The organism is Vibrio sp. Makdt, assembly GCF_027587015.1.
Taxonomy (GTDB): domain Bacteria; phylum Pseudomonadota; class Gammaproteobacteria; order Enterobacterales; family Vibrionaceae; genus Vibrio; species Vibrio chagasii_B.
In genome coordinates, this window is the sequence record NZ_JAPPTH010000008.1 from 1 (window position 1) to 230,686 (window position 230,686).

Sequence of the window (230,686 nt, forward strand, 5' to 3'; positions counted from 1 at the left end):
ATTTGTGGCTTTTTTATTTCTTGATAGTGCACATAAAAAAACTCCCTCGCACAGGGTACAAGAGAGTTTCAGTAATACTTAGGGCGTCATTAGCGAGTAATTTACCTCACTAGAAAACCGCTCTATTTCGCTGTTTCGCTTACGTTTGCTTGACCTTTATCTACTTCTGTAAATAGACCTTTCAGCAGGCTCACACAGCCAATCAGAAGAATGACAGTGAACGGCAACGCTGCGATGATCGTGATAGATTGTAGTGCTTGGATAGATTGAGCACCACCAATCCACAACATCACCATTGCAATCGCACCTGAGATAACCGCCCACACTACTTTCTGTTTCACTGGTACTTCAAGCTTACCACCAGCCGTCATACCATCAATAACAATCGAACCTGAGTCTAGTGTCGTAACGAAGAACACAATGATCAGTGCCACTGCGATAACCGATAGGATGCTACCAAACGAGTACGCATCTAACATATGGAACAAGCTTAGCGATACATCGGTGATGCCTTGATCAAGACCAAGTTGACCGACATGATTAATGACCTGTTCAATCGCCACACCACCAAACACAGACATCCAAGCCGAAGTTACTAGCGTAGGAATAATCAGTACGCAGAACAAGAACTCACGAACCGTACGACCTTTAGAAATACGCGCTACAAACATACCGAAGAATGGCGCATACGCTACCCACCATGCCCAGTAGAACACAGTCCAACCATGCAGCCATGTGGTGTCTTCACGACCTGAACTCTGGCTCAATGCTACGATATTTTTCACATACCCTGTTGCTGCAGTCGCGACAGAATCAAGCACAGTAGTGAAGTTAAGCACAGCGATAAGGCCAAGGAACACAAATGCAATAACCATATTTAGGTTACTTAGGAACTTAACACCACCGTCCATACCACGAAGGACAGAGATGATCGCTAGGCCCATGATCAAAACAATAATAGATTGCTGAAGTAGGATATTGTTTTCCAAGCCAAACACGTGGCTAATACCACTTGCTGCTTGTGTACCACCCAAACCTAACGAAGTCGCCAAACCAAACAGAGTAACCAGTACTGTTAGCACGTCGATCACATCACCTGTTTTGCCCCACACTCGCTCACCCAAGATTGGGTAAAACACTGAGCGCATAGATAGCGGTAGACCTTTGTTATAAACAAAATACGCTAGGCAAAGTGCTGTCATGCCGTAGATAGCCCAAGCATGGAAACCCCAGTGGAATACCGTTGCACCCAGCGCTAACTCACGACCTGCTTCTGTAAAAGGTTCTGCGTTCAACGGAGTACCAAACCAGTTGGTAAAGAACGCGGTTGGCTCAGCAACACCCCAGAAAATAAGTCCAATACCCATACCGGCTGCGAATAACATCGCTATCCAAGAGGCCATTGAATAGTCTGCTGTTGCGTCTTCGCCACCTAAACGAACTTTACCTAAAGGTGAGCATGCCAAAATAACAGCAAAAATTAACATGATGTTAGCTCCCCACATAAATAGGAAGTCAAACTTTGATAGAACTGCACCCTTGATGGAATCAATTGCCGCTTTGGCATCTGCAGGAGGCAGTGCAAGAAGGGTGATGATGAAGAGAAGAGATAAGCCGACTGAGGCTACGAAAACTGTGTTATGGACATCCATGCCCCATTTACTGACGTTGTCTTGACCAACTTGATAGTCAGTAGAATCAATACTGTACTTTTTTGATTTAAAACTCATAAATTATGATGTTCGCATATCCGATTCAACGAATATAAGGACGCTCTCCATATCCAACTACTACTTGATTGGCTCGCCGCACTGCCTAAATAAAAGGCAATAAAAATCACAATATTTAGTGACAAATGGACTTACTTGCTCAATCCCAAGGCGCGCATTATAGCACAGCTCAAAGCATTTTGACTGAGATTTTGCTCAATAGTCACCCAAACCACCGTTGATAATGATAGTTAACCTAATAAAAACAGAATAAAATAAAAGAACAAAATTATTTTAATACAACAACTTAAATCAAAACTACACACTGTAAAGTCACATCCAAACTTTCTGCATATAATTTTGATAATCGCCCAATTTACTTATAGCTCTAATAAAAAAACCCGCTATAGGGGCGGGCAAATTACCAAAGGTAAAAGAGAAACGGATGTTAGCGCTGCATGCTGCAGCGCTCGATATTAGAGTGCGAAACAGAATCCAAGATTGTAGTCATCACCATTTTTCGCGGTGAACTCTTTATCTTCACTTGATGCATTTGGTCTGCCGCTTTCATCGCCCTTCACTAGGCTAACCCAGTGTCTGATTCCAGAAGAAATACTTGCGTCTGTTTGACCAAACGTGGTGCATGTCTCTAGTTGAATGTCTTCGATGTCAACAAGCTCAAGATTACCTGTGCCTTTCCGAGCGCCAATTGTCACTTCAACGTGCGTACCGCTTTCATCGCGAAACAGGATTGATGATGGTTTGGATTTATCACCTGTGTAAGCAACAAAATGCTTCGCACGTTTTAGGCCTGTGTGTTCACCATTTTTGAAGTAAACCTGAACATGTCGGTAGTCAATCTCATAGCTCACAACATCTTCATGAGAGCCCGACTCAAGAGGAAATAGAGTATCTAGCAACTGTTTCGCCATCTTCTGCTTTTCGAGTTGCTTGTCTGCTTTCACCATTTCGACGGCAAAGACAGCTTCAGCAATAAAAGTTGAATGGTTTCTGTGAAGTTCTGTTTTGTCTAGTGTCAGCATATTCATAGTCTATCCCTCGTACGGCTTTAAATTTCACGTAGGTCAAACATCCTAATTGACCCTTTTCAGATTTGTTCTTTACTGCTTGGTTTCCATGTTTTTCATACTACTGTTATTTTTGAAACAATTTCACAACAAAAATTACACACTGTGAATTTTACTAAATTGCTTTTTTACACACTCCTATTTTCAGGGGAAAAATGAGTGTTAAGCCATTAATTTAAATAGACTTACACTCACCACACTCTCACTTTTACGTCTTGTTTGATTTTGTGTAATATCCAACCCCAACTAGCTTGTTATCGATAACTCGATAGTAGGTATGTTTGGTTTCGACCTTACTCGACAATGGATTTAACCAGCGATAGGTATAAACACCACGGCCATTTTCTCGCGCAAGATTCAACATATCAGTGAGGATCGGCTTATCATCTGGGCTCAAGATTTCGTTGTGTGATCGCCCAACCAATTCCGGTGACACGCCATGAGCTAGTAGCTTTCCAGAACTCATGTCCATCACAAACACATACAAATCTCCTTCCACAAAGCTGCCTTCAGCGTCATTGAACTCAGCCAAGCTATCTTGTTCAGACTCCACTATCGCAGTCATCGCTCTCGCCAATAAATTCTTTGCCTCGGCCGCACTCGAACGTTCAGGATAATAACCGACAGCGACAATCACATCGCCTACTCGCTCAAAGAACGTAGTTTTCGGTTCACCCATACGATCAGTCGGGTTCGTCCAGTGATATTCCACCTCGCCAAAACCGTTATGGACCGCTTTTGTGATCATTTCTCGGAAAAATGGATTGCCGTAAACATCTTGTGTGTCCAATACACTGTCGCCCACCAGCACCATGGAAGAACCGCCACTGGCAAGAAATTGACCATCAATTCCGAGTGCAAACACGTATAACTCACCGTCTATGTACTCAGGGTCACTCATGAAATCTTTGACGCTTTCATCCCCATCGGTTTGAACGTGGATTACAGCTTTCGCCAGCAGAGTCTTGGCTCTTCTCTCTGCCTCGCTTACCACGTGGGGCTCAGAAATATCAAGCACATTAACAGGCTTAGCTTGTTTCTCTGTTTCAGAATGTTCGGCACGTAAACTAATGCCACTCACGACAGCGAACACAGCACAGCCAATGAGGATGATTCTGGATAAATTCATGGTTATCTCTCCTAATAGCCCACTAAGGACGGAAGCCAAAGCGTAATTTGTGGGAAGAAAGCGATAACGAAAACGCCCACAACAGAAGCAAGAACAAAAGGATGGATCTTCGCGGTAATTTGCTCAACCGTGGAACCCCCTATTCCCGAGGCAACAAAGATGTTTTCGCCAAGTGGCGGCGTAGCAAAGCCTATCGATAAGGTACATACGACCACAATACCCACGTGGGTAGGATCCGCACCTAACATGTACATGATTGGTAATAGAACCGGCACGATGATCATAATCGCTGCTAAGGTTTCCATGAACATGCCGATGAACAACAGCAAAGTAATCGTAAGCGCCCACACCATGTACATGTTGTCAGTAAAACTGAGCAAAGATTCAGCCACCACCACTGGAATTTTTTGTTCAATCAGTAAACGACCAAACACGGTAGCAGCAAACAGGATCAGCAACACACGTCCGGTGATCCACGTCGTGGTTGATAGAGATTTCATCACGCTTTTGAATGACAACTCGCGGTGAATAAATACACCCACAAACAGCGAATAAAAAATTGCCACAACCGCTGATTCTGTTGGTGTGAACATACCGCTGTAGATACCACCTAGAATCAAGAATGGCGCCAGTATCGACCATAAACCTCGACGCAAGTAATGCCTTACATCACCAAATGACCAATTTTCAGTGAGCCCTTTATAGCCTTCACGCTTGGCTATAAAATAGTTGGTCAGTACCAATGTCGATGCCATGATGAAACCAGGCACAACGCCTGCAACAAACAGTTTTGGAATCGATAAAGAAGCGAATTGACCATGTTGAGCAATAGCTTCTGGTGGCGCCATTAAGCCCATCGCAGAAATACCAAAGATAACCAAAGGAATGGATGGTGGAATAATAATCCCCAAGCCTCCGGATGCAGCCGTAACGGCCGATGCGTAGCTCTTATCGTAGTCACGCTTAACCATCGCAGGCACCATTAGCATACCTACCGCGGCGGTTGTCGCTGGGCCAGAGCCAGAGATAGCACCGAAGAAAAGACAGGCCATTACCGTTGCCGCACCAAGTCCACCTGTTACGGGCCCAGCTAAGCTTTCGGCAATATCAACCAAACGTTTGGAGATCCCAGCCGCCTCCATTAATGCCCCCGCAAGCACAAAAGCAGGCAGAGCCATGAGCGGGAAGTTACCTACCGAAGTAAATGCGATTTGTACCAGTGCGATAGGATTTTTGTCGAGCAACATATAGGCCGCCATCGAAGCGCCGGCCAGTGATACTGTGATTGGTGCACCTAGAATTAACAGGGTTAAGAAGCCACCAAATAAAATTAGAGTTAAATAGGATTCCATTATTACATCTCTCTATTACGACTATTCTCTGTGATGACTATTGCGCGGACTTTTGTGCCGTCATTTTGCGCAGCTCTTTGACTTCTGGATCTTCGTTGGTTGCGCCTTTGAATAAACGCTCATAGTTGTTCCAGATAATTCGAATCATCATCAGTGAAAACGCGATAGGTAAAATCATGTAGAAGTACTTCATCGGGATACCTGTAGTCTGAGACTTCCAAAACAGATTCATTTTGTTGAACACGAAGTCGTAGCTGAGGTAAACGAAGTAACCGTTGAAACAGAGCCATAAGAAGTCAGCGATGGTTTCACTCACGGTTTGCACGATTGGCGGAAAGAATTTGAAGTGAAAACTCACTCGGTTGTGTGCCGACATCTTGGCCGCCACAACAGCCCCTAGATAAGCAAACCAAACGAACATGTAAGTAGCGACCTCATCCCCCCACGGGATAGAGTAGTCGAATAGCTGACGCGTCAGGATTTGTGTAAACAGCAACAGGACAAAGCTTGCAAGCAACAAACAACAGGTATATTCCTCAATGTTGTTCAGGTGTTTTTTTATTGTTTTAGCGACTGACATATAACCTCCAATGTTGATTTTCACATGACAACCAGTCGCTCACGGTCCTAAAAGATCAGGTACAGAACAGCTCAACGAGTACAGCCATGTAAATGCCCTATCTCACTGTTCTATCGCTAGGTGATTAAGTCGCGGAGAACAGCAGATAGGGCGAATCTAATCGTTACTTTCTACCTAGTAACTCAAGAACGTCGTCTAGCTTGTCTTTGCCTCCGATGCTTGAGTAGAACTTAGGCCAAACTGATTTAGTCACCTTGTTGATCCACTCTTGCTCGTTGTCGGCTGGGTCTGTGAATACCATGCCTTTCGCTTGTAGCTCTTCGCGAATTTGGTTTTCCGTATTTTCTAAATAAGCGAAGCTGTGCTCTGTCGCTTCCTGACCTGCTTCAAGAATGATCTTCTGCATTTCAGGTGTTTGCTGTTGGAAGACCGTTTCACTCACGATGAGAGGTTCTAGAGAGAAAATGTAGCGAATGTTGGTCACGTACTTTTGTACTTCGTTGAACTTCATCGCATGCACTGTGATGTAAGGGTTATCTTGACCATCTACCACGCCCTGTTGCAGGCCAGTAAAGGTTTCAGACCAAGCCATTGGCGTTGGGTTTACGCCCCATGCTTGATAAGAAGCGATCATGATTTCGTTACGAGGAACACGAATCACGAGCCCTTTAAGATCTTCTGGGGAAGCGACAGGCTTTTTCGAGTTAGTCAGAACCCTAAAGCCTGAATAAGCCCAACCGACAATACGAACACCAGCGTCACGAATCGTGTTATCGACTAAGTCTTGGCCTACTTGACCTTGAGTCAGTAGCACAGCTTCTTCTGCGCTTTGAATCACGTAAGGCATGGTCAATAGACCAACGGTTGGAGAGAAAGGCGTCACGTTGTTGATCGCCAGTACAGAGAAGTCGAGAAGACCGATTGCCGCATCATTTACGGTGTCTTGCTCATTACCTAACTGACCGTTCGGGAACAGATCGATTTTCACTTTACCGTCTGTTTTTTGCTCCATGAGTTCAGAGAACGATGTCGCTAATTCCCACTGCGTACCACCAGCAGCATCGCCGATGGCCATTTTAAAATTCGCAGCTGCCGCGGTATGAGATAGCACCGCTGTTGCTACAATGGTGACACCAGCAATAATTTTATTTTTAATAAATTTCATAGTCTTAACCTTTCCTTTCATACAGACTTCCTGCCTGTACTTTGCTCACAAGGTGACCTGGTACAACTTTCCTGGTCGTAGTTCTATTTCCCTATTTTGGAAACAATGTTCGGGTAGTTACAGCCTTTCATCCTTTAACGAATACCACTGATAAAGGAACCGCTGCCCCATTCTTCGAAACGGCGCAAACATCTCTGATTCCACCACTTCCCTCACGTTGGGGAACGGAAGTTTTGATTCAAATATTGGTAGGTCGAGCGTATGACCTTCGCCTGCAATCCACTGAGCAAGACGCTTACCCGCTTGAGCGGAATACATCACGCCATTACCGCCATAGCCAAGGGCGTAGAAGATGGATTGTTTTGGATTCGGTTGATAAACCCTCGGCATCATGTCGTGGCTGACGTCCACCCAACCCCACCATGAATAATCGATTTTGATCTGATCGAGAGACGGGAATTTCCGAGTAAGGTCCGCTCTCAACATGTCTTCATATTTCTTTTCAGGTGCGTTCTTGCCACTGATAGCACTGCGTGTACCTATCTGTACTCGGTTATCCGGTAACAAACGGTAATAGTGGCGCAAAATTCGAGTATCAGTAATCACCTGATTAGTTTTGAAGTTACACGCGGCGATTTCGTCTTGAGTTAGCGGACGTGTGACCATTGAATTGGACAGTACTGGCAACAGGCGATTCTTAAGTTCTGAATGCAAGCCTTGGCTGGTATACCCACCCGTACAAACACCGACAGAACGCGCCTTCACAACACCACCTGGCGTCTTCAGGTAATGCACACCGCCACGAGTCTCCCAGCCCATAACGGGACTCGATGGGTGAACTTTAACGCCGAGTGCTCGCGCCTTTCTTAAGTAACCAAACGCCAGCTTCCCAGCATGAATGCCAATCCCTTCTGGCTCATGCATTGCGCCTGCCGCTTCTTGGTCTCCAACGTAATCACGCTTTACGGTTTCTGCATCTAAGATCTGCGCATCGTAGTCAAACGTGTCGCGCAACAACTTGGCTTCTTTCTCGAGTGTTGCCATCACTTTTGGACGGTGAGCAACATATAAATGACCGCCAGGTTGTGGGTCACAATCGATGTCTTTGATCAGTGACTTGAAGGTTTCCATGCCATCTACACATTCGCGGTGCATCTTTAGCGCCGTTTCGAGGCCCCAGCGTTCAATCCATTGTGAACGCTTCAAACGCCCTGAGGCACACTGCGCCTGACCACCATTTCGAGTGCTGCATCCCCAGCTTGAACGGTTCGCTTCAATCACCGTCGCTTTAATGCCATACATCTCAGCAAGGTGTATCGCAGTGCTTAGGCCGGTAAAGCCTGAACCGATAATCGCCACATCGACATCCATGTCCGATGTGATTGGGCCATCGTCTTCAGGTGGGGAACCTGCAGTATCTACCCAATACGTTGGGGCGTATTCTTTACCATGACCTGGCGTTTTATCCTTCAATGGATCGTACTTTGGATCGTATCTATCTTTTGCTTGTGTACTTTCTTGTGCTTGGGTGCTTTTCACCTTTGACTGCACATCGGCAGCCGGTTGTTCCATTACTAAACTCATAATTCGACTCTCCTAGTCATAACACGTGAACGGGTTGCGATTTCGTGTCTAGCTTGTGGGAGTCAAAAGAGGTCTTGTTTTACGGAAAGCATTTTTTACGCTGATTTTTCCACCTTTCAGGGTAAACACGTCGACCATGCGAGCTTCGATAATGCTGCCATCTGGGTTCGTAGCAGAAAACGTTGATTCACTCACAGCGCGATCACCGCACACAAAGTGGACAGGGTCACTCCAAGCGGCGTCTGGAAAATTCTGCCAAACCAATTCAAAGCTATTTCGAACCGCTTCGTACCCTTCGATAGTGTTTCCAACTAAGCCTTCACCAGCCACAGTATGGAACACACAATCTTCAGTCATGAACGACATTAACGCTTCGATATCATGGTTATTCCAAGCATCACTGAATGACTGTAAAAAGGCGGTGTCGACTTGGTTTTCCAGCACGAACGTCGTTGCATTGGTTTGCATATTCATATTCCAGAATCCTTTATGTTTACGTTATTGGTTTAAATTTCAGTAGCTTTGCGCCACTTTTTTATTAGAGTTTTTAAACTAGAAACCTGATTAATTTAACAACTTGATAACAAGTCGCACAACTCTAACTTCGAGTAGTGTTATATACAATCTCTAAGCTCACAGATTTCGTATTTTTACAAATTTAATTAGTGTTCTAAGTTTATTTAAACAAGACTTCACTCTATTTAAATAATTAAAATCAGACTTGAGAGAAGCCTTAATTTTCAATAAAGATATTAGTCGTTAGTCGAAGTCAAAATCTTGATGGTACTTTCGGCCATATTGTTCCAAAGTTCTATTATGAGTATTAACTTGTAATTCTATATTGCTTCCATCTTTACCCATAACCTTATTTCCATCGACGTGTGATTCACTTTTCAAATCAACCAGTGTCTCTTCGTTATACTCTGTAGGTTCATTTAACACATTCATGGATATTAACTCCTTTATCAGATTTACTTTGGCTGACGTAAGAACATGAACGGATACTAGACCGTTTGAATATCCTTTCTCGTCGTACAAAGGTTGAATGGCATCATTGCAACCTTCCTTAAACGGATGAATGGAATACCATTTGTCCTTACGTTGTTCTTGCTGATCACAATCAACAACATGAAATATCTGAGTTTTCTCAACACCACATGGTGTAAAGAAATCACTAACTCTTTCAAAATCAATTGCTTTAGTAATATTAATGCAGTCTTTACTCTGGCTATGACACAAAGCCCACAGCGCATTAACCAGGTTATCGCTCCATTCAAGTAAACGAGTGGGAAATCCCTGCTTCTTTGCTAAACACATCAGCAACCAATCATTTATGTCGTGAGAGTGCAATGAATGCCCACCATAGATACGAACCGTTGAAAGCAAATCTTGTTCGACTCGGCGTAAGTTCTTACGATTAGAACGACCCAAGCTCGGCATCAAGTTATTGTTTTCGTAATCACAAACGTTATAAATCAACCCACAAGGCTCATTGCACTCGCTAATAAAAGAATTGATTATTTGATAAAGTTCTTTGAGTGAGCTTATATAACGTTTATTGTTCATATTTACTTTCTACCACTCACCCATATAAATAATCATTCTTAGCTAAAAAATAAAGGTTAATGACTCTTCGAATACTCATACTAAAGTCGAATAAATCCAGTGATTCATCAATAATTACTATCTTAATATTCGGTTAATAATAATCATTGATAAAACCTCAATTTAGATAAAATATAGTGTGGAGTAATCGCTATTTGGTTAGTGCTCTAATATTAAGAGCAATGAACGTGAAAAATATCACTTAATGCAAAAAGAGTTTTCTTTCACGTTCAATTTTATATCAAAAACCACCACTTAATTTGTTTGCCCGGCCCCGACCTCGATGGCATTCTCCTTAACACTTTAGATAATACGGTGCCGGACAAACTTCCTATTGGTTATACGTAATCTTTGTATTTATCTAGGAAACGAACCGGTTTAGACAATGCGTCTCGACGGAACGGGTCACCCAGTTCTTGAGTACACATGATCTCAATGATGGTTGTTTTGCCTTCATTCATTTGCATGTCGATGGCTTTTTGTAAAGTTGGGCCAACATCTTCTAGCTTATCAACCGTGATACCTTCAGCGCCCATTGCTCGAGCGATCTCTGCAAAGCTTTGGTTATCCAGTTCACCTGCCACAAAGCGTCGGTTGTAAAAGTCGACTTGGTTCTTCTTCTCTGCGCCCCATTGACGGTTGTGGAATACCACCGCAGTCACAGGAATGTTATGACGAACACACGTCATGGTCTCCATCAGGCTCATGCCCCAGGCACCGTCGCCGGCATAAGAGATAGCAGGGCGATGAGGTGCAGCCGCTTTCGCACCAATAATGGTCGGGAACGCGTAGCCACAGTTACCGAAACTCATTGCCGCAAAGAAACTACGCGGTTTTTCAAAACGTAAATAGCTGTTTGCAACCGAGTTGATGTTACCGATATCCGTTGAGACCATTACATCTTCTGGCATCGCCTTTTCGAGTTCACGAAGTACTTGGCGTGGGTGAAGGTATTCACCACCAGAGAAAGGAGTCTCATGCGAGTTTTCTTCAATCATGTCCAAGCTGAACGAGTCACGTTCGTGCGTCCACTCATCAAGCTCTTTTTCCCACAGCGCTTTTTCTGTTGCGACTGTGTCTTGGCGAGCGCCTTTGTTGTCATCACATAAGAGTGCACGACCTTCCAATCTCTCGGTTAGTGCCACTGCTGCCGCTTTCGCATCACCACAAATACCCACAGAGATCTTCTTAACCAAGCCAAGCATCTTGTTGTCTGCATCAATCTGAATGATTTTCGCGTTCTTCGGCCAGTAATCCATACCGTGCTGAGGCAATGTGCCGAATGGACCAAGACGTGTACCAAGAGCAATAACCACATCCGCTTGAGCCATCAATTTCATTGCAGCTTTTGAACCTTGGTAACCTAGTGGACCACACCATAATGGGTGACTTGCTGGGAACGAATCATTGTGTAGGTAGCTGTTTACTACTGGCGCGCCTAGTCTTTCAGCCAGTGCTGCACACTCTTGAACCGCGTCAGCCATTACCACACCGCCACCAGAAATGATGACTGGGAATTTCGCTTCAGCAATCAGGTCTGCGGCTTCATTCAGAGATTTTTCACCACCAGGGCCACGGTCTAAGCGTGCCGGTTGAGGGATCTCGGTTTGAGTTTCACCGTAGAAGTAGTCACGTGGAATGTTAAGTTGAGTAGGCCCCATCTCGCTCATTGCACGGTCAAAGCATCGACCCGTGTACTCCGCCATACGATCAGGGTGGGTTACATGCCCTTGATACTTAGTAAACTCTTGGAACATTGGAAGTTGGTTACATTCTTGGAAACCACCTAAGCCCATTGTTTTAGTGCCTGTCTCTGGCGTCACAATTACAACAGGGCTGTGTGCCCAATACGCTGCTGCAATTGCTGTTACACAGTTACTGATACCCGGACCATTCTGGCCGATAACCACACCGTGGCGACCAGAAACTCGAGAGTAACCATCTGCCATGTGAGCAGCACCTTGCTCGTGTACCACTGGGACCAATCGAATGCCAGCAGGAGCAAAGATATCCATTGCATCCATAAATGCCGAACCCATGATGCCGAACATATCGGTGACATCATTGGCGACCATAGTTTCAACGAACGCTTCTGATGGTGTCATTGTTACTGTGCCGGAAACAACCGTACGTTTTTCTTGCTCACTCATTCTTCCATTCTCCTTGAGTTAACCGAAATTTCATTTTTCGGAATGAATTGTCTCTTTTTCGAATTCAAATTCACCTTAGTAGTAGATTTTTTGCGCGTCAACTTTTTACGTTAAAATGGAACAATTCATTCTAATTAATAAAACTAGATCACATTATTGGTAGTTTTTCGTACAAAAAGTGCCGTTAACTCCAAGAGAGAGGTTAATAATCGATAGCAGTTCAAAAATCACAGCAGTCATGGAAGCGATAATGGGGAATAAAGAATGAACAATGAGGAATTGCGACCAACGCAACAGGTAAGTGTAAGAGAGCATTTCGGCATCGAGAGCGACTTAACGGTATTGGCCTTTGAGAAAGTGGGAGAGTACGTACCCAAGATCGATCCCAACTACTGTTTTGATCCTGAAGTCACGCTCGCAATATTAGCGGGCTTCACATCTAACCGTCGCACGTTGATACAAGGCACACACGGAACCGGCAAGTCTTCTCATATAGAGCAAGTGGCAGCACGATTAAATTGGCCATGTTTGAGGATCAACCTAGATGGGCACCTAAGCCGATTGGATTTCATTGGCAAAGATAGCATCGTCATTAAAGATGGAATGCAGGTAACGGAATTTAAGGAAGGCATTCTTCCACAAAGCATCCAGCAGCCTATCGCATTGGTATTGGACGAATACGACGCGGGCCGACCTGATGTGATGTTTGTGATTCAGCAACTGTTAGAGCAAGACGGCAAATACACTTCTCTCGAGCAAAACCGAGTGATCACTCCCCACCCTTTTTTCCGCCTGTTTGCTACGTGCAATACACTCGGTTTAGGTAACTTTTCCGGTTTGTACTCCGGTACTCAAGTGCTTAACCATAGCCAACTTGACCGATGGAACATCATCGCGACACTTAACTATTTAGACCCACAACATGAAACTAAGATCGTGTTGTCAAAGCGCCCTGAGCTAAACAATGAAAGCGGTCAACAGTTAGTAGAGAAAATGATCGCCACCGCTGGTTTAACGCGAAATGGATTTAGAGCAGGCGACTTATCGACAGTTATGTCGCCAAGAACGGTAATTACATGGGCTGAGAATATTCGAATATTCAACAATGTAGCCACAGCATTTAGGCTGTCGTTCCTCAACCGTTGTGAAGATGAAGAAAAGGAGCTAGTTCGCGAATATTACTTCCGCTGCTTTGGTGAGGCACTAGAGGATCATACTCAGAGCTATTCTCAGTCGGAGTCTTAATCGATGGCTAATATTTCCTCCCAACAGAAAAAGATCCTCGATATTGGCGTGTCGGTTGCCAGAGCGATCAGCGGTGAGTTGAGCCTGAATTACCGAGGAGAGCGCCTCTACAACGGTAGTCGTCCTTGTTATCACTTATCGGCACACACCAACGATCTCACCTTTGTATCACGCCATGAGCTCATCAACAGTAAACTATCGATGAACGGTAAAATTGACTCATCGGCATTGAGACTGCTGCTTTCTGATGCTGAACTTCACTATTTACTGCGCCCAAAAAACGAAGTCGAGCGTTTACTGTTCGATTTTTGCGAACAGGTACGAATCGAGTCACAAGTCCCAGCTTACCTAAAAGGCGTCACTAAAAGCATTCAGTTCAACTTTGCGTATTGGAGCGATCAATATCATCAAAATGGCTTTACCGAATCTCGCATTGGTATTTTGTTATTCACATTAATGCAGGTCATCCACACTCGATTAACAGGTGTCCCAGTCTCAGAGCCCATCGCTGAAACCATTGAATCAACTCGGGCAGGCATAGTGCCTATTTTCGGAAGCAGCCTAAAGCGCTTGAAGGAACATAGATGCGACCAACAACAGTTTGCTAATTGCGCCAACGAACTGGCCTCTTTAGCACAAGAGCTCATCAACCAAGAACAAGAGAGTAATAATTCGCCGACACCAACGGTTGAAGAGGACATCAAAATCCTCGCGCAACTTGCTTTAATCGTTGATGGTGACATAGAAGATGAAGAGATTGATGCAGACATCACTGGCAGTAGTAAGGTCTTCGAATTGTCAGGCGCCAATTATCAAGTATTCAATTCAGAATTTGACCAAGTGATCGCCGCAGATAAGCTTGTTAGACGCGCCCTATTATTCGAATTGAGGCAAAAACTCACTGATGACCTGATGGCGAGACAAGTGAATACCCGACGCTTAGCCGCCATGCTCTCTGGTTTAGTTGCCACACCACAACGAATTCGACGCCAAGAACACCTAGAAGAAGGCATTGTCAACGCCACCGCCATCACTAAGCTCATCACTTCTCCTTTAGACCGTACGGTTTTTTATCAACCTGAAATTGGCCCGTCTCATCAATGTGCCATCACGTTTTTGATGGATTGTTCAGGGTCGATGCAAAAACACAGTCATAAACTCAGCCTACTAATGGATACGATTCTCAAATCCGTTGGACTCGCCAATATCCCCTTTGAAATTATCGGCTTCACCACCAACAACTGGAACGGTGGCAAGGTCTATCGTCAATGGCTGAAACAAAACCAACCGAAACATCCCGGGCGTTTAAACGAGGTTCGACATATCGTGTTTAAGGATTTTGATACGCATTGGAGACGCTCTCGCCTTGGCATTGCTAGCCTTCGAAAAGCGGACATCTTCAAAGAAGGAATTGATGGAGAAGCGGTTCAGTTTGCTAGCCAGCGATTGCTGCAGCACAGTGCACAACGAAAGATCTTGTTTGTGTTTTCGGACGGATGCCCAATGGATACCGCCACCAACACAGCCAATGATCAATTCTATTTAGACAACCACCTCAAACAGGTGATTGATCGCGAGACGACCAAGAATAATATTGAAATCCACGGCGTCGGTATGGGGGTAGATTTAAGCCCCTACTATCGCAGCAACATCACGTTGGATGCGCAAGAGAGCTGCTTGTTTGGACTATGTAGAGGGATCTTTGAGATGCTAAAGCGTGTTTGAACCTATGAAGCTTTGGCTAGCAACTCGCTAGCCTCATTGATAGAGCGTGTATTACGAAGAGCCCAACAATGACCATGCCGACACAGCCATCAAATACCCACCAATCAACATCAACACCATAAATACTAACTTTCTGAGTTGGTCATTCGACAAGGGAGGCGGAAAGCGGCGCGCGAACATGGTGACAAGCGCCACCAAAGGGATAGCAATCGCAGATAGCCACAATATACTTGCTTCCATATCACCTGCAGCGTAAACACTCACGGTACGCGACATCGACGTGCAAGCGAACACCATCAGCAGTGTGCTTCGTACTAGATCGAGCGTAAAAGGCTGCCGATAGAGATGGTAAACAATCGGTGGACCCGCCATCCCAAATAGCCCGCCCGCGAGACCAGAACTAAACCCTGACACAAAGAATGATAGGGTTGCTGAGCGCTCTGTTCTAGTTTTAGGTTTGAACATAAAACTCAAGCCTGCGAATAGCACCATAGCGCCCAACAAAGCTCGTAGGATATGCGTTGCAGATTCGCTCAATTCGCCTAGCAAGAACACCCCAAGTGACACGCCGGGGATAATACCGATCACTAACACTACAAGAATTTTGAGCTCACCAAGCAACGGCTTGCCCATTAAAGCAACCAAGCAATTGAACAAGGTGACAATGCTCACCACCGCGGCAATAACATTTAGGGAAACCAGATTAAGGCTGACCGTCAAACCAATCACAATGATGCCTAATCCAAAGCCCGTGACGGTTTGAAAATAGGTGCCTAGCGCAATGGTGGCCAAAATAGCGAGTAAAACCGGTAACTCCATTAATAATCCTAATTAGGTTATTTGGGGGTAATATGAGTGCATATCAGCGTTAGTTTAAGCAACTAATGTTAATACCTAAATTCAAATGTCGACTCTTGTCTTTCTTCAACATTAGCTTCAGTGTCAACCTTAGCGTCAGACACTTTCCCTTGTTGCGCTTGTACCGCGGTAACGGCAATCACGTTAAAGATATCCTCTGCACAGCACCCTCTTGATAAGTCATTAGCCGGTTGATTCAACCCTTGGAGTAAAGGACCAATGGCGACCGCACCACCTAACCTTTCTGCCAACTTGTAACCTATATTGCCCGCTTCGAGGTTGGGGAAGATCAACACATTCGATTGGCCTTTCACTTCGGAATCAGGCAACTTTTTAGCCGCAATTTCGGTAACAATCGCTGCATCAAGCTGAACATCTTGGTCAACCGCAATACCAGGGCAACGCTGTTTCACGATCTGCGCAGCACTACGCACCTTATCGACTGACTCATGTTTCGCGCTACCGTTGGTAGAGAATGAAAGCATCGCCAACTTAGGCTCTTCCATTAGCAATGCCTGAGCACTTTGAGAAGCGGCGACCGCGATTGATGCCAGCTCCGTTTCATTGGGGTTAATCACCAAGCCACAGTCACTGAAAATCAGACCACCTTTTAGATTATGGAAAGGCTCACACAACATCATAAGGAAGAAACTCGATACCAACTCGCTATCGGGAGCAGGACCGATGATCTGCAGTGCAGCTCGCACCACATCAGAAGTGGTATACACCGCACCATTTACCGTGCCGTCTACTAACCCTTCCCTCACCATCAAGTTGGCAAAAATAAGTGGGTCTTTAACCTTCTCCAAAGCATCTTCATACGTCATGCCTTTGGCTTTTCTTAACTCATATAGGCGCTCAGCTAATACGACTTTCAGAGCCGACGTTTGAGGTGAAACAATGTGAATACCGACTAGATTAATATGATGCAACTGCGCGGCTTCAATGATTGCCTTCTCATCCCCCACTAGCGTGATATGGGCGAGCTGTTTGTCTATCGCTAATCGTGCTGCGGCGAGCACTCGAGGATCTTCCGCTTCGCTCAACACCACTCGCTTACGATCTAAGTGAGCCTTATCAATAATCCGTTCAATTGCCTTCATGATAAAATTCCATTTATTGAGATTAATTGTTCCATAATTTAACTTTATATTATTGAAATAATAAAAAAGGTCAAATATTATTCAGATAATTGAAGGGAATTGATTTGCTATGTACACTCTTACACATAGACATATCGCAAGGATGAATCACTGTATGCAAACAGAAACACCACAAGTTCAAGGAGATACGCCAACTCTTCGACTTTTTGCTCTATTAGAGGTAATCGCACAGAAAGACGAATTCATTTCTCTTCAAGGATTAGTCGAAGAAACCGGGCTACCGAAACCGACGTTACACCGCATGCTGCAACAACTGGAATCAGCAGGCATCATTCAAAGAGATGGTGACGATAAGCACTACAGCTCAGGTATTCGACTCAGAAAACTGGCCGAAAACCTACTCTTCAATAGCACTATGCACAGTGCAAGACGCACGATTCTTGAAAACCTGCGTGCAGAAGTTGGCGAAAGCTGCAACCTGACAGCGCTATCAAGCGGCGAGATCATCTACCTTGACCGTGCAGAAACGGAAGCCCCACTTCGTTTCCACCTCCAACCCGGTTCTCGCGTTCCTGTGCATTGCTCGGCTACCGGCAAACTGTTTTTGGCTCACATGTCGAAATCACAGCGCAGACGACTGATCGAGAATGTGCCTCTGACGCAGTACACAGTGAAAACCATTACCGACTACTCCGTTCTAGAACAAGATATCGAAGAAGCGAAGATCCAAGGCTATGCCATTGACGATGAAGAGTTTCTTCCAGGTTTGGTGTGTATTGCGGTACTCATCCCATCACCAACCGGTCAATCCAACCTTGGTTTAGCAATTCAAGCACCTGTGATTCGAGTGAAGCCAGATGAAGCGATTAAGTTTTTGCCTGCACTGCAAAAAGCAGCGAGAGCACTAGCGAAAATCGAAGCAGACAACTGGGGCCAACAATAAAGCGTTATAGGCTATCTGGCTCCTGGTCAGCGGTAAGTTCACTCACAAGGTCAACACGTGTTAAGTAATCATCAATAAGGAACCACAATGCTCAAAATCAACAACAAGCAATTACTCTCTTTTATGGTGACAGAAGCAGACAGCGCGGTTGCGGTCACCAATCCAGCAACCGGTGAGGTTATTGGCTATGCGCCAATCTCTACCGAAGTGGAATTAGATAACGCCATCAAGCGTGCACATATAGCACAGAAAGAGTGGGCACAAGTGCCAGCTAAAACTCGCGCTGCGCTTTTGAATAATTGGTATAAGTTGATCCTTGAAAACAAAGATGATCTTGCTCGCTTAATGACTATGGAACAAGGTAAACCATTGGCTGAAGCCACTGGCGAAGTGGTTTACGGCGCAAGCTTTATTGAGTGGTTCGCCGAAGAAGCTAAACGCACCTACGGCGACTCGATCCCTAGTACGGCGGCAGATAAACGCCTAGTCACCATCAAACAACCGATTGGGGTAGCCTGTGCCATTACGCCGTGGAACTTTCCAGTGGCGATGATCACCCGCAAAGCTGCGCCTGCATTAGCCGCTGGCTGTAGCTTCATTGTGAAGCCTTCTGACGAAACGCCACTTTCTGCGTTTGCGGTCGTTAAACTGGCTTACCAAGCTGGAATCCCTGAAGACCTTATTCAAGTGGTTTTAGGGAATAGTCCGGAACAAATCGGCGAACTGTTTACCTCTCACCCATTAATCAAAAAGATCTCATTTACCGGCTCTACCCGTGTTGGCAGCATCTTAATGGCGCAAGCCGCCAAAGGCATCAAACGTACCTCAATGGAACTTGGCGGCAACGCACCATTTATTGTGTTTGATGACGCAGACATCGACGCTGCCGTGCAAGGCGCAATGGCTTCGAAATTCCGCAATGCAGGGCAAACCTGTGTTTGTGCTAACCGTTTCTATATCCACAGCAAGGTACACGACGAGTTTGTGGCTAAGTTCGACCAAGCAGTACAACAGCTTAAGGTCGGCAATGGCTTAGATGAAGGCGTCAACATTGGCCCAGTCATCAGTGAAAGAGCAAAGCAAAACATCCAAGGCTTAATTGACCGAGCGATTGAACAAGGTGCACAGCCAGTGACACCAACTCAATTACTCGGTGGCCAATTTATTCAACCCGTCATTCTTAAAGACGTGAAACATGACATGGACATCGTTCAGCAAGAGATCTTTGGCCCTGTCGCTCCAGTTATGAAGTTCGATAGTGATGAAGAACTCATCGAGATGGCGAACGATACGATTTATGGTTTAGCGTCTTACTTCTACAGCCAGAATATTCACCGTGTTTGGAAGGTAGCAGAAGCGCTTGAATACGGTATGGTTGGCATCAATGACGGCTTGATCTCTACTGAAGTAGCACCGTTTGGTGGGGTTAAACAGTCGGGTATTGGTCGTGAAGGGGCAAAAGAAGGCATCGATGAGTACATGGATATTAAGTATCTATGTTTTGGTGGAAATTAAGGTTTTGGTGGAAATTAAGGCTTCGGTGGAAACTAGACTTTTCTCTTCGCTCCTCTAACCCTCTAAAAACGAAAGCTAAAAAAAAGCCGCGCTATTATTGCGCGGCACCTTGGGCTCGGTTAAGGGGGGTTTCTTTTTTTAGTATTTTACATTCTCTGTTTTTATTATTCGTTCACTCCGCTATTTCAGCGGACTTGGCTTTTGGTGCTTTCGCTTATCTGCGATTCAACACTTTCCGACTCAAGCACTCTGCGCTTTCAACTTTAGACGCATCGCGTGTAACACTGGCTCGGTATAACCGCTTGGCTGAGCACAGCCTTCAAACACCAACTGACACGCTGCAGAAAACGCAATGTTGTTTTCAAAATTAGGCGCCATATTCTGGTAGCTTGGATCCCCAGCGTTTTGCTCATCAACCACAGCTGCCATGCGCTTCATTGTTTTCATAACTTGGGCTTCATCGCAAATGCCATGGCGTAACCAGTTTGCAATGTGCTGGCTTGAAATACGCAGCGTGGCACGGTCTTCCATGAGTCCTACGTTATTAATATCAGGAACTTTCGAACAACCTACACCTTGGTCAATCCAACGCACTACGTAACCTAGAATGCCTTGCGTATTGTTATCCAATTCATTTTGAATATCTTGTGCAGTCAGCTTTTGATTACCCAATAGAGGAATAGTAAGGATATCGTCAACGTTCGCTCTCACACGCTCGCGCAGCTCTTTTTGGCGACTTGGAACACTGACCTTGTGGTAGTGTAAGGCATGCAAAGTAGCCGCGGTTGGCGAAGGAACCCAAGCGGTATTAGCACCCGCTTGTGGGTGACCAATTTTGGCATCCATCATCTTCGCCATGTTATCTGGTTCTGGCCACATACCCTTACCAATTTGGGCTTTACCTTGCAGGCCACAAGCTAAGCCCAGATCAACGTTTTGATCTTCGTAAGCGCCAATCCATGTCATGGTTTTCAATTGTGTTTTAGGTGCAAATGGACCCGCTTCCATACTCGTATGAATCTCGTCACCCGTTCGATCCAAGAAACCTGTATTGATAAACACAACACGATCTTTAGCGGCGCGGATACACTCTTTCAAGTTCACAGAGGTACGGCGCTCTTCATCCATAATGCCAACTTTGATAGTAAAGCGCTCAAGACCTAATGCGTCTTCAATGCGACCAAAAAGTTCATTGGTAAATGCTACTTCTTCAGGGCCATGCATCTTAGGTTTTACGATATTGATGCTGTTAGCTGTCGAGTTTTGATAAGCACTGTTGCCTTTCAAATCGTGCATTGCGATCAGTGAAGTGATCATGCCATCCATGATGCCTTCAGGTACTTCATTCCCTTCATCATCAATGATCGCTGGGTTCGTCATTAAATGACCAACATTGCGAACAAACAACATGCTTCGGCCTTTAAGCGAGATCTCACCACCCGTTACGCTGGTGTATTGACGATCTGGATTCAAGCTACGAACAATAGTCTTGCCATTTTTTTCTAATGACTCTTGTAGATCACCTTTCATCAAACCTAACCAGTTACGGTAAGCCAGTGCTTTATCTTCACCATCAACAGCGGCTACTGAGTCTTCACAATCCATAATGGTAGTCAGTGCAGATTCCACCAACACATCTTTAATACCGGCTGCATCAACGCTGCCGATTGGTGCACTAGGATCGATTTGAATTTCAATATGAAGGTTATTGTGTTTAAGCAGGATACAAGAAGGCGCACTAGCGTCACCCTGATAACCAATAAATTGATTGCGGTCGATTAGCGTGACTTCTTCGCCGTTATCTAGAGTTGCGGTAAGCGTGTTGCCGATACTCACGTTACTGATGCTGTATTTAGTCACGTCTTTATGAGAAACGCCATTGAGCGGTGCGGCATCATCAAGGAAACCACGAGCATAACTCACCACTTTGGCACCACGTACCGGGTTAAAGCTGCCGCCTTTCTCGGCGCCATCACTCTCGCTGATCACGTCTGTGCCGTAGAGCGCATCATATAGACTGCCCCAGCGCGCGTTTGCTGCGTTAAGTGCAAAACGCGCGTTCATGATAGGCACTACAAGCTGCGGCCCAGCTTGTGTTGCGATTTCAGGCTCAACATTGGCAGTCGTTACTTGGAAGTCATCGCCTTCAGGTACTAGGTAGCCGATCTGCTGTAGGAACTGTTTATATTCTGCAGCATCCAGTGTTTGACCCGCACGCTCTTGGTGCCACACATCGATTTGATGTTGAAGATCTTCACGCTTGATAAGCAATGCACGATTCTTTGGTGCCAGATCTTTGAGGATGGCTGCAAATGACTGCCAGAAGTCTTCTGCAAGAATACCCGTGCCAGGGATGATCTGTTCATTAACTAGTTGGTAGAGGGTGCTATCTATGTTCAAGCTTCCCTGTTGAATACGACTGCTCATAAAATCTCTCTCAAGATAATCACTGACTACTCACTTAAATTTACGTAACTGACGAAAATTTAGCTAATTTATGCCACTTATAATGGACATTCACAAAAGAAATACCCTAAAAATAGGGTTATTCTGTCACACCACTTTCGATTTCATTGGCGACACTTTTTATCAAGCGACGCATCCACTGGTGGTCTGGATTGGTTTGTAACAACGGGCTCCACGCCATCTTCACTTCAAAAGGTTCGATGGCAAAAGGAGCGGGTTTGATCAATAACTTAGGGTTATTGCGTTGCAGCTGTGCTGCTTTGGTTGGGATGGTAAGGATCAAGTTTTTCTGTTGCGCGAATAAAATCGCTGACAGGTAATGTCGAGTAAACACGGTAATGTTTCGGGTTTTACCAATACGCATTAGCGCTTCATCGATCCAACCTAATTTCTGCGCTTCACTTGGGTTAATCCCAACGCCTGTACCCATACCTGTTTTGCTCACCCAAATGTGTTGCGCTTTTAAATAAGAAAGAATATCGAAATTGTCAGCTATCGGGTTGTCGCAGCTAAATAAGCAAGAGAAGCCGTCGTGCCAAAGGCTCATCTGGTGAAAGGACTGAGGAATATCGTCGAAGCGGTTAATGATGATATCAACGGTACCCTGCTCTACATCCTGATAACTCACGTCACTTGGCGTCATAATATCGAGGCGTATTTTCGGCGCTATCTCACTCAACTTTCTTAATAGCGGCTGAATAATGGTGGATTCAGCATAGTCACTCGCCATAATACGAAATACGCGTTCACTATCTTCTGCGTTAAATTCCGTCGTCGGTTGCAAGGTCTTTTCTACATTAGCCAAGATGTTGCGAATCAAAGGTTGCAACTTTTGCGCGCGCTCGGTTGGTACCATTCCTTCACTTGTTCTGACCAGCAACGGATCCTCAAGTAGATCGCGTAATCGGCGCAGTCCATTACTCATTGCAGGCTGAGTAATCCCCAGCTGATTCGCTGCTCGCGTAACGTTTCTTTCACGTAGCAACATGTCTAAATACACAAGTAAATTAAGGTCTATACGAGCAATATTCATATAAAAAATACCGAATATAATAACTATAAATTAACAAAATTATCACATGCATGGTTATTCTTTGTCCATAGCAAAGTTTTAATCCAAGCCAAGTTGGCAACCATACCCACGTGAAACTAAGGAATAGTTATGTCGCAAATTACACAAGATATCGAAATGATAGAAGTTGCAAAAAGCGCTGCAGGTGCTCCATGGGATGCAATCGATGCTGAATCTGCTGCTCGTATGCGAGCTCAAAACAAATTCAAAACAGGTCTAGATATCGCGCAATACACGGCAGATATTATGCGTGCGGATATGGAGGCTTACGATAAAGACAGCTCTCAATACACTCAGTCTCTAGGTTGCTGGCACGGTTTTATCGGCCAACAAAAGCTGATTTCTATTAAGAAGCACTTTGATGGTAAAACAGATCGCCGCTACCTATACCTTTCTGGTTGGATGGTTGCAGCACTTCGTTCAGAATTCGGCCCACTTCCTGACCAATCAATGCATGAGAAAACGTCGGTTGCAGGCCTAGTTGAAGAGCTATACACCTTCCTACGTCAAGCAGATGCTCGTGAATTAGGTGGTTTATTCCGTGAACTAGATGCAGCTCGTGAAGCTGGCGATGTCGACCTACAAGACCGCATTCAAGACAAAATCGACAACCACGTAACACACGTAGTGCCAATCATCGCCGATATCGATGCAGGCTTTGGTAACGCAGAAGCGACATACCTAATGGCTAAGCAGATGATTGAAGCAGGTGCATGTTGTCTACAAATCGAAAACCAAGTTGCCGATGAGAAGCAATGTGGTCACCAAGATGGCAAAGTAACCGTTCCTCACGCTGATTTCCACGCGAAACTTCGTGCACTTCGTTACGCTTTCCTTGAGCTAGGCATCGACAACGGCATCATCGTTGCTCGTACCGATTCACAAGGTGCAGGCCTAACCAAAGAAATCGCAGTAGTGAAAGAGCCAGGTGACCAAGGTGACATCTACAACTCTTACCTAGATGTTGAAGAGATCGATGTAGCTGACATGAAACAAGGCGACGTTTGCTTCAACCGTGAAGGCAAGCTGGTACGTCCTAAGCGTCTACCATCTGGCTTGTACCAATTCCGTCAAGGTACTGGTGAAGACCGCTGTGTATTTGACTGTATTGAAGCAATTAACGCTGGTGCCGACCTACTTTGGATTGAAACAGAGAAGCCTCACATCGGCCAAATCAAAGAGATGATGGATGGCGTTCGTGAAGTACACCCAAATGCGAAACTGGTATACAACAACTCTCCATCGTTCAACTGGACGCTAAACTTCCGTCAACAAGCATACGATGCGATGGTTGAAGCTGGTGAAGACGTTTCTGCATACGACCGCGCTAGCCTAATGAGTGCTGAATACGACGAAACTGAGCTGTCTAAGCGTGCTGACGACAAGATCCGTACGTTCCAAGCAGATGCTTCTCGTGAAGCGGGTATCTTCCACCACTTGATTACTCTGCCTACTTACCACACTGCAGCGCTGTCTACTGACAACCTTGCAAAAGAGTACTTCGGTGAACAAGGCATGTTGGGCTACGTTGCTAACGTTCAACGTAAAGAAATACGCCAAGGTATCGCATGTGTTAAACACCAAAACATGTCTGGTTCAGATATGGGTGATGACCACAAAGAGTACTTCGCTGGTGAAAACGCACTAAAAGCAGCGGGTGAACTAAATACATCGAACCAATTTGATTAATCGCTAGCACTTTTTTTGATTAGTCACTAACACTTTTGATTAATCGCTAACGCTAAAGCCTCCCCCGCCCTTCTCTCTTACTTAGGTAAGATCCGGGGGAAGGCTTTGAGATAAAGCTTGTATTGCCGGCTTTATCTCAAAGTCTCAGATTTGTGCCCTAACCCACGGTCAGCTAAGCAACATCTGTTTAAGCTAATTGTATTCATGTTTTATGAGATTCCTGTTTGTTGAAATTTCTTTTGATTGAGAGTGCCTATGACTTCAATACCTAAACACCTACAAGATGCAAAAACACTGCTATCAGAAAATGGTTTCGCAACAGGTGATACTTGGTATCACGGAACCTCTTCAGCATTAATCGCTTCCATTAAAGGCCAAGGGCTAAAACGCTCGGGCGATAAAGCACTCAACCAAGCCGCCGTAAAAACCATGGCAACCATCGGCAATAACTACACCGAATCTGTAGAGCCTGTGTTCCTAACTCAGAGTAAAGAGCTTGCGTACTACTGGGCACAACAAACGGTGAGAGAGCGCAGCGTTCGTTTTGAAGGTGAGGAACAACCTGTTGTATTAGAGGTGAATTTATCTGAAAAACAGCGCGCTAGAGTAAGACCAGACGTTGGCGCAATGAGCTTGCTGATGATGAGTGTGGGCGAGCAGTTCATGGCTCATCTCGCTAAGGTTTACCAAGATAACAAGATTGCAGGCCCTGATATCGATCTTCGTACCGCAGACCGCATGGATTACCTAAATAAACTGGGTATGGCATACATCGATGAAGATATCAGCCGAGCTTGCGTCGTTGAGTTATCTGAAAGCGAAGTATCAGAACCTGAATTATCTGAGGCGGAATAAACCGTTACGAGCTTACGATAAAGCGCTAATCAGAATAAAAATGGCTCCCAGTCGGGAGCCATTTTTGTGTGAGACGTTATATTTGATAGCTAGCTTAGACTACTGACACAAACGGCCTTGCTGCGCGGCCTGAACCATTTCGATATCGCCTTGTAGAGAGCGGTATACAATCGTATTCCACACTTCACCATTATCCATTTCAAACTCAATCGCGTAATTCAAACCAGCCACCACTTGAGTTCGAACGCTCAAAATCTGTTTAAGCTTCGCAGACGTGTTCATTTGACTAAGCACGGCGTCTAACGCTTGCTCAGCTTGTGGTGTGACTTCACTTTTCGACCAACCACCTGTTAGGTTTTTAGTACTACAGATCGGATTCGTATTCTCTTGTGGTTGACTCATCACTTCACCATTCTGACTGCATCCAGCCAGAGCAACCACGCCAACTAAAGTCGCTACTCCAAGTAGTGATGTTAATCGTGCTTTCTTCATAGATCCTCACTAAATAAATCATTCAGTTTTAACAAGTGACCACACCGTCATCTCGGTGTTTCATATGCTTACAAGCTTAAACCGTCAATGTCATCACTTCATCAGAGATTATGGTGCAAATACTCTATAAACACAGAAAACTGTCAGAAAACAAAGCCAAGTGTTCATACTCGGCTTGTTATCTATATATTCGAGATTTGCGCCTTAATGAAAATAGACCAACATCTCGACATCATCACCTTGCTGTTCTGCACTTAACAAGAAGTGTAAGTACCCTTCCTCAGTCACAGGTATTTGTAGATACTCATTGCTGCCACGATAATCCGACGCATAGTCATGCTGCCCAACGGTTGGCCAATATGCACCGCTTGCAAACAGATCAACATTACCTTTCTCTGCTGGATCATTATTTTGATCGATTAGCCATACGCGAACTTCTTGTACTCCCTCTGGAACATAAACGGCAGCGTAACGTTGTTGATGAACAGTAAACAGATGAGCTTTACCAGATTCTAATACCACAGGTGTTAGGTCATCTTGCTCTGGAGACGGTGGAGCGGGTTGTTCTGTTTCTAACGATGCAAGCAATGTAACACCACTAAAACCGGTACGCCCAGTCACGCTCATGTAGTAACGGCCTGGCTTAATATATCCCGTTGTCTCTGGCTCAAACGTCACCAACTCATTGCTGCCATTACCATACTGGCTGAACTCAAAGTCATAGTAATGCGCAGCGCGGTTGTAGCTCATGTAGAGATCAGCATCCCCTTGAGGTTTCCCTTCAATTGACACCTCAAAGTGTGTGGTGTTCTCAGGGACGTCAACATAAAATAGCTGCTCACTGTATGCTTCACCGCTCAACACTAGGCTTTGGTTGGCAATAAGAGTCTTGATTTGATCACTTGGTTCTGTCGGATCCATTGGTTCTCCAGGCTCAGGGTTATCTTCACTTGTTACCGTATCTAGCCACAGTTCAAATTCACCGTCGTACTGTTGGCCAAGCGCTTTTACCTGCTTTGTCCATTCAGCAAACTGACCAGAACGAGACAGCGCCAGTAAGCTTTCCACTTCATTAGGGTGCTCTTCTAGCATAAAGCGTGTCGCCAAATATCCCCATCGGTAAATACGGTTTGAATCATGAGAGTAAGTGGTCGCAAGTACATCCGATAGGCGCATCTTTCCACTATCAATTAAGCGAATTGCTGCATCATAGCCTTGCTTGTAATGCATATACTCGGCGAACCCTTCCAACCACCACACGACATAACCATGAGCCAAGTTATCATTAAATGAACCATGTAGATTGAAGCGCGCATCTAGGTAGTGGGTATATTCATGTTCGAAGTTAAGAATAGAGAGCTCATCACCATTGTCGTAACGGTAAGCGACGAAACGCGCTACATTATCCAAGTCGGCCGGATTGCCTTCTAAGTACTGACCACCGTTATCCGTCGTATTACCAAAAAGGAATGAAGAGTAGTCAACGTAACTGCCTTTACTACCAAACACTGCGATCTCAACATTATGATTGTTGTCATCAGCCACCGGTTGCTGCCCTGTATTGGCAATTTGGTGGAAGTCTGCCTCTTTGGCTGCCAATACATCACACGCCTTTGCAGCTTGTAACTCGGTTAAATCTTGAGAGCGAAGAATTGCAGGGCCTGGGCACTCGTAGCGGTTAGGTAAGATACGTTGAGCAACGTCGCGTTTCGCCTGTTCAAGATCGAGTCCGTTCAACCCCTCTGGTGCAAAATATCCCAGCATTTCTACCGCAGCTAACCATAGTCTGTCGTGCTCACTACCCAAAGGATTTTGCACCATCACATCTTGCATCACCTGCAACGCTTTATCTTTAGTCGTTTTATCTGGGCTTGCTAGCAATCTTCCCGTCTCGCGCACCGCGTTATAAACCAAAAAGCTCGCATCTGTGTCCAAAGCCCAGCGATTGTCGCGAGCAAACCTCGCTAGTGTATCTATATGTTGAGTGTTGTTTGCAAGGTAATTGTAGAAGTCATCTCGAGCAGCATGCCCGGCCATCGCTCTGAATAGATTATTGAGCCCATCAACCCAATGTGAGTCTTGCGCAGTTTGACGGTTGAAGTGGCTAAGTGCCGCAAGTTGCGCATTCATAGTGAGTGGAAGTTGCTTCACGTTGTCGACCAAAAGCGTCAGGCTCTTCAGCGCACCAACTTGTTCTCGCCCTTGATTTAGCGAATTAGGATTAGCAAGGAATGCATTGGTTGAATGCGCAAAGCGTTCACTTAAAGCCTCAGAGAATTCTTCTTCTCGCGCGTTATAACGAACGTAATAAGCTGCACGAACAAATTCACCTAAGTTTTCAAGTTTGCGTGCTTGCTCAGCTTCGCCTCGGTAACGGGCTATCTCTAAGTTAAGTAGATTACTGATTTGGTTCAGACTAGCTTCGCTGTAGATATTGGCTAACGAATTCTTCGATGCTGAGAACCAAGATCTATAGCAACTGTTGTCTGCTAGTGAAACGGCATGAGCGAGATCAGATGACAACTGAAGCTCAGGCACCTCACACTGATTTTCAGCAAAAGAGAAAGTAGATGCACTAGAAAGTAAGCAAGCTAGCGCCAAACGGTGACGTGGGAATAAAAGAGTTTGAGACATAATTATATTTATCAATTGTATACTTGGCTCGTCGTTATATTCCCTACAATTATAAAGGTGAATTTGGTTGCGTATGAATTATGAGATTGGTTCAAAAAATAGATATTTGATATTAATTTATAAACTCAAAAGTTTATGCTCAACTGCTACAGGCTAGGCTCAGCTTGTGATCAAGCCTAAGTTATTGAGAGTAATCTAATTTAGTAATTTATAAACTAGAAGAAGTACGGTTGTTAAGCAAATACGCAAGTAGTAGACTTGCGCTCGATTATGCAACTTGTTTTCATTTCATAGACACAAGCAACGTTATTTATACACAACTGAAATAATGTTAGCTCAAGGCTTACATAATATAAGTGTCAGATAATGAGTGCAGATCGAATAAAAATAATTATTTAAACCTAGGCTAGGTTAACACCATGAAACTACTGTCGTCTTTAGACTCGCTGTTGGCTAGCGATGAGTCTATCGAAAAGAAACAACGAGTATTGATCGATCTCGTTATCAATACTTATCAGCCACAACAACGCACTACTCTTTTCCAAACCGTTACTGATTATCGCCGTAACCTCCTAGGTTCCTTGTACCCAGAGCACCAACACAAAAGTCTTTCAGTATTATTTGAGTTGATGGATTATCGGGACCTGGTTCAACGGTATCCGAGTACTTTAGCTCCTGATATGGTTCTGTTAGAAAGAGCGGCCAGCCAATTCTATATGTCTTGGTTGGACTTTTGGTGTGAATGTGAAATTGCCGCAATAAAGACAAAATCGCCGCTCAACGATAGAGCTATCTCACGTATCGAGCTACCGATTAAAGATTGCGCGTACTACGGCGCGATCATTGAACACATCGAATCCGACTCACTCATGGTACAGACACCGTGCCACCCACAAGCGATGCCAATCAGTGATGCTATTGCTTTGAGTAACCTAGAAACCTTCATAAAGGGTGAGAAATGGTTTGAGATGCTGCCTCTGCTGCACCTTTCACAATCTGGGAAGCACTTTATCTTACTTAAGCACCCTGTTGATGAAGCCTTTCCAACGCTGGTCTCCTCAGCGCTGATTCAAGACTGGGCAAAAAATGATACTTGGTTAAGCTATGCCCCCCCCTTCAGCAACGAAAACTGGCAATACTGCTTGCCCGAGCACGGCTACCAGCAACTCTCAGAGTTACAGCTTTTTACACCTTCAATACTTTCAAAGTGTTGCTCTCTGCCAGAGTTCGACAGTACCTTCCACTTACAGCTGTCGGATACTAAAGCCATATGTGAAGTATTACGCCTAACCGTCAGCGGCAATACTCAGCAAAAACTCTACTTCCTCTACCTTGCTCAAAAAGAACTCATGAGTGTACTGCATCAAGTAGGTTACAAGGCCGGCTTTACTATCATCGAGCAACCTTTCATGCTCCAGTTTTATCAAGCTATCGATCCTAAAGCCTATTTCCACTCTGGTTTCTGTGAGCTAAATAGCGACGGTACCACTATTTATCGTGGCTTTTGGAATTTTGAAAAGATGGTTAATGTATTCAATGACACTGATTTTCGTGGCTACAAACACGCCGTGCGTAGCAGTAGAAAACTAAGAGTTAGAACAACGTCAAGCACGGAAAAAAAAGATGAACATGTTTGATTTCGGCTTGGAGGCGATTGTCTACGCTAAGGCGATAACGCTTCTTGCAACCGTTGCCATCGTAGTCATGTGGTTATTCTACTATTGCTATTGTCTTAAGCAAAAAGGGAAAACCATTGCAGGGACTCACCACGTCCCGTACATCGCTTATTCGGTTTGTATTGTTGCTTGGATAAGCAGCAATGCCTACTTCCATACCGATTTATTGCTGGAACTTGGTTCGTCCGTAGCCGTGTTCGCTGCTAAATTTGCCAACCTCGCCTCTTGCTTCGCTTTCGCCTTTGCTTATTACTTCTCGTGCCAACTGGCGGCGGAACAACGCGATGGTAAGGTCCACCTATGGCAGCAAGCTATCTTTGTCACCTTTACTGTCTATTCGTTCTTTATTAACTTACGACCGAACTTAACCGTTGAAGATGTCACTATTTTTGGCCCAAGCCTATTCGTCATTGAATTCGGTCCGCATACGCCTTACTTCTTCACAGGCATGATCAGCTTAGTAGTGTTAACCCTTTGCAACTTGGTTGCGATGCGTGCCAACAGCAGTAAGCTAGTATTAGCCAAAACCAACTACATGATCGCTGGTATCCTGGTGTTCATGTTGTCTACTGCAACCATTCACCTCGGTATGACTTACTTCTTGAGAGACTTCTCACTGACTTGGCTACCACCAGCACTATCAATCAGTGAAATGTTGTTTGTAGGTTATGCACTTTTAACGTCTCGTTTTTACAGTGTGAAGTATATTGCCTACATGAGCCTAAATGCACTATTGGTTTGTGCAATTTTGGTGATACCGTTTGGCGCAATATTCATCCCACTGACTGATGATAATCAATGGCTAATCGCTATCCCAATCTGTGCGATAATCGGCATCACTTGGCACGTACTCTATAAGCGAGTCAGCCGCTATGCCTCTTTCTTCATTTATGGGAACAAGAAAACTCCAGTACAGCAAATCCTAGCGTTAGAAGAAGACTTTAAACTGTCGATTGATGATGCAATGCGCCGCTTAGGTCAGCTGTTGCAAATCCCTGAAGACAAACTTCGTCTTGTTAATAGCAACTACAACGAAACCTTCTACGAAGACTATCTTTCAACAAACAAGTCAGTTCTAGTATTCGACGAGTTATCACAAGAACTTGATTACACAGCGCCTTCCAAACTTTCGCTCAAAGCGCTCTATGACAAAATGAGCTCAAATAACACCGCTTTGGTTATGCCGCTGTTTGGACAGGGAGAATCGGTCACTCATCTGCTGGTGTCGTCGCACAAAAGCAACGATCAAATGTTCTCTAATGAAGAGATCTCAGCGCTGCAAACCCTGCTTACCCGCGTTCAAAGTACTATCGAAGCTGATAGGCGCATTCGTCAAAGTAGAGCGCTCGCCAACTCCATAGCCCATGAAATGCGTAACCCACTTGCTCAAGTACAATTGCATTTCGAGGTCTTGAAACAGCACATCGAAAACCAAGCCTCAGCAAAGCAGATCCAACTTGATATTGAGAACGGACAAGCCGCGATTCAACGTGGGCGACAGCTCATAGATATCATCCTAAGAGAGGTAAGCGACAGTTCTTCTGAGCAAGGTCCTATCCTGATGACTTCTATCCACAAAGCCGTAGATCAAGCCGTCAGCCACTACGGGTTTGAGAATGAAAAGATCATCGAAAGGATTCGTTTACCACAACATGCTGACTTTGTTGCGAAACTAAACGAAACCTTATTCAATTTCGTGATTTTCAATCTGATCCGTAACGCGATTTACTATTTTGATTCGTACCCAGATAGCCAAATCGAAATCAGCACCCAGGTCGGTTCTTACGAAAATATCCTCACTTTCAGAGATACAGGACCAGGTATTGATGAGACGATCACACACAAGATCTTCGACGACTTCTTCTCTTACCAGAAAAGCGGTGGTAGCGGCTTAGGGTTAGGCTACTGTCAACGTGTTATGCGCTCGTTTGGCGGCAGAGTCGAGTGTAAGTCGAAGCTTGGTGAATTTACTGAATTCCACCTGTATTTCCCGGTTGTGCCCAATGCACCAAAAGCTGATGCGTTACGTACGCCTTATTTCAACGACTGGAAGCAAGGCCAAGTAAATATCGAAGAGACTAGCGAAGAGAACAGCGAAGCCAGCCCGCAAGTTCAGAGCACTCAAACGGAACAACACAGCGCGGACTCACTGGCAACACCAGTGACAACCAACGGGATAGCGCCAACCGTGCTCATCGTTGATGATAAAGAGGTACAACGCACCCTTGTTCAGATGTACTTGAGCAGGCTCGGTGTAAATAGCTTACAAGCTAAGAATGGTGAGAATGCAGTTGAACTGTTTAGAACTCATCAAGTCGATTTGATTCTCATGGATGTACAAATGCCAGTCATGAACGGCTTTGACGCAAGCCAGATCATCAAGGCACGCTCACCTAATACGCCAATCATCGCGCTTTCTGGTGAGTCAGGGCAACGTGAGTTAGACATGATCAATCAGTTAATGGATGGTCGATTAGAGAAACCAACATCACTAGATGCACTGCAAGTTGTACTTGATAAATGGCTGTACAAAGGTACGGCAACAGAGGCTTCCAAAGAGGCTGAAAGTGAATAGTTGGTAACTGACAAGCTCATTAATAGTTAATCAAAAATCCCCTCAAAAGTTTATTTTGAGGGGATTTTTTATGGGCAAAGTTAGATGGTTACATATTCAATGATTTATCTAACTCAAACTTGGTTAAGCGACTGGCACTTCATCCGGTTTTCGCTGACACATGTACATAATAATAATGGCGGCACAGCTAATCAGAGACAATAACCAACAGCTCAAAACCATCACCTCGTGAGTTGCTGGAACGAGGGACAAACAAAACGTAAAACCAAAGGCTCCAACCATCTGCAGTGCACCGTAAATAGCACCAACCTGCCCCTTATGACTAGGGAACAAATACAATGCCGAAACGCCAGCTATCGCAAGCAAAAATGCAGAGCCAAAAGCCATCACCGCAAACCCGAATAACATTGTTGAGTAGCTATGTAGTGAAAGGCTTAATGTTATGACAACGCAACCCATAACCTGAATCAAACCGCCATAAACTAGAGTCATATTTTCGCTGATGCGATGCTTAAGAAACTGGTTCCAAATTAATCTTGATGCGACGCTACTCGCTATCAAAAGCATTGACCCAACGCCATAATCTGCGGCCGTTAAATCAAACTGATTCTGAGCAACAAAAGAGCCTGTAACTTGGAAAAGCAGTAGGCAACTTGTCCCGCTAAACATCATTGCCAAGTAACACAGGAACGGTACGTTCGATGTGATGAAAGCATAGTCTTTTAGTATCTGTTTAGGCTTAATGGCATCAGGGTTCTTGTGGCTGATCGTTTCACGCTTCATGAACTTAATAATCAATAATGTTGCAATCGATAAACACGCCATGAAGATAAAATTACCTTGCCAACCAAAGTGTTGAGTCAGGTATCCCCCCAAAATGAGCGTTAAACCTGGTAGGCTCATAAAAAGAATCCCATACCAAGCAAGTATCCCCATGAGTTCCGTTTTTTCGAAGGCATCTTGGAGTATTGTTCGGCAGAGCAGATAAAGGCCACCAACCCCCAAGCCTTGGACAATCCTACCCAGTAATAGAATATCTATGTTATCAGCTATGAGACAAGTCATTGAACCAATGACAAAAATCACAGATGAAAGAATAGAGATGGGCTTTCGTCCATACCGCTCGGACAACGGCCCACATATAAGTTGGCTGCATGCTAAAGCGATAAAAAACAGGCTCAAAGTCTGCTGTACTAGCGCCTCAGAAGTACCGAGTTCACTTTGTATATCTGGAAAGCTTGGCGTATACATGCTCGACGCAAAAAAATAGCTCGATGCCATTAAGATACTGATAAATATATTGGTTATTTTAGACACTCGTTTTCCCGTAAACGTTAAGAACAGAGCATCATGTTAAATTGGTCTTCGAACTTAGTTTTTGGGTGAAACGCCACGATGTTTACAAATGGCGCCAAGTTTAATTCTGCGGTGATTTTTTCTGATGCTCTTTAAATGCAGTAGAGAAAGCGGATAGGCTTGAGTACTCAAGTTCGAATGCAATGTCAGTAGCACTAATTCCTTTTGCCATCATTTTCTCAGCACGGTCCATCACTACTTTTTGGCGAATTCCCCTGAAAGATGTTTTGAAACTAGCCAGAAAAAGTCGGTTTAAGGTACGAACGGAAGCCCCAGTTTGATTAGATAAATCTGAGATAGACATTTTGATGTTAGGTTTGTTTGATAGCGCTTCAATTACCATTAGCAGCCTTCTGTCCATCCCTCCCTTTGCAATTAGGGGGTTATTGGTTGGCTTACAAAGGTTGCATTGGTCGACTAGAACGTGCACATAGTGAGTCGTGAGCTTTGGGGCTGGGCCTCCATTTTCCCACACACTGAATAACTGAGCGACAATAGGTGATACGTCCAACATGCATATTTCAGTGATATTAGGAGTTGAAGCTTGGGGTAGGCGAAGTAAGGAAACATGTGATTGTTTTAAATAATCAGCACGATGTGGTACGCCAGCTGGAATGTAAATTAAAGAGCCAGGCATTGAGAGCAAACTATCCTTGTCAGTAGAGATTATTTGGCAGCCTTGATGTATAAAAACTAAGTGAGGATAGTCATGAGTATGTACCTCGCCTGAGTAGTGCGATTCATGATGCTTAACCATGACTTGATAGTCGTCCAAATTAATTATTCCATCCATTATCTTATTGATAAGCTTCAAGTATAGCCTCTATCCTATGTAGATATTCCATCTATCTCTTTAAGTTATCTAATTCCTGTTACCTCATTCTATCTCTTAGCAAACAGAACCATTTGGGTTTACGCGTCAATAGCTGTCGATTACGCGACAATGATTAAGAGCCAAGGACTCAATAGTTTCTCGCTAAACCAGAAACCTTGCTGCCTAACTTCAAGCGAGGACTGATCATCTAAAGCTCATCATATAGACCTGTACACACCAAAAATAACTAATCAGGCTCACAGAGCAAAACAAAAGAGGAGCCTCAGGGCTCCTCTTTCTCTTTTCTATCTTCATCTAGCAGCCAAATAAGCTCTTGATAAAATTAGTCTAAAAGTGAACGAACGTAGTCTGCAATGTCTGGGTTTTGGCAATGATCAAAGAAGCATTGTTGGAAACGCTCACTGCCAACCGCTGTTTTCACGAGATCTTGATCGATTGATCTTAGCGAATCAATAAAGTTATCTTTTACCACCGCCGCCTTCACTTCATTTAAAATGGCTGCATTACGCTGTTGTGGCTCTGCACGTTCTAGTGGATAACCTTGGCCACGCTCACCAGTGAAAGCCTTTTCGAATATGTAACGGATATTCAGCTCACCAGCCCAACCAAAGCCTTTAGCAAAAGCAAGAGCGATAGCATTGCCGTTGTTGATTTGATTAAACAAGAAAGCATCTGATGGTTCTAGGCAGTAACCACAAACCACACCCGGATGCAGGTTCAATGACATCAAAGCCCCTTGGCCTGTACCGCAACCAGTCACAACAAAGTCCACAGCCTTTGAGTTGATCAGAATACTCGCCATGATACCGAGATGGATATACGTTAAGTGGTGATCGTTCTCGTCTGTCATACCTAAGTTGAAAACATCGTGACCAATGCCACCCGCCACTGACTCTAGTTCAGCTGCAACCATGGCATTTTTACCAGCCTGACTGTTTTCCATCATTAAAGCGATTTTCATTTATCTTCTCCTGCAAAATTGCTGAAAATTCAATATTTAGAATAAAAAACCAATTAGCGTGCTAACCAACCACCGTCAACAGCGATGGTGTAGCCGTTAATGTAGTCCGATGCTGATGATGCTAAGAACACACAAGGGCCTGCGATGTCTTGCGGTTTGCCCCAACGTTCAGCCGGAATGCGTTCAAGGATCGCTTGATTGCGTACGGCATCTTCACGCAGAGCTTGAGTATTGTTCGTTTCCATATAACCGGGGGCTATAGCATTCACATTGATGTTGTCGCGCGCCCATTCGTTCGCCATCGCACGTGTCACTCCCATCACTGCACTTTTTGAAGCCGTATAAGAAGGAACTCGAATGCCACCCTGGAATGACAGCATCGATGCAATGTTAATGATCTTTCCACCAGTACGTTGAGCCTTAAACTGCTTTGCAACCGCCTGAGACATAAAGAACACAGTCTTGGTGTTCACATTCATTACGTCATCCCAATCTTGTTCTGAGAACTCAATAGCATCTTGGCGACGAATAATTCCGGCATTGTTCACGAGGATGTCGACTTGACCAAACTCAGCCAAAGTGCGCTCTATAACCCCGGGAATGCACGCTTGATCGAGAAGGTCAGCACGAACGTTTAGGAACGTATGGCCTGCTGCATTCATTTTCTCAATAGTCTCTTCAGGCTCTGTACGGTTAACACCGACAACTCTGCAACCTGCTTCTGCTAGGCCTAATGCAATACCTTGCCCAAGCCCGGTGTTACAGCCCGTCACTATCGCTACTTTCCCTTCCAGATTGAATGACTCTAAGATCATGCTCGCTTCCTCAATTACATTGGATTCATTGCGTATCATTATTACCAACAATTAAATCATACAATAAGATGTAAATGCGAGAGCGACGTTCTAGAAGTTCGATCTTGAACCAAAATCCGTCTTACACGTTGAAACGAGCACAACAAAATGAATGGATGGGATAATGATTTGAGGAGGAGTAAATCTGTAACCGATGAGGAATAGAGAGCCTGAAGATTCTTTAAATCAGATAATTTTGGATTATGACAACAATTCCATGATTTATAAGGCAAAAAGGTTTATACATAATAATGTGTTATCTAATCGACTAATTCATCATGACGCTCAAAGAAATCCTAAAAATTCCCAATGTCCGCTACTTCTTGATGTTCAGAAGCAGCTACTTTGCGCGTTTTTACTACCCTATATTCACCTTACTTTATTTAGATTACGGCTTGACCCTGTCTCAATTCGCCATGCTCAACGTAGTTTGGGCGGCGACAATCGTGCTTGCAGAAGTGCCATCAGGGGCGTTCGCCGATACCTTAGGTCGCAAAAAACTTGTAGTGCTGTCTTCGATTGTGATGTTCATTGAGATCGCCATGATCGCACTTGTGCCAACCGGAGACGCTAACTTGGTGTTCATGGTATTTTTGATTAACCGGATACTCAGCGGGCTAGCAATGGCATTAGCAAGTGGTGCTGATGAAGCATTGGCTTACGACACCTTAAAAGAACAAGGCAATGAAGAGTTGTGGCCGAGAGTGTTACAAATCCAGCTCCGTATCGCCTCTAGTGTCGGTATCTTTGTCACCTTGATCGGTGCAGCGATGTACGATGTGAATTTCATGGCGAACATCTTTCATGCTCTTGGATTAGCAGAGCCAGAAAGCACCAAAGACCTGATGCGTATTCCTGTATTTGCCACGCTATTGGTCGCGCTACTCGCGATTTATGCTACGGTAAACATGCGTGAAGAGAAGAAAGTGATACCAAATGGTCAAACGAAGTTAGCAACGACCATCGCCAGCCTCAAGTTAACCGCTGATACAGGTAAGTGGGTACTCGCTACGCCCTACGTGCTTTTCATACTGCTCTACTACAGCCTGTTCGAACACACATCGCGCATGTTCCTCACTATGAACAGCCAATACTATCTTGCCATCGATATTCCAATTATTTACTTCGGTTTTATTGGCGCGGGAATCAGCCTATTAAAAATCATTTTAGCGGGCCAAAGCCGTAGACTGGCAGAAAGTATCGAGCCGAAAACCTTTATTATCGTCATGGGCTTAGCAAGTATCGCTACCTACTATTGGATCAGTTTGGGTTGGTCAATCTATGGGGTAATTCCTGCACTGGTGCTGATTTTTATCATCATGACGATGAACATTTTTATCAGTTACCACCTGAACAAAAAGACCGAGTCGCATAACCGTGCCACCGTTCTTAGCTTCAAAGGTTTGATGTTTAACCTCGGTTATGGGCTGATCGGTATTTTGTATGCTTACTACTACAAATTGGTTTCTAACAATTACTCCGAGCAAGAGATAGAGCAAAACCTTGCGTTCTTGGCGTCGCTATCTTCGTTCTGCTATTACTTCGCCTTTCTGTTCGTAATAATCAGCGGGTGGTTCTACTTTAAAAACAAGAAGACACCGATCTTTTAAATTTCAGTGCCATGCCAAATCGGGGCAAAGGTGAAGCTCTGCTCATAAAAAGACCGCTTTCACTTTTTAGCAGGTAATTTTTTGTTAACATAATCATTAAATTACCTCACACACGGAAGCGCCATGTCTTTTAGTTGGATCGCCTTTACCCTGCTTGCTGCCTTTAGCCAATCTTGGCGTAATGCCTTTCAAAGCAAATTAAGTGGCACCATGAGCGTGGCTGGTGTGACGCTAGCAAGATTTATATGGGCAGGTCCGATCGCCCTGCTCTACCTCTACGCTTTGTATCAATGGCAGCCAGTCTCCGCACCGAACTTTTCCGGTGAGTTTATTTTCTATATCGTTGCCGCAGCAATCATGCAGATCCTCGCGACCGGCTTGATGGTGATGCTATTTAAGCTCGAAAACTACGCCATAGGTGCAGGGCTTGCCAAATGTGAAGCTCCTGTTTCTGCTGTACTTTCCGTGTTGTTCTTTGGTACAGCGTTGAGTGTTACAGGTTGGATAGGCGTATTGATCGGCACATTGGGCGTGCTCATCATGAGTAGCGCTTCTGGTTGGCGAAGCCTCTCTCCTAAAGTCTTTTGCTTGGGTATGGCATGTAGCACCGCCTTTGCCTTGACCTCGCTTTGGGTACGTGAAGCGAGCCTAAGTATTGGACTCCCTTTCCCTCATAGCGCTGCTTGGGTGCTGTTTTTGGTCATTAGCCTGCAGACATTAATTATCTGCACGTTTCTCCTGATTAAAGAGCCAGATACATTGCACCTGATATTCAAAAAATCAAAACTGGTTGTGATGACAAGTTTAACGAGTGTGATTGGTTCTCTTGGTTGGTTTAGCGCGATGTCTCTTCAAGCCGTGCCATACGTGAAAACATTAGGCCAAATCGAAGTAGTCTTTATGGTATTAATCTCCTACTTCTGGTTAGGGCAGAGCATTGCCCGCAAAGACATCCTTGCGCTGATATTGCTTTCCGTCGCTGCAATCCTTGTGATGTGGCAATAGAGGCTATTGTTGCAATAGAAAGCTTCGTGGTAATCAAGAGTTATGTGCTAATAAATAGCTGCGTGGCAATAAACAGTAAGGTTTATGCCCACTTTTCAGTTACTCTCTCCAAACCTTTACGCCGTCTAAAAATCATACGATGGCGTAAAATGATAAGAACCACCTTCCCATAATTTTTATAGTGCGCCTATCAGCTATCCACATATAACTTTAGCCAATAGGAAAACAATCTATGAAAACATTTGTTCAAATCACTCTAGCCACGATCCTTGCGACAACGTCAATGATGACATTGGCAGAAACAACAAACGGCGCTCACTCTCAAGCCGAAGCTACAACCGTAAAACATGAATCGATGACAGTAACGCTTAACGATAAACACTTTGCGCCTACGGCAGCTACAGTCAATGCAATAAGTACTACACAGACAGCCACACAAGCGTCAAACAACAAAACAAAGTCAGCACAAGAATCCGACATATAGTCTCAAAATCAGTGACACGAAAATGAGTTACTTGGTTGAACAGCACCAGTCTGGCATTATGAAACAGCATTGATGGGAATAACTTACCAGTTCCCACCAATGCATATCCTATTGCCAACACCAGACTGCTTGTGAACGCGCTATCAAGAAAGCGAATACGTTCACTTAACCCAACTTAAGTAATCGACTCATGACAGATACCAAAAGAAACACCCGAATTAGCCAGTTCCGATTCGGGCAGCCGAAAGAATCTCTCAAGATCGAGCATGTCACTTTAGGGGCACTCGATATAGATAAGGTTCGAGTACAAATTGAAGCGACCAACATCAACCCTAGTGACCTATTGTCGATTTACGGTGTTGGGCAATACAAACACAGCCACCAGCCGCCCAGAGTGCCAGGGTTTGAAGCAGTAGGTACGGTTGTAGAATCTAGCCACTCTGAGTTTACTGTGGGCCAGCGAGTGCTGGTGGCAACAAGTGGAACATGGCAGAAATACGTCGATGTTTCACCTGACAACCTTTTCCACCTGCCTCAACATCTAGATAACGGATACGCGTGTCAGTTGTACATTAATGCACTCACCGCATGGATACTGGCCACTGAAGTAGCAAAGTTGACCCAAGAAGATGTGTTAATCATCAACGCTGGCAACTCAGCCATTGGTAAGATTTTCTCCCAATTATCACAATCGCTTGGCTTTCAAATCATCGTTGTGACGTCACAACCCAAACGCGCTCTTACGACTTCAAAACATGTGTTGGATGCCAAAAATGACTTAGTTGCACAGATCCAGCAACTAGGACTACCGCAACCAACCGTTGCATTTGATGCGATTGGCGGGTCACCCGGAACAGATCTCATTCATACTCTGGGCAGACAAGGGCGCTTTATCAACTATGGCACGCTGTCTCTGGATTTTTATGAGCCACGCTTTTTCGAATACGCAAAAGATCACGCTATCGATTTCAGCACCTTCTTCTTGAGGTATTGGGAAGAAGCTGAAGGTAAAAAAGTACGCCGTGACCAATTCGAGTCCATGCTCGATCACTTCATCGAGAACGAGATTCAACTCGAAGTCGACCGTTATTTTCCTCTCGAACAAATTCAGACAGCGATTGATCTTATCGAATCTAAAACCACACGATTGGATGGCAAGATCATCTTGCTGCCTGCTTAAGTTGAAGAGATTTAGGAATGCACTTTCAACCACCAGAGTGATGGTCGAAAGTGCCAGTGTGAAAATAGTGGTTAGAATTCCATAGGCTCTATGGTTAGTGAATTTTCCAGATTAAACCAACAAGCTACTTGCGCCAGACAAGATACAAAACAAACAACCCACCCAGCGCCGCAGTTACAATCCCGACAGGAAGTTCTTGTGGTGCCAATATCGTCCTACTTACCACATCCCCAAAAAGCAAAAGCACCGCCCCCCAAAGTGCGATCAAAGGAATGGCTCGTTTATGGGTTACCCCAGAAAACGGTCGAACAAGATGAGGGACCATCAAACCAATGAAGCCAACCACGCCTGTCATTGCCACGATCGATGCGGTGCAAAACGCGCAGCAGAGAAAAATCTCACTTTGTAGGCGATGAACGTTGATGCCCAATGAGCTAGTCGTTTGCTCACTCACTAATAAAGTGTCGAGTTCGCGATAACGCTTAACCACTAAGGCAACCAGACACAGCACACCCACCAGAGCAAAAATCAAATTATCCCAACGAGCAAGCCCTAGACCTCCCATCGTCCAGAACAAAATTGAGCTCGCCGCTCTTTGATCGCCGGAATAGATTAAAAAGCTGGTGATTGCTCCAAATAGGAATGAAATCGCCAAACCACACAAGATCAGGTTGTCGTTACCCTTTTTCTTCTGCATAGAGAACAGAATCAAAACTGCTGTGGCTGAAACAATACCTCCTGAGAACGCCGCCACCGGCAATGACCAAATGCCCAAGGCATCACCCAATTGAGTGATCACCAATACTGCACCAGCAGACGCACCTGATGACAAGCCAAACAGAAATGGATCCGCTAAGTCATTGCGTGTCGACGTCTGGAGTAAGGCTCCTACCATCGCCAGCCCCGCACCAGCAATAACAGCCAATAACGCCCTAGGTAACCTAAGGTCGAACAGTATTCTGCTTGTCATATCAGGGCTTGGATCATTAAAAGAGATCAATCCAACCATCACCTCTTTAAAAGAAAGAGGGACAGAGCCAAATTGTAAGCTCATCATAAAGGCGAGCAACATTGCGCCGATACCCATCAACCAAGCTACTCGATATTTATCAAATAAAATCAAAAGACTACTACTCTTTTCGATAATAACCTTGCCTGCTATTCAGAAACAAACGCGGCTGCAAGTTTCTCAATAGCATCAATATTGGCTGGCCCAGGGGTTAGCTGCTCATAACGCAATTTGACATAGCGACCAGCAGTCACCGCATTGGTGTATTTCATTAACGGATGAGCTTCTAGAAAACGTTGCAACGAATCGGCGCCACTTGCAGTTTGGTAGTCGAGAAGAATGATGACATCCGGGTTGGCGCTAGCCACATTTTCCCAAGAAGTTCGTGCCCAGCTGGCTTCCATATCACCTGTAATATTTTGTCCACCGGCTGCTTCAATCATTGCATTAGGCATTCCGTACTTACCTGAAGTAAAAGGCTTGTCTTCACCGGAATCAAACAGAAAGACTTTTGGACTAGGTTTTCCTGACGCTTTTTGTTGTTCAGCGACTTTTGCAATTCTCTCTTTCCAACTATTCACTAAAGCCTCGGCCTCTGACTGTTTATCGAAAATAACGCCTAGCTTTTCCATATCATCATAAAGTAAGTCCATGGTAGCGCCTTGCTTTTGGCTCTGAGTATGAATACAGCTTTCCGACAACACTAAAGTATCAATTCCATAGGGTTTCAGCGTTTGAGGCGTCACTTCTCCCCCTACTTTCATCCCGTAATTCCAGCCAGCAAAAAAGAAATCGGCATCCGAGGCAATCAATGTTTCTAATGACGGGTACTTAGGGGCAAGCTCTGGAATATCGCCTAAGCGTTGTTTGAATGAACCAGACATCTTGTACCAACCAGTAATGCCCGTCACACCCACCATGTCCTCCTGAAGGCCAAGAGCAAATGCCATATCAGCCATGTTTATGTCATGCACGACCGCACGCGAAGGGTGCTTCTCAATCGTTAGTGGGCTCCCGCAATTATCTACCGTAACGGGGTATTGAGTGCTTGTTGCATGGGCAATAGATAAAGGTAAAAGACACAAAAGGCTAGAAATTACAGGCCACTTCATTGGGCTGCTCCTATTAGAGATAAATTAGAGTGATTGGATGCAGCTTCAAAGTGATGGATGGTGCTGCACATATTGGGGTGATTGAACGACAAAACGCGCAATCCAAAAACGGGCACCATATAGCGGTCTTGAATGACCGTATCTGGCGATGCAAATGTGACCATTTTTTGGTCAGACATAAGAAGAACTTTATCGGCAAATGGGGCGACTAAGGGCAAATCATGCAGAACGACAACTGATGCAATGCCGCGTTGTTTAATAAGGCTCAGAAGTTCAAGGCGAGCCAGAGGATCAAGGTGATTCGTCGGCTCGTCTAGCAATAAAAGCCTAGGCTCTTGTGCAAATGCTCGCGCAATACTTGCACGTTGTTGTTCACCACCCGATAACTCACCAAAGCTATGTTGGCTTTTATGTAATAGCCCAACATCTTCCATTGCCTGTTTGACTGCTCGCTTGTGCTCTTTCGCACTGCAGCAAAAAGTATGCGGCGTACGGCCCAAGCCAACATATTCAGAGACACTCAAACGGGGATCCACATGCTCATGTTGCGTAACCACCGCGACCTTTTTTGCTACCTGCTGCCTTGCTAGACTTTCAAGTTCGATACCAGACAACAACATCTCACCGGCAACGGCTTTGTACTCGCCTGTAATTCCTTTTAGTAAGCTAGACTTTCCACTTCCATTCGGCCCAATGATGGCAATACACTCCCCATCATTCACGTCAAATGTCACATCCGAGACCGCCCTCCAGTTTGCTAAACCATTGGCGCAGAGCCCCTTCACTGACAATACAGGTTTATTCAATTTCCCCACCGAGTATCAAAAAACAACTTTTGGTTATGTTATAACATAACAATAAATTAAAAATATAGTTATTAATAAATAATCTTAGAAGGTGCCAATCAACGCGAGAAACCCCAAGTACCCTAACCGAGCCTGGAGAATAACAACCTATTTAGGGGGTACTTATCCAGCTACCAACTGATCCATTCCTTCAACAATCAAGTACAAGTTACTAATAATTCGATATAAATCGCTCTAATTACTGAAATTGTCGTCTACAGTTTGATAGAGCCTATCGTGATAATAATCGCCAACACGTAACACCTTTAATGATCATTTTTTGATTACAAGGAGAGGAAATGGAAAGCCCAGTTGTCACACTGCAGCAGGCCAGTAAGAGCTTTATTGATGGCAAAGAGAGCCATCAAGTACTGGACAATCTCGACTTCAATCTAGGGACTGGTGTCAGCGTTGCTTTGACTGGAGCAAGTGGCAGTGGGAAGAGTACTCTACTCAATTTAATTGCGGGCTTTGAACCACTTTCAAAAGGCGAGTTGTGGCTCGATGGTGAAAATACATCAGCGTGGAAAGACCAACATTGGAGCCGTTTCCGCCACCAAAAGCTCGGCGTTATCTTTCAGCAGTTCAACCTGCTCACCCCACTCAACGTAAAACAAAACATCGCCTTTCCATTGCATTTAAACCAACAGAAATGGGGAGCTTGGTGTGATTACTTAGTCGAAGCATTAGGTATCAGTGAACTACTTAATAGACACGTATCAGCCCTATCTGGTGGACAACAACAGCGTGTCGCTATCGCTCGAGCGTTGGCTCATAAACCTAAACTTTTGCTTGCAGATGAGCCCACAGGAAATCTAGATCATAAAGCGGGGTTGGAGGTGATGAGATTACTAAGTGAAATCACTACACAAGGCAACACCGCTGTATTATTGGTAACGCACAGCCCTGAATGCGCTGATTTCATGCAGAGACAGCTGGTCTTAGACAATGGAAAACTCAAGCATATGAGCCAAAATCAAGCCAGTGAGATGACTCATGCTAAAGGCTAATTCTACTAGCTTACTAGCTCGCTTAGCGATCACACATACCAAACTGACGCTAAACCTATTCGCCGCGCACTATCGTCAGTCACCATTGCAAGCTGCGGCAATCTTGATTGGTATTGTGTTGGCAGTCACCTTATTTGTCGCGGTACAAGCCATCAACTTGAATGCCAAACGTAGCTATGCAGAATCCACCGAACAACTGAGCGCTCAGGCTCAAAATCTAATCATTCCACCAGCAGGACAAAACTACCTACCTGAATCGCTCTACTTTAAGCTAAGACAAAACGGACTCAGCGCGATACTACCTGTGATTGAGGGGCGTGTGAGAGACGATCAGGGACGTCGTTGGTCAATCCAAGGCAGTGAGCTCATCGCCGCTCTTACCTCAAGAGCTCGCTACTCCAAAGATAACGAACAAAGCATATCTCTTTTTGATAATGCACTTCCCCTACCTCAGTTCTTGGCAGGCAAGCCCATAGTAATGATGAGCCAGTCGCAACATCAAAGCTTAGACGAAGTGGAAACACTGACTCTCGATGACATCGTTACCCAAGTGGTTGTGCTGCCTGATGAGTGGCAACTGGGGAGTCGAATGCTGATGGACATTGGATTCGCTCAACAACTGCTCAACAAACAAGGTCAACTGAGCTATATCGCCGTTTTTAATGTCGAGAACCAACCACAAGATAACTGGCAGAGTCTCATCTCAGAACAAGGGCAATGGATCACTAACAACCAAAGTACCGATCTCGGCTCAATTACCGACAGCTTTCACCTCAACTTGACGGCCATGAGCTTGCTCGCGTTCTTGGTTGGTTTGTTCATCGCTTATAACGGCGTGAAATACAGTTTACTGAAACGTAATCGACTACTGGTTCAAATTCAGCAAGCCGGTGTAGCACCAAGCATGGTCTTTTCTGCTTTGCTCATTGAACTGACCGTTCTGGTCACCCTAGGAGCTTCACTCGGTTTCATTTTGGGTATTCAATTAAGCCACTGGCTCCACCCCACCGTGGCAATAACGCTGGAACAACTATACGGAGCAACACTTCTGCCCGGCACATGGCAGTGGTCATGGTTAGTTCAGGCCTTATTGCTCACCTTAGCCGCCACACTTGTTGCCTGCTGGCAGCACTTTAAACAACGCATTCAACAACCGCTATCTTCTCATGGTGGCTTTTATCAAGCGCCAGAGACTTCAAACGAAAACCAACTGTTTATCATCGGAATAACACTCACGGGTATCGCATTAGCTGGCTTGTGGCTTAGCGAACACCACCGTTTCACTATGGCGTGGCTTGGCGTGTTAGTAGTATCTATTCCTTTGTATCTGCCTAAAACGCTCAGCGTACTAGCAAATTGGAGTGAACAGCGCACTCAGTCTGGGTTGATGCTGTACCTATTTGCTGAATTGCGAGAGCTCATCTCTCCTCTCTCACTTGCCATGATGGCGCTGCTTCTTGCTGTAACGGCTAATATGGGAATGAATACCTTAGTAGGCAGCTTTGAATCCACTCTAAAGCAATGGTTAGAACAACGGCTGCATGCCGACATTTACGTTAGCCCTGCTCAAGGTGAAATCGCCAATGTAGAGCGTGCGTTAGAACAGTTTGAGAACGTTGAAACCGTTTATAAGCAATACTATGTCGACGATAGCTTACAAGGTTTGCCCACGTTACTCGGCACCAAAGACAAAGATACATTAGCGCAAACCATGGTGTTCCAATCACAGCTTGATAACTTTTGGCAACGCTTCTATCAGGGTGAACTGGTAGCGATCAGCGAACCCACGGCGGTGAAGCTTGGTTTGTCTTTGAATAGCGAACTTAAGCTCGACTCTATTCCAAACAAGTCACTAGTCGTCGGGGCGATTTTCCACGACTACGGCTCACCCAATGGCGAGGTATTGCTTGCTCCGAGTTTATGGCGTGAAAGCGGCTTTACTAACTTGCCGACTAGCCTAGGGGTTAAAGTCTCTGGGGACCAAAAACGAGTCTATGAACAATTACGTCAGCAATTGAACTTGCACCCAAGTCAGCTCTACGATCAAGCGCAGATCAAATCTCTCGCTTTAGACATCTTTTCACAAACCTTCGCCATAACACGCGCACTAAATGGCGTCACCTTGATGGTTGCTGTCATTGGCTTATTCTGTGCGTGTTTCATGCTGCTCGATGCTCGTAAGGCCGCTATCGCAAGGTTGTATGCGCTTGGCGTAAGCCGTAAAAAGTTGATGGCGATGGTAATCGGGCAAATCGTTGTGCTTGTGACCTTTACTTTGGTTATCGCCATCCCACTAGGAGCTATGGTTGGCTACGTACTAACAGACATCGTCACCCTTCGCGCCTTCGGTTGGAGCTTAAATTATCAGTGGAATTGGAGTGATGCGCTCAGTATTTCCTTCATCACAATTATTGTGGCTGTAATTGCAACACTCATTCCTCTATGGCGATTGGTCAGTAAGCCTGTGGTATCCAGTTTGCAAAGTGAGGTGTTGTAATGAACATTGGCTTGAAGAGTAAGTTAATCAGACTATCTGCTATCTCACTGGGTCTGCTATCTCTATGGGGTTGTGACAAAGTCGATCCGAATTCCTCTCAAAACATGGGATCAATACTCGGCGGGAACAGCGAACAGCAGAGTGATCAATTCAGTCCCGTCATTAAAGGCGTTGAACTCACCTTCCCCGAAGACCATCAAGCGCACCCGAGTTTCCGTCATGAGTGGTGGTACCTAACAGCCAACCTTATCGATGAGGACGGCAACACACTAGGCGTACAATGGACACAGTTCCGCTTTGCCGCAGCTCCAGAAAACAGCGCCGAACAAAACAAGTCAACCGCATGGCAAAGCCAACAGATCTACATGGCGCACAGTGCCGTCACCACCGAAGACAAACACTACGCCGATGAAAAATGGTCACGCGATCACGCAGAATTGGCAGGGGTCAACACATCACCATTTCGCGTCTATCTTGATGATTGGCAGTGGACATCTTCTACTGATGACTTATTCCCAGCCACATTAAATGCTAACTCAGAACAGTTTGGCTACTCGTTAACACTGACTAGCAACGCTCCCTATCAAAAACAAGGAGAGCAAGGCTACAGCACCAAAAGCAGTGACGGAAAAGTCGCCTCCTACTACTACAGCCAACCATTCATCGATGTATCAGGCGACGTGACGATTGATGGTGTGACACATCCGGTTTCAGGCAAAGGTTGGATAGACAGAGAATGGAGCTCGCAGTTCTTACTCGACTCTCAACAAGGCTGGGATTGGTTTGCACTTAGGCTCAGTGATGAAACCAGCCTAGTCGTGTTCCAACTGCGAAACTCAGCAACAGGCGAAGCCAGTTATGCTCACGCAAGATTGATGCAGCAAAATGGTTCTGGTACTGCCATTTCGCAGCAAGACATTACTCTCACTGCAACCAAACAAACAGTAATTGATGGGCGCGATTATCCAACAGAGTGGCTGGTTTCAATTCCAAGCCAGCAAATAGAACTGACAGTCTCGGCACTCAACCCAAACGCAAAAATGCCACTATCGGTTCCCTATTGGGAGGGTCCAATCTCAATTAAAGGAACACACTCAGGTACAGGGTATATGGAGTTGACTGGGTATTAGGTATGTCTGAGCAATGACAATAAAAAGACATGAATTAACCAGCCACCTATTCAAATCGAACGCTCTTGTCACAGCGTAAAGTCATATTCGCTACAACATCAAATAATTAAGTACAACCAAGTCAATAAGTTAAATGCACACCTAACAACGCAACCACTCAATAGTGAGATTCCGTTTTGTGAAGCGATCATGCATCGACGTCTGTTTAATAAATACTAACAAGTATAAGTTTTATATATATTACCAAGAGTAAAAACAACAAAAGCTAATAGCTTAATATTTGGCTACGCGGTTCATTCTTTACAGGCAACACCATCACGATTTTCAGGGTCATCATCCAAATTAATTGACCCTGTATGTTAGAGAGTATCCGTCCAAGGAGGTCACAGCGCGCTAAAACATAGCTAGGTGGACCTGACATCATCAAGCAACTCAAATATCCAATTCATATAAAGGGAAAAAGTGAAAAACAATAGTGACAGTGTAATTACAGCTCATAAGCTAGCAAGCCCAGGGCGTCGTTATGTAGGGGAGCTCATCGATACTTTCATTAGTGCTATCATATTCATGCTCTTTCTTTCGTTAGGTAATTCAATCGGCTTATCTCAAGATATAACAGGTTGGTCAGCGAGCTTGATAGCAGCTTCGTACTTCCTACTTTCTGATGGTTTGCCGAGAGGTCAAAGTCTTGGCAAGAAACTACTGGGAATTTCGGTTATAGATTCGGTTACAGGAGAAAGTTGTAGTTTAACACAATCACTCTTTCGTAATTTGCTATCACCATTGCTTGGCATTATCGACGCATTTTTTATTCTTGGTAAAAAGAGGCAGAGAATAGGTGACAAGTTGGCGAAAACGGCCGTCATCATTAACTAGCTACAAACAGTGGCAGCTTGAGAGGATACTATGGAACAAGAAGAACAGGAGTTATATCACGCTGCCGTTGACCTGATTAAAAAACGGTATCCGCGAGGCCGGGGCGGGGCTGCGGCTGTAAGAACGGAAACAGGCAAAGTTTTAACTAGTATTGCTCCCGATACGAAAAATGATGCACTTTCTCTTTGTATGGAGGTCGGCGCCTTTCTGGAAGCGCATAAATTGAACGAAAAAGTCACGCACTCTCTGTGTATCTGTCGAGAAGACGAGAGTACTGAGTTTTTGGTGCTATCTCCTTGTGGAGTCTGCCAAGAAAGACTGGTTCATTGGGGAGGCGACGTTAAAGCAGCTATCTCAACAAAAGAGAATAAGCTGGTGTTCAAAACTATCCGTGAATTAATGCCACACCACTGGTCGTTAGTAAATGGAACCACTCTATAACAAAACGCTTATTACCAAGCCTCGAAGCCCCTAAGCACTCTATACAATGCTTCTAGGGATGGTACGTAACATGATAACTGGTAATTTGAAATCTACGCTAGGGAGCTCTATTGGACATTTTAATTCAGCAAGAAATCGATCTTCATCAATATGAAGTTCGACAAAACAACAATGATATTAAGCGTTTAATACATCCCGATTTTTCTGAAGTCGGTCGCAGTGGCGATAGCTATGACTTTATGTCTATCGTCAAAATGATGAGAGCAGAGGAACCTTCCACCTCAAAAATTCACTCACAAAACTACGAATGCCTTTTACTAAGCCCTTCGGTACACTTACTAAAATATCAGACTGCTTTGGTAAGTGAACTTGGTGATATGAGTAACTATGCCAAACGTTGCTCTATATGGGTTTTGACTGAGGCTGGTTGGCAGCTTAAATATCACCAAGGCATACCATGTTTACCTTTCGAGCTAACCTACAGTTAAGACATCGCATCTGCCCCTTGAATCTCGATTTTATTTAAGTACATAGTAAGGAGATACATGATTAAACTTAGAGAAATGCGCCATGAAGAGTACCCCGCTTACTGCGACTATTTTATTGACGATTACAGCAGTGAAATAGCGAAAAACTATGGCCACTCTATGGAGCGATCCGTTGAGCTAGCTAAAAAAGATCTACATCGTTGCTTCCCGAATGGCCTTGAAGGAAACGAGCATTCGCTTCTTTGTATTGAAGCTCAGTTAAATGGACAAGCATGTCTCGTCGGCTACCTTTGGCACTCCATTAATACAGAAGATAAATCTACCTTCATCTACGACTTCTACGTATCTAATTTGTACCGAGGTGCTGGCTATGGAAAGCAAGCTCTGAGCCTATTAGAGCAGCAGCTTAAGGAGCATGGTATTGAACAAATAAAGTTGAGAGTTGCATACCATAATGAAAGAGCACTGAAGCTCTACCAAGCAGTGGGCTTCTCTATTACTGGTTTTAATATGTCTAAGAAAATAGGAGCTGTTGAAGCCTAAACCCACACAACCGAGTAATAGAACAGCTAAACATAATATTTGAGTGAGGATGAATTTAATCCACTCATCTCTATGGACTAAGTTCTGTACTTACCTGTTGTCTCAATAAGTATCGAAGGAAACCTGTGAGCGAAGATATTTACAGCAAGATGTGGCAACGCTTTAAAGTTGCATCTGAAACCGACCAATATGAACTAGATTCACATCTATTAGATCTCCCCAACGACACTCGAAGAGGGATCACTGCTCTAGCCTATCTAAAACAAGGCAACAATGCTCTTCTCGATGAAATAATGAGATTTCAAGAAGCTGTACACATACTCGAACCCGACCAATATTATCATCCTAGGGAAGAGTTGCATTTAACCATTCTTTCCATCATTTCATGCGTTGCTAACTTTGAAATTACCCAGGTTAATGCTCAATCCTACATTGAGGTTTTTAATAAAGTTGTAGGTTCAATTGCACCCATTGAGATTGAATATAAAGGTATAAGTGCTTCTGAAAACTGTATCATCCTCCAAGGCTTTACTGTAGGTAATGGACTTGAACAGTTCCGAAACAAGTTACGTGAAGCGTTAGTAGAAGAAGGGCTACGAGTCACTTTCGATAGTCGATACAAACAGGTCACTGCTCACAGCTCTTTGATTCGCTTTAAATCACCAATCAATAATGCTCAGCGACTTTTTAACCTCTGTGAGCAATATCGAAATCATACGTTTGGTCGGATTACTCTTAATGACTTCGAACTGGTTTTCAATAACTGGTACCAACACTTGGATATCACTCAATCGTTATCTAGAACCTGCATATCACTCAACACAAACACAAAGAGCTTAGCTGAAGCTTAACGACGTTGCTTATCGATACACTAAGTGTTCTCTACTGCAAATAGCACTCACTAATAAAGTGTTCGCAAGATAAAAAGCCATCACTAGGATGGCTTCACTGCATTGACTTCAGTTTATGTATCAACCATTACAGCGGCTGTCATATATGTCATTTACCCAGCTTGGGTTATCAATGAACGGGTTACGGTTGCCTTGCCATTTAACAGCTTTTTCATGGCGATTACGTTCCCAATCATCGACAGGGTCGGCGTTATGCCATTGCAGTAATGTACACAGCTTTCCAACCTTAGGTTGCCCTGAAGAACTCGACGTGTCATCAACTAAGTACAAGTCCGGCATTTTCGCGTTATTTCCTTCATAGCGCACCGCCATGTAAAAAAGCGAACGAGCGGTATCCCCTTTCACCGCATCGCGAGGTTCAAAGCTGTCGTAATCCGTCTTGTTAAGCGGTGATTTTTTCAATGGCGCTCCACCAAAATCGAAGTCTTTGTTCGAGCGAATTGAGTTAATCTCTGCGTCGGTTGGTTGTAGGTGATGAATGTCAGTGTAACCCCACTGATCTTTGCGCTTGAAACCAAAAGATTTTGGCCAAAGGTGTTCACGGTTCCAAGCATTCTTGTCGTTGTTGCCTGATGACGTAAAGTCTTTGGATTGTGAACGACCGCTATAATACAAAATCACATTGTTCGGGTTATTCGGATCTTCGTTGGTGTCTTTCAATGCAGACCACACCTGAGTGTAAGTGAGTTGCTTTTGCCCGCGAGCAGCAATCACACCGAGCATATCTTTTAAGGCATCCCCACTTAGTCCCTCTGCTTCAAGGTAGTAACCATCAGGGTAGCTAGTATTAGCAAGCGCAACTGGACTAAGAGCCGTCGAAATCAGCAAGAGGCTTAGATTTAAACGCATTTTCATTGTTTTTATTATCCTTGTTATTGTTGTTATTCACCCACCATTGATGAGTGCCCCCATACTCTACAAAACACAATTTATATGCAATCTGTTTGTTTATAAATCTTACTTGAGCTACAGCCATAATATTTAAGCCGTAAGGTATAGCTGTATACAAACTTGCAATGATCCATGCTGGGTAGGAGGTATATAGGGTTGGTATGCTTACTCCCGAACGCGAATAAGCCGCTTTATATTAGTGATACAGGGCGAAAGTAAATCACTTGCGCCCTGCTATCTTCGGTTAAGTTAAGTTCGAGACAGATCTAGCCACATCTTCCGCGCCTTTTTGTATCTCTTCGATCACAACAGATACGCTTTCTAGCCTATCGTTTGTTTCGATAGACGATTGACTGATAACTTCCATAGATTGAGTAATATCGTTGGTTAGAGATAAGTTCTCTGCAACTACTCGACTGATTTCCTCTGTTGAGTCTGATGTTCTCGAAGCTAAAACCCTGACCTCATCAGCAACCACGGCAAAACCACGGCCGTAATCTCCAGCCCTAGCCGCCTCAATCGCTGCATTAAGCGCCAATAAATTCGTTTGATCAGCAATATTGCCAATGACCTGCACAATGTTTTCGATGCTGCCCGATAATTCAGTCAGTCGACGAATCAACTTTTCAGACTTCTCGATATCTTCAACCACATTTTTAGACAGCTCACGGGTCAGTGCGAGAGAAGATTGCCCATCGCTTGCCACTTGTGCTGTCTCTACCGCGGTGCTGTAAGCAATAGACGTCGCATCCGAGGCCGCCTCTTCTTGCAGCACTTCATTGGTAATATCGGAAGCAAACTTAACGACTTTATAGACGTCTCCTCGCTCGTTCTTTATTGGACTGTAAGAGGCTTGAATCCAAACTTTCCCACCATGTCGATCTTTTCTTAAGAAGCGCCCAGTAAATGCTCGACCCGATTGCAGCTCTTTCCAAAAGTTAGGGTTCTCTTTGTAAAATTCGTCAAAACAGAACATCCGATGATTCTGCGAAATAACCTGTTCTTTTGAGTAACCCAAGGTTTTCAGGAAGTTGTCATTTGCATCTAAAATATTGCCATCAGGCGTAAACGAAATAGTCGCAAAGGTTTGGTTGAGTGCGTCTAATAGCTCGCTGTCTAGAGTCTGCTTTACATGAGACTCGGTAACATCAGCGGCAACTTTAACGACCTTTTGCACTTCCCCATTTGAAATGATTGGGCAATAAGTCGCATCGATATGAACTTGTCGCTTTCCCTTCGCGTAACGAGGAAAAACAGCGCTTTTCTTTGAACCTGCAGCAAGGTCTCGCCAAAACTGCGTATAGTGAGAAGTATTCACTATCTCGTCAGAGCAAAATAGTGAGTGATGTTTACCTTTTATTTCATCCAGTGAATAGCCCATCAGTGATAAGAATGGCTCACTCGCGTCTAACACATGCCCGCGAGTATCAAACGACACCATTGCTAAAGAACGATTCAATGAATCAACAATATCCATATTGTGATCAGGTTGATCTATGCTTTTTTCCTTCTTTTTAAAAAAAATGATACTGTCCACCTTCAAAAATAATAACTGGTTTTATGTTTTATACCCTTAATAAATAAGGACTAAATTCCTATCCTGCCAATTTAGTTAACGACAGAAAGCTCTACGATTGGCAATTTGCTAGTAGGATGCGTATTGAGTTCGACTTTATGAAAGCCAAACAGTTGGACAATATGAATAAAGTTGTCCACGTTAATATTGGATAAACTGATCGTTAATGGCTTAATTTGCTGCTGCTCATCTGAGAAGCATTGCTCTAGATGTGCCTGAGAGACATATAAAGAACTAGGAAGATATTCAGACACACCTTCATTAAGGTCTGCCGTTATCCCATGATCTTCTCGCAAGTATTCAAGTAGATAGTGAAGCTTATGCATGTCATTCAACCTATCCCTGTAGCTTTGGGATAGCTCTCTAAGCTCACATAAACGCTCTTCAAGTAAGGCTGTACCATACTTTCCAGCCTGTATGATCGACTTTATCTCTTTCTTAATTGTTTTATATTGGATCTTATCTATTTTTGGCTTAAACCATCGCACCAATATCTGGTTTCGGACATCTCTAGAAACATGATTTCTTGAGTTGGCAACCGAAATCCAAAGGTGCAATAAAGCGTTGTCTATCGTGGTTGAGAGTAAACGCTCGTATTTGTAACTCGACATTGTCACTCTTTATTTTCGAACTGCTACGTTTTGTAAAATCAACGAGGTTAATTACCTTGCCTATCTGTATAAAACCGCCCAGACAGTGAATAACAATCCGGCTGATAATTAATATATAGATACGGCATTAAGCCTCTACTGCATGGGTTTACTTATTAACGAATACTTCGTTTTCATAAGAATATTGTCGTGCACATATCTTTGATGTGACAGCACATTTATTAAACAAATCTAAGTTTATGATCAAAGATTCGTCGGTAGCGCCACATAAATAGCAGAGCGTAGTGAGAAGGGCATATGATGTACTTTATGAACAAGCACTATTGCAGCAGCTAACGCAAACAACACATTTGCGCTAGCTGACAAGCTTAGTGATGGCTCATTGCATAAGGTTAATTGAAAGCTACTGCGTCAAGTCAGCTTTAATCTGGTCAACTTGATTCGCCAGAGAAGTATCTTGGAAATATTCACTATGTGTTTTTCCTAAGTACAGCTTCTTGTTTTTAACGCGTTGCTCCAACTTATCTTTGATAACGGTGCCTTGTACCAACTTGTTGTTTAACTCGTTGGCGATAGCTGAGCTGCCTAATACTTTGTTTCCTTTCGTATCATAATAACGAACTTTGCCAATATTCTTATCAAATGGGTCGCAATACGCAGCACCTAAGTCACCGTCATCTATAATGCGATTATATTGAGCTTCGCTGATTGGCTTCTCTTGATTTGAGACGAGTTGACTTCCTCGAACACACCAGTTAATTCGGGTGCCTACATCCGGGAAATATGCAGAAATTAAGTTAACGGCATAATATGTATCAGGGTCTGACGATTTTGACTTAAAATACCTATCAATCACTTTGCCACCCACAACTTGGTACTCAACCTCGCCATTGTCATAAGACTCTAAAAAGTAGCTATTTCTAAACATCTTGCTGAAGCTGACGTTATCAACAGAACGCCCGCTATCAGATTTAAAACTTTTCAGTTGTTGTTTATGCTGAATACTGCCCTTTGTAATGTTGGTCACTAGGCCAATCACTGTGTTTTTCGCAGAGTCACTTTGCCAAGCCGTGTAGTTACTTATGTTTTGTTGGGGTGTGTTTGTAGCAGCGTCGGCGTCAACACTGTACTTATAACGAAGCTCAGTAATGTCGTCGCCAACTTTGCTTTCTTTAGCATATGATTTGTAACGGCGAGCTTCGCAATCTTGGAAGTTTGCGTCATAGTAAAAATAGCTGATCCAATCTTTTGCTTCGATCGCTTGCTTGGTGTTAACGAAATTTTCGACTCTACCGTCTGCACCATAAACACCATAGAAGTCTTTTAGATCTTTTTGTTCCTTAGCTGTTAGCCCCTTGTTGAACTCATCTTTCCAACCAATACTGTAAATGTTAAACAGGTTCAGAGTCTTTTCGCACTCTTTGATATCAGTGCTACCGATAGTGTTAGCCGAGTACATGGCAGGGCTGCAAGAAAATTTCTTTGCTACATCATCTTTTGGATCAGCCACGCTACCTTTTGCCGGAGTGACCGACATTTGAGGCACTACAGTTTGTTTCTTTTGAGCCGGGGGGGTCGAACCGCCACCACCGCCTCCGCATGCAGTCAGTGTGGCAACTAGCGCTGATATGATTGAGATTTGGAACTTCAAGATTTTCCTCTGTAATTAGGGCAAGTGGTAATAAAAATCATCACTTAATTACGTTAAAAAAACTAAATGCTTATATAACCAAATCCAAACCTTTGAATAATTCGACGTGTACGCATTCTATCAAGGCGCATTTTTTACTATTAATAACAAAACGTTAAATCTAAAAAGTAACTGAGAGTGATTAGAAGGAATCAAGTCCAAAGAAACCAATCACAACAATCGATTCTTATACTGCTCTGGTGTTTGTCCTGAGTACTTCTTGAACATACTGATGAAAGGACTGGCTTGGTTGTAGCCTAATGTAAGCGCAACTTCTTTAACCGACTGCCCATTTCTTAGCAGATCCATTGAGTATAAATAACGAACGCGCAGTCGCCATTCAGTAAAACTCATGCCCAGTTCGCTTTGGCAGTGACGCGACAAAGTGCGCTCGGTAGCATGTACTTTCTCCGCCCAATCTTTCAACGAAATCTCATCCGTTGGATTCTCTTCTATCGCCGCCAAAATAGGCGCAAGGTACTTGTTGTCAGTAGACGGTAGGAAGTGGTGTTCAACTTGGCGCTCTGCGAGTTGATCCAATAAGACCTGGACTAACCTCTTGTCTGGTTCGGCTTGTGCGACGTTGATATCACGTTGACGAAAGTCATCAATGATCGAAGAGACTATCGGCGTGATCTTAATGAGGCTGGTCTTTTCTGGTAGGTGCTGAGTTAACTCTGGTGCGATATTCAGTGAACAGTAGTCCAAAGGTTTACGGTTATAGCTGCAATGCCTGACCCCTGCAGGTACCCAAATCGCAAGGTGTGGTGGTGCTAGGAAGCGCGTATCCTCTGCTTCCATTTCAAGAATCCCACCACTGATCAGTTGAACTTGCCCCCAGGGGTGACTGTGGACACGAGTTTCGGTATTCGATAAGAACGCTTCGAAATTCATAAATACGTTGGATGGTGCCTTATCAATTGATAAGGATGGGTGCAGGTTTCTTGAGTGTTTTTTCAATCTTGTCTTCCTATCGCGCCTGATGTCTTTTTAAAGATATCTGTAAGTATAACGACCTGTCAAACTAGCCGCATCAACTCATTTTGCGATGGAATTCACATGCATTATCTTTTACCTTTTTTCACAGTCTGTATCTGGGGTGCCAATGCGATAGTCAACAAGCTCGCTGCAAGCACCATCGAACCAAGCGCGATGAGTTTTTACCGTTGGTTTATTGCGATGTTAATTCTGACTCCTTTCTGCATTCGCTCGGTTATCAAACAGTGGCCAATCATCAAACCAAACTTATCCAAGCTGGCTTTCCTTGGCTTTCTAGGCATGGTGTTGAACCAATCTTTAGGTTACTACGCAGGCTTAACCACTTCCGCTTCGAACATGGCTTTGATTACATCATTAGTGCCATTGATCAGCGTATTCCTTAGCGTTCCACTGCTTAACAAGTCGATTTCAAGTTTGAGTATTGTAGGCGGTGTGTTGTCTCTATCAGGCTTAGCATTAATGCTTGGTAAAGGCGATCCCCTATTCTTCATCCATCAGGAGTTAACGCAAGGCGATGGCTACATGTTAATCGCAGCTTGTGTGTACGCTTCTTACTGCGTGTTGCTAAAACGTTGGAAAATGCCGATCAGCAACTGGGTAGTCATCTACATGCAAGGGATATTCGCGGTCGCGATGTTGGCACCACTTTGGTTAACGAGCGAACAACTCGTCCCTTCACAACAAGCCATTCCTTTGATTGCTTACGCAGCTGTAGCGGCTTCCATTTTGGCACCTTGGATGTGGGTTAAAGCAATTGACACGATTGGCGCTGATTCAAGTGCGATGTTCATGAACCTAATGCCTGTCGTCGCGATTGTATTAGCATCGACATGGTTAGGCGAAGAGATTAACCAGTTCCATATCATTGGCGGTATCATGGTCGTTTCTGGTGTTATCCTTGCTCAAGTAAAAAGAAAACCAAGACTGGAAGCGCCACTACCTCAACAAAGTTAGGCAAAATTCCCATGCTTTAAGCTTCCTACACACAAACAAGTTTCACTTAAGAATGCCTGCGTTACTCCGCAGGCATTTTCGTTTTTTCACACCGCTTTCAAATTCCATTAATGCACACTTACTGTATTGCAACCTTTGCCCGAGTCATGTTTAATGCATTGAGTACTGTTTAAGTTGTAAAAGGAATTACAATGACTCAACCAAAGCTACCTCTGCTTATCTCATCGCTTATCGCACTCTCTTCCACTTCAGCTATTGCTGCTTCTGTGCCCTCTGGTACTTTACTCGCCAAAGAACAGCATTTTGTTCGTGGTAATGGTGCAGAGCCAAATACGCTAGACCCTAGCTTCGTCAACTCTGGCATGCCAGGAGACATTATCGTCAACGATATGTTCGAAGGCTTTGTTATCGAGAACAGCGATGGACAAATAATTCCAGGACAAGCTGAAAGTTGGACATTCAGCAACGGGGGCAAAACGGTCACATTCGTTTTAAAAGACGACCTTAAATGGTCAAATGGTGATCCTGTGACCGCAGCAGACTTTGTGTTTGGTTGGCAACGTGCCGTGTCTCCTAAAACGGGCAATAACACCGGTTTTGTTTTCTCGACGGCAAATATCGTCAACGCCAGTGAAATTCTAGCTGGAGACAAAGATCCCTCAGAGCTAGGGATTAAAGCACTCGACGATCGTACGGTAGAAATATCCTTATCGAAACCTACTCCCTACTTCATGAGTTTAATGAGTATTAAAACCTTCTTCCCTCTGCCAACTAAATTAGTAGAAGAGAAAGGAGAGCAATGGACTCGTGCAGAAAACATTGCGACCAATGGTGCTTACACTCTCAGTAAATGGGTTCCCAATGAATACGTCGAAGTGACGAGAAATCCAAACTATTGGGATAACGATTCAACGGTTATTAATAAGGTAACCTACCTAGGTTTATCATCTCAAAACGCCGAGCTTATTCGTTATCAGTCCGGTGAGATTGATATGACCAATCGCGTGCAGCTTGAGTACTACCAAAAACTTGTCAAAGAGAGCCCAGAGCAAATTAAAGCGCAAGCTTTGCTAGGTTCTTACGTCTACTCGTTCAATACGCGTCAGGCACCATTTGATGATGCCAGAGTACGTCAAGCACTAAGCATGGCCGTCGACCGTGAGATACTAGTAGATAAGGTAACAGGGCAAGGTGAACCCGAAGCCTACAGCGTGACACCGAATAATATTCCTAACTACACGGCGCCGAAATCAGTATTTGAAGCATTAAATAGTGTCGAACGCAAAGCCAAAGCGAAACAGCTACTTGAAGACGCTGGATACAACGAAGCAAACCCTCTGAAATTCACACTCACCTATAACACCAGCGAGAACCACAAAAAAATTGCCATCGCAATTGCCTCGATGTGGAAGCCTCTCGGGGTGAACGTTGAATTACAAAACATGGAATGGAAAGCATACGTCGCAGCAAAAGGAACCGGAGACTATCAACTTGCTCGTTCATGGGCATTTGGCGATTACCCAGAACCTTCTGCTCTTCTAGAAGCATTCACTTGCGATCACACTGCAAACGAAAGCGGTTTCTGTAATCCAGAATACGATGAGCTTTTACAGCAAGCAAGCAAGACCGAAGATCAGGCTAATCGCTTTGCTTTATACCAGCATGCTGAGTCGATATTAAACGAATCTGCAGCAGTTATGCCTCTATATCACTACAATCACACTCGATTAGTGCGAAATACCCTCAAAGGCTTCCCAAACAACAATCCGAAAGGAAATATCTACGCGAAGGATCTATACTTCATACAACAGTAAAAGTGAGCTCAACAATAAAGACTTTTAACTACCACTTTGGTGGTAATGAAGATAGAATCACTTTAACGAACCAGATAAAACAACGGTTAGTTGGCTAACATTATAAAGGTACCGCGATGAGTACCTAACAGCTTAGAAACACCTAGCACTGCGCTAGGTGTTTTTTTTCAGTATCGAACTCCATGAGCCTAGTCCGCCGCCTCATAAGCCCAACAAACAACAACCTTCACCTGCTTGTCATCCGTTTGAAAAAATACTCGTAACCTTGAGATTATCCGCTTTAAATTATTTCGTCTTAAGTATATTGTTATTAGCAAGTAACACGCATGTTATGCAATAAAATAATAATGAAGGAAGACACATGAGCAGTAACAATAGCCGACAAGATGGTAAACGAGACGTTACTCTGCGTTTTTTAGCTGAACCCGGGGATGTGAACTTTGGTGGTAAGGTTCATGGTGGCGCAGCAATGAAATGGATCGATTTAGCGGCCTATGCTTGCTCTGCGGGATGGAGTGGCAAATATTGCATTACAGCCTACGCTGGTGGTATTCGATTTGTTGCCCCAATCCATGTAGGTAACTTGGTAGAAGTAAGTGCAAAAGTCATCTATACCGGTTCCTCTTCTATGCATATTGCTATCGATGTACAAGCCAGCGATCCTAAAGAATTGAATAACCGACTAACCACTCACTGTATCGTTATTATGGTTGCGGTGGATGAAAATGGTAACCCGACTAAAGTCCCAGAATGGGTTCCAGAAACACCAGAAGACATCGAACTAAGAGATTCAGCGATTCGCCTCATGAACATGCGAAAGCAGATCGGTGAAGAGATGGAAGCGCACGTGAAGTACCTGAAATAAGGTTAATCATTAGCCCCACAGTATCATTTAACAGCTATTTTTCAGCCCAAATAGTTTCAATGCCAGGCACTCGCTTGGCATTCGTTTATCTACCCCTACCTTCCTATCAATAAGCCCCAAAAGCACTCTGTTACGCTCATAGAGCGTGATTCTCTGCCAACACTTAGAATGAATTGCCCTAAGCTCAATGATTTATTTTGACTGTAATAAAGTCGTCATTTTGCTCTGGTTAAATACCGCCAATCATAATGGATGTATTAAATTTCCCGGAGCCACACTTGAGCGTCACACGCCCCACTCTTAGCGAAGCTACACTGAATAATTTGAAGGCTGTTGAGTACCAATGGGTAAGAACTTTGTACGTCGAAGGCTACGACAGTAATGAGATCAACCACTACATCCAAACCTGTTTCGGCGGTGACTCGACGTTTGCGGACCTGTTTCGTCGCGTGGCCTTAGATCAAGAAAGTATCTATGTATTACTGCAACACCTTGGTTGTGCACCTTCGAGTAAAGAGTTCTAGTTTAATTATTGCTTCCTCCACTTCCGATAACACACCCTAAAATCTATACATAAAAGCACACCTATAAACCGAACAAATGGCCAGTAGAGAGTTTGCACCGGCGCCTCGTTTCCATATACATTTTCCGTGCAATTGCAGAGGTTGTTGCATACAAATCATTGAAGTATCACGCAATGGAATATTAGCAATATATCAATAGGCTAATAGCCCCTTATACTGAATGTCTGATTTGTGAGACTAGTTCATTTCTATAAGCAAACGAGATGAAGTAGTTGGTATTTAGGAGAGAAGTGACTCGAAACTTTGAATACTTAAGCCGTTGTAAACATAACAACCGCGCTGGATAGACAGTGAACGAGTAAAGCTGACACAAAGACAAGATTAAAGTAGCAGACATAAAAAAACCCAAGTAAGTACCTGGGTTAGAGTTACAAAAACCACTAATCATTAATAGCGTAAGGAACCTGATTAGTAGCCAGCTATGCGTAACCTGAGGGTTATTTTTATTACTGATCGGCGGCCAAACCAAATGATGTAATAAAAATGCCAATATAGAGCGACCACGAAGGTCGCTCTTTTTCTTTCTTATAGGATACAGCTTATCCTTTTACACCACCTGCCGTCAAACCGCCAACTAACCAACGTTGAGCAAGTAAGAACACGATAGTGATAGGAAGCGCTGAAAGTACAGCTGCTGCCGCAAAGTCACCCCATAAATAGTTCTGAGGGTATAGGTATTGCTGCATACCTACTGCTAGCGTGTAAGAGTTCACATCAGTTAACAGAATAGAAGCTACTGGAACCTCACCCACTGTTGCAATGAACGACAGGATAAACACAACCGCTAGAATTGGCACAGACAACGGCAGTAGAACCAGTCTGAATGCTTGCCATGGCGTTGCACCGTCCAATGCTGCAGCTTCTTCTAGAGAGTTATCAATCGTCTCAAAGTAGCCTTTAATCGTCCATACGTGCAATGCGATACCGCCTAAGTAAGAGAAGATCAAACCGCCGTGCGTATTCAAGCCTAAGAATGGTACGTATTGTCCAAGTTTGTCGAACAATGCGTAAATTGCCACAAGAGCCAATACCGCAGGGAACATTTGGAAAATCATCATCGCTTTCAGGATTGTGTTCTTACCTTTAAAGCGCATACGAGCAAACGCGTAAGCTGATGTCGTAGACAGTGCCACAATCAGAATCGATGTAATACCCGCAACTTTCACAGAGTTCCACAACCAAGTCAGTACTGGGAATGGTGGTGCAGTTACCGAACCATCAGCGTTTGTTACTGAGATACCTAGTGCAAGTTTCCAGTGCTCCAGAGATGGGTTATCTGGAATCAAGCTACCTGTTGCGAAGTTACCTTCACGGAACGAAATTGCGATGATCATCAGTAGTGGGAAGATAATCATTGCCAGGAAACACCACAACAGTGCATGTGTTGCCCACACTCGGTATTTAAGGCCTTTACCTTGTACCATAGCCATTGTCGTGCTCCTTAATCTTGAGACAGTTTAGTGAAACGAAGGTTTAGTAACGCTAGTGCACCAACCAATAGGAAGATAAGCGTCGCGATAGCACTTGCTAGACCAAAGTCTTGACCGCCGCCGCCTTCGAATGCAATTCGGTAGGTGTAGCTTACAAGCAAGTCTGTGTAACCCGCTGGCTCAGAAGTACCAATCATGTTCGGGCCACCGTTTGTCAATAATTGAATCATTACGAAGTTGTTGAAGTTAAAGGCAAACGCTGCAATCAGTAGCGGTGTTAGCGGCTTAATCATCAATGGGAACGTGATACGCTTGAAGTTATCCAAGAAGTTCGCACCATCGATTGCTGACGCTTCGTATAGGTCATCAGGAATCGCTTTAAGCAGACCCATACACAGAATCATCATGTAAGGGAAACCTAGCCATGTGTTTACAATCAACACCATGGTTTTCGCAAGAATCGGGTCAGAGAACCAGTTCGGGCTTAGACCGAAGATATTCTCAAGTACCATGTTGATCTCACCAAAGCTCTGGTTGAATAGACCTTTAAAGATAAGAATCGAGATAAACGCTGGTACTGCGTAAGGCAGAATCAGTAGAACTCGGTAAACGGAACGGCCTTTCAGCTCTTCCCACTGTACGATGTTTGCAAGCACAAGGCCGATAACCAGTGTGAACGCAACTGTACATACAGAGAAAATAACCGTCCAAATGAAGATACTAATGAAAGGTTCTTTAATACCGTCATCTTTCCACACACGCTCAAAGTTATGTGTGCCGATGCCAACTACAAAGCCAGGAGAGATTGTGTTGCCCGTAAATTCGCCATTTGCGTCAACAGGTTGATAGAACCCCACATCCATATTTGGCTTTAGAACATCACCGGTTTCATTATTAACCAGTGTTTCACCATCTTCTTGAAGTGTATAAAGCGGAGCAACTGAAGCAAACTTACGTAAGCCACTCATGCGGATGTCATCACCGTTTGGCAGGTGGAAATCAACACCGCTGATCGCTGCTCTATTTTGGATGATCGCTTTGATCTTCTCTTTTTCACCTTGAGTCGATTCGATAACTGATAGGTCCATGTCTGTCGCTGTCATACCTTCTAAAGAAAATACGTCAGTCGCTAACAGTTGATCGCCATCTTTAACCACGATCTGGTGGCCGTTATCTGTTTTGTACAAAGTGAATGGGTAGCTTTCGCCGCTTTGGAAAGAGCGGTCTAGAAGAACGGTTTGTGTACGCTCTAGAGAGAGTTGGTTTTTTGCGCTGTAGTTAGTAAACGCGAGCCCTACTGTGTATGCCAATGGGAAAAGAATGAACAGGATCATTCCGGCAATACCTGGGTAGATATAACGGTGGGCGTAAGTTTTCTTACTACCAAAAATGTAAAGTGCCAAAGCCGTTAAGATCACAGTAAGCAATGCAAAAGCAAGCTCACCGCGAGAATACATTAGAATTGTAGCGTAGCCGTTAATTAAGCCAACGCTACCAAGCAACCCCCATTTGATGAAGACGCTTTTACTGCCTGGAAGGCTTGATGGTGCTGGGATAGCATCTGTACCTTGAACTGACTGCATAGAGGAACCTGCTAGCGATATAGATAAAAATTGAAAAGTAAGGAGAGGTTGCCCCCTCCTTAAAAGGTAGTGCTTAGTTATTACTTAGTCATGCGAGATTCAGCACCTTTCAGTGCTTGGTCTACTGTTTGACGACCATCAACTACGTTGCCGATCGCTTCTTCCATGCTGTACCAGAACGTTGTGAACTGAGGGATGTTAGGCATGATTTCGCCGTTCATCGCGTTGTCCATTGTTGCTGCGATACGAGTGTCGCTGTCTAGTTGACGTTGGAAAGAGTTTAGAGCAACAGCGCCTAGTGGCTTGTCGTCGTTTAGGCTCTTCATACCTTCATCAGTCAGAAGGTAGTTTTCCATGAACTCAACCGCTAGGTCACGGTTTGGAGAAGCTGTGCTGATACCACCAGCCCATACGCCAACGAAAGGCTTAGACGCTTTACCGTTGAATTTAGGCAATGTTGCTACGCCGTAGTCTACGCCAGCTTTCTCGATGTTTGCCCAGCCCCAAGGACCGTTGATAGTCATTGCAACGTTACCCGCAACGAATTCAGACTCAGCTACTGAGTAGTCCATGTCCGCTGAGATAACTTTGTCTTGTACCATCTTCTCGATGAAACCTAGAGACTTCTGAACACCATCAGTCGCTACGCCCGCATCTTTAATGTCGTAACCTTCTGCAGTCTGTTTGAATGCGTAACCGCCGTCAGCTGCTAGTAGAGGCCATGTGAAGTATGCGCCACCACGTAGAGGCCACATGATCGCTTTCTTGCCTTCTTTTTGAAGTTCAGCGTTAAGTGCTGGGATCTCTTCCCAAGACTTAGGTGGGTTAGGAACAAGTGCTTTGTTGTAGATTAGAGAAACTGACTCAACAGCAACAGGGTATGCGATTGTCTTACCTTCGTAAGAAACTGCGTCCCATGCGAAGTCTACGATACCTTCTTTTGTCTCTTTAGAAGGTTTGATATCAACAAGAAGACCTGCTTCCGCGAAACCACCGAAACGGTCGTGTGCGTAGAAAATCATATCTGGGCCGTCACCAGCAGCTGCAACTTGAGAGAACTTCTCTTCTAGTTTGTCAGGGAAAGCTACTGTTACTTTAACACCAGTATCTTCTTCAAAGCGTTTGCCTACTTCAGCCATGCCTTCGTAAGCTTTGTCACCACCTACCCAGATTGTTAGTTGTCCTTCTTCGATAGCAGCGTTTGCACCAAAAGAACCCAGAGCAACTAATGTACCTAGAGCTACAGCGCTTAGAGCGTTTTTCATGTGAATATCCTTTTTATATTTATACGTAGGGCACATCTAACAAGACGAGCCAGTTTTCGACGGTTATGATCTGAGAAAACAGCCCCTAGCTCATCATCCTAGCCACTACGCCCTAGCTATTATGGCTTAAATTCGTGATCACCATCCGGTCAGATTAGAGACTAGAATCACAAAACACATACTCATCGTGATCAGCATCACCGTTATGCGGTGGATTTATTTGAACTGGATCGCCAATTATTATTAAACCCCTATATCTACTCCTCCCCTCCTACTCCCCCTAGTTAATTTTCCATTAGGAGGATGTACGCTTACGCTAATTCACCGAAACTGCATCCATCCAAGAGTGGATAGTAAGAACCCTTTACCAGCGAGTGTTGTGTTTCATACATAATGCATTAAGTTGGCTTCACTGCCCGCTGTTGTCTTTATTAAGCATCGAGCTAAATCTGTGATGGAATCACGGGGGAGGTTTAGCTGGATGTGGGGGAAATAGGCACCAGTTTGGCTATGACGGGTGGGCTTGGTTACAGAATCCAAGTCTCACCCACTTTTTTTCTTACTCACTCAATACTTACCAATTCCTACAGTTACTGCTGACCCAAAAATTTCTTATAATGATAAGCAGTAAAACTTAAAATTTGATCGATCGAGGACAAGCTAGATGGCGAGTGTCACGTTAAAAAACGTTTATAAATCATATGGTGATGTACAGATTTCTAAGGACGTAACCTTAGACATCAACGAAGGTGAATTCGTAGTATTCGTTGGACCATCAGGTTGTGGTAAATCGACGCTATTACGTTGTATCGCAGGTCTAGAAGACATTACGTCTGGTGATTTGTACATTGGCGATCAACGCATGAACGACGTTGAGCCATCTAAGCGTGGCGTAGGTATGGTGTTTCAATCATACGCGCTATACCCTCACCTAAACCTTTACGACAACATGTCTTTCGGTCTTAAGCTAGCGAAAGCAGACAAAGCAGAAATTGATAAGCGTGTTGAGCATGCGGCTGAAATCCTACAGCTTGGTCACTTACTAGAGCGCCAACCAAAAGCACTTTCTGGTGGTCAACGTCAACGTGTTGCAATTGGGCGTACTCTGGTTTCTCAACCAAACGTATTCCTACTGGATGAACCGCTATCTAACCTAGATGCTGCTCTGCGTGTTCAAATGCGTTCACAAATAACTAAACTACAACGCCAGCTTGGTTGCACCATGATCTACGTTACCCACGATCAAGTGGAAGCGATGACAATGGCTGACAAAATCGTTGTACTTGATGGTGGTTACGTATCTCAAGTTGGCAAGCCACTTGACCTATACCACTACCCTCAAAACCGTTTCGTTGCTGGCTTTATTGGCTCGCCGAAGATGAACTTTATGTCTGTACACATTGAACAAGCGGAAGCAGAGCGCGTACTGGTACAGCTTTCAAACGGCATGACTTTCTGGATCCCTGTTGATGGTACAACCGTTAACGTTGGTGACCGCATGTCACTAGGTGTTCGTCCAGAGCACTTAATGTCTGCAGAAGCGGGCGACGCAACGATTGAAGGCGAAGTGATGATTGTTGAGAAGCTAGGTAACGAAACTCAAGTTTACCTAAACCTTGAAAGTGCAGATGCTGATGTTATCTACCGTCAACCAGACACACTAACGGTTGAACCGGGCGACAAGCTTGCTATCGGTATCCCAGCGCACCGTTGTCACCTGTTCCACAGCGATGGCAAAGCATGTCGTCGCCTGTACAAAGAGTACGGCACTGAATAAGCGCTAAGCCTTTAAGATATAACTTGCCCAATTCAAATCCCTCTTACGCTGTAAGGGGGATTTTTTCTTTAGATTCGACCTGTATCAGTAAGCAATAAAAAAGGCCTAGCGTGTGCTAGACCTTTATCTGTTTAGTTTGAGCCTCAGCTCAACCAATCATTTAACGCTGTAACCCAACAACTAGGTTTGTTTTTAACTTAGTGAATTGGCGTATCATTCTTTTTGTTGAACTGACCAAAGTGCGCTTCTAATACTTCAGGTGTCAGTTTGCCTTCCGCTTCTAGTCGCTTGAACTCAGCAACAATCGCTTTCTGCTCTTCAAGTGATGGCAGTTTTACTTCTGGCTCATCGCCCATCTCTTGAGTCATCTGCTCTAGTTCTTTTTCAAAATCGCTCATGATACATACTTACCTAAATATTAAACCTAATCAGATTTTACTCATTTCCGCTCTATGATGCTAGGTTGATTGAAAGCAAAGCCCGAAACCAGATCAAGCTAAAGGCAGTTAGAAGCAAATGAGTCCACCAATAAAAAGAGCCGGATTCACGATGAAATGAATCCAGCTCTTCGTCTAAATCACTTTCTAAGCCATGTTACAGCTTGAAAGGATTAAAGCTTGAATGAACCAACCATCTTATCTAGGCGAGAAGACAAGTCACGAAGCTCTTGGCTCGCCTCAGCAAGTTGCTCCGCTGTGCCCGTTGTGACTTCGTTGATCGCGTTGATCTCTTCGATATTCTGATTAATGGTGTGAACCACCGTTGATTGCTCTTCAGTTGCTGTTGCGACTTGCGTGTTACGGTCTGAGATATCAACGATACGGTCAGAAATACCACCCAATACATCAACCGCTTCATCCGATGCTGATACACCTTCAAGCGTAATCACTTTACCCGCACTCATTGCGGTTACCGCATCTTTTGCATCACTTTGCAGTTGGTTGATCATCTTCTGAATCTCTTCCGTTGAATCTGCAGTACGACTTGCTAAATTACGAACTTCATCCGCTACTACCGCAAAACCACGACCTTGCTCACCGGCACGCGCAGCTTCAATCGCAGCATTCAATGCAAGTAAGTTGGTTTGCTCTGAGATATCACGGATAACACCCAGAATAGAGCCAATGTCTTGCGTTGTTGAAGCAAGCTGCTCAACCACTTGACCAGTGCTTTCGATGTCTTGTGCCAAACGGCTTATCGCATCTTTTGCTTTGTTAACCACAGAGCGACCAACTTCAGTATTACCCGAAGCTTGTGTTGCCGTTTCAGCTGCGGTTGCGGCGTTCGATGCGATCTCGCTGATGGTCATACCCATTTGGTTGATCGCTGCCACCACTTGAAGAGTTTGGTCACGTTGCTCTTGGCTGTTGTCATGGGTGATGTGTGCTTTGTTAGAAACGCTCTCCGCCGCTACTTGAAGCGCTTGGCTTGTCGAGCATACCTCTTTCATCGACTCATGGATCTTTTCAATGAACCCATTGAAGCCTTTTGAAAGCTGAGCGATTTCATCATTGCCTTTCACTTCAATACGCTGCGCAAGATCACCGTCACCTTCACCAAGGTCACTGAAACGCTTAGCCAATAGCTTGATTGGCTGCGTGATGCTGTTCGCTAGTACTACGCCCATCAAGATAAATGCTAATGCCACTACCGCAGTCATGATCAACATCTTTTGGGCTGTCTCATCTAACTCAGCAAACACTTCCCCTGTTGGAACAACGCCAATGACGAACCAATCCATTGACGACACGTACAAACTTGCGACAAACAGTTCTTGGCCTTGGCTCTCTGTCGTGATCAGGTTGAAACCTGACTTATTCAGAAGTTGGCTTGCTTGAGGGCCGTAAAGTTGTTGAAGAGAAGAATCACTGCGAGAACGCTCACGGTGAATCTGCACGTCACCTTGGCTGTCGGTTAAGAATACAAAACCAGTATTCTCAATTTTGAAGCCGTTAAGAAGGCTCACCATGTCGTCCATCGATTTTGATAGACCAGACATCGCCAAACCAGAAGGCTGTTGGTAGTTAGCGAACATCTTCACTTCACCGTTGGCTTCTTGGAACATGCTCACCATGGTTGGCTGCCCAGATTGAGTAAAGCCAAAGAACCAACCATCTTGTTGTTGATTAAGCTGGCGTAGGAAGCCATTTTGGTTCCAGTAATACGCCGTTTGACGGTTTGCTACTGAAGCATCATTTAAGTTGTATTGGTTACGCACATTATTCAGTTGTTTAACCAACTTACTCTCTAACGCTGGATCGCGATCTGTCGACTCGATTGCATCAGAAATAAATTCATTTGAAGCGATTTGCTCAGCAGCCAGTAATAACTGGGAAACTTCACGGTCAATCTCACCATTGATTCGCTCTAGCATTCCAGGAAGTTCAATATCGACCAATCGATGACTCAATACGTCTCGTGCTTGTTGCTGTGCCATCGCGCCAACAATAACCGTAGAGGCAAGAACCGCAAAAGTAATACCTAGTACTACCTTTTGCTTAATACTCAGAGAGTTAGTTTTAAACATATTTGGACCTTTTAAAAAGAATCGCTCTTCATTTGTATCCCAAAAACAGGGCTTTTTAGTGCACTCTTAAGCTAAAATGCACAGTCTGAGTTATGTATCGACCAATACCCATAAATCTAAAGAGTCATATCGCAAAAATTTGCAAAACAATGTAATAAGCAAAATCATCAAAAATCGTACAGCATCGGCACACCAAATATGCCGTCATCGACCCTCTACGCAATTAAAACTTCCACACACATACACAACTACCTCAGTAAGCACTTTGGTGTATAAACATCGATTGATATGGTAAAAACCACCTATCAAACGCGTTTCTCGCTAAGCGCTTGTAAATCATTCCAAATTTGAAAAAATAAATTACGTAGATGTACCGGAACTTTTTGCTTTCGAAAAGTGACCAATACTTACAATAAAAATCAAATGGATACCCAGAGAGTCCAAAATGCACAAAACGAATTTCGAAGTCCTTCAAAACTATTTAGAGTCTCAAATCATTGGTCAGCAAGAGCTCGTCAAACAACTGATGATCGCACTACTTGCTGATGGTCATATTCTGGTTGAAGGTCCTCCGGGGTTAGCGAAAACCCGTGCAGTCAAATCACTCGCTGATTGTGTTGAAGGGGATTTCCACCGCATTCAATTTACCCCTGACTTACTGCCTGCGGACTTAACGGGTACCGATATCTTCCGACCAGAGACAGGGGAATTTACGTTCCAATCTGGACCAATCTTTAACTCGCTTATCCTGGCGGATGAGATCAACCGTGCTCCTGCAAAAGTGCAAGCGGCGATGTTAGAAGCGATGGCGGAAAAGCAAGTCACTGCAGGCCGAAAAACCTACGCCCTGCCAGACTTGTTTTTAGTGATGGCGACACAAAACCCGATTGAGCAAGAAGGCACATACCCACTGCCTGAAGCTCAATTAGACCGCTTCCTGCTGCACCTCGAGGTTGAATACCCAGACATGGAAAGTGAGCTTGAAATCCTGCGACTCAACCGCGGTGAAGCTCAAGGTAACGAATCGGTACAACCACAAGAAATCTCTCAGCAGACTATCTTTGAAGCGCGCCAAGAAGTACTCAATATCCACATGGCAGATACCATTGAGCAGTACATCATCAGACTAGTAATGGCGACTCGCCAACCTAAGCAGTACAGCGGCCAACTGGATCAGTGGCTAGATATGGGCGTGAGTCCGCGTGCGACCATTGCGCTCGACCGCTGCGCTCGTGCACATGCTTGGCTTGCGGGTCGCGACTATGTCACACCTCAAGATGTTCAAACGATGGCATTTCCTGTCTTGCGTCACCGCTTGCTTCGTAGCTACCACGCACAAGCTGAAGGTGTCACAGCAAACCAAGTGATTGCACACCTTATTTCGTTGGTTGGTAGCGCATAGGGACACGCGCATGAATAATTTATTACCGAACCACAGTGACGGCGTGATGCTGAACCTGGACGAACTGCTGCAGTACAAAGCGCAGTCTGTTCGATGGTTGCCTCCAGCGAAAAGCCTCTGGTCACAGCTCAATGGTCAACACGAAAGCAACCGCAAAGGTCGCGGGATGAATTTCTCAGAAGTTCGCCAGTATCAAGCGGGCGATGACATACGCAGCATTGACTGGCGAGTAACGGCAAGAACAGGCAAAGCGCATACTAAGTTGTTCTCTGAAGAGAGAGAACAACCTGTCATCTTGTACTTAGATTTATCAAGTAGCATGATTTTCGGTTCAACCCTGTTGCTGAAATCAGTTCAACTTGCGCACTTTGCTAGTCAATTGTGCTGGTTAACCGTCGCTCAAAAAGACCGAATTGGCGCAGTCATCGATACCGGCAAAGAAATCATAGAAATCAAACCGAGTGGCAGTAACCATGCTCCTTTGCGTATTTTGCAAAAAGTCATAGAAATCAATAATGCAGCGCTAACCAACGACGATAATCGTTGCGATACCACCTTAGAGCATGGATTGAAGTCTCTTCATCAACTTTGTCCAAAAGGAAGCGATATTATCCTCCTCAGTGACTTTGTACGTTACCAAGAAAGTGATTACTCACTTATCAGCCAAATTCGCCGACACAACAGAGTTCGTCTGGTACATTTTTATGATCCGCTAGAGCAAGGTCAAACGGCCTATAAAGGCTCAAAACAAGTCACCGATGGCAGTAAAACACAGTGGTTTAACTTCTCCTCTACGAAAGAGAAGCAAAAACTCAATCACGCGTTCTCACTAAAAAAGCAGCAGCTACAACAACTGAGCTTATCTCTCGCGATACCCTATAGCTCGTTGTCGAGTGCACTGCCATTGATGAGCCAGATATCAGGAGCTCAGTCATGAAGCAGCCCTTAGATTTAAGCCCTGTGATTACACCAGATGCGCCAACATGGTGGCCTCTAGCGTGGGGTTGGTGGGCAGTGATTGTCACATCCATCATCTTGATTGCCCTTGTATTTTTCATTGTAAGACGCAGAAAAAACAATCAACAGGCGAAGCAAGAAGCGCTGTCTTACTTCACTAATAGTCAGTCTTCAGATCGTTTGTCTCCGAGTGAAGCACAACGCATCCTTCGTCAGGCTGCATTGAGCTACTTCCCACGAGAAAAAGTAGCAGGCCTAGCTGGTGATGATTGGTTGAAGTTCTTAGACGCGCAATTGAAAAAACCGTTGTTTGTAGAGAAACAAGCTCATTGGCAACAGTCACTCTATCAAGATCCAACTTCAATGAACGAAGAACAACATAAAGTCCAACAACAATTGGTGACTGACTGCGAAACTTGGATTCGCAAAGCCCTTCCTCCAAAGCGAGGTCGTTATGAGTAATCTCCTAAGCACTAACTTACTAAACATTGAATTCGTTTGGTGGTGGATGTTTTTCCTCGCGCCATTGCCGTTTCTCGTTTACTTGTTCTCACCTAAAACAGAATCAAGCGGTGCTCTTAAGCTTCCATTTTTGCCAGAAGACAGTAATACCAAAACGCCAAGCACCCGCTTGCCAAAGGCGCTGTCCGTCATTATTTGGCTTCTGCTGGTAACGGCGAGCGCTCGTCCAGTTTGGTATGGCGAACCTGTTGAGTTTCAACCAAAGCACCGTGATTTGATGTTGGTTGTCGACCTCTCCTACTCCATGAGCCAAGAGGACATGCAATTCAATGGCGAGTACATCGACCGCTTATCGGCAGTGAAACATGTGTTGAGTGACTTCATTGAACGCCGCAAAGGCGACCGAGTTGGTTTGGTGCTCTTTGCCGATCATGCCTACCTACAAACACCTTTGACTTTGGATAGAGACACGCTGTCACAGCAACTCAATCAAGCAGTCCTGAGACTGATCGGTAATCAAACCGCGATTGGTGACGGCATTGGCCTGGCAACCAAGACCTTTGTAGATAGTGATGCGCCTCAACGTGTGATGGTTCTACTCAGCGACGGCAGTAATACCTCCGGAGTGTTAGACCCATTAGAGGCTGCAGATATTGCCAAGAAGTACAACGCAACCATCTACACCGTCGGTGTTGGCGCAGGCGAAATGATGGTTAAAGAGCTCTTCATGACTCGTAAAGTAAACACCGCTCAAGATTTAGATGAACGCACGCTAATGGAAATTGCCAAACGCACTGGCGGTCAATACTTCCGGGCGCGTGACAGCAAAGAGCTGGCAACGATTTACGACACTATCAACCAACTAGAACCCGTGACAAATGCGACCAAAATATGGCGACCACAACAAGAGTGGTTTGTATGGCCTTTGTCGGCTGCCATGTTCTTCGCATTTATGCTGTTAGCCATTAGGAGAAACAATGTCTAACTTTACTTTTATCTACCCATATTGGTTGTTAGCACTTGCTGCCCTGCCCGCTATTTGGTGGCTCAGCAAGAGACAATCGAAACAAGGGTTATTGGCGTCTCATATCGCGCGATATTTAGCCCCAGAATCAAGCAAACCGTCTAAAAACCGCAGTACTTACTTTGGTATCTGGTGGTTGGTTGGTGTTATTGCGCTAGCCGGACCAAGCTTTCAAAACAATGAGCAGCCTAGCTTTGAAAAAACACAGGCACGAGTTGTGATGATGGATATGTCGATGTCGCTCTACGCTACCGACATAAAACCAAACCGTTTAACGCAAGTGAGATATAAAGCGCTCGATCTACTCTCATTGTGGAATGAGGGCTTAACCGGAATGGTCGCTTACGCTGGCGATGCTTATACCATTAGCCCACTAACGTCAGACATCAACACCATTAAGAGCCAAGTACCGAACTTGTCTCCGGATATCATGCCTTACCAAGGCAGTAATGCCCCCGCAGCGGTTAAGCTTGCCATTGAGATGATGACTCGTGCAAAGATCTACCAAGGTGATTTGGTGCTCATTGCCGATGACATCGATGACCAAGAAAAGAAAGAGATCGACTCGCTACTATCTGGTGGCAATTGGACGCTATCTATCTTAGCTGTGGGCAGTGAAAGTGGCGCACCAATCTCATTACCAAGTGGCTCGATGATGCAAACCGACTCAGGACAGACGGTAGTTGCAAGAACCAACTTAAAGAACATGCGCGATCTGACACGCAGCTATGGTGGCGCCTTTACTGAGGTTCAATTTGATAATTCGGATGTTGAACACATTGCGAGATATCTCGACCGCATAGCAACAACGACGGAAGTAACCAAAACCAATAACTCACTCAACACCAGAGTCAACAATGGCTTTTGGCTACTGCCATTCCTCTTGCTACCTGCACTTGGGCTTTTCAGAAAAGGCGTTATTTGGTGCGGCTTGGCTGTGGTTTTGTCTTTTAGCCAACCGAACACGGCGTTTGCAAGCCCATGGAAAACCGACGACCAAGTAGGTTATCAGTTTTATCAAGATGAAGATTTCCAGCAGGCTGCGGAACAATTCAAACAGCAAGAGTGGAAAGGCATCTCACAGTACAAAGCGGGAGACTTCGAAGCGGCTGAGCAGACACTACAAGGTTTGACTGACGAAAGTGCTCGTTACAACCTTGCGAATGCTCAAGCACAGCAAGGCAAGTACGATCAAGCGATCGAAGAGTATCAAAACATTATCGAAAACAACCCTGCTCATGAGTATGCGAAGAAGAATCTAGAAATCGTGAAACAAGCCCAGAAGCAGCAACAGCAACAGCAACAGCAACAGCAACAGCAACAGCAACAGCAACAGCAACAGCAAGATGATTCTGAGTCCAAAGACCAAAAAGACCAAGACCAACCGAATCAGCAAGGTCAGCAAGGTCAGCAAGGTCAGCAAGGTCAGCAAAATGATTCTTCGCAAGGCTCAAAGAATCAACAGCAAAACTCTGCAGACAATGAAAACTCGCAGAGCAAAGCTGATAGCCAACCTCAAAGCACAAGCCAAGAGCAAGCAGAAGACCAATCGAGTGCAAATGCAGGCGAACAAGAGGGCGAGCAATCTAAGCTGCCAAGTACAGCAAACCAGTCTGAGGAAAAAGGGCAGGATAAGTCGCAGCCTCAAAGTGCAAGCGCACAGCAAGCTTCAGATAAGAAAGGTGATAAAAATGCTCAACAAGCTGTAGCACAGGCCTCAGGGCAACCGCTATCGAGTGACCCGGATATGCGAAAGCTTGAGCAAGTAGAGAGTGCGCGTGACCCAAGCCAACTGCTTAAAGCGCAAATGATTTTACAAGCACAACAAAAAAGTGCTCCTAACAACCAGAACAAAAAGTGGTAACCATGCGATTTCTAAACAAGCCATTTTTATCGATAGCCCTAACGCTGCTGTTGGGCGCTTTCTCGTCATTTTCAGCACTGGCGGCTAATGCCGTAGCAAGTGTTTCACAGAACAGTGTCACCAAAGATGAAGTCTTCCTACTTAGAGTTACCACCGACGAGAAGGTCTCTTCTGATGCTCTGGATCTCGCCGCGCTTCAGCAAGACTTCTATGTTGGCACACCAAGCTTTGGGTCATCGATGCGCATCATTAATGGTAGCCGTTCGGTGTCAAGCGAGTGGAACATCACCCTTGCTCCACTACGCTTAGGCCAGGTACAGATCCCTAGCTTTGACATTGAAGGGGCTAAAACCAAGCCTATCACCATCAGTGTCGCCGTTAATAAAGCGGCGCCAACTCAACATGACATGGCTGAGTTTCAACTTAATCTAAGTAAGAGCTCACTATACCCACAAGAGACCGCAGAGCTTGATGTAAAGCTGATCATTAAAGCGGATCCAAGAAGGCTTCAAGATCCGATAATCGCGCCACCGAGCTCTTCAGGCTTAGATGTGGAACCTATTGGGGAATCGAAGCAATTTCAAGACGTTCTCAATGGAAAGGAGGTGACGGTAGTTCAACAGTCATTCCGTATCTCGTCACAAAAAGCAGGTCAATTTAAGCTGAACGGGCCGAAGCTAACAGGAGCTGTTGTCTACTCAACCAACAACTCTAGTACAACGCGTTTGTTCCAACTCGACACACCCGTTGAAACCTTAGATGTCACCGTAAAGGAAGTGCCAAAAGGCTACAAGGGTGAGTGGTTACCAACATCGAACTTCAAATTGATACAGCAATGGTCTGATAGCCAAGGTAACGAATTAACCGGTAACAAAGGATTAGAAGGCGATAAGCAAGCCATCGAAATGGAAGCGGGTGATTCGTTAACCCGTACTATTACCATGACGGCGAGTAACTTAACGCAGCACCAACTGCCGAAGCTGAATATCACCTACCCTAAATCGGTTCGGGTTTATGAAGAAAAACCGCAATTTGGAACAACACAGTCAGGCGATACGGTGGTGGTGTACAAACAGGTTCTAATCCCAAAAGAGGCAGGAAACATCTCACTTCCGGATGTTTCCCAAGCTTGGTTCAATACTGATGCTCAATCAGAACAAACCAGTAAAGCTCTGGGCCTAGAGCTAGCAGTAACAGCAAGTGATCGTGTTGTATCAAGCGCACCTCCTGTTGCTAGCGCGCCGCTCCAACAAACAGCGCCAACGGTGATTAACGTCGATAACCCAGGGTTCTGGCCTTATCTCACCGCCCTATTTGCTGCTTTATGGTTGATTAGCTCTGTGATGGCCTTCTACTTCTGGTCACGCCGCGGTGTAACGACAAAACCAACATACACTGTTGAACGTCAATCAGATACCGCAGAAACGCTTATTGAAGCTCTAAGAACGAAAGATGGCGTGATGACCAGAACCTTATATGAGCAATGGAAATCTGAACATACAGATCTAAGTGATGAGACGTTACAAGCCGTTGAAGCCGAACTCGCCAAGCTAAACCAAAGCCTTTATGGTGAAGCCGGTTCACCAGCCCAAATCTGGAGCCCTGAGCTGGCAATCAAAGCTGTGAAAAAGCCCAAAAGAGTCGCGAGTAAAAAGCATAATAGCTCGCTAGAAAAGCTTTAGTCGACACTGCTCATCAAGAACAGTAAAGCACAAAGGCCGTTGATCATATGGAGATTAACGGCCTTTATTTTAAGAAAGAGAGGCTGTGACTTTTTTACGTTTTAATGCAGAAACAATTCGATTTCGCCCCGAATCTTTGGCTTGATACAAGGCTTTATCTGCCTTGCCATACAACAAATCAAAATCGAACTGATGCTGGTCAGACGTTATCGAGGCATAGCCAACGGATGCGGTTAAATAGGGGCTGGTACTACTTTCACAATGCAGGATTTTTGCCTCTTCAATGCATTTTCTAATCGACTCTGCACGTTGCTTTGTCTCTGAGTGATTCGTGCCAATCATCAACAACATAAACTCCTCTCCGCCAATCCGACAGAAGGTTTCTTTATCATTGTGAACATGGGCATTCAGTATCTCACCTACTGTCCTCAGAGCCGCATCCCCTTCAGTATGACCATAGACACTGTTGTACAAACCAAAGTGGTCGAGGTCGACAAGAATCAAGCCAAATGTAATTTCGTTCTGTAAGGCAAACGCCCCTTGATCGTCACCGTTCAAGTCTTCTAACACCTGCGACAACATACGGCGGTTTCCAAGGCGCGTCAGAGGGTCGAGTTTAGAAATGATATCTAACTGCTCATTCGCCAACTCTAGTTCTTGGGTACGCTTACTGACTTCTTGCTCCAATGTTTCATTGAGCTTTTTCAGTTCTTCTTGAGCCATGGTTCTTTGCAGCACCTCAGCAAGGCTCGAAGCAAAGATACGTATGACCTCACGAAGCTGTGAGGTAAGCGGGCTACGAGTTAGCAAGTTATCGGCAGCGATAAACGCAATAGGCTCACCCGTGTTTGTGGTGAGCATAGTCATGGCCGTCCAACCAACGCCGACAATATTGAAATCATGGTAAATAGGGACCGATTCTTCGAAGGCGACTTGATTCGGGCAAGCACGAGCTGCGGCTACAATGTCACGTTCCACCAGCTCAGAGCGATAATAGGACTCATCGACAATATCGCCTTTGATGTCGGTACCCCAAGTACCCTGCATGTAACTGCACTTTTTGTCTGTTAGGAAAACCGCCAGTCGATCGATACCTAGATGTTGAATCGCAAAACTAACGGCAGACTTACAGACTTCACTGACGCTATCGCATCGAGACAGCTCAACCATACTCGAGTGCAACATACGTATGTTCTGCTCTTGGCGCTTGCGAATATAGATCTGAGAAAGCAGAGAGCCAAAAGACTCAAGCATCTGCTTTTGATAGTTAGTAATCGGTGAACGATGAATGTAATTATCCATGGCAATCCAACCAACAGGTTTATCGCCTTCACGCAAGATGAGCATGCCATTCCAGCCCTGCCCGACCACCTTACCTTCTGTATACAGAGGCGCATTATCGATGATGACTAGATTAGTATGGTTATCAGACAGCGCTTCAATGTATTCCGCTTCAAGTTGATGCAAATCGTATTGAGTATGGTGTTCACTGTTGGTTTTACCCGCTTCGTCAGTGCCATAAGTGCCACTGAAGCAACGCTTTTTCATATCAAGCAACATGAAGATCGCACGATCAAACCCTAACCTATCTCGCACAGCCTCAACCGATGCTTTATACAAAGCGTCTAGTGATTCGGGATTAGAAAGCTCAAGCGCGACCTGATGGACCAACTTCATGTTCTCAACAAACAGTTCACGTAGCTTTATCTCATCTAAATATTGAGCTTCACGGGTGTCTCTATTTTTTATTTCAAGCGCCGCATTCTTTTCGGCACGAATACATTGCCAACGGGCAGCCGCGAGCTGTAACACATCAAGATCTTGGTCAAAGGTTTGGTTAACCTTCTCAGCATTGCAATTTTGAACAATTAAATAAGTTCTGGAGGCAGGTGCGTTGTCGAGCATCATGATAAACGACTCCCCACCAAGCACTTTCATGTGTTCCCAATTACAGGTGTTGATTGCCATCGGTAACACACCGTCTGCGGTATCAAACTGTGAGACCCACGGCCAAAATGTAGAGGGGTAGCTCGCCAATGAGGTTAGGTTGCCATAAGAGAAAAGCGGTAATGCGTCGCTCTCCGGCGTCGGTTCAGCAAATATTCCTATCCCTTTTGGAGTAAGTACCTTAACCAGATAGTCAAAAAGAGACTCAGCCAACAGACGGTGGTCGCGTGTCGCAGATATTTGTTTTGCAAAGGCTTTAACAGGCACAGCTTCCTTCCATTGGCGATTAAGAATAAAGCAAAAATACAGAAGGCTTGATATGCAATCAATGTAAGTAAAAATGAGATGTTAAGCGGGTCGCAGTTTCACCTTTTACATTATCACAAGCATGAGAAGGACGACAAAAATGGGATTCTCTGCCCAAATTTTCATCGACATTGGGACTTTTTTAGAGGCATAAAAAAGCCCCACCTAAAGTGGGGCAAAACTTCCATCGCTTATAGTTATAGTGATAATTCTATTGATCGATTCGATTATCTAACCTGCGTTTCAGTTAGTGTGCAAAGGTATCTAATCGCTTAAACACCGCACGTAAATCATCGATTAACCAAAGTCACCGTTTACGTAACCTTTAGTACGATCATCTTTTGGTTCACTGAAGATAACACTGGTTTCGTTGTGCTCTACAAGCTCTCCCATTAGGAAGAAAGCAGTACGGTCTGAAATACGACGCGCTTGCTGCATTGAGTGCGTTACGATAACGATAGTGAAGTCTTTCTTCAGGTCTTCCATCAATTCTTCAATCTTATGCGTCGCGATTGGGTCAAGAGCCGATGTCGGTTCATCCATCAGGATTACATCTGGTTCCATTGCAATGGTACGTGCGATACATAGACGCTGTTGTTGACCACCAGACAGACCAAATGCATGCGCTTTAAGACGGTCTTTTACTTCATCCCACAGTGCAGCACTGCGTAGCGAGCGCTCAACCACTTCATCGATGTGTTTTTTGTCTTTGATACCTTGAGCACGTAGGCCGTATGCCACGTTCTCGTAGATGCTCATTGGGAACGGGTTTGGCTTTTGGAATACCATGCCTACGCGGATACGTAGGTCAGCGACATCGATATTACCGTAGATGTCAGTGCCATCCATATCCAGCTTACCCTTAATCGTAACGCCTTCAATTAGGTCATTCATGCGGTTCAAACAACGCAATAGTGTTGATTTACCACAGCCAGACGGGCCAATCAGAGCAGTAACCTGGCGAGTTGGAATTGGCAGGTTGATAGATTTAAGCGCTTGGTTGTCGCCGTAAAACAGGTCTAGGTTCTCAATATCAAATTTGTTCATGTTCGTAATCTCTAAATTCTTAAATTCGTGTCTAACTTGATGCTTTCTTTATCACGGGGGCTCTCTTTATTGTTGAGCCAGTAGCTAGTGAGCTTAGTAAGTTGCCGTGTTGAAGCGTCTCGCAATCAGTTTTGTAACCATGTTGATCAAGAGAACCAATACGATTAGGACTGTCGCCGTGCCGTAGGCTTGGTTCCACTCATCGATAGTAAATAGCTCTGTTGTCAGCTTATATAAGTGAACCGTTAGTGTACGTCCAGAATCAAATACAGATTCAGGAACACGTGCCACCATACCTGCTGTTAAGAACACAGGCGCTGATTCACCAATTACACGACCAATACTAAGAATGACCGAAGTTAAGATACCTGGCATTGCGCTTGGTAAGATCAAACGCCAGATAGTGTAGATTTTTGAAGCGCCAAGGCCATATGAGCCTTCACGGTAAGTTTGTGGTACTGCCATCAATGCTTCTTCTGTAGTACGAATGATTACAGGAAGAATCAGAATACTTAGCGTTAGTGCACCCGATAGAATCGAGAAGCCAAGGCCAAGAATCGATACAAAGAAGGTCATACCGAACAGACCGAAGATAATCGACGGAATACCCGCTAGAGACTCAGTACAGAATCGAATCGCTTTAACCAGTCGGCTACCAACTTTCGCATATTCAGTTAGGTAGATTGCCGTCATGATACCCAGCGGTGCTGCAACGGCAATCGATGCAATTACCATGTAGATCGTGGCGATGATCATTGGGAAAATACCACGCTCTTCACCAGTACGAGTGTAATCGTCAGTGATGAAGTTCCAATCTACGTATTGCAGACCGTTCGATAGGATGTACCAAATAATCCAGAATAAGAAACCAACAGTGACTGCTGCTGCCGCCCAGATAAAACCCTTTAGGATGTTATCTTTAGTTTGACGGGCTTGTTTTAGTTTTACGAGATCCATATTACTCATCCCCGCTTACTTCGATTTTTCACGGTTAAGATAAAGTAGAGCACCATTTAACATCATGATGAACACTAGAAGTACAACACCGGTTGCGTAGAGTGCATTTGCGTGAACGCCACTTGCGTAAGACATCTCAATCGCAATGTTTGCTGTTAGTGTACGAGCCGAGTCCAAAATACCTTCTGGCATTGCTGGAGCGTTACCCATCACCATGATGATTGCCATGGTTTCACCAAGTGCACGACCGATACCTAGAATCACACCAGTCATAATGCCTGAACGAGCAGCAGGAACGAGCAGCTTAAAAATCGTATAGATTTTAGAAGCACCCAGTGCAAGTGAACCTTCTTTGTACGTACGAGGTACCGCACGAATCGAAGTTTCAGAAACCGTAATAACGGTAGGAAGAATCATGATACCTAGAACGATGATACCTGCCAGAATAGTGTTACCCGCCGGTACAGAGAAGATGTTCTGAATCATTGGAACGATGATTACTAGACCAAAGAAGCCGTAAACTACCGACGGGATACCCGCTAGAAGTTCAACTGCTGGTCGAATAATATCTGCAAGACGCTTAGGAGCGATCTCAGCAATAAAAATAGCGGTTAGTACACCTACTGGAACACCAACAACTACAGCGCCTAGTGTCGACACAATCGATGCAACAATCATAGTTGCAACACCGAATAGAGCTGGAGGTAACCAGTCAACACCCAAAACGATGCCAGAAACACCGGCTTCTTGGAATGCAGGGATACTCTCTGCAACGATAAAGTAAGCGATAACGGCTAGTGATACGATGCCGATTACAGCACTCGATAAGAACAAGCCGTGGAAGATTCTTTCTCTCCAGTCAACGCGCTTCTTGGTGCGCAGACTCGGCTTATTGATTTGAGTCGCTTCAGTATTCATAAGCTTTTCACTATTTGCGATGGTCATATATAAAATCTCAAACTTTGTGGCTCAAAAAGAGCTCGAAATAACCAAAGTTGAAAGAAAAGGCTCAGCCTAAAGTCAGGCTGAGCAATAATTTAAAGTGAGTCAGTTAAGATTAGTTAACTGTGATGTAGCCTTTCTTACCAGCGATAGCTTGAGCTTCGTCTGCAACCATCCAGTCTAGGAACTGTTGAGTTTCAGCTGTTGGAGCGCCAGACTTGTAAAGTACTAGGAAAGGACGAGCAACTTTGTAAGAACCGTTCTTAACGTTATCTACAGTCGCTTCTGCGCCGTCGATAGTTAGAGCTTGAACAGATTCGTCAACTGTACCTAGAGAGATAAAGCCGATTGCGTATGGGTTGCTTGCTACAGAAACTTTAAGTGCGCCGTTACCGTTAGCAACTTGTGCACGTTGAGAGATAGCCGATACTTTCTTATCGCCGATCTTCTTCTTAAGCTTCATGATGTCTTCGAATGCACCACGTGTACCAGATGCAGTATCACGAGTGATTGCTACGATTGGCTTGTCTGCACCACCAACATCTTTCCAGTTAGTGATGTCGCCTTTGTAGATTGAAGTGATTTGCTCAGCAGTAAGAGCAGATACTTCGTTATTTGGGTTTACAACAACTGCGATACCGTCACGAGCGATAACTAGCTCTTTCAGGTCAGCAGATTTCTCTTCTTCTTTAAGGTCACGAGAAGAGATACCTAGGTCAGCACTTCCATTTTTTGCTGCTTTGATGCCTGCAGAAGAACCTGGAGCTTGAATTTCGATGAACACTGGTTCGCCTTTATTCATGTAGGTTTCTGCAAAAACTTCAACCAGTGGAGAAGCACTGTTAGAGCCAACTACAGAGATAGTTTCTTTAGCTGAAGCTGTATTCACTGTTAGAGCGCCTAGAAGTGCGATTGCACCGATAACTGTCTTTTTCATCACAAATTTCCTTTAGTGGCGTTATTGCCGTAATGTTGTGTTTGCTTGAACGGTGCCTACTTTAGAATCCGAATGTGACAGTTGTGTTTCACTAAATTGAAGCCTATATGACAACTGCAATTTATTTTCTTGTTTTCTCCTTATTAGATGCCTTCGAGGTAATACATTGCCTTGTTCTATAAGCACTAAGTATTTATTCCAACCAAATTAAAACAACCCGCTCAAATAACCATCAATGCTGATTTTTACGTAGAACATGGCCAACCCTCCCCTTATTAGCCTTACCTTTACAAAGGTTAAAAGGCTTAATTGAACGATAAATAATCAATATTTATCAAATACCTATCGCATATATCTAAATCGAATCTATTACTGATTGAATTGTCATTCTCAGAAGTTAGAATCACCTGCTAATAACAATAATAACAATTGCTTCTGCTCATTTATTTATTCAAAGAGGGACATTACATGCGCCAACTTCTCAGTGGCTTATCTATAAAAATACAAATACTAATACCTGTACTCTTTTCCGTCGTATTGCTTTTGACGGGGGTTATTATCGGTGGTGACAAACTAGAAAATGCCTTTAAAGAGGTATCTATCGCAACAGACCAACTGATCCTACATAAAGAAGAACTCAGCGAAATCGTCGACAACAGCTACGGTATGCGCATCAAAGCGATCTACAGCTTGTTCAATGCAGATGATGTGAAAACGTTAGTTCAAACTCTTAATGAAAAGCGCGACCTAAACACTCGTCTATTAAACTCCTTAAATACTGTGCCGGGGATGCAAGACGAAGTGGCAGCGATGAGTAAAGCGATGAATCACTATGTCGACTTTTCTCGTACAACAATGCTTCCTTTATTAAAGACAAAACATGGTAATTCAGCTCCGTCTTCTGACTTCGATGCACGTTACCAAGTGGCTATTGACCAATACCGTCATGCAGGTAACGAGATGGTACAAGCCATCAATACCCTATCTAAAAAGCTCAACTTACTTGCAACGCAAGAAGTAGACATCAATGGTCAGCAACACACCGATACACTTAATACGGCAACGGTAGCTCTATTAGTTATCCTTTCAATCGCATTGGTCATCAGTTGGGTACTCGCAAGCATCATTGTTAAGCCGATCAGCAATATTCAAGCAACTATGCGCGAAGTCGCAAATGGTAACTTGCTAGTAAAAGCAGAAGAGTACGGCGACAACGAAATCTCTCGCTTAGCAAAAGACGTAAACCAATCGGTAGACCAACTGCGTGACACCGTAAGTTCACTTTCTCGAATCAGTATTGAAGTCGCTTCTGCATCCACAGAGCTGGCTGCAGTAATGACGCAATCAAGCGTGAACTCAGATCAAGAGAAGCAAGAAGTTGAGCAAGTTGCTTCTGCAGTGAATCAATTGGAGAGCACAGCTTCTCACGTTAACGAAAATGCAGTTCAAGCAGATTCGGCATCTAAGCAAGCCGACGAAATGGCAACGCACAGCATGAGTTTGTTTAACGAAAGCAACAAAGCCAATGAGCAAATGGCTATTCAGCTTAGTGAAGCAGCGAATGTTGTGGGAACACTGAAAGAGCACTCAGAACAGATAGGCAAAGTGATTGAGGTGATTCAAAGCATCTCTGAACAGACCAACCTACTTGCGCTGAATGCGGCTATTGAAGCGGCGCGTGCTGGAGAAAGTGGTCGTGGTTTCGCTGTGGTTGCCGATGAGGTTCGAATGCTAGCGGCACGCACTCAAGACTCAACCAAAGAGATACAAACCATTATCGAAGGTTTGCAGGTTCAATCTGGCAATGCGAACGAGAGCATGAGCAGCTCACTGGCGATGCTAGAGCACAACCAAACACTTGCAGCTGAAGTAAGCGAGGCTCTTTCTGGTATTGCCAACTCGGTAACGGACATGACGGAAATTAACACTCAGGTAGCCTCGGCAGCGGAAGAACAAAGCCAAGTGACGTCAGACATCAACCGCAATATCTCCAACATCTACAGCTTAGTAAGCCAGAACGTAACCGGGATTACTCAAGCTGCTGCTGCAAGCCATGAGCTATCGAACCTTGCAGAGCAACAGAAGCAACAGTTGGGTTACTTCAAGGTTTAAGGTTCGATCTTATACTCTAGGCGACCCACCTAATAACAAAAAGCCAGTCATTCGTGACTGGTTTTTCATTATTAAACTCTTTCATTGAACAAGCCTCGCTACTCAAGCTCTGCATCCCAAATTCGTTCTATCGCTTCGACTCTTCGGATCTGCTTTGAAGGAAAGTGGGCCACTCTGAGTTCCGCGATTGTCTCTTGTCGTTCGACTTGTGATAGCCCTGCGTCGTCTAAAATATCTTTTCGTTCCGCTAAATAAATCTCTAAAGTCCCCTCAAAATCAGCTCTTTGTTTGTCGAGCTCTTCAAGCCTTTGCGCGGCATCTTCACCCACCAGTTCATTTCGCCTCAAGTATTTCTCTTGCTGTTCAAGCCCTTCAGACTTGGATAATTGTTGAAGCAACACCTGATTCTTGTGGCTCGTTTGGACGTAGTCTGCTTGCTCAGAGATTAAAGAATCTAACCGTTGTTGGTATTCCAGCTCACTCAGCCCTTCTTGCTTCAATCGAAGCTTCTCTAAAGCAACCTCCCTCATTTGGTTATCGTGAGTAAATAAGATACTTATCTCGCTCGGGCTAAAAAACTGAGCCTGAAGATCAAGTAAGGCTTGGTTTAAGCGTTGCAGATCATCGACAGAGAGCGAAGTGGGGTCGAACTGAACGTCCAATGACGTCAATGCCGACTTGTAATCAAGATATTTGGCAAACAAGGCTTCATCGACAATTGCACCTTGTGATTGAGCATGGTGCTGAGCAACGTTGTTACGAATATCTTCAAGGGTTAGCTCTGTTTGTCCAGAGACGAAGTAATCCATAGTGTCTTTGGCCGATGCACTATCAATATCAGTATCTTGTTGAGAACTCACTTTCAACGAAGAGATGCTTTGTTGTTCGTCACCGCTTGGGTTTAAGCCCTCTTCCATTGGATATAAAATAAAGACCGCCGCTGCACTCATCAGGGCTATCGTGGTTATCGAAAAAATGGCGGCCTTATTCATTATATTTTCCTTATTGTGTTAACGAGTCATCAGGACAAGCTACAAGCCAGCCAGCTTCAATCGGTTCGCGTGCTGGCGATACAATGTTACCGGGTCAGTCTCAAACAAATGATGGATGCCCAGCAAACCGTTGATCTCATCCAGATGATTCATTTTGTAATCATCCCCAATCACTTTACCTAGGTGAGCACTACAAGCTCCAACAAGCCCATCATTTGGTTCGTTAAACGCTAAACCTAGCACTGTCATCGCCGCATCGGTCGGGTCCAAAAGATTGGTAAAAGTGGAAGACCCTGTCCATGAGTAGTAATAAACGCCGTTACTGGCTTGCCACTCACCATCACCACATGCAGAGGTTGGAACCCCTTCAGGATAAAATTGATTGAAAGCAAGAGAACCTTCTGTCGTCAACGCTTCTAGTGATGCCAAGCCATCTTGTTCGAGGTCTGAGCCACCAGACAATAGATTTATGAGTGTCGTCAAACCACCCGCCAACTTAACCGCAATTCCCTCAGTGACAGACCCTTCAGGTACGGTTCCACGAACTAAATCCGCTACCTTTGAACCTTTATGAACGCCGCCAATACTCGTTACCGATGCGACAAGGTCTGGTCTCACAGAGGCCACATACCGCGCCGTGGGGCCACCATGACTGTGCCCGACAAGGTTAACCTTATTTGCTCCTGTTGCCGCTAAAAGTGTCTCGACCTGAGCCAATAATTGCTCTCCCCTAACCTCTGAACTATTCGTCGCTGATACTTGTGCAACGTATACGCTCGCGCCATCTTTGGTTAAAGATTCAGGCACCCCATAAAAGTAATCCACACCCGCTAACGTATCGAACCCAAATAAGCCATGTACCAACACAATGGGATATTTGGTTTCCGTGTATCCACTTACCTCTAATGCCGAAGCGCTTGTTCCTGCATAGGCACCCAAACTGGATAGGCAGGCGATTGTCCAAATTAATATCTTCTTCAATGCTCTTTCCTTAAACAAGTTAGACCTCTGATGAGTAAGAGAAACGTAGGTGATAATTTTATAAAACTAAAAAGAGTGACTCGAGATTTGTGATGTTGAACTGGAAATAAACAATAGGGATTAACATTAGGCAGGCGAAGAGCAATCAACAAAAATAACAATAAGATATTGATTAAATTAACATTTAATGGAAATTACGTGTTAATTACTTACTCTTGAGGTTTGAGAGCAATAACCAAAAAATCGTTGGAAGTTTGACATTTATGCCAGTTATTAAACACCAAGAAGCTGAATGTGTTGACGGTAATTATCAATTATCGATATAGGTCGTACCGGCCATTTACTTACTCAGTTATCAACAATAAACAACGTTTATTCGGCTTACCTACACATAAAAAGAGAATACAGTAATGAAAAACACGGCTTTAATACTCGCGTTAACAGTGCCGTTTGGTGCTTATGCTGCTGAAAATTCAACACCAACACCGGAATCTATTTCCTCTGCTCAAGTACTCAGCACACAAGATTCAGAAACCTACTCTTACGTCCGATGTTGGTATCGCACAGATGCCTCTCATGACTCAGCCGCTACCGATTGGAAATGGGCGAAAAAAGAAAACGGGGACTATTATACGATCAACGGATATTGGTGGTCGTCCGTCTCGTTCAAAAATATGTTTTACAGTGATGCTCCGCAATCTGAAATCAAACAGCGTTGTGAACAAACACTCGATATCCAGCATGATGCCGCAGACATTACCTACTTTGCCGCAGATAATCGCTTCTCTTATAACCACTCAATTTGGACCAATGACAACGCTACTCAAGGAAATACGATAAATCGCATTGTTACTTTTGGTGATAGCCTTTCTGATACTGGAAATCTATTTAACGGATCTCAATGGGTTTTCCCAAATGCGGACTCGTGGTTTCTAGGGCATTTTTCTAATGGCTTAGTCTGGACAGAATACCTAGCAAAAGCCAAAGACGTCCCTTTATATAATTGGGCTGTAGGTGGCGCAGCAGGTACCAATCAGTATGTCGCATTAACCGGGGTATATGACCAAGTCACGTCCTACTTAACCTATATGAAAGTCGCCAAAAACTATCACCCAGAAAACTCGCTGTTTACACTGGAATTTGGGCTCAATGACTTTATGAATTACGACCGCGAAGTCGCTGATGTCAAAGCCGATTTCAGCAGCGCTCTCATTCGATTGACTGAATCTGGAGCCAACAATATCTTGTTATTCACATTGCCTGATGCGACAAAGGCGCCTCAATTCAAGTACTCGACAGAACAAGAGATCATCAAGGTTCGTGGCAAGATCATTGAGTTTAATCAATTCATTAAAGCACAGGCCGAGTATTACCAAAACATGGGGAAAAATGTGGTGCTGTTCGATGCAAGTGCACTGTTTGCAAGCATTACTGATAATCCTGAACAGCATGGCTTTAGAAATGCGAGTGACGCTTGTCTTGATCTCAACAGAAGCTCAGCCGCGGACTACTTACGAAGCCATAGCTTAACCAATGACTGTGCCACCTATGGTTCAGACAGCTATGTATTCTGGGGCGTGACACACCCAACGACTGCTACTCATAAATACATTGCCGACCACATCTTGGCATATTCCTTCTCAACGTTCGATTTCTAGCTAATGACCTGAGGCTAATGGCTTAGACAGAATAGAGATACAAAAAAACCGCCTAATATTGGCGGTTTTTATTTATCTAAGTTATATCAATAAAGCCTTTAAGCTGGCTAGTGATTACTCGTCGTCCACTTTTGGCGCGACTTTCTTCTTAGGGATAAATACGCTATCACCCACAGCCACATTTTGATGGAAACTCTTATCGCGTTTAACTGGCTTCTTCGCTGTCTTCTTCGCTTGAGGTTTGCCCGCTTTCTTAGCTGGACCGCCCTTCTTGAAGGCTGGCTTACGAGGCTTGATGCCTTTGAACTTGCCTTTTAGCCCTTCAAGAACAGAGAAGTTAAGGTCTTGCTGCAGGTAAAGCTCAACACGCTTGAAGCTGTCCCAGTCTTTTGGACCCACCAAAGAAATTGCATCACCTTTATTACCAGCACGACCGGTACGACCAACACGGTGAACGTACTCTTCAGTGTGCTTAGGCATATCAAAGTTGATAACGTGGCTTACGTTTGGAATATCAATTCCACGTGAAGCAACGTCTGTTGTTACCAAGATCTTGTAAACCGCACGCTCAAACTGGCTCATGATGGCATTACGTTGCGTTTGGTTTAGATTACCACTCAGTGCAACCGCTTTTAGTTTCTTCTCGTTAAGCTTGTCGGTTAGACGATCAGTGTCAGCACGAGTTGCCGTGAAGATCATAACCTGACGGTACTCAGCCTCTTCCAGAACGCGGTCTAAAATCGCCTCTTTATGATCCAAGTGGTCACAAAGGTAGAACTTCTGAGTGATATCAAGGTGCTGCTCATTCGAAACACCAACAGAAATACGCTTAGGAGCGTCTAACATCTCATTCGCGATGTCGTTCACTTCAGCGTGATCAAGTGTTGCAGAGAACATCAACGTTTGACGACGACGGTGCTTCGCAGCGTTTGCAATGCGACGAAGTTCAGGAGCAAAGCCTAGATCAAGCATACGGTCTGCTTCATCAAGGATAAGCGTTTCAACACCATCTAGGAACAACGAGCGGTGCTCTAGGTGGTCAGCAAGACGACCTGGAGTCGCAACGATAAAACGAGGATACTTACGCAGTGCTTTCACTTGGTCGTTAAAGTTCTCGCCACCTAGGATAAGCGCCGCTTCGTAAGACAAACCACCCAGCATGCTACGTAATTCACCGTAAACTTGCTTAGCCAGCTCACGAGTAGGAGCCAAAATTACACCACGAGGATCACGAGCAGAAAACGCTTTGGTTTTTAATGCCTTGTGAATCATTGGCAGAACAAACGCCAATGTCTTGCCTGAACCCGTTTTTGATGAAGCCAATAGATCCTTACCGGCAATAGCAACAGGGATCGCTTTCGATTGGATCTCTGTCGCTTTCTTAAAGTCGTAATGTTTTAAGTTCTTCAGTAAGCGGTTATCTAAGCCTAAATCTTTAAAGTGCAAAGGACTCTCCAGTCATGATGGTATTGAATAAAATTATTTTAACGCGACATGATACCGCGAAAATGCTTTATAAGGATAGAGATCACAGAAAATTTATCCCTACTAACAAAGTTGTTTAGAACATTGTATGCGTTGCTAGCAAAGGGTTAGCCCCATTCAATCGACGAAAAAGTCCTTCAAAATCGGCCATCTCATAAGTGAGACAGAACGTGATGCTTAGCTAATTCCCTCAAAAATTTAGCAATTTCTTTAGTTATTGTTTTTGCAGTTAAAAAATTAGTCGCTACAATCATTAATGAAGCGACTATATGATAAAGAATGTATAGCGCATTTTTTGATGGTAAATAAGCAAGGAGTTCTTATGAATAAGACGTTAATCGCAGCTGCAGCCTCAGTTTTCATTCTAGCTGGTTGTTCTTCAGAGCCAGAAGAAGCTGCAGTATCAGAAATGGATCAACTAACTAACCAAGTCGCTCAACTAACAAGCGAAGTTGAAGCTCTTAAGAGTGACAAAGCAGCAGCAGAAATGAAAGCTCAAGAAGCTTCTGCAGCCGCTATGGCAGCAAAAGAAGAAGCGGATCGTGCTAACGACCGTATCGACAACATCGCTGAGTCTTACACTAAGTAGTTTGATATCTAAGCGCGATTAAGCTGTAGATTAAATAAGTCGCAAAAAGCAGTATATAGAAAGCACCACCTCTTAACGGATGTGGTGCTTTTATTTGGGGAAAACTAAATAGGTTAAAAGAAGAAAGTAAACCGACTCTCAACAAAAGCCTACGAGTTAAAATTCAATCACAGGAGGTGCGATTTCAACAGGCACACCATTTTGAGCAAAGATAACCGCTTTGGCTTTTGAGTTTGGTAGATCGGCATCTTCAAGCCACCATTTCAACTCTACCGGGATTTGTAGTGATTTTTTCGAACCATCACTTCGAGTCAATGGCTCATGCGCTTCAACAAACACACTTCTATCTGGCTCTAATGAAACCTTGATCGGCTCATTAATAATGGTCACTTGCTCACCACGGTTTACCTGTTCAAAAAGCCACTCTATATCTTTAGGCTCCATTCGGATACAACCTGAGCTAACACGCAGACCGATACCAAAGTCTTTGTTAGTACCGTGTATAAGATAATCCCCCGCACCATAAGCAAGTCGCAATGCATATTCTCCCAATGGGTTTTCTGGCCCAGCTGGAACCACCCTAGGTAATTCGATCCCTTTCTCTAGATACTCTTCACGGATTGACTTCGGTGGTGTCCAGGTCGGGTTGGGTCTTTTTTGGCTTATCTTGGTGATCATTTCTGGCGTATCACGTCCTACTCGACCAATGCCGACAGGGAATACGTGCACCTGGTTCTTCTCGGGCTCAAAGTAATACAGCCTTAACTCGGCAAGGTTAATCACAATTCCTTTTCTTGGGGTGTCCGGCAGAATCAAACGACTAGGGATACTCAGTACATAGCCTTCAGCAGGAAGGAAAGGATCAACGCCTTTATTTGCCGCCATTAACGAGAGAAAACCAATATCGTATTGCTTTGCAATGTTCGCTAGCGTTTCACCTGCTGCGACTTCGTGCTGTTGTATTCGACCTACAATGCGACTTTCTTCAGGAGGCAGTTCAAAGGTTGCCGCAGACACCCACGACGACACCATTCCAGCAGCAATCAAAGTACCTTTCACTGCAAACGTAGTTGCTCTCAATACAAACGAAACGGTCTTGCGTATTTGTGTTGTCATGGAGTACAAAAGCGTCGAGTTAGCGCAATACAACATACAATTCCTTGGTTTACTGTCCTTATCAAAGTTTAGATTATCGTTGATTAAACGTCTCTACAACGAATTGTTACTTCAAGCCCCATATGCAATCGATCTTTAATTTGAGTTTTTTCTTTAAATCACCCTCAATTATTCCACACAAAATCGATTGCCTTTAAGATTTCAACATATTTAGTTATCAATATTAATAAAACGATAATAGTAGAGCCATTTTGTGACTAGGGTCTCATGGAGCCTCGTTTTAACTCGCTAATATTGCCTCAACAAAACGAATTCAATTCAACAGAATCGGTAATTGATTAAATCCTGTTCCTATAATTACCGTTTAAACTTTGGAGAACGACCATGGCTACACCTCATATTAACGCTCAAGCTGGTGATTTTGCAGAAACAGTACTGATGCCGGGTGACCCGCTTCGCGCAAAATACATTGCTGAAACATTCCTTGATGACGTGAAGCAAGTTTGTGACGTTCGCAACATGTTCGGTTACACAGGCACTTACAAAGGTAAGAAAGTTTCTGTAATGGGCCACGGTATGGGTATCCCATCATGCTGCATTTACGTGCACGAGCTAATTGCTGAGTACGGTGTAAAGAACGTAATTCGCGTAGGTAGCTGTGGCGCAGTACGTGACGACGTTAAATTGATGGACGTTGTTATCGGTATGGGTGCTTCAACAGACTCAAAAGTAAACCGTATTCGTTTCAACAACCACGACTTCGCGGCAATCGCTGATTTCGGTCTTCTAGAAGAAGCAGTAAACCAAGCACGTGCACAAGAAGTTCCAGTTAAAGTTGGTAACGTATTCTCTGCAGACCTTTTCTACACTCCAGAAGCTGACCTTTTCGAAAAAATGGAAAAGCTAGGCATCCTAGGTGTTGATATGGAAGCGGCTGGTATCTACGGCGTTGCTGCAGACCTTGGTGCTAAAGCACTGACTATCCTAACAGTATCTGACCACATCATCCGTGGCGAGAAACTAAGCTCTGAAGAGCGTCAAAAATCTTTCAACGACATGATGAAAGTTGCTCTAGAGACTGCAATCAACATCTAACGATTTGATAAGAGATACATTGAAAGGCGTTACCCCGCAGCCAAGCTCACTTGGCTGCTCAAATAATCCCGAGGGGGAGATCGTGTCTAACGACAAGCTGCCAAAAGATGCGGATGGTTTGCAACTCAACTTTTGTAAAACATTGGCGTGTGACAACTTTGGCTTGAGCGATGCAAAACGTTATGTTTTGCAACACGCGAACCCTAAGCGTCCAGCGATGGTTTGTCGTGAATGTGGAGCTTTCCCCCCCTTACTTAACAATCGTGAAGTGTTAAGCGAACTTCATCGCCTAAGGCAACTTCATAGCGATGGGCTCCCTGCTTGTCGTAATGACGATTGCGATAACTTCGGCTTATCGGTTCATACCCATAAACATCTTTATCATGCCTTCGGCTACAGCGGCGACAGGCAGCGTTATCGATGCAAAGACTGCCAATCAACGTTTGTTGACAAGTGGTCTGGTTCCAATAAAAAACTCCAGTTTCAAGAGAACCTCATGGGCTTACTGTTCATGGGCTATTCCGTACGTGAAATCTGCCGAAAACTAGAGATTAACCCAAAGACTTTCTATGACCATGTTGACCATATCGCGAGCCGATGCCGTCGCAAATTAGCGATGATCGATGCACGATGGGTTAATCATGCCAAAGACTATCAGTTCGCTTCCCATTATCAGCGCTTACAACCACAAAGTAGCAACGGAGTGGTTTGGATAGCGACAGGTGAAGCGCACTCTGGATACATCCTTTGCCAACATGTGAATTACTCACAAAATGAAGAGCCATCAGGTAACGTTGACCACAATCCGTATGATGATGTGGCACGCTTTGTATCTAAAGAGCACTCTTCAGAGGCTAACCTTGAGCTACCGCAACGTTCTGACAAGCTAAAAGAGCGTATTGAGCAACAATACCAAGTTATTTTGGCGCGAGGCAACGTTGAGGACCCAATGGGGAATCTCACTGCATTTAGCTATCCGTCAAAAGGGGCGCTCATTCGACCGCCTTATACGTCTTATGCTCACTTCCTGCATGTATTAGACATGTGCGATGAAAATAAGCACGTAGCGATCTATATGCCACAAGATCCATTACTAAGATCTGCCGCCCTTAGCGTTTGTTTGCCGCGTATCCAGAGTCAAAATATTGACCTTATGTACGTAGAAGAAGATTCCGGCTGGCAAGACGATCACAGTTTTGAAAAGATCGACATCGTTCATATGAGTTGGTGGCGCGATCGTTGGGCTATTGCTAATCAAGGTGATAAGCAGAAAGGTATCTGCTACCTAACAGGCAGTAATCCGGAGCCAAAACAGTGGTTTAATACCGCATCAATTCAACAAACTAAGTTTTATCAAGAGCGCTTTCAGGTGCTATTTGATAGCTTTATTAATGAGCCTAGACGTAAGCTTCGTCCTGGTGGCATTCTTCCATTACTCGACATATTTAGAGCTTGGCACAATCTGTGCTACCAAGATAAGCAAGGACTCACTGCAGCGCAGCGCTTAGGCGTAGCGGAGCACCCATTGACGTTAAAGCAACTACTTTCATAAAAAAAGCGCTCTAGATAATTATTCGGGAACTCATTGATTTTTAGGTAACAACATGAGGTAACACCCATAATTGGAAAAGATACGTGTTCCTTTAGCGCTCTAAGAAAGATAATTGGTGCTTATCCTAAATCACACTCTTATAATGATTGTGTTATCAATATGTTCGATAATTACGGATCTAAGCCTTGGACAAAAATCAGTACCTTCTTGAAACAGAACTAGAACAACTCAAAACTCGTGTCGACTCTGAACCGCTGGTGATCCTTGAGATAGCTCAGCAATGCCTCGTCAGATCTGAGCAAGTTCTGTTTGAAGAAGGAGCGATTCAGTCGCTAATGTTGATGGCGAGATGTTGCTGGAACCTAATGGATTACCAAAAAGGGTTAAAGTACATCAGGGAAGCCTATAAGCGACAAAGCCGCTTAGATACCGATCTTTTTCTGCCCGAAATCCTCCATTTACACGCGCTCCAGTTCTGGGGACAAGCCAAGTACTATTCTGCACAACAGTTCTGGATCAATGCGTTAGAACAATCAGCGCTGGTCGATGAGGTCGAGATTCAAATCGAATGCCTCATTGGCCTTGGCAACATCTGGCGAATGACTCACGAATATAAGCTGGCTCGTTCTACACACCAGCTTGCCGTTAAAGTAGCCAACAACAGCCGTATTGGTTGGTTAGAAGGCAAGGCAAGAATCCTTCTCGCATGGGATTACTACCTACTCAACAACTATGTTGAAATGCTGTCAGTATTAGATGGTGCAGAGGAAGCGTTAAAAGAACATAAAGACAACACTTGGCACGCAGAAGTATGGGACTTCAGAGGCTTAGCTCTACTTGGCCTTGAGCGCTTAGACGACGCTGAACGTGCAACAGCCAAAGCGCACAACTTGGCAGTTGAACACAACCTAGTTTGGATGAAAGCGCACTCGTATATCAGTCGTGCTCGTCTAGAGTTGCTACGAAAAAGACCAGAGCAAGCCGCGGAACTGCTTAGGCTTGCGGAAGAGTCAGCAAACGAATTTGATAATGGTGAGCTACTCAGCCAAATCTGTTATCAGCAATCTTTGGTCGCAGAAGAAAACCAGGATTTTAAAGCCGCTTTGATCGCCTTTAAAAAGTACCGTCAATATTCTATCGGTATGCTTCGAGAACAGACTACTCGAGTTGGTCTAGATAAAGCGCGCAGCTCCAAACGCCAACTCGAACAGAGAGCGAGAAAGCTCATCAACCGTATTCGTGGCCAACACGAGTATGACCCCGAAAAGCATTTCTCTTATGTCGTGTCTGAAACCTTTTGGTGGGAACAGCTGGTTCTGTTCAAAACAGAGCTTAAGCGTTCAAACCACAGCATTATCATGTTCCAACACGTCGATCCCGACTATTTAGATGTCTGCACCGAAATCGCTCACACCTTATGTAATCAAAATGACTTCATTTCAAGGCTCAGTTCTGAGCGTGTTGCTCTCATGCTCTCTGAAAAAGGCGAAGCCGCAGAGCAAACCTTCCAAACTCTAAGTACCATGCTTGATATTTATCCATGGCACCGAAAAGGATTAAAAGGTTCAAAACCAACCGTCAGCCTCAATGACATTTTGACGTTCCCATTCACTCTTGAACAACTAGAAGAAGACGATGCCGAGGTAAGAGTTTGATGGAAACGCTACTAAGTAAAATCACCGATGCAGGTCTAGACCCTTCTTCCGTTTCAGGTGAAGAAGCGATCATATTCTGGAACCATATTCGCCAGCATGTTTCGACAACCAAAACCGAGCAAGCGCACTGCTATATCATTAGTTCGGAATATCGCGCTGAACTGCAGCAAACCCAAACCAGTATCGAAGAACTTAGACTGGCACTCAATCTATTAAATTTGCCAACAGATATAGAAGATATTCTGACCGTCAAAACCAGCCTAAGTGATCGCTTGGTAGAAGTTGGGGATTACACTTCGGCGCTTAATGAGTTCGTTAGCTCATCATCCATCGCGGTTGAACATGGCTATATTGATGAATACGTAATGGCAATTCTAGGCATGGGTAACCTGTGTGACGCTTATGGCGACCACAGTAGAGCCCTTCGTTATTACCAAAAAATCAATAGCATAGACCATGCGATAAGTAGTCGCTCGCTTCGTCTCAAGTTCAAGCTTCATATGGTCGCGAGCCTACTGCTACTCAACCGCATTACTGCCGCTAGCGACTTACTCAATGAGTGTGAAGAACTCAGTATTCTGGTCAGTAACAAACTGCTTACCGCTCAGATCTTGCTTTACCAAGCAAAAGTGTTGCGTGCAAAGAAGAAATATCACGAGGCGCTGCGTTGCCTGTCTAAGATTCAATACTCTGCTAACAACACTCAAGCAAGTTGGTTAGCAACCATGACACGTCTCGAGCTCGCTCATTGTTTAAGTGCCATCGGCAAACAAGAATACGCCAGTATGATCTTGTCGAGTACAGACAAGCGCATGAAGGTTTACTCATCCCCAGTACTCGCTAAACGGTTCTATGATTCGCTAAGTGATGTGTGTATGAATCAAGAGCGCTTTCAAGAAGCGCTAAGCTATGAGAAAAAAGGCTACCGAATTGAAACCGATCTGATGAAGCAGATCCCGATCAGTGAACTCGGTGCAAGTCAGCTACGCCGCCTGTCCCGTTTTGAGTTACAACTCAAACTCATTCTCTCTGAACAAGAGAACAAAGAGCTGAAAGAGACGACTGAACAACACAAGAATGCGGTGGCTCAGCTTCAACAAGACGTGTTCACTGATCCATTGACAGGGTTACACAACCGTCGCTGGTTAGATGTAAAACTGAAGGACATGCTGCTGCACGATACCTCTTTCGCACTGATGGTTATCGATATTGACCACTTCAAGTCTATCAATGATGAACTGAGTCACTTAGTGGGCGATAAAGCGATTGTTAGTGTGTCTCTAGAGCTGCGTTCATACTTTAAGTTTAGAGGTGCGTCGTGTGTCAGATTTGGTGGAGAAGAGTTCCTCGTCATTCTAGAGAACACTGATCTTCCTAAAGCAGAAATGCACTCTGAAAATTATCGAGAGCGCATCTTCCAATTCGGTTGGCATGAGATACTTGGGGAGCGCGGTTTGACAGTCAGTATTGGTATCACGATGCATCGTGAGGGCGAGAATACACAGCGTACCTTCTATCGAGCAGACAAAGCCTTATATCGTGCAAAAGCAAACGGTCGAAACCAAGTCTGCACCGAGTAATGAAATAGTTAAAGTAGTGCCGAACCACTTCAGCTCGGCACTATCCAATAGCAAAACAATACCTTGCTTCGAGCTTTATCTATTCATGAAAAGACGTCATTGATAGAAGAACAAAGATATTCCTCCTACTGCGGCAAGCGTGCCTATGAGACTTTGCTTTGAGACCTTTTCCCCCTTCAACGCATAGATCACCAGAATAAAGACCGGACTGGTCGCTATCAATGTTTGAGCGATCGCGGGATTGGCATTTTTTAAAGCAATTTGTTGCAACCAAAGCGCGAGAAACGTCCCAACAAAAATGGCGCTGAGTAACCATAGCTTGTCGAGTTTAGTCATATCCCATAAATCCCTTTTGATTGATGAGTAAGGTTTATTCTCAACAAAAGGAATAATAATCATCACCGCAAACACGCCGATTGCCAGGCGAATCAACGCCCCCAACAATGGTGGGATATCACCAGCGACCAAAGCATAGTGAGAAATGACCACACCTGAAGCTTGGCACACACTTGCTACTAACCCGTACCCAATGCCGCTCCATTGCGCTTGGTTAGTATAATCACCGCTCATCGATTTAGATGGTTGAAATACAACGAAGGTCACCGCTAGCGTGGTGATGACAACACCGAGCCAACTTTGAAGTGTCAACGCAGCACCTAGAAACATCAACGCCAAAACGCCAGAAAGAGGTGGAGCTAAAGACTCAAGCAACAGTGTCTTGTTGGCACCGATTCTTTTCAAAGCCGCAAAGTAGGCGCTGTCACCAATTGCGATTCCGATAATCCCTGAAATCGCCAATATCCAAAAGTGATTAGCACTCAGCTCAAACTCTGGCATTGGGATAAGTGGCATCACAAGCAGCATCATGACTGAAGCAACCAAACCCTTGATGATATTGAGCTGCATTGCTGAGAAACGATGCCCAAATTGCCCATAAATCCAAGTCGCACACGCCCACACGATAGCGGCACCGATCGCCGCTATTTCACCTATATACATTTGTATCCATCCTTGTGGTTATGTGCATCCCGCGTATTTCAACGATCACTATTGAGTCAGTATGACAAACAAGATAACAGAAATAACTCAATAAATTAGAGAGTGATTTTATAAGTTCCAATAATGACATCGCTCACATTAGAAGCAAAAACACATTATTTATAACTCGGTAAATCATTTTGATAACAATTACTTGGATGATAGCGTAGTATATTTATAACTAATATCTAACATCACAAGGATCTGTTATGTTTTTAGACTACTTTGCGCTCGGTCTACTGATTTTCGTAGCATTAGTCATCTTCTACGGCATCATCGTCATTCACGATATTCCCTATGAAATTGCGAAAGAACGCAATCATCCTCATCAAGATGCTATTCATGTCTCTGGCTGGGTTAGCCTTTTCACTCTACATACTATCTGGCCGTTTCTTTGGATCTGGGCGACATTATGGCGCAAAGATCGTGGGTGGGGCTTTGCCAAACTCGAAGAAGAACAGCACGACATTCACCATCGTGTTGATATCTTAATCGACCAAGTGAACACTCTTCAGGAAGAAATCTCACAACTCAAGAAAGCAAAGCCAGAGCAAAGTAAGCAAGATAACGATCAAAATAAAGCTCAAGATCAGGAGGTTAAGTAATGGATTTACTGCTGATAATGACCTACGCGGCACTGTGTATCACCATTTTTAAGGTGTTCAACATTCCGCTAAATAAATGGACTGTCCCTACTGCTGTTCTTGGCGGTGTGATCATCATCGGTACTTTGATCTTACTGATGAACTACAACCACCCTTTCACTCAGATTGGTAACCAAGTTTACTCAACAACGCCTATCGTTTCAGGGGTTAGAGGTAAAGTAATTGAAGTGCCAGTAGAGGCAAATAAGCCTCTGAAAAAGGGCGATATCCTCTTTAAAATCGATCCTATTCCGTTCGAGGCTGAAGTCGCAAGATTAGAAGCGAAAGTAAAGGAAGCAAGCCAAGGTGCGCTAGGAATGGAATCTGACGTTGCTGAAGCTGAAGCTGCAAGAATCAAAGCCATTGCTGAGAGAGACAAAGCTCAACGTGAGTTCTCTCGTTACAAACGCGGTTACGACAGTGGTGCCTTTACTGAGCAACAACTGGATACTCGCAGACAAGCGTATAAAGCATCAGAAGCTGCCGTTAAAGTGGCAGACGCGACTTTAGAAAGAGCAAAAATTGCTTTGGATTCTGAGATCGGTGGCGAGAATACAGCAGTATTAAGCCTATTAGCTGAATTGCGTAAAGCTCAGTTTGACTTAGAGCAGACTGTCGTCAGAGCGCCTACCGATGGTTACGTGACACAATTAGCACTGCGCCCAGGTGTTATGGCAGTGCCACTGCCACTTGCTCCGGTGATGACTTTTGTTCACACAGAAGACCAGTTCTACACCGCAGCCTTTAGACAAAACTCTTTGCAGCGCTTACAACCAGGCTACGAAGCAGAGTTCCTGTTTAGAGCATTACCAGGCAAAGTCTTCAAAGGACGGATCGAAGAAGTGATTCCAGCCATCGGTGAGAGCCAATTCCAAGCAAGAGGTGCGCTACTGGGTACAGAGGCATTGCGTACTAGTGGCCGTGTGTTTGTTAAATTGACCATTACTGATGACCTGTCTGATTTCCACTTACCTATGGGTACAGCAGTCGAAGTTGCAGTTTATTCAGATAGCTTCACTCACGTATCTATCATGCGTAAAGTACTTATCCGCATGAAGAGTTGGCAAAACTACCTATACCTAGACCACTAAACCAGATATAGCTTGGTCGAACTGACTTAACACACTGTTAATGTGATTGAAAAAAGCCAGACCTGCTCTGGCTTTTTTGTTGCTTGATTAACCACAAACCACGGCTTTTTACATCAAATAAACGTATCTGGATGGAATTTTAGACATCTAGACACTTACCTTCCCTTATGGAAGGGTTCTACTGTATAATGCGCGCCTTATTTTTTATATTTGCCTAAAAAACGATCTCGATGAGATACCTACTAAAAATGGCGAATATACGTTCTTTGTTATTTTTATCTTTCAGTATTTGAGGTTACCTATGAACTTTTCAGCTAAAACAGTGGTTGTCATTGCCATTGGTGCAGCACTGTATGGCATTGGTGGTTTACCTATGTTTGGTGTCCCAGTGTTCGCTAATACGACATTAAAACCAGCAATGGCGGTGTTAGCACTGTTTTCTGTTTTGTTCGGCCCAATTGTAGGTTTCTTAGTCGGCTTCATTGGCCACTGGGTAACAGACCTATTCGCAGGCTGGGGTGTCTGGTTAACTTGGGTATTAGGCTCAGGTATTGTGGGTATGATCATCGGTTTATTCCCGATGTTGACCAAAAACCGCCTTCAGCAAGGTGACTTGCCTATGAAAGACTTCGCGCTGTTTGTAGTACTTGCCCTTGCCGGTAATGTGATCGGTTACGGCTGCTCTGCATTCCTAGATACGATCCTTTATGCAGAACCGTTTACTAAAGTCTTCACTCAACTGTCTATCATTGCAGCGGGTAACACCGTTCTGATCGCTGTTGTTGGCTTGCTGATCCTAAAATCAGTCGCTAAACGCAACAAACAAAGCCGTAACCTGACTGAGGCATAAGCGATAATGACTATAGCATTTTCGAACTTCTCTTTTAGATATGAGTCGCTGGATAAACCGACACTAAAAAATATCAATCTAAGGATAGAGAAAGGAGAGAAAATCGTCATTATTGGACCAAGCGGCAGTGGTAAATCTACCCTAGGTCAGTGTCTTAACGGTCTAATCCCTCACGCGATTAAAGGTGAGGTTACCGGTTCTTTAGAGATCAACGGCAAGAACATTTCTGATTTTTCTATGCACGACTATACCGAGCAGGTTGGCACAGTATTACAAGATACTGATAGCCAATTTGTCGGCTTGAGTATTGGCGAAGACATCGCATTCGCTCTGGAAAACCAGTTAGTATCGAACATTGATATGTACCCTCTGGTTAAGTCGACAGCAAAAATGGTCGACTTAGCAGATATGCTTGATCGTTCGCCACATGATCTATCCGGCGGTCAGAAACAACGCGTGTCATTAGCGGGTATCTTAGTTGATGACGTTGACATCCTGTTGTTTGATGAACCTTTGGCTAGCCTTGACCCGAAAACGGGTAAAGCGACTATCGAAATCATCGACCAGCTTCATAAAGAAACCAACAAGACTATCGTAATCATCGAGCATCGCCTTGAGGATGTTCTACACCGCGATATTGACCGAGTGATCTTGATGGAGCGCGGTGAAATTGTTGCGGACATGACACCCGATGAAATCTTAGCTTCTGAACTTCTTGAAACACACGGTATTCGTGAACCACTTTATTTATCTGCTCTTAAGGCAGCGAAAGCACCTTTGACCAGTGACGATAAACTATCAAACCTCAAAGCTCTCGATTACAAAAGGTTCCGTCCTGCAGTTCAGACTTGGTTTGCAGAGCGCCCTACTCCAGTTGCCGAGAAACAGTACCAACCTTTGCTTGAGGTACACGGTCTGACTTATTCATACGATGGTGAAAAGAACGCTCTCGAAGATGTTAGCTTTAAGATTGGTAAGGGTGAGTTCGTATCAATCCTAGGCAAAAACGGTTCAGGCAAGTCGACCATCACCAAGATTATCATGGGTGTGATCGATGCAGATTCAGGATCTTCATACCTTAACGGTGAAGACCTGTCAGAACTTTCTATCTTCGAAAGAAGCCAGAAAGTCGGTGTAGTGATGCAGAACCCAAATCATATGATCTCGCATCATATGATCTTTGATGAAGTTGCATTCGGTCTGCGTAATCGTGGGGTTACAGAGCAGGAAATCAAAGAGAAGGTGGAAAACGTTCTTGAGCTGTGTGGCTTGAGCAAGTTCCGCCACTGGCCAATCGAAGCGCTAAGCTACGGTCAGAAAAAACGTGTAACGATTGCTTCTATCTTAGTCTTGGAACCTGAGCTTCTGATCTTGGATGAACCAACAGCGGGTCAAGATTACCGCAACTACACCTCAATGCTGGCGTTTATCCAAAAGCTTAACCGCGAGTTAGGTATCACCGTCGTGATCATTTCACACGACATGCACCTTGTTCTAGAGTACACCACACGCTCAATTGTCATTGCTGACAGCAAGCTGATTGCCAATGCCGCGATGACGGAAGTATTCAGTCAACCATCGCTGTTAGAACGCGCAAATCTTTGTACCACCAGCATTTATGAACTCGCGACCATGATGAAAATCGACGACACCAATGCATTTATGCAGTACTTCATCGACTACGAGAGAAGCTCGCTATGAATGCATCAAAAGTAAAATTCGGCATCAACTACATTGATACCAAATCACCGCTGCATGCGTTAAACGGCATCACTAAATTTGCTCTTTTCTTAGCTTGGGTGACTGTTGTATTAACGACATTCGACCTACGGTTAATCACGTTACTTATCCTAACGGGGCTTTACCTACTCAAGCTAACCAGAGTGCCTGTTAGGGTTTATAAGCCTCTGTTGTTAGGTACGGCTAGTGTGCTGAGCCTAAATGCTTTATTCATGTATCTACTTGCGCCTCAACAAGGTACTGAGCTTATCGGTAGCGAAACACTATTACTTGCTTTGCCTGGTAACTACTCGTTGAGCCAAGAGACATTGTTTTACTTGGTGACCGTAACACTTAAGTACATGAGCATGTTTCCGATAGCGCTGATCTTTGTATTCACAACGCACCCGACTGAGTTTGCGGCTAGCCTCAACCGCATTGGTGTTCCTTACAAGATTGCCTACGCAGTGAGCTTAACGCTACGTTATTTGCCAGAAGTTAAGAAGGATTTCGTCAACATCATGCATGCCCAACAAGCTCGTGGTGTTGAACTATCTAAGAAAGCGCCACTTCTTACACGCATTAAAAATGTTGCTAAAGTGTTAGGGCCATTGATTTTCTCAAGCCTAGATAGAGCAGATGAAATATCGAATGCTATGACGCTGCGTGGCTTTGGCAGACACAAGTCTCGCACTTGGTATAGCTACGCACCATTAAAACGTATAGATTTTATTTGTCTATTTATCATTGGTTTAATCGTGATGTTGGCTATCGCGAAACGCATTCTTGAACCAACGTTGTTTTGGTATCCATTTTAGTATCAATTTAAACAAACAGTTAAAATGACACACCGCTCAATAGGGCGGTGTTTTATTTTCCCCATTCACTTTTGAACAAAACTTAACCGAACAAACCGTAATCATCGGATTTTGACGATAAACTGACCGTTTCCTCACATCTTCGGTTTGAATTCTAATTTAGAAACTCTTAATATTATGTTTACAGAATGTTGCTCGAAATAGAGATTTTTAATGGCTCGAATTACCCAAGTACAGAAACTAGAAAACCAAAAGCACTACGATGAGATCGTACTAAGCCTTTTTCTAGCTGAAGGACATGAAGCACTAACTTATGCAAGGATTGCTCAAGAAATTGGCATTAGTTTAACGACGCTTCAGGGTTACTACCCATCGACTCGTGCTATCCGCTCTGTGTTACACCAACACATGCTATCGATTGTAATCGAGAGCCTAGACTTCTCATCAGAGGAAGTATTTATCCAATCATGGCAAGATGCTCTCGATGATGAACAGTTCCAATACGTGATTAAATTGATGTTCTTTCATGCTTCGCAAGTGAAAAGCCCTGAAGAGTTCAATATCAGCTCTGATGGTGAGTTTCGAGAGAAAATGTTTGAGAGCTTTGGCAACGATTCAGTTCGACTCCTTGAAACTGTGGTAGGACGTTCAATGTTTTATCTAACGAACTTCAAACAACACTGAGCAAATACGTCACCCATTGAAAAAGGAGCTTTAAAGCTCCTTTTTTGTGCCTAAAACAAAACAACTGCAGAATACCACTCCATAGGCACACCCATGTTATAGATAATTATAATGCCTTGTAATTAAAACTAATTTAGCGCTATAACGTATAAATTCATTGTTATTTATTTGTTCTCGGTACCTTACATACCTAAACTTTCTCAATATGAAATAGACGACTATAATTTTAAAATGTCTCGAATTACTAAAATACAGAAACTAGAAAACCAAAAGCACTACGATGAAATTGTACTCAACCTTTTTCTTGCTGAAGGTCATGAAGCACTAACTTATGCAAGGATTGCTCAAGAAATTGGTATCAGTTTAACGACGCTTCAGGGCTATTATCCAACGACTCGTGCTATCCGCTCCATATTGCACCAACCCATGCTCTCGATCTTCATGGAGTGTCTCGATTTTTCATCAGAAGAGGCGTTTATACAGTCATGGGAGAACGCCCTCGATACAGAGCGTTTCCAGTATGTGATTAAATTAATGTTCTTCCACGCATCACAAGTTAGTCACCCCGAGGCCTTTGATACGACCTCGAAAGGTCAGTTTCGCGAGAAAATGCTGGAGAGTTTTGGCACCGATTCTATTCAGCTTCTTGAGACCATGCTAGGACGCTCCATGCTCTATCTCACCAACTTCAAGTAGCTCAGATCAATTTGCTGAAATAATAAAGGGAACCTCTAAGGTTCCCTTTTTGTTCTGTCTAATAAGTGACGTATCTTCGTTAACTAGTTCAGCTTGTAGAAAACCGTTGATAATGGCGGCAAACGCAGCTCAATCGATGTCGCTAAGCCTTCGCTTTCCACTTGTTCAATTTCAGCAACCTGCTTCACTTCAAAACCACTACCTGCGTAATCTACAGAGTCGGTATTCAATAGCAACTTATACTGACCTTGTGCCGGCACGCCTAAACGGAAGTGCTCGTGAGGTACTGGCGTAAAGTTCGATACCACCAGCACACGCTCACCAGATTCACTGATACGCTCGTGAGCTAGAATGCTTGCTTCTGCTGAATCCTGTAGACGCCATTCAAAGCCTTTCGGGTCAAAATCAAGATCGTGCATCGCAGCTTCATTGCGGTAAAGATGGTTGAGATCTTTGGTTAGCTTTTGGACACCTTGATGACGTTCGTAGTCTAATAAGAACCACTGCAGTTGGTCATCATGGTTCCACTCTGCAGTCTGACCAAACTCGGCCCCCATGAAGTTAAGCTTCTTACCCGGTTGTGCATACATGTAACCCATGTATGCGCGTAGGTTAGCCGTTTGCTGCCACTCATCACCAGGCATCTTGTTATGGATAGAACCTTTACCATAAACCACCTCATCGTGAGACAGTGACAATACATAGTTCTCACTGTGTGCGTAAATCAGCGGGAAAGTAATCGTATCGTGGTGGTATTTACGGTTAATTGGGTCTTCCTGAATGTAAGACAAGCTGTCATGCATCCAACCCATATTCCACTTAAAGCCGAAGCCTAAGCCGCCCATAAAGGTTGGTGCAGAAACGCCAGGGAAAGCCGTCGATTCTTCCGCAATAGTCATCGCATTCGGGAAATGTTTGTATACCTCTTCGTTCATCCATTTCAATGTCGCGATGGCGTCATAGTTTTCGTTGCCACCATCAACATTTGGAATCCACTGATCGTGGCTACGCGAGTAATCGAGGTACAACATCGAAGCTACGGCATCCACACGGATACCATCAATATGGAATTGCTCAAACCAGTACAGCGCGTTTGCGACTAAGAAACGACGCACATGTTCGCGACCTAAGTCATAAATGTACGAGTTCCAATCCTGATGCCAACCACGACGTGGGTCCGGATCGTGGAACAATGGTGTACCATCGAAGTTAGCTAAACCGTGGTCATCGCTTGGGAAATGTGCTGGAACCCAGTCAAGTACCACGCCAAGACCGGCTTGGTGACATTGGTCTACGAAGTATTTGAAGTCATCCGGTGAACCAAAGCGGCTAGTTGGTGCGAAAAGACCAACAGGCTGATAACCCCATGAACCATAGAACGGGTGTTCTGAAACTGGCATCAATTCGACGTGAGTGTAGCCAAGATCGGTTAGGTACGGGATCAGCTCTGCCGCTAACTCACGGTAGTTTAGAAAATCACCTTCAGCATTGCGCTTCCAAGAACCAGCATGTAATTCATAGAACGACAGCGCTTCTTTACGCTTCTCTGTCACTGGGCGATTTTGCCATTTCGTATCTTGCCACTCATAACGAGCGTGATCGTAAGTCACAGAAGAAAACGAAGGGTACTGCTCAGAGTAGAAACCCCATGGGTCAGCCTTGTGCGGTAAGCCTTCACCATTTGGACCTTTTAATTCGAACTTATATTGAGCGCCCTCTTCCAAGTCTGGAATGAATAAGCCCCAAATACCGTAGTCCAAACGTTGCATTGGGTGGCGACGACCATCCCACGAGTTGAAGTTACCCACTAAGCTTGCCGCTGTTGCATGCGGTGCATAAACCAAGAAGCGAGTACCAGAAATTGTCTGACCATCACGCTCTAGCGTAACAAACTGAGACCCCATGTGATGGTACATATCTTTAGGTGTGTGAAGATCTTCGTAGCTCGCGTACAGCTCATGGTACTGGTACGGATCATCGATGATCTGCTCTACTCCCGCCCAATCAACCGCGAGCTTATAGTGAGTAAAACGCAAATCTCTTTGTTGCTTAAGAATGAAGCCACTTTCATCCTCTCGCTCTAACTCAATACGAGGTTCCTTTCCAACAATCAACTCGACTTTATCTGCCCCAGGGATCCATACGCGTAATGCACCTTGAGCTGAAGGTAAGTACGGCCCTAAAAACGCAAACGGGTCAGTGAAACAAGCCTGTGATAGTTGGGTATATATTTGTTTTTGCTTTGAAATCGAACTTAGTTCCAAAACGTTTCTCCCTAACCAAACATCCAAAAAATATAATACAAAAATGCCCGCTATTAGTGCGGGCAATATAACGACGATTTATTCTACCAGATGAGCATTCATTATTGAGTGACCAAGGTTGTAGTTTCGTACGCCGTAAGCAAAAAACCACTGATTTTCAGGTCACTCAAACTCATCATTTACCTGCTTTTTCTCGAACATCTGTCAGCTTGGAAGCGATTCGATTCACGCCTTCATGTGCAAATATTTCGTCCAGGTTCATTGATAGTTTACGACGCCAGTTCGGGTATTCATCTACCGTGCCAGGAATGTTTACTGGCTGGTCCATTTCCAACCAGTCTTCCAACTGAACACTTAGCAATGTTGAGCCACCAGCAGCAACGTGTAATTGCAGTGCTTCAGCAAGGTATGAGTCCATTGGTACTTGGCTAGCATCGCGACCAACACCTTCAGGCAAGAAACCGTGCCACGCGACTGAATCTAGGATTCCCTGTTTGCACTCTAGACGATCATCAAACAAGCCCGCTAATTGCTCTGCGTCCGGGTACAAGCCAATCTCCTGACCCATTTTCAGGTCATCACAGTGCCAGAAGCCACGTAGTGTTGGCATATCGTGAGTACATAGCGCCGCCATCGACTGTCCAGCATAATGAGCAGGTGAGATGAAACCACCATCTTCTTCTGATGTTTCGAAGAAGAACACCTTGTACGAGTGAACACCCGCATCAGCCAAGATATCGACAATCTCATCCGGCACAGTACCTAAATCTTCACCGATAACGCTACATTGGTAACGATGAGATTCAAGAGCAAGAATCGACAGCATGTCTTGAACTGGGTAGTAGATGTATGCGCCTTTCGTTGCGTCTTCACCTTTTGGAATCCACCATAGACGAAGCAGGCCTAATACGTGGTCAATACGCAACGCACCACAGTGCTTCATGTTTGCTCGAAGCAACTTGATGTAAGCATCATAACCCGTCGCCTGAAGTACTTCTGGGTTTAGCGGTGGAAGACCCCAGTTTTGACCCAATGGACCAAGAATATCTGGCGGAGCACCGATGCTTGCATCCATCACAAGATTACCTTCATCAGCCCAAGTTTCACTGCCTGAATCCGCAACGCCTACCGCTAGATCTCGATACAAGCCAACCGCCATGCCCTTTTCTTCTGCCAATGACTGAGCATCGTTGATTTGGCAGTCAGCTAGCCATTGTAGGTACATGTAAAGATGTACTTTATCTAGGTTGTCTTTGATGTACTTTTGAGTAGCTGGGCTGTCGAATGTACGGTATTTCTCAGGGAATACCGGCCATCCCCACATACCAGAATCTTCAGCATGCAATTCACCGTGCAGAGCGTCAAATGCCGCTTGGTGCATCAGGCTATCACCGCCCTCTTCAACAAACGCTAAGAATGCTTGTGCGCGATCGCTGTTTTTGTCTAAGTGACGAGTTTTAAACTCTGTAAATAGCAGAGGCAAGATGCTCATTTTCAGCTCAGACACTTCGGTGTAGTTCACCCAATGTGCATCACGTGCTTTCTGAAGGCGCTGTTGGAACTCTGCGCTGCCTACTGTTTGTTGCGCTTCAGCGCTTAATGCAAATTCAGGAACTGAGCTCACATCAATGTATAGGATGTTCAACCAACGACGTGAAGACGGGCTGTATGGGCTCGCACCTTCTGGGTTCGCTGGGAATAGAGAGTGAATTGGGTTAAGACCTACAAAATCACCACCACGTGATGAGATGTCAGCAACCAGCTGTTTCAGATCACCGAAGTCACCGATACCCCAGTTATGCTGAGTGCGCAGTGTGTAAAGCTGGACACTTGGGCCCCAAAGCTTTTTGCCTTCTTCAATTGGCGACTGCTTAAAGCACGCTTTAGGTGTAATAATTAGCGTCATTTCGTAAGGCTTTTTACGGCGCTTACGGCTCACAATTAACTTGTGGTAACCCCATGCCAGATCACTTGGCAATGCAAACACTAAAGGGCCACCCTCTGCACGCTCATCACGAACGACTTGAGATTGAAGATAGCCTTCAAGTACCTCTCCTTGCTCGGTCTCTAAACGCCAGCTGAACTCACTTTCACGAGCGCTTACACCTAGATTCAACGCCACTTCTACTGGCTCACCATCACGCAAGACAAGAACTGGGTCTAGTACATCTTTTTTGTGTTTTCTTTCTGCTGACTTAAGCAGTGCATCATCGCTGCTTGTATCGTAGCCCAATGAAGCCAGTAGAGATGTAATTGTCTCATCTGATACCTGTGCTTCATCGCCCCACGCACTAACGTAACTGTCGGCAAGGTTTGCCATTTCTGCGACTTGTTTTAATACGGTCTGTTCTTTCATCGCTCTCTCCGAAAACGTTCTAACGCTTTCAATTTTGTAGGGTTGTTATTTAATCTGTTACTAATCAATTAGCTTGTGACAATCAGTTTGTGAGCATTTCTATCGGAATTAAACCATCTGTTTGCTCACAAGCTAATTGAGCCAAGGCAGAGGCTGCCTTGGCTACGTTGGAAGTATTAACGGTTAACCGCTTCTAGTTTCCAGATATTGTTCACGTAGTCGCGGATAGAGCGGTCTGATGTGAACTTGCCAACCAATGCGGTGTTAAGAATCGCTTTCTTAGCCCAACCCGCTTGGTCTTTGTATTGCGTGCCCATGTCTTCATGCGCTTTCACGTAAGAAGCAAAGTCAGCAAGACATAGATATGGGTCACCACCATCTAGCAGGCTGTCAAACGTTGCACGTAGAAGGCCTGGTTGACCTGGTGTGAACTCTTCACCTGTTAGTAGATCAAGTGACGCCTTCAGTAGTGGGTCTGCATTGTAGTAATCGTATGGGTTGTAACCCTGAGCTTTCAGTGCTTGTACACCATCAACGTCTAGACCGAAGATGTAGATGTTCTCATCACCCACTTCTTCACGGATCTCAACGTTCGCACCATCCATCGTACCGATAGTTAGAGCGCCGTTTAGAGCCATCTTCATGTTACCCGTACCCGATGCTTCTTTACCCGCTAGCGAGATTTGCTGAGAAACGTCAGCCGCTGGGATGATGATTTCCGCCATGCTTACACGGTAGTCAGGGATGAATACCACCTTAAGCTTGTTACCGATGCGAGGATCGTTGTTGATCTTCTCGGCAACCTTGTTCACTGCGAACATGATCTCTTTCGCTAGGTGGTAACCCGGTGCTGCTTTCGCTGCGAAGAAACAAACGCGTGGCTCACACTCAAAACCAGGTTCGTTAAGGATACGGTGGTACAGAGATAGAATGTGTAGCAAATCTAGGTGCTGACGCTTGTATTCGTGCAGACGCTTGATCTGTACGTCGAAGATAGCGTTAGTGTCTAGCTCGATACCCATGTTCTCTTGAACCCAATCAGCAAGACGCTGTTTGTTTTCTTTCTTAACAGCCATGAATTCTTTTTGGAATTTCGCGTCTGTCGCGTACTTAGCAATGCCTTCTAGCTGCTCAAGTTTCGCAGGCCACTCTGAACCGATCTTATCTGTGATTAGCGCAGATAGACCTGGGTTACAGAACTTCAACCAACGACGTGGTGTAATACCGTTTGTGACGTTAGTCAGTTTACCTGGGAAGATTTCGTTGAACTCAGGGAATAAGTCTTTCTTAACTAGCTGAGAGTGAAGCGCTGCTACACCGTTTACCTTGTAAGAGCCAATGACACATAGGTTTGCCATGCGAACCATGCGGTGGAAACCTTCTTGGATGATAGAAAGCTTCGCTTGCTTCTCACCGTCACCAGGCCACATCTTACGAACTTCTTGCAGGAAGCGGTGGTTGATTTCAAAAATGATTTCCATGTGACGTGGAAGTAGACGCTGGATTAGCGACTCAGACCAAGTCTCTAGAGCTTCTGGAAGTAGAGTGTGGTTCGTGTATGCAAATGTGTGTGCACTGATTTCCCACGCTTCATCCCAAGATAGGCCGCGCTCATCGATAAGAATACGCATTAGCTCTGGGATCGCGATTGTTGGGTGCGTATCGTTTAACTGGATAGTCTCTTGCTTAGGAAGATCCGCTAGAGAGAAGCCTGCTGCTTCGTGACGACGTAGGATGTCACGTACAGACGCTGCAGAGTGGAAGTACTGCTGCATTAGACGAAGCGTTTTACCCTTCTCGTGGTTATCATTCGGGTATAGAACCTTAGTGATGTTACCAGCATCGATCAGTGCGTGTTGCGCTTCGAAGTAATCACCATTGTTGAAGCTTGCTAATGAGAATGGTGCAATTGCCTGGCATTCCCAAAGACGCAGTGGGTAAACCGTGCTTGACTCGTAACCAACGATTGGTAGATCCCAAGGCATTGCTTTTACTTCCATACCTGGAACCCAAGTACGCACTTCTTTACCGTCAATGTATTCAACTTCAACATGACCGTAAAAACCAATGTGTTGCGCAAGTTCTGGACGAGCGATTTCCCATGGGTAGCCTTCAACGCCACGCCATGCATCCGGTGCTTCTTTTTGACGCCCGTCTTCGAAAGACTGCTTAAATAGACCGTACTCATAGTGCAGGCCGTAACCTACTGTTGGGAATTCTTGTGCTGCACAAGAGTCCATGAAACATGCTGCTAGACGACCAAGACCACCATTACCTAGTGATGGGTCACGTTCTTCTTCTAGAAGGTCCGTTAAGTTCTGGCCTAACTCTTCCATCGCATGCGTGATCTGCTCATACAGACCCATGCTAATTAGGTTGTTACCCGTTAGACGACCAATCAAGAACTCTAGCGAAAGGTAGTTTACGCTCTTCGCATTTTTGATTTTCTCGTCATTTTCAGTTTCTAACAGGTCAAATGTTGTAAGTTCGGCTAGCGCGCGACCCATTGCTAGGTACCATGCGCGGCTATCTGCGTTTTCTATTGTAGTTGCGTAGGTTGCAGATAGATGTTTCTTAACGCTTTCTTGGAACGACACTTTATCGAAAGTTTTTTGCTGAGTTGGTTTCATTTCAGAAATCTCGCTTTTAATAGTTCTAATTCATCTGTGACATATCGTGCATGGTCACCAGAAACTAAACATCCTCCCGCTAACGCGCCAAACAAGGAGTAGATGGGAGGGCGTAGGGGGCGTACCGACATAGGGTTAGTGATCTGACTCTCATGTTCTGACTTCGAACAAAAACTTGGAGTGACTAAGATCACAAGCTCCCGTTCGATAACTTAACTTCGATTGATGTGATTTTTATTTGACCTAATTACAGTCATTGTCAAATCTGAGTTTCAGATCACGAAAATAATTTGCGGGTATCATCTTTTGCATTAAATACAGTGCAAACAGAAACAAAGTCACATTATCGAACCACCACAGTTTGTGAGAAAAGTCACAAATAAAGGGCGTAGAGACTCAAAAACATGCAGGAGTGCAAGGTTTCTGCGGAGGATCATAGTCGGTGTCGTTTTGCTTCACGTAATATGAGTAAAGACTTAAGTAATTAGGCTAGTGTCATTGGACAGCACTCAATGCGTGCTTGATAGATTCCAGACCATAGCCACGGAATAGGTGTAAAACTTCGACATGTGGATCCCTTCGAAACTGACTCGTCCCGGCCGCTTACACAATGCAATTCTGCGTCCTAGGGTTCTCGATCTGCTTCAGAATGCAGATTGCTATAAACTCGTACTGTTCCGCTCCCCAGCTGGATACGGCAAGACCACCATGGCTGCCCAGTGGTTGGTAGAAAAACCTAACGTAGGTTGGTATAGCATCGATGATAGTGACAACGATGCCTTCCGTTTTATCAACTACCTACTTCAATCACTCAATAAAGCGACGCAAAACGCCTGCCCTAATGCGCAAAAGCTGGCAGAAAAAAGACAATTTTCATCGCTGCATTCTCTATTAAGCGAAGTCTTCGCCGAGATGTCTGAGTTCCATCAGGAATGTTTCCTCGTGTTGGACGACTATCACTTAGTGAATAATGACGACATCCATGAAGCCATGCGCTTTTTCCTAAAGCACATGCCCGACAACCTAACGCTTGTTGTGACCAGCCGCGGCACACCGCCACTGGGTACAGCAAACCTTCGCGTTCGTGACTTAATGATCGAACTGGGCAATGACTCTTTGGCATTCGATACCGAAGAGACGACACGCTTCTTTAATCAACGCGTTGCCGATGGCATTGATGACACAACCGCCGATAGTATTTGTAGTTATGTCGAAGGTTGGCCTTCTGCACTGCAACTTATCGCGCTTCAAGCACAGCACCAAAAACGTACACTGGCGCAGTCTGCAGAGTCGTTTTCTCACTTCAATCATGCTCATTTGTGGGATTACTTGGTTGAAGAAGTCTTCGACCTGCTAGACAAAGAAACCCGCCAGTTTCTGATGCAATGTTCTGTATTAGACCATTTCAACGATGAACTGGTTTGCGCGCTTACTCAGCGTGAAGATGCACTTGGTATGATTGAATCACTCAATCGATTTGGTCTGTTCATCTACCCTCTTGAGGGAGAGAAGAACTGGTATCGCTTCCATAACCTGTTTGGCGAATTCCTTGCTCATGAACGCCAAGCTCGCATTCCGCAACAAGAAGCTGAATTACACCGCAGTGCAGCAAAGGCCTGGATAAAACAGAAGACACCGCATCAAGCCCTACGTCACGCACAGCGCGCCGATGATCCTGATTTGATTGTTCAAATCCTCAGTGAGCACGGTTGGCAGATGTTCAACCAAGGTGAGTTGTCATCACTAGAGATGGCAATCAAGCAACTCACGACCGATCAGCTCTACAGCGAACCAAAGCTTTCGATGTTACGCGCATGGTTGGCGCAAAGTCAGCATCGTTATGATCAGGTGGGCACCCTGTTAGAAGAGGCAGAGACTCAGTATCAAGCACGAAACATCGAGCTAGATACTCAGCAACAAGGCCAGTACAACGCCTTACGTGCACAGGTAGCCATTAACAGCAACGAACCAGAGAAAGCACTCGAACTCGCAGAGCTTTCTCTAAGCCAGCTTAATACCACGGTTTATCGCAGCCGCATTGTGGCAACCTCAGTTGTTGGCGAAGTGAATCACGTAATGGGTAACCTAAGCCGTGCTCTACCAATGATGCAGCAAACTGAGAAGTTGGCTCGCCAGTATCAGGTTTACCATCAAGCACTGTGGGCGATTCTGCAACAAAGCGAAATCTTGATTGCTCAAGGCTACGTTCAAGCGGCATTTGAATTGCAAGACAGCGCGTTCAAGTTGATTGAAGAGCATCAACTTCAATACGTACCTCTACATGAATTCTTGCTACGCGTACGAGCTCAGATCTTCTGGTGTTGGAACCGTTTAGATGAAGCGGAAGAGTGTTGCTACAAAGGCTTAGATATCCTTGGTCACCACTCTCCAAGTAAACACCTTCATAGTTACTCAATGCTAGCTCGTATTTCATTGAGCCGTGGTGAGATCGACAAAGCGTCGAAGTTTATCGACCAGATCCAACACTTGTTACGCCAATCAACCTACCACGTTGACTGGACGGCGAATGCTTCACTGTCTCTGATCTTGTTCTGGCAAGTGAAAGGCGATAAAGATGCAATCCGTGACTGGCTAAGCGTTGCTGTAAGACCGGAGTCTGCTAGCAACCACTTCTGTCAGCTTCAGTGGCGAAACATCGTGCGTGCTCACATTATTCTTGAGCAATATGAAGAGGCTGAAGAGGCATTAGCATTCTTAAAAAGCGAAGCACAGCGCTCACACTTGATTACCGATACGAATAGAAACTTGATCGTCGAGGCTGTTTTACGCACACAAATCAACGATGAAGACAGCGCACGTGTATTGCTTGAAGAAGCCCTACACATGACCAATCAAACAGGCATGGTCGGTAACTTCTTGGTCGATGGTGGCACTATCGGACATATCCTAGATAAGTTGAGCAACAAGCCAGGCTTAGGTGATTTAGAACGTCACCGAGCACAACAAATCATGAAGGATATCTCGACTACTCAGCGCAGCCGCTCAGTTCACTTTGATGAAGACTTTGTTGAAAACTTGGTTAATCACCCGAACATTCCTGAACTTGTACGTACCAGTCCACTCACTCAACGTGAATGGCAGGTACTGGGCTTGATCTACTCTGGCTTCAGCAACGAGCAAATCGCTCAAGAACTGGATGTAGCAGGCACCACGATCAAAACTCACATTCGAAATCTTTATCAAAAGCTCAACATTGCTAACCGTAAAGAAGCGATAAGCACAGCAGAGAATTTGTTGCAGTTAATGGGTTACTAAACGGATTCGAAATTCGAGAAAACATAAGCTGGTCACCGACGGTGGCTAGCTTTTTTTTCGCCTGAAATTCAGAGCCTGAAAGTATAGAGGCGGGAATAGAAAAAGGAGAACACCAAATGACAGGCAAAAAAATAGCCAACCGCAATAATCGCGATTGGCTCTATATATTTGTGAACAAATCATAGGTTCACTAACAACGTCAGTTGGCTAGGTGACCCTCGGCTTAAGAAGGGTCACTTCATACTATGCAGTTAGCGTGCCAACTTTAATTAGGCATTTTATAAGCCCTGCATCGCATAAAAACGGCTAATTTCACATGCGAATTGCAAAGTGCATTTGCATAATGCAATCAAGATGCAATATTGATAAGAGACCAGTTTCATCCCTAGCATTAATGATAAATTACTAAGTGATTGTATTTTAAATGTTAGGCTGATATTCACATCAACGTATTGCCTTACAATTAAGAGAGTAAGAAAAGCACCCTCTCAGTAGCATATTCATACTTTTTTGACAGCAAAGTTTGTATACTGCACGAAATCACCCTCAACTCTATGAAGCAATGAACTACTTAAGTACTTTTTTCAAAGGCATGGCCATGGGCGCAGCTGACGTTGTCCCAGGCGTTTCAGGCGGCACCATCGCATTCATCACAGGTATCTACGATACGCTATTAGAAAGCATTCGTAGAATTAACCCTAGCGTACTTGGTTTATGGAAACGCGAAGGCTTCAAAGCCGCGTTTAACCACATCAACGGCTTTTTCTTAATCTCTTTGTTCGCAGGCGTATTCACTAGCATTGCGACATTCGCAAAACTGATATCTTGGTTATTGGTCACTCACCCAGTACCTCTATGGTCGTTCTTCTTCGGCCTGATTTTGGTGTCGGTGTTCCATATTCTTAAACAAGTAGAAAAGCGCGATATCATTCGATTCGTGTTTTTACTGCTTGGTGTTGCCTTTGCTTATAGCATTACAGTGCTTAAACCACTGCAAATGGAGCCAACCAGCATCAACGTCTTAATTGCGGGTGCGATTGCTATCTGCGCGATGATTTTACCCGGTATTTCAGGCAGCTTTATTCTGCTCCTGATTGGCATGTATGGCCCAGTGCTTGGTGCCGTTAAATCATTTCAAGTCGATGTACTTGCGCTATTCCTTGCGGGCTGTGTGATTGGACTGCTGACTTTCTCACATGTACTGTCTTGGCTATTGCGTTCATTCCGCGACTTCACGCTTGTGTTCTTAACTGGTTTGATGATCGGTACGCTGCCTAAGATCTGGCCTTGGAAAGAGACCATCAGCTGGCGCATCAACTCTAAAGGTGAGCAAGTGCCTCTCATTCAAGAGAACTTGTCTCCATTTAACTTCGAAGCCGTCACCTCTCAGCCTTCTCAACTGACCTTGGCTGTGATCATGATGTTGGTCGCTATCGCATTAGTTCTTGGCTTAGAAAAGTTTGCTGAGCGCAATGCTGACTAACCTCTAACAATCGAGCGGCATTTCGCATGTAGGGTGCTTTCCTTAAACAGCGACGTATCAGAAAATTGAATCAAAGCGAAGCTACTGGCTTCGCTTTTTTATATCTACCATACGCACAAAATTGCTTTTTGATACAAGCACGTATTGAGTGGTGTGATACCATCGCCGTTCTTATAAAATCAAATGAGAACACGACATGCACCCAGCATTAAAGGTTGCTGCGCTCGGTATTGCGCTGGTCGCTGGCTTTTATGGACCACAGGCAGTCGAGCAATTTAAATCGGTAGTAGAGAGCCACTCTCCTGACGTCAACTTAGATGACTACTGCATGCTTTCAACAGTATCGTGTGAGCAAGACAGCGTTGCTATGACCCTTGAGCATGAGACAGCTCAACCTCTAGTCCCAACAAAAATCAAAGTAGTGTGGGAAGGCGCGGCCTCTGAAACCTTGATGCTATCGCTGACCGGTTTAGAGATGGAAATGGGCTCAGCACGTTTCCAATTAAAAAATACTGGTAACAACATCTATGAAGGTGATGTCATTTTACCCGTGTGTACCATGGATCACATGACTTGGCTTGGCGAGCTTACCGATGGAGTTGAAACCGTAAAACCTGCAATAAGGATGACAAGATGAGTAAGAATTGGTCGCTAGCGCTGGTTGTAGCGTTTGTACTTGGCTTTGGAGTAAAAAGCTATCTCGATGGTCAAACAGAGGCTCAAGAGCAACACGCTGAAAAACAACAATTCTCCGAAACAACGCTTTTTGGAAAAGACAACCAACCAATAAAACTCTTTGACGAAACCGATGACAGAATTCGTATCGTTTACTTTGGCTTTACGCGTTGTCCTGACGTTTGTCCAACGTCATTAGCAATGCTAGCTGGAGCACTTAACCAAATCTCTGATGAATCGAAAGCCAAAATTCGCCCGATGTTTGTTTCTCTTGATCCAGAGCGCGATGCCGCGGAAGCGTCATATGAATACGCGCAGTACTTCAACCCAATGATTGAAGGTATGAGTGGTCCATTGGATGTAACCACGAATCTGGCGCATAAATACGGTGTTATTTTCAGAAAGACACAGCTCGAAGATTCAGAGCTAGGATACACACTTGACCACAGTTCCTATTTCTACTTTTTAAAGCCCAACGGTACCTTGATTACTAAAGTACCGCACACGTTGACGCCTGCGCCAATTGTTGAAGCGATCAACACATTGACGCGTTAGAGTGCTAAGAAACTCTAGAAGCAGCGTGTACAAAAATAAAGAACTCAACTAATCGATTTCGAAACGTAAAGTCAGGTCCCAGACCAAAACAATAAAACAATAAGGACAACAACATGAAGTTAAAAGCACTTGCTCTAGCAGGCTTATTGCTCACTCCTCTTGCTCACGCAAAAAGCGACATCATGGTTCATGACGCGTACGCTCGTGCGACACCGCCAACAGCGGTAAACAGCGCAGTATTTACGACCCTGATGAACCATAATGACAAAGATCGCGCTATCGTTTCTGCAACGACACCAGCAGCAGGTAAGGTAGAGCTTCATGATGTTATCGTTGAAGGCGATGTAATGAAAATGCGTCAGGTTCAACAAATCACAATCCCAGCAAATGGTGAAGTGGTACTGAAGCCAGGCAGCCTGCACATCATGTTGTTTGATCTAGCAAGCAGCCTGAAAGAAGGTGAGCAGATCGAAATGACACTGACTTTCGCGAATGGCGAAACACAAACTTTCGAAGCTCCAGTTAAGAAAGTGATGAGCGGCATGAAAAAGATGAATCACGATCATCACTAATTCAAGAAACTGATGCTCAATGAGGCTTATCAAGAGCCAAAACACATCAGTGAAAAATTAGACAAAATAAGCCACGATGACTTCTCGCCATCGTGGCTTTTTGTTAAACTGCACTCGCTTTTTATGCAAAGCCTAACCATATTAATAACCAAGGAGAAGAGAAGATGATTGTAATGAAAACACTAAAACTGGCAGTAAAAGTAACGCGTTAATTTTGTTTGGTTAAACCAACTTTAATCTCGAACTACCAACATTAAGCCACCAGCTGGCTACCGCACACTTTTACCCGGTTTACATTTGATCGCACATGGTCAAAACATGCTCATTATGCATGAATCAATCCGGGGTCCTATCTATTGAATTCGACCCAAACTCTAAAGCAATTTTGACGTCTCGACGCTTTTTGCGCTTTTAACGCTTCTGATCTCACCAACAATAAGAGATCTCACAAGAAGTTAATGCTCTCATAAGAAAAGAAAGCTCGCACGTCTGGGTAAATAGACATGAATTCACAAACTGCATTTTCTCATCCAATGTCACTTCAACAACTTGGATGGCAACCTGTATTTCAACAACAACTGACACTTGAAGATTACGACCATTCAGTGATTGCTCGTATCACCGCGCACCATCGCAGTGGCTACACATTGGCGTCTGAACAAGGCGAAATCACTCTACCTATTCATCACAACCAACCTGCAATGACGGTTGGCGATTGGGTAATATTGAACTCTGAACTGCAATTCGATCGCTTACTAGAACGCCAATCGCTCTTTAGCCGAAAAGCTGCAGGCAGTCGTGTGGCTGAACAATATATTTCAGCCAATATCGACACAGTGTTTATCGTGGTTTCATTGAACAACGACTTTAATCTTAGTCGCATTGAACGCTACCTGGCACTCGCAAATGAAGCACAAGTTGAAGCGGTTATCGTCCTGACGAAGAAAGACTTGTGTGACGACTACGAAGACAAAGTACAACAGGTACAAAGCTTAGACCCGATGCTCATGATCGAAGCGGTCAACAGCCTAGATCAAGGCTCAACCCAAGTACTTTCACCTTGGTGTAAAATCGGCAAGACCGTCGCGCTAATGGGCTCTTCTGGTGTGGGTAAGTCGACTTTGGTTAACTCATTGCTAGGTGAAGCATCGCAGGCAACTGGTGGTATTCGTGAAGACGACAGTAAAGGTCGTCATACAACCACATCACGATCACTCCACTTGCTCGCATCAGGTGGCTTGCTTCTCGACACTCCAGGAATGCGAGAGCTCCAGCTTGCAGGCTGCGCTGAAGGCGTGAGTGAAACTTTTTCAGACGTAGAAGAGCTAGCAATGCACTGCCGCTTCTCTGATTGTCATCATGAATCAGAACCGGGATGCAAGGTAAGGGCTGCCATTGAGAATGGTGAACTGTCTGAGAGACGATTTACTAACTATCAAAAGCTACTGAGAGAACAAGCAAGAAACGGCGCTTCTCTTGCAGAGCAACGCGCTAACAATAAGCAGCTTTCCAAGATGTACCGAAACGTACAGTCAGAAAGCCGCAACATTAAGAAAGGTTCTGCTTAAACAGTTGGCAGATGACCGCGAGCTAAGTTCATAGTTCATAGCTCATCGTTTAACCGAGAACTTCAAGCCCCATAGTGTTGATCGCGTGGGGCTTTTTCTTTTTGTGTGATTGGGAAGCGACTATTTACGCACACAATGTTCTTACCAATCGCCATTTACACCCTCTAATTTACAGTATATTAGCTCTATAAAATATGAATTTGCAGATTTATAGCTCAATCAAAATACATTTATTTAACATTTAGCTCTAAAAACACCACGTAGTGCAAACAATCACACTAAAAGTAAACTATTCCTAGACACCCGCTACGATCCCGCTAATATGACCGCCCATTCCACTAGTGTATAGTTGGATTCGGTACAACTTTATAAAAGATACATCACTATAATAAATTAACAATTGCAGGTATTTTATGCAAAATCACAACATGCTCGCCCGCATCGCTCGTGGGAATCTTGTCCTACAGATCCTTGCTGGTATTGTTTTCGGTGTCGTTCTCGCCATGGTTTCTCCTTCAGCAGCTCAAGACGCAGGCCTATTAGGTAGTCTGTTTGTTGGCGCTCTGAAAGCTGTTGCCCCAATTTTAGTATTCATTCTTGTTGCAGCTTCTATCGCAAACCAAAAGAAAGGTCAGCATACTCATATGCGTCCAATCATCGTGCTTTACCTGATTGGTACCTTCTCAGCTGCACTTACGGCCGTAGTATTAAGCTTCATGTTCCCAACCACTTTGACACTGGTTGCTGGCGCGGAAGGTGCTACTCCTCCTCAAGGTATTGGTGAAGTACTTCACACACTTCTATTTAAACTTGTAGACAACCCAGTAAGCGCGCTAATGAACGCAAACTACATCGGTATTCTTGCTTGGGCTATCGGTCTTGGTCTTGCTCTGCACCACGCATCTGCAACAACCAAAGCGGTTTTCGAAGATCTAAGCCACAGTGTTTCACACATTGTTCGCTTCATCATTCGCCTAGCGCCATTTGGTATCTTCGGTCTAGTTTCAGCGACTTTCGCAACCACTGGTTTTGAGGCGCTAGCAAGCTATGGTCAACTTCTAGCGGTACTACTAGGTTCAATGCTCATCATTGCTCTAGTGGTTAACCCACTGCTTGTTTTCGTTAAAACAAAGCAGAACCCATACCCTCTAGTATTCCAATGTATTCGTGAATCAGGCGTAACTGCATTCTTCACTCGTTCAAGTGCTGCGAACATCCCAGTAAACATGAACCTTTGTAAGAAACTAAACCTAGACGAAGACACTTACTCTGTATCTATTCCACTAGGTGCAACCATCAACATGGCTGGCGCTGCAATCACTATCACTGTGTTAACGCTGGCTGCTGTACACACGATGGGTATTGAGATTGATATCTTCACTGCAATCCTACTAAGCCTAGTTGCTGCGGTATCGGCATGTGGTGCATCTGGTGTTGCGGGTGGCTCACTGCTACTTATCCCTCTTGCATGTGGTCTATTCGGTATCTCAAACGATGTTGCGATGCAGGTAGTAGCGGTAGGTTTCATCATCGGTGTGATTCAAGATTCTGCTGAAACAGCGCTTAACAGCTCGACAGACGTAGTGTTCACCGCTGCAGTATGTAAAGCTGAGCAGAACAAAGCTTAATAAGCCTTTATTGGCTCTCAAGCCAAAAACTATATAAAGAAAAAGGGAAGCATCTGCTTCCCTTTTTTGTTGTCTAGATTTTCTAGATAAGAGTTAGAACTTAAATCAACTCATCGCTGATAGGTAGCAGGCTCAATAAATAAGCCGATGACCACCATCGACTAGTTTCTGTTCCAGTTAGACTGACTAAAATCTAGAGGGTCAATACTGTGATTGGCTTGTGTCTCTGAGGATGTCTGTTCGGTACTGGGTTGCTGGCTGTAATCGACATTCGCTTCCTGTGCAGTCGATACCGGTATTTCTAGATGGCTGGTCTCTACACTTAATGGCTCAGCCTCTTCATCAGACGCTTCTTTCACTTTCTTTGGAATCGGTATATTGCGCTTGTAAAGCTTGTTGAGCGCCTTGATAATAGAGTGCTTAGTGATTGCTTGCTGAGTAAGTTTGGTCATGATCGGTTTAGTCAGTGCTTGTAAGCCCACAACCGCATCGACACCTAGCTCACCGCCCACTTTATCTCTCTGCTGCTTAGCTTCTGAGTAGCCAAAATGAGCAGATAGGAATAGCCAGATATAAGCAATCGCATTACCGTGTTCACCATGGTCTATCCATGCCTCACCGGCTCTAAACATCGCCTCTGCACTGTTCTTTTCTGCTGCTGTCTCAAACCAGTACACAGCCTCACCATGGTTAGGCTCTACGCCAACACCATTTAAGTAACTCATACCCAGTTTGATCTTGCCGTCTAGGTTGTTTTTCTCTGCCGCTTTGCGATACCAATCAACAGAGCTTTCTGCAGAGTAGTCTGGATTTTCTTTGTCTAGGCACCAGTCACCCATGAATAGCATCGCTTCGGTATTACCACCAGCGGCAGACTCTTCAATATAGGTGTAGCCTTTGGGGATGTTCTTCACGGTCCCACGTCCATGAACCAGCGCTTTACCCATCTCAAATTTCGCCGACATATCGTTATCTAAGGCAGAGATCGCAAGCTGCCAAAAGTTGGCTTGTTCTCTCAAGATCAGATCTTCTTTGCGCTTCATACTTAAGCGAACAATGCCGTACATGCCGTTGACGTTATCCAAATGCGCCGCTTTATCGTACCAATATAACGCTTCCTTGATATTGTTACGTTCAGCCTCTTTCGCTAAATATAGAATCGACGGGACATGCCCTGTTTCTGCTTTAAAGTGGCGCTCTTTTTGCTCTTGGATACGTGCTTTTTCAATCGCCTTTCGGTAAGCGACAGCTCGCGCTTTACGTTCTTGTTCCAAGCGCTGCTTTCTTAGTGATAAAGAAATCAGCCACACAGCAACAAGTATTAACGAAAGAGCGGTCGCACCAATTGCGATTCCCATTGTACTCATAAAATGTTTAACCTAATTCGGTTCCGTTCTACCCTATATCGGCCACAAGCAACCTATATTGAGTAGTTAATTTCTGGGGCTATTAGCCCTGATGGTGACAAGAGACGCAGTCTCTATACGCTCCGCCTTAAACTCGGTTCAGTATCTCAGGAATACATAACGATAAGAAGCCTGCAAAGACTAATCCGTACGCACTCCATAAATCGTGTGATCTTGCTTCAATAAGGAGGGTTTCTCGAGCTTGCCTTTCATCAAGTTAGAGTCAACCATTCACCAGAAACTGATGATTAGAAGCCTGTGCCTAAAGGCTGCGATGACTAGGTCAATTGACCATAAATGTATGCTAACTCAGCGACCGTTTTCGCAGAAAACTTCTTCATCAAACTCGCTCGGTGTACTTCCACGGTTCTCATTGCGATGCACAATTCATCGGCTATTTTCTGGTTACGCTTACCGTCGATAATTTGTTTGAGGATGTCTATCTCACGCTCGGTTAATGATGCGTACGCTTGGCGATACACGTTCATGTGTAAGTGCTTTTCAGAAGCGTCCAAACCTTGTTTGATTGCCTCAGCTAACTCATTACCTTTAACTGGCTTTTGAAAGAAGTTCACCGCACCCGCTTGTAAGGCTTCAACCGCCATTGGCACATCACCGTGCCCCGTCAGGTAAATCACCGACAGTGGGCTCTGCGCTTTCACCATCAATTCATGAACTTGCTGCCCTCTCATCTCTGGCATTCGGCTGTCTAAAACCACACAACCCGGCGCACTCAAATCCACTGAGTCCAAAAAACTCGGGCCATCTTTAAAAGCTGACACAGTGAAATCATGCTCTTCTAATAAGAACACCAACGAGTCGCGCATCGACTCATCGTCATCAACCACATAAACAGGTAGCCTTTGATGAAGTTCAGACATAACAAGATTCCTTATGAATCATTTGAAAGAGAGAAAGGCAGTGTCACCGCAACATGACATCCATGTGGGGTGAGTGACGTGATCGTCATTTGACCACTGTGATCTTCAATAACATCTTGGCAAATCGCAAGCCCAAGCCCCAAGCCATTTTCTTTGCTGCTCACAAAGGCTTGAGTCACTTCTTGTTCAGTGAAATCTAAGCCCGTTCCGTTATCGATAATCGACAACATTATTTTATCCGGTTGATACTCGGTAATCACTTTAATTGTCGCTGGCTCACTGTTTTTGTTATCAATATCAGACGCAGCGCTTTGTTCGCGATGCTGTTGTGCATTACACGCATCCGTTGCATTGTTGATCAGGTTTACAATCACCTGTTGCAAACCCACAGGGTCAACATTTAGCTTGATAGGTTTGCCCACAGCATAACGTTCAATGGTTATCTTGTGCTTCTGTAATCGAAATTGCAGTAACTCAATGGTGTCTGTAAGCAGCTGCTCGATATCGGTCTGAGACTTCTCTGATGAGCGTTTTTTGATCATGTTTCTCAATCGCTGGATGATTGCATCTGCACGGTCCACTTGTGACTGAATCTTCTCAAATACAGGCTCTATATCAGTCAGCGGTTTGTTCTTCGAAATCCGCAGTAAACCACCTTCGCTATAGTTACGAATCGCGGCCAAAGGCTGATTGATCTCGTGTGCTAAGCTGCTTCCAAGTTCACCAACCACAGCTATGCGCTGTGAATGTTCTAACTGTTCGCTCTTACTTTTCAGCTTGTGTAGCGTGGCTTCTAACTGCTTTTTGCTTCGGCTGAATTTGTATTCCAACCAAAAGTGGTAAGCATTCAGTAACACCACCAGAATAAAGAACGCCCATGCCCACTGTTGATTGTACTTGAGCCAGATTAACGCTTCTTTCCACCAAGGTTGTTGCAGTGGGTGCATGTCGAGTTGTTGATAAAGCTTGTCTATCGAGAGCAAACTTGTCGGTGACGTCCAACCCGATGCATTCGCTGCAATGGCCGGTGTACTGCTCTTAGGCATCGCAAATAACACCTGACTCATCTGTTTGGCCAGTGCCGAAGAAGCCCGCTCTGTTTTAGCGAACGACCAATTGGGGTACAACGGCGTAGACACTTGGCATCGGAATCCTTCTGGCGCTTGATTCTCGATAATTCGATATTGCCCCGCCACCAGCAAACCTTCACTGATCATGTTCTCAACTAAACAGCTTGGTACGACAGCCGCTTCAATATGTCCTTCACGCAGTTGATACAAACTGGCGTCGATCGGGAAACCTAAAAATTGGGTGTTAGAGAAAAAGTGGTTGGGATTAAGCCCTTGTTGCATTACTTGATAACGCATTGTTAGATAGCCGCCAAATGCATTTTCAGATACTGCCGCAATCGGCTTACCGCTTAATTGTTCGAGCGAGATATAAGGTGACATTCTTCTCACCACCAAGGCAGAACCAATACTTCGAGTATTGCTGATGCTTCGATCTTCGAAGTTATGGCTGGTCATAGTCGCCATCCAAGAGAGGTCATATTGACGCCCTAATCGAACCGCCTGACCCGGGTTGGTGATGACAAAGTCGACCTCAACACCTTTTACCGCATCAGCCATCTCTTCCAAGTTGAAAGGCTTGAGAACAAAGTGTTTGCTGGGAATGCGCTCCGACAACCAATCCATCGTCGGCTGCCAACGCTGCTGCGCGAAAAGCTTGCCTCGAATAGCCAGCACACCGACCTCAATCACCTGTTCCGACTCAACAGTGCCTGTCGTTGTAATCTCTTGCTCCGTTTGCGCGGCTAAACACAATCCTGCAGTTAGGCTCAACCAACAAAAGCTAACGATTGATATTAGGTTTCGGACTGTCACTAAAATCTCTTTCTCCACACTGACGGCATGTCCACACTCAAATAACGCATTGACGACACATTAAATAGAGCCTTTATACAAAGCATAACAGCTAGATTGGTAAAACCACATTTGTTCTAGATCAACTTTGATCTGGGTATGTGGAAATCCACAATACCCCGCGTACGCCCAAAATCTGACAATGAGCCCAACAGATAGAATAGCCATTTATAGGTACCAACATGGACTCATTGAAAAGACGGTTTCTCAGCCAATTCGGCAAGGTTTCCGCTGGTGCTGCGCTCATTCCCATCACCGGAATCAACACCGCAGTCGCAAGCACAACCATTCGCAATAACAACCAACCTGACCGCAAAGGCGAAGTAGGTAAACGCTACGCCATGGCAGTTGATTTACGCAAATGCGTTGGCTGTCAGGCGTGCACTGTCGGCTGTAGCGTTGAAAACCAAGCGCCAATTGGCCAGTTCAGAACCACCGTAAAACAGTATGAAGTCTCCCTTGATGATGGTTCGACTACTCAACAAAACGTGAAGTCATTCATGTTGCCTCGTCTGTGTAACCATTGCGACGATGCTCCGTGCATCAAGGTTTGTCCTGTTCAAGCGACCTTCCAACGCGAAGACGGCATTGTAATGGTCGACAACGAGCGTTGTGTAGCTTGTGCTTACTGTGTTCAAGCTTGCCCTTACGACGCTCGCTTCATCAATAACGACACCCTTACCGCAGACAAATGTACCTTCTGTGCACACCGCCTTGAAGATGGCTTACTGCCCGCTTGTGTCGAAACCTGTGTTGGTGGTGCGCGCGTTATTGGTGACCTCAAAGACCCAAACAGCGAGATCAACCGCCTGCTTAATGAAAACCAAGACGACATTAAGGTGCTTAAGCCAGAGCAAAATACCAACCCACATGTTTTCTATATCGGCATGAACGAGCGTTTCGTTAGCCATATCGAAGGTCAGCCTGCGATTTATGATCCAGCCGCCATTGATAACTCATCCTCTAACAAACAAGAATTGGCAATCGCGACACAAGGCAAACAAGGAGAGACAGCATGAATATCACTGAGGTGTTAGTTCCCGCTCAAGAGATCGCTTGGCTACCGTGGGCAGTTCAATATTTCTTCTACATAGGTTCGGCTTACGCGGCTGCGATTCTGTTTTTGATTGCCCTGATATTTAAAAATTCAACCAGTCATCAATTTCGTGCAGCCCTTGTACTTGTAATGGCCATTGGCGCTATTGTTGGACCATTAGCCCTCACTGGTGACTTACACCAACCGGGACGTGCGTGGCACTTCTACGCTCACATCACACCTTGGTCATGGATGTCATTGGGCTCTCTGTTTCTTCCTCTGTTTTCTGGTCTGGCTGTCGCGACTGCTTGGATTTACCTGCGTGACGACATCGCACAGCTTAAAGAGAGTGAAAACCCACTTCTAAAACGCTTGTCTTGGTTAACACTGGGGCAATGGCAGGTATCGACAAAAGTGATGATTACATTAGCCGCTGCAACTGCGTTATCAGGCCTAAGCATCGCGCTTTATACCGGTGCAGAGATTGCGATTTTGGCGAGCCGACCGCTTTGGCATCAACCGGCTTCTCCGTTGCTTTGGTTCACAACGGCATTCTTTGCTGCAACGGGATTAACGTTGTTGATTTGGGCTCTACTGCCTTCAAGTAAGCCAAGCTTAAAACCAACAGACCTAGCGCTAGTACAAAGAACCATTACCTTAACGGGTGGCCTTGCCATCATTCTTACGTCGATTTGGGCATCTAACCATGGTCACTTCAATCTGTATGAGAACGACGCTTGGGGTATCAACCTAGGCATCATGACCACCAGTATTTTGCTGTGCATGATCTTAGTGCTGCCACTGCAACGCCTATCGCAAAGTAAGCTAGGAATTATCTGTGTTGTGCTTGCGACCATCGTTTCAGCATGGGCGGTACGTTGGGTCACGATGATGGAAGTTCAAACCATTCCCCGTTTTGATGTGGGTGCATTCCCTTATGAACTGCCGATGGGTAGCGCAGGATTACTCGGCATTGTTGGTATGTGTGGCCTGTGGCTAGCACTTGCGTTGTTCGCCTCTGAGATCGTGTCAACTCGATCTACACCTAAGACAATATTGAAGCCAAACCAAAAAACATCATCACCACTTAACCGCTCACATAGCTTGTAGTCTGAGGAATCATCATGGATAACAAACGTCGTCAATTTTTGAAAACAGGCCTTGCTGCCGGTGGTGTTGGAGCTTTTGCTGCAGGTTATGCGACAACCACAAAGCACATGGTTCACGGTGCTATCGACGGCACCGCAGGTAAGAAAACCAATCACATCCATCACGGTAATTCGTTAGAGACGGAATACAGTGTCGATGAGCAGGGTAAGATCTCGCCGAATCCAAACCAACGTGTTGCACCCTCTATGTGTTTTGGTTGCTGGACACTGTGTGGCTTGCGTGTACGTATCGATAATCGTAATGACGAGATCTTGCGTATCTCGGGCAACCCGTTTCACCCGCTATCAAGTGACCAACAGATCCCGTTCAAAACACCGGTAAAAGATGCCTACATTGGCTTGTCTGGTGAATCTGGTATCAATAACCGCTCGACTGCCTGCGCTCGCGGTAATGGTATGCTAGAGATTCAAAACAGCCCATACCGAATCACTCACCCCCTCAAACGTGTCGGTAAACGTGGTGAGGGAAAATGGGAACCGATCAGCTACGAGCAACTTATCTCTGAGATCACCGAAGGTGGTGACTTGTTCGGTGAAGGCGAAGTTGAAGGCTTGCGATCGATTCGCGACATCGAAACACCACTTGATCCGAACAACCCTGAATACGGACCAAAAGCCAACCAACTGCTTGTGACCAATGCCGGTAATGAAGGCCGTGACGACATCTTGAAGCGCTTTGCATTTAACAGCTACGGTACTCGCAACTTTGGTCACCACGGTTCTTACTGTGGCTACGCGTTCCGCGCAGGTTCAGGTGCGATCATGAATGATCTAGACAAGTTCTCGCACTTAAAGCCTGACTTCAACAACGCAGAATTCATTCTTTTCATCGGTATGTCTCCGGCTCAAGCAGGTAACCCGTTTAAGCGTCAAGCAAGACAGCTGGCTGAGGCTCGTACCTACGGAAAACTCAGCTACACCATAGTAACTCCAAGCCTTCCAGCAGGATCTTCAAGCCTTGCAGCGGGCGATCGCAATAACTGGCTGCCGATCAAGCCGGGCACCGATTCAGCATTAGTTCTGGGTATGATCCAGTGGATCATCGAAAACCAGCGCTACAATCACGATTTCTTGTCTCGCCCAAGTGCGCAAGCGATGAAGAAAGCAGGCACCACACATTGGTGTAACGCATCTCACCTCGTGATCAGTGACGAATCGCACACACAAAATGGGCGTATGCTTCGTGCATCGGATATAGGGTTGCTAGAAACAGGCGAACCGATGTCTGACGATGACGGATTCATCGCACTAAATGTGACAACGTCACTATTATCATCACATATTCAGGTGAATGAAGCGGCTCTGTTCGTCGATCAAGATGTAGAAATCGATGGTCAGACTGTTCGTGTTAAATCTTCTCTGCAAAGATTGAAAGAAGAAGCCTTCAAATACGACCTTGCTTACTACAGTGAGCAGTGTGAGATCCCACAAAACCAGATTATTGCACTAGCGAAACGCTTCACCAGCTACGGAACGAAAGCAGTTGTGGATACTCACGGTGGAAACATGCACACTAATGGCTTCTACAACTCGTTCTCTATTCTGATGTTGAACGCGCTGATCGGTAACATCAACGCGAAAGGCGGGGCGATGGCGAAAGCAGGTGGCTACCCAACTTCTGTTGCTGGCCCACGTTACGACTTTACTAAGTTCAAAGGTAAAACTAAGCCTCAAGGTGTGTTCTTGTCCCGCAGCAAGTTCCCGTATCAAAAAACCAGCGAATACAAACGTCGCGTTGCCGCAGGTGAATCACCTTACCCGACACGCGCGCCGTGGTACCCAATCTCAGCGCCGCTTTTAACTGAGCACTTATCAGCTGCGATTGATGGCTACCCTTACCGAGCAAAGGCATGGATCAACCACATGGCGAACCCACTTTATGGTGTTCCGGGTTTAGACAACTTGCTGGGTGAAAAGCTTAAAGATCCAAAACAGCTTGGTTTGATCGTGTCTATCGATGCCTTCATCAATGAGACCACAGCATTATCGGATTATCTCGTGCCAGACACAGTGACCTACGAAAGCTGGGGCATGGCAACACCTTGGCATGGCGTCGCGACTAAAGCGATCACCGCTCGTTGGCCGATTGTCGAGCCTAAAACCTCACGCACTCAAGACGGACGTGCCATCAACCTAGAGAACTTCTTTATTGATCTAGCGAAAACGCTTGGCCTAGGTGGCTTCGGCGACAACGTAATCAAAGACAATCAAGGTAACTGGCACGGTATTCATAGCGCTGAGGATTTCTACTTGCGCTCTGCAGCTAACTTGGCATTCGCAAAAGGTGGTGTGCCTAATGTAGACGCTGAAGATATCGTTTGGTCTGGTCTTGAACGCCTAGTCCCTGTGATGAACAAAACGCTCAAGCCAGAAGAGATGCTAAAAGTGGCGTACATCTTTGCGCGTGGCGGTCGTTTTGAAGACGCAACCAATGCCTACACCAATGAAACCATGAAGTATAAATGGACCAAACCACTGGCTATTTGGAATGAAAAGCTTGGTACTTCTCGCAACACCATCAGTGGCGAGCAGTACATGGGTTGTCCTACATGGTATCCACAAAAGTTGGCAGATGGCACACCTTTGGCAGAGCAGTTCCCAGCAAAAGAGTGGCCGTTCACCCTAACCAACTTTAAGTCCAACATTCACAGTGCGGTCTCTAACTTGTCACCACGCTTGGAATCGATTAAAGGAGTAAATCCGGTTTACATCCACCCGCAAGACGCTTCTTCTGTGGGTATCAAAACCGGTGACGTGTTTGCTATTGAAACACCGAGCTCAACCACACATGCGTTGGCGATGGTGATTGATGGCATCAAACCGGGAACATTAGGCTTTGAACACGGCTTTGGTCATAAAGAACTCGGTGAGCGTGCCCACTGGATTGGTGATACGCAACAACCAGTAAAAATGAAGTCGAACGATGGCGTTAACATCAATGATATTGGTTTAATTGACCCAACGAGAGAAGGCAAAGGCGTCATGTTGGATTGGGTGGTAGGCGCAGCAGCAAGACAAGCGCTTCCGGCTAAGATCTACAAAGTCTAATCAGTGATCCAATACCTATTCATTCCTGAATAGGAACGCAGCAGAGCAACTTCGTCATTCGAAGTTGTTCTGCTTTTTAACAACCAATACATCGGCAGCATTCAATCCGTAATATTCAATCCAACCCGCAAACTCTCTTTGCTTCTCTTCACCGTAACTTTTTTAGCCAGCCTCCATAAAGCGGCTATGCTTATACAATCGGTGCCATAAAAGAGCCTTAACAAGCAGTTACACCGAGGCGAACATGGCAGTTCCCTTGCACTTAGTTAACGGCAGTTGGATTCGCCTATCGAAATTCACACCAATACCATTATGGTGATTGAGGTTATTAATGTGAGACTTACCTCAAGTTCCAAGTGAATTAATGTGGAAATCCACAATAGCGCGAACATCCAATTATGTCGAAAATGCGTGCATTACAACCAATAGCGACGCCTCATGATTAAGCTGAACATAAAAACTCAAACCCTAACGCTTTGCATCGCTGCTCTGGGAAGCCTTTCTTTATCCGGTTTTGCACAAGCAGCGCCTAATCCAATGCCAGAAGCCGCAGAAACCTGTAGCGGTTGCCACCAAGCCGACGGGAAAGGCATGCCCAACATCGCCCCTATGCTTGCAGGGCTCAATGCTGACTACCTAGAACATCAACTGGTCTTATTCTCAAGTGGTGAGCGTCAAAGCGCGATCATGAAGGGCATGGCGGATGGTGTCTCTGATCCTGCAATTCGTCGTGAGGTTGCAGAATACTTCGCTTCACTGCCTTCATACGAATTCAGCGATTTAGAACAGCGCGGCTCACAAGCTGATATTGATAACCCTTATCGTAAGCTGGTATTCCAAGGCGATTGGGACCGCAACATTCCAGCTTGTGCAACCTGTCATGGGCCAAGTGGTATGGGCGTAGACAAGTTCCCACGCCTAGCGAGCCAGCACGCCGACTACATTCAAACTCAGCTCAACGCTTGGAAAAACGGCACTCGTAAGGGTGATGATTTGAACATGATGGGCAATATCGCCGGTAAGTTGACCGACGATGAAATCAAAAACCTGTCTTACTACTTCGCATCTTTCCGATACTAAAGGGCTCGCATGAAAACATTACTTCTAATTACCGCAACCCTTGCCTCTGGAATCGCTTATGCCGAAGCTGAGTTGCCCGATCGCCAAACCGAACTGCCCGCCGTTGAAAAACCACAAGATAATAAATATCTGGTGCCACGCGGCTTGGTAGATATTCCTGATGGGGAGTTTGGCGACAAAGTAAAACTGGGCTATTCGCTGTTTGTCGATTCACAACAGATGCGTGGTATGTTCGTCGGCAACGAACAAAACTGTGTAAACTGCCACATGCAAGCAGGCATGAAGCCCAATGCAGCGCCACTTTGGGGTGCGTACATGGCCTATCCGGCTTACCGTAAGAAAAACGACAAGGTCAACAGCTACGCTGAGCGTATTCAAGGCTGTTTCACCTATTCAATGAACGGAATCGCACCAGCCTTAGATTCAAAAGAACTGGTCGCACTCAGCGCTTATTCATACTGGTTGGCGATGGGCGGCATCTTAGATAAGAACGGTATGCAAGATACGCCAGTTCCTGAGATCAGTGATGCAGATTTACAAATCGGTGGTAAAGCGGAAAGCTTCCCTCTTCCGGAAGAGCTGTTAAGCAAATACCCGATCGATGATCGCAGCAAGTTGGCAGGCCGTGGCTACCCTAAGATTGCTAACCCTGAACAAGAACCGTCGATAGCGCGTGGTGAGAAGGTTTACCAAACCAGCTGCCAAACCTGTCATGGTCAAAATGGTGAAGGCATTAAAGGATCAGACGGCCGATCATACTTCCCACCACTGTGGGGCGAAAACGCGTATAACTGGGGCGCGGGTATGCACCGCGTGAACACAGCTGCCTACTTTATCTATGAAAACATGCCGCTTGGAAAGAGCCAGCAACTTTCGATTCAAAATGCATGGGATGTGGCTGCATTTGTGAATAGTCATGAACGCCCACAAGATCCTCGATACAAGGGTGATGTTGCTGGCAATGCTAAGCGTTACCACAACCACCAAGGTTACTATGGCAAAGAAGTTGATGGTCATGTATTGGGTACAAAAGCCTATCCAAGTGGTAAAGAAGTGATTCACAATCACTAACTTCAACCAAGGGGCACTCTTTGTGAGAAAGAGCCGCTCACGCTAGCTATAGCTGAACTTTACATTGTAAATTAGTGAACGCTAGAAAAGTAAAAAGCAGCCAGTTCGTGTAACGTTCTGGCTTCTTTTTTGATTTGATATAGCAGAGAAATCGTTAATCTTGCTGCATCTTCTCCCAAATCGTTGGCGACCCAATATAATCTTGCACTGAGGTGATGAACTCTTTCACTAGCTTGGTCTGCTTACGGTGCGGGTAGACGGCGTATATAGCAGTATCCGCTGTTGAAATGGCGTAATCAGGAAGCAGTGTCACTAAGCCCAACTCTTTCATGGAGGCGTACAGATTTGATTGATCAAGAAAGCCATAACCTAAGCCATCTTTCACACAAGAGACCATGGTACGAACATCACTCACCTTGTAATTGCCACGAATCGTCAGGCTCTGGAAAGTATTGCCATGCGGCTCTTCACTGATGCGTAGATGATCGACCGTCATATCGCCATTGGTATAAATCACCGCAGGCAGAGACAACAAATCTTGTGGCGTTTTCGGCTTACCATGCTGCTCAACAAAGTCATTTGAGGCGACCAGCATGAAGTTGCTGTCTGCTATCTTCTTCGCAATTAGATTTGATTCCACCAACTTGCTGAAACGAAACGCGATATCAAACTGCCCGGCAATGATGTTGGCGATCTTATCGTCCAATGAAAGTACGATCTGAACATCTGGGTACTTTCTTATGAACTGCGTGATGATAGGTTGCAAATATTGCTGCCCAAAATAGATCGGTGAGGTAATTCGAAGCACACCTTTAGGCTCTGACTGGTACGAATCGGCGATACCTTGAATCTGATTGATGGTGTCTTTCAGCACATAGGTTTGCGCAAGAATATCTTCCCCAGCTGACGTCAAAGAAAACGATCGAGTAGAGCGGTTGAGCAGCTGAACACCTAAGTCTTGCTCAAGCTTTTTGATCTGTTTAGAGAGTGAGGAATTGTCCATGTCGTGCAAGGTTGCCGCTTTGGTAAACGACCCTTGTTGAACTACATCTAAGAACAATAACAACTGATTGGTATTGGGCACTGTGCCGCTCCTGATATTAAACTCGATTAACGTTCATCTTTAGGGGTATCCATCACCACCATGGTTGTGATGGATTGAACCTGAGCACATTCCCCTAGCACATCGGCATGAAACTTCTTATAGCTCGGTAAGTCTTTAGTCTCAACTCTCAACAAGTACTCATTGGCACCGGTGATGTTGTGACACTCGACCACCTCTTTCTCCATAGCAACGTGCTCTTCAAACTCCAATTGAGCAGATTTTTTGTGGCTTGATAAACCGATCGAAACGTAGGCGATAAAACCCACGCCCATCAAACTGTTATCGAGAACCGCACGATAACCTTGAATGATGCCTCTCCGCTCAAGATCTTGTACACGCCTTAACGTCGCTGAAGCCGACAAACCAATCCGCTCTGAGAGCTCAATATTGGAGATTCTGCCGTCCAACTTAAGCTCTTGCAATATCCTTTCGTCAAATCTATCCATAAGTACTTATTATTGTGCATTTAGTGATAACAGAGGAAATAAAAGCACATAATTGCCTCACTTTCCACCTACTATGTTTCTCAACACGTGAAAGTCATGACCGGTCAGTCACTTCGTTCATTTTATTGCTGGAGAACCATTATGCCTTTAGAACAACTTAGCGCACTTGCCTTGTTTGCGTTTGTCTCGACCTTCACACCGGGTCCAAATAACATCATGCTCATGACATCAGGTGCCAATGTTGGCTTTGCCCGTACCATTCCGCACATGCTTGGCATTGCTTTAGGTTTTGCGGCTATGTTGCTGTTGGTTGGCTTTGGTTTAATGGGAGTTTTCAACGCCTATCCGGTAACTCACCAAGTATTGAAATACCTGAGCCTTGCGTACTTGGTGTACCTCGCAATTAAAATAGCCAAGAGTGGAAAAGCGAAAAGCACTGAAGCTTATAAACCGATGACCTTCATTGGCGCGGCAAGTTTTCAATGGGTTAACCCGAAAGGTTGGTCAATGGCACTGACAGCTATTTCTGTTTACAGCAGTGGCAGCTCATGGTGGGAGCTTGCAATCATCGCAGCCATTTTCACGCTAGCCAACTTACCATCTGTGACCTTCTGGACGGCAGCAGGCAAGCAACTACAACACTGGTTAACAACACCAGTCCGCATTAAAAGCTTCAACTACGGTATGGCTGGCTTGCTGTTAGCGTCGACCATTCCGATGTTGTAACCAGATAGCTTCTCTAAGATGGTTAGTAAGTGATTACTAGCCATCAATTTCATTACAAGTATCTAATAGCCTCACTAAGCCAACGACCAAACATCGTCTGCCCGCTCGGCGTTAACGTCCATACAAACGCCACTACATTGATTACTACGGTTAGCCAATAGATCGCTCTGAAAGGCTGTTTTTGTGTTTTATGACGCAGCTTATCTTGTGCGATCAAAGCGCCTAACCAACCACCAACAACAGAAAAGATGTGCAAGGTTTTCTCTGGCACGCGCCAATTACCATTAATCGCAGCTCGCTTGTCTTTCGCGTACACAAAAAACGTCACGACACCGATAACTAAATACCACGCCAACAGCACTTTAGAACTTTCCGCAAACAACATAGATGCCGCCACCAGAACCAAATAAGTGGTAGCGATTTGAATAGATGAAGACAACATCAACTCCTTTTGGGTAACAGCTCACATACTGTGGCAATTACGCCCTGTAGATTTTGATAAGGATGAGTAAGGCGTATTGTAATTCAGTTAGCCTGCACAAAATAAACAAGCCCTTTCATCACTACATAACATGATGGAAGTTAAAGGAATTATAAATATGTACAACCAAAAGTACGCCATCTACCAAGTTTTTACGCGTTTATTTGGCAATAAAAACACCCAACATGTCCCATGGGGCACCATTGAACAGAATGGCGTTGGCAAATTCAGTGATTTTACTGACAAAGCGCTGTCTGAAATTCGCAAGCTTGGTATGACTCACATTTGGTATACCGGAGTTCCTCACCACGCGTTAATCAATGACTACAAACATATTGGTATTTCAGACGATCACCCGAGCGTGGTAAAAGGCCGTGCAGGCTCCCCTTATGCCGTAAAAGATTACTACTCTGTTAACCCTGATCTCGCGGATAATCCCGCGCACCGATTAGAGGAATTTGAGGCGCTAATTAAAAGAAGCCACGACAACGGCTTAAAGGTGATCATCGATATCGTCCCTAATCATGTTGCACGTCATTACAAAGGGTTAAACAATCCCGAAGGCGTCAGTCACTTTGGTGCTCACGATGACACAACACTCGAATACCACCGAGACAATAACTTCTACTACATCCCCAACAGCGCCTTTGAACTGCCAAATATCGAGCCCGACTTTACTCCGCTTGGTGGTGAACAACACCCAAACCTAAGTTCTCCGTTTATCGAAAGGCCCGGCAAATGGACAGGCAACGGCTCACGCCTAGCGAAACCCAATTTCGACGATTGGTATGAAACCGTAAAGATCAATTACGGTGTGCGCCCTGATGGTTCAAAGGACTTCCCAGACTTACCGAGTGACTATGCTCAACGTGATTACCGCGAGCACTTCGATCTCTGGAAATCTATCGATGTGCCTAACTCTTGGGTTAAGTTCAGAGACATCGCCTTGTTCTGGTTAGATAAAGGCATCGATGGATTTCGTTATGATATGGCTGAAATGGTGCCTGTTGAGTTTTGGAGCTATCTCAACTCGTCAATAAAGATGCAAAAACCCAATGCCTTTCTAATGGCAGAGGTGTATCAGCCAGACTTATACCGCGACTACATCCACTTAGGAAAAATGGACTATCTATACGACAAAGTGGACCTATACGATGGGCTCAAAGCCGTTATGCAAGGCAAAGCTTCAACAGCCATCATTCCCGAGATTCAGCATCAAATGATGGACATAGAGCACCACATGCTGCACTTCTTGGATAACCATGATGAACAGCGTATCGCGTCTCCTGAATTTGTAGGCGACCCGAATATCGCCAAACCTGCAATGCTCGTCAGCGCCTTATTGAGCAGCTCACCGACCATGGTCTATTTTGGACAAGAAGTCGGCGAACCGGGCGCGGAGAACGCAGGCTTTGGACAACCCTCTCGAACATCCATCTTTGACTACATCGGTGTCCCACAGCATCAAAAATGGATGAACCACGGCGCCTTCGATGGTGGGCTATTAAACGATAACGAAAAGCAACTGCGTCACTTTTATCAAAAGGTGATGAACTTTTCGCTCGATCACTCTTCAATGACCGGACATTACCGAGATTTACACCAAAGCAATAATTTGAGTGATTCGGTTTACGCATTTCTGCGCTATAACGACCAAGAGCTGACAATAGTTGCTGCGAATTTCAGCCAACACACTACAAAGCGTGTTTGCTTGAGCATTCCACGTGATGTAATCCAAGCAATCAAAATTGCGGATGGCAGTTACTTGCTTAATGAACATATCGAATCTATTCAGTCACAAGAATTACGCGTAGAGGAAGGAATTGGCTGTTTCAATATTGAATTAAAACCGCTGGCATCGTTGGTTTGGGTATTACCTTTAAATACTTAAAACCCTTGTCGATATTATATAGAAAGAAAATAAAGGCTAATTGATAATTAACTTAATTACCAAACTAAATTAACAGTCGACCATTTCGATATCTTCCTCACATTTATAAGGATGAGCTCTCATCCTTATTCTCTACGCCTAGCCACTACGCCCTATCTTATTGATATTAAAGATATGAGCTATTGATCCAAGTAATTCTCTGCAAACTAAGTACAAATCGTGACATTGACACTAGGTTTCTTATTTTTACTTATTAAAAATAACTTTACATATAGACATCACAAATAGTTGACCACCGTTAAGACTAGGATATTCATCTTCATAAAAAGTGAAATATGGATATCGAAACGTGAACAATATAAATATTAATCAATGTTTAACTCTACGAAATACCTTTAACAATACAAAGAAAAGAAGCTTCAATAAATCGACCTTAGCCAAAGCGATTTTACCCCTTTTCACCGCCACTTTAATTGCAGGTTGTGGCAGTGATAATAACAGCGACACAGATACTGGTAATAGTGGTTTGTATCCAGCTGCAGAAAACGAAGTGGTTATTTACTACAAACGTGATATTGCAGCTTCAAGCACATCAGGCTCGACTTATGACGGTTGGGGGCTGCATTTATGGAATGGTGAAGGCTGCACTAGCACAGACCTAGAAGCGATGGGATTAAGTGCAACAGGTACAGATTGGAACAGCCCATACGAATACGATGGTATTAGCGATACTTACGGCGCTTACTATGTATTGAAAGTCGATCCAGACGCTTCTGACCCACACCGATGCATGAACTTTATCTTGCACAACGGAGATGAGAAAGCCTTTGGTAGCGCAAACTCAAAAGTAGAGCTGGATAAACTTGGTGAATCTCAGGGAGTATTTGGTTTCCATGGCAGTAGTGAGTTGTACTACGAACCTATCTCAGAACGACCTGTAAATATTGATGGTCAAAAAGCACATTGGCTTGATGCAACGACCATAGGTTGGGAGGCGGCTGGCAATGCAGACTCCGTAAAGCTCTTCTATGCATTGGATAACAGCATCTCAATGAATGATGACAAAGAGATTGTCGGTGGCACTGCAATTGAACTGAGCAAAGATGGCGAGCTATCCTCTGAATTAAAAGAACGTTTCCGCCACCTAGCAAGTTTACCAGCAGTCGCGATTGACGTTGATGACACAACACTGCGCACCATTTTGAAATCTCAAATCATTGTTGTAGCCTACAATGCCAATGGCGATGTTATCTCTTCGACCGAGATTCAGAAACCAGGCGTGCTTGACTCGGTATTTGCTAGTGAGGATGCCGGTAATGCAATGGGTGAAGAACTCGGTGCTATTATCGACGGCAGCGCAGCTACCTTTAAACTATGGGCTCCTACAGCCCAAGATGTTGAGCTAGTCTTATACAGTGAAGATCTAAAAAGTTCACAAGTCATCCCAATGACGGAAAGTACTGAGACAGGCATCTGGGCAACAGAATCGGTGTCTAACGCCGTGAACATGTACTACCGCTACCAAGTGAAAGTTTACCATCCAACCACTGGCAATATCGAAACTCGCCTTGTAACGGACCCTTACTCACTGAGTTTGTCGAAGAACTCAGCATACTCTCAAGTCATCGACCTGAATGATTCTTCCTTGATGCCAGAAGGCTGGACTGGCTACGTTCGTCCTACCGTCGAGAAAGACGAAGACCACGTGCTTTACGAGTCACATCTGCGTGACTTTAGCTTCAGTGACAAACTCGGCACAGCAAGCCTAAACGGCAAGTACCTCGCTCTCACAGAAACCGATCGTGAGTCGGTCAAACATCTGCAAGCGCTGAAAGATGCAGGTTTGACGACTTTGCATATCTTGCCAGCATTTGATATCGCCACCGTTGATGAAGATGAAGCAAGCCGCGTCGATATTACCGATACCGTTGGGAAACTGTGTGATGTAAAACCCGCCGCTGCCTTATGTGGTAATGAAGATGAAAACAGAGTTATCGAAGACGTACTCGACGGATATGACCCTTCAACGGGCGATGCACAAGCGTTAATGAACGACTTACGCATGCTCGACAGCTTCAACTGGGGTTACGACCCATTCCATTACACAGTTCCTGAAGGAAGCTACGCAACGGATCCAAACGGATCAAAGCGTATTCTAGAATTCCGTCAAATGGTTAAGGCCACGCACGACATGGAACTCAAGCTGATTATGGACGTGGTGTACAACCACACCAACGCATCTGGTGTGAATGATAAGTCGGTACTAGATAAGATTGTCCCTGGGTACTACCACCGTCTTAACGTCAACACAGGTGGCGTAGAAAACTCGACTTGTTGTGACAATACCGCGACTGAAAACCTAATGATGGGTAAATTGATGGTCGACTCACTCAAGGTGTGGGCTGACGACTACAAAGTGGATGGTTTCCGTTTTGACTTAATGGGCCACCAGCCAAAAGACGTGATGGTCGAAGCGCTGGAAGAAGTGCGCAAAATCGACCCGAATACCCTGTTCTACGGTGAGGGTTGGGATTTTGGCGAAGTAGCCGATAATGCACGCTTCGATCAAGCGAACCAAATCAACATGGCGGGCACTGAGATCGGCACATTCTCGGATCGACTGCGTGACGCTGTACGTGGCGGTAGCCCGTTTGATGGCGGTGTCGACTCAGAAGGTAACCACCCACTCCGCTTCAACCAAGGTTTCGGTAACGCTGCGGTTGCCAATGAAGAAACCAAGACAGATCAAGACTCCATCAACGGTCGCTTACACAACCAAGATCTTGTTCGCTTAGGTATGGCAGGTAACCTCGCTGAATACGTGCTAATTGATTACAAAGGCGATACCAAACTGGGTAAAAACGTCGACTACAATGGCGCGCCTGCGGGTTACACCAAGATGCCTTCAGAGAACATCTCTTACGTATCAAAACACGACAACCAAACACTTTGGGACAACAACGCATACAAAATCGCCACTGGTACTAGCTCTGCAGATCGTGCTCGAATGCAGTCTGTATCACTCTCTACCGTGATGTTGGGTCAAGGTATACCTTTCATCCACATGGGTTCTGAACTGCTTCGTTCTAAGTCGATGCAGCGCGATTCTTATGACTCTGGTGATTGGTACAACCGTATGTTCTTCGATGGGTCTGACAGCAACTGGAACATCGGCTTACCTCGTGAAGACAAAGATGGTGCGAACTGGGATCTGATTAAAACCATCATTGCAGACCCAACGGCGAAACCAGACGCAGACGACATTGCACTCACTAAACAACAGTTCTTAGAGTTATTAAAAATCCGCAGCTCAAGTGAACTGTTCCGCTTAGACACCGCAGACGAAGTCATGAAGCGAGTCGATTTCCGTAACGTTGGCGAAGACCAAGTCGAAGGCCTAATCGTGATGTCTATCGATGATGGTGTATCCGCAGGTACAGACCTCGATCCAGCGAACGATGCGATTGTCGCGATTGTAAACTCAACCAATGAATCTCAATCGTTCAAAATCTCAGGAGCAACAGGCTTCGCGCTTCACGATGTTCAACAAAACTCAGCGGATGACATAGTGAAAGGCGCAAGCTTTGCTAATGAATCATTCACTGTTCCAGCACTAACCACCGCGGTGTTTGTACAAGCACAAAACGGTGCACAAGGCGCTGGTTTGCCGGTTGATAACTCAGACAAGGATGTATCTAGCATTCCTCCGTACGGTCAAACTACCGTGTACGTGCGTGGTGATATGAATGGTTGGAACCCTGTTGATGATTGGGCGATGAGCTTTGTTGCTAATGGGGTTTATTCTGTAACAGGCAACTTAGACGCGGGTAGCTATGGCTTCAAGTTTGCGGATGCTGATTGGAAAACACCTAACTTTGGTTGCGATTCTGTAGAGCTTGCAAGCGGGTCAATCGATATTGGCACAGGTGGCAATTGCCAATTGAGCGTAACGGAAGCGGGCAGCTACACCTTCACTTTGAATGCAATTCACGAGCTTGACGACAATGTAGACAAAGCTGTGGTATCTGTCACTAAGAATTAAGCTCCAAGCTTAGGTTCAAGTAACAGATAATAAAACAAGCGAAAGCTAGCCTTTGGGAGACGTCAGTCTCCCTTTTTTGTACCCAATAAACGCCAACCTAAGAAAGCCTTCTCCTAACACACATAAGTAACATTCAACCTTTAGTGATTGAGGAACCTTGTTGGCACTCGGTGAATAAGAAGGCTTCTTTTTATTCACTTTCGGTTGCAGTTCCTGTACCCAGGATAAGCTTTCTTGAATCAAGTACATGAAATAGAGAAATGAGAGACGCTGTCTAGGCCAACGCCTACTTAATAGTAATCACGGATCCAAATGACATTGACCTACGTTAATCAGCTAGAGCGTTAGTGAATATCTATAAGCTCGCGTCTTCGAATCTCAAATATTTAACTAATTAAAGTATTTCATTTATCGCGGATAATAAAAAAGGACCCTATTAGGGTCCCTTCTCTTAAATCAGACTTTGTAATTGTATCAGCTACTTTTTATTAACTGCTTTTACAAAGACTTCTTTTGCGCCTTCAATGCCTAGTGCTTTCGCTTCGTCTAATAGACCCAAAGCTTTTGGAATATTGTCTGCTTCGACAGCGGCTTTGATTGCATTGTGGTAGTAAGTTTGTGTCTCTGGCTGAATCGCCTCAACCTTCGCTGCTGCTGGCTTAGCATTTGATTCACTGCTTGAACCGAACGAGAAGAAACCAACTCGATCAATAGCGACTTCTATTTTGCCAACGTTCGAGTTTGGAACTGGAATATCTTCAACTTCTGGTAGGTAGTTACCACGGCCTTCCGCGTCCAAACGAGCTGGGTGAATGACATCAGTAAAACCATCAAGGTCTGCTTGATCTGTATAGATAACTAAGTAAACCGACTGAGATGTGGTCGGTGGGTAGAAATCGTTTTCAGCAACAAGTCGATTACCCAAATGTAATCTTGGTTTTGCGTATTCGAAGCTATCTTTACCATAGCGCTCTAACTCACGACCGTTCTTATCATAGATAACCGCATTAGGGACAAATGCAGTGTCGCCGATCATGCTTGTAATCTTAATAGAGTATTCACCGCGATCCGCCGGTAGCTCGATCGCGACTACAGGGCTATTTATACCCTGATAGTTCAAAATTTGGCTGTCTGGTGTTACATCGAAAATTGCCGAGCTTGGCAGCTTCATCGGGGCAAATTGAAGACCAGCAAGAGAGTTAACTTGTTCAGCTTGTGCCACTTGCACCTGCTCTACAACTTGTGCAGATTGACAACCGGCCAACGCAACACAGCCACTCAACATTAGAGCTTTAAAATACATAACTCTTCCTTCTTGTTATTTTTTTAAGAAATTTACTAACTTTAATTACCACAAAGAAAACTATTCACCTAGGGAACGATCCACTTAATCGTACATTCCTTAAAAAAATAGCCGACGCGAGCCGGCTATGAATTAGGACAGTTTAGGATTGGTTACGCTAAGTGTTTACCACCAAGCTTCAGCTTGGATACCGAATACATATTCTGTATCGTCGCCGTTGAATGCATCTTTGTTTTCAGTATCTAGGATATAAGAGCCGTAAACGCGGATTTCAGGACGAGCCCAGAAGCTGTCACCCATAGCCCAAGCTTGAGCTACTGTGAATTTAGCGTTACCGAAGTCTTCTTTCGCTAGACCACCGTCAGCAATGCGCTCACCAGCGTTGTAGCCAGCTTCAAATACTGTGCGCATTGTGTCGTTCCACTTGTACATTGGACGAACTACAGCAGAGTACTGGTCGATGTCAAAAGTTTTGCCTGTCGCCTTATTAGAGTCGTCACCGTCGCCACCAATTTGACCACCGATATCGCTACCTGCTAGGTAAGCTAGTTGGTGACCCATTTCCCAAGATTCGCCAAGGTTCATTACACCCCAGTTGATTAGACGGAAACCAGATGCTTCGTTGAATGCTTCAGTACCACGTGCGTAGTAAGAACCAGAACCCCAGAAGTTTGCAGCTTGTACGCCGTAACCGTTAGTACCGTACTGAAGTACTGTTTGGTGGAAACCGTTGCTTGTTCCTTGATGTACAATTGCAGAAGCTAGTAGGCCGTCGTCAGCAGACTCGCTTGCGTTATCTGAATCAGTTGCGAAGTTGTACGCTAGTGCTAATTCTAGAGATGCATCTTGCCATAGGCCGATGTTCGCTAGACGAGCATCAAAGATGTAGCCAGTTGAATCATCAGTCGCGCCATCTTGGATTAGTGCAACAGATAGTTTTTGGTCACCGATTGAGATGTTTTCAACACCACCACCAGTACCAGATGTGTTTAGGAAGTAGAAGTCAGTGATATGGATATCTTTACGTTGGTAGTATGTTTTACCAGCCCAAAGAGTCGCTTCTTGGTCGAAAGATAGAACGCCTTTCGCTTTAACTGCGAACTGAGCAACGTTAAAATCAGAATCTTCCCAACCATTTGCGCCTGGTGCACCAGAAGCAATCATTGACTCAACGCGCCACGTTTGCTCACCAGTTTTTAGTTCTTCAGCTAGGCCAAACTCAGAGTAGTTGTCATTTTCGTTACCTAGACGACCAATACCGTTTTTGTTAACTGATACATCACCATTACCGTTGCCGCTGATACCAGTACCAGCACGCATGTAACCATTAAAGTCAACAGCGAACGCAGAGCCAGCAGCTAGCGTAGTCGCCACTGCAGCAGCAATCAAACTTACTTTTTTCATTCTTAACTCCATTAAGGACGATTTATTTTAGGTTTTTATATTTTTGCTCTCTTGCGGCAACCAAAGGCAGTTATGGTAGTCGTAAGATAGAGAGGTTTAGGGTTTCCCCTGATTCGTTTCAACGGGGTCAATATTAAGAGGGGATGACAAGTTTGACTTCCTCCACCCCCAACTAAATTAAGGGGGACTAGAGGGGAGTAGAAAATATACAGAATGGTGTTTTAAAGAGGTAGATCACTTAATCTAGGAGGAGTAGACAGCACGAAGATCTAATTATTCAGCATAAGTGAGATCTACTTCAAATATATAATTTGAACTTCATCGATCAATTATTTTTTTAACCGTAATTAATCTGTGAAGATGCTTGACCTTACTGTGACAAAGCCTTTTACTAATAGTTCACTGATGTTGATAAACGAACAAGAAATCAAGCAATGACTAGAACGCTCGCTCGCCCTTATCCGCTAGGCGCAACGCTAGGTAACACTGGCTGCAACTTCTCTATTTATTCTCCTGACTGTAAATCTCTCTCACTCGCTCTTTTTGATGAGAACGATGAATTCACAACTTATAAGTTGGACAATGAATACGCTGATATTCGATATGTATTTATCGAAGGTATTAAGGCGGGGCAAAAATACGGTTTTATCGCAGAAACAGATAATGGTCCAATATTACTTTCTGATCCTTATGCTAAAGCGATAAGCGAGCCGCTCCACTACACCACGCCTTATAGCAATGAGAAAAGCTTTGCGATGGCAAAGTGTGTAGTTGTTGATGATACCTTCGATTGGCAAGACGTCGAAAAACCACGAATTAGCCGTGAAGAGACGGTTCTCTTTGAAACGCATGTTAAAGGCCTATCTCAACTTCACCCTGAAGTAGCTAGTAATACCAAAGGCCGTTATCTGGGGTTAGTGAGCCCAGAGATGCTTGCATTCTACAAGCAACAAAACATCAACTCTCTACAACTTTTACCCATAGCTGCCTGCATGCACGAACCCCACCTGCTTGATATGGATAAAGTGAACTATTGGGGCTACAACCCTTATTTGTTCATGGTGCCAGACCCTCGCTATGCAGAAAAAGACGCCGTCACAGAGCTCAAAACAGCCATTCGTGAGCTACACCGCAATGGTATCGAGGTGATCTTAGATGTGGTGTACAACCACACAGCAGAAGGCGGCGAAGGTGGTACAACCTTTAACTTAAAAGCACTAGATAGCCGAACTTACATCAAGCACGGCTGCCATTATGCAAACTTCACAGGCTGTGGAAACACCGTCGACCTTACCCACCAGCCAGCACTCAACCTAGTCATGGACACGCTTCGTTACTGGGTAAGCGAATTCCAAGTCGACGGCTTCCGTTTTGACTTGGCAGCCACACTGGGGCGCGAAGGTGACAACTACAACCCTGAGGCTGCTTTCTTTAAAGCCGTAGCTCAAGACCCTGTACTAAAAGAAACTAAGTTAATTGCAGAGCCGTGGGATATTGGTCCTAATGGTTATCAGGTGGGTAATTTCCCACTTGGTTGGAATGAATGTAATGACAAGCTGAGAGACATCACACGTAGCTTCTGGCGCGGTGATCAGGGTTACCTAAAAGAGTTTGCTACACGCCTAATGGGATCTCGTGATATCTACAGTGCAGCGCACTGGCCTTACAAACTAACCGTCAACTACATCACTTACCATGATGGCTTCACCATGCAAGACCTTGTCTCGTACAAGCACAAGCACAATGAAGAAAATGGTGAGAATAACCGCGATGGGCATGGTGATAACCGTTCTGAAAACTACGGTGTTGAGGGTGAAACCGAAAACCTCTTGGTTATCGCGACTCGTGAAAAGCAGAAACGTAACTTCATGGCGAGCCTGCTGTTTGCTTTCGGTATTCCACACATTCTGACAGCAGACGTGTTATCTCATACTCAAAAGGGTAACAATAACGCTTACTGCCAAGATAGTGAGACGAGTTGGCTGAACTGGGAAGATTCAGAACGCAAGACCTACTTCAAAACATGGCTGTCAGAGATGATCGCCGCACGTCAGCAATACATGGTGCCTTTTATCAAGGCGTTCAGTGGCGAGAAACGTAACTCTAACCGCATCTTCTGGAGCCGTGTCGATGGCACGCTGATGGAGCATGATGATTGGAACCGCTTAAGTTCAGTGGCACTGCACCTTGGCATAGGTAAAGATGGCGACGAACTGATTTACCTCATCAACCAAACCAACGCCCCAGCGCGCTTCAGCTTACCCAATGATCGTGAACAAAACTGGGTGACGATATGTGATACCAACCTGAGAAATGTAAAACCAGGTCACGCTGAAGGGGAACTGTTGTTATCTCCAACATCGATGGCGATTTTGCACTACTCACCAAACAAAACAGGGTTAAGTGAAGGTTAAGCTCACTCAATAAAAAAGCAAAATCCATAAAAGCCAGCTATGTTTTCAGCTGGCTTTTTTGTTAGCTGAATATCACAAAACTCATTCTTTTATATGGAATCATTTGCATTGATGTGATTAATAAAACTGTTTAGTATGGCCGTACTATAAAAATGAATCTATCACGTCTTTGGATATCATGGCTTTACCTAAAACACTTATTCGGCTTTTTAAACCATACATAATCTTATTAACCGGAGGAATGCTTTACCTCGCAGCAGCTCAATTAGAAAAAGTAGAGACCGCAGCAACCAACCAATCAGCATCAAACATTCGCATCGCAAGCGCGACTATTCGTTCCAACATAGAGGCCGTATTCGGTAAACTCTATTTCTTAGAAACCAGTCTGGGCATACCTAACGCCACCGACTTTAGCGACCAAAAATTTCGCGAACTTAGCGATAATATTCTAAAAAGAACACCGAACTTCTCCGATATCATTCGATACCAACCTAACTCCCAACATTATGTCTCCACTCGTGGTCTTCCTCTCTCCAATGAACAAATCGCCACAATACAATGGCATTCAATAGACGGTGTTGTAGAAGATTTCTACATCTCTTCCGTTTACCAAAAAGCCGATGGACGATGGGTTTTCGCCGTTAAACACACTGCAGAAAAGCTCAACGAAGAAATCTGGATTGAGTTTGATTTAATGCATACCACGCAAGGTTTAAGAGATTTAAAAACGCTGAATAATGGCTATGTATTTGTTGTAGACAGGGCAACAGAGCGACTGGTATTCCACCCGGATCCACAGCGTATCGGTTCTAAGTCCATCAGCTTCCATGCAGGGATCAGCCACCAACTATCTCAAGGTGAATTGGCGGGCAAACATGAATACTACTATCAAGATAACTTCAAAATATCGGTATTTGACGCAGACAACAGCTTAAATTGGGTGTTCATTGCGGGCACTGATCGCCATGACATCTTAACCAGCTCACATCAATTTACGTTGACGGGCTTAGTACTGGGCTCACTCCTGCTATTGTGGATTGGTGCCAACTATCTGGCTTATCGTTTAAACGTCTCTTTGTCTCAACTCAACAAAGTGGAAGACCTTGCGAGTTTTAAGCGCAAACTGAAATCAATTTTAGATAACTTTACCTACCACAAAGGTATTCAATTCTGTCTCTACCAACCAGAGAACCACTCATTCAGTACACTTGATTATCATGGAAACAAATCGACAGTGCATTGTGATAAATCGCTCTCTGAACGTTTTGTCGCAAACGCCATGGTTTATCGAAATGGTAAGGACGCCGATCCTCTCGCACGCAAACTAAAAATAGACCAACGTCACTACTGCATTCCTTTGTACTCACGTCAGCAATTGATTGCTGTGTTGTATGTGAATGCGCGCTTGCCGATCAGCCAGAGTATTCTGCGTATGATCAGAGATTACACCGAAGTCTCACTGTCTAACTTACTGCTTCAGCACCAGTTGAGTAGCAAGGACTTGATGACGCAATTAGACAACAAAAGTAGCTTTAATATTGCACTGGAAAACTACGCCAACCAGCCTGAAACCTATATCGCTCTACTCGATATCGATAATTTTGACCACGTGAACCGTGCTTATGGTGAAGCTGTGGGTGACAAGATGATCAAGCTGACAGCAGAAGCACTACGCTCGTACTTTCCGAAGCCTAAAGGACTATGCCTTGCTCGTGTTGGAGGCAAAGAGTTCGCAGTATTATTTAAAGCAAACGGCGCCAACGACGCCAAGCTCCAACTAGACCAGTGCCGAATTGGCGTAGCAGAGAAAACTATTGTGACGCCAGACATCAGCCTCTCTTTAGGCGTGAGTGTCGGCTTTTCACAAATAGAGGGAGAGCCAGATACAGCTCTAGCACTGGCGGAGCAAGCAAAGCTGATTGCTCAACAGCTTGGAAAGAATCGAGTTGAAGGCCACATCAGGGCAGTTGCTAAAGCATCATAGGCAACAGCTAACGCACTCATATCGCACCGTTTGGTATGATACCGATAACAACAAAGCACCTAGGATTCATACCCTAGGTGCTTTTGTTTTTATGGAAAGTCATTACAATGCGCGTTCAACAAGACAATACCTCATTTCTAACGACACGAGCCTTATGAAGCTAAGTAACCGACTGCAAACTCTCCATTCCCTTGTCAGCAATGACTACCAACATATTTGGGACTGTTGTTGTGATCACGGTTTCTTGGGTGTCCAACTGTTGGCGGATAACAAAGCGCCTCACATTCACTTTGTCGATATTGTCCCGTCTCTGATGAATGAACTGGAAGGCAAGCTAACACGTTACTTTCCCCAAGATAATTCAGAGCAACAAACGGTTACCAGCCAATGGCAAGTCTACTGCATGGATGTCGCCGCTATCCCGCTTGAGAAACATACTGGCAAACACCTGGTGATTATTGCGGGCGTCGGTGGCGATCTTACTCAAAAGCTCGTAGATGTTATTCATCGCCAACACCCAGACAAAGCGATCGATTTCTTGCTGTGCCCTGTGCATCAGCAATTCGAGTTGAGAAGCCATTTAAAGGCGCTCAATTTTGGACTCATTGATGAAGTGTTGATTGAAGAGAACCGTCGTTACTACGAGGTTTTATTGGTGAGTAATAACCAAGGCGAGGCAGAAAAGAGCCAAACCGTTAGCGAGATATCAAACGTGGGTGACAAGATCTGGGCACCAAGTTGTGATGAACAAGTGAAGGTATCACAGCAATACAAAGCCAAAACACTGCAGCACTACTTGCGTATCCAACAAGGCCAGGAGAAACAAGGTAAACCTAGCCAAGTAAAGCATATTATTGATGCTTACCAGGCGGTTAAGCCATAGTAAGCACTAACTTAATGGTTTGAATATTAAGAAAGTCAAATTAATAAAAAAGCCGATAGTTCAATGAGCTATCGGCTTTCTTAATAATATCGATTCAGTTTCAGCTTACTGTTCTTGTTTCTTATAAAGCTTATCAGCCTCATCAACTGTCTCTACCTCAGAAGGCTTCTCAACCCCATAGACCGTATCAAGGTAGGCGTCTTTCTCTTTCCACGTGTTGTTCAACCAATTGTGGAAGCGACGTTTAAATGCCTTGTCTTCAAAGTAATTACCATTCACGTTCTCATCCATTGGATGCAATTTAATACGCACAACGACCTTCGTCATTTTGCCCTTCAGCATATCTTCAAACGGAGAGGTTTGGTTTTCAGGGTAAGCTAGCGTCACATCCACGATGCCATCTAAGATTGGGCCCATTGCAGATAAAGCAAACGCCACGCCCCCGGTTTTCGGCTTCAATAAGTGGCGATAAGGGGTCTTTGCTGACGCAAGTTTCTCGTGGTTTGCACGAGTCCCTTCAACAAAGTTAACCAATGTTGTCGGCGCTAGCTTGAACTTAGCACACGCTTTGTTGATTGCATTGAAGTCATCATTACGGCGTTCTGGGTTACGTAATAGAAACTCACGAGAGTGGCGTCTCATGAATGGCATATCTAAGCCCCAGCATGCCAAGCCAACAAATGGTACGTACAACAGTTCATGTTTCAAGAAGTACTTCGTCATCGGCATTTTGTCTTTCAAGATAGAAGACAAAATCACAATATCTGCCCAGCTCAAGTGGTTCGACATCATCAAATACCACTGCTTGGTCGAAATATCTTCCCCCCCTTCCACTTGCCATTCGATATCGTTATTGGCGTTCAACATCCATAAATTAAGAGAAGCCCAGCACCAGAATGTGAAGTTAGCTAAGCGAGTGCATGATTTTTGAACGACAGAGATTGGCAAAATCAGTTTGATTAGGGCAAACAGACTCACAGCCAATGCGGTGAATGCAGTATTAATGGTCACGAACAATACGTTCAAGGCCATACGAAGATTATCAAGCATAAAACACAGTTATATTGAGAACGAAAGCCGCCATTATACGCATCTATAAATTATTCTCTTCAGTAATTGATTGAATATCCTAGGGGTCAAACCACTCAACCTATGCTAACGATGTTCAACCAGCTAAAGCCTATTAAAACGAAACCAAAAACACACAGATAAGTCATTTAGACACCATTGGTATATTGTCTTTTTGACAACATTCGATCCAACAACCACCCTCCAAACCAGTATTGATAAGCATTCTCATTATTGGCATGGTACGTGCAACTCTAAAGTGTAAATAGTTGAGTATCCTTAATGAGATAACTTCTCTTCTTAAAGGTGGATGATATGACAGATATTCCTCATGGTTTAGTTACAGGCAAAGTCCTAAACAAGACAGAATGGACAGATCAATTATTCTCGCTCCAAGTCAGTGCTCCTGTCTCACCCTATCAGGCAGGTCAGTTTACTAAGCTTGGCTTGCTCAATAACGAAGGTGAGTTCGTGAGACGCGCTTATTCCATGGTGAATGCACCAGAGCATGAGCAAGGCCATCAACATCTAGAGTTTTTGATTATTAAGGATCAGAACGGTCAGCTCTCGCCTCAGCTTCACGAATTGCAAGCTGGCGATGACATCTTTGTCGGCAAAGACCCAAGTGGTTTCATGACATTAGATGAGATCCCAGAGATCACAGACGATCTATGGATGCTTTCAACCGGAACCGCGGTAGGCCCGTTTATCTCAATGCTTGAGAGCATGCAGATACAACAGAATGAGTTGGCTTCAGACAAAGCCTCTTCATTCAAAAATCTGGTTCTGGTGCATGCCGTAAGAACAGAGCAAGACCTCACTTATCGAGATCGTATCACTCAACTCGTTGATCACTTTCAAGGGAGACTTAAATATGTGCCAATTATTTCTAGAGAATCAGTTACCGGAACTTTGCGCGGACGAATCCCAAGTTTGTTACTTGGAGGCGACCTCGAGCAAGCCACGTCTGTCACTTTCAATCAAACCCGCAGTTTCTTCTACCTTTGCGGCAATCCGCAAATGGTTCATGACACAAGTGACGCACTAACAAGTTTAGGTTTCGAAAAGCATCTACGTCGAAAGCCTGGTCAATTCAGCAGTGAAAATTACTGGTAAAGATAGGCCACCTAAAACACCAAAGTACCTATTTCAAAGAACAGTTAAAGTTAAATAAGAGGTTTTATATGAGTCATTTACGTATTCCTTCTCACTGGAAAATCCAACGTTCAACACCGTTTTTCACTAAGGACAACATCCCAGCAGCACTGCTCAATCATCACAATACAGCTGAAGGCGTGTTTGGTCAGATCTGCGTAATGGAAGGCACGGTGACCTTCTATGGTTTTGCTGATGCTGAAGCAACAGAACCAGAAACCGTTATCACTATCGAAGCAGGGCAATTTGCCACCAGTCCACCTCAATATTGGCACCGAGTAGAGCTGAGTGACGACGCACAATTCAACATTAACTTCTGGTCAGAAAAAGAGACCAAGAAGATGTTCAACACTCGAAAGTAATATCTATTCGATATTGATGAACTTATAAGCAAACTACATCGTAATGTGATTTTTGATGTTCAGTAAATAACAGCAAGAGACCAAATAACCATAGTAATTACAATGACTAATGGTGATAGACAAGAGAAAAAAACTCTAGCACACTGAACGAAGTTGTTAGGGCGTGTTGACCTTTCGAGCTGATTTTTGCGGCGAGTGGCTGGGTATTTATACAAGGCAGAGGCGTCGATGTGTAGCTAGCCTACATGAGAAGCCGATAACGCAGTAGAAATGACCAGCAAACGCTGCCCGAAGGGTTCGGCTAAAAGCGTTTTACTCTTTGTTGAGGGGGATTTACTTAGAGTGACTAGGCTACTTCCCCCTCGCCGCGATTAAAACGCTTTTATCTCGAACAAAATTTAACCACGAAAGGTCAACACGCCCTAGCTTTTACCCCTTATCAAATAAACATAATTGGGGTATTCATTTTTTAGGTAAGAGAGGAAGCCATGCTCAACATTGCTTTTTTTAGCTCAAAATCATATGACGAAAAATCATTCAACCTTGCGAAAGGCGAACTCAACGCTGAGTTTCATTTCCATGATTTTCGCCTCACCACAACCACAGCGAAAATGGCGCACGACAACGAAGTGGTTTGTGCATTTGTAAACGACGACCTATCGCGCGAAGTACTAGAGATTCTTGCACAAGGCGGCACCAAGCTGATTGCAATGCGCTGTGCTGGCTTTGATAAAGTCGACCTAGACGCAGCCAAAGAGCTTGGCTTGCAAGTGGTTCGCGTTCCTGCTTATTCACCAGAGTCGGTAGCAGAACACACTGTCGGCATGATGATGTGTTTGAACCGTAAACTTCACAAGGCATACCAACGCACTCGTGATGCAAACTTCTCTCTAGAAGGCTTGGTTGGATTCAACTTTTACGGCAAAACTGTGGGTGTGATTGGCTCAGGTAAGATTGGTCTAGCAACGATGCGTATTCTGAAAGGCTTGGGCATGAACATCCTATGTTACGACCCATACCCAAACCCACTAGCCGTTGAGCTAGGCGCTAAATATGTAGAGCTAGACGAGCTTTATAAAGAGTCTGATGTGATTTCTCTGCACTGCCCGATGAGTAAAGAGAACTACCACCTATTAGACGCGACAGCGTTTGAGAAAATGAAAGATGGCGTGATGATCGTCAACACCAGCCGTGGTGAACTACTGGATTCAACGGCTGCTATCGAAGCGCTTAAACAAAGTAAGATTGGCGCACTTGGTCTTGATGTGTATGACAATGAGAAAGAGCTGTTCTTCCAAGACAAATCTAACGATGTCATTGTCGATGACGTATTCCGTCGCTTATCTGCTTGTCATAACGTGCTGTTCACTGGCCACCAAGCTTTCTTGACCAAAGATGCTCTGTTCAACATTGCTAATACAACACTAACCAGTGTTGACGCTTTTTTTGCAGGCAACACAAGCGGCAATGAGCTTGTTCAATAACGGACGGAGTTAAAAACAAACTCGCTCTACAAATATAAAGCCACGCTACCCCTAGTGAGCAGCGTGGCTTTTTGGTTTATGCCTGTATCGTAAACAGAACTAGATGCAGAAGTGGCAGTCCTCGATATCTAAGCCATAGGTCCCTTTGCGAATCGCTAAGTGTTCTTCCCCTGCTTTCAAGCCCATCTGATAGCCTGCATCCAATACCGCTTTATCCATGGTGAGTCGCTTAACTGCGAACGCCTCAGGTGGCGCTATCACCTTAATAGTCGCATCTTTTGGAGGATTACGGATGAACTCCAAAGATTGGTTATAGTTTTCGGCACGCACCGCCATCGACTCTGCAATGTTAGGGAATTTCTTTAACAGCTTTTTCAGCATCCATTGATACTTCTGCGGCTTCATTCGGTAGCTCAATGGATGAGAAAGAATCACAGTAATCTCGCGCGCACCACGGCGATAAGCTTCACGAACTGGGATTGAATCTGCAACACCACCATCGGTATAGCAACCACCAGAGAAACACGGTGTCTCACGATAAGCGATAGGTAAAGCTGTTGTTGCTTCAACTACATTAGAAAGGTTTTCTGGCTTAATGTGATAGTAGTCTGCACTGCCTGTGTCGACGTTAGTCACCGCAGCAATCAGTGGAATGCTTGAAAATAGCTCTCCACAATCCAGTGGGTAGCGTTGGTTTGATTCATTCCATAACCACTTCACGTCAACCAAGTTGCCACCTTTAGCAAAGCGGGCTGGGTTAAAGAAAGTTTTATCAGTCGCCATCGTGGTAATCACACTGTAGCTACGTTTTGGCGCCTGAGATAAGTAACCAACCAGATTAGACACACCCGCAGATACACCAATCGCAAAATCATAAGGACGAAAATCGTCTTGCATAAAGGCGTCTAATACTCCGGCTGCAAAGATGCCTCTCATTGCCCCACCTTCAACGATTAATGCACTTTTACTCATCTCAAACTCTACTACTTTATAAACTGATAGCCGTAGGATAATCCCACCCAAATCATAAAGATAATGGGCATAATTTATTACTTCGATAGGGAAAAACTATCGTTAGGTAATTGTCTAAGATTCAATAGTTTACTTATACCAATGATATAAAAAAGGCCATTGAGTATTTAACTCAACGGCCTTCCATTTAACTAAATCAAGCTTATTGATTACGAATTAAATTCGCTTACATCGATTTCAAGCAATTTACCAATGCCTTCACCGTATGCTGGATCAGCTTTGTAACAGTGTCTTAGGTGACGCAGTTGAATCTCTTTAGGCACGCCGCCTAGGTTACGAGCTGTGTTATCAAACAGAATCGCTTGTTGTTCTGCAGTCATTAAGCGGAACAGATCACCCGGTTGTGAGAAGTAATCTTCATCTTCACGGTGGTCCCAGTGTGCTGCCGCACCATCCAAGTTCAATGCTGGTTCTGCAAAGTCTGGTTGCTCAGCCCATTGGCCTTCATTGTTTGGCTCATAGCCTAATGTGCCACCAAAGTTACCATCTACTCGCATCGCACCGTCACGGTGGTAGCTGTGGACAGGGCAACGAGGGGCGTTCACCGGAATATGCTGATGGTTCACACCTAAACGGTAGCGCTGCGCATCACCGTAAGCAAACAAGCGACCTTGTAGCATTCTATCTGGAGAGAAACTGATACCCGGAACCACGTTTGCAGGGTTGAATGCAGACTGCTCAACTTCAGCGAAGAAGTTTTGCGGGTTACGGTTCAATTCAAACTCACCCACTTCAATCAATGGGTAATCTGCGTGTGGCCAGATCTTAGTTAGATCGAATGGGTTGTAAGGTACTTTCGCTGCATCCGCTTCTGGCATCACTTGAACTTTAAGTGTCCATTTCGGGAAGTCTTGGTTATCGATGCTTTCTAGCAGATCACGTTGGTGACTTTCACGATCTTCGCCGATCAGCTTCGCTGCTTCAGCATCCGACAAGTTCTTAATACCTTGCTGAGATTTGAAGTGGAATTTAACCCAGAAACGCTCATTATCACTGTTGATAAAGCTAAATGTGTGACTACCAAAACCGTGCATGTGGCGGTAAGTCGCAGGGATACCACGATCACTCATTACGATAGTGATTTGGTGAAGAGCTTCAGGTAGAGAAGTCCAGAAATCCCAGTTGTTCTTCGCGCTACGCATGTTAGTACGTGGGTCGCGTTTCACTGCATGATTTAGATCTGGGAATTTAAGAGGATCGCGTAAGAAGAACACAGGCGTGTTGTTACCCACCATGTCCCAGTTACCTTCTTCAGTATAGAATTTCAATGCAAAACCACGGATATCACGCTCTGCGTCAGCCGCGCCACGCTCGCCCGCTACTGTCGTAAAACGTGCAAACAAGTCGGTTTTCTTACCAACTTCAGAGAACAGTTTTGCCTTCGTGTATTTGGTAATATCGTGGGTCACGGTAAATGTACCGTAAGCACCTGAGCCTTTTGCGTGCATGCGACGCTCTGGAATCACTTCACGATCAAAGTGAGCCAATTTCTCTAAAAACCAAACATCTTGTAGAAGCTGTGGGCCACGTTTGCCCGCCGTTTGAACATTCTGGTTATGAGCAACAGGACAACCCGCAGCTGTAGTTAGTTTTTTACTCATGGTCTATTCCTTAAGGTAAAAGATATCGCATCGTTGCCATATCTTAGATTTAAGTGGATTCAATACTTTAAAAACCACTAAAATAATATGGATAAATAATAGACCTGAGTGAGCAGAAAATATAATCGTTTATATTTATCGTTGCTATCTATAAAACCTATCGAACAGGTGAGTTAACTAAGCCTTTGTATCACCGAAATTTATTTAAGAATTGCATGACCTAACTTCAGCGTCGAAGCTATATTTCTTGCCGTTCTAGTTAAGTTCAATTCAGCTTCTTGCAGCACTTGTTCAAGAGGCTGGGGAGAGCGCACAGTCCCAAACAAACAGCTCATTTCACCATAAAGCGCTTCGACTTCAGTGCCCAGTGATCCGGCAATACCTATGGTTGGAATACCTTGTAAACTTGCACGCTTGGCAATGCCATAAGGTGTTTTGCCTTGCAGGGTTTGGTTGTCCATCTGCCCTTCCCCCGTAATCACGAGGTCGGCACCTTTCAATATCTCATCAGCTTGTAATACATCAAGTACCATCTCAATGCCGGGCTTAATCTGCATGTTGAATAGCAAACTCATCCCCATCGGTGTGCCACCAGCAGCGCCATAACCAGCACGGCTGTGAACGGGTTCATCGCCACTAACACAACCCTGCGTTTCAGCGATTTGAGCAAAATTCGCAAGCGCCTTATCCAGCATCACAACTTGTTCTGGGCTTGCGCCTTTTTGTGGGCCGAATATATGGCTGGCACCGTTATTACCACACAACGGATTATCAACATCGCACGCCACAATCAACTCGATATCAGCACAACGTGAATCTAGACCTGTTAGGTCAATAGATGCTAACTCCGCTAACGCAGCACCACCTCGGCCAAGCTCTTGTCCTTTGCCATCTTGCCCTTTACCATCTAACAAACGTCCACCTAACGCTTGTACAATACCCGCTCCACCATCATTGGTCGCACTACCACCTAATCCAAGAATAATGGTTTGAGCGCCCTGCTCTATCGCTTCTAATATCAGTTGCCCAGTACCGAAAGAAGAGGCAACCAAAGGATCTCGTTGGGCTGGAGTTAGTAGATCCAACCCAGATGCGGCAGCAATCTCAATCAGTGCGGTTTTGTTTGGATTACGCTCTGAAGGTTCAAGTATCGCCCATTCCGCATTTACAGGCATACCCAATGGCCCTTCAACCTGAGTTACTCGCTTTTTCCCTGCTAAACCTTGTAGCAAAACATCAACCGTACCCTCACCACCATCGGCCAAAGGCAAGGTCACGAAATCCGCGTCGGGGAAGACTTCACGAAAACCTTGTTCAATACACGCCGCCACCGATACAGCCGATAAAGATTCTTTAAACGAGTCTGGTGCGATAACTATTTTCATTGGTAAGCACTATATTAAGTCAATATTCAACCACGTTACTACATAGAAAAGAGAATATCGAACACCCAATAAAGTAGTCCTACTCAAGTCTCCTTTACGGAATAAGCGATAATTTTCCCTCTTGAAATCCTATTTTGATCGGATCGATATCCGTTTTTGAGGAATGCGTATAGAGTTGAATAAAATGAAAGTGATATAGTCCACCAAAATTCAATTTTGGAAAAATACCATGCATTCAACCGACGCAATTGAACTCGTCAAACTAGGCGTAAACATCGAAATCGCAAAAGACTCTTCTCTACACCCGACAGACGCACTAGAAATCGTAAAGATTGCCAGCGAAATTGGTACTCATGTTACCGTGAAGAAGAAGTACCACACTGAAGTTCTGATGGAAATGGCAAAGGTAGGACGCGACCACATCACTGTTGCTATCTAACCAACGGCGATCGAGTCCTTCACCGCAGAAAAAGCAGAACGTGCAACATATTGGGGGCAATATGCTGCACGTTTTTATTGCCAGAAAGGAGCATGAATTTTCTGACATTAGCGATGTTCGATTCGCTAATCGGTTAAGCCAACTGAGCTGATATTCTGTTGTTTTTACGCTACCTCAATCTGCGCAATTAGCTCTCAAGCACTTCATTTCCAAACAGGGGCATCACTCCCGTTTGACGACAAACTTCGTTTAAGCGAACCTGAGCTTTCAAGATGTTCTCTTTCCAGTGTTCATCTTGCGCCCACATTTCGATCACCAGTGGCACTACACACTTCGTTTCTTTCAATGTTTTGAAGATCGCATTGAAATCGACTTCTCCCTCACCAATCACTAAATCACGGAACTGCCCTTTATATTCAGGAGTGACGCGATATGTGTCTTTAAGGTGGATCTGCGTAATGCGCGGCTTACTCAGCTTAAGCTCTGTCACGATGTCATAGTTCCAACCCGAGATATTGCCTACGTCTGGATACGCGGTGAAATAAGGCGAGTCAATCTCACGGCTCAACACTTCAAACTTGCTCAGTGAGTTCAGGTAATCCGTGTCCATGATTTCAACCGCTAGCATCACCCCAGCACGCTCCGCCAGTTGTGCCGATAGCTTCATACCTTCGATAAAACGCAGGTGTGTCGCTTCATCTGCAGGTTCGTAATAGACGTCATATCCTGCGAGCTGAATGGTGCGAATACCCAACTTGTACGCCAACGTAATGGCCTTCTCCATATGGATAACGGCTTGCTCTCGCACTTTCGGATCGGCTGAGCCAAATGGGAACTTGCGGTGTGCACTCAAACACATCGACTGTAGCGGCACTTGATGCTCTTCACACAAACGGCGTAGGCCATAGACCTCTTCATCGCACCAGTCTAAACGGCTGCGTCTTTCATCAGATTCATCGACCGAAATTTCAAGGAAATCAAAGCCTAACTCTTTCGTCGTTTTTAGCTTCTCTTCCCAACTTAAGTCATTCGGAAGGGCTTTTTCATAAAGCCCGACACGATGGCGCGTTAAGTTTTGGTACATAACGCCTCCTAGTTCCAGTAGCGGTTAATTTGTTCTTTCAGTGCTTCAGCGGTTTCTTGGCCTTTTTCACCCGCCAACGCGCGGCCAGCAATGAAGGTTTTCGCTTTAATGCCTTCAAATAGGTACAAATCTTCTGGGACGATGCCACCTGTGATAGAAAGATCGATGCCCAGCTCAGACAAAGCACGCATCTTCACTAAGTCTGCTTCTGTCCAGCCCACGCCCGCCAACTCAGCATCACGAGAACGGTGGTAGATCGCTTGTGTAATACCTAGGTCAACCCAAGCTTGAGCATCTTCCATAGTCCAGTTACCGTAGATCTCGATTTGAATTTCACCATTGAACTCATCAGCGACTTTCTTACATGCATCAATGGTTGCAATGTGCGCTGCTGCTGAAACCGTGATCCAGTCAGCACCTGCTTCAAATGCCATACGAGCCAGAATCGCCCCGCCATCTGTGGTTTTCATGTCACACACTAAGATATGGTCAGGGTGGTTTTTACGCAGTGTCGAAACCGCCTTCATGCCTTCAGCGAACGCAAGGATAGTCCCCACTTCTATCACGTCTACGTAGCTCTCTACGTTGTTCGCGACTTCAATAGCAGCAGGTAGGTTCGTTTGGTCTAGGGCAATTTGAATCATTGGTTTAGTCATGGTTTTATCCTTTAATTTGTTCACGTATTAGATGAGCAAGGCCATCTTGATTGTTGTCTGTTTTGCACACGGCTTGAGCGTTCGATTTGACGGTGTCGTCAGCATTAAACATCGCTACGCCTAAGCCTGCGTATTGAAGCATTGATATGTCGTTGTGATTGTCACCAATGGCAATCACTTGGGAGGGCTTAAAACCCAGTTCATTCACGTATTCAGCAAGGCGTAGGCCTTTACTATTTCCCTTGGCGGCAAAGTCGATTCGGTTCGACCACGAACGTTCGCCGTTAAAGTGGTCTTTGACCCAAGGCGCTTGCATCAAGCGGTCAACCGACTCTTGCTCCCCTTCCACCACAAACTTCCACACAAACTCGGTGTTCTTCGCCGTTTCAGAGAATGAATCCACGCGATAGATGTTTGGTTTATGGTGCTCTGGCGCTTGCTCAGCCCACTCTTCCAACGCCAACATGTAGGCGAATGGGTTGTAGTTGGAGTACGTCATCGCATCGGTGATGTACATCACCATCTTCAGTTTGTGTTCCTGTGCTAAGTCGATGAACGTCAGAGCATGTTCATGCTCAATTGCGTTCTGAGTTAAAACGGTCTCGGTTCGGTAGTCATACACATAGGTCCCGTTGCAGCAGATAATTGGAGTGTCTAGCCCTAACTCATAGTAATAAGGCCTTGCTGCGGTGTGATGCCTACCAGTCACGATCATCACGTGGCAATGTTGCTTGGCCTCTTGGATCGCTTTTTTCACTTCAGGATGGATGGTGTGATCATCGGTCAACACGGTTCCATCAAGGTCTAACGCCAATACTTGATACATCGCCTCTCCTCACATCACACTTATTGCTGCCCGTAGTAAGCATTTTCACCGTGCTTACGTAGATAATGTTTGTCTGATAGCTCCGGCTGAATCTTGATGCCACTGTTCAGCGAGCGTGTAGCCAATGCCATGGCCGACACTTCCTCTAGCACCACCGCGTTATGTACGGCGTCTTTGGCATCTTTGCCCCAAGAGAAAGGTGCGTGTCCTGCCACAATCACACTCGGTACTGCCATCGGGTCGATACGGCGCTGGATAAACTCTTCGATGATCACCAAGCCAGTGTTTTTCTCATACTGATCCGCAATTTCGCTATTTGAGAGCTTGCGAGTGCACGGAATATCTCCGTAGAAGTAGTCAGCATGTGTCGTACCTAGAGCTGGAATATCAATACCCGCCTGCGCCCAAATCGTTGCACTGCGAGAGTGGGTATGCACAATGCCGCCGATTTCTGGGAACGCTTTGTAGAGCTCCAGGTGAGTAGCAGTATCACTTGAAGGATTCAGCTTGCCTTCAATGATGTTGCCCTCTAAATCCACTACCACCATGTCTTCAGCCGTCATGTCACTGTATTCAACACCTGAAGGTTTAATCGCTATCACGCCATTTTCACGGTCAAACTCAGAAACATTACCCCAGGTAAATGTCACTAAGCCGTACTTAGGAAGCTGCAAGTTTGCTTCTAAAACACGTTGTTTCAATTGGCTATATTTGGACATATCGACTCCTTAAGCCGCTTCAGCTTGTGCGAGCGCCATATCAATCAGGTTCGCCACATCTTGCGATGTTTTACATGCACGTAGTTTTGAGAAATCTTCATCAAACTCGATTAGGTTCGCGACCTGCATCGTGCCTTCAATGTGCTCTTCTGAATCTTTACCTGCCAAAGTGATCAGCACATCGACTGGCTCATCTACATCATCAAAAAGAACTGGGGTTTCTAGGACCGTTAACGCAAAACCTGTTTTGATCACGCCATCTTCTGGGCGGCAATGCGGTAGAGCAAATGCGTCGTGAATACAGATGTATGGGCCTTCAGCCGAAATCGCTTTGATGATCGCGTCGTGATAACGCTCTTCAGCCACACCTGCTTTAACCAGAGCATCAGTACCGATTTTGATAGCCGACTGCCAGTCGGTTGCTTTTGCATTAAGTTGGATTGAGTTGTTGGTAATCAGAGATTCTTTCAAGTTCATTGTTTTGCTCACTTAGTAATTTGTTATTAGTATTTTTATTAGCCCAGCCGCTTTGCCGCTGGGCTAGCTCAATTATTTGTGGAAGTTGTTTTCGATAAGTGAAATCAGCTCATCACCAAAGGTTTTCACCATGATCATGTTCTTCACTGCTAGCTGCTGTTTACCTTCCGGTAGGTTGGTAATCTTTTCAGCCAGCGCAACCGAAGTAACGATGATGTCGAATGAACCTAAGTGTGATTTGTAGTCTGTGATTGCACTGTTGAATGTGGTTGCTGGAATCCCTTTCTTATCTAAGAACTCTTTGATCTTCTTAGAGCACATCATTGATGAGCCTTGACCAGAGCCACAGCACACGAGAACTCGTACTGGTTTCTGTTCAGTAGCGCTGCTCGCTTGTGGAGCCTCAGCCACCGCTTGAGATTTTACTGGCGCTTGAGAACTAGGCGCTTCAACCTCAACCTCTACACCTTCTGGTGTTACTGCTGTCATGGTTTGTGCTTGTTGCGCTTCGCCGTCTTCTTCAGCACGTAGTGCTTTCGATGCGAAGTACATGTACACACCAGAAAGTGCGACAACAACAAAGAAGAACATGCTAGAGCTAGAGATACCTTGCATGATTGGTGGGAATACGAGAGCCCAGTCAGCCATACCCATCCAGCCGTTAAACTCAGTACCTGATTGCGCGAAGATGTGAATAGCCCAAGCTGAGCCAACTACTTCGATAATGCCCATCACGAAACAGATCTTCATCACCGCTTTCCAGCCACCGAAGTGGTTAGCGAACACACCAATCGTTGCGTTAGAGAAGAACATTGGAATAAAACCAGGGATAATCATAATTGGCGCATCGAAAGCCAACATCGCCAATACTGCTGTGAATTGACCCACTGCACCCCAAAGGAAACCGAACACCATTGCGTTTGGTGAGTATGCGTAGATAGCCGCACAGTCAATCGCAAGAACCGCATTCGGGATGAGACGTTGAGAAATACCGTTGAACGCTTCAGAAAGCTCGGCAACGAACATACGTACACCGGTTACGATTACTTGAATCGCTACTGCGAATTTCAGACCCGTTTCGAAGATGTAGATAAGCCAGTGCGTGCTACCTGCCATCTCTTGAAGGTTATCAAGACCGAAAGAGAGAAGGATGATGCCGAAGAATGCCGTCATGACTAACGTAGTCGCAGCAATACTGTCGTGGAAAATGTGTAGCCATTTCGGTAGGTTAATGTGATCAACGCTGTCGTTTTTATCACCCAACTTCGGAGCAACTTTAGTTGCAACCCAAGATGCAAATTGCTGTTGGTGACCAATCGAAAAGCCCGCTCCACCTGTCACTTCTTGTGTTGGCTTGAACATGATGTTGGAAGAGATGCCCCAGTATAGAGCCATCAGAATTGCAGAGTAGATGATGGTTTCCCACATACCCGCGCCTAGCACGAAATAGAAAACAGCAATCAAGCCAGCTTGTTGGAACATGATGTGTCCCGTAAGCATGATGGTACGGATACCCGTGATTCTGCGGAAGGCAACCAATAGAATGTTGATGCCTAGCGCCATAAGTACTGCGTACCCAACCCAAGAGTAATTGTCACCCATGGTTTCCATTGTGGCCATCATGGAGGTGTAAGGGTCGATTACCGAGCCTGTCAGTCCATGAATTTCACTCATCTTTTCAATAACAGGTTTAAAACCTGCTACCAGCGTTCCCGCACCCACTTGAACAATCATAAAGCCAACAATGGTTTTGATTGAACCGGAGATAACGGTTGTTGCGTCACGTTTGAGAAGGATGTAACCGAGACAAGTTACGATACCAAGCAGCAAAGGTGCTTTGGTCATAACCTGACTATAAAAAATATAGAAGATATCGTATAAGAACTCCATATCTTTACCCCTGATATAATTTGTATTTTTAATGATTTGTAGGATTCAGTGATGTCTTGTTTTGCTCACGAGATAGACTTTAACAATCAAAAGTAATCATTCAATGCTCACTTGTGATTACTTTGATTTATATCAATTATCCACCATTAGAATGTGGTTAATTGGGCATTGGATCACACCCAAAAACATAAAACCAATAAAAACAACAACTTATAAAAACTTGTGATTAAAGTCTTGTTTTACAACAGCAAGGATTTGACAATCACAAATGTGATTATTAGAATCAAAACAAATCAAAAGTAATCATCAAGTTGTCACAACGACAAATAGAGTGATAAATATGAACGAAGTGCAAAGACACAACGGCATCCTGTCGTTACTAGAAGAAATGCAGACGATTAATGTCTCTCATATTATTGATAATTTTAGTGTTTCACCGGCGACAGCTAGACGTGATATCGCAAAATTAGATGAGCTAGGTAGACTTCGAAAAGTACGAAATGGCGCCGAAAGAATAGAAAACCAAAAGAGAAAGTGGTCACCGCTCAATATCAACAGTACTGAGTTTTATGAAGAGAAAGCTCAAATAGCGCATGCCGCGGCCGAGCTTTGTCAGGCGGGTGACACTGTAGTCATAAACTGTGGTTCCACCGCTTTCCTACTGGGTCAGCAGCTATGTGGAGAAGACGTTCAGATCGTGACGAACTATTTCCCACTCGCTAGCTACCTGATCAACGAAGATCATGACGACGTGATCATCATTGGTGGCCAATACAACAAGGCACAAAACATCTTTTTAAACCCAGCACCAAACTCTTTGGGTGGCTATGCCGGGAACTGGATGTTTACGTCTGGTAAAGGGCTAACTGATGCGGGTCTCTATAAAGCCGACATGCTAACCGCCGTTGCCGAGCAACAGATGTTGGAACAAGTCGACAAGTTAGTTGTTGTGGTAGACAGCTCTAAAGTTGGACAAAGGACCGGAATGCTGTTTTGCGATGCTAAGCAAATAGACATCGTAATCACCGGTAAAGATGCCAACCCAGACGTGGTTAAAAAGATTGAAGCTCAAGGGACGCAAGTCATCTTAGTGTAAATCTAATGGGCTAACCCGCCCTCAAATAATAATAAATTTCAGCTCAGTGCCTTAGTCCAAATTAAGGCGCTCGGCTCCCTACATCCAAAATTAATCAAATTATTGAAATAAAAGGTATTATCATGAGCAATGTAAACGAAATCACTCGCGAGTCTTGGATCCTAAATACATTCCCTGAGTGGGGCACATGGTTAAATGAAGAGATTGAACAAACTGTAGTTGAACCAGGCACATTCTCTATGTGGTGGCTTGGCTGTACAGGTATCTGGTTAAAATCTGAAGAAGGTGCAAACCTATCAATGGACTTCTGGTGTGGTACTGGTAAGAAGACACAAGCGGTTCAAAAAATGAAAAACCAACACCAAATGATGCGTATGGGTGGTGTTGAAGCGCTTCAACCAAACCTACGTACTGCTATCTTCCCGCTAGACCCATTTGCGATTAAAGAAATTGATGCGGTAATGGCATCACATGACCATGGCGACCACATCGATATCAACGTTGCAGCAGCAGTTCTACAAAACTGTGGCGACCACGTGAAATTCATTGGTCCTAAAGCGTGTGTTGATTTATGGATGAAATGGGGTGTGCCAGAAGATCGTTGTGTTATCGCTAAAGTTGGTGACGAGATTCGCATCAAAGACGTAAACATCAAGGTTCTAGACGCATTCGACCGTACAGCGCTTGTCACTCTTCCAGAAGGTACGTCTTCTATCGATAAAGACATTCTGGATGGCATGGATGATCGCGCAGTGAACTACTTGGTAGAAACAACTGGCGGCTCTGTTTACCACTCTGGTGATTCTCACTACTCGAACTACTACGCGAAGCACGGTAACGACCACAAAATCGATGTAGCATTGCTTTCTTATGGTGAAAACCCACGTGGCGTGACTGATAAAATGACGTCTTCAGATATTCTTCGTGCTGCTGAATCTCTAAACTGTGAAGTGGTGGTTCCATTCCACCATGACATCTGGGCTAACTTCCAAAACGACCCACGTGAAATCGAAATGCTATGGAACATGAAGAAAGAGCGTCTTCAATACGGCTTCGCTCCTTTCTTCTGGCAAGTGGGTGGTAAGTACACTTACCCAACAGACAAAGGTCGTATGCACTACCAGCACTTCCGTGGCTTTGCTGACATCTTCAAGAATGATCCAGAACTGCCTTACCGCGCATTCCTATAACCATTAACCTTACTCAATAAGGGAGCACTTTGCTCCCTTTTTTAATATTCAAATAAGGAAGTTGGTATGTTGTTACGTGAATTCAAAGAGCACTTTGGCCGCGGAGACTTGAAAGCTGCGATCGGAGTGGTTTCCCCAGGAACCAATGGCTATTATCTACTCGTAAAAAGCCATAAATGGGGAGTAAACAGTTTTCTTGAGTCTGATAGAAAGATGCAACCAAGAGTGTTTAAAAGTCAGCAAGCCTTACTAAATGCAGCCAAGGCCATTGGCTTCACTTATCAAGAGATTGATATTCAACATTTATAATCAACGCGCTAATCTCTCATGCAAGCCAATAAATGATACTTACCCGCTAAACAGCCAAGATATTCAGGAAATGAATAACTAAAAGAGCTTAGTATTTATTAATCCACTCGATAAAAATAATTCTTACAATTAAGTCCCTTTATTCGTTAATAATATTGTTACTCAACGGCATAATAGTCACGAATCCATTCAATGAGTTAGGTTATGTTCTGCAAGCGCCTTTTGGCATTGGTTTTACCCATTTCTGTTATCTTTTCTACGCACGCTGAAACCTTTGGTGAGCGAATAGAGCGCATCGAACAAGAGAACGCACTCGCGAAAACCATGAGCGAAACACAAGCTGAGTTAATACAGAAAGTCGTTCAAACTAATCATTGCGCTAAAGTAGCATTGGTTCATCACCAAAGGATTCTAGGTCAATACAAGAACCCAACCTCTTCTTCAGAGCTATTCGTTAAATGGCGAGAGCAAGGCAAGCGACTAGACAGTGAATATGAGGCCGAATATCCCGGTTACCCTAAGCACGTATTTCAAGAATACCCAGCCGCTTCAAGCAAGGTTGATGGTTACCTATTTGCCCTAATTGACAATGGCTTGAATGAAAAGTCATGGGTCGCCAAGGAGTTCAAACAGTGCAAAAACAACAAGCTGATTTCAAGGGCCTAATTCAATCTTGGCAAAGAGTGGGCTTCCAAAATAGAAGCCCGACAAACAACTGAAAGCACCTCGAGTTTCACGCTAATAAAGTAAAAACAACCCTTCATACCCGCCAATTTCTATCTGATTAACATATTCACCAATATTGCCATCTGCATCGACTGGCTTCATCGGAACATCCAATGTAATCGTCAGTTTCTCTATCTCATAAAAGCTTGCGCTCTTACCGTGGAAGTCAGTGCGATACAGCACTCGCCCATGATCAAACTCTCTCGCTAACACCATATTTTCAGGTCCACCAGCGACCACTTGCTCTTCAGATTGGTAGATAAAATAGGTAAATGTCGGCAATACGTGTGTCATTCCATCGGGTAAGTCTTGGTGTACCATTTCGTTCATCGATGTATCACCGACTATGGTGTAATCAGCCGGCACAGGCGTACTTGTCGAGAGCATTAGAGGGATCGCGTCAAAGCTTTGTGGAATGTGGTTCGCTGGCTCACCTAACTCAATAGCTAACAGCGAGCTTGGCTGATACGCCAAATTCTTAGGTATACCACTCCGCCAAAAGTTATCTGATGTGGTATTGCCACTGCCATATACATAGCCGTTATTCCATTGGTTAAAATAGCTATAGTGAGGGTGGCGACTCAAATGGTAAATCGCTAAAGCAGAGTACTGATCTTGCTTCCAGTTTTGTTCACTATTCCCGTAATGATGAACTCGTCCATAGCGCGTAGTTGCCTGAAAAATAACGCCCTGCTCAGCATAAGCGAGTGCAGAGTTATCCCAATGTTTTGATATTCCTGAGTAGCCACTAAAACCGGTAGAAGGGAAAATATAATGCTCTCTGAGGTATAGAGACCCGGCTTCTCGTAAGTGAGATTGACCATTTCTTCCTAGCAAATTTGCCGTTCCTATATTCAATCCAATCAACGCAGCACTATCCAACAATGATAGTTTTTTCAAGAACTCTGAAAATTGCAATTTATAGATTGTATCCGCTTCACTTGAGCCAGCGACCGCACCAAGCTCCTGGACATGCCCACCAGAGTAAACAAAGAATTGATTAGAGCCGATCAGCTTATTGGTATCATCGTTGTAAGCACCATTGAGACCTTGTTCGCCCCAACTTTGTTGGTAATAGCCCTGTATTGCCGATAGGTAGTCCAAACTATCCATATTCGTTAACGCCCAAGAGGAATTTGCACTCCACATTCGACCAAATGGAATGACTCTCGATTCCCAGCGAAAGCGAGCGGTAGCATTTTTGTTTGTGCGCTTGCGGTACTCACTTTGTGACAAGTAGTTATCACCATTGAGGTCTGCAGCGACATCAAAACCACGGATCTTTCGCCATTGGCTGATAGCATTGCCGTCCGGCGTTGTAGTCGGAGCGTCGGTCAGTTTCACCGTCGGAAAACTGTTTTTCAGCTTCACGTCTTTTAAACGCGGGCGGTCTTGTGGGTTATCCCCCTGCCAACGAACCCTAACAACATAAAAACGCCCACCATCTCTTACAAAGGTTGAACCAAAATACTGCCCACCACCATAGCTTGCACCACTGCCATCGTGTGTCGATGCTCTCACCCAATCACTTGGTGGGTTCCAAATCACAAACTGGTTTTTGGTCATATTGAGGGTTCTATCTTTCTTGATCTCTAGTGTTTGCCACTGCGATACCAACCCATGAGAATCAACGGCTGCTGGGTATTCAATCCAAAACTCGCCACCTGCAGCAAACTGAGAAAACTTGAAGGTTAAACGATCAAACGGCTCAGCATGGTAGATATAAAGCGCTCCACCGCTTTGGAAACTCTCAAATACATCCGCATCCCACGGTGGTTGTTGGTAAAGCCAAAAACCCGCATGGTCTTCACTGGCTGTGTACCCGACAATTACGGGTTTTCGGTTTAAAAGCGTGTTTTCACCGTGCGTCTTATCAACTTCAGCAATGACCGTATCTTCGGAGAAATGAAGGAAATAGTCTTCGAAATTAATGCCATCCAACTCGGCTTGATTACGCAGATCGTTCTCCAGCCAACCAGAATTCACCGCCATCGCTTGGTTATACATATAACCAATTGTTGTAGCGTGCTGGTTGTCAGTGATGTCTGAATAAGCGCCGAATACAATGTCGCTGTTAGCGATCTCCCAATCGATAACATCATCCGCAGACAAAGGAGAGCCGTCGAGAGCAGTGCCGGGCTCATGTTGCCCAGGTAATACTACCGCTGTACCAACGGCAAATGAGTGACTAGCAACCAAGTATGATGGTATGAGCGCTAGTACCCAGAGAATGTAGGTTTTCATTATCAAAACTTCCTAATCGATACTGTCGTAACTCATATAACGAGACGAAAAGTCAGCCAACTTACGTGTCAATTTAGGAATCAAAATAAGAAAAAGTATTGGTTAGATATAAGTATTGATCAAGGATGCTCCGCCTGAAAGACAGTTACCATCACCCACTCCATATAAATAAAGACGTAAACTCAGCACGTTATAGAGAAAGCTAAAAACTTATAATCTTAATTTTTCTCTTAAGGTAAGTTGCACAGGCAGTGAAAATTGAGGGGGCATTTATTCTCAAAATGAGAATTTTGGGTAGAAAGAGATTGTGGTGATTCCAAAGCAACACCACAAAACTGCGTCACCGTTGATCGAGTATCAAGGTATTCTGATGGGAGAACTACAGCCTTAAATTCCACTTACCTTGGTGGTCACGGTCGCAATTTTCTTGTGTATCGTAGCTGATATGTTTATCGATATTCTTCAGTGTAATTCCTACCAGACTGAACGCCTTTTGGATGGTCATTGAGACTTCTTGTTGACCTTCACCTTCTAGGAAATTCGTTCTATCTTGATTGGTGTCGAATACACAAACAATTTTTAAACTCTGCGGAAAAGAAGAAAAATTGACCGTATGAGTCACCCAAAGAAAACCATCGTAACCTTTCAACGTATCTTCACAAACGTCAGTTAGCACATCTCTTATTTGATTTTCGATCTTCTTATCTGATTTACGCATGAAGCAAACCCCCTATTTAACACCTTAAAATATAAGGTTTTTTGGTCAATGTAGTCTCAACCGATATTGGACACTGTGAGTCTCTCAAATGCAAAGTATTTATGCATCTACCTGAAAATTCCACAATGTGGGACTATTGTTTCACAGAGTGGAATGTTGATAGTTATCACATTATCAATAACAAACAGCGGCTATATTTCCCCCCATACAAAGAGAGGCGGTTTTATGAGCAAGTTACAAGGTAATCAAGCACTGGTTAAAGCGATCGCAGTAATCGACTCGATTGCTGAAGGTAATCGACAACTAAAAGATGTGTGCGAACATTTAGAGTTGCCAAAATCAACCGTGCACAGAATTATCCAAGGCTTGATAGAAGCTCGTTATATCCGTGAAGTAAAAGGGATTGGTCTCGTATTGGGGACTAAGATGATTCAGCTTGGTATCCGTGCTCAGCAGGACATGCCTCTCAAGGAGATTGCTAAGCCATTCCTACGTGAGCTAGCAGCAAGAACAAAGGACACTGTTCATCTAGGTATTAAAGATGAAGACCAAATTTTCTACCTAGATAAGATCCCCGGGGAACGTGCGATTCAACTACGTTCACAAGTGGGAGACCGACTCCCGATGTCCGCAACTGGGATTGGCAAAGCGTTAATGATTGATATGCCAAAGATGGAATGGATTCGATTGATTTCATCGCAAACGGATCACGACGTTGAGTCAATGCTGAAAAGAATGACTGAGTATTCTAAGCATGACTATAGCTATGACTTAGAAGATAACGAAGATCTTGTGCGCTGCGTTGCCGTACCTATTAGAAATAAATATAACAATATTATTGCGGCTATATCAGTGACCAGTATTAAAGAATATATGTCTGACGAGAGAATGACAGAGTTAATCCCTGTTATTACTGAATATTGTCAGAAAATATCCAAGCAACTTAATTAACCCTACAAGTGTATGTAACTTACACTTTATTATAAATATTAAATTAATCAGGTACGACTATGTCTAGAACCGGAAAAATTCTAGCCATTGGTGGGGTGTTTGTCGCCTCAATCATTGGTACAGCAATTGCTACAAACTCTCAAGGTAATAGCCAATCGAGTATTGCAGCTGGTGAATCTCAAGTTCAAACACTGCGTTTCAGCATGAGCTCTAATAACAAACACCCTATTTATGATGGTGCTGCTAAGTTCAAAGAAATCGTTGAAAAATTTACCGAACTAAAGGTGGATATATACCCTTCAGCACAATTAGGTGACGACCGAGCAGCAATTGAAATGTTGCAATTAGGAACGCTTGACGTCTCCATCCCATCGACAGGTCCACTGGCAAATTTCTACCCAGAATATAACGTGTTCGACCTGCCTTTTATGATCACTAGCGAAGATGTAGCTGACAAAGTTCTCCGAAGCGAGTTTGCTGACGATATGTTGAAAAGACTAGAGTCAAAAGGCCTTGTTGGCTTGGACTTCTGGGAAAATGGCTTTCGCCACTTAACGAATTCGCGCCGCGCCGTAACATCAATTGACGATGTAAAAGGGCTGAAGATCCGCACCATGGAGAGCCCACTTCACTTAGATGCATGGAAAGCAATGGGCGCAACCCCAACGCCAATGGCCTTCAACGAACTGTTCACAGCGCTACAGCAAGGTACGGTTGACGGACAAGAGAACCCATACCCGAATATCGCGCTAAACAACCTATTCGAAGTACAAAAAACCTTATCGAATACAGGACATGTATACACACCATTAGCCTTGATTGTTAGCCAAGCTACATGGAACAAACTGAGCCGTCACGACCAAAGAGTCTTACGCCAAGCCGCAATTGATGCTGGCGACTACGAGCGTCAGGTTAACCGCCGAGTAAACCAAGAAAGTTTAGATGTAATTAAGAAAAACATGGAAGTCGTGACCCTGACACCTGAAGCGCTAGTTGGTTTCCAGGAAGCAACTAAACCGGTTATTGATAAATACACACCAATCATTGGTAAAGATGTTGTATCCGCTTTCCAAGAGCAAATTAAAAAAGCAGAAAGTGAATTAGCAACTCAGTAACTCAAGCCATCACTTTATATTTAGAATCTTACTTTTTTAATACTTAGTTTCTCATGGTTATAAAAATAAACCATAAGAAGTAATCGTTCTAAGTAACAAGTGGATAAGGAATCTTATTATGTTGAATTGGTTAGACAAGTATTTTGAAAATACGATAGCCGTAATACTGCTCGTTATTATGACGGCAGCAATATTCTTACAAGTAGTATCCAGAACATTCGATTATTCAATTGCTTGGACTGAAGAATTAGCTCGCTACTGTTTCATTTGGCTAGTTTATATCGGCATCAGTTTTGCCGTTGCAAAAAAGAGCCATATTAAAATTGAAGCGATATCCATGTTAATTGACGACAAAGAAAAGAAGTACCTAAGCCTATTCTCAGATTGTGTCTTTTTGATTTTCTCCGTCGTGATCTTATTTAAATCCACACAAATGGTAGAACACCTCTATCAGTTGGGACAAACATCGCCAGCACTTGGGTTACCGATGTGGATAGTTTACTTAGCTGGTCCAGTGGGATTTGCACTTACGACTCTCAGATTGATTCAACAGATGGTCTCGACCACTGACGAAATCAAAGCAGCGAAATAAGAGGTAATCATGTCAGTATTTATTTTGTTTGCGACATTCGCACTACTCGTTATTGCCTCTGTGCCTATTGCTATCTCACTAGGTATGGCAACGCTGCTCACTATTATTTCGACGGGTACGTTAAGCGTTGATTTCCTTGTAAGTACCTTAATCACGTCTGTTGATTCGTTTCCAATCATGGCAGTGCCATTTTTCATTCTGGCAGGTGACATCATGGGCAGCGGTGGTATCTCGCAGCGTTTGGTGAACTTTGCTAACTCACTGGTAAAAAACATCACAGGTGGCTTCGCGATTGCTTCGATCATTACATGTATGTTCTTCGCTGCTATCTCTGGCTCAGGCCCAGCAACGGTTGCTGCCGTCGGTGGCATCATGATCCCTGCGATGATCAAATACGGTTATGACAAAGGCTTTGCAACTGCGGTTGTTACTGCAGCAGGCGCGATTGGTGTAATGATTCCGCCAAGCATCCCTATGGTGATGTACGGTGTGTCTGCTGGCGTATCCATTGGTGATTTGTTCATTGCCGGCATCATCCCTGGCATCTTGGTCTCACTGTGCTTGATGGCGTGGGCATACATCTACTCAAAAAAGAAAGGCTACAAAGGGTCAGACGAACCGTTTAGCTGGAAAGAAGTATGGGCTCAATTTAAGCATGCTCAGTTGGCACTACTCATTCCCGTGATCATTCTGGGCGGTATCTACGGCGGTATATTCACTCCAACAGAGGCGAGTGTTGTAGCTGTCGTCTATGGCCTGGTAGTAAGTCTATTTGCCTACAAAGAAATAACCTTCAAAGACTTGCCGCAAATCTTCACTAAATCCGTGATTACTTCTGTGATTGTATTGTTGATTGTGGGTACAGCGACCGCTTTTGGTAAGTACTTAGCGCTTGAGCAAATTCCAACGCAGATTGCTAACGCGATGCTTGAGTTCTCGGATAGCAAGGTGATCTTCATTATTTTGATGGTAGCACTGCTACTTGTAGTTGGCTGTTTTATGGAGACAGTAGCTGCAATCATTATCCTGACGCCTATTCTGGTTCCTGTGGCCATGCTATTCGGATTCAACCCAGTTCATATCGGCATCATCATGGTAGTTACTCTGGCTATCGGATTTATCACGCCTCCTCTGGGTCTAAACTTATTTGTAGGCTCAAGTGTTTCTGGGGTCTCTGTTGAGAAGCTCTCAAAAGCAATTATTCCGTTCTTCCTAGCCATGATGTTTGCATTAACGCTGATTGTATTTATTCCCCAGATCTCTCTGGTTCTGATTTAAATAAGGTATTTATTGTGAAAATTATTGATGTCATTCCACACGCAATCTCTGTTCCACTTGAGACACCGTTTTACTTTGCTCAGGGCTGGGTCCATAACCGTAGCTCAATGATCATTGAAATTGTTACCGATGAAGGAGTTATCGGTTTTGGTGAAGCCTTGTGTCATGGACTGCAAAGCCCACACATCGCTGCTGCATTTGTCGAGCATACCTTTAAGCCATTGCTACTTGGACGTAGTCCGTTCGACGTAGAGGTACTTTGGGAAGAGATGTACAACGTGACTCGTCCATATGGTCAAGGTGGTTCAGCGGTAAACGCGATCAGCGGTGTTGATATTGCCCTGTGGGATGTCATTGGTAAGGCTCTAAATAAACCGATCCACTCCCTCATCGGTGGTGCATTCCGCAAGGAAGTCACCCCTTATGCTACAGGCTTCTATCGTATTGCAGACGCAAAATACCCAGAAGCCGCGATCGAAGAAGCACACCGTTATGTCGATGGTGGCTTTGAAGCCTTCAAGCTTAAGATTGGATTCGGTGTAGAGGAAGATATCGCCTTCATTCGTTCAATTCGCGAAGCCGTCGGTAATGACGTGAAAATCATGGCAGATGCTAATGGTGCTTACAACGCGGCTGCAGCACGTCGCATCATCAAGGAAACAGAAGAATTCAATCTGTATTTCTTGGAGGAACTATTGGCACCTGAAGACATCACTGGCTACCAAGAAATCAAGAACCTTTCTAAAACTTATATCGCCGCAGGTGAGCAACTGTTTGGAAAAATGGGCTACCGCCCTTGGCTTGAACAGAGAGCACTAGATGTGATTCAACCTGATCTATGTTCTTCAGGTGGTATCACGGAATGTAAAAAGATTGCAGCAATGGCACAAGCAAACCACACCATGATGATTCCACACGTGTGGGGTTCTGGCATTGGTATTGCGGCTTCTTTGCAGTTTATTGCTTCACTACCAAGCTCACCACTATCACTCAACCCTATCGAGCCAATGCTTGAGTTTGACCAGTCTTCACACCCATTCCGCAAAGATCTCATTTGCGATGGCATCAAGATGCAAAACGGCAAGGTACAAATTTCTACCAAACCGGGCATAGGCGTTGATGTGAATACCGACATCATCAAGCAATACAAAGTTAACTAACTAAGCGGAGTTAACTAAATAGGCAAAGTTAACTAAACGAAAGAGTTACCTAGATACACAAAGTAAAGACATCAACTAAACCTAAAACTGCGCGTCTTAGGGCGCGTCTGTGAGCTGTAATTATGAATCAAAAAAACACAATCAGTTGGCTAATTCTAGACTGGGGAACGACAAACTTTCGTGCCTTTGCCATGGATGAAAAAGGAAAGGTCGTTGATAAAACAGAACGAAAGATGGGACTACTTCAGGTTGAAGATGGTGCCTTTGCAAGCGAACTTGAATCATTACTAAGTAAGTGGATTGGCGATTACCAACACTTACCAGTTTATATGGCTGGCATGGTTGGCTCTGCACAAGGTTGGGTTAACGTCCCGTATGTTTCCACTCCAACTAATGTGGAGTCCTTGGCTCAAAACACCCACCAATTCGAGCTTCCTTGGGGGGCACCCGCAACCATCATTCCGGGTGTCAGCCATTGTGATAAACATGGCAACTACGACGTAATGCGGGGCGAAGAGGTCCAGTTATTTGGACTTCTAGAGTTAGCAGGTAAACCGACGCTTGAAGCAGCCTTTCCGGGCACTCACAGCAAACACGCAAATATTGAAGCGGGTAAGTTAGTCTCATTTTCAACCTACATGACCGGAGAGCTTTTTTCCGCACTGTCAACACACACCATCCTAGGACGTGGCTTACCTGAACAAGTCAGCTCTAACGCTGCTTTTGTAAAAGGGGTAAAAGAAAGCTCGAACCCGTCAATTACCAATCAACTCTTCAAAACCAGAACACACCGTCTGTTCGGCAATCTAGAAGAGAATGAAGTGTTTGATTACTTATCAGGGCTGTTAATAGGAAACGAAGTGCGAGAACTGCATCAAGAGAGCATCTACTTAGTAGGCGGAAAAGCCCTATCAGAACGCTATGACCAAGCATGTCGTCAACTGGATAAAACAACCGAATACGTGAATGGCGATGACACTTTCATCGCTGGAATATTAAAAATTAAAGAGGCAATGAACCATGACAAATAAAGACTTTAATCTAAATGATCACCTACCACTCGTTGCCATTATCCGTGGTGTGGAACCAGCAGACTGTATTCGAGTAACACAGATTTTGATTGAAGAAGGCTTCTCAATGATCGAGGTGCCATTGAACTCACCAGACGCACTGACCAGCATTAAGATGTTGGTCGAGCACTTTGGGGACCAATATCTTATTGGTGCCGGCACTGTCACTACACCTGAAAAAGCGCAAGCAGTGATAGATACAGGTGCAAACCTAGTTGTCACACCAAACTTCAACGAACAGGTCGTGAAAATGTCAGCGGCAGCAGGTTGCGTAAGCTTCCCTGGCGTGGTCACTCCGACAGAAGCATTCGCTGCACTTGCGGCTGGTGCGACAGGGTTAAAACTATTCCCAGTATCTATGCTTGGTCTTGATGGTTTTAAAGCACTGAAATCCGTACTGCCTCCAGAAGCAATCTGCTTACCTGTAGGAGGAATCAACCCTACCATCGAGAGCATGAAACCTTACTTGGACATCGGTGCGAAAGGTTTTGGTTTAGGAGCCTCTCTCTACAAGCCTGGCTTATCTGACGACGAGATTCGAGCCAACGCCAAAGCATTCAACATCGCCTTTAAAGCGTCTATCGCTGAGTAAGTGAGCCATACAAAGTAAGCTGTAAACAACGATACGGCTCATATTTTTCTACGTGATGACTCTAACTGGTCATAGAGAATAGTATGAGCCGTATTTCGTTTATATTTATCTTAGCTCGCCGCCTGTTCCCAATCAGTCAGTAACTTCATGATTACGCGAGAGTCTTGATGAGTCGTCATAGGTGCAGCAAGCTGTGTGTCACCTTGCTCAACCGCTTTTCGGATATTGTGCACTTGATAATGGAAGCCGTCACCTTGCGCTTCGACTTTCACTTCACGTTTCGATGTTTCATAGATCTCAACCGTGAATGTATTCTCTTCAGTCGGTAACCATGGGTTGGTGTCGAGAGTGATGCAACCTTTGCTGCCTAAAATCGTAAAGCCATGCTTTAAGCCGTGGTCTTCTGCAGTATGGATTTGCGCAGTGAACTGATCATTGAATCGCATCATTGCTGACGACTCGCAGATATTTCCATCTTGACTACGTCGGCCAATGGCTGAGATCTGCAGATCATCAAACACACTCTCACCAAACTGGTGTTGCGCGACAGAGTGAATCAGCGACATTGGGTAACAACCCAAGTTGTATAGCGCACCTTTACTCGCAGGGTTCACAAACTGGTCAATCGCCGCAACGTATGAGCCTTGAATCGAGCGTACTTCACCAATCTCACCAGTCGCCAGTTCTTGATGAAGCTTGGCAATCAATGGATGGTTTAAGTACATCAATCCTTCTGCGAAAAATACGCCCGCTTCTTCTACGGCTTGTAAAGCTTGTTCGGTTTTTTCCATATCAACCGATAACGATTTTTCACACAGAATCGCTTTGCCTTTTTGAGCGGCTTTAATCACGTATTCGTGGTGGACGTGGTTAGGTAGCGCGATGTAGATAATGTCGACCGACTCATCTTCAATCAAGGCTTCATAGCTGTTGAAGGTTCGTGTTGGTTGGTACTGCGCGGCAAGCTCATTGAGTGTTTTCTCTGTGCGTCCTGCAACGGCATACAGTTCACTTTGAGTATCGCCTTTAATCGCATCCGCCATAATGCCTGAGATAAAGCTGGTTCCTAGGATTCCCCATTTCATGCTTAGATATCCTTCTTGTGAGTTTCAAAGGCTTGTACTAATTCAGTTATATCACGCTCGATAAATGCTTGCGTATGACGCATTCCAAAGTGCTGATTGATCGCTTCGCGGTTAACGTATTGTTCCAGCAAGATCACACGATCGCTTTGGTTTTCGTCATAGGTTGCTATTGCTTGTAGGCAGCCCGATTCGCTCTGCATATCTAGGCAAAACTGTTCGATGGCTTCAACCGCAGCCTCACGTTCAATATTGGTTTTAATCTTAAGTTCGGCAGTAACAAAGATGGTTTCGTTTGTTTGAGGCATTTCACGCTCTTATTTTAGTTAATTATCGGTTTGTCATTAATATAATTAACCCCTAATAATTGATAAACTCACCTTTTGTTTATTATTTATCAACCAAGAGTGTTTAATGGATAAGTTAACCAGCATGAAAGTCTTCGTTTACGTAGTGGAACAGGGCAGCTTTCGCAGCGCCGCCAACCACTTCAACCTGTCGGCGACCATGATCAGTAAACATGTCCATCATCTTGAATCGAGCCTCAACTCTCAACTGATTCATCGCACCACACGCAAGCAGTCTTTAACCGATTCAGGGCAGCTCTACTATCGAGAATGTAAACGAATTCTGGAAGACATCAGCAATGCTGAAAATCTAATTCAAACCTTAGAAAACCAGCCTCAAGGCACGGTCAAAATAAACTGCCCAGTGACCTATGGGAACAAGGTGCTTGCCCCGATAGTGGCGAAGTTCCTTGCCAATAATCCGACGATTAATGTCGAGCTCGTACTGAACAACGATCTTGTCGATCCTTATTCATCTGATATTGATTTGATTGTGCGGATTGGTGACCTGTCAGACTCCAGTTTAGTCGCCAGATATTTAGGGGATTACGAGATGTGTTACTGCGCAGCTCCTGCATACCTAAACCAACATGCAGAGATTCGTGTATTAGAAGATCTCGCGCGACACCCATCACTTGGATTCAGTTATAGCAGTCGTCGTGATGTGAGTGGTCGAGATGCACAAACGCGGAGTACGCAAAACAATGAAGCGCAACTCCTAGCCTCTCAGAACCACCAAGCAACGCATAGCGCGGTGAATAAAGGGCAAGTGCGTTTGATGTCGAATAATGGGGATGTGTTGCGATATGCCGCCCTGCAAGGCGTAGGTGTGTTATTGCAGCCAACTATTTTAGTGTCAGAAGAGATTGAACGTGGTGCTCTGTTGGAAATTTTAGCTGGTATGGCACCTTTGCCTAAGCCGATTCACTTACTCTACAAAACCAAGCAACTGTCGTTGAAGAACAGAACCTTTGTCGAGTTCTTGTTAGCCGAGCTTGCTGAATAACGAGATGGTTTATGTAACTAGGACTTTTAAGCAGCGATAAACGTTAAACCATTTGCCAATGACTCATCAAGCGCTTGCCAAGGTCAGAAGGCGTGGTGTTATGGACGACCATCTCATCGCATTGGTTAAACATCATGAAGTGTTTTAGCTCATCACATAAGGCATAAACAAATGATTCATGTTTCTTGATTCGCTCTTCCATAACCAAGTTACGAATATTGAGTAAGCGACTCTTCCTATCAACCTTACAATCCATTCGTGCCACCAGCTCACCTTGCCACAGAATCGGCAAACTAAAGTAACCAAACTGGCGCTTGGCTTCAGGAACATAACACTCAAGAAGGTAATCAAAGTTAAACAGTGATTGCATTCGCTTACGTTGAATCAACAGGTTATCAAACGGAGACAATATCTTTAACTTGATTCGAGAAAGAGGTTGATTCAGAAGCTCAAACGCATTAGGCAACACATAATAATCAGAGCCTTGAACATCCACCTTCACGACTTGTTTGTCTTCAAGCATCTGCTGGAGTGTTTTCTGAATAAGTGGTTTGGTGTTCTTAAGGAGATAGCTCATTTCCGATGCGATTCCCACACCGTTCGCTTCTAAATAACGCGTGATCAGATGCTCGATATACTCTTGTTCAGTGGGTTCAGAGGTATCAATGCCACTAGGCAACACTCGCTCAGTTAGGTCATACACCTTATGAAAGTTCACTCGGCTTGGCACCATTAAGTCACCTTGCATAAACAAAGTCTCTAGTGCCTGTTTAGCGGGTTTCCCCCCCCATCCGCCGGGGTTTGGTCTATCCCCTTCAAAGTCTTTCGCCATCAATGGCCCTTCGTTCTCAATGCGTTTGAGGACATGTGCCATGAGTGCGTCGTCTTTTTTATACCAATGCTTAAGCTTACCGCTCGCAAACCCATTCTTTCGATGCAGGCTGAAGCGGTAGTCTCGCATAGGTAAATACGCGGCGGCGTGCGACCAATATTCAAACACTTCTCGACGCTCTAACAGCTTATCCAGATGATTCAGTTGGTAGCCTTGATTGCGATTCCAAAGCGTGTGGTGGTGAGCTCGCTGAATCACAGAGATCGTATCAATTTGCACATAGCCAAGGTTTTCAATCGCTGACAGCGTGTTCGCCAAAGCACCGCCATTACGTTGCTTTTTGGGCGGTAGCTTCTTAGGTGGCAATTTTTGCGAAAGCAATACCATTTTTTGTGCTTGTGCGAGTGAAAGTGATTCCATGAAATTCAGACTCTAATTGATAGCAATGATCGGCTTATGATTCCGCAATAAGCTCTTGAAGGATTTGCTTGTACGTTTCTACCGTCTGCGCGCCTGTCACTGCACTCTTGCGGTTGAATACCACAGTAGGAACAGCTGAGATGCCCATGCGTTGCCATTCAAACTCTTGCGCTTCTATTTGCTTTAAGTTGTCGATGTTCTTTAGGCGTTTCAGTGCCTTCGTTGAATCCAAACCAACCGCTTCAAGTTCTTGTGCAATCACTTCAAGATCAGACAGATCTTTTTTCTCTGAAAAGTGCGCAGTAAAGAAGCGTAGCTTTAACTCAGTCTGTTTACCGTGCGCGAGAGCAAAATCAAGCAGCACATGTAGGTGACGTGAATTCACCATTCTCATGCTGTCATAGAAATTGAAATCAAACCCAACCGCTTTGCCACGAGCTGCCAGTTGCTCACGTGAACGTTGGCTCTCTTCCGCACTAGAGCCGTATTTTCTCATGATATGCTCACGCAGGTTTTCACCCTCTTGTGGCATATCTGGATTCAGCTCAAACGGCTGCCATTCAAGTTCAATTTGTTGTTCTAAGCCAAGTTCTGATAAGGCTTGCTCTAGGTTTTTGTAGCCGACAACGCACCAAGGGCACATTACGTCAGAAATAATATCGAGTTGAAGTTTCTTGCTCATCGTCATTCCAAATATCGTTGCTAAGGCGTATCCAATTCGAAATGGATACCCATATTTCTGATCAGACTACAATAAACTGAACACTCGTTCAAATTTAACTCAATGCACCAGTAGCGAACAAAAAAGCCGACTCATGTTAGTGAGTCGGCTTTGATAAAAATCTAAAAAGGATTTCGAACGTTATGCGAGAAGTTTCTCTAACACTTGGAATACACCAGCATCAACGTTACTTGGCGCGCCAAAGCGTGCGATCTCTTTCAGCTTAGGATGTGCGTTCTCCATTGCGTAGGAGTGGTAGCTCTCTTTAAGCATTTCGTAGTCATTCAGGTAATCACCAAAACTCATCGTCTGTTCGTAAGTGAAACCTAATGTGTTCTGAAGATGCTTAATTGCCGCCCCTTTTGAAGCCTCAGCATTCATCACATCCAACCAAATTTTTGCACTCACAACCACTTGGTAGTTCTCACCAAACTTAGCATTGATGCTTGGGTTCACTTTCTCTTGTGAACCGTCGAAGTGGCAGATAGCTACTTTGATGAACTCGTCTTCTACTGCGAGTAAATCTTCTACTTGCTCGCGGCGATGGTAGTACTTAGAGATCTCCGCTAGAGCACGTTCGTCTTTGGTTTCGATGTATGCTGACTTCTTACCACACAGCACCACATGGGCACCTTCGATAGCACGAGCTTCTTTGATGATGTCTTTGATGGCATCAGTATCAAGCAAGCAGCTGTATAGCTCTTGGCCTTTGTGCATCACCAATGTGCCGTTTTCAGCAACAAACATCATACGCTCTTTAATAGGAGCAAAGGTTTCCATCAAGCTGTAATACTGGCGACCCGATGCCGCAGCAAAAATAATGTCTTGAGCTTCTAGTCGCTCATAGAGGTTAAAGAATTCAGGGTCTAACTTTCCGTGTTCATTAAGTAGAGTGCCGTCCATATCAGCAGCGATAAATTTGATGTTCTGTTGTGGCATTTCAGAGCTTACCTATAAGTAATACCAATCGTAGTAAATAACTGTTCATCGTAGCTGGTTAAAATACTCGATAACTGCGTTAGAATTTTTGATTGTAGAATAACTACTTACCAAAACATTCCGCCTTTTTCTCAAGTCTTTTTCCTGCGCTATTTCTGATCATTTACTTACTGTGATTGGTATGAAAATTAAATAGTAAATTATGATTTTTCGTTATCTTGGGTAACGGTTCTGCGTTCGATTATATCGCTATAGTAGCCAGTGAGTGCAATGCTTTTCGGTAAGCTTCTTTGTTTGAATCTAAGCTTAAATCTAATACACCAAACTCACTCCTGACGATTAAACCTTCAATGAAAGTGATGACCGATTCACTGCGCAGATCAGATGTTGCAGTACCTACCTCTCCACCACCGCTAACGGCCTTTAGAATAATGCTCTTGAGCCATGATTTGTGCTGTTGTGCAAGCATCGCAATGTCATCTTCCGATTCTTTAAATTCGGCGAGTGCGTGCATGAACATGCAACCTTTAAAATCAGGCTGTTCAAACCAAGCAAAGTGCCAATCTAACATTGCATTCAGTTGGTTTTGCAATCCGGAGGTGGATGACAATGCCGCTTCTAAACTCGACTCGAATCGCTGGTGACGCCTAGCCAGAACGGCTTCAATCAATTTAGCTTTTGAACCAAAGTGACGGTACATAGACGTCTTAGAAACTGCTGCCTCATCTCGGATCATATCCACCCCCACGGCAGTATAGCCAAGACGATTAAACAAAGACTCAGCCACATCCAAGATTAGTTCTTTCTTACTCATCCTATCCACTCGTTCAATTGGGGTCTCAAAATTTTACGTTGTAAAGAGTGTACAGATCTGTATCATTCAAATCAAACAGCACAGATCTGTACACTTTTATTTTCTAGTTATAGGTGGGAGTTCGTGATGATAAAAAAACTGATCGGTGGAGGAGAACTACCTCCAAAGGCAACGCTGAGCCAACTACTTAAGGGCTTTGTCGGTGGTACGGTAGGCATATTGATCTTATGTTTGCTTGCTGAACAGTCGCAAGTGCCTTGGTTAATGGCACCGTTTGGCGCGACTTGTGTGTTGTTGTTTGCGGTGCCAACCTCGCCGCTTGCTCAGCCACGCAACATCATTGCGGGTCATTTCATTTCAGCGGCAGTCGGGCTCGTAGCGCTGTATGGTTTCGGTGATTCTTATTTAGTGATGTCGCTAGCAGTTGGTAGCGCGATATTTTTGATGCAGTACTTTCGAGCGGTTCATCCACCTGCTGGCGCTAACCCGATTGTTATCGCGTTAGCAGGCACATCACTCGTCGATTGGACCTTCTTGTTTACGCCTGTTTTAGTCGGCAGTGTCGCGCTTGTTTTGGTTGGCGCCATGCTCAATAACACCTCGACACAACAAGGATGGCCGCTGTATTGGGTAGGAAAATAGAGCTAATCACTTATTTCTAACTCACGCGGTAATCGCTAAGTTGGCCTTAATCAATGATGTGATATGGCATGTTTGCTCTTTAAGTTTTGCGACTTTTAAAATTCGCATTGACCGACAAAAGAAATAGGCTTACTATTAATCGTCTTTTAACGATTGGAATTAAGTGAGCTACCTAAGTATGACTGCAACATGCCAAGCAACAGAAAGCTGTTCTCTACCTCTTCCGCCGAGTAATGCTGAAGCAGAAAAAGAAATGGCAGCGTTAGCAAAAGCACTCGCGCATCCAGCGAGAATTCGCATACTTAGTATCTTGTCTGCATTGGAAAAGTCGGGCGGCTGCTTAAACAGTGATCTGGTAAGTGAATTGGGTTTAGCTCAATCAACGGTATCAGAACACTTAAGAATATTGAAAAGCTCTGGTTTTATCACTGCTGAGTCTATCCCGCCGAAGATGTGTTACCGCATCGACCGCGACAATATTCAACGCTTCGAATCGGTATTTAACAGCATTCTAAAATAGAAGTTCACGCTTGAGGGATCGGCTTTGGTAGCCTTTACTTTTAAGCGTGTTTTTTTGTCACAATCAATCGTTTTTCGACGATTTACGATATTAAAAAGAGAGATTACCATGAAACCAAAGTTAGGTTTTCTAGATCGCTACTTAACACTCTGGATCTTCATCGCCATGGGCCTTGGTGTACTGCTAGGTACCCTATTCCCACAGATCGAACAGTGGAACGATTCAATGTCTGTTGGCACCACCAACATTCCACTCGCGATTGGCCTTATCTTAATGATGTACCCACCTTTGGCTAAGGTTAACTACAGCCTATTGGGCACTGTGGTAAAAGATAAGAAAGCCATCAAGCTCTCTTTGATTATGAACTGGTTGGTTGGCCCTATCCTAATGTTCGTATTAGCGCTTACATTCTTGGGTGACCACCCTGGTTACATGGTCGGCGTGATTCTAATTGGTCTTGCACGTTGTGTGGCAATGGTTCTAGTTTGGAACGACATCGGTGGCGGTAACAAAGAATACGGTGCCGCATTGGTTGCTCTGAATAGTGCGTTCCAAGTGGTTAGCTACAGCTTTATGGCGTGGTTGTTCATCAGCGTTCTTCCTCCAGTATTCGGTTACGAAGGCATGCTGGTTGATATCTCAATGATCGATATTGCACACAGCGTACTTATCTACCTAGGTATCCCATTCTTAGCAGGTTTCTTAAGCCGTAAGATCCTTGTGTCGATGAAAGGTGAGCAATGGTACACCGACGTGTTCATTCCGCGCATTTCTCCAATGACACTTATTGCACTGCTAGCAACGATCGTTCTGATGTTCAGCCTAAAAGGCGAGATGATTGTTGAGTTGCCAATGGACGTATTGTTGATCGCTGTTCCACTGACTATCTACTTCACAGCGATGTTCTTCATCAGCTTCTTCATTGGTAAGAAGATGGGCATTGAGTACGACAAGAACGCATCAATTGCATTTACAGCAACAGGTAACAACTTCGAGCTAGCTATTGCCGTGGCTATCTCAGTATTCGGTATCAACTCAGATCAAGCATTTGCAGGCGTTATTGGACCACTGATTGAAGTACCTGTGCTGATTTACCTAGTGAACGTTGCACTTAAGATGAAAGACAAGTACTACAACGGTCTCACAGTGAAATCTGCGAACTAAAAAATTACATATCGCTTTAAATAGAAAGGCTCACAAAGTAATTTGTGAGCCTTTTCTCTATCCAGATTAATCCAATTTAAGTCTCATCCAGCTTATGTTTCGTCTAATAGGCCTTTCAATGCTTGTTCAAGCCAAAGCAAAGCAGGTCCTTTCGAGCGTGTTTTCGATAAAACCAAATCAACCGGAGGCGACCACGTTTTGTGGTCAAATGAGACGTTCACCTCAACTAAGCGCTGTTTACTCAACTCTTCTTCCACAAGGTGTTTGGGTAAGTACGCCCAGCCGACATCACTACCAAGGATCATTTCCTTGATGACGATAAAGCTATTCGACCACCATACCTTGCCCGCTATAAGTGGAAACTGATCCATCATCTTACCTTTATCCCCCCTCAACATGAGCTGACGATGAGGCAGTAAATCCGACAATTTCGCTACACCCGTTTTGGCTAGCTTGTGGCTTGGGTGACAAACAGCAACAAACGGCAGATGCCCAATAAAGCAAGGTTCAGAACCGACATCAAAAGCCAAGTTGGTGAACATTAAACCAAGATCCGCCTTCTCTTCAACCACGAAGGGATTGACCTCTGTTGTGGTACAAGCGATCAACTCAACTTCAGTTGCAGGGAAAAGTTGGCTGAATTCACTTAGGATTCTGGGTAGGTTGGGGACCAATAAAGAGTCATCCAATGCGATTTTTATAAGCCCTTCTTCGCCCGTTCCTATCGCACTAACGGAAGCATTGAGATCTTCAACCTGAAGTACGATTGCTTTCACTTGTTTAAACAGTTGCTCCCCTTCTTTCGTTAGCGAAGGTTTGCGAGTCGAACGATCAAATAACTCTACATTGAAATCTATTTCAAGATTGCTGATGCCTTGGCTTACCGCCGATTGCACCTTACCCAAATGACGAGCACTTGCTGAGAAAGAACCCAGCTCTACTGCGTAAACGAACATTTTAAGTTGTTCAATGTTATACATACCACCAACCTATTATCACCATTGGTGATAGTTACTATCTTTCTATAATCATAATTAAAGATAATATACCTTTCAAACAGCAAATATAGATTCAAAAGAAAGAGAAAGTACATGTCACACAAAGAACGAATTCTACATATGGTGCTATTTGAAGTGTTCGCACTGATCATGATGGCGGGGCTAGCAACCTACATTACTGGCAATGGAGCTGGGGAAATGGCGGGGTTAGCGCTTGCGATGTCGCTGATAGCAATGGCTTGGAACTACGTCTACAACTACGGCTACGACAAAATCTTCGGGGCAAACAGAACAAAACGAACGAAGAAAACACGAGTTTTACACGGATTGGGATTTGAGCTTGGCTTAATGACAGTAACGCTGCCAGTTTTGATGTGGGTGTTAAAGCTCGATTTTCTAACCGTATTGATTATGGACATCGGCCTAGTCATTTTCTTTGTACTCTACGCTATCGGATTTAACTGGGCGTACGATTCAGTAAGAGACTACTTTGTTACACAAGGCAAAGTTAACGCTCTAAATTAATTCACCGATTCGCTCAAATATCATCACTGAGCGATAAACAAAACGAATTGCCAGATTCAGTATGGATCTGGCATTTTTTGTCATAGTGTAAGTACATCCTTGTTTGTTAACGCTTTTCCAACATTTGAAAACCCAGATAAGTCCACAAGATCCAAGTTTAATAAACCACCACTCGCGAATCAGCATCACAAATCCAGCCACCAACTCCTCGTACCAGTTGTGCGTCTGCTTACATACAGGTACTTTTAGCGACCTCATGGGACATACATTCGCGCAATAGCGTCCATACAAGCTTCTTTTTCGAGCAAAAGTGTTCGGTTTAACATTTCAAGCCAGTTTAATTAACAATTTTATGCTCAAACGCTCATTTTTAATGTTCGTTTATTTTCGCGTTCGCAAATTTATGCACAATACGCGTGCTAGATAAGCAAAAATAACAAGGACTCGAACATGACAACAAACAAACAACCTTCTTTATTTGGGCAATGCCTCGCCGAATTTATCGGTACTGGCCTGCTCATCTTCTTTGGCGTTGGCTGTGTGGCTGCACTGGTATTAACAGGTGCAACATTCGGACAATGGGAAGTTAGTATCATCTGGGGCTTCGGCGTATCTATCGCGATTTACTGCACAGCTGGCGTTTCTGGCGCACACATAAACCCTGCAGTAACCATTGCATTAGCCATGTTCCATGGATTTGATAAGGCGAAAGTAGTGCCTTACATCATCTCTCAATTACTTGGTGCCTTCTGCTCTGCAGCTTTGGTTTACAGCCTATACAGCAACTTGTTTACAGATTACGAAATTGCTCATAACTTTGTTCGTAGCAGCCAAGACGCACTATCAACTGCTGGTATCTTCTCGACTTACCCACATGCTTCACTCTCTTTCTTCGGCGCTTTTGCTGTGGAATTCGTGATTACTGCAGTATTGATGTTTGCCATTCTGGCACTGGGCGACGAGAACAATGGCGCATCACGTGGCGCAATGAACCCTCTACTGATCGGTATTCTTATCGCGGTAATCGGTGGCTCATTAGGTCCACTAACTGGCTTTGCTATGAACCCTGCACGTGACTTCGGACCAAAACTTTTCGCTTACTTTGCAGGTTGGGATTTTGCATTGACTGGTGCTCGTGATATTCCTTACTTCATCGTTCCAATTCTTGCTCCTATCGCTGGTGCGTGTTTTGGTGGCTGGTTGTACCCACGTGTTATTGGTGCTCACCTACCAGTGGAAGGCCATGGCTGCACAATTCCAAACCAATGTGAAACAGAAGAAGAAGCTGAACAAGCTCAAGCTTAACCCCAAGCGACCTTACATTTACTAAAATATAAATAACGGAACAAAAAGGATTCTTACCATGACCGAGCAAAAATACATTGTTGCCCTAGACCAAGGCACTACAAGCTCTCGCGCTGTAATCCTCGATCACGATGCAAACATCGTAAGCTCTTCTCAACGAGAATTTACTCAAATTTATCCAAAGGCTGGCTGGGTTGAGCATGATCCAATGGAAATCTGGGCGACTCAAAGCTCTACATTGGTTGAAGCTCTAGCTAAAGCAGGTATTCGCAGCGACGAGCTAGCGGGTATCGGTATCACTAACCAACGTGAAACCACCATCGTTTGGAACAAAGAGACAGGCAAGCCGGTATACAACGCTATCGTATGGCAATGTCGTCGTACGGCAGAAATTTGTGAAGAACTTAAAGAGCGTGGCCTAGAAGACTACGTGCGTGACAATACAGGTTTAGTCCTTGACCCGTATTTCTCAGGTACAAAAGTAAAATGGATTCTAGACAACGTTGAAGGCGCTCGCGAAGACGCTGAAGCAGGTAAGCTACTGTTCGGTACGGTTGATACTTGGTTGGTTTGGAAGATGACTCAAGGCCGTGTACACGTTACGGATTACACTAACGCATCACGTACTATGTTGTTTAACATCAACGACCTATGCTGGGACAGCAAGCTACTAGACGAGATGGGTATTCCAGCATCAATGATGCCTGAAGTGAAACGCTCTTCTGAAGTTTACGGCCAAACGAACCTTGGTGGTAAAGGCGGTACTCGTATTCCAATCGCTGGTATTGCGGGTGACCAACAAGCAGCGCTTTACGGTCAAATGTGTGTTGAAGCTGGCCAAGCGAAAAACACATACGGCACGGGCTGTTTCCTACTGATGAACACAGGTCAAGAGAAAGTAACGTCGAAGAACGGCCTATTGACGACATTAGCATGTGGTCCTACAGGCGAACCAGCTTATGCACTTGAAGGTGCGGTATTCATGGGTGGCGCATCTATCCAATGGCTACGTGATGAAATGAAGCTACTGGCTGGCGCAGAAGACTCTGAGTACTTCGCAACTAAAGTAGATACGTCAAACGGTGTTTACGTTGTTCCTGCATTTACTGGTCTAGGCGCACCATACTGGGATGCTTACGCTCGCGGTACGATTGTAGGCCTAACTCGTGGCGTTAACTCTAACCACATCATCCGTGCAACACTGGAAGGCATTGCTTACCAAACTCGTGACGTACTGGATGCGATGCAAGCGGACTCTGGCATCAAGCTAGCAAACCTACGTGTTGATGGCGGCGCAGTAGCGAACAACTTCCTAATGCAATTCCAATCAGACGTGCTAGATACAGAAGTTCACCGTCCTGAAGTAACTGAAGTAACGGCTCTGGGTGCAGCATACCTTGCTGGTCTAGCAGTTGGTTTCTGGGACAGCATCGATGAGCTTCAAGACAAAGCAGTACTAGACCGTACGTTCTTGCCACACCACGATGAAGAAAAGCGTAACCGCCGTTACAAAGGTTGGAAGCGTGCTATCAAGTGTGCACAAGTTTGGTCTGAACTGCACGATGACGACGAAGAGTAAAATCGAGCGTTCGAATAATCACTCTCTTATCGATTGAATTGTTCGTTCCTCAGTAAACGAAACTAAAAAGAGCACTATTTTGTGCTCTTTTTTGCGTTTGGAGCCAATTTTTCATTGTTTTGATCAACGTTTTTGCGGTTTGGACATAATTCCTTACCATCATTACTTCTCTCTCCTCATCAATTCGAGCACAATAGCGCGAGTTAATATTTTCGATTGTAACGCGCTAGAACCCATAGCGTGCAGGGAGTGGTAAGTTAAGTGAAGCAGATACCAAGACACCAGCAGATTGTAGACCTGGTAAAAACACAAGGATATGTGAGCACAGAAGAGCTCGTTGAAAAATTCGATGTTAGCCCACAAACCATCAGACGAGACCTCAATGAGCTGGCTGATAGCAACAAAATCCGTCGTTATCACGGTGGTGCAACCATTCCTCTTAGCTCAGAAAACACCTCTTACAACACGCGTAAAGCGCTTAACTTCAATGAAAAAGATGTGATTGCCGACGAGCTGGTTAAACACATTCCAGATGGTGCAACCTTGTTCGTTGATATCGGCACTACGCCAGAATCGGTGGCGCGCGCGCTGAACAAAAACCACAAACAACTCAGAGTCGTGACTAACAACATCAACGTTGCCAGTATCCTGCTACCAAACCCAGAGATAAAGGTTATCTTGGCGGGTGGCGAGGTAAGAAACCGTGATGGCGGTATCGTGGGTGAAGCAACACTCGATTTCGTGAAGCAGTTCCGCCTCGATTTCGGCATTCTAGGGATCAGCGGTATCGACTTTGACGGCTCACTACTCGATTTTGACTACCATGAAGTTCGAGTGAAACAAGCTATCATCGAAAACAGCCGCAGCATCTTCCTGGCAGTCGACCACAGTAAGTTTGGTCGCAACGCAATGGTTAAGCTGGGTAATATCTCTCAGGCACACATGGTGTTTACTAATAAACAACCACCAGAAGAGATCATGAACATCCTTAAAGATTCAGACATTCCATTAGAAGTTATCGAGACCGCTTCTCAACCACTAGCGTCGGACGAATAAAAAAACGCTCAGAAATCATGTTCATTAAAAGAGCCCATTATTGATAGATCACTTTATCGATAATGGGCTTTTTTGTTACTTGGAAAGTCGCACTTGAACATGATTAATATCACTTCTATGCTCGAATGAGAGTTATTTGGAACCTTCGCTGTCATAAGCGAAGGTTTTTTTATGCGCAAATCACATAAAACGCGCATAAACGAAAATAATAAATGACCGCAAACGAAAGTTAATATAGGATTCAATTATGTTCTAAAATGCTCGTTCGCTCAGAAAGAGGTCAAAACCATGAGTGCTCAACAAACTAATTCAAACAATAGTACATCTTCAACTCTAGACTTAATCGTTATTGGCGGCGGCATCAATGGTGCGGGTATCGCGGCAGATGCTGCTGGTCGTGGTCTAAACGTTGGTTTATACGAAGCAAATGATTTCGCCTCTGCGACGTCTTCTGCAAGTTCAAAGCTAATCCACGGTGGCTTACGTTACCTTGAACATTATGAGTTTCGTTTAGTTTCAGAAGCACTTGCAGAGCGTGAAGTGTTGCTGAGAAAAGCACCTCATGTTGCACAACCAATGCGTTTCCGTTTACCGCACCGACCATTTTTACGTCCGGCTTGGATGATCCGCTGTGGCCTATTCCTTTACGATAACTTAGGTAAACGTACGACGCTTCCTGGAAGTAAAACGGTGAACTTGGCTCAATCAGGTTTACTGAAGCCAGAAATGAAAACAGGTTTCGAATACTCAGACTGCTGGGTAGATGATGCGCGTATGGTATTGCTGAACGTATTAGCGGCGAAAGAAAACAACGCAGAAGTACGCAACTACTGCCGAGTTGAAAAAGCGCACCGCGAAGGCGACATTTGGCACGTAACGATTCTTGATGTGATGACAAACCAACGTTTCGAGCGCAAAGCGAAAGCATTGGTCAACGCAGCTGGCCCTTGGGTGAAACAGTTCTTTGATGATGGTTTAGAACAAACCTCACCACGTAATATTCGCCTAATCAAAGGATCACACATTGTGGTACCGCGTGTTCATGACGAACCACAAGCGTACATTCTACAAAACAAAGATAATCGCATCGTGTTCATGATCCCTTACCTAGATAAGTTCTCGATCATCGGCACCACCGACCTTGAATACAAAGGCGATCCTCGCGAAGTGGCTATCGACGATGTAGAAGTTGATTACTTAATTGATATCGTTAACCAGCATTTTGTTAAGCAACTAGAACGTGACGATGTGGTCTGGACATACAGTGGCGTACGACCGCTTTGTGATGATGAATCTGACTCGCCACAAGCGATCACTCGTGACTACACACTGGAGCTGGATGCAGAAATGGATCAAGCACCACTGCTATCAATCTTTGGCGGCAAGTTAACGACTTATCGTAAACTCGGTGAAGCGGCACTGAACAAGCTAGAACCTTACCTTAAACACATGGGCGCACCTTGGACAGCTAACGACACGCTACCGGGTGGCAACTTCAGCTGTAGCCGCGAACAGCTTGCAGCAATGATGCACACGAAATACCCTTGGGCATCTGAAGCACTGCTACTTCGTTACGTGACCCAATTTGGTACTTACACATGGGACCTGCTTGAAGGCGCTACATGTGCGGCAGACCTTGGCATCCAGTTCTCAAGCGAAGCACACGGTGTTTACCAAGCTGAGATTGATTACTTGATCAACCAAGAGATGGCAATGACAGACGAAGACATCTTATGGCGCAGAACCAAGCTTGGCTTGTACATGAGCGAATCTGAGCAACAAGCATTGTCTGATTACTTAAAAGAGAAGCTACAACGTAAAGTGGTAAGCTTTTCTCAAGTAAGCTAATCCACCAGCCAACAAGCACAGTTCAACAACCTGATGAATAAACAAGCTTAGCGTCCCCCGCGCTAAGCTTTTTTATTATTTGCCTACACTATTTGCGTTCAATTCCTTGCACTTCAGTAGTTGTCACTCGACCAAATCGCCCTGTTACCCTCTTCTATTTTCAACAAAAGCTAAATAGTGTTTTATCAAATGGGTTAATTATCAATTTTATGAAAGGTTGCTATTCTTAATCTCAACAAAACAACACATTTAAAAACGCTCACGATGTCAGCGCTTTAATAAGGAACCTATTCCATGCAAAAAGTCATTCTGATCACAGGCTCTACCGACGGTATCGGCTTCGAAACAGCAAAAGTACTCGTTCAGCAAGGTCACCACGTTTTATTGCATGGACGTAACCCAAGCAAGCTTAAAGACGTTGAGCAGCAACTTATCGCTCTCTCTACGCAAGCGAAGATCCAAAGCTACGTGGCAGACTTGTCTATTCTGGCAGATGTTGATGCGCTGGCTGACGAAGTGATTGCCGAGCACGAGAAAGTTGATGTGCTGATTAACAACGCGGGTGTGTTCAATACTCCCAACCCAATCACCAAAGACGGTTTAGATGTTCGTTTTGCTGTGAACACAGTATCGCCGTATCATCTGACCAAACGCCTGTTGCCAATATTCGATTCGTCGAGCCGTGTGGTGAACTTATCGTCGGCAGCGCAAGCGGCAGTGAGCATAGAAGCACTAGAAGGGAAAAAGCCACTTTCTGATGGCGATGCTTACGCGCAAAGTAAACTGGCGATCACTATGTGGACACGTGAGATGGCAAAAGAACTAGGTTCTAATGGGCCAATGGTAGTTGCTGTTAACCCAGCTTCTTTATTGGGCAGTAAGATGGTGAAAGACGCCTACGGCATTGCGGGCGGCGACCTGAGCATTGGTTCTGAAATCCTCGTTCGCGCGTCACTCTCTGACGAATTCGCAAAAGCGGGCGGTCAATATTTTGATAACGACAACAACACGTTTGCGAACCCACACCCAGATGCGCTATACGGTGACAAAGCACAACAAGTTGTCGCTAAAATTGAAGATATCATCAAAGCGACGCTTTCTTAATTGCGACGACTCATGCTGAGTTGATTTGCAAATCTCAATAAAAAAGCCCTGTGTTTCTAATAAGTTAACTTAGAGACGCAGGGCTTTTTCGTACAACGTTTGTCTCTACGTTTGTTCCCAATACGGTGGGTTACCGTAGTAGTCCGAGAAGTAATCAATAAACGCTCTTACTTTGGGAGCAAGCAGCCTAGTACTTGGATACACCGCCCAGATCGCAGGTTCTGAGGTGAGTGGGTAATCTTCCAACACTTGAATGAGCTGACCACTTTTCAGTTGCTCATATGCACACCAATTCGACGTCACTGTAATACCAAGCCCACCGACTGCAGCATCACGTAGTGCCTCTCCGTTATCTGCTCTAAAAGATCCGGTCGCCTTAATCGTTTTCGGTCCGTTTTCAGTATGAAAGGTCCAATTTTCTAGGCCAATCAAGCTAATGCATTGATGGTCATTAAGGTCTTGAGGCGTTGCAGGTTTGCCATGTTTGATGAGGTAATCTGGCGATGCACATACCACTCGTTTATCTGTGGCAAGCTTACGCGCAATCAGAGTCGAATCCTTCAATTCAGAGATTCTAATCGCGATATCGAAGCCGCCTTCCACAAGATCGACCACGGAATCTGACAATCTGAAATCGACTTTTAACCCCGGGTATCGGTCAAGGAACCCCGGTAATGCCGGCACTAGGTGCAAACGCCCAAACGAAGCAGAAGCGGTCACACGCAACGTTCCGGTTGGTGAATCACTACCCACCCCAATCGCCGATCTTGCGGCATCCACACTCGACAGGACCTCTTCAACATGAGGTAGAAATGCTTCTCCCTCTTCAGTGAGTGACACTTTACGAGTGGTGCGATGTACCAGGCGAACACCTAAATTGTCTTCCAATTTACTGATGTGGGAGCTAGCAACTGCGGGAGATAAACCCAACTCTTGGCCAGCCATACTGATGTTATGTGTAGACGCTAAGCGAACAAACAATTTGAGGTGTTCAATGTTCATGTGATTACCAATAGAATCTTAAAAATTATATTGCAATAACCCACATTATGCGTCATCCCACTAACAATACAACATATGCCGCTACTTTGATGAGATTCAGATAATCGGAGCCAAAAAGAAAAAACTCCCGAAGGAGTTTTTATTATCTATATCTAGAAACTGTCGTCCATTAGCTGTTCAAGCGAGCATATAGCGCATCTTTCAACACAGAACGGTCGTGCTTCAGTTGGTGCATTGAGCCATCATCAATGGGTGAATCTTTCAGCTCAAGCTTACGAATCTCTTTATCAAGGTTGTCGTATGTCTTCATGTCAGTTGCAAAGCCATCATCAGTTTTAGCAAGCTCAGCAATTTTGTCTTTCATTTCAGGAAATTCGTGAACAAGAGAGTGATTTTCACCTAGCATAGAAACCTCTTAAGTTGATTAAAGTGATTGGTATTACACATTCATTATTAACCTTAGCAAGGGACTCAAATAACAAATGAGATCCAGTACACAGCATAGAATATAGACAATTTAGATTCACAAATTTACAACATCCCCCAACAAAATCGAGGGTGTTAAATTGAATTGTCTCAGTAACGATATAGGCTCACGAGAATCATGAATTCTCGTAAGCACTACTTTTATCTTGTTGGATTTGAATCCAGCGAACAGGTCTCAGTTTTTGAGTGAGACCTTTCAGCTATCAGTTACCTACCAGGAAAAAGTTTGAATCACGCTATCCTTCGCCATTGGATTAGATGTGATCGCATGATTCACCTTGGCTAAGAACTGCTCTCTAGAATCAAGTAGGAAGCCTTTCTGAGTCACGATGTTGTTACCGTGGTCACCCCAATAGAAAGTATCGATATTGAGGTTCTCGAGTAAGTATTTTTCCTCTTCTAAGATCTGAAGTTGAGTCGGCATGATGAACGTACCGTCATTAACTTGCTGCTCCAAAGCCGTTCCTGGTTGTATTGCTAACGCCATTGGCGCTATCTGCTCAGGTTTCATGATATTCAGCAACCTTGTTGTCTCGACAATGTGCTCGCGGGAACGCTCACGACCGCCGAGTCCAAAAATAAACGACAGTAGAGTTTCGATACCTGCCTCTTTTGCCAGTGCCATACCCTCAATAGCTTGCTCTGGTGTCATACGCTTTTTGATATTATCAAGCACAACAGGATCACCAGACTCAAGACCCGCATACGCCATGCTTAACCCTGCACTTTTCAGCTCTTTAAGCTCACTCAAGCTCTTCCGACGGAAATCATTCAAACCGCTATAGAGTGATATTTTTCTACTTTCAGGAAAGGTGTGACGAATCTTATCCAAGACCTTAAGCAGATAATCCGTACGAGCCGCCATCACGTTGCCATCAATAAGGAAAATCGATTCAACGTAAGGGTATATTAGGCGCGCTTCTTCAATATCTTTATACACGTCTTCGATGTCGCGAACCTTAAATCGCTTATCGCTGAACATATTACAGAACGTGCATGTGTTGATGCTGCAACCTAATGTGGTTTGAATAAGAATGCTCTTCGCCTCTATCCATGGACGATATACTTTTCCCTCATATTTCATATTGGTATCTCCGGTCTACAAGCACAGAGCGTGCTTGAATACACCAAAGCGTATCAACGTCAGCATTCGTTGATAATCCACAATATAGTCGAATCAGTTTTTAGGTTTTAAATAAAATACCCTCTCCAGATGGAGAGGGTATTAATGTACTTATTGATAGAGGAGGAGCTTTAATCTCAATGTGAGATGATTAATAACCTACTGCTTAGGTTCATATAATTTTGTTGGAACTTCGGTTTCACAACGCTCAAGGTCATAATCTTGGGTCGTGCCACTATTACCTTGAAATCTCATTCTAACGATCATGCCTCTATCAACAAACCAACGAAGGTCTTGGCAAGAGAAACGATAGCTCGATTCCAAAATATGTGCAGTTGACCATCGAGAATTTCCCGGCAGTGACTCAACGTAATAGATCACGCCATTCTCTGTAATCGTCATTCCTTTTATGTCGCTTAGATGTTCAATAGCGGTATCAATTGTTTCTTGATCTGCTGTTGGTTGTAACTCTTCAATTGGGACACTCAAACAGCCAGAAAGAGCCGTTGCTGACAGACAAGCCAAAAAAATAGATTTCAATTTCATTTTTATTCTCATTCAATTACATAGCCAAAATAACGCTAGAACGAGATTCTATTCACGAGGTAAATAAATGTGTATTAGTATATCCACTAATTTATAAAAAGTGTGATACAGAGTGCTTATTCACTTAATTTGGGGCTTTCTAAAAGAAGAAAATGACTCATAACGCACTCTCATAGAAAAGTCCGCAACCTATTGAAAATCAGAGATTTTAATTACGCATCAACCAACTGATGGTGTACGCGCCAGAAAGACAAGCTTAATGACTGAAAGCTAACTGTAAGTTAATCGCTCGTCGCCAAACGCACCGCGGCTTCTGCATGAATGGCTGTAGTATCAAACAGGGGCACATGGGTATGTTGTTGCTGAATCAGTAAGGCGATTTCAGTACAGCCTAGAATGACGGCCTCTGCTCCTTGCTGGCTTAGCCTCTCAATGATCTGATTATAGATAGCGCGAGACTGTTCTTTTACTTCGCCTCGGCACAGCTCTTGGTAAATGATGTTGTGGACTTTCTCTCTGTCATCCTTGGCAGGAATCACAACATCGATACCGAATTTATCGATTAAACGCCCTTTGTAAAAATCTTGTTCCATCGTGAAAGCGGTGCCGAGTAACCCGACTTTCTTTACGCCCTGTTCTAGCAGCTTTTGCGCGGTAGTATCAGCGATATGTAAGATAGGAACCGTGATCTTCTGTTCGATTTCAGGCACGACTTTATGCATGGTATTGGTACAAATTAAGATGAAGTCTGCGCCACCTTTCTCAACAGATAATGCCGCGTCAGCTAAAATATCGGCAGTCTCAGCCCAACGGCCTTGGTGTTGTAACTTTTCAATCTCATCGAAGTTCACGCTATACATACAAATCTTTGCAGAGTTCAACCCTCCCAGCGTCGCTTTAACACCTTCGTTAATGGATTTGTAATAGCTCATGGTCGATTCCCAACTCATACCACCAAGCAAACCGATCGTTTTCATTTTTTATTCCTTTAATTTCTGACTATCTCGATCAAAGCGTCATGCGTAAAAAATTTATAGTACGATCTTGCTGAAAATGAGACGAAGTCTTCGCTATTTACCAAAAGGCTCGAATGAACCATCCGAGCCTTTGCTGTTTTGTCCGAATGTTTGTGTGGGTTAATACACCTCACACCAATCGGATTTCATGTCGATTAACGTCCAATCATCTCTGGAGTTCGCTTCGTCGAGTGCTTTATCAAGCCTACCCACATGGGACTCACGATCATACTTCCACTCGCGCTCGGCATCGGTGTGATGAACAATCATCGCCATTGAGTTTGGTTGACTGGTTGCCCACTGCATCATCGCTTGATCGCCGTCTGAGTTACCTACTGCTAGAATCGGCTTCTTACCGATAATATGCTGAATATTGCTGACCTTTCCGGCTTTGTCATCAATGGTCAAAATGGACGAACCTTTGGTAACGGTCGGATTACCGTCGTTGTAGCTGTAGTTGTATTTAAGTGCGCTACCGATGATCTGTTCTGACGGGATATTGTAAGCATCAGGAGCCCACACTCTCATGAAATCAACACCACCACCCGACACGATGTAAGTCTTGAAGTCATGCTCTTGAAGGTAAATCAGCATCTCTTTCATTGGCTGGTAAGTCAGATCGGTATAGGCTTTGTTGAAGCGTTCATCTTTCGCTGCAGCTAACCATTGCTCAACATCTTTTTGGTATTGTTCAACTGTCATACCAGAATGTGTCGCCATGATGATTTTCAATAACCCTTCTTCACCGCTCCCTAGAACACTCTTGATGTCACCTTCAAGCACGAACTTAAACGGTGCTTCCGTTTTCCATTCAGGGTGTTCAGGCGCCATCTCTTTGATTCGATCTAACGCGAAAGCCAATTGGAAATAGTATGGCTTTTCAGACCAAAGCGTGCCGTCGTTATCAAATACAGCAATACGATCTTGGACCGCAACGAAGGTATCAGATTCAGCTTGGGTGGCTTGCCCAACAAAGTCGACGATAGCGGATTTGCTCTCGCTGTCCTTCCAAGAAGGCAGCAAATTGGGATCACAATCTTTTGCAAAAGAAGAGAAAGAGAGGCTAGATAAAATTGCAACGGACAAAAGGGTTATTTTCTTCATAGCACTACCATGTTGTTGAATTATTTGTAGGGTTTAATTCAATTCATCCTAGTTGGTCTACTCTGATTTTCCACTTATGGACACTATAACCAATACTCATGTTGGTATTAGATTGGTACCACAACAAGGACTGACCGAGAGTGCTATACGACGTATTTCTCGAGAATTGAGATTTTAAAAGAGACAAACAAAAAAAGCAGCACTTCAATTCCTCAAAGTTCTGCTTTAACGATCCATGACTGCTTACGCTCTGCGCTTTTTGAACGCGTGCCAGCCGGCGCTGAAAACTGTTTTTAACACCACACCGAGTGCGCTTAGTTTAGGGTCGGCATTCTTGCCAGAAGCGATGCGCCACATCTGATGTTCATACCAAACTAGCCCGACCATCGCCATCTTGTCTAAAGCGGGTTTTCCTGTGGTTGGCACCGTTAGCGGCATGGCAGCTGGCATTAATTGATAATAAACAAAACCTTAAACAGGTGACTTAAATCATCACTTTATCGTGTTTTTTTTGACCTTAGTAAATGCTGTCGATTTCCATTTATCTGTTCTGACTTCTTCACCGGGCGTGTACATACGAAGCACGGCATACCAAGGGTGATTTGGGATGGGCAGGAAGTTCGGATTGTCTTCATTCCCTTCCACATCACTACTCATAATGATGGTGTAGCTGCCATCCTTGTTCGGTGTTAATGTGCGGTCACCACGAGAGTGACGGTTCAGGGCGTTCTTCTCCATCAAACGAGTCTTGCCGCTGTAAGCCGTGTATGACCAAAAGCCGCCCTCTTCAAGCGGTGGCGCATCGAAAGTCACAGTGTAATCATATTTACTGCCGTCTAACACTGCGCCTTCAGTATCAAAAAAGTCACCACTGTACATGGTGTGTTTGGCAGGCAATCCCCATTGTCCCATCAGGGTGCCGTAGGCATGTTGATAGCTTGCAACTTTTGTCATCTCTTCGCGAGTGCCAAGCACATCACGCGAATCATCGAATCCTGCATTCTTGATTCTTTCTGCGCCTTTTTGCTCGCCTAGCTCAATCAATTTCAACTGCTCATCACTCAAGATGTAGTCTTCATTGCCCAAACCGAGTAAGTCGAACTGTTGCAGCAGTCTTTGATCGTGATGCTTCATGGTGCCTTCTGACAAAATGAAGTTGGTACGTTCTACCCAGTTCGAGTTCTCTGGATCGGGATACTCGCGCTCAACGGGTTTTGGTCCTTTCTGGCCTAGATATTCCGAGAGTGTTCGAATGTTCCATTGGTCCATCAGCTTTTGAGCCGTTGCTGAGTCATCACCACCGAGATCCATAATGCGTCCCATCATTTTCACCAAAGGGTGTTCAACATAAATGACTTGATCGACACTCGCAGGAACCTCCCCTTGCCAGCCTTCCACCGCATACATAAAGCTGCCACCTTTTGTACCGCGCTGCGGAGAACCAAATGCCGAGTCAGTGAAGTGCTGCATATTCATGGTGTGGAAAAGCCAGTATCGGTCTTCATCGTGATCTGGAATGGTGATTATCACGGGCTCAGCGCCAAGGTCCATCCAGCCCATCAGATGCAGGGTATCGTTATTGATCGTTGGGTGGGCAGTGTAGGTGTCATCCGCTAGAACTCGAATGTTCTGAAAGCGGTTCAGCGAATACTCTTCTTTAATGACAGTCTGATAAAAGTATTTGTACGCCTCATCAATCGAGTACGCGTATTCATAGGCCAGTTGCGCAAGCTGCTCTTTATCTTGTTCTAGCCAAGCTAGGCTCGCCATCTCAACCGGTAAAGTGTCACGCGTTATTTCAAAGGTGCTCTCAGCAGGTAACTCTGTTTGATTCGCTAGCGCATAAGCTGGCAGTGAAACGAGAAAAGCACAGGCTAACGCATTAATAATTCTGTTTTTATTCATCATTGTTGATCCTAGTTAGAAGCGAGTACGGAAGGTGAGCCAAGTGTTGTTGTCAGTATCACCACTGAAAATGATGATATTGTCTCTATCAACCTTGTAGCCCAGCTGCATTTCAGTAGAGAAATCTCGTGTGTTCTCACCATCTAACCCGTAGGTGTATTGAGGAGCGAGTAGAAGATAAAATTGGTCAGCAAAATCGTACTTTAAGTAGTTAATACTACTGATGATTTGCGTGTCCTCAAACTGATTACTCTCCTCCCACATTTGCCCGTACGTTAGGGCGCTGTACAGGTTAACCTTGTCGCTCAGCTTGAACGACTGCATGATGCCCGCCGACGCGTAGTTTGAGGTCATGCCGTCGTTGGAGAAGTCGTGTCCAGCATCAACAAACAAGCCAGTGCCCGTTTTCTTGTTGGGCGTGAAGAATCGTGCTCGATAGTTTTCAAAGTTGTTTTTGCCTTCTAGCTTACCCAATACTCCCCAATCGCCACGATTCACGCCAAATTGGAAGGTAGCGCCAAGCCCTTTATTGCCCGCAATTAGCTCACCTCCCGTATAAACGGCCATGGGGTCAGCCATGTCACTGGCAGGTTCTTCTTGAGCGGAAACGGAAAATGCAAAGGAGATAAGAGCGAAGATAGAGAGTGTAAAAGTGGAAAAAGTGCCCGTGAGCAGACGTAATGGTTTTTTCATATTGTAGTCCAGTAGTCAGGTGTGCTTGTTACAGCACACCTTGCATTAGTCGTATTTGGTGTTAGTCAGCAACCACTGATTTATCTGCCATACCGATACCACCCGCTTTCTGTCTTGGTGGGAACGCTTTTAGGGATTTTTGATATTCAGCCGCCGCTTTTTGTAGCTTTGGTAATACCCAAGATTTCTCTTTCATCCATAAAAACCAACCGCGAGTATCTGGGCTACGCTCATACGGGTCAGCTTTGATATTCACCAGCATCCCAAGTGGCCACGCCTCTGGTGGTGCAATCCACTCAGTCTTGGTTTTTAGGTGTACTTTCCAGTCATCAACACGGAATGCATTGAGGTCTTGTTCGTTATAGAAGAAGAATTCATGACGCTGGCTCGGCTCGCCTTTGGTCAACATATCCAGTTGGTTGTAGCCATCAAGGTGGACTTGGTATTGCTGACCATTCAGCTCTTTACCCTTCAACAGATCTTGTTTGATCTCGGTGTCACCCACAGCAGCCATGATGGTTGGCACCCAGTCTTCAGATGTCATGAAGCCATCTGTGTATTCACCTTGAGGGATTTTATCCGGCCAGCTGACCAACATCGGCACACGGAAGCCGCCATCCCAAGTCGTTCCCTTTTGTCCTCTAAACGATGCAGAGCCAGAGTCCGGCCAGTGGTCAAGGTTCACACCATTATCCGAGGTGAATAGAATGATGGTGTTATCGATCTCGCCCAGGTCTTCGAGCTTATCGAGCAGCACACCGATTTGGTCATCAAGTTCGATTAAACCATCGTAATAGGTATTGATTTGACTCGCGCCTTGGTACTCCGGACGCACGTGTGTTTTTTGGTGCATGCGCGTTGGGTTGTACCACATGAAGTAAGGCTGATCGTCATTCTCTGTTTCATGCTTATCAAGCCAGTTCATGGCGAAGTCTAAGAACTCGCCATCGACCGTCTGCATGCGCTTGGCACCCAGCGGACCTTTGTCTTCAATAGTCTGTTTACCGACAACACCGAACCTTGGATCTTCTTTCATATCCACCGTATCGGTCGCTACAGTGTGAAGCACATTACGAGGACGACTTCTAAAATTCGGGTCTTTAGGGAACTCCGGCTGTTCAGGCATCTCCATAACGTTGAGGTGGTAAAGGAAACCGAAGAATTCATCAAAGCCGTGCACCGTTGGGAGGTGGCTATTGTTATCGCCTAAGTGACTTTTACCGACATGCACGGTCGCATAGCCTTTGTCTTTCAGCATTTCGGCTAGGGTTGGATCTTCTTTTTGAAGGCCAAGCGAAGAGCCCGGCTGACCGACAGAAGTTAAGCCTGTTCGGAAAGGATATTGACCTGTGATAAAGGCAGAGCGCCCCGCGGTAGAGCTGCCTTGTGCATAGTAATCACTGACCATCATGCCGCGTTCAGCGATGCGGTCGATGTTAGGAGTATCAACCGCGCCGAGGCCACGGTGGTAAGCTGAGAGATCGGTTGGGCTAACATCATCAAGCATGATAGCCACCACATTCGGTTGGCTAGCCGCCTGAACGTTAACACTTGCCAACACCGAGAGCGCCAGAGCGGATTTAACAAAAGACTTATACATTTATAACCCTCATTCACTATGAGTAAATCGCTAGAGCCACACCGACAATGATGTATGCCTCAAGCGAACCGTTGTTTAGATAAATGGTATAAGAAAGAGGCTAAAAATGGCTTGATAGCCACTATTACGATTTTTAATAGCGGCAGTTTAGGCAGGGTATTCTTACTCTCGGATCAAGAGTAAAACTAAGGCTGAATCAGAGTGGTGATTTCGCTCTGCAACCAATCAGTAAACGGGTTATTGCGATTGGCTTGGTGAGTAAACAGGGCTAACTCTCGGCGATAGGTGTCTTTTAGCAACTCAGATGGCAGCTCGGCACAGCGATACTCTTCACCCACGTGCGAGCGACACTTATTGGAGGTGATGTAGATAAAATCGCTGTCTTTGACGATCTCTAACATCAGGTTCATGTTGTTGCTTCTAAGAGCGATGTGTTTATCCAAGTCGTACTTTTTAATCAGCATTTCCGATTTAGAAGGCTGAATATACCCAGGTATCATATTGATACATAATGGGTATTTCATAACATCCTCCAGTGCATTACCTTGCAAAGGATGGTCTTTGCGTAGCACTAGCATGAACTTATCAAACCCCACAGGCCGCTCGGCAAGGGTTTTATTGACCTCCATCGGCAAATAACTCACGCCCCAACTGGTGCGATTGGTTTCCAAGGTTTGCACACCATTATCCAGCCACGGAGAGCACTGAAAAGTGACATGTGGCGCAGCTTTAGTCAGTGTCTTCATCAGCGGAACCCCAATTGGCACAAGTAGTGGCGTGGGCAGCATGATTTGCACTTCGCCTTTGAGGTCGCTGAGGCTCCACTCTTTATCGGGAACATACAGATCATCGATTTGCTCCAATAAGGCAGGCAGGCTCTCAATCAGCTTCAAACATTTAGGGGTAGGTTCAAGGCGAGCTTTATCTCTGACAAACAGTTCATCATCAAACTGCTCCCTTAACTTACGCAGCATCACACTAACGGTTGGCTGACTCACGTTCAGTGCTTTCGCCGCCGTCACCGTTTGGCGCGTCTCGTTGAGCACCAGTATCAGTCGCAGCAAGTTAAGGTCTTTGGGCATCTTTAGTCGCACCTCATAAAGAAAGCGAGTCAGTTAAACAGAGGGAAATAGGCGGGTGAGTAGCCCTTTATCATCGCCTCTACCATAGGTAATAGCTTAGGCAGTGCATGGCGAAAAAACATCTTATAGCCTTGGCATAGATGATTCATCGCACCGCCGTCTTGAGTTGTGGCAATGCGATTTTTTGGACAACCACCCTGACACATCTCAACAAAATCACAGCTTCGGCAAGTACTGTTTAAGTCGTGATACTTGTTGGTACCAAACGCGACTTGCTGCGGTGACATCGCCATTTGTGCTAGCTTATCACTGGTCATAGAACCAAGTTTATGATCTTGATAGCCAAAATGGTCACAACTGTAGACCTGCCCATCATGTTCCACCATCAACTGCTGACCACAGGTTGCACTGTGATGGCACATCTGGCTAGGGTAACCCATCAAGATCATTAAGCAGTTCTCAAAAAACTGAATATAGGCCTTGCCCACATCCGCAGCGCTCCAAGCATCAAAGAGGTCACACAGGAACTGTCCCCATTGCTCGCCCGTTAACGACCAATCGTGCCCCGTTCGTCTATCCAGTTCGTGATCCATACACGGCTGAAACTGCATATAACCACTGCCATTTTCGACCAAAAATTGATAGATGGTTTTCGCATGTTGGTAGGTTTTATTATTGACCACGGTGAGCGTATTGAACTCAACATTATGTTTCTTCAGATAGGAGATGCCACGCATGGTGCGTTCGAAAGAAGAGTGTCCGTTTTTATCGATACGAGCAATGTCATTAAGCAGGTTGGGACCGTCGATACTGATCCCCAACATGAAGTCGTGTTGAGCAAAAAAAGAGGCCCAGCGCTCGTTGATTAAGGTGCCATTGGTTTGCATGGTATTGACGATTTGCTTGTTCACTTTTTTGGACTGCTGAGCAGCAACCGCAGACTGATAAAACGCTAGCCCTCGCAGCATGGGTTCACCGCCATGCCAAATGAAATCAACCTGTGTAGCCTGAGCGGGTTGCGCCTCAATGTGCGAGTGGACGATCTGCTCCATCATGCTCTGTGGCATCGATGATCGCTTGTCGACATCTTGTCTGTTTAAGTAGTAGCAATAGCTGCAATCAAGATTACATTGCGCCCCTTCTGCTTTGATGAATAGACTGAAAGGATGAGTTGATGCGTTCATATTGCCCCCTTAATTTTGGGTCAACATATCAACCGCCAATCAAGCAAACAATAGCCCCTCGCGCCTCCTCTCCTCCGCACGGGTTTACTGCCTGTTAGTCGCCATTAAATTTAAAATAAAAACAACAACTTAAATAATAAAAAGGACGTATTAACAATCTTAATATCGGCTATTACACTCCTTAATCACACTTCCTCTTATGCTCTGCACCATAGACTTCCAACAATATAGGTGTTCCATGAGAAAGCTGTTTTGTAAGAAAAAGGTACTGGCCACTTTGGTGTGCTCTTTGTCCAGTGTGGTGGCGATGCCGTCTTTTGCTGAGCAACCAGTCACGCCAGAAGAGGAGCTTGCTTACAACTTAGGTGTGCAAGCATTCGTTTATGGTACTGGACCTCTCACGGTTGCTGCTGTCAGACAAACCACCACTTCGGTCGATGCCGCCATGGACAATGGTATGGCGCCTCTGAATGAGATGGGTAAAACACGCGCTTTGTCTGGGCCGCAAGAGCAAATCGTGCCAACCGTCAATAACGACACGCTTTACTCACAGGCACACTACGATTTAGACCTATCCGGACCAATGGTGCTGGACATCCCGAAAACCGATAACCGTTACTATATCGTGCAGTTATTGGATGCTTATTCTGAGTCGATTGATGATCTGCACATCAAAAATGCCGGAGACCAAGGTTCAAAAGTGCTACTGGTCAACAAAGGCTGGAAAGGTGAGGTGCCAGACGGTATTGATCGCGTCGTTGAATCGCGCACCCCTATGGTTTGGTTGATTCACCGTACTGGCGTTTTTGGCGAACAAGACCTTAAAGATGCGCTCGTGGTGCACGATCAGTTCCTAAGTTACCCACTCAACGAACTCGATAAAAAGCATACACCGGCGAAACTCAAGCATGCGAGTGGCGGAATTCCACCGATGGCAAGGCCAGAAGGGTTAGAATGGTACGCCTTAATCGACCGCGAACTCAGAAAGAACCCGATTCCAGAAGATGCGCCGATTGTTGAGCAGTTTGAGCAAATTGGGATTGGCGGTGATACGCCGTTCAACCCAGAAGCGCTTTCCCCTGAACAGCAAAAAGGTTTGCTGCGAGCAATTGAGTCGTCTCAGAAGATCATTCAATACGCAGGGCGCAGCATCGGCGATATTAACAATGGGTGGTCGATGATGTACGAAGGGGGTCGCTATGGAAACGACTACTTGAGCCGCGCCAGCATCAACCTTCGAGCTGCAGGGTTAAACGTACCTGAGCGAGCACTCTACCCAAATCGATACACAGACTCGAAGGGCGAACAGCTATCTGGCCAGCATCAATACCGCATGACCATGCCTGCCGATGCGCCTGCGGAGGCCTTCTGGTCATTAACGATGTACGATGCTAAGCACCTGTTTATGGTTGAGAACTTCATTCAGCGCTACTCAATCTCGACCAACCGTAAACAAGAACTTATTTACGCTGAAGATGGCACTCTGCCGATCTGTATTCAGTACAACAAGCCAACCGATCCAACATGTAACTGGCTACCAGCACCGAAAGATGACTTTTATCTGCACATGCGTCTTTACGAGCCAACACAAGCGGTACTCGATAACCAATATCCAGCTACCGCAGGTAACCAAGCTCTAATACTAGAGAGCGAAGCCAGAAACACCCTACCCCCATTACCGCAGCGACGCTACCCGCCGTCGCTGCGGTCAATCTCTCGCTAAACAACATGAGACTCTTGTTTTGAAAACTCCGTTAATCGCACTTCCTATCATTATGGTTGGTGTGTTCACCTCAGTCGCGCATGCAGGTGGCTTAAACCTTTCACAAATCGCGACGACCAAAAGTGTTGGCACCGCAGGCACCGGAAATGTCACTGTAAATGATGCCTCTGCAGTGATCACTAACGCAGCCGCACTCTCTTCCATCGAGGATGACGCTTGGATACTTGGCGTACAATATCTGGATGTAAAGTCGACCTTTGTACGCAGCGATAGCCAAGCAGAAACCACCGGCAGTAGTGGCTCCGTGTTGCCTCACCTCTCTTACGCGGCGCGGTTAAACGAACGCTGGGTTACGGGTGCAGCTTTACATGCAGCCGGAGGGATAGGGGTTGAATATTCTCAAGGCGTTGGTGCGAACCCAGCCCTGCTAATCAAAGAAAACAACATCGCAACGGTTAACCTCACCTCGTCATTGTCTTATGAATTAACTGATACACTCTCGCTCGGTGGCTCACTCATCTTGCAGCATGCCTCACTCAAAACAGAAGCGATACAAGACCGTACGCTCGAAGGTGACAGCCTAGAACTCGGATTTGGCTTGAGTGTAAACCACCACATTACCGATACCACGCAACTGGGGATCAGTTACCAAAGCCAGTTTGACCACGACCTCGAACTCGATAAAGCCAATGCCTTTGGAGTCAGCTCTGAGTTGACTTGGGTACGAAGCTTGAACCTTGGAGTACGACACGCTTTGAATGACGACCTTGCCCTGCTTTTAAGCACCAACCTAGAGACATGGCAGGACTACGATGAGAAATACTCAACCACTTATTCGCTGGGTGTAGGCGTTGAATACACGTATGAAGATTGGTTGCTCTACAGTGGCATCAGCGGGGATACCAGTCCATTAGACAACGACAACCGAGACATATTATTGCCACTCGATCAGCAATGGCGCATTGGCGTAGGTGCCGAGCGTAAAATTTCTAGCGACCTGCATTTTGGCTTAAGTTACCAATACCAAGACCTTGGCACAGCAGAAATTGATGCGAATTCTGGTCTGTTCCAGCCGACGGGCAGTTACTCAACCAACCGAGTGCACTTTATTACGTTGTCGCTTCGTCATTAAAGCGAACTCTTAAGCATTATTCGCTTCTAGCAAGAAACGTTACGAAAAAAGGATTGGCTGTGAGAGCAATCCTTTTGATTTCATGAATCTTATACCGCTAACCAGAAAGAACCTATCCCCCTTTACGCTCATGGTAATTGTCGTTATTGTGATTCTCTACGTCATCATCACAAGGACAGTCTGAGAGTTATGAACAGCACGATTGAAACTATTCTGGGGCACCGCTCCATTCGTCAATATACAAATCAACCGATTGAAAAAGCGCAACTAGATGTGATTATTCAGGCTGGTCTCGCGGCTTCGTCATCGAGCTTACTGCAGGCTGTTTCTATCGTGAGAGTGACAAACAAAGAGAAGCGCAAACTGCTAGCAGAATACGCTGGCAATCAGCCTTATGTTGAAAGTGCCGCTGAGTTTTTGGTGTTCTGTATCGACTATCAGCGTCACGCTCAGATTAACCCTGACGTAAAAACCGACTTTACTGAACTGACCCTGATTGGCGCGGTAGATTCTGGCATCATGGCGCAAAACTGCATGCTGGCTGCTGAGTCTCTTGGTTTAGGTGGCGTGTACATTGGTGGCCTGCGTAACAGCGCACAACAGGTTGATGAGCTATTAGAACTTCCACAGCACACAGCCGTGCTATTTGGTATGTGTTTAGGTCATCCTGCACAGCAACCAGAGATAAAACCCCGCCTTCCAGCTCATGTGGTGATGCACGAAAACCAATACCAGCCATTGAGCCTAGATGAGATCGCAAGCTACGACGATTCAATGCAGAGCTACTACGCCAACCGCTCAAGTAACCAAAAGCAAAGCAGTTGGTCACAGCAGATCACACAGAAACTCTCTGGTGAATCTCGTCCTCATATTCTGCCGTACTTGAACAGTAAGCAACTGACTAAGAGATAGCATTCAAGATCTAGCTCAGATAAAAAGCTCAGTTTCAATCACCACAAACAAAAATGTCAGCGTATTATGCGCTGACATTTTTATTCTCTATGGTTCTGATTTTCTTATAGATATTTCTCTATCGGGAGAAGCTGTAGGAAGCCTGATTGCATGCGCTCCCACTTGCCGGTTTCTGGTTCGCTGTCCCAACTTTGCTCACCTGAGTACCAGTACACATCACCATCTTCTAGCTCCAAACGCCAACTGTTATCTTCGCTCATCGCCTGTTCGATAGTTTCAGCTAGCGTTTCAGCAATCGCTTTGTTTTCGATGATTAACACCGACTCCGTATTTAGGTAAGTCGAGCGCAGGTTGAAGTTGAATGAACCAATACTCGCAATACTGCGGTCAAATACCACTGATTTAGCATGCAGACCATAAGCCGTCTCTGGCGCACACTTAGACACGTCTTGGGTAGATGCTTCACACAACTTGGTATCTGGTTTTAACTCAAACAGGTCGATGCCATGCTCTAACATATCGTAGCGTCTGCCCGCGTAAGCAGAGTGGTTAGTAACCAAGTCATTTGACGCCATTGAGTTAGTCAGTGCCTTTATCTCAACGCCTTCGTCATTCAACGTTTGCCACTCATCTAATTGGCCATCATCGAATACCAAGTAGGCCGATTCAAGTAAGATCTCTTGTTTAGATTCACTGGCTAGCTGACCTAGCAAAACCGCCGTTGCTTTAGGTTCATCAGTATTGTCTGAATCAACAGGCACAGGGCGATCGTAAGCGAAACGAGCATTCACCCAAGTCATCTCATCAAGAACCTCTTTCAGCAAGCTATCTGCTGCTTCATGATTTAATGGTAACTCTGGGGAGTTTTTGTATTGTGGAACCGTTATATCGTCAATCTTTGAAAGATCCGGTTGCTCTTCGTCACCCAACATAGCGACAGGGTAAGACCAACGACTATCCCAATACTCAATAAAGCTGGTTTGGATAGTGGTAACGACGGTACCCATCACCAATACATCACGATCTCGGAAGTTGATCTCGTCAGAAAGATCGAAGTATTCATCACCAATATTACGTCCACCCACCACAGACAAAGTGCCATCTACAGTGAACGATTTATTGTGCATACGACGGTTTAAACGTGAGAAATCACCAAGGAAGCTCAACCACTTACTGAAACCACGGCGCGTTGGTGTTGGGTTGAAGATTCGAATCTCAACATTCGGGTGAGCGTCGAGTGCTGACAGTAGCCCTTCACGCTCATTGAGGTTGATGTCATCCAGCATCACGCGAACCTTAACGCCACGATCAGCAGCAGCTAGCAGGCGACTAGCGAGATACTTGCCCGATTCGTCCGAGTTCCAGATGTAGTATTGAATATCGATGGTGTGCTCTGCGCTTTCAACTAGTGCCAAGCGCTGAGCCAATGCATCCCAACCGGATTCTTGTAAACGAACGGCAGTCGTCGCCTGCTCTGATTCGGGTTGATATTCATCCGCCAAAACCGATAAAGCGCTTGGTCCATAAGAGGTGTACGGTTCTGCCGGGTGATCGATGCCTTCGGGTAATGAAGAGCAGCCACCGAGTGCGGCGACGAGTAATAAGGTTAAGCTGATGCGTTGGAGCACAGGCATGTGTTTGACTTCCTTTTCACGGTGAGGTCTTTGAATTGGCCTCGACAACTTTTCAACGACCAAGTTGTTCGAGGTTATTCATTGATTATTACTGCTAAATCCAGAAATTTATAGGTAATTATCCAGTATAAATAAAACTTAGCGACTTCATCGTGAGGAACACAGTACCGAATTCACCTATTCAGGCGTCGATAGTGACTACTAGGTCACGATGCTTTCAGTTGTTCGATACCTAAACAATAAAGACCTAAAGGCTTTCTCACCATCTCAACCGTAATCTCAGTTCTATCCGGGTTACAGTTCAATGCAAGCGCATAGCCATGCAAATAGTCTACTAGCAAATGAAGAGCGTCTTCGGTTTGCTCTGCTGTGAGATTCAACGGGCTCACTACCGCTTCAAAGCGCTCACTAAATACCTCAACGGGCCCAAGCGATTTCATCGTCAGCAAAGTTTCGAATAGCCCACGGTAGTCGTTCAACACCGACAGGTAGCTCACGCTAAGCTGATACAGATTCTCTTGCCACTCTTGGTTTTGCTCAGGCTGTGCCACTTCACCGACCAATGAGACAGTGATCGACTCCAATAGATCATTTTTGTTTTTGAAGTAATGATATATCGCCATCGCATCGACACCGAGTTCTGTGGCTAGCCCTCTAATACTCGGAACTTTACCGCCTTCACGCATCATGCCCTTTGCCGTATCTAAGATCTTCTCGGCACTCAGTTGGCGTGATCCACTCTTTGGTCGACCTCGTTTTTGATCCTTGACAGTCATAACACCACCTCTTAAACTTAATTTCTACACTGTAGAATATTTTAATTTAATACAGCGTAAATGCCAAGTTCCTGTTCAATTTCGGAGTTAACAATGTCAAATATTGTCTTTATCGGTACGAGTCTTGATGGTTACATTGCAGACAAAAACGGTGGTCTAGATTGGTTACAAGCCATCCCAAATCCAGAGGGTGATGACATGGGGTACAACGCCCATATCGATCGTATCGATGCTTTGGTAATGGGCCGAAACACCATGGATATGGTGCTGAGCTTCGGTATTGATTGGCCTTACACAAAACCGGTTTATGTATTGAGCAGCACGTTGACGGAAGTGCCTGAAGAGCTTGAAGGCAAAGTGTTCCTGATGAAGGGCGAGTTAACTCAGATCATCGAAGACCTCAACAGCAAAGGCCTTAACAATCTATATATTGATGGCGGTGTGACCATTCAAAACTTCCTGAAAGAAGACCTGGTTGATGAACTGATTATCTCGACAATCCCTGTCGTTCTTGGTGGTGGTGCTCCGCTATTTGGTGACCTAGTCGCTCCTCTCGACTTTACGCTAAAAAGTGTCACGACTTACCTTGATCAAATCGTAACTACTCACTATTTACGTAAGCGTTAAGCCACTTAAATGATCGATGTTGATGAGCCAAAATCGAGTTGGCTCATCACGCCTCCTTTACTTAAGAAACCTAAAGTCTGCAACCCAGCTCTATCCTCGAAGCCGTTCCTCATTCTGCTCACAAGCTAATTATTGACAAGCTAAGCCGACATTGACACTCTGTAATGCTGCGTTGATTTTGCCGCACTAGCTGCACTGCAGTTCTAACTTGTTAAGATAGGTAAAATATGAACTACCCAAGCACTCTTCCAGCACCTCACAAAGCACTTCTCATCAAAGTGGTTGATGTCTTGTCTCAAGATCCTCGTATATGTGGCATTGCCGCAAGTGGCTCCTTTGGCGCTGATTCGATGGACAAATACAGCGACTTAGATTTTGTTATCGCGGTCAACCCAGCCGACTATGAAAGCGTAATGCAAGAACGGTTCAACATTCTTGATAGCATTGGCGGTAAAGTCGCCGCCTTCACGGGTGAGCATGTTGGTGAACCACGTTTAATTGTGTCGATATTTGGCCCAGAACCTGTGCACGTTGATTTCAAATTTGTCTCTCTGCCAGATGCAGCAATTCGAGTTGATAACAACCAGGTGTTATGGGAACGAGATAGCTTATTAACCGATGTATTCAGCAGCGCGGAACCACGCTACCCACAACCAGACCCGCAATGGATTGAAGATCGTTTTTGGATTTGGACGCACTATGCCGCAACCAAGATAGCTCGTGGCGAATACTTCGAAACAGTTGAGTTTCTCTCTTTCATTCGTCAAAACGTTCTATCTCCGCTGGCGCTAAAGCAAGCTGGGCTCACGCCGTCTGGTGTGAGGAAAATTGAAGAACGGCTGCCTGAGTTTGCGCAAGCACTCGTAAAAACCGTCGCGATGCCAGAACGTGACGCATTGATCCCTGCACTCAAACAAGCTGTCACACTGTACCTTGAGTTGAGAGGTAACGAGCAAGTCAACATTGATGATCATGCTCAGTCATTTTGTCTTCAATACGTTGAGGAAGAGTTAAGCTAATTCCGTATTAATCTAATTCCGTATCAAGTAAACCACAGGTTTTAACGGTCAATTCATAAATGCGCCGAGGGCTAATTGCTCTCGGCGTATTCGTTCTCAGTACAATCATGATAAGTACGGCAATCTTGACACGACACTTGCAATAACGGGTTGATCGCTCCTACACAATCCTACCCAAAAGTAGTACCATTTATCGTATCTCATTCTTAATGGTATTTATGTCTTATGAAGCTTTTAGTCGATCGCACTGGTGAACAGTTTTTAGAAATTCTGGAAGAATCAGGAGACAAACTGACGGTTCAATTCATTAGCAATGAAGGTAATCGAAAAGGTAAGCCGTTCCAAGATAGTTTGAGTGGCTTGTTCCTCACAGGCTGGAAGCCTCGCACGACCTCAACCGCTATTGGCCTAGAGCGCTTTAAAGAAGGCAAATTACAAGATCCAAAAGTGAGCTTTGCGCTTCACCAGCTCTACCCACTTGGCCGAGATGTAAAACTACCTTCTGGTGATATCGCCACAATCGCAAGCTACGCCAATACCCACAGCGACGGCTACTATATGTTTGTTCGTCTCAATGATGAATTGAAGCGCCTTAAGATGACGCCAGAATGGGAGCTATTACCTTCTGTTGTGAGGCTAGCCTTGCCTTATTACCCTGCTCCAAGAAGCCAACAAGAACTCGACAATATTGATGATTTTGATGCTTGGGCTGGCGGGTTTTAATACTCTTTAGCCCATACCCGAAAGACTGTAAACCTAAGTTTATTATCAAATAATTTTTGATAATTATTCTAACTGCGCGCGGTTTATCGTTTTGAATATCCCTACTATTATTTATCCATCGACACAGACGAGCTAGATAAACAAAGCGCTCTGTGACAAAGAACAACACCACTTCGGTGAATCAAATAATATAGGTAACGAACATGACACAACTGACTATCATTGCAAACATCGTCGCTAACGAAGACAAAGTTGAACTGGTTAAAGCAGAACTGCTAAAGCTGATTGATATCACTCGCGCTGAAGAAGGTTGTATCAATTACGACCTACACCAAGACAATGAAAATCCAGCGCATTTCACTTTCTACGAAAACTGGACATCACGTGAACTTTGGCAAACACATATGGGAAATACTCACCTTGCTGAGTACATGGCAGCAACCGAAGGCAGTGTGGCGTCATTCACTCTCAATGAGATGACTAAGATCGGTTAGCCACTGACCGCACGTATCAACAGACAACAGAAAGCCCGTTCAGATCACCTGAACGGGCTTTTTCGTTGAACTTGATATTCTCTAAGCTACAGACTCGCTTAGTGTTGGCTCAAGCACTGTTGCTTGTTGTTTCTGCCATTTATCCACGACCAATGCAGCAATCATGTCACCTTCTACATTAACCGCAGTCCGGAATGTATCTAACGGGCGTTCAATAATCAGCAGAATCGCAATCGCTTCCAGTGGTATGCCAGCGGCCAATAACACCAGCTGCATGCCAGACATAGATCCAGATGGCATACCCGGAGCCCCCACAGAAGAGACCATCGCCATAATGAAGATCATCACCAAACCAGAAGTCGTGAGGTCCACACCAAACAGTTGAGCCAAGAAGATTGCCGCAACACCTTCGAAAAGTGCCGTACCATCCATGTTCATCACTGCGCCAAGCGGCAACACCATGCTACTGGTACTTTGCGATACACCGAGCTTTTCTTCCGCGCTCTGCATTGCCAGTGGCAAGGTAGCAGAACTTGATGACGTTGCGAACGCCATCGCCATTGGTGCTGAGATTCCTTTGAATAGTGTGCTAAAACGAATCCCAGTCATCACCTTGGCAATAGTCGGTAAGACAATCGCTCCGTGGATCAGGGTCAGCACAAATACAAGCAGAGCAAACAGTGCCAATTGCTCAAATAATGACTCACCACCACGAACGGTAAAATCGAGAACAATGGCGAAAACCGCGAGCGGAGCTAAACGAATGATCCAACCAACAATGGTATTGATGCTCTTGTTCAAGCCATTAAGCACCTCAAAAATCGGGTGTTTTTCTGGCAATGAAGAAAGTAAAGCAATACCCAGCATGAATGAGAACACAACAATCGCGAGCAAGTTACCATTGGTTAACGCCGCGACCGGGTTCACTAATGCCATGCTAAAAAGCTTGCTAGCAATCGCAGCTCCACCTGCCGCATCTTCGCTTATAAGCTGAACATCATCTCCAATCGTAGCAACGCTGGTTAAAGGCTCCCAAGCAGGCAACAGCAGTGAAGCACCCAAGCCCAAAGAGATGGCTATCAACGTCGTGAAGCTATAGAAAAGCACCGTATTGCGGCCAATTTTCTTCAATCGAGTGATCGAACCAATGCTTGTTATACCTTGCAGTAACGAGAATAAAACCACTAACCCAACGACCATTTTTAGCAAGCCGATATAGGTAGTTTTGCCAAGCATTAAAAACTGATACCAACCCGATTGGGTTACATCAGATGTTGGAGAAATAAGTTGTGCGAGAAACCAAGCAAGCAATGCAGCGAGCATTAGTTGAAGAGGTAGAGAGTGGCGAAGTTTGGTCAACATAAGGATGATTCCAGTAACCCTGTAGGACAATTCAGATACCTTTATTAAAGGGAAGAACCTTTAATAAAAATATTAAAAAATAAAGCCCGTTAGATTTGATCTAACGGACTTTATGAAAACCAGATGAGGTTTAAGATTTAAGGCTATTTATCCATGTGTAGAACAGTACGGATAGACTCGCCTTTGTGCATTAGTTCGAATGCTTCGTTTACGTCTTCAAGACCCATAGTGTGAGTAATGAACTCTTGCAGTCCGAACTCACCCGCCATGTAACGGTTTACGATTTCTGGAAGCTCAGAGCGGCCTTTAACACCACCGAAAGCTGAACCACGCCATACACGACCTGTTACCAGTTGGAACGGACGAGTTGAGATCTCTTGGCCAGCGCCTGCAACACCAATTACAACTGATTCACCCCAACCTTTGTGACAACACTCAAGAGCTTGACGCATCACGTTAACGTTACCGATACATTCGAATGAGTAATCAACACCGCCGTCTGTCATCTCAACGATAACGTCTTGGATTGGCTTGTCGTAGTTCATTGGGTTGATGCAGTCAGTCGCGCCAAGTTGTTTCGCTAGCTCGAATTTGCTCTCGTTAATATCAACACCGATGATTTTGCTTGCACCAGCCATACGAGCACCGATGATTGCAGAAAGACCGATACCGCCTAGGCCGAATACAGCAACTGTGTCACCTTTTTCAACTTTAGCTGTGTTCAGTACCGCACCCATACCAGTGGTTACGCCACAACCTAGAAGACAAACTTCCTCAAGAGGTGCTTCTTTGTTTACTTTCGCTAGTGAGATTTCTGGAAGTACCGTGTACTCAGAGAAAGTAGAACAACCCATGTAATGGAAGATTGGCTCACCGTTAATAGAGAAACGGCTTGTGCCATCTGGCATTAGGCCTTTACCTTGAGTTTCACGAACCGCTTGGCAAAGGTTAGTTTTACCAGACTTACAGAATTTACATTCGCCGCACTCAGCTGTGTAAAGTGGGATAACGTGGTCGCCAACTTCAACGCTTGTTACGCCTTCGCCGATCATTTCAACGATACCGCCACCTTCGTGACCAAGGATAGAAGGGAAGATACCTTCTGGATCGTCACCTGAAAGAGTAAATGCGTCAGTGTGACAAACACCAGTAGCAACGATACGAACAAGTACTTCGCCAGCCTTTGGCAGTTCAACGTCAACCGTTTCACGCTTTAGCGGCTCACCCGCTTTCCAAGCAACCATAGCTTTAGATTGGATATGAGTTTGACCAGGTTTGATTTCGATAGTCATGTGATATTTCCTATATTAGTCAGTCAACGTTGAGCTTGTTTGTTATCGCTCTCTCGTTTTGATGGGGCTAGTATAGGTGTGACCATCCAATTTGATAATCCCATATTTTTAAGAATGATTATTACATATAAGTAATAATAAATAGTGAGATTAACTTCGTCTAACGGTGAATCAAAGGCTTAGCCTAGGCTGAATAAAATCGATAAACGCGGAGATACGCTTAGATACCGAAGATGATTTATAGAACACCGCATTGACTCGCTCTCGATCTGTATTCGCAAGTTTGTCTTGTTCCAGAATAGGGATTAGACGCCCTGCAGCCATATCTTCCTGCACCATAAACCCCGATAAACAAGCTATCCCATTTCCAGCCAATACAAGTTGACGTACGGTTTCGCCATTACTGGCTGTCACGGTAGGCGCGACATAACTTTGGTTTGGTAAAGGCCAATGGTTAAGCACTTTGTTCCCTGCAAAACCCACAATTTGATGCGAACTCAAATCTTCAGGTTTGGTGGGTAGCCCACGCTTAGCGAGATAATCAGGTGATGCCACAATATGGAGTAAACTTTTTCCTAACGGGCGCGCGTGCAATGTTGAGTCGGACAACTTACCGATTCGAATCGCAACATCAGTTCTCTTTTCCAGAAGATCAACGAAGCCTTCGTTGGAAGTGAGTTCCAACTCAATGTCTGGATAAGCCTCTTTGAATGACTGCACCAAAGGCACTAGCTGATGGAATACGAATGGACTTGCGGCATCGACTCTTAAACGACCTTTTGGCAACTCACCGCGCGACACGATTTCTTCTTCCGCGCTCTGGATCATCTGTAACCCCAACCTGACTGAATCGACAAACTGCCGTCCTTCTTCCGTCAATTCCACGCGTCTCGTTGTTCGGTTGAATATTGAGACGCCGAGTTGCGACTCAACCTTACTCACCGAACGAGATACCTTGGCGACTTGCACATCCAGCGCCTCTGCCGCCGCAGAAAAACCACCAGCATCTACAACGGTGAGTACCATTTCTAAATCATCTGAACGGGTTAGCATGAGGCTCCTTCGCTATCTTCATTTTGTTTAATGTCATCTCGCTTGTGCTCATCACAGCTCAAATCATCTATGTCTTTTCGATCTCATCAGCTTAATCCAATGATCGGCTAAACCTCCAATTATTGCAAATAACACAAAGGTTATTTGTTAATGATGGCATTTTTCACAAATATATTTTGCTAGATAATCCTCGCCATCAAACGAAGCGCTCCTATTGCAGTCGCAAGCTGCCCCATTTTATCGCGCTCGGTATTTAACAAAGAACAGTAAGAGAGATGATTATGCCATTAGCTTTACTTGCATTGACGCTCAGCGCCTTTGCCATAGGAACCACAGAGTTTGTTATCGTTGGCTTAATACCAACTATGGCAACCGATCTCAACGTATCTCTACCTTCTGCAGGCCTATTAGTTAGCCTTTACGCACTGGGCGTTGCCGTTGGTGCGCCAGTACTGACTGCACTTACCGGTAAGTGGAATCGAAAACTGGTACTGCTCACCATCATGTCGCTGTTTGTGGTGGGTAACTTACTGGCATGGCAAGCTCCTGGCTATAACACCTTGATCGCCGCACGTATTCTCACCGGCCTTGCACACGGTGTATTCTTCTCGATCGGCTCAACCATCGCGACTGGATTGGTTTCAAAAGACAAAGCCGCGAGCGCAATAGCAATCATGTTTACTGGATTAACAGTTGCTCTGGTAACAGGCGTGCCACTAGGTACTTATATTGGTCAGACTTTTGGCTGGCAAGCGACCTTCTTGATCGTTGCTCTACTAGGCTTAATTGCTTTGATTGGCAGTGCACTGTTAGTACCTAACAACCTAAAACAACCACCAGCGGCTAAGTTATCAGCTCAACTAAAAGTTCTGACTCAACCAAGACTGTTATTGGTTTATGCAATCACAGCACTGGGATATGGCGGCACATTTACCGCGTTTACGTTCCTTGCTCCGATCCTAGAAAACGTGTCTGGTTTCGACTCAAGTGCCATCAGCCTAATCATGTTGGTCTACGGTGTTTCAGTCGCGGTAGGTAACATCTGGGGTGGTAAGATGGCCGATAAAATGGGGCCAATCAAAGCGCTGACGGTTATCTTTTCTGGTCTAGCCGCGGTACTGGTTGTGTTTAACTTCACGGCAGTTAACCCTTACGCATCAGTCGCAACGATTTTGGTATGGGGTGCTTTTGCCTTCGGTAACGTTCCAGGTTTGCAAGTCTACGTAGTTAAGCTGGCAGAGAAATACACGCCAGATGCAGTCGACGTAGCATCAGGCTTAAACATCGCGGCCTTCAACGTTGGTATCGCACTTGGTTCTTGGGGCGGCGGTATCATTGTTGCGGAGTCTGGCTTAATGAACACGCCTTGGATTGGCGCAGTGATTGTCTTAGTGGCATTGGCCCTAACTCGATTCAGTGGTCTGCTAGACAAAAGAACGTCAAAAAACGAACTTGGCTTTCAAAATACATAATTAGGTCAGGTTAGATAAAGTGGGAAGTAAATGTCTCACTTTATCTAAGCTTTCGGCTTATTTTATAAATCACACCCACCTGATAATAATATTGAATTAAACAATCAAGAATACACAACATTTCTTTGACTTAAATCAACCCAAATAACTTTTATAACATTTAACTATATAACCAATTTAGTTAATTTCACCCAATAGGGTGATGATAAAAACATCACTTAGCGGGTAATATATTTTTCAGAAAAATTAAAAATATATTTAAAGTAAAGTCATTTTCGGTTTAAAAAAGGAAGATAGATGAAGGAATCAAGACCAGATATTTCACTTAATGGTGGGGTCATAAAATCCTTACCAGAATTAGAAAATGATTTAAGACGCGAACTGCTTAATATTGGAGTTGAGCATGCAACGTTAGTGATTCAATCACACCGAAATACTCCAGTATTTCAGTATATAGATGGACTTAGCTCTCGAATATCGATCTCAAAAAGAGTCATTGAAAAATTACACTCTTACATCGAGTCTCCATCCCTTGGAAAAAGTGGCCGACTGGATCACAGCCCAGACATGTTGATCGATAATCATATCTTTGATCATGAACGCCTTTCAATCATTGAAGACAACCTACATCAGTACGGCACCACAGATTCTCTAATGTATAACCATAATGTCATCCTGATCTACCACAGTGTTAGCCCGGTAAAACCTGAAGATCTTCGTCAACTACAAACCATCTGCGACATAACCCTCGCATGGGCAAATACTTGGGTTGCCCACAACACAATGTGGTCACATTGGTCTCGCTATTCGGAAACAAATACTCAAAGCACTTCTCCTTCTTTAACTAAATCAGAGTCTGATGTTCTCGATTTGCTTATTAAAGGATTAACAGGCTCAGAAGTCGCAGACATACGTAACGTATCTAAAGAAACAGTAAGAACTCAAATTAAGAGTATTTTGCACAAAACTCAATGCCGAAACCAAAATCAATTAATTTCACGTTTTGGGCAAGGTCAATGGTTGATGAACTCTCCGACCAAATCAGTTTACACCTAGTCTAGGTTACTAAATTAATAAGGGTAGGTATTTATGTCACAACCCCTTTCTGCTCCATATGTATGTGTAATCACACGAGATCCAGTGTTAGCTAGGCTCATTCGGGATATTGTTAAATACTCATTTCCATTGCATCAATTTCAAGCTCTAGACTCATTCTCTGAGCTCGAGATTAATTACAAAGGCATTGTTATTTATGACAAAAAAACCATACCTATGCCAGATCGATGTGGTGTGTCAGTCGTCAAAAGAGCAGATAGATGGATAGCGATCAACACAATATGCTCTTCTTGCTACGATTATTTGCAGCTAGGGTTTTGCGGCCAAGTAGAAATAAGTCACTTTGAATTTTTACCTCGCGCAATCAAAGCAGTACAAGATGGAGACTTATGGTTCCCGCGTCATGTAATGGAAAGCTTCATTATAGATAGATGTGTGAGCAACAGTATTATAACGCCTATTTCTATTACCGAAAAAGTAACATCAAAGTTCAGCCTTACAAAAAAAGAAAAGCGAGTTTTTGAATTAATGCTCCAAGGTTTTTCCAACATTCAAATAGCAAAAGATACAAATGTAAGTATAAATACTGTGAAAACACATGCTTACAACGTCATGTCTAAACTAGATGTTCATTCTCGGCATGAACTATTTATCAAGGCTCATGAATTAACAATTTAAAATTAGCACTCTTTTCATACTTTTTAATTAAGCATATCACCCACCGTTGCGAGGCATATATCTTAACAACAAATTATTATCTAGTTGTTGTCGGTAATAACACAGGTAATGAGGGAATAATTATGAAAAAGTTAATGATAGCAGTAGCGGTAGCAGGAGTGATGTTTAGCGTAAATAGTGTTGCTGCACCAAATGGCGCATCTCCAGTAAGCTTTCAGGAGGTTGGGTTTCAATACAGCAATGATGCTCTGTTTGCTAATGCAAGTAACAGCGATGGTGCATATATTCGTATGGAAGGCACTATCCCACAACGTTGTGTGCTCAACTTACAGGCAGAAGGGCAAGCAGACTCAGTAAATGGCGATATCCGTTTAACAGGCATGCTCGATGATAGTAAAAACACAATACTAGGTCTAACGAGTAAACCTGTAGCTAAGCTTCGCGCGTGGTGTAACTACGGAAAATCAATGGATGTCGATATGACCGCAACACCATTCAAAATGACTCGTTTTGGCATGGCTATTGGTAAAGAGCGCATCGATTACACATTACAAGCAAATCAAACTGATGTTTTCGATACGAGTAATGCAAGTGATGGCCGATTCGGCCATACAACAGGCAACTTCAAAGTCAAATGGAGCGGTAAGCATCAAGAAAACAAAATTGCTGAAATTCCTCTTTCTATCACAACAGAAGGTGCTGCTTTAGCAAGAGCAGGTAACTATCGCTCAACTGTGTATGTGAAACTCCAAGCAAAAACTTGTCACGCATTTTGCGGATTTTAGTTCATAAATTCGAGCCCACTCAAGTGGGCTCTTGTCACCAAGGAAGGGCTTTATGAAAAACTTCATTTTATTTATCCACCTATTACTCTTCCAAACCGTTGCTTTCAGCTACGAAATTACGCCCATGTATCAAGAAATGAATGAATTCGGCAGAAAAGCACTGACAAGCTACACCATCAATAATACTCAAGACCGTTCACTTCCAGTCGAAGTGGTCGTATACGATGTGACCTATGACGAAACAGGAGAAGTGCTCACGCTCAATGAAGACAGCTTTTTAATTCTACCTCCTCAAATTATGGTTAACCCCTTAAGTTCACAAAAAATTCGAGTTCGTTATATCCCAAGTGACGCACTCACCACGACAAAATTGTATCGAATTGAATTCAACGAATTAGAAGTGAAAGGCCAAGAAGATAAAGAAAGTAAAATCAAAACACTACTGAGTTTTTCAACCCTCGCCTTTGTCTCACCAAACGCCTTAGAACCAACAATGAAAACCTCGCTCAAAGACAACAATATCATCGTTGTTGAAAACACAAGTAAAGTGCTCATCAACCTACTTCAATCAGTGTTCGAACTACAGACCAGTAATGGAAAAAAGGATCTTCCTTGGAATGAGATTGATACAAAAATAAGTGGTTACTTGATGCCTGGTGCGATCGCTTATTACCCAATCCCAAAGACTCTTGGCAATGTTACTGCCGTTTCTATAAAGCAAGAAAAATAGCACTGAATTGAAAGACTCGGTATTTTTGATATTAGGAGGGGAACATGACCCGATTTTATACAACCCTCCTGTGCATCTCTTTATGTTTATTTGTAGAGCCGAGCGCTTATGCCACTGATTGGCTATTTCCATTCCCAATCAACTATCTCGGCTCAACGGTCGGAGAAATCGATGCTTTTTCTGATGGTAAGACCGTATCTAAAGTAAACAGCGTTCAATTGCATACTCTTATTGGTCCTGCCCTATCAACAGAAGTATCAGGCAAACTATCTACATACAAAGATAACTTTATTCCAATTGATGTCCTTGAAGGCTGGGGAGTTTTACTCTCTTTCTCCTCATCTGATATGGAGATTACATTGTCTTTTGTTCAAGATGCTAGAAAAGAGCAGACTCTGACATTCAATGCACCTTATTCTCCCCCTATCTATTCAAAATCATCATTTTTCACCAATATTAATAACTTGAACTTTGGCGTCTCTGATACACAAGGAGTCGAAACTCAAAGTGACGAACAACAATGGAATATTGAGTGGTTATCTACAGGTAACTTTGCTGGTGCTCGTGGAGTGAATTATAAGCTTTCAGGGTATTTTGATGGCGGAACCGATGACGAACAAACCTTCTATCGTGGTGATATATCTGCCTTTGTCGACCGCGCAGATGTCCCTTATCGCTTAACTTTTGGCGACCAAGTTAACAGCACATCGGGGCATCTACCAAGTGAGCAATTTGGTGGAATTGGTTTTGAACGCAATTACTCAGCATTGCAGCCGAATCGCAGTATTCAAGTTGGCGGTACACAAGCACTCATCCTAGAAGAATCAGCCGACATTGACCTCTACATTAACGGTTCTTACATCACTGAATTTCGTTTACCTCCAGGCCGTTACCAATTAGACGACTTACCGCTTTCTTCGGGAAGCAACGATGTTCGCTTGGAAATTGAATATCAATCAGGTCGAACTGATTCCATTCTCTACAGCGTGTTCTACAACTCTAAACTACTCAAAGAGGGGATATCTGATTTTGGTGTGTACCTTGGTGCCCCTTCTGAAATTGAAGACAACCGCTATGAATACGATACTGGGAGTCTTATTTCCACCGCCTACTATGACTATGGATTAACCGACTATTTGACGCTTGGGTTGAATGGATTCTATCACAAGGATGGTTTCATATTAGGAGGCATAACTACCCTTGGGACAACGCTGGGTAATATAGGCCTGCGGCTCTCTGGCAGCCAATCCAGCGAGTATGACGAAACAGGTTACATCGCTAGTTTGGATTACGCAGCCTCCCTTTGGGACCAGAATAACTACAGTGCACCCAACTTGCGTATTGCCCTTGAATCTTATGATTCCTTTTCCTATCAACCTTGGACTGAAGAGGGTTCTACTGGTCATTCGGCAGCCGTCAGTTATACCTTTGGCATTACCGACGATATTTACTTATCCGTTTCATACAACCTAGATAAAGAAAGTGGCTACGATACTGAATGGAGTGCAGAAGCTTCAACATCTTGGTCTTATTCAAATGTTGTTATTGGCTTGGGTGTCACTCACGAAGAAGATCCGAACGAGGGAACTTCAAATACTGAAGGTGTGGTTTCGGTCGACTGGACTTGGAGTTCAGATGATGGTCAATACTCTGCAGATCTCGGTTACGCTAGTGACACTGAAGTATTAAGAGCCAACTTCAGCAAACCGAGTAAAAACCAAGTTGGTCAATATGGTTACGCGTTATCTGCAGACGTTGAATCTGATCAGGGCCAATATCAGGTGCGTGGCGATTATGTGAGTAACCGAATTCGCTACGACGGTGACATCACCTACTACAACGCCACCGAGTCTGAAGACACCGTAGTCACCTCATTTAGACCAAGCACAGCGTTTAACATTAGCGACGGCGCTTTATCTTGGTCGCGACCGATATACGGTGCGGCAGCAGTCGTACAAGTTCACGACACCTTAGAATCTGAAGTACTGATCAACAGTGATGACAACGACAAAGCCGAAGCTATCTCTTCAAAAAGTCTCAATAATGCCGTGAGCCTTTCAACCGCTCATACCTCTCAAAGCTTTACAGTGTATGCACCCGATGCTCCGATTGGCTACGACATTGGTAACTACTTCTACAACGTTACTCCAGGCGCGTACACCAGCCATATTTTCACTGTTGGCTCAGACGCATCTAAAACTGTTATTGGCAGGTTGAGCTTAGATGATGGGAAACCGTTGTCACTAACTCAAGGTTACTTCATCAACGATACGGGTGATTCCACCCCATTTTTCACTAATAAAGGGGGTCGGTTCGTTGTAGAAGGGATCCGCAGCGGGCACTACAAGATTCAAACCATGGACTCAGAGATTGCGGGACACATGAACATCCCGGAATCAGAGGACAACTTAATTCGTCTTCCAGAGATTCAACTCATACAAGGAGCGAACCATGAATAAAAAAAACTCGATGAAAACAGTGCAATGGTTATTATCGTCAACTCTACTTGCGTCAGTTCTTGCATCACCCTCAACCGCTTTTGCTGCGAATTGCACAGGCGTCTGGGACATTACTCAATTAAGCAGTGCACCGATCGAATTTGATAAATCAGGATATGCCAATATCCGATTTGAGTTGAAAAAACTTCGTTCTAAAGCTGAACAATGCGCACTAAAATCTGTGCGTTTAAAAGTGCTCGACCGTCCAAAAGCTTCACATATTCACTTCATTAATCAGAATCAAACCATGTTGTCCTATGACCCAAAAGAGCGTGAATATTTACTGAACTCTCAACACAATCGTCCGGTTCGCTTTTCGTTGGTCGACCCCAAAGCAAAAATCAGCTACGCAGCGAAATATGCGGTGCCATTTCTCGTCAAATTACAGTTCGAAAATGACCAGGTCCTTACACTATCAGCGAACGCAAACTACAAAGTTAAGTCATTCGTTTCTTTAGCTTGGTCAGGCAAAGGCAACAGTTTTCAGAAAACAACATCAGGGTATCGCTGGGCTTTAGGCGTTCTATCAAACAACAAGCGCTACCAAACCGATTTTGTAATCAGTTCAAATTCACGCACCGAGCTATGGGTAAAACCAAAGCATCATCAATTAGTTAACTCTCAAAACCCTGAATGGACGATTGACTACAAGCTTACCGTTGATGGAATTGAATTATCACCAACGCATCAAATGCTTCCGATAAAGCGTTATTCAAGTGGAAGACACAACATCCCTCTTGATTTAAGAATCACTGGCAATACAAACCTATCGCGAGCAGGACATTACAAAGAAGAGCTACAGGTACAAGTAAAAGCCATAGACCCCATTTATTGAATGGACTTATGAACTATCACAGGCTTCGAGCTATAGAGACAAGGGTGAACCATATGAATATATTGACATTCATGATTAAACAACGCCACTGGATAATAGCCTGTGCGACACTTTGCATCTTATGTTTGCATACTGGTGATATTAGAAGGTTGATTGGGTTTATTGAAAAAGACCAACAACATAGAACTCAGCTCATCCAGTTTCTGGTCCAAAACAATGTATCTCGAACTCTCGAAATGTTAGGGACAACACTTTCATCTTCCCCCAACCATATCGACATCGACCGCTTGAAGGACATCCTTCATAGATCATCATCTTCACTCCATGAAAGTGACTACCACACCATTGCTCACCGCTTTGGCATAAGCAACGAATCTTCTTTGTTCGCCGATGCTATCAAGCGTGGCCGTACACTATGGGCGCTAGACTATGACCAAGCCACCTTTCAAGTACATTTAGTCGCAGGTAATGTACAACCACCCAATTATTTTGAAACCCACTTTGACTTAAATTCCTACTTCCCGCACATCGATTCTGCAGCAAATACCATTTTAGTGATTGAAACGGAACAGCATGAGTTTTTCCTGCCCTCTGGAGAGCCTGCTAGCGTCGCATTTGATAACAACCGTAATCAATGGAGTGCTGATTCAACCTTTCACTTCACTGAAATGCGCATCGGAAGCTTACCTTTTTTTAGACTCAGCACAGATGATCGGTACTTTCATCTAATCACTGTCAACTTACCTCAACTGAACGCAAAGTTACTCGTGTTCGACAATATGACAACCTCGGTAGTAGAAGTCATAAGCTCACTAAAAAACCTTATTGAAGTCATGCTCATACTGGGTTTGCTCTACTTATTGACGCAAGCGTTTTCTCGATATCAAGAAAGAACAGCTCAAGCACTAGAGTCTGACAGTCTCACAGGGCTTAAAAACCGACTCTATCTTGAAAGCGCAAATTCACGCATCGCTCAAAACCAACAACCAGAACAACCGAGGTGCGTGGGTGTGATTGCCATTGACCTTGACCACTTTAAGATGGTCAATGATAAGTACGGCCATCACATAGGTGACTTAGTTTTAATTCGAGTCAGTGAAATCCTAATAGAAAGTGTTCGAAAAAACGATGAGTGCTACCGAATTGGCGGTGATGAATTTATTGTCATTATTAAAGCCGAGAAACAGTCAGACATCGTAAAACTAGCCGACCGTATTAGGTCAAAGGTTTCGAACGACCCTCAACTAAATAGTATGGTCCATGGTGGAATTTCGGCATCATTGGGGCTTGTTGACTTATCTACTGGACAATCCATCAAAGAAGCGATTATCTGTGCCGATGAATTATTGTACCAAGCGAAAAACAAAGGAAGAAACTTGGTACAAAGTTCAATTCGACCGACTATGACTACGTGAAAAATAGCGGAGTAAAGGTATTGATAGGAAATAAAAGCTATCAATATAGCTAAGATCAGGTGTTGTCAATTGGCTTCAAAACTCGGCACGGGTTACCGACCGCAACCACATTATCTGGAATATCTTTGGTCACCACACTGCCAGCGCCAATCACGCTGTTTTTACCAATGTTCACGCCAGGGCAAATGATCACACCTGCGCCAATCCAAGCATTGTCACCAATCGAAATTGGCGTACCGAACTCCACACCTTCGTCAACACGACTCTTCACATCAAGCGGATGTCCAGCTGTTAACACCTGAACATTAGGCGCGAACAACACATTGTCGCCAATCGTGACTTCCGCGACATCCAAAATCACGCTGTTAAAGTTAGCGTAGAAATTCTTACCCAGTTTGATGTTTGAACCGTAGTCACAACGAAATGGCGGCTCTAAATAGGCACCTTCAGAGTCAGGAATCAGCGTATTAATCGCCGTGCGCCACTCTTCGGTATCTGGAATGC

General features: G+C 44.6%; 192 protein-coding genes and 2 pseudogenes (1 of these 194 cut by a window edge). 103 read left to right on the top strand and 91 right to left on the bottom strand.

What is annotated here, in order from left to right; translation table 11 throughout:
- Positions 1–122: 122 nt before the first annotated feature.
- From OH460_RS11745 to xsc, 10 genes are all read right to left on the bottom strand, one after another.
- Complete coding sequence (locus OH460_RS11745; protein ID WP_269997256.1) at positions 123–1,730, bottom strand: BCCT family transporter; 1,608 nt, start codon at positions 1,728–1,730, stop codon at positions 123–125.
- 455 nt (positions 1,731–2,185) lie between these two features.
- On the bottom strand, positions 2,186–2,758 hold the full coding sequence (locus OH460_RS11750) for a malate synthase (RefSeq protein WP_004737666.1): 573 nt from the start codon (positions 2,756–2,758) through the stop codon (positions 2,186–2,188).
- A 247-nt stretch (positions 2,759–3,005) separates the two neighbouring features.
- Positions 3,006–3,926, bottom strand: coding sequence for a cache domain-containing protein (locus tag OH460_RS11755; protein WP_269997260.1), 921 nt, complete (start codon positions 3,924–3,926; stop codon positions 3,006–3,008).
- 11 nt (positions 3,927–3,937) lie between these two features.
- The gene (locus OH460_RS11760) at positions 3,938–5,278 is read right to left on the bottom strand and encodes a TRAP transporter large permease (protein WP_061032193.1); all 1,341 of its coding nucleotides are present in this window, start codon (positions 5,276–5,278) and stop codon (positions 3,938–3,940) included.
- A gap of 37 nt (positions 5,279–5,315) precedes the next feature.
- A complete protein-coding gene (locus tag OH460_RS11765; protein WP_076651792.1) occupies positions 5,316–5,858 on the bottom strand; it encodes a TRAP transporter small permease in 543 nt (180 codons plus the stop codon).
- Between the two features lie 163 nt (positions 5,859–6,021).
- Complete coding sequence (locus OH460_RS11770) at positions 6,022–7,023, bottom strand: TRAP transporter substrate-binding protein (RefSeq protein ID WP_269997269.1); 1,002 nt, start codon at positions 7,021–7,023, stop codon at positions 6,022–6,024.
- Between the two features lie 117 nt (positions 7,024–7,140).
- On the bottom strand, positions 7,141–8,607 hold the full coding sequence (locus OH460_RS11775) for an NAD(P)/FAD-dependent oxidoreductase (protein WP_269997271.1): 1,467 nt from the start codon (positions 8,605–8,607) through the stop codon (positions 7,141–7,143).
- A 48-nt stretch (positions 8,608–8,655) separates the two neighbouring features.
- Positions 8,656–9,081: a nuclear transport factor 2 family protein gene (locus tag OH460_RS11780; protein ID WP_269997273.1), complete on the bottom strand. Its 426-nt coding sequence runs from the start codon at positions 9,079–9,081 to the stop codon at positions 8,656–8,658.
- Positions 9,082–9,366: 285 nt separating this feature from the next.
- Positions 9,367–10,173, bottom strand: a complete 807-nt coding sequence (locus tag OH460_RS11785; protein ID WP_269997275.1) for an FRG domain-containing protein — start codon at positions 10,171–10,173, stop codon at positions 9,367–9,369.
- A gap of 377 nt (positions 10,174–10,550) precedes the next feature.
- Complete coding sequence (gene xsc, locus OH460_RS11790) at positions 10,551–12,362, bottom strand: sulfoacetaldehyde acetyltransferase (RefSeq protein WP_061032189.1); 1,812 nt, start codon at positions 12,360–12,362, stop codon at positions 10,551–10,553.
- Between the two features lie 264 nt (positions 12,363–12,626).
- Here xsc and OH460_RS11795 point away from each other — a divergent pair, with 264 nt between their 5' ends.
- Positions 12,627–13,607 (top strand): AAA family ATPase, encoded by a 981-nt coding sequence (locus tag OH460_RS11795; RefSeq protein ID WP_269997281.1) that lies wholly within the window; start codon positions 12,627–12,629, stop codon positions 13,605–13,607.
- Positions 13,608–13,610: 3 nt separating this feature from the next.
- Positions 13,611–15,332 carry a cobaltochelatase CobT-related protein gene (locus OH460_RS11800; protein ID WP_269997283.1) on the top strand — a complete coding sequence of 574 codons (1,722 nt, stop codon included), beginning with the start codon at positions 13,611–13,613 and terminating at the stop codon, positions 15,330–15,332.
- 51 nt (positions 15,333–15,383) lie between these two features.
- Here the strand turns inward: OH460_RS11800 and OH460_RS11805 are convergent, their stop codons facing one another.
- On the bottom strand, positions 15,384–16,151 hold the full coding sequence (locus OH460_RS11805) for a sulfite exporter TauE/SafE family protein (RefSeq protein WP_269997285.1): 768 nt from the start codon (positions 16,149–16,151) through the stop codon (positions 15,384–15,386).
- 68 nt (positions 16,152–16,219) lie between these two features.
- Positions 16,220–17,293 (bottom strand): phosphate acetyltransferase, encoded by a 1,074-nt coding sequence (gene pta / locus OH460_RS11810; RefSeq protein WP_269997287.1) that lies wholly within the window; start codon positions 17,291–17,293, stop codon positions 16,220–16,222.
- 154 nt (positions 17,294–17,447) lie between these two features.
- Here pta and OH460_RS11815 point away from each other — a divergent pair, with 154 nt between their 5' ends.
- Together OH460_RS11815 and OH460_RS11820 are read left to right on the top strand one after the other, a co-directional pair.
- Positions 17,448–18,236, top strand: coding sequence for an IclR family transcriptional regulator (locus OH460_RS11815; protein WP_269997289.1), 789 nt, complete (start codon positions 17,448–17,450; stop codon positions 18,234–18,236).
- An 87-nt stretch (positions 18,237–18,323) separates the two neighbouring features.
- Positions 18,324–19,751: an NAD-dependent succinate-semialdehyde dehydrogenase gene (locus OH460_RS11820; protein ID WP_269997291.1), complete on the top strand. Its 1,428-nt coding sequence runs from the start codon at positions 18,324–18,326 to the stop codon at positions 19,749–19,751.
- A 240-nt stretch (positions 19,752–19,991) separates the two neighbouring features.
- On the opposite strand, the gene OH460_RS11825 is transcribed toward OH460_RS11820, so the two are convergent.
- Together OH460_RS11825 and OH460_RS11830 are read right to left on the bottom strand one after the other, a co-directional pair.
- The gene (locus tag OH460_RS11825) at positions 19,992–22,178 is read right to left on the bottom strand and encodes a malate synthase G (protein WP_269997293.1); all 2,187 of its coding nucleotides are present in this window, start codon (positions 22,176–22,178) and stop codon (positions 19,992–19,994) included.
- A gap of 118 nt (positions 22,179–22,296) precedes the next feature.
- The gene (locus tag OH460_RS11830; RefSeq protein ID WP_063525311.1) at positions 22,297–23,250 is read right to left on the bottom strand and encodes a LysR family transcriptional regulator; all 954 of its coding nucleotides are present in this window, start codon (positions 23,248–23,250) and stop codon (positions 22,297–22,299) included.
- A gap of 129 nt (positions 23,251–23,379) precedes the next feature.
- Here OH460_RS11830 and OH460_RS11835 point away from each other — a divergent pair, with 129 nt between their 5' ends.
- Both OH460_RS11835 and OH460_RS11840 read left to right on the top strand, forming a co-directional pair.
- On the top strand, positions 23,380–24,978 hold the full coding sequence (locus OH460_RS11835) for an isocitrate lyase (RefSeq protein ID WP_269997298.1): 1,599 nt from the start codon (positions 23,380–23,382) through the stop codon (positions 24,976–24,978).
- A 255-nt stretch (positions 24,979–25,233) separates the two neighbouring features.
- On the top strand, positions 25,234–25,833 hold the full coding sequence (locus tag OH460_RS11840; protein ID WP_269997300.1) for a hypothetical protein: 600 nt from the start codon (positions 25,234–25,236) through the stop codon (positions 25,831–25,833).
- Positions 25,834–25,932: 99 nt separating this feature from the next.
- Here OH460_RS11840 and OH460_RS11845 read toward each other — a convergent pair whose 3' ends face one another.
- Positions 25,933–26,325: a cystatin domain-containing protein gene (locus tag OH460_RS11845; RefSeq protein WP_269997302.1), complete on the bottom strand. Its 393-nt coding sequence runs from the start codon at positions 26,323–26,325 to the stop codon at positions 25,933–25,935.
- Between the two features lie 204 nt (positions 26,326–26,529).
- Positions 26,530–28,959, bottom strand: coding sequence for a M9 family metallopeptidase (locus tag OH460_RS11850; protein WP_269997304.1), 2,430 nt, complete (start codon positions 28,957–28,959; stop codon positions 26,530–26,532).
- A 419-nt stretch (positions 28,960–29,378) separates the two neighbouring features.
- On the opposite strand from OH460_RS11850, the gene OH460_RS11855 reads away from it, so the two are divergent.
- Both OH460_RS11855 and luxN read left to right on the top strand, forming a co-directional pair.
- On the top strand, positions 29,379–30,596 hold the full coding sequence (locus OH460_RS11855; protein ID WP_269997306.1) for an acyl-homoserine-lactone synthase: 1,218 nt from the start codon (positions 29,379–29,381) through the stop codon (positions 30,594–30,596).
- A complete protein-coding gene (gene luxN / locus OH460_RS11860; RefSeq protein WP_269997570.1) occupies positions 30,589–33,210 on the top strand; it encodes a quorum-sensing autoinducer 1 sensor kinase/phosphatase LuxN in 2,622 nt (873 codons plus the stop codon). Before OH460_RS11855 ends, luxN begins: the two co-directional genes overlap by 8 nt.
- A gap of 123 nt (positions 33,211–33,333) precedes the next feature.
- On the opposite strand, the gene OH460_RS11865 is transcribed toward luxN, so the two are convergent.
- The 4 genes from OH460_RS11865 to kduD form a co-directional block, all read right to left on the bottom strand.
- The gene (locus OH460_RS11865; RefSeq protein ID WP_269997308.1) at positions 33,334–34,527 is read right to left on the bottom strand and encodes an MFS transporter; all 1,194 of its coding nucleotides are present in this window, start codon (positions 34,525–34,527) and stop codon (positions 33,334–33,336) included.
- A gap of 100 nt (positions 34,528–34,627) precedes the next feature.
- Positions 34,628–35,203: an AraC family transcriptional regulator gene (locus OH460_RS11870; protein WP_269997312.1), complete on the bottom strand. Its 576-nt coding sequence runs from the start codon at positions 35,201–35,203 to the stop codon at positions 34,628–34,630.
- A gap of 520 nt (positions 35,204–35,723) precedes the next feature.
- Positions 35,724–36,362 carry an RpiB/LacA/LacB family sugar-phosphate isomerase gene (locus OH460_RS11875; RefSeq protein WP_116871285.1) on the bottom strand — a complete coding sequence of 213 codons (639 nt, stop codon included), beginning with the start codon at positions 36,360–36,362 and terminating at the stop codon, positions 35,724–35,726.
- Positions 36,363–36,415: 53 nt separating this feature from the next.
- Positions 36,416–37,177 (bottom strand): 2-dehydro-3-deoxy-D-gluconate 5-dehydrogenase KduD, encoded by a 762-nt coding sequence (gene kduD / locus OH460_RS11880; RefSeq protein ID WP_269997317.1) that lies wholly within the window; start codon positions 37,175–37,177, stop codon positions 36,416–36,418.
- 317 nt (positions 37,178–37,494) lie between these two features.
- Here kduD and OH460_RS11885 point away from each other — a divergent pair, with 317 nt between their 5' ends.
- The 4 genes from OH460_RS11885 (at position 37,495) to OH460_RS11900 (ending at position 41,495) form a co-directional block, all read left to right on the top strand.
- Positions 37,495–38,826, top strand: a complete 1,332-nt coding sequence (locus OH460_RS11885) for an MFS transporter (protein ID WP_269997321.1) — start codon at positions 37,495–37,497, stop codon at positions 38,824–38,826.
- 123 nt (positions 38,827–38,949) lie between these two features.
- On the top strand, positions 38,950–39,831 hold the full coding sequence (locus tag OH460_RS11890) for a DMT family transporter (protein ID WP_269997325.1): 882 nt from the start codon (positions 38,950–38,952) through the stop codon (positions 39,829–39,831).
- A gap of 232 nt (positions 39,832–40,063) precedes the next feature.
- Complete coding sequence (locus tag OH460_RS11895) at positions 40,064–40,315, top strand: hypothetical protein (protein WP_269997329.1); 252 nt, start codon at positions 40,064–40,066, stop codon at positions 40,313–40,315.
- Between the two features lie 190 nt (positions 40,316–40,505).
- A complete protein-coding gene (locus tag OH460_RS11900; RefSeq protein WP_269997332.1) occupies positions 40,506–41,495 on the top strand; it encodes a zinc-dependent alcohol dehydrogenase family protein in 990 nt (329 codons plus the stop codon).
- A 124-nt stretch (positions 41,496–41,619) separates the two neighbouring features.
- Here the strand turns inward: OH460_RS11900 and OH460_RS11905 are convergent, their stop codons facing one another.
- The 3 genes from OH460_RS11905 to OH460_RS11915 all read right to left on the bottom strand — a co-directional run bounded on the left by OH460_RS11905 (position 41,620) and on the right by OH460_RS11915 (position 44,407).
- Complete coding sequence (locus OH460_RS11905) at positions 41,620–42,567, bottom strand: FecCD family ABC transporter permease (protein ID WP_102425656.1); 948 nt, start codon at positions 42,565–42,567, stop codon at positions 41,620–41,622.
- A gap of 86 nt (positions 42,568–42,653) precedes the next feature.
- A complete protein-coding gene (locus tag OH460_RS11910; protein ID WP_171730515.1) occupies positions 42,654–43,616 on the bottom strand; it encodes an ABC transporter substrate-binding protein in 963 nt (320 codons plus the stop codon).
- Positions 43,613–44,407, bottom strand: coding sequence for an ABC transporter ATP-binding protein (locus OH460_RS11915; protein WP_116871548.1), 795 nt, complete (start codon positions 44,405–44,407; stop codon positions 43,613–43,615). Before OH460_RS11915 ends, OH460_RS11910 begins: the two co-directional genes overlap by 4 nt.
- Positions 44,408–44,760: 353 nt before the next feature.
- Here OH460_RS11915 and OH460_RS11920 point away from each other — a divergent pair, with 353 nt between their 5' ends.
- The 8 genes from OH460_RS11920 (at position 44,761) to OH460_RS11955 (ending at position 52,297) form a co-directional block, all read left to right on the top strand.
- On the top strand, positions 44,761–45,471 hold the full coding sequence (locus OH460_RS11920) for an ABC transporter ATP-binding protein (protein WP_269997336.1): 711 nt from the start codon (positions 44,761–44,763) through the stop codon (positions 45,469–45,471).
- Positions 45,458–47,968, top strand: a complete 2,511-nt coding sequence (locus OH460_RS11925; protein ID WP_269997338.1) for an ABC transporter permease — start codon at positions 45,458–45,460, stop codon at positions 47,966–47,968. Before OH460_RS11920 ends, OH460_RS11925 begins: the two co-directional genes overlap by 14 nt.
- Entirely contained in the window at positions 47,968–49,098 is a 1,131-nt protein-coding gene (locus tag OH460_RS11930; RefSeq protein WP_269997340.1) for a lipocalin-like domain-containing protein, read from the top strand. Before OH460_RS11925 ends, OH460_RS11930 begins: the two co-directional genes overlap by 1 nt.
- A 462-nt stretch (positions 49,099–49,560) precedes the next feature.
- Positions 49,561–49,974, top strand: a complete 414-nt coding sequence (locus OH460_RS11935) for an RDD family protein (protein WP_008215773.1) — start codon at positions 49,561–49,563, stop codon at positions 49,972–49,974.
- A 30-nt stretch (positions 49,975–50,004) separates the two neighbouring features.
- Positions 50,005–50,415, top strand: a complete 411-nt coding sequence (locus tag OH460_RS11940; protein WP_269997345.1) for a cytidine deaminase — start codon at positions 50,005–50,007, stop codon at positions 50,413–50,415.
- Positions 50,416–50,525: 110 nt separating this feature from the next.
- The gene (locus tag OH460_RS11945; protein ID WP_269997347.1) at positions 50,526–50,903 is read left to right on the top strand and encodes a nuclear transport factor 2 family protein; all 378 of its coding nucleotides are present in this window, start codon (positions 50,526–50,528) and stop codon (positions 50,901–50,903) included.
- Between the two features lie 57 nt (positions 50,904–50,960).
- Entirely contained in the window at positions 50,961–51,446 is a 486-nt protein-coding gene (locus tag OH460_RS11950; protein WP_105058448.1) for a GNAT family N-acetyltransferase, read from the top strand.
- Positions 51,447–51,571: 125 nt separating this feature from the next.
- Positions 51,572–52,297 carry a 2'-5' RNA ligase family protein gene (locus OH460_RS11955; protein ID WP_269997350.1) on the top strand — a complete coding sequence of 242 codons (726 nt, stop codon included), beginning with the start codon at positions 51,572–51,574 and terminating at the stop codon, positions 52,295–52,297.
- Positions 52,298–52,417: 120 nt separating this feature from the next.
- Here the strand turns inward: OH460_RS11955 and OH460_RS11960 are convergent, their stop codons facing one another.
- From OH460_RS11960 to OH460_RS11980, 5 genes are all read right to left on the bottom strand, one after another.
- The gene (locus OH460_RS11960; RefSeq protein ID WP_269997352.1) at positions 52,418–53,212 is read right to left on the bottom strand and encodes an endonuclease I family protein; all 795 of its coding nucleotides are present in this window, start codon (positions 53,210–53,212) and stop codon (positions 52,418–52,420) included.
- 280 nt (positions 53,213–53,492) lie between these two features.
- A complete protein-coding gene (locus OH460_RS11965) occupies positions 53,493–54,725 on the bottom strand; it encodes a methyl-accepting chemotaxis protein (RefSeq protein ID WP_269997354.1) in 1,233 nt (410 codons plus the stop codon).
- 131 nt (positions 54,726–54,856) lie between these two features.
- Entirely contained in the window at positions 54,857–55,435 is a 579-nt protein-coding gene (locus OH460_RS11970) for a DUF2913 family protein (protein WP_269997356.1), read from the bottom strand.
- A gap of 403 nt (positions 55,436–55,838) precedes the next feature.
- Positions 55,839–57,086 (bottom strand): hypothetical protein, encoded by a 1,248-nt coding sequence (locus OH460_RS11975; protein ID WP_269997358.1) that lies wholly within the window; start codon positions 57,084–57,086, stop codon positions 55,839–55,841.
- Positions 57,087–57,296: 210 nt separating this feature from the next.
- On the bottom strand, positions 57,297–58,085 hold the full coding sequence (locus OH460_RS11980) for an AraC family transcriptional regulator (protein ID WP_269997360.1): 789 nt from the start codon (positions 58,083–58,085) through the stop codon (positions 57,297–57,299).
- A gap of 99 nt (positions 58,086–58,184) precedes the next feature.
- On the opposite strand from OH460_RS11980, the gene OH460_RS11985 reads away from it, so the two are divergent.
- The 4 genes from OH460_RS11985 (at position 58,185) to OH460_RS12000 (ending at position 62,281) form a co-directional block, all read left to right on the top strand.
- Positions 58,185–59,078 (top strand): DMT family transporter, encoded by an 894-nt coding sequence (locus tag OH460_RS11985; RefSeq protein ID WP_128165016.1) that lies wholly within the window; start codon positions 58,185–58,187, stop codon positions 59,076–59,078.
- A 191-nt stretch (positions 59,079–59,269) separates the two neighbouring features.
- Entirely contained in the window at positions 59,270–60,892 is a 1,623-nt protein-coding gene (locus tag OH460_RS11990) for a peptide ABC transporter substrate-binding protein (RefSeq protein ID WP_269997363.1), read from the top strand.
- A 361-nt stretch (positions 60,893–61,253) separates the two neighbouring features.
- A complete protein-coding gene (locus OH460_RS11995) occupies positions 61,254–61,757 on the top strand; it encodes an acyl-CoA thioesterase (RefSeq protein ID WP_008215795.1) in 504 nt (167 codons plus the stop codon).
- A gap of 278 nt (positions 61,758–62,035) precedes the next feature.
- Complete coding sequence (locus OH460_RS12000; protein WP_032498029.1) at positions 62,036–62,281, top strand: hypothetical protein; 246 nt, start codon at positions 62,036–62,038, stop codon at positions 62,279–62,281.
- Positions 62,282–62,880: 599 nt separating this feature from the next.
- On the opposite strand, the gene malG is transcribed toward OH460_RS12000, so the two are convergent.
- From malG to malE, 3 genes are all read right to left on the bottom strand, one after another.
- Entirely contained in the window at positions 62,881–63,771 is an 891-nt protein-coding gene (malG, locus tag OH460_RS12005) for a maltose ABC transporter permease MalG (RefSeq protein ID WP_061032156.1), read from the bottom strand.
- An 11-nt stretch (positions 63,772–63,782) separates the two neighbouring features.
- Positions 63,783–65,354 carry a maltose ABC transporter permease MalF gene (malF, locus tag OH460_RS12010; protein WP_061032155.1) on the bottom strand — a complete coding sequence of 524 codons (1,572 nt, stop codon included), beginning with the start codon at positions 65,352–65,354 and terminating at the stop codon, positions 63,783–63,785.
- A gap of 80 nt (positions 65,355–65,434) precedes the next feature.
- Positions 65,435–66,619 carry a maltose/maltodextrin ABC transporter substrate-binding protein MalE gene (gene malE, locus OH460_RS12015; RefSeq protein ID WP_061032154.1) on the bottom strand — a complete coding sequence of 395 codons (1,185 nt, stop codon included), beginning with the start codon at positions 66,617–66,619 and terminating at the stop codon, positions 65,435–65,437.
- A gap of 664 nt (positions 66,620–67,283) precedes the next feature.
- Between malE and malK the strand changes: the two genes are divergently transcribed.
- Positions 67,284–68,396, top strand: coding sequence for a maltose/maltodextrin ABC transporter ATP-binding protein MalK (gene malK / locus OH460_RS12020; RefSeq protein ID WP_008215804.1), 1,113 nt, complete (start codon positions 67,284–67,286; stop codon positions 68,394–68,396).
- 197 nt (positions 68,397–68,593) lie between these two features.
- Here malK and OH460_RS12025 read toward each other — a convergent pair whose 3' ends face one another.
- Positions 68,594–68,794: a hypothetical protein gene (locus OH460_RS12025; RefSeq protein ID WP_004737706.1), complete on the bottom strand. Its 201-nt coding sequence runs from the start codon at positions 68,792–68,794 to the stop codon at positions 68,594–68,596.
- Positions 68,795–69,006: 212 nt separating this feature from the next.
- Entirely contained in the window at positions 69,007–70,923 is a 1,917-nt protein-coding gene (locus OH460_RS12030; RefSeq protein ID WP_008215806.1) for a methyl-accepting chemotaxis protein, read from the bottom strand.
- Positions 70,924–71,368: 445 nt separating this feature from the next.
- Between OH460_RS12030 and OH460_RS12035 the strand changes: the two genes are divergently transcribed.
- The 6 genes from OH460_RS12035 to OH460_RS12060 are packed head-to-tail and all read left to right on the top strand — an operon-like array spanning position 71,369 to position 78,314.
- Positions 71,369–72,325: an AAA family ATPase gene (locus tag OH460_RS12035; protein WP_269997376.1), complete on the top strand. Its 957-nt coding sequence runs from the start codon at positions 71,369–71,371 to the stop codon at positions 72,323–72,325.
- 10 nt (positions 72,326–72,335) lie between these two features.
- The gene (locus tag OH460_RS12040; RefSeq protein ID WP_269997378.1) at positions 72,336–73,262 is read left to right on the top strand and encodes a DUF58 domain-containing protein; all 927 of its coding nucleotides are present in this window, start codon (positions 72,336–72,338) and stop codon (positions 73,260–73,262) included.
- Positions 73,259–73,744, top strand: a complete 486-nt coding sequence (locus OH460_RS12045) for a DUF4381 domain-containing protein (protein ID WP_105058456.1) — start codon at positions 73,259–73,261, stop codon at positions 73,742–73,744. Before OH460_RS12040 ends, OH460_RS12045 begins: the two co-directional genes overlap by 4 nt.
- Positions 73,737–74,729, top strand: coding sequence for a vWA domain-containing protein (locus OH460_RS12050; RefSeq protein ID WP_269997380.1), 993 nt, complete (start codon positions 73,737–73,739; stop codon positions 74,727–74,729). The genes OH460_RS12045 and OH460_RS12050 overlap by 8 nt, the downstream gene beginning before the upstream one ends.
- Positions 74,722–76,632, top strand: a complete 1,911-nt coding sequence (locus tag OH460_RS12055; protein WP_269997381.1) for a vWA domain-containing protein — start codon at positions 74,722–74,724, stop codon at positions 76,630–76,632. Before OH460_RS12050 ends, OH460_RS12055 begins: the two co-directional genes overlap by 8 nt.
- Before the next feature lie 2 nt (positions 76,633–76,634).
- Positions 76,635–78,314 carry a BatD family protein gene (locus OH460_RS12060; RefSeq protein ID WP_269997382.1) on the top strand — a complete coding sequence of 560 codons (1,680 nt, stop codon included), beginning with the start codon at positions 76,635–76,637 and terminating at the stop codon, positions 78,312–78,314.
- 69 nt (positions 78,315–78,383) lie between these two features.
- On the opposite strand, the gene OH460_RS12065 is transcribed toward OH460_RS12060, so the two are convergent.
- From OH460_RS12065 to OH460_RS12085, 5 genes are all read right to left on the bottom strand, one after another.
- Positions 78,384–80,528, bottom strand: coding sequence for a sensor domain-containing diguanylate cyclase (locus OH460_RS12065; RefSeq protein WP_269997383.1), 2,145 nt, complete (start codon positions 80,526–80,528; stop codon positions 78,384–78,386).
- Between the two features lie 336 nt (positions 80,529–80,864).
- Entirely contained in the window at positions 80,865–81,614 is a 750-nt protein-coding gene (gene pstB / locus OH460_RS12070; protein WP_004737715.1) for a phosphate ABC transporter ATP-binding protein PstB, read from the bottom strand.
- A gap of 93 nt (positions 81,615–81,707) precedes the next feature.
- Positions 81,708–82,571, bottom strand: coding sequence for a phosphate ABC transporter permease PstA (gene pstA, locus OH460_RS12075; protein WP_032498030.1), 864 nt, complete (start codon positions 82,569–82,571; stop codon positions 81,708–81,710).
- A 15-nt stretch (positions 82,572–82,586) separates the two neighbouring features.
- Positions 82,587–83,516, bottom strand: a complete 930-nt coding sequence (gene pstC, locus OH460_RS12080) for a phosphate ABC transporter permease subunit PstC (protein ID WP_008215818.1) — start codon at positions 83,514–83,516, stop codon at positions 82,587–82,589.
- 112 nt (positions 83,517–83,628) lie between these two features.
- Entirely contained in the window at positions 83,629–84,450 is an 822-nt protein-coding gene (locus tag OH460_RS12085) for a phosphate ABC transporter substrate-binding protein (protein ID WP_102424660.1), read from the bottom strand.
- 468 nt (positions 84,451–84,918) lie between these two features.
- On the opposite strand from OH460_RS12085, the gene OH460_RS12090 reads away from it, so the two are divergent.
- Positions 84,919–86,562, top strand: a complete 1,644-nt coding sequence (locus tag OH460_RS12090) for a methyl-accepting chemotaxis protein (protein ID WP_269997384.1) — start codon at positions 84,919–84,921, stop codon at positions 86,560–86,562.
- 98 nt (positions 86,563–86,660) lie between these two features.
- Here the strand turns inward: OH460_RS12090 and OH460_RS12095 are convergent, their stop codons facing one another.
- Together OH460_RS12095 and OH460_RS12100 are read right to left on the bottom strand one after the other, a co-directional pair.
- Positions 86,661–87,554, bottom strand: coding sequence for a lipase secretion chaperone (locus OH460_RS12095; protein WP_269997385.1), 894 nt, complete (start codon positions 87,552–87,554; stop codon positions 86,661–86,663).
- Positions 87,555–87,593: 39 nt separating this feature from the next.
- Positions 87,594–88,535, bottom strand: coding sequence for an esterase/lipase family protein (locus tag OH460_RS12100; RefSeq protein WP_105058462.1), 942 nt, complete (start codon positions 88,533–88,535; stop codon positions 87,594–87,596).
- Positions 88,536–88,945: 410 nt separating this feature from the next.
- On the opposite strand from OH460_RS12100, the gene OH460_RS12105 reads away from it, so the two are divergent.
- A complete protein-coding gene (locus OH460_RS12105) occupies positions 88,946–90,193 on the top strand; it encodes an SGNH/GDSL hydrolase family protein (RefSeq protein ID WP_269997386.1) in 1,248 nt (415 codons plus the stop codon).
- A 114-nt stretch (positions 90,194–90,307) separates the two neighbouring features.
- Here OH460_RS12105 and OH460_RS12110 read toward each other — a convergent pair whose 3' ends face one another.
- On the bottom strand, positions 90,308–91,639 hold the full coding sequence (locus tag OH460_RS12110) for a DEAD/DEAH box helicase (protein ID WP_061032142.1): 1,332 nt from the start codon (positions 91,637–91,639) through the stop codon (positions 90,308–90,310).
- Positions 91,640–92,000: 361 nt separating this feature from the next.
- Here OH460_RS12110 and OH460_RS12115 point away from each other — a divergent pair, with 361 nt between their 5' ends.
- Complete coding sequence (locus OH460_RS12115) at positions 92,001–92,267, top strand: Lpp/OprI family alanine-zipper lipoprotein (RefSeq protein ID WP_061032141.1); 267 nt, start codon at positions 92,001–92,003, stop codon at positions 92,265–92,267.
- Between the two features lie 156 nt (positions 92,268–92,423).
- Here OH460_RS12115 and OH460_RS12120 read toward each other — a convergent pair whose 3' ends face one another.
- The gene (locus OH460_RS12120) at positions 92,424–93,419 is read right to left on the bottom strand and encodes a L,D-transpeptidase family protein (RefSeq protein ID WP_269997387.1); all 996 of its coding nucleotides are present in this window, start codon (positions 93,417–93,419) and stop codon (positions 92,424–92,426) included.
- Positions 93,420–93,767: 348 nt separating this feature from the next.
- On the opposite strand from OH460_RS12120, the gene deoD reads away from it, so the two are divergent.
- From deoD to OH460_RS12140, 4 genes are all read left to right on the top strand, one after another.
- Positions 93,768–94,478 (top strand): purine-nucleoside phosphorylase, encoded by a 711-nt coding sequence (deoD, locus tag OH460_RS12125; protein WP_048661021.1) that lies wholly within the window; start codon positions 93,768–93,770, stop codon positions 94,476–94,478.
- Between the two features lie 82 nt (positions 94,479–94,560).
- Entirely contained in the window at positions 94,561–96,030 is a 1,470-nt protein-coding gene (locus OH460_RS12130) for a lactate dehydrogenase (RefSeq protein WP_269997388.1), read from the top strand.
- A 185-nt stretch (positions 96,031–96,215) separates the two neighbouring features.
- Positions 96,216–97,685 (top strand): hypothetical protein, encoded by a 1,470-nt coding sequence (locus OH460_RS12135; protein WP_269997389.1) that lies wholly within the window; start codon positions 96,216–96,218, stop codon positions 97,683–97,685.
- Complete coding sequence (locus tag OH460_RS12140) at positions 97,685–99,265, top strand: GGDEF domain-containing protein (RefSeq protein ID WP_269997390.1); 1,581 nt, start codon at positions 97,685–97,687, stop codon at positions 99,263–99,265. The genes OH460_RS12135 and OH460_RS12140 overlap by 1 nt, the downstream gene beginning before the upstream one ends.
- Before the next feature lie 96 nt (positions 99,266–99,361).
- On the opposite strand, the gene OH460_RS12145 is transcribed toward OH460_RS12140, so the two are convergent.
- Entirely contained in the window at positions 99,362–100,264 is a 903-nt protein-coding gene (locus OH460_RS12145; RefSeq protein ID WP_269997391.1) for a DMT family transporter, read from the bottom strand.
- A gap of 248 nt (positions 100,265–100,512) precedes the next feature.
- Here OH460_RS12145 and OH460_RS12150 point away from each other — a divergent pair, with 248 nt between their 5' ends.
- The 7 genes from OH460_RS12150 to OH460_RS12180 all read left to right on the top strand — a co-directional run bounded on the left by OH460_RS12150 (position 100,513) and on the right by OH460_RS12180 (position 106,805).
- Positions 100,513–100,908, top strand: coding sequence for a DUF3302 domain-containing protein (locus OH460_RS12150; RefSeq protein ID WP_061032136.1), 396 nt, complete (start codon positions 100,513–100,515; stop codon positions 100,906–100,908).
- Positions 100,908–102,038 carry an HlyD family secretion protein gene (locus tag OH460_RS12155; protein ID WP_008215839.1) on the top strand — a complete coding sequence of 377 codons (1,131 nt, stop codon included), beginning with the start codon at positions 100,908–100,910 and terminating at the stop codon, positions 102,036–102,038. Before OH460_RS12150 ends, OH460_RS12155 begins: the two co-directional genes overlap by 1 nt.
- Positions 102,039–102,339: 301 nt before the next feature.
- Positions 102,340–102,888, top strand: a complete 549-nt coding sequence (locus OH460_RS12160; protein ID WP_102423600.1) for an ECF-type riboflavin transporter substrate-binding protein — start codon at positions 102,340–102,342, stop codon at positions 102,886–102,888.
- A gap of 6 nt (positions 102,889–102,894) precedes the next feature.
- Complete coding sequence (locus OH460_RS12165) at positions 102,895–104,589, top strand: ABC transporter ATP-binding protein (protein WP_269997392.1); 1,695 nt, start codon at positions 102,895–102,897, stop codon at positions 104,587–104,589.
- Complete coding sequence (locus tag OH460_RS12170) at positions 104,586–105,425, top strand: energy-coupling factor transporter transmembrane component T family protein (RefSeq protein ID WP_061032134.1); 840 nt, start codon at positions 104,586–104,588, stop codon at positions 105,423–105,425. Before OH460_RS12165 ends, OH460_RS12170 begins: the two co-directional genes overlap by 4 nt.
- 213 nt (positions 105,426–105,638) lie before the next feature.
- Positions 105,639–106,109, top strand: coding sequence for a TetR/AcrR family transcriptional regulator (locus OH460_RS12175; RefSeq protein ID WP_269997393.1), 471 nt, complete (start codon positions 105,639–105,641; stop codon positions 106,107–106,109).
- 231 nt (positions 106,110–106,340) lie between these two features.
- A complete protein-coding gene (locus OH460_RS12180) occupies positions 106,341–106,805 on the top strand; it encodes a TetR/AcrR family transcriptional regulator (protein WP_269997394.1) in 465 nt (154 codons plus the stop codon).
- Between the two features lie 83 nt (positions 106,806–106,888).
- On the opposite strand, the gene glgB is transcribed toward OH460_RS12180, so the two are convergent.
- The 3 genes from glgB to OH460_RS12195 form a co-directional block, all read right to left on the bottom strand.
- Positions 106,889–109,069, bottom strand: a complete 2,181-nt coding sequence (gene glgB / locus OH460_RS12185) for a 1,4-alpha-glucan branching protein GlgB (RefSeq protein WP_269997395.1) — start codon at positions 109,067–109,069, stop codon at positions 106,889–106,891.
- Between the two features lie 175 nt (positions 109,070–109,244).
- Positions 109,245–111,425 (bottom strand): 4-alpha-glucanotransferase, encoded by a 2,181-nt coding sequence (malQ, locus tag OH460_RS12190; RefSeq protein WP_269997396.1) that lies wholly within the window; start codon positions 111,423–111,425, stop codon positions 109,245–109,247.
- A gap of 176 nt (positions 111,426–111,601) precedes the next feature.
- The gene (locus OH460_RS12195) at positions 111,602–114,055 is read right to left on the bottom strand and encodes a glycogen/starch/alpha-glucan phosphorylase (RefSeq protein WP_105058471.1); all 2,454 of its coding nucleotides are present in this window, start codon (positions 114,053–114,055) and stop codon (positions 111,602–111,604) included.
- Between the two features lie 567 nt (positions 114,056–114,622).
- Here OH460_RS12195 and malT point away from each other — a divergent pair.
- The 7 genes from malT to sstT all read left to right on the top strand — a co-directional run bounded on the left by malT (position 114,623) and on the right by sstT (position 123,812).
- Positions 114,623–117,331, top strand: a complete 2,709-nt coding sequence (gene malT, locus OH460_RS12200; RefSeq protein WP_269997397.1) for an HTH-type transcriptional regulator MalT — start codon at positions 114,623–114,625, stop codon at positions 117,329–117,331.
- A gap of 562 nt (positions 117,332–117,893) precedes the next feature.
- Positions 117,894–118,814 carry a DUF368 domain-containing protein gene (locus OH460_RS12205; RefSeq protein ID WP_269997398.1) on the top strand — a complete coding sequence of 307 codons (921 nt, stop codon included), beginning with the start codon at positions 117,894–117,896 and terminating at the stop codon, positions 118,812–118,814.
- Between the two features lie 196 nt (positions 118,815–119,010).
- Positions 119,011–119,451 (top strand): hypothetical protein, encoded by a 441-nt coding sequence (locus tag OH460_RS12210; RefSeq protein ID WP_269997399.1) that lies wholly within the window; start codon positions 119,011–119,013, stop codon positions 119,449–119,451.
- Positions 119,448–120,044, top strand: a complete 597-nt coding sequence (locus OH460_RS12215) for an SCO family protein (RefSeq protein WP_269997400.1) — start codon at positions 119,448–119,450, stop codon at positions 120,042–120,044. Before OH460_RS12210 ends, OH460_RS12215 begins: the two co-directional genes overlap by 4 nt.
- A gap of 113 nt (positions 120,045–120,157) precedes the next feature.
- Positions 120,158–120,616 carry a copper chaperone PCu(A)C gene (locus tag OH460_RS12220; protein ID WP_269997401.1) on the top strand — a complete coding sequence of 153 codons (459 nt, stop codon included), beginning with the start codon at positions 120,158–120,160 and terminating at the stop codon, positions 120,614–120,616.
- 503 nt (positions 120,617–121,119) lie between these two features.
- A complete protein-coding gene (rsgA, locus tag OH460_RS12225) occupies positions 121,120–122,184 on the top strand; it encodes a ribosome small subunit-dependent GTPase A (RefSeq protein WP_269997402.1) in 1,065 nt (354 codons plus the stop codon).
- Positions 122,185–122,597: 413 nt separating this feature from the next.
- Positions 122,598–123,812, top strand: a complete 1,215-nt coding sequence (gene sstT / locus OH460_RS12230) for a serine/threonine transporter SstT (RefSeq protein WP_004740432.1) — start codon at positions 122,598–122,600, stop codon at positions 123,810–123,812.
- A 161-nt stretch (positions 123,813–123,973) separates the two neighbouring features.
- Here the strand turns inward: sstT and OH460_RS12235 are convergent, their stop codons facing one another.
- The 3 genes from OH460_RS12235 to OH460_RS12245 all read right to left on the bottom strand — a co-directional run bounded on the left by OH460_RS12235 (position 123,974) and on the right by OH460_RS12245 (position 127,982).
- Positions 123,974–125,170 (bottom strand): tetratricopeptide repeat protein, encoded by a 1,197-nt coding sequence (locus tag OH460_RS12235; RefSeq protein WP_136979089.1) that lies wholly within the window; start codon positions 125,168–125,170, stop codon positions 123,974–123,976.
- 326 nt (positions 125,171–125,496) lie between these two features.
- On the bottom strand, positions 125,497–126,099 hold the full coding sequence (locus tag OH460_RS12240) for a response regulator transcription factor (protein WP_269997403.1): 603 nt from the start codon (positions 126,097–126,099) through the stop codon (positions 125,497–125,499).
- Between the two features lie 11 nt (positions 126,100–126,110).
- On the bottom strand, positions 126,111–127,982 hold the full coding sequence (locus OH460_RS12245; protein WP_269997404.1) for a sensor histidine kinase: 1,872 nt from the start codon (positions 127,980–127,982) through the stop codon (positions 126,111–126,113).
- Between the two features lie 221 nt (positions 127,983–128,203).
- Here OH460_RS12245 and dsrO point away from each other — a divergent pair, with 221 nt between their 5' ends.
- From dsrO to OH460_RS12270, 5 genes are all read left to right on the top strand, one after another.
- Positions 128,204–129,040, top strand: a complete 837-nt coding sequence (dsrO, locus tag OH460_RS12250; protein ID WP_269997405.1) for a sulfate reduction electron transfer complex DsrMKJOP subunit DsrO — start codon at positions 128,204–128,206, stop codon at positions 129,038–129,040.
- Positions 129,037–130,167: an NrfD/PsrC family molybdoenzyme membrane anchor subunit gene (gene nrfD / locus OH460_RS12255; protein ID WP_269997406.1), complete on the top strand. Its 1,131-nt coding sequence runs from the start codon at positions 129,037–129,039 to the stop codon at positions 130,165–130,167. Before dsrO ends, nrfD begins: the two co-directional genes overlap by 4 nt.
- A gap of 14 nt (positions 130,168–130,181) precedes the next feature.
- Positions 130,182–133,274, top strand: a complete 3,093-nt coding sequence (locus OH460_RS12260; protein ID WP_269997407.1) for a tetrathionate reductase subunit A — start codon at positions 130,182–130,184, stop codon at positions 133,272–133,274.
- 438 nt (positions 133,275–133,712) lie between these two features.
- The gene (locus OH460_RS12265) at positions 133,713–134,354 is read left to right on the top strand and encodes a c-type cytochrome (RefSeq protein ID WP_269997408.1); all 642 of its coding nucleotides are present in this window, start codon (positions 133,713–133,715) and stop codon (positions 134,352–134,354) included.
- A 9-nt stretch (positions 134,355–134,363) separates the two neighbouring features.
- A complete protein-coding gene (locus OH460_RS12270; protein ID WP_269997410.1) occupies positions 134,364–135,425 on the top strand; it encodes a c-type cytochrome in 1,062 nt (353 codons plus the stop codon).
- 154 nt (positions 135,426–135,579) lie between these two features.
- Here OH460_RS12270 and OH460_RS12275 read toward each other — a convergent pair whose 3' ends face one another.
- The gene (locus OH460_RS12275) at positions 135,580–136,509 is read right to left on the bottom strand and encodes a LysR family transcriptional regulator (RefSeq protein ID WP_269997412.1); all 930 of its coding nucleotides are present in this window, start codon (positions 136,507–136,509) and stop codon (positions 135,580–135,582) included.
- 26 nt (positions 136,510–136,535) lie between these two features.
- Complete coding sequence (locus tag OH460_RS12280; protein ID WP_171762024.1) at positions 136,536–136,976, bottom strand: Lrp/AsnC family transcriptional regulator; 441 nt, start codon at positions 136,974–136,976, stop codon at positions 136,536–136,538.
- Positions 136,977–137,117: 141 nt separating this feature from the next.
- Here OH460_RS12280 and OH460_RS12285 point away from each other — a divergent pair, with 141 nt between their 5' ends.
- Entirely contained in the window at positions 137,118–137,702 is a 585-nt protein-coding gene (locus tag OH460_RS12285; protein WP_060980635.1) for a LysE family translocator, read from the top strand.
- 52 nt (positions 137,703–137,754) lie between these two features.
- Here the strand turns inward: OH460_RS12285 and OH460_RS12290 are convergent, their stop codons facing one another.
- Positions 137,755–138,144, bottom strand: a complete 390-nt coding sequence (locus OH460_RS12290; protein WP_269997415.1) for a DUF1294 domain-containing protein — start codon at positions 138,142–138,144, stop codon at positions 137,755–137,757.
- A 157-nt stretch (positions 138,145–138,301) separates the two neighbouring features.
- Between OH460_RS12290 and OH460_RS12295 the strand changes: the two genes are divergently transcribed.
- Both OH460_RS12295 and pulA read left to right on the top strand, forming a co-directional pair.
- On the top strand, positions 138,302–140,074 hold the full coding sequence (locus OH460_RS12295) for an alpha-amylase family protein (RefSeq protein WP_269997417.1): 1,773 nt from the start codon (positions 138,302–138,304) through the stop codon (positions 140,072–140,074).
- 349 nt (positions 140,075–140,423) lie between these two features.
- Positions 140,424–144,116 (top strand): pullulanase-type alpha-1,6-glucosidase, encoded by a 3,693-nt coding sequence (gene pulA, locus OH460_RS12300; protein ID WP_269997419.1) that lies wholly within the window; start codon positions 140,424–140,426, stop codon positions 144,114–144,116.
- 478 nt (positions 144,117–144,594) lie between these two features.
- Here the strand turns inward: pulA and OH460_RS12305 are convergent, their stop codons facing one another.
- Together OH460_RS12305 and lamB are read right to left on the bottom strand one after the other, a co-directional pair.
- Positions 144,595–145,419, bottom strand: a complete 825-nt coding sequence (locus OH460_RS12305) for a MalM family protein (RefSeq protein WP_269997421.1) — start codon at positions 145,417–145,419, stop codon at positions 144,595–144,597.
- 165 nt (positions 145,420–145,584) lie between these two features.
- The gene (gene lamB / locus OH460_RS12310; protein WP_008215900.1) at positions 145,585–146,823 is read right to left on the bottom strand and encodes a maltoporin LamB; all 1,239 of its coding nucleotides are present in this window, start codon (positions 146,821–146,823) and stop codon (positions 145,585–145,587) included.
- A 434-nt stretch (positions 146,824–147,257) separates the two neighbouring features.
- On the opposite strand from lamB, the gene glgX reads away from it, so the two are divergent.
- The 3 genes from glgX to OH460_RS12325 all read left to right on the top strand — a co-directional run bounded on the left by glgX (position 147,258) and on the right by OH460_RS12325 (position 152,104).
- On the top strand, positions 147,258–149,237 hold the full coding sequence (glgX, locus tag OH460_RS12315; RefSeq protein WP_269997425.1) for a glycogen debranching protein GlgX: 1,980 nt from the start codon (positions 147,258–147,260) through the stop codon (positions 149,235–149,237).
- A gap of 241 nt (positions 149,238–149,478) precedes the next feature.
- Positions 149,479–151,221: a sensor domain-containing diguanylate cyclase gene (locus tag OH460_RS12320; RefSeq protein WP_008215902.1), complete on the top strand. Its 1,743-nt coding sequence runs from the start codon at positions 149,479–149,481 to the stop codon at positions 151,219–151,221.
- A 154-nt stretch (positions 151,222–151,375) separates the two neighbouring features.
- Positions 151,376–152,104, top strand: a complete 729-nt coding sequence (locus OH460_RS12325) for a tRNA (adenine(22)-N(1))-methyltransferase (RefSeq protein WP_269997573.1) — start codon at positions 151,376–151,378, stop codon at positions 152,102–152,104.
- Positions 152,105–152,209: 105 nt separating this feature from the next.
- Here the strand turns inward: OH460_RS12325 and OH460_RS12330 are convergent, their stop codons facing one another.
- Positions 152,210–153,154: an acyltransferase gene (locus OH460_RS12330; RefSeq protein WP_269997428.1), complete on the bottom strand. Its 945-nt coding sequence runs from the start codon at positions 153,152–153,154 to the stop codon at positions 152,210–152,212.
- Between the two features lie 333 nt (positions 153,155–153,487).
- On the opposite strand from OH460_RS12330, the gene OH460_RS12335 reads away from it, so the two are divergent.
- From OH460_RS12335 to OH460_RS12345, 3 genes are all read left to right on the top strand, one after another.
- Positions 153,488–154,288 carry a ferredoxin--NADP reductase gene (locus OH460_RS12335; RefSeq protein ID WP_269997429.1) on the top strand — a complete coding sequence of 267 codons (801 nt, stop codon included), beginning with the start codon at positions 153,488–153,490 and terminating at the stop codon, positions 154,286–154,288.
- A 68-nt stretch (positions 154,289–154,356) separates the two neighbouring features.
- Positions 154,357–154,689, top strand: a complete 333-nt coding sequence (locus tag OH460_RS12340; protein WP_004740404.1) for a DUF1971 domain-containing protein — start codon at positions 154,357–154,359, stop codon at positions 154,687–154,689.
- A 488-nt stretch (positions 154,690–155,177) separates the two neighbouring features.
- Complete coding sequence (locus OH460_RS12345; protein WP_008215907.1) at positions 155,178–156,173, top strand: 2-hydroxyacid dehydrogenase; 996 nt, start codon at positions 155,178–155,180, stop codon at positions 156,171–156,173.
- Positions 156,174–156,272: 99 nt separating this feature from the next.
- Here OH460_RS12345 and OH460_RS12350 read toward each other — a convergent pair whose 3' ends face one another.
- The 3 genes from OH460_RS12350 to OH460_RS12360 form a co-directional block, all read right to left on the bottom strand.
- On the bottom strand, positions 156,273–157,145 hold the full coding sequence (locus tag OH460_RS12350) for a patatin-like phospholipase family protein (protein WP_268665371.1): 873 nt from the start codon (positions 157,143–157,145) through the stop codon (positions 156,273–156,275).
- A 209-nt stretch (positions 157,146–157,354) separates the two neighbouring features.
- Positions 157,355–158,806 carry a catalase gene (locus OH460_RS12355; RefSeq protein WP_061032112.1) on the bottom strand — a complete coding sequence of 484 codons (1,452 nt, stop codon included), beginning with the start codon at positions 158,804–158,806 and terminating at the stop codon, positions 157,355–157,357.
- A 200-nt stretch (positions 158,807–159,006) separates the two neighbouring features.
- A complete protein-coding gene (locus OH460_RS12360) occupies positions 159,007–160,191 on the bottom strand; it encodes a glycerate kinase (RefSeq protein ID WP_269997437.1) in 1,185 nt (394 codons plus the stop codon).
- A gap of 229 nt (positions 160,192–160,420) precedes the next feature.
- On the opposite strand from OH460_RS12360, the gene OH460_RS12365 reads away from it, so the two are divergent.
- On the top strand, positions 160,421–160,630 hold the full coding sequence (locus OH460_RS12365) for a hypothetical protein (RefSeq protein ID WP_008215911.1): 210 nt from the start codon (positions 160,421–160,423) through the stop codon (positions 160,628–160,630).
- A 187-nt stretch (positions 160,631–160,817) separates the two neighbouring features.
- Here the strand turns inward: OH460_RS12365 and OH460_RS12370 are convergent, their stop codons facing one another.
- The 6 genes from OH460_RS12370 to OH460_RS12395 form a co-directional block, all read right to left on the bottom strand.
- Positions 160,818–161,714, bottom strand: coding sequence for an L-ribulose-5-phosphate 3-epimerase (locus OH460_RS12370; RefSeq protein ID WP_269997439.1), 897 nt, complete (start codon positions 161,712–161,714; stop codon positions 160,818–160,820).
- 8 nt (positions 161,715–161,722) lie between these two features.
- Complete coding sequence (locus OH460_RS12375) at positions 161,723–162,370, bottom strand: 3-keto-L-gulonate-6-phosphate decarboxylase UlaD (protein ID WP_269997441.1); 648 nt, start codon at positions 162,368–162,370, stop codon at positions 161,723–161,725.
- A 4-nt stretch (positions 162,371–162,374) separates the two neighbouring features.
- A complete protein-coding gene (locus tag OH460_RS12380) occupies positions 162,375–163,196 on the bottom strand; it encodes a pyridoxal phosphatase (RefSeq protein ID WP_186171824.1) in 822 nt (273 codons plus the stop codon).
- Between the two features lie 20 nt (positions 163,197–163,216).
- Complete coding sequence (locus OH460_RS12385; RefSeq protein ID WP_061032091.1) at positions 163,217–163,915, bottom strand: L-ribulose-5-phosphate 4-epimerase; 699 nt, start codon at positions 163,913–163,915, stop codon at positions 163,217–163,219.
- Between the two features lie 9 nt (positions 163,916–163,924).
- Complete coding sequence (locus OH460_RS12390) at positions 163,925–164,392, bottom strand: PTS sugar transporter subunit IIA (protein ID WP_269997446.1); 468 nt, start codon at positions 164,390–164,392, stop codon at positions 163,925–163,927.
- Positions 164,393–164,464: 72 nt separating this feature from the next.
- Positions 164,465–166,282 (bottom strand): PTS ascorbate-specific subunit IIBC, encoded by a 1,818-nt coding sequence (locus tag OH460_RS12395; protein ID WP_269997448.1) that lies wholly within the window; start codon positions 166,280–166,282, stop codon positions 164,465–164,467.
- Between the two features lie 340 nt (positions 166,283–166,622).
- Between OH460_RS12395 and ulaR the strand changes: the two genes are divergently transcribed.
- The 4 genes from ulaR to OH460_RS12415 all read left to right on the top strand — a co-directional run bounded on the left by ulaR (position 166,623) and on the right by OH460_RS12415 (position 169,543).
- Positions 166,623–167,378, top strand: coding sequence for an HTH-type transcriptional regulator UlaR (ulaR, locus tag OH460_RS12400; RefSeq protein WP_061032088.1), 756 nt, complete (start codon positions 166,623–166,625; stop codon positions 167,376–167,378).
- Positions 167,379–167,500: 122 nt separating this feature from the next.
- Entirely contained in the window at positions 167,501–168,568 is a 1,068-nt protein-coding gene (gene ulaG, locus OH460_RS12405) for an L-ascorbate 6-phosphate lactonase (protein ID WP_008215922.1), read from the top strand.
- A 66-nt stretch (positions 168,569–168,634) separates the two neighbouring features.
- Positions 168,635–168,877 carry a hypothetical protein gene (locus OH460_RS12410; protein WP_269997451.1) on the top strand — a complete coding sequence of 81 codons (243 nt, stop codon included), beginning with the start codon at positions 168,635–168,637 and terminating at the stop codon, positions 168,875–168,877.
- Positions 168,878–169,081: 204 nt separating this feature from the next.
- Positions 169,082–169,543, top strand: a complete 462-nt coding sequence (locus tag OH460_RS12415; protein ID WP_269997453.1) for a hypothetical protein — start codon at positions 169,082–169,084, stop codon at positions 169,541–169,543.
- 72 nt (positions 169,544–169,615) lie between these two features.
- On the opposite strand, the gene OH460_RS12420 is transcribed toward OH460_RS12415, so the two are convergent.
- On the bottom strand, positions 169,616–171,847 hold the full coding sequence (locus tag OH460_RS12420; RefSeq protein WP_269997455.1) for a hypothetical protein: 2,232 nt from the start codon (positions 171,845–171,847) through the stop codon (positions 169,616–169,618).
- Positions 171,848–172,226: 379 nt separating this feature from the next.
- Positions 172,227–172,565: a Fis family transcriptional regulator gene (locus tag OH460_RS12425; protein WP_269997457.1), complete on the bottom strand. Its 339-nt coding sequence runs from the start codon at positions 172,563–172,565 to the stop codon at positions 172,227–172,229.
- A gap of 225 nt (positions 172,566–172,790) precedes the next feature.
- On the opposite strand from OH460_RS12425, the gene OH460_RS12430 reads away from it, so the two are divergent.
- The 7 genes from OH460_RS12430 (at position 172,791) to OH460_RS12460 (ending at position 179,323) form a co-directional block, all read left to right on the top strand.
- Positions 172,791–173,516, top strand: a complete 726-nt coding sequence (locus tag OH460_RS12430) for an IclR family transcriptional regulator (protein ID WP_269997459.1) — start codon at positions 172,791–172,793, stop codon at positions 173,514–173,516.
- 59 nt (positions 173,517–173,575) lie between these two features.
- Positions 173,576–174,631, top strand: a complete 1,056-nt coding sequence (locus tag OH460_RS12435) for a TRAP transporter substrate-binding protein (protein ID WP_269997461.1) — start codon at positions 173,576–173,578, stop codon at positions 174,629–174,631.
- Positions 174,632–174,749: 118 nt separating this feature from the next.
- Positions 174,750–175,223 carry a TRAP transporter small permease gene (locus OH460_RS12440; protein ID WP_269997463.1) on the top strand — a complete coding sequence of 158 codons (474 nt, stop codon included), beginning with the start codon at positions 174,750–174,752 and terminating at the stop codon, positions 175,221–175,223.
- A 9-nt stretch (positions 175,224–175,232) separates the two neighbouring features.
- Positions 175,233–176,501: a TRAP transporter large permease gene (locus tag OH460_RS12445; protein WP_269997465.1), complete on the top strand. Its 1,269-nt coding sequence runs from the start codon at positions 175,233–175,235 to the stop codon at positions 176,499–176,501.
- A 14-nt stretch (positions 176,502–176,515) separates the two neighbouring features.
- Complete coding sequence (locus tag OH460_RS12450) at positions 176,516–177,661, top strand: mandelate racemase/muconate lactonizing enzyme family protein (protein ID WP_269997467.1); 1,146 nt, start codon at positions 176,516–176,518, stop codon at positions 177,659–177,661.
- A gap of 122 nt (positions 177,662–177,783) precedes the next feature.
- A complete protein-coding gene (locus OH460_RS12455) occupies positions 177,784–178,692 on the top strand; it encodes a 2-dehydro-3-deoxygalactonokinase (protein WP_269997469.1) in 909 nt (302 codons plus the stop codon).
- The gene (locus tag OH460_RS12460) at positions 178,682–179,323 is read left to right on the top strand and encodes a 2-dehydro-3-deoxy-6-phosphogalactonate aldolase (protein WP_269997471.1); all 642 of its coding nucleotides are present in this window, start codon (positions 178,682–178,684) and stop codon (positions 179,321–179,323) included. The genes OH460_RS12455 and OH460_RS12460 overlap by 11 nt, the downstream gene beginning before the upstream one ends.
- Positions 179,324–179,433: 110 nt before the next feature.
- Here OH460_RS12460 and OH460_RS12465 read toward each other — a convergent pair whose 3' ends face one another.
- The gene (locus OH460_RS12465) at positions 179,434–180,408 is read right to left on the bottom strand and encodes a Gfo/Idh/MocA family protein (protein ID WP_269997473.1); all 975 of its coding nucleotides are present in this window, start codon (positions 180,406–180,408) and stop codon (positions 179,434–179,436) included.
- A 2-nt stretch (positions 180,409–180,410) separates the two neighbouring features.
- Positions 180,411–180,713 (bottom strand): putative quinol monooxygenase, encoded by a 303-nt coding sequence (locus OH460_RS12470; RefSeq protein WP_269997475.1) that lies wholly within the window; start codon positions 180,711–180,713, stop codon positions 180,411–180,413.
- 106 nt (positions 180,714–180,819) lie between these two features.
- Here OH460_RS12470 and OH460_RS12475 point away from each other — a divergent pair, with 106 nt between their 5' ends.
- The gene (locus OH460_RS12475; protein WP_269997477.1) at positions 180,820–181,758 is read left to right on the top strand and encodes a LysR substrate-binding domain-containing protein; all 939 of its coding nucleotides are present in this window, start codon (positions 180,820–180,822) and stop codon (positions 181,756–181,758) included.
- Between the two features lie 43 nt (positions 181,759–181,801).
- Here the strand turns inward: OH460_RS12475 and OH460_RS12480 are convergent, their stop codons facing one another.
- From OH460_RS12480 to OH460_RS12495, 4 genes are all read right to left on the bottom strand, one after another.
- Complete coding sequence (locus OH460_RS12480; protein ID WP_269997479.1) at positions 181,802–183,010, bottom strand: winged helix-turn-helix domain-containing protein; 1,209 nt, start codon at positions 183,008–183,010, stop codon at positions 181,802–181,804.
- A gap of 34 nt (positions 183,011–183,044) precedes the next feature.
- The gene (locus tag OH460_RS12485) at positions 183,045–183,692 is read right to left on the bottom strand and encodes a DsbA family oxidoreductase (RefSeq protein ID WP_269997481.1); all 648 of its coding nucleotides are present in this window, start codon (positions 183,690–183,692) and stop codon (positions 183,045–183,047) included.
- Between the two features lie 180 nt (positions 183,693–183,872).
- Entirely contained in the window at positions 183,873–184,670 is a 798-nt protein-coding gene (locus OH460_RS12490) for a Cof-type HAD-IIB family hydrolase (RefSeq protein WP_269997483.1), read from the bottom strand.
- A gap of 241 nt (positions 184,671–184,911) precedes the next feature.
- A complete protein-coding gene (locus OH460_RS12495; RefSeq protein ID WP_269997485.1) occupies positions 184,912–185,484 on the bottom strand; it encodes a TetR/AcrR family transcriptional regulator in 573 nt (190 codons plus the stop codon).
- Between the two features lie 126 nt (positions 185,485–185,610).
- Between OH460_RS12495 and OH460_RS12500 the strand changes: the two genes are divergently transcribed.
- The 3 genes from OH460_RS12500 (at position 185,611) to arsB (ending at position 187,810) form a co-directional block, all read left to right on the top strand.
- A complete protein-coding gene (locus OH460_RS12500) occupies positions 185,611–186,126 on the top strand; it encodes an HPP family protein (RefSeq protein ID WP_116871228.1) in 516 nt (171 codons plus the stop codon).
- Positions 186,127–186,304: 178 nt separating this feature from the next.
- Positions 186,305–186,646 (top strand): ArsR/SmtB family transcription factor, encoded by a 342-nt coding sequence (locus tag OH460_RS12505; protein WP_008215942.1) that lies wholly within the window; start codon positions 186,305–186,307, stop codon positions 186,644–186,646.
- A gap of 108 nt (positions 186,647–186,754) precedes the next feature.
- Positions 186,755–187,810, top strand: a complete 1,056-nt coding sequence (gene arsB / locus OH460_RS12510; protein ID WP_105058504.1) for an ACR3 family arsenite efflux transporter — start codon at positions 186,755–186,757, stop codon at positions 187,808–187,810.
- Positions 187,811–187,902: 92 nt separating this feature from the next.
- On the opposite strand, the gene OH460_RS12515 is transcribed toward arsB, so the two are convergent.
- Positions 187,903–188,790 carry a LysR family transcriptional regulator gene (locus tag OH460_RS12515; protein ID WP_269997489.1) on the bottom strand — a complete coding sequence of 296 codons (888 nt, stop codon included), beginning with the start codon at positions 188,788–188,790 and terminating at the stop codon, positions 187,903–187,905.
- 111 nt (positions 188,791–188,901) lie between these two features.
- Here OH460_RS12515 and OH460_RS12520 point away from each other — a divergent pair, with 111 nt between their 5' ends.
- The 6 genes from OH460_RS12520 to OH460_RS12545 all read left to right on the top strand — a co-directional run bounded on the left by OH460_RS12520 (position 188,902) and on the right by OH460_RS12545 (position 196,225).
- Positions 188,902–189,333 carry a PACE efflux transporter gene (locus tag OH460_RS12520; RefSeq protein WP_269997491.1) on the top strand — a complete coding sequence of 144 codons (432 nt, stop codon included), beginning with the start codon at positions 188,902–188,904 and terminating at the stop codon, positions 189,331–189,333.
- Between the two features lie 450 nt (positions 189,334–189,783).
- A complete protein-coding gene (locus OH460_RS12525; RefSeq protein ID WP_008215950.1) occupies positions 189,784–190,638 on the top strand; it encodes an MIP/aquaporin family protein in 855 nt (284 codons plus the stop codon).
- Between the two features lie 58 nt (positions 190,639–190,696).
- Positions 190,697–192,217, top strand: coding sequence for a glycerol kinase GlpK (gene glpK / locus OH460_RS12530; protein WP_008215951.1), 1,521 nt, complete (start codon positions 190,697–190,699; stop codon positions 192,215–192,217).
- Between the two features lie 261 nt (positions 192,218–192,478).
- A complete protein-coding gene (locus OH460_RS12535; RefSeq protein WP_269997495.1) occupies positions 192,479–193,273 on the top strand; it encodes a DeoR/GlpR family transcriptional regulator in 795 nt (264 codons plus the stop codon).
- A gap of 288 nt (positions 193,274–193,561) precedes the next feature.
- Positions 193,562–195,121, top strand: a complete 1,560-nt coding sequence (glpD, locus tag OH460_RS12540; RefSeq protein ID WP_269997497.1) for a glycerol-3-phosphate dehydrogenase — start codon at positions 193,562–193,564, stop codon at positions 195,119–195,121.
- Between the two features lie 294 nt (positions 195,122–195,415).
- Positions 195,416–196,225: an SDR family NAD(P)-dependent oxidoreductase gene (locus OH460_RS12545; RefSeq protein WP_269997499.1), complete on the top strand. Its 810-nt coding sequence runs from the start codon at positions 195,416–195,418 to the stop codon at positions 196,223–196,225.
- Between the two features lie 105 nt (positions 196,226–196,330).
- On the opposite strand, the gene OH460_RS12550 is transcribed toward OH460_RS12545, so the two are convergent.
- The 12 genes and pseudogenes from OH460_RS12550 to OH460_RS12605 form a co-directional block, all read right to left on the bottom strand.
- Positions 196,331–197,227, bottom strand: coding sequence for a LysR family transcriptional regulator (locus tag OH460_RS12550; RefSeq protein ID WP_269997501.1), 897 nt, complete (start codon positions 197,225–197,227; stop codon positions 196,331–196,333).
- A gap of 169 nt (positions 197,228–197,396) precedes the next feature.
- Positions 197,397–197,633 (bottom strand): YdcH family protein, encoded by a 237-nt coding sequence (locus OH460_RS12555; RefSeq protein WP_004740376.1) that lies wholly within the window; start codon positions 197,631–197,633, stop codon positions 197,397–197,399.
- A gap of 291 nt (positions 197,634–197,924) precedes the next feature.
- A complete protein-coding gene (locus OH460_RS12560; RefSeq protein ID WP_269997505.1) occupies positions 197,925–198,797 on the bottom strand; it encodes a B12-binding domain-containing radical SAM protein in 873 nt (290 codons plus the stop codon).
- A 198-nt stretch (positions 198,798–198,995) separates the two neighbouring features.
- Complete coding sequence (locus OH460_RS12565) at positions 198,996–199,382, bottom strand: hypothetical protein (protein WP_061032068.1); 387 nt, start codon at positions 199,380–199,382, stop codon at positions 198,996–198,998.
- 281 nt (positions 199,383–199,663) lie between these two features.
- Positions 199,664–200,359 carry an aspartate/glutamate racemase family protein gene (locus OH460_RS12570; protein ID WP_269997507.1) on the bottom strand — a complete coding sequence of 232 codons (696 nt, stop codon included), beginning with the start codon at positions 200,357–200,359 and terminating at the stop codon, positions 199,664–199,666.
- Positions 200,360–200,518: 159 nt separating this feature from the next.
- Complete coding sequence (locus tag OH460_RS12575; RefSeq protein WP_269997509.1) at positions 200,519–201,502, bottom strand: HAD family hydrolase; 984 nt, start codon at positions 201,500–201,502, stop codon at positions 200,519–200,521.
- A gap of 243 nt (positions 201,503–201,745) precedes the next feature.
- Positions 201,746–201,940 (bottom strand): annotated as a pseudogene (locus OH460_RS12580) (NADH oxidase); the annotation flags it as partial.
- 54 nt (positions 201,941–201,994) lie between these two features.
- Positions 201,995–203,410, bottom strand: coding sequence for a DUF1254 domain-containing protein (locus OH460_RS12585; RefSeq protein WP_269997511.1), 1,416 nt, complete (start codon positions 203,408–203,410; stop codon positions 201,995–201,997).
- A 12-nt stretch (positions 203,411–203,422) separates the two neighbouring features.
- Positions 203,423–204,100 (bottom strand): hypothetical protein, encoded by a 678-nt coding sequence (locus tag OH460_RS12590; protein WP_269997512.1) that lies wholly within the window; start codon positions 204,098–204,100, stop codon positions 203,423–203,425.
- A gap of 61 nt (positions 204,101–204,161) precedes the next feature.
- Complete coding sequence (locus OH460_RS12595) at positions 204,162–205,700, bottom strand: sulfatase-like hydrolase/transferase (protein WP_269997514.1); 1,539 nt, start codon at positions 205,698–205,700, stop codon at positions 204,162–204,164.
- A gap of 185 nt (positions 205,701–205,885) precedes the next feature.
- Positions 205,886–206,782, bottom strand: coding sequence for a LysR family transcriptional regulator (locus OH460_RS12600; protein WP_269997516.1), 897 nt, complete (start codon positions 206,780–206,782; stop codon positions 205,886–205,888).
- 29 nt (positions 206,783–206,811) lie between these two features.
- On the bottom strand, positions 206,812–207,966 hold the full coding sequence (locus tag OH460_RS12605; RefSeq protein ID WP_269997518.1) for an anaerobic sulfatase maturase: 1,155 nt from the start codon (positions 207,964–207,966) through the stop codon (positions 206,812–206,814).
- Positions 207,967–208,204: 238 nt separating this feature from the next.
- Between OH460_RS12605 and OH460_RS12610 the strand changes: the two are divergent.
- The 3 genes and pseudogenes from OH460_RS12610 (at position 208,205) to nfsA (ending at position 211,733) form a co-directional block, all read left to right on the top strand.
- Positions 208,205–209,606: pseudogene (locus tag OH460_RS12610) on the top strand (DUF1254 domain-containing protein).
- A 102-nt stretch (positions 209,607–209,708) separates the two neighbouring features.
- Positions 209,709–210,821: an OmpP1/FadL family transporter gene (locus OH460_RS12615; RefSeq protein WP_269997522.1), complete on the top strand. Its 1,113-nt coding sequence runs from the start codon at positions 209,709–209,711 to the stop codon at positions 210,819–210,821.
- A 189-nt stretch (positions 210,822–211,010) separates the two neighbouring features.
- Positions 211,011–211,733: an oxygen-insensitive NADPH nitroreductase gene (nfsA, locus tag OH460_RS12620; protein WP_269997524.1), complete on the top strand. Its 723-nt coding sequence runs from the start codon at positions 211,011–211,013 to the stop codon at positions 211,731–211,733.
- 104 nt (positions 211,734–211,837) lie between these two features.
- Here the strand turns inward: nfsA and OH460_RS12625 are convergent, their stop codons facing one another.
- Together OH460_RS12625 and OH460_RS12630 are read right to left on the bottom strand one after the other, a co-directional pair.
- A complete protein-coding gene (locus OH460_RS12625) occupies positions 211,838–213,367 on the bottom strand; it encodes a phospholipase D family protein (protein WP_269997526.1) in 1,530 nt (509 codons plus the stop codon).
- A gap of 206 nt (positions 213,368–213,573) precedes the next feature.
- Entirely contained in the window at positions 213,574–214,143 is a 570-nt protein-coding gene (locus OH460_RS12630) for a TetR/AcrR family transcriptional regulator (protein ID WP_269997528.1), read from the bottom strand.
- A gap of 60 nt (positions 214,144–214,203) precedes the next feature.
- Between OH460_RS12630 and OH460_RS12635 the strand changes: the two genes are divergently transcribed.
- From OH460_RS12635 to OH460_RS12650, 4 genes are all read left to right on the top strand, one after another.
- Positions 214,204–214,770, top strand: a complete 567-nt coding sequence (locus OH460_RS12635; RefSeq protein WP_269997530.1) for a dihydrofolate reductase family protein — start codon at positions 214,204–214,206, stop codon at positions 214,768–214,770.
- A gap of 227 nt (positions 214,771–214,997) precedes the next feature.
- A complete protein-coding gene (locus tag OH460_RS12640; protein ID WP_269997532.1) occupies positions 214,998–215,789 on the top strand; it encodes an oxalate:formate antiporter in 792 nt (263 codons plus the stop codon).
- Positions 215,790–216,014: 225 nt separating this feature from the next.
- On the top strand, positions 216,015–216,512 hold the full coding sequence (locus OH460_RS12645) for a hypothetical protein (RefSeq protein ID WP_269997534.1): 498 nt from the start codon (positions 216,015–216,017) through the stop codon (positions 216,510–216,512).
- 203 nt (positions 216,513–216,715) lie between these two features.
- Positions 216,716–217,006 (top strand): putative quinol monooxygenase, encoded by a 291-nt coding sequence (locus tag OH460_RS12650; RefSeq protein WP_060980685.1) that lies wholly within the window; start codon positions 216,716–216,718, stop codon positions 217,004–217,006.
- Between the two features lie 81 nt (positions 217,007–217,087).
- Here OH460_RS12650 and OH460_RS12655 read toward each other — a convergent pair whose 3' ends face one another.
- From OH460_RS12655 to OH460_RS12665, 3 genes are all read right to left on the bottom strand, one after another.
- Complete coding sequence (locus tag OH460_RS12655; protein ID WP_269997539.1) at positions 217,088–218,368, bottom strand: dicarboxylate/amino acid:cation symporter; 1,281 nt, start codon at positions 218,366–218,368, stop codon at positions 217,088–217,090.
- Positions 218,369–218,511: 143 nt separating this feature from the next.
- The gene (locus tag OH460_RS12660; protein WP_215402561.1) at positions 218,512–219,660 is read right to left on the bottom strand and encodes an S-(hydroxymethyl)glutathione dehydrogenase/class III alcohol dehydrogenase; all 1,149 of its coding nucleotides are present in this window, start codon (positions 219,658–219,660) and stop codon (positions 218,512–218,514) included.
- Positions 219,661–219,831: 171 nt separating this feature from the next.
- Complete coding sequence (locus tag OH460_RS12665) at positions 219,832–220,713, bottom strand: LysR family transcriptional regulator (RefSeq protein WP_269997543.1); 882 nt, start codon at positions 220,711–220,713, stop codon at positions 219,832–219,834.
- 281 nt (positions 220,714–220,994) lie between these two features.
- On the opposite strand from OH460_RS12665, the gene OH460_RS12670 reads away from it, so the two are divergent.
- The 8 genes from OH460_RS12670 to OH460_RS12705 all read left to right on the top strand — a co-directional run bounded on the left by OH460_RS12670 (position 220,995) and on the right by OH460_RS12705 (position 230,182).
- Positions 220,995–222,185, top strand: a complete 1,191-nt coding sequence (locus OH460_RS12670; RefSeq protein ID WP_269997545.1) for an MFS transporter — start codon at positions 220,995–220,997, stop codon at positions 222,183–222,185.
- Positions 222,186–222,482: 297 nt separating this feature from the next.
- Positions 222,483–223,241 carry a helix-turn-helix transcriptional regulator gene (locus tag OH460_RS12675; protein WP_269997547.1) on the top strand — a complete coding sequence of 253 codons (759 nt, stop codon included), beginning with the start codon at positions 222,483–222,485 and terminating at the stop codon, positions 223,239–223,241.
- Positions 223,242–223,274: 33 nt separating this feature from the next.
- Positions 223,275–223,919: a helix-turn-helix transcriptional regulator gene (locus tag OH460_RS12680; RefSeq protein WP_269997549.1), complete on the top strand. Its 645-nt coding sequence runs from the start codon at positions 223,275–223,277 to the stop codon at positions 223,917–223,919.
- Positions 223,920–224,041: 122 nt separating this feature from the next.
- Positions 224,042–224,704: a hypothetical protein gene (locus OH460_RS12685; protein ID WP_269997551.1), complete on the top strand. Its 663-nt coding sequence runs from the start codon at positions 224,042–224,044 to the stop codon at positions 224,702–224,704.
- Between the two features lie 52 nt (positions 224,705–224,756).
- On the top strand, positions 224,757–225,434 hold the full coding sequence (locus OH460_RS12690; RefSeq protein WP_269997553.1) for a fimbria/pilus periplasmic chaperone: 678 nt from the start codon (positions 224,757–224,759) through the stop codon (positions 225,432–225,434).
- A 44-nt stretch (positions 225,435–225,478) separates the two neighbouring features.
- Complete coding sequence (locus OH460_RS12695) at positions 225,479–227,893, top strand: fimbria/pilus outer membrane usher protein (RefSeq protein WP_269997555.1); 2,415 nt, start codon at positions 225,479–225,481, stop codon at positions 227,891–227,893.
- Positions 227,886–228,767 carry a hypothetical protein gene (locus OH460_RS12700; protein WP_269997557.1) on the top strand — a complete coding sequence of 294 codons (882 nt, stop codon included), beginning with the start codon at positions 227,886–227,888 and terminating at the stop codon, positions 228,765–228,767. Before OH460_RS12695 ends, OH460_RS12700 begins: the two co-directional genes overlap by 8 nt.
- Positions 228,768–228,820: 53 nt before the next feature.
- Positions 228,821–230,182, top strand: coding sequence for a GGDEF domain-containing protein (locus OH460_RS12705; protein WP_269997558.1), 1,362 nt, complete (start codon positions 228,821–228,823; stop codon positions 230,180–230,182).
- Between the two features lie 55 nt (positions 230,183–230,237).
- Here the strand turns inward: OH460_RS12705 and OH460_RS12710 are convergent, their stop codons facing one another.
- Positions 230,238–230,686: the 3' portion of a sugar O-acetyltransferase gene (locus tag OH460_RS12710; RefSeq protein WP_269997560.1), read on the bottom strand. Its footprint extends 112 nt past the window's final position; the window shows 449 of its 561 coding nt (coding positions 113–561); its start codon lies off the right edge, out of view; the stop codon is at positions 230,238–230,240.

Coding starts and splice junctions, on each gene's coding strand:
- OH460_RS11890 (WP_269997325.1), top strand. CDS start 38,950: ATGTCTTTTAGTTGGATCGCCTTTACCCTGCTTGCTGCCTTTAGCCAA.
- OH460_RS11770 (WP_269997269.1), bottom strand. CDS start 7,023: ATGAAATTTATTAAAAATAAAATTATTGCTGGTGTCACCATTGTAGCA.
- OH460_RS12545 (WP_269997499.1), top strand. CDS start 195,416: ATGCAAAAAGTCATTCTGATCACAGGCTCTACCGACGGTATCGGCTTC.
- OH460_RS12560 (WP_269997505.1), bottom strand. CDS start 198,797: ATGAAATATGAGGGAAAAGTATATCGTCCATGGATAGAGGCGAAGAGC.
- OH460_RS12090 (WP_269997384.1), top strand. CDS start 84,919: ATGCGCCAACTTCTCAGTGGCTTATCTATAAAAATACAAATACTAATA.
- OH460_RS12140 (WP_269997390.1), top strand. CDS start 97,685: ATGGAAACGCTACTAAGTAAAATCACCGATGCAGGTCTAGACCCTTCT.
- OH460_RS12460 (WP_269997471.1), top strand. CDS start 178,682: ATGACAAATAAAGACTTTAATCTAAATGATCACCTACCACTCGTTGCC.
- OH460_RS12600 (WP_269997516.1), bottom strand. CDS start 206,782: ATGCCCAAAGACCTTAACTTGCTGCGACTGATACTGGTGCTCAACGAG.
- OH460_RS12295 (WP_269997417.1), top strand. CDS start 138,302: ATGTACAACCAAAAGTACGCCATCTACCAAGTTTTTACGCGTTTATTT.
- OH460_RS12095 (WP_269997385.1), bottom strand. CDS start 87,554: ATGAATAAGGCCGCCATTTTTTCGATAACCACGATAGCCCTGATGAGT.
- deoD (WP_048661021.1), top strand. CDS start 93,768: ATGGCTACACCTCATATTAACGCTCAAGCTGGTGATTTTGCAGAAACA.
- OH460_RS11815 (WP_269997289.1), top strand. CDS start 17,448: ATGCAAACAGAAACACCACAAGTTCAAGGAGATACGCCAACTCTTCGA.
- OH460_RS12440 (WP_269997463.1), top strand. CDS start 174,750: ATGTTGAATTGGTTAGACAAGTATTTTGAAAATACGATAGCCGTAATA.
- glpK (WP_008215951.1), top strand. CDS start 190,697: ATGACCGAGCAAAAATACATTGTTGCCCTAGACCAAGGCACTACAAGC.
- OH460_RS12575 (WP_269997509.1), bottom strand. CDS start 201,502: ATGAAGAAAATAACCCTTTTGTCCGTTGCAATTTTATCTAGCCTCTCT.
- OH460_RS12420 (WP_269997455.1), bottom strand. CDS start 171,847: ATGAAAACCTACATTCTCTGGGTACTAGCGCTCATACCATCATACTTG.
- arsB (WP_105058504.1), top strand. CDS start 186,755: ATGAAACCAAAGTTAGGTTTTCTAGATCGCTACTTAACACTCTGGATC.
- OH460_RS12695 (WP_269997555.1), top strand. CDS start 225,479: ATGACCCGATTTTATACAACCCTCCTGTGCATCTCTTTATGTTTATTT.
- OH460_RS11885 (WP_269997321.1), top strand. CDS start 37,495: ATGACGCTCAAAGAAATCCTAAAAATTCCCAATGTCCGCTACTTCTTG.
- OH460_RS12520 (WP_269997491.1), top strand. CDS start 188,902: ATGTCACACAAAGAACGAATTCTACATATGGTGCTATTTGAAGTGTTC.
- OH460_RS12645 (WP_269997534.1), top strand. CDS start 216,015: ATGAAGCTTTTAGTCGATCGCACTGGTGAACAGTTTTTAGAAATTCTG.
- OH460_RS12395 (WP_269997448.1), bottom strand. CDS start 166,282: ATGGAGTTCTTATACGATATCTTCTATATTTTTTATAGTCAGGTTATG.
- OH460_RS12325 (WP_269997573.1), top strand. CDS start 151,376: ATGAAGCTAAGTAACCGACTGCAAACTCTCCATTCCCTTGTCAGCAAT.
- OH460_RS11960 (WP_269997352.1), bottom strand. CDS start 53,212: ATGAAAATGCGTTTAAATCTAAGCCTCTTGCTGATTTCGACGGCTCTT.
- OH460_RS11925 (WP_269997338.1), top strand. CDS start 45,458: ATGCTAAAGGCTAATTCTACTAGCTTACTAGCTCGCTTAGCGATCACA.
- OH460_RS12265 (WP_269997408.1), top strand. CDS start 133,713: ATGATTAAGCTGAACATAAAAACTCAAACCCTAACGCTTTGCATCGCT.
- ulaG (WP_008215922.1), top strand. CDS start 167,501: ATGAGCAATGTAAACGAAATCACTCGCGAGTCTTGGATCCTAAATACA.
- pstB (WP_004737715.1), bottom strand. CDS start 81,614: ATGAACAAATTTGATATTGAGAACCTAGACCTGTTTTACGGCGACAAC.
- OH460_RS11990 (WP_269997363.1), top strand. CDS start 59,270: ATGACTCAACCAAAGCTACCTCTGCTTATCTCATCGCTTATCGCACTC.
- OH460_RS11995 (WP_008215795.1), top strand. CDS start 61,254: ATGAGCAGTAACAATAGCCGACAAGATGGTAAACGAGACGTTACTCTG.
- OH460_RS11910 (WP_171730515.1), bottom strand. CDS start 43,616: ATGAAGTGGCCTGTAATTTCTAGCCTTTTGTGTCTTTTACCTTTATCT.
- OH460_RS11745 (WP_269997256.1), bottom strand. CDS start 1,730: ATGAGTTTTAAATCAAAAAAGTACAGTATTGATTCTACTGACTATCAA.
- OH460_RS12235 (WP_136979089.1), bottom strand. CDS start 125,170: ATGGGAATCGCAATTGGTGCGACCGCTCTTTCGTTAATACTTGTTGCT.
- OH460_RS12060 (WP_269997382.1), top strand. CDS start 76,635: ATGCGATTTCTAAACAAGCCATTTTTATCGATAGCCCTAACGCTGCTG.
- OH460_RS12700 (WP_269997557.1), top strand. CDS start 227,886: ATGAATAAAAAAAACTCGATGAAAACAGTGCAATGGTTATTATCGTCA.
- OH460_RS11785 (WP_269997275.1), bottom strand. CDS start 10,173: ATGAACAATAAACGTTATATAAGCTCACTCAAAGAACTTTATCAAATA.
- OH460_RS12470 (WP_269997475.1), bottom strand. CDS start 180,713: ATGCCTCAAACAAACGAAACCATCTTTGTTACTGCCGAACTTAAGATT.
- OH460_RS12640 (WP_269997532.1), top strand. CDS start 214,998: ATGAACTACCCAAGCACTCTTCCAGCACCTCACAAAGCACTTCTCATC.
- OH460_RS12150 (WP_061032136.1), top strand. CDS start 100,513: ATGTTTTTAGACTACTTTGCGCTCGGTCTACTGATTTTCGTAGCATTA.
- OH460_RS11965 (WP_269997354.1), bottom strand. CDS start 54,725: ATGGATATTGTTGATTCATTGAATCGTTCTTTAGCAATGGTGTCGTTT.
- OH460_RS12550 (WP_269997501.1), bottom strand. CDS start 197,227: ATGAACATTGAACACCTCAAATTGTTTGTTCGCTTAGCGTCTACACAT.
- OH460_RS11845 (WP_269997302.1), bottom strand. CDS start 26,325: ATGAAGAAAGCACGATTAACATCACTACTTGGAGTAGCGACTTTAGTT.
- OH460_RS12330 (WP_269997428.1), bottom strand. CDS start 153,154: ATGCTTGATAATCTTCGTATGGCCTTGAACGTATTGTTCGTGACCATT.
- OH460_RS12085 (WP_102424660.1), bottom strand. CDS start 84,450: ATGAAAAAGACAGTTATCGGTGCAATCGCACTTCTAGGCGCTCTAACA.
- sstT (WP_004740432.1), top strand. CDS start 122,598: ATGCAAAATCACAACATGCTCGCCCGCATCGCTCGTGGGAATCTTGTC.
- OH460_RS12290 (WP_269997415.1), bottom strand. CDS start 138,144: ATGTTGTCTTCATCTATTCAAATCGCTACCACTTATTTGGTTCTGGTG.
- OH460_RS12425 (WP_269997457.1), bottom strand. CDS start 172,565: ATGCGTAAATCAGATAAGAAGATCGAAAATCAAATAAGAGATGTGCTA.
- OH460_RS11985 (WP_128165016.1), top strand. CDS start 58,185: ATGCATTATCTTTTACCTTTTTTCACAGTCTGTATCTGGGGTGCCAAT.
- OH460_RS12415 (WP_269997453.1), top strand. CDS start 169,082: ATGTTCTGCAAGCGCCTTTTGGCATTGGTTTTACCCATTTCTGTTATC.
- nrfD (WP_269997406.1), top strand. CDS start 129,037: ATGAATATCACTGAGGTGTTAGTTCCCGCTCAAGAGATCGCTTGGCTA.
- OH460_RS12390 (WP_269997446.1), bottom strand. CDS start 164,392: ATGAACTTGAAAGAATCTCTGATTACCAACAACTCAATCCAACTTAAT.
- kduD (WP_269997317.1), bottom strand. CDS start 37,177: ATGATCTTAGAGTCATTCAATCTGGAAGGGAAAGTAGCGATAGTGACG.
- OH460_RS12370 (WP_269997439.1), bottom strand. CDS start 161,714: ATGTACCAAAACTTAACGCGCCATCGTGTCGGGCTTTATGAAAAAGCC.
- OH460_RS12305 (WP_269997421.1), bottom strand. CDS start 145,419: ATGTATTTTAAAGCTCTAATGTTGAGTGGCTGTGTTGCGTTGGCCGGT.
- OH460_RS12485 (WP_269997481.1), bottom strand. CDS start 183,692: ATGAGCAAGAAACTTCAACTCGATATTATTTCTGACGTAATGTGCCCT.
- OH460_RS12445 (WP_269997465.1), top strand. CDS start 175,233: ATGTCAGTATTTATTTTGTTTGCGACATTCGCACTACTCGTTATTGCC.
- OH460_RS11920 (WP_269997336.1), top strand. CDS start 44,761: ATGGAAAGCCCAGTTGTCACACTGCAGCAGGCCAGTAAGAGCTTTATT.
- OH460_RS12625 (WP_269997526.1), bottom strand. CDS start 213,367: ATGCCTGTGCTCCAACGCATCAGCTTAACCTTATTACTCGTCGCCGCA.
- OH460_RS12635 (WP_269997530.1), top strand. CDS start 214,204: ATGCCAAGTTCCTGTTCAATTTCGGAGTTAACAATGTCAAATATTGTC.
- OH460_RS11840 (WP_269997300.1), top strand. CDS start 25,234: ATGACTTCAATACCTAAACACCTACAAGATGCAAAAACACTGCTATCA.
- OH460_RS12195 (WP_105058471.1), bottom strand. CDS start 114,055: ATGAAACCAACTCAGCAAAAAACTTTCGATAAAGTGTCGTTCCAAGAA.
- OH460_RS12120 (WP_269997387.1), bottom strand. CDS start 93,419: ATGTTGTATTGCGCTAACTCGACGCTTTTGTACTCCATGACAACACAA.
- OH460_RS12350 (WP_268665371.1), bottom strand. CDS start 157,145: ATGAGTAAAAGTGCATTAATCGTTGAAGGTGGGGCAATGAGAGGCATC.
- OH460_RS12260 (WP_269997407.1), top strand. CDS start 130,182: ATGGATAACAAACGTCGTCAATTTTTGAAAACAGGCCTTGCTGCCGGT.
- OH460_RS12480 (WP_269997479.1), bottom strand. CDS start 183,010: ATGGAATCACTTTCACTCGCACAAGCACAAAAAATGGTATTGCTTTCG.
- malG (WP_061032156.1), bottom strand. CDS start 63,771: ATGGCTATGGTACAAGGTAAAGGCCTTAAATACCGAGTGTGGGCAACA.
- OH460_RS12215 (WP_269997400.1), top strand. CDS start 119,448: ATGAGTAAGAATTGGTCGCTAGCGCTGGTTGTAGCGTTTGTACTTGGC.
- pstA (WP_032498030.1), bottom strand. CDS start 82,571: ATGGATCTCGTAAAACTAAAACAAGCCCGTCAAACTAAAGATAACATC.
- OH460_RS11775 (WP_269997271.1), bottom strand. CDS start 8,607: ATGAGTTTAGTAATGGAACAACCGGCTGCCGATGTGCAGTCAAAGGTG.
- OH460_RS12680 (WP_269997549.1), top strand. CDS start 223,275: ATGTCACAACCCCTTTCTGCTCCATATGTATGTGTAATCACACGAGAT.
- nfsA (WP_269997524.1), top strand. CDS start 211,011: ATGAACAGCACGATTGAAACTATTCTGGGGCACCGCTCCATTCGTCAA.
- OH460_RS11970 (WP_269997356.1), bottom strand. CDS start 55,435: ATGTCGAGTTACAAATACGAGCGTTTACTCTCAACCACGATAGACAAC.
- OH460_RS12630 (WP_269997528.1), bottom strand. CDS start 214,143: ATGACTGTCAAGGATCAAAAACGAGGTCGACCAAAGAGTGGATCACGC.
- OH460_RS12675 (WP_269997547.1), top strand. CDS start 222,483: ATGAAGGAATCAAGACCAGATATTTCACTTAATGGTGGGGTCATAAAA.
- OH460_RS12490 (WP_269997483.1), bottom strand. CDS start 184,670: ATGCCACAACAGAACATCAAATTTATCGCTGCTGATATGGACGGCACT.
- OH460_RS12670 (WP_269997545.1), top strand. CDS start 220,995: ATGCCATTAGCTTTACTTGCATTGACGCTCAGCGCCTTTGCCATAGGA.
- OH460_RS12375 (WP_269997441.1), bottom strand. CDS start 162,370: ATGACTAAACCAATGATTCAAATTGCCCTAGACCAAACGAACCTACCT.
- OH460_RS11930 (WP_269997340.1), top strand. CDS start 47,968: ATGAACATTGGCTTGAAGAGTAAGTTAATCAGACTATCTGCTATCTCA.
- OH460_RS11820 (WP_269997291.1), top strand. CDS start 18,324: ATGCTCAAAATCAACAACAAGCAATTACTCTCTTTTATGGTGACAGAA.
- OH460_RS11950 (WP_105058448.1), top strand. CDS start 50,961: ATGATTAAACTTAGAGAAATGCGCCATGAAGAGTACCCCGCTTACTGC.
- OH460_RS12475 (WP_269997477.1), top strand. CDS start 180,820: ATGGATAAGTTAACCAGCATGAAAGTCTTCGTTTACGTAGTGGAACAG.
- OH460_RS12525 (WP_008215950.1), top strand. CDS start 189,784: ATGACAACAAACAAACAACCTTCTTTATTTGGGCAATGCCTCGCCGAA.
- xsc (WP_061032189.1), bottom strand. CDS start 12,362: ATGAGTGAGCAAGAAAAACGTACGGTTGTTTCCGGCACAGTAACAATG.
- OH460_RS12585 (WP_269997511.1), bottom strand. CDS start 203,410: ATGATGAATAAAAACAGAATTATTAATGCGTTAGCCTGTGCTTTTCTC.
- OH460_RS12690 (WP_269997553.1), top strand. CDS start 224,757: ATGAAAAACTTCATTTTATTTATCCACCTATTACTCTTCCAAACCGTT.
- OH460_RS12430 (WP_269997459.1), top strand. CDS start 172,791: ATGAGCAAGTTACAAGGTAATCAAGCACTGGTTAAAGCGATCGCAGTA.
- OH460_RS12385 (WP_061032091.1), bottom strand. CDS start 163,915: ATGTCCAAATATAGCCAATTGAAACAACGTGTTTTAGAAGCAAACTTG.
- OH460_RS12595 (WP_269997514.1), bottom strand. CDS start 205,700: ATGTATAAGTCTTTTGTTAAATCCGCTCTGGCGCTCTCGGTGTTGGCA.
- OH460_RS12050 (WP_269997380.1), top strand. CDS start 73,737: ATGAGTAATCTCCTAAGCACTAACTTACTAAACATTGAATTCGTTTGG.
- OH460_RS12380 (WP_186171824.1), bottom strand. CDS start 163,196: ATGTATCAAGTATTGGCGTTAGACCTTGATGGAACCGTGTTGACCGAT.
- OH460_RS12170 (WP_061032134.1), top strand. CDS start 104,586: ATGAATGCATCAAAAGTAAAATTCGGCATCAACTACATTGATACCAAA.
- OH460_RS12660 (WP_215402561.1), bottom strand. CDS start 219,660: ATGACTATCGAAATCAAACCTGGTCAAACTCATATCCAATCTAAAGCT.
- OH460_RS12455 (WP_269997469.1), top strand. CDS start 177,784: ATGAATCAAAAAAACACAATCAGTTGGCTAATTCTAGACTGGGGAACG.
- OH460_RS11900 (WP_269997332.1), top strand. CDS start 40,506: ATGACAGATACCAAAAGAAACACCCGAATTAGCCAGTTCCGATTCGGG.
- OH460_RS11780 (WP_269997273.1), bottom strand. CDS start 9,081: ATGAATATGCAAACCAATGCAACGACGTTCGTGCTGGAAAACCAAGTC.
- OH460_RS12240 (WP_269997403.1), bottom strand. CDS start 126,099: ATGTCTGAACTTCATCAAAGGCTACCTGTTTATGTGGTTGATGACGAT.
- OH460_RS11830 (WP_063525311.1), bottom strand. CDS start 23,250: ATGAATATTGCTCGTATAGACCTTAATTTACTTGTGTATTTAGACATG.
- OH460_RS12655 (WP_269997539.1), bottom strand. CDS start 218,368: ATGTTGACCAAACTTCGCCACTCTCTACCTCTTCAACTAATGCTCGCT.
- OH460_RS12270 (WP_269997410.1), top strand. CDS start 134,364: ATGAAAACATTACTTCTAATTACCGCAACCCTTGCCTCTGGAATCGCT.
- OH460_RS11895 (WP_269997329.1), top strand. CDS start 40,064: ATGAAAACATTTGTTCAAATCACTCTAGCCACGATCCTTGCGACAACG.
- OH460_RS12570 (WP_269997507.1), bottom strand. CDS start 200,359: ATGAAAACGATCGGTTTGCTTGGTGGTATGAGTTGGGAATCGACCATG.
- OH460_RS12605 (WP_269997518.1), bottom strand. CDS start 207,966: ATGAACGCATCAACTCATCCTTTCAGTCTATTCATCAAAGCAGAAGGG.
- OH460_RS11870 (WP_269997312.1), bottom strand. CDS start 35,203: ATGCCTGGCTCTTTAATTTACATTCCAGCTGGCGTACCACATCGTGCT.
- OH460_RS12145 (WP_269997391.1), bottom strand. CDS start 100,264: ATGTATATAGGTGAAATAGCGGCGATCGGTGCCGCTATCGTGTGGGCG.
- OH460_RS12045 (WP_105058456.1), top strand. CDS start 73,259: ATGAAGCAGCCCTTAGATTTAAGCCCTGTGATTACACCAGATGCGCCA.
- malK (WP_008215804.1), top strand. CDS start 67,284: ATGGCGAGTGTCACGTTAAAAAACGTTTATAAATCATATGGTGATGTA.
- malQ (WP_269997396.1), bottom strand. CDS start 111,425: ATGAAAGAACAGACCGTATTAAAACAAGTCGCAGAAATGGCAAACCTT.
- malF (WP_061032155.1), bottom strand. CDS start 65,354: ATGCAGTCAGTTCAAGGTACAGATGCTATCCCAGCACCATCAAGCCTT.
- luxN (WP_269997570.1), top strand. CDS start 30,589: ATGTTTGATTTCGGCTTGGAGGCGATTGTCTACGCTAAGGCGATAACG.
- OH460_RS11795 (WP_269997281.1), top strand. CDS start 12,627: ATGAACAATGAGGAATTGCGACCAACGCAACAGGTAAGTGTAAGAGAG.
- OH460_RS12590 (WP_269997512.1), bottom strand. CDS start 204,100: ATGAAAAAACCATTACGTCTGCTCACGGGCACTTTTTCCACTTTTACA.
- OH460_RS12435 (WP_269997461.1), top strand. CDS start 173,576: ATGTCTAGAACCGGAAAAATTCTAGCCATTGGTGGGGTGTTTGTCGCC.
- pta (WP_269997287.1), bottom strand. CDS start 17,293: ATGAAGGCAATTGAACGGATTATTGATAAGGCTCACTTAGATCGTAAG.
- OH460_RS12665 (WP_269997543.1), bottom strand. CDS start 220,713: ATGCTAACCCGTTCAGATGATTTAGAAATGGTACTCACCGTTGTAGAT.
- OH460_RS12025 (WP_004737706.1), bottom strand. CDS start 68,794: ATGAGCGATTTTGAAAAAGAACTAGAGCAGATGACTCAAGAGATGGGC.
- OH460_RS12285 (WP_060980635.1), top strand. CDS start 137,118: ATGCCTTTAGAACAACTTAGCGCACTTGCCTTGTTTGCGTTTGTCTCG.
- OH460_RS12515 (WP_269997489.1), bottom strand. CDS start 188,790: ATGTATAACATTGAACAACTTAAAATGTTCGTTTACGCAGTAGAGCTG.
- glpD (WP_269997497.1), top strand. CDS start 193,562: ATGAGTGCTCAACAAACTAATTCAAACAATAGTACATCTTCAACTCTA.
- ulaR (WP_061032088.1), top strand. CDS start 166,623: ATGAACGAAGTGCAAAGACACAACGGCATCCTGTCGTTACTAGAAGAA.
- dsrO (WP_269997405.1), top strand. CDS start 128,204: ATGGACTCATTGAAAAGACGGTTTCTCAGCCAATTCGGCAAGGTTTCC.
- OH460_RS12035 (WP_269997376.1), top strand. CDS start 71,369: ATGCACAAAACGAATTTCGAAGTCCTTCAAAACTATTTAGAGTCTCAA.
- OH460_RS12465 (WP_269997473.1), bottom strand. CDS start 180,408: ATGAAATGGGGAATCCTAGGAACCAGCTTTATCTCAGGCATTATGGCG.
- OH460_RS11800 (WP_269997283.1), top strand. CDS start 13,611: ATGGCTAATATTTCCTCCCAACAGAAAAAGATCCTCGATATTGGCGTG.
- OH460_RS11875 (WP_116871285.1), bottom strand. CDS start 36,362: ATGAAAATCGCTTTAATGATGGAAAACAGTCAGGCTGGTAAAAATGCC.
- OH460_RS12220 (WP_269997401.1), top strand. CDS start 120,158: ATGAAGTTAAAAGCACTTGCTCTAGCAGGCTTATTGCTCACTCCTCTT.
- OH460_RS12175 (WP_269997393.1), top strand. CDS start 105,639: ATGGCTCGAATTACCCAAGTACAGAAACTAGAAAACCAAAAGCACTAC.
- OH460_RS12495 (WP_269997485.1), bottom strand. CDS start 185,484: ATGAGTAAGAAAGAACTAATCTTGGATGTGGCTGAGTCTTTGTTTAAT.
- OH460_RS12565 (WP_061032068.1), bottom strand. CDS start 199,382: ATGAAATTGAAATCTATTTTTTTGGCTTGTCTGTCAGCAACGGCTCTT.
- OH460_RS11835 (WP_269997298.1), top strand. CDS start 23,380: ATGTCGCAAATTACACAAGATATCGAAATGATAGAAGTTGCAAAAAGC.
- OH460_RS11805 (WP_269997285.1), bottom strand. CDS start 16,151: ATGGAGTTACCGGTTTTACTCGCTATTTTGGCCACCATTGCGCTAGGC.
- malT (WP_269997397.1), top strand. CDS start 114,623: ATGTGGATCCCTTCGAAACTGACTCGTCCCGGCCGCTTACACAATGCA.
- OH460_RS12210 (WP_269997399.1), top strand. CDS start 119,011: ATGCACCCAGCATTAAAGGTTGCTGCGCTCGGTATTGCGCTGGTCGCT.
- OH460_RS12500 (WP_116871228.1), top strand. CDS start 185,611: ATGATAAAAAAACTGATCGGTGGAGGAGAACTACCTCCAAAGGCAACG.
- OH460_RS12360 (WP_269997437.1), bottom strand. CDS start 160,191: ATGAAAATAGTTATCGCACCAGACTCGTTTAAAGAATCTTTATCGGCT.
- OH460_RS12030 (WP_008215806.1), bottom strand. CDS start 70,923: ATGTTTAAAACTAACTCTCTGAGTATTAAGCAAAAGGTAGTACTAGGT.
- OH460_RS12705 (WP_269997558.1), top strand. CDS start 228,821: ATGAATATATTGACATTCATGATTAAACAACGCCACTGGATAATAGCC.
- OH460_RS11825 (WP_269997293.1), bottom strand. CDS start 22,178: ATGAGCAGTCGTATTCAACAGGGAAGCTTGAACATAGATAGCACCCTC.
- OH460_RS12155 (WP_008215839.1), top strand. CDS start 100,908: ATGGATTTACTGCTGATAATGACCTACGCGGCACTGTGTATCACCATT.
- OH460_RS11855 (WP_269997306.1), top strand. CDS start 29,379: ATGAAACTACTGTCGTCTTTAGACTCGCTGTTGGCTAGCGATGAGTCT.
- rsgA (WP_269997402.1), top strand. CDS start 121,120: ATGAATTCACAAACTGCATTTTCTCATCCAATGTCACTTCAACAACTT.
- OH460_RS12180 (WP_269997394.1), top strand. CDS start 106,341: ATGTCTCGAATTACTAAAATACAGAAACTAGAAAACCAAAAGCACTAC.
- OH460_RS11940 (WP_269997345.1), top strand. CDS start 50,005: ATGGAACAAGAAGAACAGGAGTTATATCACGCTGCCGTTGACCTGATT.
- lamB (WP_008215900.1), bottom strand. CDS start 146,823: ATGAAAAAAGTAAGTTTGATTGCTGCTGCAGTGGCGACTACGCTAGCT.
- OH460_RS12355 (WP_061032112.1), bottom strand. CDS start 158,806: ATGAGTAAAAAACTAACTACAGCTGCGGGTTGTCCTGTTGCTCATAAC.
- malE (WP_061032154.1), bottom strand. CDS start 66,619: ATGAAAAACGCTCTAAGCGCTGTAGCTCTAGGTACATTAGTTGCTCTG.
- OH460_RS12040 (WP_269997378.1), top strand. CDS start 72,336: ATGAATAATTTATTACCGAACCACAGTGACGGCGTGATGCTGAACCTG.
- OH460_RS12650 (WP_060980685.1), top strand. CDS start 216,716: ATGACACAACTGACTATCATTGCAAACATCGTCGCTAACGAAGACAAA.
- OH460_RS12160 (WP_102423600.1), top strand. CDS start 102,340: ATGAACTTTTCAGCTAAAACAGTGGTTGTCATTGCCATTGGTGCAGCA.
- OH460_RS12555 (WP_004740376.1), bottom strand. CDS start 197,633: ATGCTAGGTGAAAATCACTCTCTTGTTCACGAATTTCCTGAAATGAAA.
- OH460_RS12345 (WP_008215907.1), top strand. CDS start 155,178: ATGCTCAACATTGCTTTTTTTAGCTCAAAATCATATGACGAAAAATCA.
- pstC (WP_008215818.1), bottom strand. CDS start 83,516: ATGACCATCGCAAATAGTGAAAAGCTTATGAATACTGAAGCGACTCAA.
- OH460_RS12055 (WP_269997381.1), top strand. CDS start 74,722: ATGTCTAACTTTACTTTTATCTACCCATATTGGTTGTTAGCACTTGCT.
- OH460_RS12335 (WP_269997429.1), top strand. CDS start 153,488: ATGACAGATATTCCTCATGGTTTAGTTACAGGCAAAGTCCTAAACAAG.
- OH460_RS12365 (WP_008215911.1), top strand. CDS start 160,421: ATGCATTCAACCGACGCAATTGAACTCGTCAAACTAGGCGTAAACATC.
- OH460_RS12165 (WP_269997392.1), top strand. CDS start 102,895: ATGACTATAGCATTTTCGAACTTCTCTTTTAGATATGAGTCGCTGGAT.
- OH460_RS12340 (WP_004740404.1), top strand. CDS start 154,357: ATGAGTCATTTACGTATTCCTTCTCACTGGAAAATCCAACGTTCAACA.
- glgX (WP_269997425.1), top strand. CDS start 147,258: ATGACTAGAACGCTCGCTCGCCCTTATCCGCTAGGCGCAACGCTAGGT.
- OH460_RS11850 (WP_269997304.1), bottom strand. CDS start 28,959: ATGTCTCAAACTCTTTTATTCCCACGTCACCGTTTGGCGCTAGCTTGC.
- OH460_RS12320 (WP_008215902.1), top strand. CDS start 149,479: ATGCTTTACCTCGCAGCAGCTCAATTAGAAAAAGTAGAGACCGCAGCA.
- OH460_RS12280 (WP_171762024.1), bottom strand. CDS start 136,976: ATGGATAGATTTGACGAAAGGATATTGCAAGAGCTTAAGTTGGACGGC.
- OH460_RS12205 (WP_269997398.1), top strand. CDS start 117,894: ATGAACTACTTAAGTACTTTTTTCAAAGGCATGGCCATGGGCGCAGCT.
- OH460_RS12105 (WP_269997386.1), top strand. CDS start 88,946: ATGAAAAACACGGCTTTAATACTCGCGTTAACAGTGCCGTTTGGTGCT.
- OH460_RS11905 (WP_102425656.1), bottom strand. CDS start 42,567: ATGTTGCTCGCCTTTATGATGAGCTTACAATTTGGCTCTGTCCCTCTT.
- OH460_RS12505 (WP_008215942.1), top strand. CDS start 186,305: ATGACTGCAACATGCCAAGCAACAGAAAGCTGTTCTCTACCTCTTCCG.
- OH460_RS11755 (WP_269997260.1), bottom strand. CDS start 3,926: ATGAATTTATCCAGAATCATCCTCATTGGCTGTGCTGTGTTCGCTGTC.
- OH460_RS12685 (WP_269997551.1), top strand. CDS start 224,042: ATGAAAAAGTTAATGATAGCAGTAGCGGTAGCAGGAGTGATGTTTAGC.
- OH460_RS12410 (WP_269997451.1), top strand. CDS start 168,635: ATGTTGTTACGTGAATTCAAAGAGCACTTTGGCCGCGGAGACTTGAAA.
- OH460_RS12115 (WP_061032141.1), top strand. CDS start 92,001: ATGAATAAGACGTTAATCGCAGCTGCAGCCTCAGTTTTCATTCTAGCT.
- OH460_RS11760 (WP_061032193.1), bottom strand. CDS start 5,278: ATGGAATCCTATTTAACTCTAATTTTATTTGGTGGCTTCTTAACCCTG.
- OH460_RS11750 (WP_004737666.1), bottom strand. CDS start 2,758: ATGAATATGCTGACACTAGACAAAACAGAACTTCACAGAAACCATTCA.
- OH460_RS11765 (WP_076651792.1), bottom strand. CDS start 5,858: ATGTCAGTCGCTAAAACAATAAAAAAACACCTGAACAACATTGAGGAA.